The sequence below is a fragment of the Pseudomonas ovata genome, from assembly GCF_003131185.1.
Taxonomy (GTDB): Bacteria; Pseudomonadota; Gammaproteobacteria; order Pseudomonadales; family Pseudomonadaceae; genus Aquipseudomonas; species Aquipseudomonas ovata.
Genome location: NZ_QFFU01000005.1, coordinates 1 through 226,128, shown reverse-complemented (window position 1 = coordinate 226,128; position 226,128 = coordinate 1). Strand labels below are relative to the sequence as shown.

The following is a 226,128-nucleotide window of genomic DNA, read 5'->3' as shown; positions in this document are numbered from 1 at the left end:
TTCTGCAAGGCCGCGGATGTCCATTGCTCATCGGTCAGCACCTGACGCTCGACCAGCTCCAGGTTGAGCCCGCTGATCAGGTAGTTCAAGCGATCGGACAGGCTCACCACCGCCACGTTGTCGGCCTGGGCCAGGCGCTTTTCGCTGTCGGCACTGAGGGTGAGCAACTGCTGCTTGAAAACTGCCAGGTTGGTTTCGATGCGTGTCCTGGCCTCGGGTGCCAGGCGCACCAGGTCGGCGCTCAGCACATCGGCCATGCGCCCCAGGTTATGACTGGCCAGCCAGGGTTGGCTGTTCAGGCCGTCGCTGGCTGTTTCGGCCTGCAGGGCGACACCGGGCAAGGCGCCGTCTACAGGGCGCGCCGCGTCGATCTCGACAATGCGGATATTGCTGCGTCGCGCATTGGGGTACAGCGAGTCTTCGCCCCAGATCGAGCGCAGGCCGATTACCGCATCGGCATCCGTGGCCAGCCTGTGCAACGCCTCGGCGCCGCGTCCGGTGAAATAGGCGCTCTGCCGCGAGCCTGGCAGGTTGGCCGCAGCGGCGCGTTCCAGTACCACGCCGGTGTCCTTGAGCAGGATCTGCCCCAGGCCATAGGTGATTGGCAGGCTGGCCAGAATCCGTACCGGCTTGGTCGCTGCCGGGGTCGCCGAGGCCTGGGGGACAGCAGGTTGTGCCTGGGCGGCCAGCACGCTGTGGCTGAACAGGCCGCCCAGGGCCAGGGCAAGAACGAGGCGGTGCAGGTTTGAAGTGGGCATTTATCCGATATTTCCCTTGAGGCTGGGCAGGGTACCGCGGGCAATGGCGGCCAGGGCGAAGGCCGCGCCGCAGACCAGAATGATTGCTGCACCCGATGGCACCGGCAGGTCAAAGACGATGGGCATCAGGATGCCGCACAGGGTGCTGACCGTGGCGATCATCACCGAGGCCCAGAAAAAGCCCTTGAGCGACTGGCTGAGCAGGCGTGCGGCGGCAGCCGGGATGACCAGCAGGGCGCCGACCAGAATGGCGCCGATGACCTTGACCGCTGCTACGGTGATCAGGGTCACCAGAATCACGAACAGGTAGTCCAGCACCTTGACCGCCACACCGCGCACGGCCGCCAGTTGCGGATTGAAGCTGGCCAGCATGATGCGGTTGTACAGTGGCAGGCTCAGGCCCATGACCAGCGCGCCGACAATGGCCAGCACCAACAGGTCGTTGCTGTTGACCGTCAGCACCGAGCCGAACAGCACGTTTTCCAGGATGTGCACGTTGATCTTGCCGGCCAGCACCAGCAGCAGGCTGGCCCCCAGCGCCAGCGACACCGACAGGAACACGCCGATCAGGGTGTCCGGAGTCAGGCCGGTGCGATTGCGCAAGTAATTGAGCACGATGCCGAACAGCAGGCAATAGCCGAACAGGCTGCCATACGGACCCGTGTAGGGCTCGCCCAGCAGAATGCCGATGGCCACGCCGGTCAGGGCGGCATGGCCGACTGCCTCGGAGAAGAACGCAAAGCGCTTGACCACCACCAGCGTGCCCAGGCCGCCCAGCACAGGGCCGATCAGCATGCCGGCCAGCAGCGCGTTGAGCACGAACCCATAGGCCAGCGACTCGGGCAGGTAGCCTGAATTGGCCAGGTCCTGGATGAACAGCCGAAAGCTTTCGTAAGACATCACTGGGCACTCCCGGCACTGCGTGGATGGGCTGAAAACAGCGTCAACAGCCGTTCAGGCGTCAGGGCCGTCTGCGCCGGCTCATCGAACAGCACCCGGCGGTTCAGTCCGGTCACCCGGTCGGCCAGGCGCTTGACCGCTTCCAGGTCGTGCTCAATCCACAGCACGGTGATGCCGCTCTGGCGCCAGTCAACCAGCAGCCGCTCGAACACCTGGATGCCGGGTTCGTCGAGGGCCGACATCGGCTCATCAAGCACCAGCAGGTGCGGTGCCGGAATCAGGCCCTGCGCCAGCAGCACGCGCTGGCGCTCGCCGCCTGACAGCGCGCCCATGCGTCGTTTGCGCTTGTCCTGCATGCCGACCCGCTCCAGCGCCTCGCCAATGGGCCTGGCATAGTGCCGCGACAGCCCCAGGAACGCCGGGCGGCGCTGGCACATGGCAGCCATGAAGTCCTCGACGGTCATCGGCAGGCCGCGATCGAATTCCAGTGCCTGCGGCACGTAGCCGATCACGCCCTGGGCGCCCGGCCACAGCAGACTGAGCTGGCCCTGGTGCGGCATCTGGCCGAGCAGGGTCTTGATCAGCGAGCTCTTGCCGCCACCGTTGGGGCCGACCAGCGCATGCACGCTGCCGGCGTGAACATCGAAGCTGATGCGGTCCAGGATCGTGGTGCGGCCCAGCGTCAGACTGACTTCGGCAAATTCGATGCCCGGCCCCTGGCGAGTGACCTGGATGTGTTCGGCAGCGGTCATGCGCCGCTCTCCTGAATGGCACGGACCACGGTGTCGAGGTTGCCCTTCATGTCTTTTTCATACTTGTCGGCGGTGTATTCGCCGTAGGAAATGTGCGACAGCGGGTACAGCTTCACACCCGACTCGCGCTGGATGGTGTCGACATAGCTGGAGGGAAAGTCCATTTCCGAAAAGATCACTTTCACATCCAGTTCACGCAACTGGTCGATGGTCTTTTTCAACTGGCTCGGGCTGGGCTCGATGCCGTGGGCCGGCTCGACCACAGCGGTCACTTCCAGGCCGAATTCACGCAGCAGGTAATCGTAGGCCGCGTGCACGGTGGCGACCCGCAGCTCGGCATTAGGCGCCTGGGTCAGCCTGGCCAGGGCATCGGCACGCATCTGCCGCAAGCGCTTGCCATAGGCGCGGGCGTTGGCGGTGTAGGCCTTGGCGTTGTCCGGATCGAGCTTGCCCAACTCGCGGGCAATATTATTGACCTGGGCGATGGAGGCGCTGATCGACAGGAAGGTGTGCGGGTTGACCACCTTGCCGGCGCCGCGTGCGGCAATGCCGGTAGCGGCCAGCAATGGCACGTCGGCGTTGGCCTCGATCACCGGCACATCCGGTTTTTCGCTGGCCTGGATCATCCGGTCGGCAAAGTCGTCATGACCGACGCCGTTGAGCACGATCACGTCCAGCGAGCCGATGCGCTTGATGTCCTCGGCGCGTGGTTCGTAGGCGTGCGGGTTGAAGCCTGCCGGAATCAACGGCACCACCTCGGCCTTTTCGCCGACGATATTGCTCACGTAGCTGTAGTAAGGGTGCAGGGTAATGCCGATGCGCAGGCGCTTGGCCGCGTCGGCGCTGGCCACGGGGGTGAGCAGGGCGGCGAACAGACCGGCCAGCAGCACGCGCAGCATGGGGCGGCGTTTGAATGAAATGGGCATGGTCAGGCGATCTTCTGTGCGATGAATGCGTGGGTTCAGTGCTGATGCTGGCGGGTCACCCCGGCATCGAATTGGGCAACGACCTGTTTCCAGCCGGCCGCAATCAGGGCCTGGTCGCTCAGCTCGGCGGGTGCCGCAGCGGAGGCGGTGCGGTTGAGCCAGATGTCCGCCGGCTCATCATCATGCGGCTCGGCGCCGGAATGGCTGCGCAGCAGGAAAGAACCTGACACCTCGGGTGCCTGGCTCAGCCCCAGGTAGGACTGCCCTTGCAACCGCCAGGCGTGGGCGCCACGGGCGACGGAGCTGGCGTCCTGGGCGAATGGCGCAAAGCCGTCCTCGGCCAGTTGCTGCACGGTCACCGGCGAGGCCTGTTCCTGGGCCAGCAGGCGGATTTCATCCAGGGTCACGCGCAGGTCGGCATAGATGCCTTGCTCGGCGGCGGTCAGGTCGCGCCTGGCATCGAGTTGATGGCTGGCAATGGCCTCGGGTTCATGGCTTTCCCCACGCAGCCCGACCACGCCAGCGGCGACCACGAGGATCAGCAGGCACAGCAGCAGGACATAGAGGGTTTCATGCCCGGCCCCGGCCGGGCGTACGATCTGGCGGGTCGAGGTATTCATCGGGAGGCGATGTCCGCCTGGTCGATTTCCACGACGTGGCCGGGACCGGCATCGAACAGTACATAGAATTCGGCGGCCGGTTTCTTGAAGGTCAGGGTCGAATCGTCGCCCAGTTTGCCGGGCACCAGAATGGTTTCGTCATAGCCAATGACATCCAGGGTCACGCCGGCGGCCCCGCTGCCGTCGGAAAAGCCGCCGGTGCAGCGGATGGTTTCACTGTCGACCTGCTGACATTCGCAGATCGGGTTGTGCGCCAGGGCGGTGCCGCTCAGGCCCAGCAGGCACAGCGTGACAAATCGACGTAGGTAAGTGCTGGTCATTTCTTGACTCCTTGCTTCTTCAGCCAGGCGACGGTGGCAGGCGAGGCTTGCGACAGGGGGATTGCGGTCTGGTGGACGGTGCCATCCCAGCCTTCCATGGTGATCCACAGGTCGGCGTCGGGGGCGGTGTCCGGCGGGATTTGCATGAAAGCGCCCATGCGGTAGCCGGGGCCGAAGAAAATCACCCCGGCGGTGCGCAGGCTGCGCGGCTTGCCGATGCGCAGGTAGGTGGCCTTGATCCGGTCAATGCACTCGGTGCACAGCGAAGCATTGAAGACTTTCATGTAGCCGAGATTGCCATCCAGACGCGGCGCTTCTTCACGCAACTCGGCCAGGCGTATGTTCCACGGGCCGACTTGTATCGTGCCGACTTCACGCTGGCCCAGGCCGCTTTCGCCGCGAAACAGGGCCGCATCGGCAAAGTACCTGGGCATGAAGCCCAACGGAATCAACAGCAACAGCACGTTGATATGAAAGCGCCACTTATACCAGAGGCGGCTCAGGAGTGAGGACGGTTGGACAGTCAAAGCCTTGCTCACAGGGCATTCTCCGCGGTTTCGCTGGCCATGGCGGGGCGGTGGCCTGCTTGTGGTGCAGGGCTGGCCTTGGGCCGGGCGGCCTTGGCTTCGCGCTTGAGGGCGTTGAAGGTGGCCTGGGCGGTGCGTTTGGTCCAGATCAGCAGGCCACTGAGAACCATCATGCTCAGTACCAGGCCGAAAAAGGCCCAGATCAGCTTGATCCAGATGCCGCCGAAATCGCCAGTGTGCAGGGGGCGCATCGATTCGGTGACGAACTCGATCTTGTTGCGGTCCGACAGCAAGTGGGTCGAGGCGATTTCTCCGGTGTAGGGATTGATCTCAGCGGTCTGGAACATCAATGGATACCAGCTGCGGCCACCGATATTCATATTGCTGTAGGCATTGGACGGCGGGCTGATGAAGCTGGCTTCAAGGCCCGGAATGCGCTCCTGGGCAATCTGCACGGCCCGGTCCAGGCTGATGGTGGGGGCCGGGTTGCCATCGACTGTCAGCGGCACGGCGCTGTGCGGGAGAATCGAGGCGGCTGCCGCCCGGCTGGACAGGCTGATCTGGTTATCGCCGAGAATGGCCTGAATCAGAAACCAGGTGCCGGTAATCGAAATCACCAGGATGAACCAGATCGACCAGATACCACTCAAGCGGTGGAAGTCGCCCCAGAAAATGCGTGAGCCCTGATTAAAGCGCAGGGTGGGCTTGAAGAACCCTTTCCAGAACTTCTTGTAGACCACCAGTCCCGTGATCAGCGAAACCAGCATCGGGATGCCCAGGAACGACACCAGGTACCAGCCCCATGAATAGCCATTGGTAAAGGGCACCAGCCACCAGCCATGCAGGGCACGGGTGAAGAAGCGGAAATCGAACGAGGGCGTCGCGCCCTGGATCACGCCGCTGAAAGGATTCACGTACACGGCAACCGCCCGCCCGTCCGGATAGGTCACGCGGACATTGAGCGCGAAATACTCGCCATCGGGCTGGGAAATCGAGCCGACGTGCAGGTCCGGTTCATTCTGCCTGATAGTGTTGCGCACCTGCTCGAAGCTCAGGCGCGGCGCATCGTCCGAAGGCGGATTGGCACGCATCTCGGGGTTGGCCAGCCACATGATCTCCTTGCTGACCACCGCCAGGGTGCCGGTCACGCAGACGATCAGGACAAAGAACCAGATAGGCAAGGCCAGCCAGCTATGGACCAGGAACCAGAGTTTTGAGCGGGATTTCTTGGACATTGGAGTGAGGTCTCGATTCACGGAGTGGAGCGGCCCGAAGGCGCATTCCATGTATTTGCATACGGCGTGACTGCAGCAGACGTAGCCGTCGTATCTAGATAAAGACGAACGAGAATGAAATACCCGCAACCTTGGCTGCGATAAATATGTAAAAAAATATTTCAGAAGTGTCGGGGAGGGTGCTGCGGCGTGAGCGAAGTGTCTGGCCTGAGGAATGAAAGCCCGCCAACACGGCGCATGTTGGCGGGCGATTGCAGCTATTTGAGCGTTACAGCACCTGCATGATGGCCTGACACACTGGGTCGATGTTCTTCTGGTTCAGGGCTGCCACACAGATCCGACCGGTGTCCAGTGCATAGATACCGAACTCGTTGCGCAGGCGCTGGGCCTGGGCGGCGGTCAGGCCCGAGTACGAGAACATACCCTGCTGGCGGCTGACGAAGCTGAAGTCCTGGCCGGCCGGGTTGTTGGCCAGGCGCTCGACCATGGCCTTGCGCATGCCGTGGATGCGCACGCGCATCTCGCCCAGTTCCTCTTCCCACATCGCACGCAGCGCCGGGTCATTGAGCACGGCGGCGGAAATGATCGCGCCGTGGGTAGGCGGGTTGGAGTAGTTGGTGCGGATCACGCGCTTGACCTGCGACAGCACGCGACCGGTTTCTTCCTTGGACGCCGTGATGATCGACAGCGCGCCGACACGCTCGCCATACAGCGACAACGATTTGGAGAACGAACTGGAGGCAAAGAAGGTCAGGCCCGAATCGGCGAACAGGCGCACGGCGGCGGCGTCTTCGTCGATGCCCTTGCCGAAGCCCTGGTAGGCCATGTCCAGGAATGGCACGTGGCCCTTGGCAGTGACCACTTCCAGGACTTTTTCCCAGTCGTCCAGGCTCAGGTCGACGCCGGTCGGGTTATGGCAGCAGGCGTGCAGGACGATGATCGAGCCCTGGGGCAGGTTCTGCAGGTCTTCGAGCATGCCGGCGCGGTCTACGTCATGGCTGGCGGCATCGTAGTAGCGGTAGGTCTGGACCGGGAAGCCGGCGGTCTCGAACAGCGCACGGTGGTTTTCCCAGCTCGGATCGCTGATGGCCACGACAGCACCGGGCAGCAGCTGCTTGAGGAAGTCGGCCCCGATCTTCAGCGCGCCGGTGCCGCCCACTGCCTGGGTGGTCAGCACCCGGCCGGACGCGATCAGTGGCGAGTCGGCGCCCAACAGCAGTTTCTGCACGGCCAGGTCATAGGCGGCGATGCCATCGATCGGCAGGTAGCCGCGCGGGGCGTGCTGTGCGACACGAATCTTCTCGGCTTCGGCCACGGCGCGCAGCAGGGGAATGCGCCCGTCTTCGTCACAGTAGACGCCTACGCCCAGGTTGACCTTGTCGGTGCGGGTGTCGGCGTTGAAGGCTTCGTTGAGGCCCAGGATAGGATCGCGTGGGGCCATTTCGACAGCGGAGAACAGGCTCATTGTTTGCGGCAGCTCTGAGTAGGGGAGAGTGGGAAATGCACGCCCGGTCCGAATGCCCCAAAGCTGTGCATAAACGGGGAGTCAGTATAGTGAGGTGTGTGCGGCACGGCGACTGGGTGGTCAGGGTTTTTTCAGGATATTTCAAAATTCTTGCCGAACGATGCCGGGTGCCAGGCCTCAATGCTGTAATAGCGGGTCTTGGCGCTGTCTTGAAAAGCCACGCGCCCGTCTCCATTTGAATAGACCAGGCGTCTTGCGGGCGCTGCGCAGGGTCGCAGCGCCTGGCGCTTTTTACCTCAAGAGGCAGGCTATGTCCGAGTTTCAGCTCGTTACGCGTTTTCAACCCGCTGGCGACCAGCCTGAAGCCATCCGGCAGATGGTCGAAGGCATCGAGGCCGGGCTGGCCCACCAGACCCTGTTGGGCGTGACCGGCTCGGGCAAGACGTTCAGCATCGCCAACGTCATCGCCCAGGTGCAGCGCCCGACGCTGGTGCTGGCGCCGAACAAGACCCTGGCGGCGCAACTGTATGGGGAGTTCAAGGCGTTTTTCCCCAATAACGCCGTGGAATATTTCGTCTCTTACTACGACTACTACCAGCCTGAAGCCTACGTGCCGTCGTCGGACACCTTTATCGAAAAGGATGCCTCGATCAACGACCATATCGAGCAGATGCGCCTGTCGGCCACCAAGGCCCTGCTGGAACGCAAGGACGCCATCATCGTCACCACGGTGTCGTGCATCTACGGCCTGGGCAGCCCTGAAACCTATTTGCGCATGGTCCTGCACATCGACCGTGGCGACAAACTCGACCAGCGTGCCTTGCTGCGCCGTCTGGCAGACTTGCAATACACCCGCAACGACATGGATTTTGCCCGCGCCACCTTCCGGGTGCGTGGCGATGTGATCGACGTCTATCCGGCCGAGTCGGACCTTGAGGCGATCCGCATCGAGTTGTTCGATGACGAGGTCGAGAGCCTGTCGGCCTTCGACCCGCTGACCGGCGAGGTGATCAGCAAGCTGCCGCGCTTCACCTTCTACCCCAAGAGCCACTACGTCACCCCGCGTGAAACGCTGCTGGAGGCCATCGAGGGCATCAAGGTCGAGCTGCAGGAGCGGCTGGAATACTTGCGCGGTGCCAACAAGCTGCTTGAGGCCCAGCGCCTGGAACAGCGCACCCGCTTCGATCTGGAAATGATGCTGGAGCTGGGCTACTGCAACGGCATCGAGAACTACTCGCGCTACCTGTCCGGCCGGCCTAGCGGTGCGCCGCCGCCGACCCTGTTCGATTACCTGCCGGCCGACGCGTTGCTGGTGATCGACGAGTCCCACGTCAGCGTGTCCCAGGTCGGTGCCATGTACAAAGGCGACCGCTCGCGCAAGGAAACCCTGGTCGAATACGGCTTTCGCCTGCCCTCGGCGCTGGATAACCGGCCCATGCGCTTCGACGAGTGGGAGGCCATCAGCCCGCAGACCATCTTTGTTTCGGCCACCCCTGGCAACTACGAGGCCGAGCATGCCGGGCGGGTGATCGAGCAGGTGGTGCGGCCGACCGGGCTGGTCGACCCGCTGGTGGAGATCCGCCCGGCGCTGACTCAGGTCGACGACCTGCTCTCGGAAATCAAGAAGTGCGTGGCGGTCGACGAGCGGGTGCTGGTCACCACGCTGACCAAGCGCATGGCCGAAGACCTCACCGACTACCTGGGCGACCATGGCGCACGCGTGCGTTACCTGCACTCGGACATCGACACGGTGGAGCGGGTCGAGATCATCCGCGACCTGCGCCTGGGGGCATTCGATGTGCTGGTGGGCATCAACCTGCTGCGTGAGGGGCTGGACATGCCCGAAGTGGCCCTGGTGGCCATTCTGGACGCCGACAAGGAAGGCTTTCTGCGCTCCGAGCGCTCGCTGATCCAGACCATCGGCCGGGCGGCGCGCAACCTCAATGGCCGGGCCATCCTCTATGCCGATCAGATGACCGGTTCGATGGAGCGGGCCATTGGCGAGACCGAACGGCGCCGCGAGAAACAGATTGCCTTCAACCTGGCAAACGGCATTACGCCCAAGGGTGTATCGCGCGACGTGGCCGACATTCTTGAAGGGGCCACCGTGCCGGGAGCGCGCAGCAAGAAACGCAAGGGCGCGGCCAAGGCGGCCGAGGAGCTGGCCCGTGCCGAGAACGAACTGCGTTCGCCCAGCGAGATCACCAAGCGCATTCGTCAACTGGAAGAGAAAATGTACGAGCTGGCCCGCGACCTGGAGTTCGAAGCCGCGGCCCAGATGCGCGACGAGATCACCAAGCTGCGTGAGCGGTTGTTGAAGGTTTGAGGGTGGCTGGACGGCCCGGCGCCTGGGCTGCCAAGGGTGCGACACGGGACTGGCAGCGTCTGCTTCCCGGCTGAAGCCGGTCCTACGCAGCTGCCGTCTGGCCTGCTAAGATTCGTCGTTTGATCGACCTATCCGGGATTATCCATGACCACCGTTCGTACCCGCATCGCGCCTTCGCCCACTGGCGATCCTCATGTTGGCACCGCCTACATCGCCTTGTTCAACTACTGCTTTGCCAAACAGCACGGCGGCGAGTTCATCCTGCGGATCGAAGACACCGACCAGTTGCGCTCGACCCGCGAGTCCGAACAGCAGATCTTCGATGCGCTGCGCTGGCTGGGCATCGAGTGGAACGAAGGCCCGGATGTCGGCGGCCCGCACGGTCCGTACCGACAGAGCGAGCGGGGCGACATCTACCGTAAATACGCCGATCAGCTGGTGGAGATGGGCCATGCCTTCCCGTGCTTCTGCACTGCCGAAGAGCTGGACCAGATGCGTGCCGAACAGCAGGCGCGGGGTGAAACCCCGCGTTATGACGGCCGTGCGCTGTTACTGTCGCCCGATGAGGTGCAGCGTCGCCTGGCTGCGGGCGAACCGCATGTGATCCGCATGAAGGTTCCCAGCGAAGGCGTTTGCGTGGTGCCTGACCTGCTGCGTGGCGACGTGGAAATTCCATGGGACCGCATGGACATGCAGGTGCTGATGAAGGCCGATGGCCTGCCTACCTACTTCCTGGCCAACGTCGTCGATGACCACCTGATGGGCATCACCCACGTGCTGCGTGGCGAAGAGTGGCTGCCTTCGGCGCCCAAGCTGATCCTGCTTTACGAGTACTTCGGCTGGGACAAGCCGCAGCTGTGCTACATGCCACTGCTGCGTAACCCCGACAAGAGCAAGCTGTCCAAGCGCAAGAACCCGACCTCGGTGACCTTCTACGAGCGCATGGGCTTCATGCCCGAGGCCATGCTCAACTACCTGGGCCGCATGGGCTGGTCGATGCCTGACGAGCGTGAGAAGTTCACCTTGCAGGAAATGGTCGAGCACTTCGACTTGTCGCGCATTTCCCTGGGCGGACCGATCTTCGATGTCGAGAAGCTGTCCTGGCTCAATGGCCAGTGGTTGCGTGAGCTGCCGGTCGAGGAATTTGCCAGCCGCTTGCAGAAATGGGCGTTCAACCCGCAGTACCTGATGCAGATCGCCCCGCACGTACAGGGCCGGGTCGAGACGTTCAGCCAGGTCGCACCGCTGGCCGGTTTCTTCTTCGCCGGGGGCGTCAATCCTGATCCTGCCTTGTTCGAGCACAAGAAACTGTCGCCCGAGCAGGTGCGCCAATTGATGCAGTTGCTGTTGTGGAAGCTGGAGTCGCTGCGCCAGTGGCACAAGGAGGCCATCACCGCCACCATCCAGGCGGTGGTCGACCATCTGCAACTGAAGCTGCGTGATGCCATGCCCTTGATGTTTGCCGCGATCACCGGGCAGGCCAGTTCGGTGTCAGTGCTCGATGCGATGGAAATCCTCGGGCCGGACCTGACCCGTTTCCGCCTGCGCCAGGCGCTTGACCTGCTGGGCGGCGTGTCGAAGAAAGAAAATAAGGAATGGGAAAAGCTGTTGGGCACCATCGGTTGATGCGCCAGTAATGGCGGTCGGGCCCCGTAAAAACGGGGTTCCGGCGGTCATCAATCCAGTGTTTCTTCTGGGTGAGGGCGGTAAGTGGTTGTTATATGGGAAATTTTTTTTGATTTTGTTCAAAAATAAATTTGACAGAGTTCCGAAACACTCTTAACATGCGCCCCGTCCACTGATGTGGGGCTATAGCTCAGCTGGGAGAGCGCCTGCATGGCATGCAGGAGGTCAGCGGTTCGATCCCGCTTAGCTCCACCAATTTGAAGGTTCAGGGTCATCCAGCAATGACCGTGAGTCGACCGGGTAACCGGTCATCAAGAAGGTTTGTCCCCTTCGTCTAGTGGCCTAGGACACCGCCCTTTCACGGCGGTAACAGGGGTTCGAGTCCCCTAGGGGACGCCAGTTTCACCCAGTGATGCCGCAAGGCTGATCTGCGCCGCAGGGCGTTAAATTCGGGGCTATAGCTCAGCTGGGAGAGCGCCTGCATGGCATGCAGGAGGTCAGCGGTTCGATCCCGCTTAGCTCCACCAATTTGCCAGATTCGCCAACAGGCGAGTCCGACTGAAGGTTTTGCGTCCCCTTCGTCTAGTGGCCTAGGACACCGCCCTTTCACGGCGGTAACAGGGGTTCGAGTCCCCTAGGGGACGCCACAATTTTCCGCGTATGCGGGCCCAAGGGTCATTCGTTTATTGAATGGCCCTTTTGTTTTTTCAGGGTTTTGCTTTCCCGCCGCCCGCCCTCCATGGCTTGTGCTTGAGCTTGCTACACTGGCGCGTCTATCGAATCCGCCACCGCAGGAGCACCCATGGCCTGGGACCTCGCAACGCCGTTCATCATCGACCTGAATGTCACTGCCGACGATATCGACGGGCTGGGTCACGCCAACAACGCCGTCTACGTCGCGTGGCTGGAGCGCAGCGCCTGGCGCCATTCGCAGCAGTTGGGCCTGGACTTGAGCGAGTATCGGCGCCTGGATCGCGCCATGGCGGTGATCCGGCATGAAATCGATTACCTGGCCAGCGCCTACGAAAACGACGAACTGCAACTGGCGACCTGGATTGTCGACTGGGACTCGCGGCTGAAAATGACCCGCCGCTTCCAGCTGCGTCGTCCCGCCGATGGCCTGACCCTGCTGCGCGCGCAAACCACCTTTGTCTGTATCGAGCTGTCCAGTGGCCGCCCCAAACGCATGCCCGATGAGTTTATCGCCGGGTACGGTGCGGCGATCTGCCCGGCTGGCGTTCCCATTCCCGGCGGCGCGCCGTAAACTGCCGGACTTTTTTTCGAGTGTGACCCATGCAAATTGCCTTGGCGCCCATGGAGGGCCTGGTCGACGATATCCTGCGCGATGTCCTGACGCGTGTCGGGGGCATCGACTGGTGCGTGACCGAGTTTATCCGGGTGACCGACCGGCTGATGCCCGCCAGCTATTTCTACAAGCTGGCCTCCGAACTGCCCAACGGCGCCAGAACCGCCGCTGGCGTGCCGATGCATGTGCAATTGCTCGGGTCCGATCCAGGCTGCCTGGCGGAAAACGCCGCCTTTGCCTGCGAACTGGGTGCCCCGGTACTGGACCTCAACTTCGGTTGCCCGGCCAAGACCGTCAACCGCTCCCGGGGCGGTGCGATCCTGCTGCGCGAGCCTGAGTTGCTGCACACCATCGTCAACCAGGTGCGCCGTGCCGTGCCGGTCTCCATTCCAGTCACCGCCAAGATGCGCCTGGGGTATGAAAATACCGACCAGGCCCTCGATTGCGCCCGTGCGCTGGTCGATGGCGGTGCGGCGCGGATCGTGGTGCATGCGCGCACCAAACTTGATGGCTACAAGCCGCCCGCGCACTGGGAATGGATTGCGCGCATTCAGGAAGTGGTCAAGGTCCCGGTGGTCGCCAATGGCGAGATCTGGAGTGTCGAAGACTGGCAGCGCTGCAAAGCGGTGTGCGGTGCCAAGGACATCATGCTGGGCCGTGGCCTGGTGGCAAGGCCCGACCTTGCCCGGCAAATCGCCGCCGTGGCACGCGGTGAGGTCGTCGAGCCACTCACCTGGGCCGAGCTGCAGCCCATGCTGCGCCTGTTCTGGGCCGCCTGCCTGGTCAAGCTGACGCCTTTGCAGGCACCGGGCCGGCTCAAACAATGGCTGGCGCTGCTGACCAAAAGCTACCCCGAGGCCACCGTGATGTTCGACCTGTTGCGCCGTGAGACCGATTGCGCACGGGTCGGCAGGTTGCTCGGTTGCGAGCTGCAGTCAACGCCTTGAGACGTTCTCCTGCAAGTGCCCCTGCAAGCGCAGCAAGGCTTCGAAGGCCGGGTCTTCCAGTGGCTCGCTGAACAGATAGCCCTGATAGACATGGCAGCCCGACTGTTGCAGAAACGCCAGTTGCTCGGGGGTTTCGACACCTTCGGCGATGACATGCAGGTTCAGGCTCTGCGCCATGGCCGTGATGGCGCGGATGATCTCGGCATCGTTGGGGTCGGTGGTGGCATCACGTACGAACGACTGGTCGATTTTCAGGGTGTCGATCGGCAGGCGCTTGAGTGACGTCAGCGACGAATACCCGGTGCCGAAATCGTCCATGGCAAAGCTGATGCCCAGTTTTTTCAGGCGCAGCATCTTGGTGATGGTGTCGTCCATGCTCTGGATGACCATGCTTTCCGTGATTTCCAGCTTGAGCATGTTGCCGGGCAACTGGAAGGTTTGCAGGGTGTGCTCGATGCGCTCGACGAAGTCGTTCTGGTGAAACTGGCGCGGGCTGATATTGACGCCCATCCTGAAGTCGTTTCTTTCGATCAGCCCTTGACGCAGCAGCAGGCTGCAGGCCTGACAGGCCTGCTCCAGCACCCGGCTGCCCACCTCCAGGATCATGCCGCTTTCTTCGAGCACCGGCACAAATTGCGAGGGCGCCAGCAGGCCATGCTCGGGATGATGCCAGCGCAGCAGGGCTTCGGCCCCGATGATGCGTTGGTCGCGGGCATCCACCTGGGCCTGGTAGCACAAATAGAATTCATTGCGCACCAGCGCCATGCGCAGGTCGTTTTCCAGGCGCAGACGGTCGCTGGCCGCCTTTTGCATGCTGTGGTGGAACAGCTGTGAGGTGTTGCGCCCCGAATCCTTGGCCCGATACAGCGCGATGTCGGCGCGCTTGAGCAGGTCGGCGGTGTTGGTGCCGTGGTCGGGAATCAGGGCAATGCCGATGCTGGGGGTGACCTGCAGGCGGTGGCCATCAAGGAACATCGGCTCGGCCAGCAGTTCGCGCAGTGTATCGGCTTGCTGGCGGACCTGCTCGGTCACCTGTTTGCGCGTACCTTCCAGGCCGCTGATCAGCACCACGAACTCGTCGCCGCCCAGGCGTGCCACCGTGTCTTCCTGACGCACACTGGCCTCCAGGCGCGCGGTGACGATCTTCAGCACACTGTCGCCCACGGGATGGCCGAGCGAATCGTTGATGTGCTTGAAATGGTCCAGGTCGAGAAACATCAGCGCGCCACGCAGGTTGTGATGGCGGAGCAGGGCGATCTGCTGGTTGAGGCGATCGGTGAGCAGGGCGCGATTGGGCAGATTGGTCAATGAGTCGTGATAGGCCAGGTGCTGGATCTGGGCCTGGGCGCTCTTGAGTTGGGTGATATCCCGGGCGGTCATCAGCAGGCAGTCGACATCGTGCAGGACCAGCGGCTCGACGCAGACATCAAGCACCAGCGCATCCCCGAGCTTGTTGCACCCGAGCATTTCCCGATGGTGGATGCGGCCATGCTGTTGCAGGTACTCGACCATTTGCAGGCGCTGCTCGACGCTGCCCCAGATGTTGATGTCATGGGCGGTACGGCCCACCACCTCGTCCATGGCATAGCCGGTCAGGCGGCAGAAACCGTCGTTGACTTCCAGATAGCGCCCGCTGTGACGTTCGGTGATGGTGATCGAGTCGGGGCTTGAGTAGAACGCCTTGGTGAATTTCTCGCGGGTGGCGTCCAGGCTGGCCTGGGCCTGCTGGCTGGTGATGTCGAGCAGGGTGCCGAACAGGCGCAGCGGCGCGCCTTGTGCGTCGCGATACAGGTGCACACGGGTTTCCAGCAAGCGCGTGCTGCCATCGGGCAGGTCGAGGCAATAGGTGGCCTGTAGATGATCTTCCTGGCCGTCGAGCCAGGCGTTGTACAGGTCCAGCAGACGTTTGCGTTCTTCGGCGGACAAACGCTGGAAAAAAGCCGCGCTGGGCTGCTGCCAGGCCTGTGCCGGCAAGCCATGCAATTGCACGGCGCGGGGCGAAGCCTCCAGCATGTCGCTGGGCAGGTGCCAGTCCCAGGTGCCCATGCTGGCCGCCTCCAGGACCCATTGCAACTGCTCGCGGGTGTGCTGCAGCGCCTGTTCCAGTTGTTGCACGCCATCGGCCTCACGGCGTTGATCGGACAACTGCAGAGAATTACTGTCCACGGGGTTGGGCATGGGATCACGAGCCTGAATGAAAAAGCCGGTAAAACGATCGTTCTGCGTCCAGCAGCCCTCGGGTCGCGAGGGTCGTGTCTCTGCATCGAGCCGCGCCATGACAGCCTGTATGGCAGTCGAGAAGGTGCGCTCGGTGTGCAGGATGTAGCCTAGCTGGCGATCGGGCTGTATGCCTGTCAAGCGCCCGGATCCGGCTGACCGGCATCATATACCCGGTTATTGGCGCGGGTGTAAACGGGCGCTGGGCGCATCCGATGTGATCAAGCGGCTTGCGGTCAAGGCAGTGATGGCCAGCGGGCGACTGAATAATGCGCTTTTAAGGCAACTGCGCTCATCTTTGAGCCCCCCTGGGTCATTTTTCGAGTGCGCACCTGTCATCTATGCCAGTGCCTTTGATCAGGGACTGTTTGTCTTGCCTTGATGGACATGCTGTTCTTTTTTGGCTGCCCATGAATGGAATTCGACAGCAGCCTGTTTATCAGTCAACCCCAAAGGAATGGATCATGACAACTGAATACAAAGCGTCGGAGCAACTTATCGCCGACCCCTTGGTCGAGTTGATGGAATCGGTGGATATCAATAACGATGGGGTCGAAGAACCTGTCGTCAGCCTTGGCACGTTGGGGGATCGAGACCTGGTCCTGTTGGTCAGTGCCACGACGTTGTTCTACGGCACCGATGGCACGACGATTGAACATGCCAACTTTGCCGACGGTGATGAAATCGATATTTCGTGGCAGGGGCAAGGCCTCGATGGCGCGAATGTCAGTTGGTCGCAGGCGATCAAGGTACTTAACCAGGTCCCGGCCCAGGCATTTGAATTTCGCGTGCCCAGCGACAAGGTCAAGGCCCTTGCAGGCAGCACGGCCTCTGTCAGCTACCAGATTACACGGGGCGCAAACTCTGACGCGCCAGGCAAGATCCAGCATTCGGGTGTGGTGCAGCTCTATCTTGACGGGCTGGACTTGCATAAACCCGTCATTGCCGAGGCAGAGGGTGATTCGCTGGACACCGCCAGGTTGTCAGGAACTGACGGTCAGCGTTACGCCAGCGTGAAAATCGATTACCCGGACATGCAGTTGGGGGATTTCGTCGAGGTCTACCGCAATGGCCTTGCAGTGCAGGAAGTTGCGGTGAGCGCCAGCATGCTGGGGCATCCCCTCGAGATTCACTGGCCTGGGGGCGACCTGGCCAACCTGACTGGCGATGTCATCACCGTTCATTACATCGTCTATCGTGGTACGCCTGAAAGAAGCTATGTATCACCCTCGACCGCGTATCGAATCGGCCCCAGCCTGGCGGCCTTGCCACCTGTGATCAACGAGCTTGAAGCGGGGCGTCTGGAGCTGGAGGCACTGGCCTCGAAGTTATATGTGCATATTCCTTCGGGGGCGACCCTGGTTGGCGATATGGTCACGCTGTATTGGGTGGGGGCGGGCGAGCTGGGCAGTTTCAGGGATCGTTTTCCGGTCTCGGCGCGCAACGTCAATGCCGACCTGAAGTTTGAAATCAATAACAGTGTCCTGCAGGTCAATGCCCGGCGGCTGGTCAAGGTCTATTACACCCTGACCCGGTTGATCAATGGGCGCTCCGTGGTGCTGCGTTCCCCGGAGTTAATGTTTTTCATTGGCAATGCACAAGAACAGGACGCGTTTGCCGAGTCGGGTGGCATGGGTGTCATCCAGGTGTTACAGGCACAGAATGGCTGGCTGGACACCACCTCGACAGGCGATTCGGCAACGCTGGTAGTGCCTTTTGCCTCCACGCAGGTGGGCGATGAGGTGAGTGTCTACTGGAGCATCGAAGGGGCGTCGGAAAAGTACGTGGTGGGCGTCCAGACCGTGACGCAGGAGAACGTGGATGCCGACCTGAGTTTTACGGTCGACCCGATCCAGGTCCAGGCCGCCACGGGCAAGCGGGCATCACTCTTTTATGTGATCAAGCGCTGGGTCGGCGGTGAGGAAGAACACCTTGAGTCGCCCTTTACTGTGATCAGGGTCGGGCCTTTGACCGGCGATCAATTGCTGGCACCCAGCGTCCTGCAGGCCGACGAGGACGATGTCCTCGACCCTATGGATGCACTTCAGGGCGCAACGATTCATGTTCCGGTCTATCCGGACATGAAGGTCGGTGACCTGGTCAGGGTGTCCTGGAATGGCGGTCCCGGCCCTGGAACACCCGTGCTGGAGCCGGTCAGGGTCAGTGTTGTGGGTCCGCTGAAGGTGGCCGTACCGGCCAGTGCCGTTGCCTACTCGGTGAATTGGGAGGTATTGGTATCTTATGAAGTGACACGTACAGGGCAGGCCGCGGTCCTGTACTCGCCTGAAACGTTGATCCATGAGCTTGGTTTCTACAAATCGGAATTGCCCACCCCTCGGATCCTGCAGGCGCCTCAGGGCGTGCTGGATCTGGCCAGTGCAACGGATCCGGTGACGGTCATTGTCGAAAAATGGCCGCTGATCGCGCCCGGACAGCGGTACTGGCTGCGGCTGGAAGGTACGACCACGGCCAACCAGCCGTTTGTGCTGACGCCTCGCATTGCCGAGTTGATACCCGATGCTGCCGTGCAAGGCCGGTTGAGCGTTGCAATTGCCAAGAGCGAACTGGCCACGCTCAAAAGTGGCAGCCGGCTCAAGGTCATTTTCAAGGTGGCCTGGGATGCCGACATTGATGAAAGCGAAGCGGTGTCCTTTAGCCCCTGCGAAGTGGACGTCAGGCAGGCCGGCACTGCGCCCGGGGCGGCCCTGAGTATCGATGCCCGGGATCTCAACCTTGGCGGCTTCTTTGCCTTGGTTGACGACGCCTACCGGGCCAATCCGCCGGATAAAAGCTGGAAATACCGCACGGCGACAGGTGGCAAGCCGCCGTACCGCTACACCTCGAGCAATCCTGAGGTGGCGCAGGTCGATGCCAGCTCTGGCAAGGTGTCGGCCCGCGGTAATGGCGTGACGACCATCACTGTGACCGACATGGACGGCGCCACAGTGACCTACAGGGTTCTGGTTTCGGGTGTCTACGCCTTGAATATACTGTCTGGGGGCTTCAACACCTATGGTGTGCTGCATGATATGGCCGCCCGCTACCTTGGAGGCGCCCTGCGGATTCCGAGTGTGCAGGAATGGCAGACCATGGCCCGCATGAATGGCGGGGTCCTCAAGCTGAGTTTTCCGGATGACACCGATGGCGCCGTGCGCGAGCGCAGGGTGTGGGCCCGTGATGTCGAATTGCAGGTTAAATATGGATTACCACTGCTGCTGCGGATGGCGTATCTCCCTGACAGCGGCGAGACCACCGGATTGGTCGACACCAGTATTCTCCTGGAGGCCTCGACCCTGCCTATTCTCAATGCAGGAGAGACGGCCTGGGGCTTCTTTTTGAAGTAAGCCTGTCAAGTCGTTGCAGCGTCCGTGACAGCAGGAAGGGTCTCGGCATCCAGCAGGGCCATGAACGCCTTCGCTGCATTCGACAGCGTACGCTCGGTGTGCAGGATGTAGCCCAGTTGGCGATTGAGCTGGATACCCGGCAACGGGATGCGCGCCACCTGCTCGTCGAGCATGGTGCGCGGCAGCACGCTCCAGGCCAGGCCAATGGAGACCATCATCTTGATGGTCTCCATGTAGTTGGTGCTCATGGCGATATCCGGTTTCAGCCCGCGTGCCTCGCACAAACCACTGACAATATGATGAGTAAAGGTGTTGCCCCCTGGAAACACCGCCGGGTAACGCACGATGTCTTCAAGGCTCACCGACCCGCTATTGGCCAGCGGGTGCTCGGGAGCGGCGACAAAATCCAGCGGGTCATCCCAGACCGGCACGGCGCGCACCAGGGCGTGCGGGGCAGGGGCCAGGGTAATGACCGCCAGCTCGGCACGGCCGTGCAGGATCTCCTCGTAGGCAATCTCCGAATCCAGAAACTGAATGTCCAGCGCCACCTGTGGGTAGCGCCGGGTAAACGTGCGCAGCACCGGCGGCAAGCGGTGCAGGCCGATATGGTGACTGGTGGCCAGGGTCAGGCGGCCGCTGATCTCGCCGGTCAGGTTGGTCAGGGCGCGCCGGGTGTCATCAAGCACATTGAGGATCTGATAGGCGCGTGGCAACAGCGCCCGGCCGGCCTCGGTAAGGCTGACTTCGCGGCCCAGGCGATCGAACAGGCGCACGTTCAGTTGCTGTTCGAGCCCGGCAATGCGTTTACTGATCGCCGGCTGAGTCAGGTGCAGGCGTTCGCCGGCCCCGGAAAAACTGCCGATTTCAGCAATGGCGATAAAAGCGTTGAGATTGGCGAGGTCCATGGCAACGGATTCCAGTTGGTTATCCAAAGCATAAAAATTATGAATTTGAGTTATTTAAGCATATTCCATAGCATTGTCCGCACAAGCCAAGGGGTCATCGAGCATTCTTGATCACCCAAGGCATAGAAAGACGCTGATGAGGAAGATGGCTGATGGCTGGCAAAACGCTTTACGACAAGTTGTGGGATTCCCATGTGGTCAAGCAGCGCGACGATGGCTCGTCGCTGATCTACATCGACCGCCATATCATCCACGAAGTGACGTCGCCGCAAGCCTTCGAAGGCCTGCGCCTGGCAGGTCGCAAGCCATGGCGGGTCGACTCCATCGTCGCCACCCCCGACCACAACGTGCCGACCACGGCCGAGCGCAAGGGCGGTATCAATGCCATTGCCGATGAAGTCTCGCGCCTGCAGGTCCAGACCCTGGACGACAACTGCGACGAGTACGGCATCACCGAATTCAAGATGAACGACCCGCGCCAGGGCATCGTCCACGTCGTCGGCCCCGAGCAGGGCGCCACCTTGCCGGGCATGAGCGTGGTCTGCGGCGACTCGCACACTTCGACCCACGGCGCCTTTGGTGCACTGGCCCACGGCATCGGCACCTCCGAGGTCGAGCACGTACTGGCCACCCAGTGCCTGGTGGCCAAGAAAATGAAGAACATGCTGGTGCGCGTCGAGGGCACATTGCCGTTCGGCGTCACCGCCAAGGACATCGTGCTGGCCGTGATCGGCAAGATCGGTACTGCCGGCGGCAACGGTCATGCCATGGAATTTGCCGGCAGCGCGATTCGCGACCTGTCGGTCGAAGGCCGCATGACCATCTGCAACATGTCCATCGAGGCCGGTGCCCGTGTCGGCATGGTGGCCACTGATGAAAAGACCATCGCCTACGTCAAGGGCCGTCCGTTCGCGCCCAAGGGCGCCGACTGGGACAAGGCCGTCGACGCCTGGAAGGACCTGGTCTCGGACCCCGATGCCGTGTTCGACACCGTGGTTGAACTCGATGCCGCACAGATCAAACCACAGGTCAGTTGGGGCACCTCCCCGGAAATGGTCCTGGCCGTCGACCAGAACGTGCCGGACCCTGCCCAGGAGCAGGACCTGGTCAAGCGCGGCTCCATCGAGCGCGCCCTCAAATACATGGGCCTGCAGGCCAACCAGCCGATCACCGACATCAAGCTGGACCGGGTCTTCATCGGCTCGTGCACCAACTCGCGGATCGAAGACCTGCGCGCCGCCGCCGAGATTGCCAAGGGCCGCAAAGTGGCCTCGACCATCAAGCAGGCCATCGTGGTGCCGGGTTCCGGTCTGATCAAGGCACTGGCCGAGCAGGAAGGGCTGGACAAGGTATTCATCGAGGCCGGTTTCGAGTGGCGTGAGCCAGGCTGCTCGATGTGCCTGGCCATGAACCCTGATCGCCTGGGTGCCGGCGAGCATTGCGCTTCCACCTCCAACCGGAACTTCGAAGGCCGCCAAGGCGCCGGTGGCCGCACCCACCTGGTCAGCCCGGCGATGGCCGCCGCCGCTGCCGTGACCGGCCGTTTCATCGATGTTCGCGAACTGATTCAGCACTGAGGAGCCCAGCATGAAAGCCTTTACCCAGCTCAACGGCCTTGTGGCACCTCTGGATCGTGCCAACGTCGACACCGACCAGATCATTCCCAAGCAGTTTCTGAAATCGATCAAGCGCACCGGCTTCGGCCCGAACCTGTTCGACGAATGGCGCTACCTGGACGTGGGCCAGCCGTACCAGGACAACTCCAAGCGTCCGTTGAACCATGATTTTGTGCTCAACAATGCGCGCTACCAGGGTGCAAGCATCCTGATCGCCCGGGAAAACTTCGGTTGCGGCTCCAGCCGCGAGCACGCACCGTGGGCGCTGGAAGAGTACGGTTTCCGCGCCATCATCGCGCCCAGCTATGCCGACATCTTCTACAACAACAGCTTCAAGAACGGCATGCTGCCGATCATCCTGTCCGAAGACGAGGTCGATCAGTTGTTCAAGCAGGTCGAGGCCGAGCCTGGCTACCAGTTGAACATCGACCTGCAGGCCCAGACCGTGACCCGTCCTGACGGCAAGGTGCTGAGCTTCGAGGTGGACGAGTTCCGCAAGCATTGCCTGCTCAACGGCCTGGACGACATCGGCCTGACGCTGGTCGATGCCGACGCCATTGCGACCTTCGAAAGCAAGCATCGCGCAAGTCAGCCATGGCTGTTTCGCGACTGATGCGTGCCAGGCCCTGACAAGGCACAGGTGGATCGACGCCCGGCTGCTCCTGCGGATAACGCAGGCGCGGCCATGGCTGCGTAAACCCCCACACAAGGTATACCAACATGACCCAGGCCCCTCACACTGATGTCGTCCAGCGCCAGTTCGGCGAACAGGCCAGCGCCTACCTGAGCAGCGCCGTGCATGCGCAGGGCCGCGAATTCGCACTCCTGCAGGCCGAAGTCCAGGGCCAGCGCCAGGCGCGCGTGCTGGACCTGGGTTGCGGGGCCGGGCACGTCAGCTTTAATGTCGCCGCCGCTGTGGGCGAAGTGGTGGCCTATGACCTGTCGCAACAGATGCTTGATGTGGTCCAGGCCGCCGCCCGCGAACGCGGCCTGGACAATATTCGTACCGTCTGTGGCCCGGCCGAGCGCTTGCCGTTTGCCGAGGCCGAGTTCGATTTTGTCTTCAGCCGTTATTCGGCGCACCACTGGAGCGACCTGGGCCTGGCCCTGCGTGAAGTGCGGCGGGTGCTCAAGCCAGGCGGGGTGGCGGCGTTCATCGATGTGATGTCGCCGGGCAGCCCGCTGCTGGACACCTACCTGCAAACCGTGGAAGTGCTGCGCGACACCAGCCATGTACGCGACTATTCAGCCGCCGAATGGCTGCAACAGGTCAGCGAGGCCGGCCTGTTTACCCGCAGCCACACGCGCCAGCGGCTGCACCTGGAATTTGCCTCGTGGGTGACGCGCATGCGCACCCCCGAAGCGCTGCGCGTGGCGATCCGTGAGCTGCAACAGGCCATGGGGCGCGAAGTGCGCGATTATTTCGAGATTGAGCAGGACGGCTCGTTCAGTACCGATGTGCTGGTACTGTGGGCCGAGCGATAAGTTTTTGACCGTGGCCGGTGCCCCCTGAACGGGCACCGGCGCGGCGACCCTAACCCCGAGGATGTTATGAGCAAGCAGATTCTGATTCTTCCAGGCGACGGCATTGGTCCGGAAATCATGGCCGAAGCGGTCAAGGTGCTGGAGCTGGCCAACGACAAATACAGCCTGGGCTTCGAGCTCAGCCATGACGTGATCGGTGGCGCGGCCATCGACAAGCATGGCGTGCCGCTGGTCGATGAAACCCTGGAGCGCGCCCGCACGGCCGATGCCGTATTGCTGGGTGCGGTGGGCGGCCCGAAATGGGACACCATCGAGCGTGACATCCGCCCTGAGCGCGGCCTGCTGAAGATTCGTGCGCAACTGGGCCTGTTCGGCAACCTGCGTCCGGCGATCCTCTACCCGCAACTGGCCGAGGCTTCCAGCCTGAAGCCGGAAATCGTCGCCGGCCTGGACATCCTGATCGTGCGCGAGCTGACCGGTGGCATCTACTTCGGTGCGCCACGCGGCACCCGCGTGCTGGAAAACGGCGAGCGCCAGGCCTACGACACCCTGCCGTACAGCGAAAGCGAAATCCGCCGCATCGCCCGTGTCGGCTTCGACATGGCCCGCGTGCGTGGCAAGAAGCTGTGCTCGGTCGACAAGGCCAACGTCCTGGCCTCCAGCCAGCTGTGGCGTGAAGTGGTCGAACAGGTGGCCAAGGACTACCCGGACGTCGAGCTGAGCCACATGTACGTCGACAACGCGGCCATGCAACTGGTGCGTATGCCCAAGCAGTTCGACGTGATCGTCACCGACAACCTGTTTGGCGACATCCTGTCCGACCAGGCCTCGATGCTCACCGGCTCCATCGGCATGCTGCCGTCGGCGTCGCTGGACACCCACAACAAGGGCATGTACGAGCCTTGCCACGGTTCGGCGCCGGACATTGCCGGCCAGGGCATTGCCAACCCGCTGGCGACCATCCTGTCGGTGTCGATGATGCTGCGCTACACCTTCAACCAGGCCGCCGCCGCCGATGCCATCGAACAGGCCGTCAGCGTGGTCCTGGATCAGGGCCTGCGCACTGGCGATATCTGGTCGGATGGCAAGCAGAAGGTCGGCACCGTCGAAATGGGCGATGCGGTAGTCGCCGCGCTGCGAAATCTGTAATCTCTCTGGCCCGCCGCCATTCGCCAGAGGCGCGGCGGCGGTCCCACTTTTAGTTAAGGTGTTGCGATGAAACGTGTAGGTCTGATCGGTTGGCGTGGCATGGTCGGTTCCGTGCTCATGCAGCGGATGCGTGAAGAACAGGACTTCGACCTCATTGAGCCGGTGTTTTTCACCACCTCCAATGTCGGTGGCACCGCGCCATCGGTGGGCAAGGACGTGGCGCCTCTGAAAGATGCGTACAGCATCGAAGAGCTGAAAACCCTCGACGTGATTCTGACCTGCCAGGGCGGCGACTACACCAACGAGGTGTTCCCCAAGCTGCGTGAAGCCGGCTGGCAGGGTTACTGGATCGACGCCGCTTCCAGCCTGCGCATGCAGGACGATGCCGTGATCGTGCTGGACCCGGTCAACCGCAAGGTCATCGACCAGCAGCTGGACGCCGGCACCAAGAACTACATCGGTGGCAACTGCACCGTCAGCCTGATGCTGATGGGCCTGGGCGGGCTGTTCGAAGCCGGTCTGGTCGAGTGGATGACGGCCATGACCTACCAGGCGGCCTCGGGTGCCGGCGCGCAGAACATGCGCGAGCTGATCCGCCAGATGGGCGCGGTCAACGCCTCGGTGGCCGATGACCTGGCCAACCCGGCCAGCGCCATCCTCGACATCGACCGCAAGGTGGCCGACGCCATGCGGGGTGATGCGTTCCCGACCGAGAACTTCGGCGCGCCGCTGGCCGGCAGCCTGATTCCCTGGATCGACAAGGAGCTGCCGAACGGCCAGAGCCGCGAAGAGTGGAAGGCCCAGGCCGAGACCAACAAGATCCTGGGGCGCTTCAAGAGCCCGATCCCGGTCGATGGCATCTGCGTGCGCATCGGTGCCATGCGCTGCCACAGCCAGGCGCTGACCATCAAGTTGAACAAGGATGTGCCGATTGCGGACATCGAAGGCTTGATCAGCCAGCACAACCCTTGGGTCAAGCTGGTGCCGAACCACCGCGAAGCCAGCATCAAGGAACTGAGCCCGACGGCGGTGACCGGCACCATGAGCGTGCCGGTCGGCCGTCTGCGCAAGCTGAACATGGGCTCGCAATACCTGGGGGCCTTTACCGTAGGCGACCAGCTGCTGTGGGGCGCGGCCGAGCCGCTGCGCCGCATGTTGCGCATCCTGCTGGAGCGCTGAGTTTCGAGCGGCTGTATGCATCAACAAGGAAACCGCCTTCGCCGGCGGTTTTTTTGTACCCGGCGTTCAGGTGGCCGGCTTGCCACTGGCCGCCGCACGGGGCGCGTTCAAGCGCTTGCCCAGCGCAATGCCGGGTTGCTCGATGAAGCGCCAGGTCAGCATTGACACCCCCAGCACCAACGCCACCTGCAGCAACAGAAATGAGTTGTCGCCCATGGCGCTGCCCGAGCTGAAATAACGGTGCATGCCATCGCTGCCTTCGTGCTGCACGGTCAGTGCCCGGCCGGTGAACTTCTCTGCCAGGCTGGCGCTGATCGACAACAGCATGAGCACCAGCGCATGGGTCAGGTAGATCGAACAGGACAGCGTGCCCAGCCAGATAAACGGAGCTGCGCGCAAGGCTCTGGACACTAAGCCGGCCTCGAAGGCAAACAGGCCCACGACCAGGCAGAACGGCAGCGCCACGCCCCATTGCTGTTCGCTGCTGGCATAAGTGATCGCCAACCCTGTCGCGCCCAATGCACTTGATTCCAGAAGACTGGCCTGCCAGATGCCAAGGTACAGAGCCGGCCATTTCTGGTACAGCGTGTAGGTCAGGCAGCCGGCAAAAAAGCAGCCAATGCCCTGCATCAGCCTTTTGCTGGATAGCCCCAACTCAGGGTAAAGGCCAACAAGGATGCCCAGTGCCAGCAAACCAAAGGCGTACCTGGCCTTGCCCGGGAGCGCCAGGCGGATAAAGCCGAAGAGCATGTACAGATAGAACCCGACGCTGATGCTCCAGGCGGGGTAGTTGAACGACATGGCATCGAAGCCCGGCCACCACGACTGGATCAGCAGCAGATTGGGCAGGATCTGTTCCGGCGCCCGTGGACCACTGAAGCTGTCACTGCCGAACGGCACGCCCAGATGTTCAGCCAGCACCTTGGCGCATTCCAGGCCGATGGCGGCCAGCAGCATGGCCAGGTGCAGCGGGTAGATCCGCCAGGTTCGTGAGGTCACGAACCGTCCCAGTTGCTGGCGCGACTGGAGCCTGCCGGCATAGGCATGGCTGATCACAAAACCGCTGAGCACAAAGAGGAACGCCACCAGTACATGGGCGTTCCTGAAAAACAGCCACTCGCTGAAGCCTTGCAGGATGTGAGAGTGGTAAATCACCACGGCCAACGCACACAGCCCGCGAAAGCTGTCGAGCACCAGAAAACGTCTCATGGCACATGTCCTTGAACTTGAGGGAGATGAGCGGCCGAAAACGGAATGCCAGCCAGGAGGAAGCCGCATGCAGGTCAACGAAAGAGAGGGTGGAGCGAAGGGGGGGCGGCTTCAGGCACGTTACCACCCTCGGTTTGACCGACGGGCAGGCTGGGCTGGATGGGCAAGGAGTATGGCCGGGGCAGCGCTGGCTGGCAATTGCTCGGCATCTGGTATTCGGATGCTCTAATTAATATCCCTATATATGGGATTAATATTTATATATTGAGATTTTACCTGGGTCAGGTTTATAGTCCGCCTCGCAGTCACTTAGAAAAACAAAAGGTGAAGCAATGCAGGCGCAACTGATCGCACTCGACTGGGGAACCACCTCCCTCCGGGCTTATCGACTCGGTGAACAGGGCCGGGTCCTGGAACAACGCTCCCTGAGCGCGGGCATCATGCAATTACCGACCCTGCCAGCCCCTGTGGCCGGGCAGCTCTGCAGCGACGGCTTTGAGCTGGCGTTCGAGCAGGCATGTGGCGACTGGCTCGATGCTCAGCCGTACCTGCCCGTCATTGCCTGTGGCATGGTCGGCAGCGCTCAGGGCTGGCACGAAGCGCCGTATCAGGCCACGCCGGCCAGTGTCGATGGCCTCAGCGCCGCACTGGTGAAGGTGCGCAGCCTGCGCGGCATCGATGTCCATATCATTCCCGGCGTGATCCAGAATTCGGCCCTGCCCAACGTCATGCGTGGCGAAGAAACGCAGGTGCTCGGCGTGCTGGCCGGACAGGTTGAACGACCCCATGACACCCAGCCCCTGCTGATCGGCCTGCCTGGCAGTCACAGCAAGTGGGTGCAAATGGTCCAGGGGCGCATTGTTCACTTCGATACCTTCATGACCGGCGAGGTCTATGCGGCGCTGTGTGCGCACACCTTGCTGGGCCGCACCATGCAATCGGCCGGTTCGCTGGATGTCGAGGCTTTCGAGCGCGGCGTGGCCGTGGCCCGGTCCGGCGAAGGGGCTGCCGGTCCGCTGTCAACCATCTTCAGTTGCCGCACCTTGGGCCTGACCGGGCAATTGTCGGCCAGTGCCCAGCCTGACTACCTCTCCGGGTTGCTGATCGGCCATGAGCTGGCTGCCCTGAGCCACCTCTTGCAGCGCCAGGCCGCGGTCCTGCCCGCCGTCGTGCTGATCGGCAGCGATGCGTTATGCCAGCGCTACCAGTGTGCGCTGGCGCTGTGTGAATTCCCGACGGTAACACTGGCCGAGCAGGCCACCGAGCGCGGCCTCTGGCAGGTGGCGCAGCAGGCCGGCCTGTTGGCGGCCACTTCCGTATCCTTGATCCGTGAGGTCTGACATGTTTCAGCAAGCACTCAAAAGCAACGGCCTGATTGCCATCCTGCGCGGCCTGCGCCCCGAAGAAGCGCCAGCCATCGGTGATGTGCTGTACGAGGCCGGCCTGCGGGTCATCGAAGTGCCACTCAACTCGCCGTCACCTTACGACAGCATCGGTCTGCTGCGCCTGCACCTGCCGGCCGATTGCGTGGTCGGCGCCGGGACCGTGCTGCAGCCCGAACAGGTGCGCCGGGTCAAAGAGGCGGGCGGCCAATTGATCGTCATGCCGCACAGTGACCGTGAAGTGTTGCGCGCCGCCAAGGCCGAAGGGCTGTTCCTGTCGCCGGGAGTGGCCACCCCCACCGAGGCCTTTGCCGCACTGGGCGAGGGGGCTGACGTACTCAAGCTGTTTCCGGCCGAGCAGATGGCCCCGGCGGTGATCAAGGCCTGGCTGGCAGTCCTGCCTGCCGGCACCATATTGCTGCCGGTAGGCGGCATCTCACCCGACAACATGCAGCCTTGGCTTGATGCCGGCGCCCAGGGCTTCGGGCTGGGCTCCGGGCTGTTCAAGCCAGGCATGAGCGCTGCCGACGTGGCCGTCCGTGCCCAGGCCTATGTCACGGCCTGGCAGCACTGCACGGCCAACCGCAGCCACTGATCGGCGCCCCCTCCAACAAGAGAGACCCTGCTTATGAAAATCACCAAACTGACCACTTTCATCGTGCCGCCGCGCTGGTGCTTCCTCAAGGTCGAGACCGATCAGGGCGTGACCGGCTGGGGAGAGCCGGTAGTCGAAGGCCGTGCCCATACAGTGGCCGCTGCGGTCGATGAGCTGTCCGATTACCTGATCGGCAAGGACCCGCGCAATATCGAAGACATCTGGACTGTGCTGTACCGTGGTGGCTTCTACCGTGGTGGTTCGATCCACATGAGTGCGCTGGCCGGTATCGACCAGGCATTGTGGGACATCAAGGGCAAGGCGCTCGGCGTATCGGTCAGCGACCTGCTCGGTGGCCAGGTGCGTGACAAGATCCGCGTGTATTCATGGATCGGCGGCGACCGGCCGGCTGACACCGCGCGCGCCGCCAAAGAGGCGGTTGAGCGTGGTTTTACCGCCGTGAAGATGAACGGCACCGAGGAACTGCAGTTTCTCGACACCTTCGACAAGGTCGACCGCGCCTTGGCGAGCGTGGCAGCGGTGCGCGATGCAGTCGGACCGAACGTCGGTATCGGCGTGGACTTTCATGGCCGGGTGCACAAGCCCATGGCCAAGGTGCTGATGAAGGAACTCGACCCCTTCAAGCTGATGTTCATCGAAGAGCCGGTGCTCAGCGAGCACTACGAAGCGCTCAAGGAACTGGCGCCGTTGACCAGCACCCCGATTGCATTGGGCGAGCGGCTGTTCTCGCGCTGGGACTTCAAGCGGGTGCTCAGCGAAGGTTATGTCGACATCATCCAGCCGGATGCCTCGCATGCCGGTGGTATCACAGAGACGCGCAAGATCGCCAACATGGCCGAGGCCTACGACGTGGCGCTGGCGTTGCATTGCCCGCTGGGACCGATTGCCCTGGCCGCCTGCCTGCAACTGGACGCGGCCTGCTACAACGCGTTTATCCAGGAACAGAGCCTGGGCATTCACTACAACGAGAGCAACGACCTGCTCGACTACGTCAAGCACCCCGAAGTCTTCGACTACGACAACGGCATGGTGAAAATCCCCAACGGCCCGGGGCTGGGCATCGAGATCAACGAGGAATACGTGCGCGAGCGGGCCGCGATTGGCCATCGCTGGCGCAACCCTATCTGGCGCCACGCCGACGGCAGCTTTGCCGAATGGTGAGTCGCTGTCGTCTCCTCTAAGTGCGTCCTCATACAACTCCAATAAGAGGCAACCTCATGCAAACCCGGACCATCGGCGCGGCGGCGTCCCAGGCCGCGCCCACCCGCAAGCGCTTTTTCATCATGGTGCTGTTGTTCATTACCGTGGTCATCAACTACCTGGACCGCAGCAACCTGTCGATTGCCGCGCCGGCGCTGACCAGCGAGCTGGGCCTGACGCCGGTCGAGGTCGGGCTGATTTTCTCGGCCTTCGGCTGGACCTATGCGGCCATGCAGTTGCCTGGTGGCTGGCTGGTCGACCGGGTGCCGCCGCGGATTCTCTACACCGTGGCGCTCATCTCCTGGTCGTTGGCCACCGTGATGCTGGGCTTTGCAGCCAGTTTCATTGCCCTGTTCGTGCTGCGCATGGCAGTCGGCGCGCTGGAAGCACCCGCTTATCCGATCAACAGTCGGGTGGTGACCTCCTGGTTCCCCGAGCGTGAGCGGGCCACAGCCATCGGTTTCTATACCTCGGGACAGTTTGTCGGCCTGGCGTTCCTGACGCCGGTACTGGCCTGGTTGCAGGCCCATTACGGCTGGCACATGGTATTTGTCGCCACCGGTGCGGTCGGTATCCTGTGGGGCGTCATCTGGTACCTGGTGTACCGTGAGCCGCGAGACTTCAAAGGCGCCAACACCGCTGAAATCGAGCTGATCCGCGAAGGCGGCGGACTGGTGGATATCCAGGCCGATACCGCCAGACAGAAAGCCGGATTCAAGTGGGCCGATCTGGGGATCGTGCTCAGCCAGCGCAAGCTGTGGGGTATTTACCTGGGGCAGTTCTGCCTGAACTCGACCCTGTGGTTCTTCCTGACCTGGTTCCCGACCTATCTGGTCAAATACCGCGGCATGGACTTCATCAAGTCCGGGCTGTTGGCGTCCTTGCCATTCCTCGCCGCCTTCGTCGGTGTGCTGTGCTCGGGATTCTTCTCCGACTGGCTGATCCGTCGTGGCTATAGCGTGGGGCTGGCGCGCAAGCTGCCAATCATCACCGGGCTGTTGATTTCCACAGCCATCATCGGCGCCAACTTCGTCGACTCGACACCGCTGGTAATCGCCTGCATGGCCGTGGCGTTTTTCGGCAACGGCCTGGCATCGATCACCTGGTCGCTGGTTTCGACCATCGCTCCGGCGCGCCTGCTGGGCCTGACCGGCGGTACGTTCAATTTCATCGGCAACCTGGCGGCCATCGCCACGCCGATCGTGATCGGTTTCCTGGCCACCGGCGACTCGTTCGCGCCGGCCATTACTTACGTGGCCTGCCTGGCGCTGATCGGTGCACTGTCGTACATCCTGCTGGTGGGCAAGGTAGAGCGTATCGAGTTGTAAAGGCTGGCCGTGAGGCAGGCGCATGCCCATAATGCCGCCTGCTTTTCTCCAGACCGGACCCGACTCGCTATGCAAAAGGATATTCCCGTGGCCGACGCCGACAGCAAAGAGCCGGCGCTGGCCGGCACCCAGACCCTGATGCGTGGTCTGGCGGTCGTGCAGGCGGTGGCGGCCGGGGCACGGGACTTGAAAGAGATTGCCAGGGTCATCGGCACCACGCGCAGCACCACCCATCGGCTGGCCAGTTGCCTGGTGCAGGAGCGCTACCTGCGCGTGGTTCCGCAAGTCGGTTATCTGCTGGGGCCCAAGCTGATCGAGCTGGGCTTTCAGGCGCGTGAAGAAGTTCCTTTGGCGATTCTAGCCAGGCCCTATCTGGACCAGTTATCGACGTTGACCGGCGATACTGTGCACCTGGCGATTCGCGACGGTGACGAGGTGCTGTACCTGCACAAGAACCCAGGCCGCAATGGCCCGGAAATGCGCTCGCGGGTTGGTCATCGGATGCCGCTGGTGCGCACCGGCATCGGCAAGGCCTTGTTGCTCGACAGCGCAGAACACGAGTGGCAGCGCCTGTTCGAGATCAGCCAGCCGGTGGCGGGCCGACAACAGGCATTGCCGGCTCATGAGCCGCAAACCTGGGAGCAACTGCGCCAGCGCCGCGAAGAGTATGTGCAAGGCGGTTATGCCTTCGACCTTGAAGACAACGAACCGTCGATCCGCTGTGTGGCCGCGCCAGTGCGCGATGCCGGCAGACAGATCGTGGCTGGCATCAGTGTGGCCAGTACCGTGCCGTACATGCCACTGGAGAAGATGGCCGAACTGGTGCCGCTGATCAAGCAGATCGCCGCACAGCTGTCGGCCGAACTGGGGGCGGTCTGATCAGTCCTTGAGGGTGGCCATGTCGATGACGAAGCGGTATTTCACGTCACCGGCCAGCATGCGCTCGTAGGCCTGGTTGATGTTGCGGATGTCGAGCATCTCGATGTCGCAGCTGATGCCGTGTTCGGCGCAGAAATCCAGCACTTCCTGGGTCTCGGCGACGCCACCGATCAAGGAACCTGCCAGTACCCGGCGCTTGAGGACCAGATTGGCGGCGTGCACGGGCGGGTCGATCGGCTCGATCAGACCCACCAGGATGTGCACGCCGTCGAACGCCAGGGTTTCCAGGTAAGGGTTGAGGTCGTGCTGCACCGGAATGGTGTCGAGCAGGAAATCGAAGCGCCCGGCGGCGGCCTGCATCTGTTCGGCGTCGGTGGACACGATCACATGATCGGCACCCTGGCGACGTGCTTCGGCGGCCTTGGCGGCCGAGCGGGTAAACAGGGTCACTTCGGCGCCCATCGCCTTGGCCAGCTTGATGCCCATGTGGCCCAGGCCACCCATGCCCAGCACGCCCACCTTGTGGCCGGCCTTGACGCCATGGTGCTTGAGCGGCGAATAGGTGGTGATGCCCGCACACAGGATCGGCGCGGCCGCTGCCGGATCGAGGTTCTGCGGAATGCGCACGACAAAGTGCTCGCTGACCACGATGCTGCTGGAGTAGCCGCCCATGGTGTTGCTGCCGTCCACGCGGTCGGGCGTGGCGTAGGTCATGGTCGGGCCTTCCAGGCAATACTGCTCAAGGTCCGCCTGGCACGCCTTGCAGGTGCGGCACGAGTCGACCATGCAACCGACGCCCACCAGGTCGCCGACCTGGTAGCGGCTGGCGTGGGTGCCAGTGGCGGTGACTTTGCCGACGATCTCGTGGCCGGGCATCAGGGGATAGACGGCAATGCCCCATTCGTTGCGCGCCTGGTGAATATCCGAGTGGCACACGCCGCAATAGAGGATCTCGATGGCGACATCATCGGCGCGCAGGCTGCGGCGTTCGAAGGTCATGGGCGCCAGTGGGGCGGTAGGGGATTGAGCGGCATAACCGATGGCGGTGTACATGAAGGGCCTCGCAATGGATGACAACGTGTAGAGGCGATCCATTGTCACGATGAGCGGCTGTCACGGCCATGGCCATTTCTCCGTGATTCATGCCTGATCCTCCGGCGTATCATTGCTGGCGGCCTCTGGAGCGGCAGATCTGCGATGATAGGGCTGTCTGATTCTCTACCGGTCTGTCCCGATGCAATTGACCCGTTATCTTCAAGCCAATACCACGCTTGTTTCCTTGATCCAGTCACTGGCCGTACAGCCGGGCTGGGTCTCGACCCGCTTGCCAGAGGTGAAGCTGATCAGTGCCTTCAACCACCTTGGCAGCAGCCCGCAGATCTATGAGCCGAGCCTGATGATCGTCGCTCAGGGCAGCAAGGTGGCGTTCCTGGGAAGCCGAGCCTTCGAGTACGGTGCCGGGCATTACCTGATCCAGGCCTTGTCAGTGCCGTTCAAGTGCGAAACCTTTGCCACGCCCGACATGCCGTTGTACGGCGTATCGGTGGCCATGGATCGCACTGTACTGGCGGAGCTGGTGCAGGCCATGGGGCCGGTGGCCGGGCACGAAAGCCGGCAGCAGACGCCGGAATCCATGACCTCGGTGCAGTTCGATGTCGGCATGCGCGAAAGCGTCGAGCGGTTGCTGCGCTGCCTGCATGATCCGCTGGAGTGTCAGGTAATGGGCCAGGCGCGGGTGCGCGATGTGCTGTACAGCGCGCTGCGCGGGCCACAGGCCGGGGTGTTGCGGGCGCTGGTCGAGCAGCAAGGGCAATTTGCGCGGGTGGCGGTGGCGGTCAATTACCTGCATGAGCATTACGCCGAGCCGCTGAATGTCGAGACCCTGGCCCGCTGCGCGAACATGAGCGTGTCGACCTTTCATGAGCATTTCAAGCGCAGCACCTTGTTGTCGCCGGTGCAGTACCTCAAGCGCCTGCGCCTGCTCAAGGCTCAGCAGATGCTGGTCAGCGACGGCCTGGGGGTGGCCCAGGTCGCGCTGAAGGTCGGTTACCAGAGTGCCTCGCAGTTCGGTCGCGAGTACAAGCGCTATTTCGAGCGCAGCCCGGGGCAGGAGGGCGGCTGGCTGTCGCTGTCGGCATGAGAGGCTTTCGCGGCTCAAGCCATGCCTGCGAGCGGTGCGCAGGCGTGGCTTGAGCCGAGAAAAGGTTTTACATATTGGGGTAGTTCGGCCCGCCTGCGCCTTCCGGTGTCACCCAGACAATGTTCTGCGACGGGTCCTTGATGTCGCACGTCTTGCAGTGCACACAGTTCTGCGCGTTGATCTGGAAACGCTTCTCGCCGTCTTCCTGGGTCACCACTTCGTACACACCGGCCGGGCAATAGCGCTGGGCCGGCTCATCGTACATCGGCAGGTTTCTGGCGATCGGAATGCTCGGGTCGATCAGCTTCAGGTGGCAGGGTTGTTCCTCTTCGTGGTTGGTGCTGGAGAGGAAGACCGAGCTGAGTTTATCGAAGCTCAGCTTGCCGTCGGGCTTGGGGTAGTCGATTTTCTTCGACTCGCTGGCCAGCTTCAGGCAGGCGTAGTCAGGCTTGGTGTCGTGCAGGGTGAAGGGCAGCTTGTTCTTGAAGATATTCTGCTCGGCAAAGGCAAAGCCGGCTCCGAGAATGGCGCCGAACTTGTGCAGGGCCGGGCCGAAGTTGCGGGCCGCATACAGCTCTTCATACAGCCAGCTGGCCTTGAACGACTCGGTGTAGCGGGTCAATTCATCGCCGCCCTGGTTGCCGGCCAGCAGCGCCTCGGCCACGGCGTCAGCGGCGAGCATGCCGCACTTCATGGCGGTGTGACTGCCTTTGATCTTCGCCGCGTTCATGGTGCCCAGATCGCAGCCGATCAGGGCGCCACCGGCAAAGACCATCTTGGGTAGCGAGTTGTAGCCGCCCTTGGCCAGGGCGCGGGCGCCGTAGCTGATGCGCTTGCCGCCTTCGAGGTACTGCTTCGCCACCGGGTGATGCTTGTAGCGCTGGAATTCGTCGAAGGGCGACAGGTAAGGGTTGCTGTACGACAGGTCGACGATCAGGCCCACCACCACCTGGTTGTTTTCCAGGTGATAAAGGAACGAGCCGCCGGCATTGTCGTTATCCAGCGGCCAGCCGGCGGTATGCACCACCAGGCCTGGCTGATGCCTGGCCGGATCGATTTCCCACAGCTCCTTGAGGCCGATACCGTAGTGCTGAACATCGGCGTCCTTGTCCAGCGCAAAGCGCTTGATCAGTTGCTTGCCGATGTGACCACGGCAGCCTTCGGCGAACAGCGTGTACTTGCCGCGCAATTCCATGCCGGGGGTGTACAGGCCGTCCTTGGGGTTGCCTTCACGGTCCACGCCAAGATCGCCGGTGACAATGCCGCGCACCACGCCGCTTTCATCGATCAGTGCTTCCTGGGCGGCAAAGCCCGGATAGATCTCGACCCCGAGGTTTTCGGCCTGCTGGGCCAGCCAGCGACACAGGTTGCCCAGGGAGATGATGTAGTTGCCTTCATTGTGCATGGCCTTGGGCACAAAGAAGTCCGGGACCTTGATCGAGTTCTGCTCGCTGCGCAGCACGTAGATGTCGTCGCGGGTGACGGGGGTGTTCAGCGGCGCGCCCAGGGCTTTCCAGTCAGGGAACAGCTCATCCAGGGCGCGCGGCTCGAAGACCGCGCCGGACAGGATGTGTGCACCCACTTCGGAGCCCTTTTCCACAACGCAGACGCTGATTTCCTGACCGGCCTCGGCAGCCTTCTGCTTCAGGCGGCACGCGGCAGAAAGCCCGGACGGGCCGGCTCCGACGATCACGACGTCGAATTCCATGTATTCGCGTTCCACAGGCTATCTCCTACAAAGGCTCACGGTGTTTTTATAAACGCTGGCGATAAACAATGCGCCCGGCATTGAATTCACGGCTTCTTTTAAAGGAAGGCATTATATCTACACCACTGTGCAGGTCCAATACAAACGTTTGTTTGAAATGGCCGCAGGCCTTATAAATCCTAGTGGCGGGACCCGTGACTGGCGGATATGTCTTATTGACCGTCCGGAAGGTTGCGGTCAAGATACGGGCGGTTTCGTACTTGCCCAAGGCCCGACTGCGGTCCGGCCAGACCTGTAAAAGGCATGGGGCAAGTACGGTGCAGGCCATGAACAGATGCCTGTCGTGGCGCGCATTTTACACACCCCGAAGACCATTGGCCGGCTTTAATCGGCCTCAAATCGGGGGCTGGACGGCAGGCGCCGTGCCTGCGCTTCCCAGGATTGCTTGTTGAGGACGCATTTCAATCGCCTGGCCCTGTCCGGGCGACTTCTATTCACCGGAGAGTAACGAGGAATCCATGAAGGTTCTTGTAGCTGTCAAAAGAGTGGTCGACTACAACGTCAAGGTTCGCGTCAAGGCGGACAACTCCGGCGTCGACCTGGCCAACGTCAAGATGTCCATGAACCCTTTCTGCGAAATCGCCGTGGAAGAGGCCGTGCGTCTGAAAGAAAAAGGCGTGGCCAGCGAAATCGTCGTGGTCAGCGTGGGGCCTGCCACTGCTCAGGAGCAACTGCGCACGGCGCTGGCGCTGGGCGCCGACCGTGGCGTGCTGGTCGAGTCCGCCGAAGAACTCACCTCGCTGGCCATCGCCAAGCTGCTCAAGGCTGTGGTCGACAAGGAGCAGCCGCAACTGGTGATCCTTGGCAAGCAGGCCATCGACAGTGATAACAACCAGACCGGCCAGATGCTGGCGGCGCTGAGCGGCTACGCCCAAGGCACCTTCGCGTCCAAGGTCGAAATCGAGGGCGACAAGGTTGCCGTGACCCGCGAAATCGACGGCGGCCTGCAGACCGTTTCGCTGAGCCTGCCGGCGATCGTCACCACTGACCTGCGCCTGAACGAGCCACGCTACGCCTCCTTGCCCAACATCATGAAGGCCAAGAAGAAGCCGATCGAGACCCTGACCCCTGAAGCGCTGGGCGTTTCCACTGCCTCGACCAACAAGACGGTCAAGGTTGAAGCCCCGGCTGCACGCAGTGCAGGCATCAAGGTCAAATCGGTGGCCGAACTGGTCGAGAAACTGAAGAACGAAGCGAAGGTAATCTAATGACCCTCCTGATTATCGCTGAACACGACAAGGGCGCCCTGGCGCCTGCCACGCTCAACACGGTGGCGGCTGCCCGGAAAATCGGTGGCGACATCCATGTGCTGGTTGCAGGCGAGGGCGTTGCTGCCGTAGCCGAGGCCGCTGCAAAGATCGCAGGCGTCGCCAAGGTGCTGGTGGCCGACAATGCCGCCTACGCGCATCTGCTGCCGGAAAACGTCGCGCCGCTGGTGGTCGAACTGGCGGCCAACTACAGCCACGTCCTGGCGGCGGCCACCTCCAACGGCAAGAACATCCTGCCGCGTGTGGCGGCACACCTGGATGTCGACCAGATCTCCGAAATCGTCTCGGTCGAATCGCCCGACACCTTCCAGCGTCCGATCTACGCCGGTAATGCCATCGCTACCGTCCAGTCCACGGCGGCGGTCAAGGTCATCACCGTGCGCGCCACCGGTTTCGACCCGGTGGCCGCCGAAGGTGGCTCGGCTGTCGTCGAAGCCGTTGGCGCCGTACACGACGCCGGCAAGTCGAGCTTTGTCAGCGAAGCGTTGGCAACCTCGGACCGCCCTGAACTGACCGCTGCCAAGGTGGTGGTCTCCGGTGGTCGCGGCATGCAGAACGGCGAGAACTTCAAGCACCTGTACGCCCTGGCCGACAAGCTCGGTGCCGCCGTGGGCGCTTCGCGTGCCGCCGTCGACGCAGGCTTTGTGCCCAACGACATGCAGGTCGGCCAGACTGGCAAGATCGTCGCGCCGCAGCTGTACATCGCGGTGGGGATCTCCGGTGCCATTCAGCACCTGGCTGGCATGAAGGACTCCAAGGTGATCGTGGCGATCAACAAGGACGAAGAGGCACCGATCTTCCAGGTGGCCGACTACGGCCTGGTCGCGGACCTGTTCGAAGCCATCCCGGAGCTGGAAAAGCTGGTCTGACCCAGGTTTTCATGCGCTGAAAAAGCCCGCTGTGTCCGGTCCATGTGCAAGCATGGCCGGGCCCGGCGGGCTTTTGCGTTTCTGTTATCAAGGGGTGGTTGCATGCGAGTCTCACGATCATTGCGGGCCAAGGTGTTGCTGGGCGTCATGATGTTGCCTGCAGCGGGTTGGGCTGCGGGTAAGTGCGAGCGGCTGATTGTCACCGGCAGCCCGGATTCGCCGCCGTATATGTGGCGTGATCCGCAAGACCCCAGGCACCTGATGGGCGCCAATGCCGATCTGCTCGGTCAGGCACTGCGCGAATTGGGCATTGATGTGGAGTTTCTCTACGGTGGCAAGCGCGCCCAGGCCCAGGAAGAGGTGCGCAGCGGGCGTATGGATATGCTGGCCGATGCGTCATTGAATGCCGCCTGGCTTGAGCGTTTCGACTATATCCATCCTGCCGCGACCTACAACGAGATCGTGGTCTGGGTGCGCGCAGGCACGCAAGCGGATATACAGGCGATTGAAGACTTGCACAGTCTTGCCGGCGCCGTTTCCCAGCGCACCCGCCTGACCCCGGAATTCGAAAGCGTTGCGGCTGGTGAGTTGCAACTGCAGCACACGTCCGGGTTGACCGCGGCGCTGCAAAAACTGGTGTTGGGCGAAGTGGACTATGTACTGGCCGGGCGCTATGCCGCAATGGTGCTGGTGCAGACGCTGGGGTTGGCTGCCACGCTGCAGGCATTGCCTGTGGTGGTCGACAAGCCGGGTTTTCACCTGGCGCTGTCATTCAATTCGGCCTGCCTTGATCCGTGGTTGCACGGACAGTTGGTGAAAAAGATGACAGAATCGGCCGCTTCCGGCCTGGCCGATGAAGCGGTCAAGCGCAATCTGGATGTGTGGAAGAGCCAGTTGCTGGCACCTGTCTCAAAACAGTAGGAATGTTTTTGTGAAAATCCGTTTTCTGTGTGTCTGTATGGCAACGGTCGGTCTGGTCGGCTGTGCCAGTGATCCGGCGCCGTCCGAACAAATGAAACTGACCGAGCAGGCCTTGCACCAGGCCAGGGCCGTTGGGGCTGATGCCCAAGAGCAGCCCGCGATGGAGCAGGCGACCACCAAGTTCGCTCAGGCGCGTGCCGACATGCTGGCGCAGTCTTATAAGCAGGCGCGTATGCAGGCCGAGCAGGCCGAACTCGATGCCCGGCTGGCGGAGGCCCGCGTGCTGACCGTCAAGAGTGAAGAGCAGCGTGCGCAACTTGAAACCCGTCTCGAGCGTCTGCGCAAGCAATTGAAGGAGGCCCAATGAAGCGTTTTTCCCCTGTGCTGGGTGCCTGCTTGTTGTTGGGCCTGAGTGGTTGCGCCAGCCAGCCTGGCAGCGATCAGGCGCTGCAAGCGGCCAGCGCCGACTTCCAGAAGGTCAAGGAAGACACCGACGTGCTGCGCAGTGCGCCCAAGGATGTCATTCGTGCCGGTGAATCGCTGGCGCGCGCCGAGCGGCTGTCCAGCTATGTCGGCAGTGGCGAGGATGTAAGGCACTACGCTTACCTGAGCCGCCGCTACAGCGAAATCGCACGTGAGCACAGCAATCTGATGCTCTCGCAAGAGCGTCTGGCGAAAATGGATCTGGAGCGTCAGCGCCTGCAGTTGGCGTTGCGTGAGGTCAAGCTGGCCAGCGTGCAGCGCCAGGGCAAGTGGCTGGAAGACCAGATCTTCAGCCTGGCCACCACTCAAAGTGATCGCGGCCTGGTCATGACCCTGGGCGATATGCTGTTCGATGAAGGTGATACGGAACTCAAGACGTCGGCCAATCGCACCGTGCTCAAGGTCGTGCAGTTCTTGCAGCTCAATCCGCGGCGCGTGATCCGTATCGAAGGCTACACCGACAACACCGGCGACCGGCAGGGCAATCTGAAACTGTCCAGGGAGCGTGCCCAGTCGGTGGCCGATATGCTGATTGACCTGGGAGTCAACGAAAAGCGGGTTCAGGTCGAAGGTTATGGTGAGCAATTTCCTGTGGATGTGAACGCCAGCGAGCGTGGGCGAGCACAAAACCGACGAGTGGAGATCGTTTTTTCCGACGATAAAGGGGTGCTCAGCGAGCCTCGTTGAACCATTTGTTTAAAAAGCCCGCCATCCTGCAAAGGTGTCGGGCTTTTTTTGGCTTATAAGCTGGCTTTTTTGGCGGTTATGCCTGCCAATATTTTCTGTCAGCGTGCACAATGTTCGGCATCCGGAAGAACTGTCCCAGTACACTTTCAAACTGTTCTGGTTGTTTTTCCCCAACAATAAAAAATTATCGGTCGTTGTGAGGCTGCTTGATGACCAATTTGTTGCTTTACCAACGTATCGCCAAACAGCTGGCCGAAGATATTCGTCGTGGTGTCTATCAGCCTGGCGAGCGCGTCCCTTCGGTGCGCAAGATGAGCTCGCAGCTCAACGTCAGCCACGCCACGGTCCTGCAAGCCTATGCCAACCTCGAAGACCAGGGGTTGATTCGTGCGCGTCCACAATCAGGCTATTACGTGCACCAGACCCCGGCGCTGACGGCCTCCACGCCCGATATTGCGCGGGTTGAAAGGCCCAGCCTGGTCACTCGCAGCAGCATCATCCAGCAGGTGCTGGTCGAGTCGCGCCGTGAAGGGGTATTTGCCCTGGGTGCTGCCGTGCCGCATGTGGATTATTTGCCGGTGCGCGCCCTGCACCAGCAATTGGCCAAGGTCACACGGTTTCACAGCCCCCGGGCGTTCAGCTATATGTTCAGCCCGGGGTTCGAGCCGCTGCGTCGTCAGGTGGCCATTCGTATGCGTGATGCCGGCGTGGTGGTCGATCCGTCCGAAGTGATCATTACCCACGGCTGCGTCGATGCGCTGCAGATGGCTTTGCGCGTGGTGACCCGGCCTGGCGACCTGATTGCGGCCGAATCGCCAGCCTATTATGGCTTGCTGCAACTGGCTGACCTGCTGGGCCTGAAGGTCATCGAGATCCCCAGCGATCCGGTGACCGGCATCAGCCTGGAGGCGCTGCAACTGGCGGCCAATCAATGGTCGATCAAGGCGCTGGTGCTGACCGCGCGCACCAGCAATCCGCTGGGCGCCACCATGCCCGAAGAGCGGCAGAAGAACCTGCTGCGGCTGGTCGCGGACTTCGATATCCAGGTCATCGAAGACGATATCTATGGCGAGCTGATGTTTGAAATCGGCCGCACCAAGGCGCTCAAGGCCTATGACCGTCAGGATCGGGTCATCTACTGCTCCAGCTTCTCCAAGACGCTGTCGCCGGGCGTGCGCATCGGCTGGATGATTCCGGGCGGCAAGTTTCATGGCGAAATCCAGCGCTTGCAGACGTTCAGTACGCATTCGGCGTGCAGCGTGACGCAAATGGGGGTGGCGGCCTACCTGGAAAATGGCGGCTACGACCGCCACCTGCGTTATATCCGCGTGGAGTACCGCAAGAACCTCAGTGCCTATCAGTTGGCGGTGCAGCAGTACTTTCCCGAGGGCACGCAAATGAGTCGCCCCGTGGGGGGCTTTATCCTGTGGGTCAGCCTGCCGGGGCGGGTCAATACCCAGGAATTGCACGTCAGGGCACTTGAGCAGGGCATCAGCATCGCGCCGGGATTGATTTTCAGTAATACAGAACAGTTCAATCACTGCATTCGCATCAACTGTGGCATGCCCTGGAACCGCGAGGCAGAGCGGGCGCTGATGACACTGGGGATGCTGGCCCGACAATTGTGCCAGGAGACCGCAAACGGTTACTGAGCGAAACAGGTTTTTGCTCCGGTGATCGGGCCGATGCTTGTCATGTGCGCTGCAAAAGGACAGCATGTGGCTTTCTGCCTATCCAATTGTCTGCCTATGAATGCTTTTCGTTGCCTCGGATTGCTGGTTTTTGTGTTGTTGGGCGCCTGTGACAAGCCGCAAGAGCCTGTGGTGCCCAAGCCAAAGACCCAAGCCGCACAGAATGCTGCGCCGGCCTCTGCTCCCGCTGCCTCGGCCTCTGCTGCCTCGGCGCCTGTCGTCGAGCCGGCGCCCGCCATGCCCGCGGCGCCGGTAGTGTCATCGACGCTCGACAAACCGGTGGCTGAGGCAGTGACCGGCTCAGTGGTGGACGCGCCTGCAGCGCCCGTGCATCAGCTGACACCCAATATACCGGTGGTGCCTGTGGTGATCGGCAAGGGGGACTCCGGCGTGGCACCCAAGCCTGCCGAGATTCACTCGGACAAGGCCGTCAAGGTCGCCAAGGCCCCTGTGGCAGGCGAGCAAGCCAAACCTGCAGCGGCCAGGTCCGTGGCCAAGACCACCGCCAGGCGCGATGAGCAAGTGCAAAAGCGCCAGTCAGCCAAAAAGACTGCTGCCGTGGCCAAGGAGACCGGGTTGGGCAAGACCCGCCTGGACCTGAGCCTGCCGCCTGAGCTGGTGCAAGGGCTCGAACCGCCGCCCAAGGTCATCACTGCGCGGCGCAAGCCGCTGTTGCCGCCCATGTTTGGCGACAAGGCCGATACCCAGGATCCCAATGGCTTCGAACTCAATGGCCGCTTGCTGAGCAATGAAATGCAGTTGCAGATGCGCAACGAAAGCCGGCGTGACGTCGAAGGCGCGGCGCTGGACTTCAAGTTCAAGCAGTAACGCCCGGTTTGCCGCCTGCTATGGCATTTTCAAGTGCTTGTGGGTAAGGGTAATACCGTTATTCTCTCTTTCTGACTTTCAAGGTAAATCGCGTCATGGACTGCCGTTCCGGTTGTGGTGCCTGCTGCATTGCGCCCTCCATCACTTCTCCTATCCCTGGCATGCCCGAGGGCAAGCCGGCGGGCGTTCATTGCCTGCACCTGACGGTCGAGTTTTTCTGCGGCCTGTTCGGCAAGCCTGAGCGGCCTGAAGTGTGCGGTCAGTTCAAGGCGGCCGAGGATGTTTGTGGGGTTGATCGGGCCGATGCCATTCGCCTGATCGGCTGGTGGGAACAGGTCACGGCAGCGTGACGGTAGGTTCTATGATGAGGGATGACCCATGACGTTGCTGTATCGGCTGGCTGTTGCATGTGGTGTAACTGTACTGCTCGGAAGCGGCGCGCAGGCCGAGGACTGGCAATTGGCCAAGGATGAGGGAGGGGTCAAGGTCTGGCTCAGCGAGGTGCCCGGTTCCAAGTACAAGGCTTATCGTGGCGTGACCACGGTGGAGGCAGGTATCGATCGGGTGCGTGCGCTGCAGGAGGATGTGTCGGGTGCCTGTGCCTGGATCTACGAGTGCGAATCCCAGAAGCTGCTCAAGCACGAAGGTGACAAGGCCTGGACCTACAGTCGATTCAAGACGCCGTGGCCGGTCACGCCGCGCGATTCGGTGCTGCTGGTGACGACGCAACAGCAGGCTGATGGCTCGATCAAGCGAACCTTGCAGGGGCAACCTTCCTATCTGCCGGAAGAGAAGGGGTATCAGCGTGTGGCCAGGGTCGAAGGGTTCTGGCAGATGACGCCCAAGGGCACCGGGCGCACTGAAGTGACCTATCAGGTGCACACTGATCCGGGGGGCAGTGTTCCTTCATGGCTGTCCAACAAGTTTGTGGTCGATGCGCCGTTCAATACGCTCAAGGCATTGAAGGAGAGGGCGGCCAGGCCCTGATTTCTTTTTTCGACGCCAAAACAAAGGGCTGCCCATGGGCAGCCCTTTGTTGTATGCAGCGTCTGCAGCTTATTTGCGATCCTGCAGCGGCTTGAGGTCGCGCTGGGTTTCGCCGGTGTACAGCTGGCGTGGACGGCCAATCTTGTACGGGCTGGAGAGCATTTCTTTCCAGTGCGAGATCCAGCCGACGGTCCGCGCCAGGGCGAAGATCACGGTGAACATGCTGGTTGGAATGCCGATCGCCTTGAGGATGATCCCCGAGTAGAAGTCGACGTTCGGGTACAGCGAGCGCTCGATGAAGTAAGGATCGGTGAGGGCGATCTCTTCCAGGCGCATGGCCAGTTCGAGCTGAGGATCGTTGTGAATACCCAGTTCGGCCAGCACTTCGTCGCAGGTCTGCTTCATCACGGTGGCGCGCGGGTCGCGGTTCTTGTAGACGCGGTGACCGAAGCCCATGAGCTTGAACGGGTCGTTCTTGTCCTTGGCCTTGGCGATGTAGGTGTCGATGTTCGACACATCGCCAATTTCGTCGAGCATGGTCAGCACGGCTTCGTTGGCGCCGCCGTGAGCCGGGCCCCAGAGTGCCGCGATACCGGCTGCGATGCAGGCAAACGGGTTGGCGCCCGAAGAGCCGGCCATGCGCACGGTGGACGTCGAGGCGTTCTGCTCGTGGTCGGCATGAAGGATGAAGATCTTGTCCATGGCCTTGGCCAGTGTCGGACTGATCGGTTTGATCTCGCACGGGGTGTTGAACATCATGTGCAGGAAGTTTTCGGCGTAGCTCAGGTCGTTGCGCGGGTACATCATGGGCTGGCCCATGGAGTACTTGTAGACCATCGCGGCCAGGGTCGGCATCTTGGCGACCAGGCGGATCGCGGAAATCTCACGGTGCTGCGGATTGTTGATGTCCAGCGAGTCGTGGTAGAACGCCGACAGGGCGCCGACAACGCCGCACATGACGGCCATCGGGTGGGCGTCGCGACGGAAGCCGTTGAAGAAGGTCTTGAGCTGCTCGTGCACCATGGTGTGGTTCTTGACCACGGCAACGAACTGGGCTTTCTGCTCGGAGGTCGGCAATTCGCCGTTGAGCAGCAGGTAGCAGGTTTCCAGATAGTCCGACTGGCTGGCCAGTTGTTCGATCGGGTAGCCACGGTGCAGCAGAATACCCTGGTCACCGTCAATGTAGGTGATCTGCGACTCGCAAGAGGCGGTCGACATGAAGCCGGGGTCGAAGGTGAAGCGGCCGGTGGCAGTGAGTCCGCGCACATCGATCACATCGGGACCGACAGTGCCGGTCAGAATGGGCAGCTCGACGGGGGCGTTGCCCTCGATGATCAACTGCGCTTTTTTGTCAGCCATATGGCCTCCTATTTATGCTTCAAATCATCAGACAGGCCCCCCACGCAGGGCCCGCATCACTATAGTGAGATAAATCCTAAAGTCAATTTGCCTAAAGTCGTGTTCCAAAGCGCTTCGGGCCACCGGAATTTTCGTATTATTCCTACTCCTCTACGCCTTTTATGTCAGCCGCGCAATCCGCCGTTGGCGGGCCGTCTGCGCGTTGTCATTAATAGCCTAACTGTCTATACTCGGCGTCCGACTGCCATGGGCTTTAGAGCCCGCTCCAGGTGGTCGTCACTTCGTGGGTGGTGGGTACCTGACCAGTGCACTTCCCAACAACTTGCCCTTGCCTGTTAGGGGCTCTTCAGTGTGAAAAAAAGCCGTGAAAAGCCAACGACCTGTAAATCTAGACCTAAGGACAATCAAGCTCCCAGTCACTGCTTACACGTCCATTCTTCACCGTATTTCCGGTGTCATCCTGTTTGTCGGCATTGCCATCATGCTCTATGCATTGGACAAGTCGCTGGCATCCGAGGAAGGCTTCGGTGAAGTAAAAGCGTGTCTGACCAGCCCGCTGGCGAAGCTTGTTATCTGGGGCCTGCTGTCTGCCCTGCTGTATCACCTGGTGGCCGGCGTGCGCCACCTGATCATGGACGCGGGTGTCGGCGAGACGCTGGAAGGCGGCAAGCTGGGGTCCAAAATCGTAATCGTCGTTTCTGTGGTACTGATCGTGCTGGCGGGAGTCTGGATATGGTAACCAACGTCACTAACCTTTCCCGCTCGGGTCTGTACGACTGGATGGCGCAGCGGGTGTCTGCGGTCGTGCTCGCGGCTTACTTCATCTTCCTGATCGGCTACCTCGTCGCCCACCCAGGTCTCGGCTATGCCCAGTGGCACGAGCTGTTCTCGACCACCTGGATGCGTATCTTCAGTCTGCTGGCCCTCGTTGCCCTGGGCGCTCACGCCTGGGTCGGCATGTGGACCATCGCCACCGACTACCTGACGCCAATGGCGCTGGGAAAATCGGCAACTGCAGTACGTTTCCTCTTCCAGACCGTATGCGGCGTTGCGATGTTCGCCTACTTCGTCTGGGGCGTGCAGATTCTTTGGGGTATCTGATCAATGGCTAGCACTAACACACTTTCTTTCGACGCCATCATCGTCGGTGGCGGCGGCGCGGGTATGCGCGCTGCCTTGCAACTGGCCCAGGGCGGTCACAAGACCGCCGTGGTCACCAAGGTATTCCCGACCCGCTCGCACACCGTGTCGGCCCAGGGCGGCATCACCTGCGCCATCGCTTCGGCAGACCCGAACGACGACTGGCGCTGGCACATGTACGACACCGTAAAGGGGTCGGACTACATCGGTGACCAGGACGCGATCGAATACATGTGCCAGGAAGGTCCTGCCGCCGTATTCGAGCTCGACCACATGGGCCTGCCGTTCTCGCGCACCGAAACCGGCCGTATCTACCAGCGTCCGTTCGGTGGCCAGTCCAAGGACTTCGGCAAGGGTGGCCAGGCTGCCCGTACCTGCGCCGCTTCCGACCGTACCGGTCACGCGCTGCTGCACACCCTGTATCAGGGCAACCTGAAGGCCGGCACCGTATTCCTCAACGAATACTATGCCGTCGACCTGGTGAAAAACGCCAATGGTGACTTCGTCGGCATCATCGCCATCTGCATCGAAACCGGCGAGACCTCGTACATTCGCGCCAAGGCGACCGTACTGGCCACCGGTGGTGCAGGCCGTATCTACTCCTCCACCACCAACGCCCTGATCAACACCGGCGACGGCGTGGGCATGGCCCTGCGTGCCGGCGTGCCGGTGCAGGACATCGAGATGTGGCAGTTCCACCCGACCGGCATCGCCGGCGCCGGTGTACTGGTCACCGAAGGCTGCCGTGGTGAGGGTGGTTACCTCATCAACAAGCATGGCGAGCGCTTCATGGAGCGTTACGCGCCCAACGCCAAGGACCTGGCCGGTCGTGACGTCGTGGCCCGTTCCATGGTCAAGGAAATCATCGCCGGCAACGGCTGTGGCCCTGATGGCGACCACGTGATGCTCAAACTCGACCACCTGGGCGAGGAAGTGCTGCACAGCCGCCTGCCAGGCATCTGCGAGCTGTCCAAGACCTTCGCCCACGTCGACCCGGTCCTGGCACCTGTTCCTGTCGTCCCGACCTGCCACTACATGATGGGTGGCGTGGCCACCAACATTCATGGCCAGGCCATGACCCAGGACGCCGACGGCAAGGACGTGATCCTTCCAGGCCTGTTCGCGGTCGGTGAAGTGGCGTGCGTATCGGTTCACGGTGCCAACCGTCTGGGCGGCAACTCGCTGCTCGACCTGGTTGTGTTCGGTCGTGCCGCCGGCCTGCACCTCGAGAAGGCGCTGTCCGATGGCGTGCAGTACGACGAAGCCACCGAGGCCGACATCGAGCGTGCGCTGGGTCGCCTGAATGCGCTCAACTCGCGCACCGACGGTGAAGACGTGGCGACCCTGCGTCGCGAGCTGCAAAGCTGCATGCAGAACTACTTCGGTGTATTCCGTACCGGCGAATACATGCAGAAGGGTATCGAGCAACTGGCAGGCCTGCGTGCGCGCATCGCCAACGTCAAGATCAACGACAAGTCCCAGGCCTTCAACACCGCGCGCATCGAAGCGCTGGAGCTGCAGAACCTGCTGGAAGTCGCTGAAGCCACAGCCATCGCGGCCGAAGCCCGCAAAGAGTCCCGCGGCGCTCACGCCCGTGAAGACTACGAAGACCGCGACGACGAAAACTGGCTGTGCCACACCCTGTACTTCCCGGGTGACAAGCGGGTAACCAAGCGTTCAGTCAACTTCGCGCCGAAGACTGTACCGGCGTTCGAACCGAAAATCCGGACTTACTGAGGATGGCCGCTATGCTGAAAGTCGAAGTTTATCGCTATAACCCTGACACCGACTCGGCGCCCAAGACTCAGGTCTTCAACGTCGACACCGGTGGCAAGGACCTGATGGTTCTGGATGTGCTGGCCCTGATCAAGGAACAGGACGAAGGCTTTTCGTACCGTCGCTCGTGCCGCGAAGGCGTGTGCGGTTCCGATGGCATGAACATCAACGGCAAGAACGGCCTGGCCTGCATCACGCCGCTGTCGGCCGTGGTCAAGGGCAACAAGCTGGTCCTGCGTCCGTTGCCTGGTTTGCCGGTCATTCGTGACCTGGTCGTCGATATGAGCATCTTCTACAAGCAGTATGAGAAGGTGAAGCCATTCCTGCAGAACGACACGCCGGCTCCGGCCATCGAACGCCTGCAAAGCCCGGAAGAGCGCGAGAAGCTCGACGGTCTGTACGAGTGCATCCTGTGCGCTTGCTGCTCGACCTCGTGCCCGTCCTTCTGGTGGAACCCTGACAAGTTCCTGGGCCCTGCAGCCTTGCTGCAAGCCTATCGTTTCCTGGCTGACAGCCGCGACACGCACACCGCTCAACGTCTCGCTTCGCTGGACGATCCGTTCAGTGTGTTCCGCTGCCGCGGCATCATGAACTGCGTCAACGTCTGTCCGAAGGGCCTTAACCCTACCAAGGCAATCGGTCACGTACGCAACATGCTGCTCAGCAACGGTGTCTGATACATCGCTGTAACCGCTACACCGCTGTACCGCAAGCTGCCGTGGCGCGGGCAAACCCCGCGCCACGGTCTAACCAGAGTCGTGGCTCGCAAGGCTGCCGCTCTAACTTTGAAGAAATGAGACCAGCAGGGGCATCCGGGCTGGTACCCGGACTATCTGCGTGATCCTTGGTGACTTGTTTTGGTCGCTGCACACGACCGTCTCAGGCATGCTTTGGGTCTTCGCCGGTGGTGTCCCCTTACCGAGGGTGACCAAGCATGCAAGAAAGCGTGATGCAGCGCATGTGGAACAGTGCCCACCTTTCCGGTGGTAACGCTGCCTATGTGGAAGAGCTCTATGAGCTCTACCTGCACGACCCTAACGCTGTGCCAGATGAATGGCGCACCTACTTTCAGACGTTGCCGACTGCCGGCAGCGCTGCCACCGATGTATCGCACTCGACAATTCGCGATCATTTCGTGTTGCTGGCCAAAAACCAGCGCCGTGCTCAACCGGTATCCGCCGGCAGCGTGAGCAGCGAGCACGAGAAGAAGCAGGTTGAAGTGTTGCGGCTTATCCAGGCGTACCGCGTACGCGGCCATCAGGCGGCCCAGCTCGACCCGCTGGGGCTGTGGCAGCGTCCCGTACCGGCTGATCTGTCGATCAACCACTACGGCCTGACCAACGCAGACCTGGACACCGTCTTCCGTGCCGGCGACCTGTTCATCGGCAAGGAGGAAGCGAGCCTACGTGAAATCCACGAGACGTTGGAGCAGACATATTGTCGCACCATCGGCGCCGAATTCGCCCACATCGTGGATTCCGAACAGCGCAACTGGTTCATGCAGCGCCTCGAAAGCGTACGCGGCCGCCCGGCGTTTTCCGCCGAGAACAAGGCCCACCTGCTTGAGCGCGTCACCGCGGCCGAAGGCCTGGAAAAGTACCTGGGCACCAAGTACCCGGGCACCAAGCGTTTCGGCCTGGAAGGCGGCGAAAGCCTGATTCCGATGCTCGACGAGCTGATCCAGCGTTCCGGTTCCTATGGCGTCAAGGAAGTCGTGATCGGCATGGCCCACCGTGGCCGTCTGAACGTACTGGTCAACACCTTCGGCAAGAACCCGCGCGAGCTGTTCGACGAGTTCGAAGGCAAGAAAGTGGTCGAGCTGGGCTCCGGTGACGTCAAGTACCACCAGGGCTTCTCTTCCAACGTCATGACCGCAGGCGGCGAAGTCCACCTGGCCATGGCCTTCAACCCCTCGCACCTGGAGATCGTTTCTCCGGTGGTCGAAGGTTCCGTTCGTGCCCGCCAGGATCGCCGCAACGATTCGAGCGGCGAAAAGGTCCTGCCGATCTCCCTGCACGGCGATGCTGCCTTTGCCGGACAAGGCGTGGTCCTGGAAACCTTCCAGATGTCGCAGACCCGCGGTTTCAAGACCGGCGGCACCGTGCACATCGTGATCAACAACCAGGTCGGCTTCACCATCAGCAACCCGCTGGACGCACGCTCCACCGAGTACGCGACCGACGTGGCCAAGATGATCCAGGCGCCGATCCTGCACGTGAACGGCGACGATCCAGAAGCGGTGGTGTTCGTCACCCAGCTGGCGATCGACTACCGCATGCAGTTCAAGCGTGACATCGTCATCGACCTGGTCTGCTACCGTCGTCGCGGCCACAACGAGGCCGACGAGCCAAGCGGCACCCAGCCGCTGATGTATCAGCAGATCACCAAGCAGCGCACCACCCGTGAGCTGTATGCCGAGCAACTGATCAAGTCGGGTGTATTCGACGAAGCCGGTGTCCAGGCCAAGATCGACGACTACCGCAACGCGCTGGACAACGGTCAGCATGTGGTCAAGAGCCTGGTCAAGGAGCCGAACCGCGAGCTGTTCGTCGACTGGCGTCCTTACCTGGGCCATGCCTGGACCGCGCGTCACGACACCAGCTTCGACCTCAAGACCCTGCAGGAACTCTCCGCCAAATTGCTGGAGCTGCCTGAAGGCCTGGTGGTTCAGCGCCAGGTGCAGAAGATCTACGAAGATCGCCAGAAGATGCAGGCCGGTGGCTTGCCGATCAACTGGGGCTACGCCGAGACCATGGCCTACGCCACGTTGCTGTTCGAAGGCCATCCGATCCGTATCACCGGTCAGGATGTCGGTCGCGGCACGTTCTCGCACCGTCATGCCGTGCTGCACAACCAGAAAGACGCCAGCGCCTATGTGCCGCTGAAGAACCTGGTGCCGGGCCAGCCGAACTTCGACCTGTACGATTCCTTCCTGTCGGAAGAAGCCGTACTGGCGTTCGAATACGGCTACTCGACCACCCAGCCCAACGCGCTGGTCATCTGGGAAGCCCAGTTCGGCGACTTCGCCAACGGTGCCCAGGTGGTGATCGACCAGTTCATCACCAGCGGCGAGCACAAATGGGGTCGTCTGTGCGGCCTGACCATGCTGCTGCCTCATGGTTATGAAGGGCAGGGGCCGGAGCACTCTTCCGCGCGTCTGGAGCGTTACCTGCAATTGTGCGCCGAGCACAACATCCAGGTCTGCGTACCGACCACGCCGGCACAGATCTACCACCTGCTGCGTCGCCAGGTCATCCGCCCGCTGCGCAAGCCGCTGGTCGTCCTGTCGCCCAAGTCGCTGCTGCGTCACAAGCTGGCCATCTCGACCCTGGAAGATCTGGCCCATGGCTCGTTCCAGACCGTGATCCCGGAAATCGACACCCAGGATGCTGCCAAGGTCGAGCGTCTGGTCCTGTGCAGCGGCAAGGTCTATTACGACCTGCTCGAGAAGCGCCGTGCCGAAGGTCGTGAAGACATCGCCATCGTGCGTATCGAACAGTTGTATCCGTTCCCTGAGGACGACCTGATGGAGGCCATCGCGCCTTACACCAACCTCAAGCATGTGGTCTGGTGCCAGGAAGAACCCATGAACCAGGGCGCGTGGTACAGCAGCCAGCACCACCTGCGCCGCAGCATCGGCAACCACAACCGCAACCTCGTGCTCGAGTATGCCGGTCGTGATGCTTCTGCCGCACCGGCCTGTGGTTACGCTTCGATACACGCCGAGCAGCAGGAAAAACTGCTGCAGGATGCCTTCACTGTTTAACGCCTTCGTGCATTAGAAACCGAATTAAGGAATTACAGATAATGGCTATCGAGATCAAAGCCCCCTCTTTCCCGGAATCCGTTGCCGACGGCACCATTTCCAAGTGGCACAAGCAACCGGGCGAAGCGGTGAAGCGCGACGAACTGCTGGTCGACATCGAGACTGACAAGGTCGTTCTTGAAGTCCTGGCCGAAGCAGACGGCGTGCTGGCGTCGATCGTGAAAGGCGAGGGCGACATCGTCCTCTCCAACGAAGTGATTGCCACCCTGGACGCCGGCGCCACTGCTGCCGCTCCGGCTGCTGCTGCACCTGCACAAGCCGCAGCTCCAGCCGCTGCTGCGCCTGCTGCCGCTGACGAAGATGCGATCGCGGCTCCGGCTGCCCGCAAGCTGGCCGAAGAAAACGGCATCAACCTGGCCGCTGTGAAAGGCACTGGCAAGGATGGTCGCATTACCAAGGAAGACATCGTTGCTGCTGTCGAAGCGAAGAAATCCGCTCCGGCTGCTGCACCGGCTGCCAAGCCTGCTGCTGCCGCACCCGTCGTGGCTGCTGGCGACCGCACCGAGAAGCGCGTACCGATGACCCGTGTACGGGCCACCGTTGCCAAGCGTCTGGTCGAAGCCCAGTCGAACATGGCGATGCTGACCACGTTCAACGAAGTCGACATGACCGAAGTCATGGCGCTGCGCTCCAAGTACAAGGACCTGTTCGAGAAGTCGCACAACGGCGTGCGCCTGGGCTTCATGTCCTTCTTCGTCAAGGCAGCGACCGAAGCGCTCAAGCGTTTCCCGGCCGTCAACGCCTCGATCGACGGTAACGACATCGTCTACCACGGTTATGCGGACGTCGGCGTTGCCGTTTCCAGCGACCGCGGCCTGGTGGTACCGGTCCTGCGCAACGCCGAGCACATGAGCCTGGCTGAAATCGAAGGCGGCATCGCCACCTTCGGCAAGAAGGCCCGTGACGGCAAGCTGTCGATCGACGAAATGACCGGTGGCACCTTCACCATCACCAACGGCGGTACCTTCGGCTCGATGATGTCGACCCCGATCGTCAACCCGCCACAGGCCGCGATCCTGGGCATGCACAACATTCTGCAGCGCCCGATGGCCATCAATGGCCAGGTCGTGATTCGCCCGATGATGTACCTGGCCCTGTCCTACGATCACCGCCTGATCGACGGTAAAGAAGCCGTGACCTTCCTCGTTACCATCAAGAACCTGCTGGAAGATCCGGCTCGTCTGTTGCTGGATATCTGATGAAGCAGCCGCAGGTTGCACGCCGCAAGCTTCAAGTAAGAAGCGCAGCGGTGTGCAGCCTGCGGCTGATGGGTTGCATCTAATCAACAGCTTGCAGGCCGGTACTGCAGAACACCGCAGACCGGCTTGCAGCTTGCAGCTTGAAGCTCGCAGCTAAAAGAGGAACTCTTTGATATGTCTCAGAAATTCGACGTCGTAGTGATCGGCGCAGGCCCTGGCGGCTACGTAGCGGCCATCAAGGCTGCACAGCTCGGTCTCAAGACTGCCTGCATCGAGAAGTATCAGGACAAGGAAGGCAAGCTGGCGCTGGGCGGCACTTGCCTGAACGTAGGCTGCATTCCTTCCAAGGCGCTGCTGGACAGCTCCTGGAAATACTACGAAGCCAAGAAAAGCTTCAACGTCCACGGTATCAGCACCGGTGAAGTCGCCATCGACGTGCCGACCATGGTTGGCCGCAAGGCCACCATCGTCAAGGGCCTGACCGGCGGCGTTGCCAGCCTGTTCAAGGCCAACGGCGTGACCTCCCTGCAAGGCCACGGCAAACTGCTGGCCGGCAAGAAAGTCGAGCTGACCAAGGTCGACGGCACCGTTGAAATCATTGAAGCCGAACACGTGATCCTGGCTTCCGGTTCGCGTCCGATCGACATTCCGCCGGCTCCGGTCGACCAGAACGTCATCGTCGACTCCACCGGCGCCCTGGAATTCCAGCAAGTGCCAAAACGCCTGGGCGTGATCGGCGCCGGCGTCATCGGCCTGGAGCTGGGTTCGGTCTGGGCTCGCCTGGGCGCTCAGGTTACTGTCCTGGAAGCACTGGAGAAGTTCCTGCCAGCCGCTGACGAAGGCGTGGCCAAGGAAGCGCTGAAGACCTTCACCAATCAGGGTCTGGACGTCAAGCTCGGCGCCCGCGTGACCGGTTCCCAGGTCAACGGCGACGAAGTCGAAGTCACCTACACCGACGCCAACGGCGAGCAGAAGATCACCTTTGATCGCCTGATCGTGGCCGTGGGCCGTCGCCCGGTGACCACCGACCTGCTGGCCGCCGACAGCGGTGTGACCCTGGACGAGCGTGGCTACATCTACGTCGACGACTACTGCGCGACCAGCGTACCGGGCGTCTACGCCATCGGTGACGTGGTCCGTGGCCTGATGCTGGCGCACAAGGCTTCGGAAGAAGGCATCATGGTGGTCGAGCGCATCAAGGGCCACAAGGCCCAGATGAACTACAACCTGGTTCCGTCCGTGATCTACACCCACCCGGAAATCGCGTGGGTCGGCAAGACCGAGCAGACCCTGAAAGGCGAAGGCGTTGAAGTCAACGTCGGCACCTTCCCGTTTGCCGCCAGCGGCCGTGCCCTGGCAGCCAACGACACCGGCGGTTTCGTCAAGATCATCGCCGACGCCAAGACCGACCGTGTCCTGGGCGTCCACGTGATTGGCCCGAGCGCTGCCGAACTGGTTCAGCAGGGTGCGATCGCCATGGAATTCGGCAGCAGTGCCGAAGACCTGGGCATGATGGTCTTCTCTCACCCGACTCTGTCCGAAGCGCTGCACGAAGCGGCCCTGGCAGTGAATGGCGGCGCCATCCACATCCAGAACCGCAAGAAACGCTGAGACAACAAGAAACCACGGTGCCATGCCCGTCGCGAACCATGAGGTTCGCCGCGGAAGTGGCGCCGGACTCGACCTCTCAGGCGGCGGTGTGAAGGTTTTCGAACCTTCACACAGTCCACCCGGAGTAGCGGTCACAGGTGGTGCGGCACACGCCGTGTGCAGCACCGAATGCGCAATGCCCAACAAAGACGGTAATAAGCATGAATCTTCACGAGTATCAGGGTAAGCAGCTGTTCGCTGAATACGGCCTGCCAGTATCCAAAGGCTACGCAGTTGACACCCCGGAAGCAGCCGCAGAAGCTTGCGACAAGATTGGCGGCACCGAGTGGGTCGTCAAGGCTCAGGTTCACGCTGGTGGCCGCGGTAAAGCCGGCGGCGTCAAGCTGGTTCGCAGCAAGGAAGACGCAGCAGCGTTCGCCCAACAGTGGCTGGGCAAGCGTCTGGTGACCTACCAGACCGACGCCAACGGTCAGCCAGTGACCAAGATCCTGGTTGAATCGTGCACCGACATCGCCAAAGAGCTGTACCTGGGCGCTGTAGTCGATCGTTCCAGCCGTCGTATCGTGTTCATGGCTTCCACCGAAGGTGGCGTGGACATCGAGAAGATCGCTCACGACACTCCTGAGAAGATTCTCAAGGCCACCATCGATCCACTGGTTGGCGCACAGCCATTCCAGGGTCGCGATCTGGCTTTCCAGCTGGGTCTGGAAGGCAAGCAGGTAACTCAGTTCGCCAAGATCTTCACCGGTCTGGCCAAGCTGTTCCAGGACCACGACCTGGCCCTGCTGGAAGTCAACCCGCTGGTCATCAAGGCCGACGGCGACCTGCACTGCCTGGACGCCAAGATCAACATCGACGCCAACGCCATGTACCGTCAGCCAAAGCTGAAGGAATTCCACGATCCTTCGCAGGACGATCCTCGCGAAGCTCACGCTGCCAAGTTCGAACTGAACTATGTAGCGCTGGAAGGTAACATCGGCTGCATGGTCAACGGTGCCGGTCTGGCCATGGGTACCATGGACATCGTCAACCTGCATGGCGGCAAGCCAGCCAACTTCCTCGACGTAGGCGGTGGTGCAACCAAGGAACGCGTAACCGAAGCGTTCAAGATCATCCTGTCCGACACCAATGTCGCGGCCGTACTGGTCAACATCTTCGGCGGCATCGTTCGTTGCGACATGATTGCCGAAGGCATCATTGGCGCCGTGAAAGAAGTCGGCGTCAAAATCCCGGTTGTTGTTCGCCTTGAAGGCAACAACGCTGAGCTGGGCGCTAAAGTACTGGCAGAAAGCGGCTTGAACATCATCGCAGCTACCAGCCTCACCGATGCTGCTCAACAAGTTGTCAAAGCTGCGGAGGGCAAGTAATGAGCGTTCTGATCAATAAAGACACCAAGGTTATCTGCCAGGGCTTCACCGGCTCGCAAGGTACCTTCCACTCCGAACAAGCCATCGCCTACGGCACCAAGATGGTTGGCGGCGTGACCCCGGGCAAGGGCGGTACTACCCACCTGAACCTGCCCGTGTTCAACACGGTGAAAGAAGCCGTAGACACCACCGGCGCTGACGCCTCGGTTATCTACGTACCGGCTCCTTTCTGCAAGGACTCGATCCTGGAAGCCGCTTTCGCCGGCATCAAGCTGATCGTGTGCATCACCGAAGGCATTCCAACCATCGACATGCTGGAAGCCAAGGTCAAGTGCGACGAGCTGGGCGTGGTCCTGATCGGTCCTAACTGCCCAGGCGTCATCACCCCGGGCGAGTGCAAGATCGGCATCATGCCAGGTCACATCCACTTGCCAGGCAAGGTCGGTATCGTGTCGCGTTCCGGCACCCTGACCTACGAAGCTGTCAAGCAGACCACTGACGCCGGTTTCGGTCAGTCCACCTGTGTCGGCATCGGCGGTGACCCGATCCCGGGCTCGAACTTCATCGACATCCTGAAGCTGTTCCAGGAAGACCCGAAGACCGAAGCGATCGTCATGATCGGTGAGATCGGCGGTTCGGCCGAAGAAGAAGCCGCTGCCTACATCAAGGCCAATGTGACCAAGCCAGTGGTGTCCTACATCGCTGGTGTGACTGCCCCTCCGGGCAAGCGCATGGGCCACGCCGGTGCAATCATCTCCGGCGGCAAGGGCACTGCGGACGAGAAATTCGCCGCGCTGCAAGACGCTGGCGTGAAGACCGTTCGCTCTCTGGCGGACATCGGCAAGGCCCTGGCCGAGCTGACCGGTTGGGAAGTCAAGAAGTAAGCTTCGGCTGACCGATTGATGCTGCAACAAAGGCCACCTTCGGGTGGCCTTTGTGCTTTCAGGGTTTGACGTTTCTGCAAAAATATCCGTGCAGCAACCCACGCTCCTTCTCATCAAATACAAATAACGGGCTGATTCACTGAATATTGAATTCACCCTCGTAGGCGCGCGCTTGCCGGAATGCCGGACCACCGCGACCGAGTGCGCAGCGCTCGCAAAAATCTGCGAAACGCTGAAAATCTACGACTGCTAACGCAGCCGATCGCGGGCAAGCGCGCTCCTACACCGGGCATGAAATACGCATGCTTTGCGCATCACTTGCTCAAAACATGTAGAAATCGCGACAGGAAGGTGCATATCGTCGCATCAAGGCCCTGTGCTAGTGCGTTTTGTGCGCGATTTCGTTAGCCTTGCAGCCTTCTTGGTGCAGGCCGCTTCCCACAAGGAATCGCAGCCCTGCACGCCAGCCTTATCAAGGCTGCAACTCTTCCCAAACCCACGGGATCTACCTTCTCATTTCCTGATTCGGCAGTGTGGTTCCTCGATGAAAGTGTTGAAAGGCCAGGACATCCTGGCACTGGGCTTCATGACGTTTGCGTTGTTCGTTGGCGCCGGCAATATCATTTTTCCGCCCTTCGTGGGGCTGCAGGCGGGTCCTAATGTATGGATGGCAGCGCTGGGCTTTCTGGTCACGGCGGTAGGCTTGCCGGTGCTGACCGTCATCGCCCTGGCCAAGGTCGGTGGCGCAATGGACAGCCTGAGCAGTCCGATCGGCCGGGTCGCCGGCGTGCTGCTGGCCACTGTCTGCTACCTGGCCGTCGGCCCGTTCTTCGCCACGCCGCGTACCGCGACCGTGTCCTTCGAAGTCGGCCTGGCCCCCTTTACCGGTGACAGCCCGCTGGCCCTGTTTCTCTACAGCCTGGTGTATTTCCTGATCGTGCTGGTGGTGTCGCTGTACCCGGGCCGTTTGCTCGACACGGTGGGCCGGGTACTCGGTCCGCTGAAGATCATCGCTCTGGCCATGCTCGGCATTGCAGCTTTCATGCTGCCGGCCGGCGACATGGGCGTCGCCCAGCCCGCCTATGTGGCTGCGCCGTTTGCCAAGGGCTTTACCGAAGGCTACCTGACCATGGACACCCTGGGGGCACTGGTCTTCGGCATCGTGATTGTCAATGCCATCCGCTCGCGTGGCGTCGACTCGCCGCGACTGATCACCCGTTACGCGATCATCGCCGGACTGATCGCCGGCGTTGGCCTGGCGCTGGTGTACATCAGCCTGTTCCGCCTGGGCTCGGGCAGCCATGCCATCGCGGCCCAGGCCGCTAACGGTGCGGCGGTACTGCATGCCTACGTGCAACATACGTTCGGAACGCTGGGCAGTGGTTTCCTGGCCGTGTTGATTGCCCTGGCCTGCCTGGTGACGGCCGTGGGCCTGACCTGCGCCTGTGCCGAGTACTTCAGCCGCCTGTTGCCGCTGTCGTACCGCACGCTGGTGGTCGGTCTGTCGCTGTTCTCGCTGGTGGTCTCGAACCTGGGACTGACGCGTCTGATCGAGTTCTCGGTGCCGGTGCTGACCGGTATCTACCCGCCGTGCATCGTGCTGGTGGCGTTGAGTTTCAGCAGGAGCCTGTGGCTCAACCCGAGCCGTGTCGTGGCCCCGGTGATGATCGTGGCGCTGCTGGCCGGCATCATCGACGGCCTCAAGGCTGCAGGCCTGGAGCTGTACCTGCCTTCGCCATTGAGGGATCTGCCGTTCAGTGCGCAGGGCCTGGCGTGGCTGTTGCCTTCATTCATCGCGCTGGTCGCAGCGGCGGTGGTCGACCGCCTGTTGGGCAGGCGCCAGGAGGCCCTGGCGTGAAGCATGTTTCGTTAATGCAACGCTCGATAATGCTGACTGTTTCGTTGTGTTGACACTGCAGCAATAACTAATAAGGCCCGCTCAAAGCGGGCCTTATTAGTTTAAACAGGTTCACGCAAGCTTATTATTGCTTGGGTGCTGTTTCAGTCGTGGTGGCAGGCGCAGTCGCCGGCGTGCCTTCTTTAGCGCGCTGTTGTGCGGCTTCGGCGTTCTTCTGCGCAGCTTCCTGGCTTTCTTTGGCCGCGTCGTTCACTTTCTCTTGAGCTTTCTGCATCGACTCTTGAGATTGTTCGGCTTTTTTGTTGGCATCTTGCTGAATATTTTCAGATTTTTTGTCGCAGGCAGCGAGGCCCAGGCTGGCGGCCAACATCAAGGCAAGAGTAATGGATTTACGCATGAGGTGTTTCTCCTTATTGAATACCTAACGTGCCTAAGAGCCCGGGGTCATAACGTAAGTTCCAGCGGATTATCAGAATATTAAAATCGGCTCGCCGGGAACTTATGCAGTAAGTGCCATCTTCTGTGATGGCATCGTGGCGTCGAGTGGTTATACGACCTGTGAAGACACGCCCAGCACACAGCACTTGCAACGATGATTCTTGTTGCCCCTTGAAATCCTCCCCGCCGGCCCCACCTTCATGACAACCCGCTGCCACGCCTCGCTGAACGTGGCATCTCGTACCCCCTGAATTGGAGCTTGACGAACATGAGTGTGGAATCTCAAAAGCAAACCCTGGGCTTCCAGACCGAGGTAAAGCAACTGCTGCACCTCATGATCCATTCGCTGTATTCCAACAAGGAAATCTTCCTTCGCGAACTGATCTCCAACGCCTCCGACGCCGTTGACAAGCTGCGCTTCGAAGCCCTTGCCAACCCGCAACTGCTCGAAGGCGGTGCCGAGCTGAAAATCCGTGTGAGCTTCGATGCCGACGCCAGAACCGTCACCCTCGAAGACAACGGCATTGGCATGAACCGCGACGATGTGATCACCCACCTGGGTACCATCGCCAAATCCGGCACCGCCGACTTCATGAAAAACCTGACCGGCGACCAGAAGAAGGATTCGCACCTGATCGGTCAGTTCGGTGTGGGCTTCTACTCGGCCTTTATCGTGGCCGACCAGGTTGACGTGTACAGCCGTCGTGCCGGCACACCTGCCAGCGAGGGCGTGCATTGGTCCTCCAGGGGCGAGGGCGACTTTGAAGTCGCCAACATCGACAAGCCCGAGCGCGGCACCCGCATCGTCCTGCACCTCAAGGCCGATGAAAGCGAATTCGCCGACGGCTACCGTCTGCGCAACATCATCAAGAAATACTCCGACCACATCGCCCTGCCAATCGAGCTGCCCAAGCAGCAGCCGGCGGCCGCCGAGGGTGAAGAGGCGCCGGCCGAAGAATGGGAAACCGTCAACCGCGCCAGCGCCCTGTGGACCCGTCCGCGTACCGAGATCAAGGACGAGGAATACCAGGAGTTCTACAAGCACGTCGGCCACGATTTCGAGAACCCGCTGACCTGGAGTCACAACAAGGTCGAAGGCAAGCTGGAATACAACTCGCTGCTGTTCGTACCGGCCCGTGCCCCGTTCGACCTGTACCAGCGCGAAGCCCCGCGTGGCCTGAAGCTGTACGTGCAGCGTGTGTTCGTCATGGACCAGGCCGAGTCGTTCCTGCCGTTGTACCTGCGCTTCATCAAGGGCGTGGTCGACTCCAATGACCTGTCGTTGAACGTCTCGCGTGAAATCCTGCAGAAAGACCCGATCATCGATTCGATGAAATCGGCCCTGACCAAGCGCGTGCTCGACATGCTGGAGAAGCTGGCCAAGAACGAGCCTGAGCAATACAAGGGCTTCTGGAAGAACTTTGGCCAGGTGCTCAAAGAAGGCCCGGCCGAAGATTTCGCCAACAAGGAAAAAATCGCCGGCCTGCTGCGCTTCGCCTCCACCAGCGACGAAAGCGGCGAGCAAAGCGTAGCGCTGACCGACTACCTGGCCCGTGCCAAGGAAGGTCAGGACAAGATCTATTACCTGAGCGGCGAGTCGTATGCGCAGGTCAAGAACAGCCCGCACCTGGAAGTCTTCCGCAAGAAAGGCATCGAAGTGCTGCTGCTCACCGACCGCATCGATGAGTGGCTGATGAGCTACCTCAACGAATTCGACGGCAAGAGTTTTGTCGACGTGGCGCGTGGCGACCTGGACCTTGGCAACCTGGACTCCGAAGAAGACAAGAAAGCCCAGGAAGAAGTCGCCAAGGAAAAAGAAGGCCTGGTCGAGCGGATCAAGACTGTGCTGGGCGAATCGGTCAGCGAAGTGCGTGTTTCCCATCGCCTGACCGATTCTCCGGCTATTCTGGCCATAGGCGAGCAGGACCTGGGGCTGCAAATGCGCCAGATTCTCGAAGCCAGCGGGCAGAAGGTTCCGGACTCCAAGCCGATCTTCGAATTCAACCCGGCGCATCCTCTGATCGGCAAGCTTGATGCCGAGCAGAACGAAGAGCGCTTCGGTGAGCTGTCGCACATCCTGTTCGATCAGGCGGCGCTGGCTGCCGGTGACAGCCTGAAGGATCCGGCCGCCTATGTGCGCCGCCTGAACAAGCTGTTGGTTGAACTCTCGGTCTGACGAGTGGCCTCAAGAAAACCCGCCCCGGCGGGTTTTTTTGTTTTTCTGTGCCGGGTCATTTTCCAGCGTTCAAGGAGTCAATGATGAGCAATGACGTGACAGTTCGTTCCGTAGTCTATGAGATCAACGGCCAGGCGTTCGAAAGTCGCCTGGTGTACAGCGCCAGTGCCGGTCAGCCACGACCGGGCCTGGTGATGGCGCCGAACTGGATGGGCATCAGCCAGGGCGCCGAAGACATCGCCCGGCAGGTGGCCGCGCAGGGCTATGTGGTGCTGCTGGCCGACCTGTACGGCCAGGGCGTGCGGCCCGCCAATGCCGAGGAGGCCGGGCAGGCCATGACCCGGGTCAAGGACGATCGGGCGGTGCTGCGCAAGCGCATGCAGGCGGCCTTGAAGCAACTGCTGGCGCAAAAGGATGTATCGCTGGACGCCACCCGTATCGCCACGTTCGGTTTCTGCTTTGGCGGCTGTGCCGCGCTGGAGCTGGCGCGCAGCGGTGCCGATGTCGAAGCCACGATTACCTTCCACGGCACGCTGGACACCAATACCCCTCAGGATGCGCACAATATCCAGGGCGCGGTGCTGGTGCTGCACGGCGGTTCCGACCCGATGGTGCCGGCTGACCAGTTAAGGGACTTCAAGCGCGAAATGGACGAAGCCGGTGTCGACTGGCAACTGAACGTCTATGGCGAGGCGGTGCATTCGTTCACTGACCCCGAAGCTGACGTGCCAGGCCGGATGATGTACGACCCCAGGGTGTCGGAACGTGCCTTCAAGGCCATGTACAACCTGCTGGACGAAGTGTTCGTCGACGCGCCGACGGTGTAATTCCCTCCATGTGCCCGCAGCACCGCCTGCGGGCCTGCTCTGGCGGGCAGGAAGCCGCGCCTTGTGAGGGTAGGCCGTTGCTGGGGGGTGTGCTTCAATGCATTGACTTTAGCCACTGCCCCGACAGGATGCGCCCGATGCAACGACTCACCGCCAAAGACTTCGCGCCCGAACTGCTGGAACTCTACGATTTCTACGCCCATGGCCAGATCAACCGCCGCGAATTCATCGACCGGGCGGCAAAGTTCACCCTGGGCGGGCTGACCGCCACGGCGGTGCTGGCAGCCCTGAGTCCCGATTACGCGCTGGCCGAGCAGGTGGCGTTCACCGACCCTGATATCGTCGCCGAATACGTCACCTATCCCTCGCCCAATGGCCACGGTCAGGTACGCGCTTATCGGGTACGCCCGGCCAAGGCCAGCGGCAAGCTGCCGGGCGTGGTGGTGGTGCATGAAAACCGTGGCCTGAACCCGTACATCGAAGACGTCGCCCGGCGCGTGGCCAAGGCCGGCTTCATCGCCCTGGCGCCCGATGGCCTGAGTTCGGTGGGGGGCTATCCGGGCAACGACGACAAGGGGCGCGAGCTGCAGCAGCAGGTCAACCCGGAAAAACTGCTCAACGATTTCTTCGCCGGTCTCGAATGGCTGATGACGCATGACGCCAGCACCGGCAAGGTCGGCATCACCGGCTTCTGCTACGGCGGCGGGGTGGCCAATGCGGCCGCCGTGGCCTATCCGGAACTGGGGGCCGCCGTGTCGTTCTACGGCCGCCAGCCCAAGGCCGAGGACGTCCCGCGCATCAAGGCCCCGGTGCAGATTCACCTGGGCGAACTGGATACCCGCATCAACGAAGGCTGGCCGGCCTACGAGCAGGCCCTCAAGGCCGCCGGCACCCCGTATCAGGCGTATATCTACAAGGGCGCCAACCACGGCTTTCACAACGACTCCACCCCACGCTACGACGACGCTGCTGCCAACCTGGCCTGGAACCGCACGATCGAGTGGTTCAAACGTTATTTGTAGGAGCGCGCTCTGCCGGAATGCCGGACCACCGCAACCGAGTGCGTTAGCAGTCGTAAAACTTCAGCGTTTCACAAATTTTTCGGTCATTCGCTGCAGATTTTCAGTGTTTTGGAGATTTTGCGAGCGCTGCGCACTCGGTCGCGGGCAGAGCGCGCTCCTACAGCTGAGAGGGTGTCGTCGCGTTCTTGCATAGCCCGGTGCGGGCTAGCGGCCATGGCGCCGGCGGGCTTCTTCGCTGTCGGTCACGACCTGGCGCTCAATGGCGGTGGCGCGGATACCCGCCTCAAGCAGCGCCATGGCGGTGAATTCGACCATTCGCAGCTGTTGTCCTGCGGCCAGTGCCGCCAACCGGCTGGCCTCGTTGTCGAACACCCAGGTCACCCGCACGCTGGCGCCCGGGTTGGCATGATCGATCGTGTGGGTCAGCCACTCGAAGCCCGGGATTTCAGCCTTGGCGGTTTCACAGGCTTCGGTCAGGGTCTGAATCAGGCGGCGTTCAAGGTGCGCCTGTTCGCGTTTGGTCAGGGGCATGGCAGGGCGTCGAAAGCAGAGAGGGGCGGCCAGTGTGCCATGAATGCACCCTGGCCGCCGCCCGGCATTACTTGAAGTGCTGCTCGAAAGTGGCCACCTGCTCAGGCGTAATGAGCTGGTAGGGCACCCAGACATCGCTTTGCACCGCTTCACCCTTGATCATCTGCAGCGCCGCTTGCATGGCGCTGCTGGCCTGGGCCGCCGGGTCCTGGAACACCGAACCTGCCAGTTGCCCGCGCTTGATCGCGGCCAGGCCATCGGGCAACCCGTCGATGCCGATCACCGGCACGCTGCCCTTGGCCTTGCCCGACTGCTGCAGCGCCATGGCGGCGCCGATGGCCATCTCGTCATTGTTGGCGACGATGGCATCGATCTGCGAGCCGGCCAGGATCCAGTTGCTGGTCAGGTCCATGCTGCGGCTGCGCTGCCATTCGGCGCTTTGCTGCTCGACGATCCTGATGCCCGGATAATCCTTGAGCACCTGCTTGACGCCTTCGGTACGGCCTCGCGTCGCATTCTGCGCCAGGTCACCCATGATGATCGCCAGGTTGCCCTTGCCGCCCATCTTTTCGGCCAGGTAGCGCATCTGCAATTGCCCGGCTTCTTCATCGCGCGAAGCCACGGCCACCACGCCCTTGGGTAACACGGCCTGGTCCGGTCGACGGTTGACATACACCAGCGGTGTGCCGGCCTCGACGGCGGCCTGGGTGACCTTGGCAATGGCGGCGGTGTCGGCCGGCAACACGATGATGGCGTCGACCTTCTGGCTCAGGAAACCCTGGACCTGATTGAGCTGGCGCACCACATCGCCCTGGGCATCCTCGACCTGCAGGGTCACGCCGGCTTTTTTGGCCGCATCGTTGAGGCCATTGCGCACGTAGGTCATGAAGTTATCGTCGACCCGCGCAATGCTGACACCGATACGGTAGTCAGCCAGTGCCGTGGTGGCGAGGGTCAGGCAGCCGAGAAGCGTTGCACTGGTAAAGCCGAGCAGTCGGATAAGGCGCATGATGATTTCCTGTTGTTGTTATGGGCATCAAACGTACAGCCTGGGCAGCGAGTGCTGCGCAGGTCTTGCTCACTCAAGGGTAAAGGCGCGCCGGAAACGCTCGATCGCCTGCTGCGAGTCGCCCGAGGCCCAGCCTTCCAGCCCGACCACGCCGCGATAACCCTGGGCATGCAGCGCACGGGCAATGGCCGGGTAGTGAATCTCGCCGGTGCCGGGCTCCTTGCGGCCTGGAACATCGGCCACCTGAATCTCGCCGATGGCGCTGCCAGCGCGCTGGATCAGCTCGATCAGGTTACCTTCGCCGATCTGCGCGTGATACAGGTCCAGATTCAACAACAGGTGCGGGCTGCCGACCGCCTCGATCAGCGCCAGGGTGTCTTCGGCACGGGCGAACGGTGTGCCGGGGTGATCGACAGCGGTATTGAGGTTCTCCAGCAAGAACACCTTGCCGGCGCGCTCGCCCAGCCGGGCGATTTTTTCCAGCGTCTTGCAGGCGGTCAGCCACATGCGTCCGGTTATTTGCTCGACCGGCCTTACCGGCAACCCCTTGCCGTCAAGCCCGGTGCCATGCAGGTTCAGGCTCGGGCAGCCCAGTTGGTCGGCGACGTGCAGCGACTCCTGCGCGCTGTCGAGCAGGCTGGCAATGCCGTCCGGCTCGGTCAGGTTGCCGGTGATGTAGCCGGTCATGGACGTGAAGTCGGCACCGGTGGCGGCCAGGGCCGGAATGTCCTTGGTGGTCCAGTTCCAGATTTCCACGCTCAGCCCCAGCGCCTGGATGCGCTGCACGCGCTCCACGAACGGCAGGTCGAGAAACAGCATTTCGGCACTGGCCGCCAGTTTGAACGGGCAATGGCTCATGGCTGTTCTCCTTGCAGATGCACCGGCCGGCCTTGCTGGAACGAGTCGATACAGGCGCGGGCGATCACCAGGGCGGCGCGGGCGTCCTCGCCTGTGGCGTGCGGCGTGTGGCCGGTGCGCAGGCAGTCGGCAAAATGATTGAGTTCGGCGATGTAGGCGTCCTTGAGCAGCTCGGTGTCCAGGCGCAGCGTGTCGGCGCCGGTGCCCTCGGCGGTGTAGCGGCGCAGATCAGAGGTGTGGATATCGCCCATGGTCAGCATGCCGGCGCTGCCGAACACTTCGCCGCGCACATCGTAGCCGTACACGGCCTGGAAGCTGGCCTCGGCACTGGCCAGTGCACCGTTGTCATAGCGAATGCTCACCAGCGCGGTGTCCAGCAGCCCCTTGTCCTTGAACGCCGGGGCGATCAGTGCGTCAGCCATGACACTGACCTCGACAGCCCTGGCGCCGGGGTTGAGGTAATTGAGCGTGTCGAAGTCGTGGATGAGGGTTTCCAGGAAGATCACCCATTGCGGCGAGGCCGCCGGGTTGTTCAGCGCCGGGTCCCGGGTCAGCGAACGCAGCAGTTGCGGCGTGCCGATGCGTCCGGCCACAACGTCCTGATGCGCCTGGCGAAAGCTTGAGGCGAAACGGCGGTTGAAGCCGACCTGCAGCACCACGCCGGCCTGTTGTGCCGCCTCGATGGCCTGGTCGGCTTCCTCCAGGCTGATGGCCATGGGCTTCTCGCAAAAGATGCCCTTGCCGGCGCGGGCGGCGCTGATTACCAGCTCGGCATGGGTACGGGCCGGCGAGGCAATCAGCACGCCGTCGATATCCGGATCCAGCAGCAATTGCTGCGGGTCGGTGTAGACCTTGTCGACGCCCAGTTCTGCGGCCAGTCGGGCTGCCTGACCCGGGGTAGGGTCGGCAATGGCGGCCAGGATGGCGCCGGGAATATGCCGGGCGGCGGTCAGGGCATGAAAACTGCCCATGCGACCGGCGCCGATCAGGCCAAGGCGAAGGGTCTTTTGCGTGCTCATGGTGTAGCTCCTTTTTTATTGTGAGGGGCGGGGCCTTGAACGTCGGGCCGCCTGGAAGCAGGAGCAAACCCTGTGCCAGTTTTTAACCTATTGATATTTAACAAATTTTAAATATTTAAGCCGCGCATCTATGTCTATTTTTATGACATGTCTACACTGACATGTAATAAAAATAGACATTTATAAGCAGGCTGGCATGACCGCATTTCCGCTCAAGACACTCGATGTTCAGGACCTGGACTACATGACCTCACTGGGCGCCAGCGCCTTGAGCGACGGGCCCGTTCCCGGGCTCCAGCAGGCCTGGGAAGACTGCCAGGCCGGCCTGGATGAACGTCCGGCAGCGGTTCGCCCGATGATCTGGGCGTCCTGGCAACGCAGCCGTGCGGCCGGCATCGACCCGCAGGACAGCGATTATCGCTTTGTCAGTGCCGACCCTCTGGCCGCCACGCTGCACGCGCACCAGGAACTGATCGCCACGGCGGCGCAGGTCATGCAGGGCCTGCTGGCCTACAACCCGCGTGGGCACATCAACCTGACCGATGCCCAAGGCACAACCCTGCATTTTTGTGGCCTGGACATTACCCCGGTGGGCAGCCGCCTGCTGGAGTCAGTTCAAGGCACCAACTGTACCGGGCTGGCATTGGCCCAGGACCGCCTGGTCTATGTGCTGGCCGAGGAGAACTTTGCCACCGGCCTGCGCGAGCGCCGCATGCACTGCGCCGCCGCACCCATCCGGGACAGCCAGGGGCAGACCCGGGCGGTGCTGACCCTGACCGCCGAGCCCGGCTGGTTTCACTTTCACACCCTGGGCACGGTGCAGGCCGCCGCCGAAGCCGTGTCGCGCCAGCTGTCGCTGCAAGCGCTGCTCAGCGAACAGCGCGCGGTGCTTGAAGTGCTCAACGAAGGGCTGGTGGTGCTCGACGGCCAGGGACGGATCAAGGCGCTCAACCGTTATGCGCGGCACCTGTTCAAGGTTGAGGCGGCGCAGGTGGGCGCATCGTGGCGGCACCTGGGGCGCAGCGAACCGAGTGCCGAGCGCTTGCTGGGCGAGGCCGACGGGGTGCGCGACCTGGACTGCACCTTCCAGTTGGCCGATGGCAGCACGCTGGCCTGCCTGGTGTCGGTGTGCCCGCTGGCCGAAGGCGGGCAGATCGTGTCGCTGCGTGAGAACCGGCGCATCCGTGAAATCACCCAGCGCCTGATCGGCAGCCGTGCCCGCTACACCTTCGACAGCATCCAGGGTCGCTCGCAAGCCATGCAGGACGCCGTGCGCCTGGCGCGCATCGCCAGCCGCAGCGATTCGACCACCCTGATCCTGGGCGAAAGCGGCACTGGCAAAGAACTGTTCGCCCAGGCCATCCACAGCGCCAGCGCCCGCAGCCAGGGACCGTTCGTGGCGGTCAATTGCGGCGCCATTCCGCGCGAGCTGGTGCAGAGCGAACTGTTCGGTCATGTCGAGGGCGCGTTCACCGGTGCTGCCCGCGGCGGTTCGGCGGGCAAGTTCGAGCTGGCCGACGGCGGCACCATCTTTCTCGATGAAATCGGCGACATGGCCTTCGACGCCCAGGTCAGCCTGCTACGGGTGCTGCAAGAGGGGGAGGTGAACCGGGTCGGTGCCAAGAAATCCCGGCGCGTCGATGTGCGCATCATTGCCGCCACCCACCGCAACCTGAGCCAGGCGGTGGCCGAGGGCGCGTTTCGTGAAGATCTCTATTACCGCCTCAATGTGCTGAATGTCACCGTACCGCCGCTGCGCCTGCGCCGCGATGACATCGCGCTGCTGGCCCGGCATTTCCTGGCCCGGGTCACCCAGTCGCTGCGCAAGGACGTGCGTGACATCGCGCCGGCGGCGCTGGATCTGCTCCTGAGCCATGCCTGGCCTGGGAATGTGCGTGAGCTGGAGAACACGATCGAGCGGGCCACCAACCTGGCCACCCACGAGCAGATCCAGCCGGGCGACCTGCCGCTGGAATTGCTGCAGGGGCCCCGCCGGGCCATGACCGCCAGTGCAGCGTTACCCGGCGCAACGCAGGACCTGCAGGGCCAGCAGAGAAACACCATCATCCAGGCCTTGCGCGACACCGGCGGCAACATGCGCCTCAGTGCCCAGCGCCTGGGTGTGTCACGCGGCGGGCTGTACACCAAAATGAAGCGCCTGGGGATAGACCCGGATGGCTTTCGCCCCTGAGCCGCCACGCTTCAAGCCGAGGGTTTGCGCGGTGCCCGTCGTGCCTTGCCGGCGCCTGTCGATGCTGGCGCCGGTTTGCGCGTGGCCTTGCTGGCGGGCGCACTGCCATCGACTTTGGCGGTTCTTGATGAAGACGAAGCCGGCTTGCGCTTGCCGGTGCCCTTGCGCGACTTTTTCCACGGCGTGCCGCCGGCCGGCGCCGGCATGCCTTGCAGGTTCAGGCGCAGGCCCTGGCAGCGCTCGACCTGCTTGCTCATCCAGGCCGCCTGCTTGGCGACGAATTCTTCCAGGCTCATCTCGCCGCTCTGCACCATGTCCAGCGCCTGTTCCCAGATCGCCGTGGTGCCGGGATCGGCGATGGCCCGTGGCACCGCGTCGATCAGGCTGAAGGCCGCTGCGGTGGCCGCCAGCGCCTTGCCGTTCTTGGCCAGGTAGCCGCGATCAAGCAGGCCCTGGACGATGCCGGCTCGGGTGGCCTCGGTGCCGATACCGGTGGTGTCCTTGAGCTTCTGCTTGAGCAACGGGTCTTGCACCAGGCGGGCGACGTTTTTCATGGCCTTGATCAGGTCACCCTCGGTGTAGGGCTTGGGCGGCTGGGTCCACAGGTCCTTGAGCTGCACCCCGGTGACCGGGCAGACACAGCCCTTGTGCAACGCCGGCAGGTCCTGGGGCGGAGCGGCTTCCTTGCCCTTGGGCGGCGTCAGGGCCTCGGGCAGGGCGCGTTTCCAGCCCGGCTCGACGATGCGCTTGCCCACCGCGCGCAGGGCGTGGCCGGCGCAGTCGAAATCGGCCTGGGTCCGGTCGTATTCATGGTGGGGCAGGAACTGCGCCAGATAGCGGGCGCGAATCAGGGTGTACACCGCCCGGAGCTTGCCGCTCAGGCGCGCCAGGTTATGCGCGGCGGCGGTGGGAATGATGCCGTGGTGCGCGGTCACTTTAGCGTCGTTCCAGGCCCGCGAGCGACGTTGCGGGTCCAGATGCACCTGCAAGGCTTGCAGGCCCGGATCCGCCTGGATCAGCGCCTTGATGATGCCCTGAGCCTCGCCATGCTGGCTGTTGGGCAGGTAGCCGCAGTCGCTGCGCGGGTAGGTGATCAGCTTGTGGGTTTCGTACAGCGCCTGGGCAGTGTCGAGGGTTTCCTGCGCGCCCAGGCCGAGTTTTTTCGAGCAGATTTCCTGCAATGTGCCGAGATCGAAGGGCAGCGGCGCCGCTTCCTTGATCCGCTCGGTGCGCACCGCCGTGGCGGTGGCGCGACCGGCCTGCTGCATGGCCTGGGCAGCCTGCTGCGCCAGGGGCTGGTTCAGGCAGCGGTCCTGATCGTCGCAGGCATCGGCCGGCGCACGCCAGTGGGCGGTGAAGCTCTGACCGTCGTGGCGCAGGCCGACCTCGATGGCCCAGTACGGCACCGGCACGAAGTCAGCGATGCTGCGGTCGCGGTCCACTACCAGGCGCAGGGTCGGGGTCTGCACCCGACCCACAGGCAGTACGCCCTGATAACCGGACTGGCGGCCGAGCAGGGTAAACAGCCGGCTCATGTTCATGCCGATCAGCCAGTCGGCGCGCGAGCGACCCAGCGCCGAATGGTACAGGCTGAAAGTCTCGGCGCCGGGCTTGAGGGCCGCCAGGGCCTTGCGGATCGAGGCGTCGTCCAGCGCCGACAGCCACAGGCGCTGGATGGGCCCGCGATAACGGCAGTGCTCGACCAGCTCGCGGGCGATCATCTCGCCCTCGCGGTCGGCGTCGGTGGCAATCACCAGTTCGCCGGCTTCGCCCAGCAGGCGCTTGACGGCCTTGTACTGGCTGGCGGTCTTGGGTTTGACCTGCATCTTCCAGGTGCCCGGCACAATGGGCAGGTCTTGCAGCGCCCAGCGTTTGTAGCGCGCGTCGTAGGCGTCCGGGGGGGCAGTTTCGAGCAAGTGGCCGATACACCAGGTCACGGTGACGGCCGGCCCGACCCAGCAGCCATCGCCCCGGCGGCTGGCACCGAGCACGGCGGCGATGTCTTTGGCTTGAGAGGGTTTTTCACAGAGATACAGGCGCATGGCCGGGATCGATCTTCAAAGCGGTCGAGGCCGACAGGATGCGTCAGGGGCGAGGGCAGATCAAGTTTTATCTGTATGGGCATACAGTAAGGCCGCCCGCAGGTAATCCGCGCAGGAGATCACGTCTTTGCGCCGCCAGCACCCTGTCTGCAGGAGCCCACCGCAAATGCTTGACTGACCAGCATTACCTCGCAGGAGCGACCGTTGGTCGCTCCCACAGTATCTGGTGAGCGCGCCATGCGCGTCCTCAGAGCACGCTGATGGGGTAGTCGACGATCAGGCGGAACTCGGACAGGTCGCCTTCACCCTGGTCGGTGTTGGCGCGGTGGAAGGCCTGGCGGATGCGAAACGACAGGTCCTTGGCCGGCCCGGTCTGGACCACGTACTTGGCTTCGATATCGGTTTCGTTGTGCTTGCCATCGCTGCCGTACAGGCCCGCGTAGGCGCTGTCGGCCGAGACCTTGCTGCCATCGACGTCGTAGCCGCGCAGGTGACGGGCCATGAAACTCAGGCCCGGCACGCCATAGGTGGCCATGTCGAGGGTATAGCGCACGCCGAAGGACTTCTCGTTCGGGCCGTTGAAGTCCGACCATTGCACCGAGTTGGCCAGGAACACCGAGTCGCCGCCTTCGCCGTTGCCGTTGTTGCCCACGGCGAGGTAGTCGAACGGGGTGTCGCCGTCGACTTTCTGCAACGACAGGCTGATCGAGTGCGCGACCAGAAAGGCATAGGTGGCCGACAGCGAGTAGGTGGTGTTGTTGATCGAGCCGGCCTTGGCCTGGCCTTCGTCCAGGGTGCGGTACAGGTTGGCGTCGAACGTCAGCGACTGGTCGTCCGACAGCGCCATCACATAGTTGGTGTTGGCGTAGTACTGGTTCCAGACATCCTCGAACTGCGAGCCGTACAGGCTGGCGGTCCAGTTCGGGCTGATCTGGTAGACGCCGCCGGCGTAGGTGGCGCGCCGGGCGGTGACATTGGCATACAGCGCGTAGATCTCGTGATCCTGGTTGGTGGTCACGTTGCTGTTGGTGCTGGTGAAGCGCCCGGCTTCGAGGTCCAGGCCTTCGATTTCGCTGCTCTTGAGGTCGAAACCGGTGGCGGTCTGCGGCAACAGGCGGGTACCGCCCACGGCAAACACCGGCGCCAGTGGCTGCATATTGCCGTAGCGCAACTGCGTTTTGGAGGCACGCAGTTTTATGGCGGCACCGGCGCTGCCAAAGCTGTCCTGGGCATGGCCATCGCTGTCGCGCTGCAGGTTGCCTGTACCGCTGTCGCCTTCCTGGGCATCGAGCTTGAGGCCGAAGTGACCGAAGGCATCCACGCCGACGCCGACGGTGCCTTCGGTAAAGCCTGAACTGAACGTGCCGATGAAACCTTGGGTCCAGTCGCGGTTGTCTGTAGCGCCATCCTGGCGATCACGATTGAAGTACTGGTTGCGTGCCAGGATCGACAGGCTGCTGCCGTCGACAAAGCCCTTGGCCTGGGCCTGGTCTTCGATCGTCTCGGCCTGTGCCAGCGGGCTCAAGCCGGCCGAAACGGCCAGCGCCATGGCGCTCCATTGTGTTGCATTCATCAGTGATTCCCTTGTGTTCATTGTGCCCGCTGACCCATCGACAACCTTTGGCTGTCGATGGCAGGCGTGGCGTAAACAACCCTCCAGGTGCGTGAAGAACCGCGATCCAGAGCCGTGAGAGTTCTCGACCGCGAAAGCCTTGGCTGAGTTCCGCGTGGATGCATTTACCTTACACGATTGATCTGGCACGCCACCTTCATGCGCAAGCCTGGCGCTGCGCGTCCAGCAACTGACGCTGCAAGGCCTGCATGGGCGCGGCGGGCTGTTGCAGGCCAATGAAGCCCAGTAGCGGGTCCTGCACCTCGGTGCGCAGGCCGGACAGCGCCTCCAGCGTCGCCAGTCCGCAGAACGGCACGTAGGCTTCGGCATAGCCGCCTTCATGCACCAGCACCAGGCGGCCAGCGCACAACCGCTCGGCTGCCTCGCGCACTTTGGTGGTCATCGTGCGAAAGGCTTCGCTGTGCAGCAGCATGCGCGCCAGCGGGTCGACCGCGTTGGCGTCGTAGCCGCAGGCAACGATGATCAGCTCCGGCTCGAAGCTCTCCAGCGCCGGCAGCACCAGGGTATCCATGGCGTACTGGTAGGCGTCGTCACCGCCACCGGGCAGCAGCGGGATATTCAGGTTGGTGCCGACCGCCGGGCCCTCACCGCGATCCTCGCGGCCACTGTAGCCGGCCGGGTAGCAGCCTTCCTGGTGCAGGGAAATGGTCAGCACGTCGGCCCGCGTGGCGTAGATCGACTGGGTGCCGTTGCCGTGATGCACGTCCCAGTCGATCACTGCCACCTTGCCCAGGCCGTGACGGGCCTTGGCCGTTTCGATGGCCACGGCGATGTTATTGAAAAAGCAGAACCCCATCGCCTGGTCGGCCGAGCAATGGTGCCCCGGTGGCCGCGACAGCGAGTAGGCATTGCGCACCTCGCCCAGCAGCACCGCCTCCACGGCGTCGATGGCCAGGCCTGCTGACAGCCGGGCAATGTCATAGCTGCCCGGGCCGATGGGCGCATCCTCGCCCAGGCGACCGCCACCGGCGGCGCTCATCTCGGCAAAGCGTTGCAGGTAAGCGGCCGGGTGCACGCGCAACAGGTCCGTCTCGGTGGCCGGGCTGGCGCTGCGCACGTCGAGCTGGCGGGTCAGGCCGCTGACATCCATCAGGCTCTTGAGGCGGCGCTTGGTCTCGGGCGACTCGGCATGGCCGGCCGCCGCCGGCGGTTGCACCCAGCCGCCTACCGGCAGGATCAAGGCATGGGGGCCGGCGCTGTGCCAGAGGCTGAGCTCGTCGAAGAAAAAAGCAGTCTTGTTCATGGTCGTATCCTTTCAGGAAAGAGGGACAGTTCAGGCAATAGCGGCAGGCGTGCGCCGGCAAGCCAGGGCCAGCAGCAGCGAGAGCAGGGTCAGGGCGGCAGCGCTGAGCAGGGTGGTGCGGTAATCACCGCTGGCCTGGATCAACTGACCGGCCACGCCGGGACCAATGGCCAGGCCCGCGCCGATCACCAGGTTGCTGGCGTTCATCAGCCGCCCGCTGGGGTCCAGGTCGGCGATGCCGGCCAGAATCAACGGCAGCACCAGGGTCCAGGTGAACTTGAACAGCAGGGCGGCCACGGCAAAGCGCAGGGCCGTGGGCGTGTCCTGCAGCAACAGCACGGCGCCGATCATCAGCGCGTAGCCACCGATCAACAGCGGCGTGCGCGGCCAGCGATCACCGATCAGCGTGGTGCAGGCGGCGCCGACGATGCCCATTAGCGTTGCGATCGCCAGCACCTGGCCGCTGTCCTGGGCGGTGATCGATGCCTGGCTGGCGATGCCGCCGATAAAGGTCCAGACCCCGCTCAGGCTCAGGTAGAAACACAGGATGGCCAGCAGTCCCAGGGCGGCCCGCCCTGTTGGCAGGGTCGCGCTGACTGTTCCCTGCTTAGCGTTCAGGCGGGCCGGAAAGGCGCGCACCAGGGGCAACGCCAGCGCCATCAGCACGGCCAGGCTCAGGTAGCAGGCCATCAGGCCATAGCGGGCAAACAGCACCGGCAAGACCTGCAAGCCGACCGCACCCAGCGCCAGTTGCCCCAGCACCCACAGGCCATAGACCCGGCTGGCATTGCTCAACGAGGCGGCGCAGCTCATGCACAGAATCATCAGCGACCCCCCGCCCAGCCCGGCGACGATGCGCAGCAACATCAGGGCGTTGTAGTCACTCACGAACGCACTGAGCAGGTTGCCGGCCACGAACAACACGCCGGCCAGCACCCCGGCCTGGCGCAGGTCGACGCGCCTGAGCCACCAGAACGCCGGCAGCGTCGCCAGGCTCATGGCGCCCAGTTCGGCCATGAACAGGTTGCCGATCTGCGCCGGCGCAAGCGCCCATTGCGTGGCCAGTTGCGCCGCCACCGCCGGGGCGGTCATCAGCAGCGACGGGGCGATGGCGGCCAGCACGACCACCGCGATCATCAGTGCCCGCGCGTTGGCCAGGGCGGGGCTTGGATAACTGATTTCAGGTTGCGAAACAGGCATGACAGGCTCCTTGTGGGCGCTCAAAACACATGGACCAGGCGCAACAACGCCTGACTGCCGTGATAGCCGTTGTCGGTGTCGACGTTGCGCGTCAGGGCCAGCAGCCCCTGGTTGCGCTTGTCGAACCAGTGACCGACCTCGAACCCGACCTGGGTGTAGCGCTGGTGAGTGTCGTCCAGGCGCTGGTCGTCGAGTTTCAGCTCGCCACCGTCAGCGTGGATCAGCCGCAGCGCGCCGTAGGTCGCGGGGGTGAAGTCATAGGACGCAAAGGCCTGCAGACGATAGAGCGGCTCTTGCTTGAGGGTGGCGCCGTAGTAATCGTCGTTACTGCCGTAGAGCTGCGCCTCCAGGCTGGCCTCCAGCAGCCATTTTTCGCCGATGCCCTGGGTGAAGTTGTAAACAAAGGTCCCGGCCCAGCGGTTGGCGCCCGGCGACACATCCGGGTTCTGACTGTGGTATTCGCCGACCGGCAGGGTGAGCAGGCTCAGCAGCCCGCTGTAAGTACGGGTGTCCGGGTTGTTGATCAGGTACAGCGTGCCGCCCACCTGCGGATCGCCAAAGCCGGTTTCGCTGCGGTGTTGCGTGGTGCCGGGCAGGCGCGCATCGATGTTGGCAAACGGCACAATGAATTGCGGCGTGCACAGCGTGCCGCAGATATCGGTAAAGACCAACTGGCGCCAGGCGAAGGCATTGACGTTCAACTCGGCGTTGCCGGCGCGGTTGGCGGCGCCGTGATAGTCGTTGGCCCGGGTCATCGGCACATAGAACACGCCCAGCGTGGTGCCCACTGGCGCGCTGACAAAATCCCGGGCATTGAGGTCGGCCGCCTGGGCCGCCGCGGTACTGAGCAGGCCGCCGGCAAAGGCCAGGGCCTGGGTGCAACCAAGCAATCGTGTTGTGCTCATCGTGTGTGTTCACTTCTATCGAGGTGGGTGGGGGCAGATTTCGGGCGCAACAACGCCCTGGCCGCCAGTGCGGCTGTCAAGCAACGTCAGGAGAGGTCTGGCGGGGTGTGATCAGTCAGGGCCGGCGCGCAGCAACTGGGCGATGCGTGCCTTGTCCTTGATGCCGAGCTTGGCGTAGATCGAGCGGATATGGTGGCGCACCGTGTTGGGCGCCAGGCCCAGTTGCCGGGCCACTTCCTTGTAGGTCTTGCCTTCGCCGAAACCTTGCGCCACGTCATGCTCGCGCGGGCTCAGGCACTGCAACGGCGTGGGCAGCCGGGCGGCCAGCACGAACAGGTCGCCGGCGCGGGAAATGCTCAGGTGCACATGCTCGAGGGCCTGTTCACCTTCGGTGATCGCGATGTCCAGGTTCGGCCCGCTCCAGCCCGGAAAACAGGCCAGCCAGCGCTTGATGAAACCACGCTCGGCGCATTGCAGGGTGCCCTTGCGGTCGCACACGGCCAGCGCCAGGTTGGGCGAGGCGTCGAGGCTTTCGCGCCGGGCAATCAGGGTACGGATCTGGTTGGCCGAGATGGCCGCCGCCAGGTGCGGCATGCAGTGGTCCAGCAACAGGCAGTCGTGCTCATTGAAGCGTGGCTGGTCGTGGCGGCGGTACAGCGCCAGGTGTTCGGTCAGGCAGGTCAGCGGGTCGATGGCAATGACACACAGCAGTTCCCGGATGCCGTGGCGGTCGCCCAGCCAGCGCAGGCCTGCGGTGCTGTGCATGTCGATGATGACGGCGCGCCCCGGGTTCAGGAAGGCGCGGGTCACGGTGATGTCGTCCTCGCGCATCGACTTCCAGTCCTGCAGGTAATCGGCCGGCAGGTTGAACAGGTGATGACGGTGTTCTTCGGGCAGGCCGTCGATCAGCGCCGAGCGGCCCCACCAGGCTTTCTCGAAGCCGATCAGACCCTGCAGGCGGCCGAGCATGGCGTCATGGAAATGCTCGACGCTCTGGTCGTGGGCCAGGCGCTGGATATCCAGGAGGGTGCTGCTGAATGCGCTCAGCAGGTCGTTGCAGTCCGTCAGGCTCATGGGCGGTGCCTCAGGTGTGACCTGTTATTTTTATTGTCACGCAAGCGGTTGGACCGGACGCCGGAAGCGGCGGGGCAGGGCCAGTGAGTCGAGTATCGGCCGGCGCGTGGAGGATGGCTATCCTACAGATGCAGGAGGCGGCCCTCGGTTACCGAATCGCCTTTTCATACAGCCACTGTCGGACCGCTGCGGTTGCGCGTGGCCGGGATGCCCGGCATCGTTCGCGCCAATCCGTGATCAATCCCACAGTCGGGCGTAGGAACCCGTATTCAGGAAGGCGCATAGGCGTCTCCATAGCGATTGCAGGCGCTTTTTTCATGGCCGCACTCTTTATGGCGGCTGTGTGTGGGCAGGCTTCGGCCTGGCCGGTAGCCTTCTTGACCGGTTTCCTACCCTGCACACAGCTGCCATCCAATCCCGTGGGAAGGATCGTGGCAGCTTCGATATCAAGAAGGAGCCATCCCCATGCACGCTCGCAATCCGTCCAGCATTGCGTGCCTGTGTCACGCCTTTCAGGTCATCGGGTTGTCGCGGATACCGCTGGCGCCTAGCCTTGCCTGTGTCTTGGTAACCATCAGGGCAGCTTCCCGAAATGACAATGAGGTGAATGTGTGCAGGTAAGAATCATGGAGTATGTAACGGGCTGGTCGGATTCTGCGCTGGCCGACTGGCATGAGGCGTCACCCTGGTCGCTGATGACCCAGGCGGCGCAGATCGTGACGCAGTTGATCGCCGGTCTGCCGATGGACGAATACCGGATCAGCGATCAGGTGGCCGTGCATCGCTCGGCCACGGTCGAGCCCGGAGCGGTACTCAAGGGGCCCTTGATCGTCGGTCCCGACTGCTTTATTGCCTCCGGTGCCTACCTGCGTGGTGGTTGCTGGTTGCAGGGCCATTGCGTGATCGGGCCGGGGGCAGAGCTGAAGACCTCGTTCATGTTTGCCGGCAGCAAACTGGCGCATTTCAACTTTGTCGGCGATTCGATTCTGGGCTCTGGGGTCAATCTCGAAGCTGGCAGCATCGTGTGCAATTACCGCAACGAACGCGCCGACAAGCAGATCCGGGTGTACATCGAGGGCGCTTTGCACGGCATTGGCCATGACAAGTTCGGTGCGTTGATCGGTGATGGCGTGCGTCTTGGGGCCAATGCGGTGGTGGCACCCGGTGCCTTGCTGACGCCCGGGTTTATCGTGCCTCGCGGTCAGGTGTTCGATGCCGAGCAGTCACGATGAAGCCAGTTTCCGATTGCTGAACCGGATAACCTGGCGGGCCAGGAAGCTCCCGGTCAGGATCACGCCGAACAACCGCAACGTCTGCATGGCCAGCACAAAGCCGACGTCGGCGTGGGTGTCGATGGCAATGATCGCCATCGCATCCAGCCCGCCGGGGCTGGTGGCCAGGTACACCGACAAGTAGTCCTTGTCCATCAGCCAGGCGATCACCCAGGCCGACAGGGCACAGAGCACGATCAGCAGCAGCGAAGCGAAGATCATCATCGGCAGGCGCCGCCACACATAGGTGATGGTGGCGCGGTCGAAGCGCAGGCCGATGTAGCAGCCGATGGCGCCATAGCCAAGCATCATCACGCCGTCGGGCAGGCTGATGCTCATCAGCCCGCTCAATTGCAGGGCGGTGCCGGCCAGCAAAGGTACCAGCAGGGCACCGGCCGGCAGGCGCGAGCCAGGCCACAGGGCGGTCATGATCACTGCCAGGCTCAGCAGCAGGTCGGTCAGGTCCAGGCCGTGCGCGGCGGTCGAGGCGGGGCTGGCCAGGGCGGCGCTGTCGACCGGTGCGGCCAGCCAGTGGCTGACCAGCGCGCCGAGCATGACCACGCAGACCACCCGCACGTATTGCATGGTGGCCACCACCCGCGAGTCGGCGCCGTAGTCCTCGGACATGGCGACCATGGCCGAGGCCGCGCCGGGCGAGGTGCCCCAGGCGGCGGTATGGCTGGGAATGCCGGCGTAGCGCACCAGCACCAGGCTGACCACGGCGCTCAAGATCACGGTGAGGGCGGTGGCCATCAGCATGATGTGCCAGGACTGCAACGCCTGCATCAACACACTCAGGCTCATGGCGTGGGCGATCAGCACGCCCACGGCGCCCTGGCCCAGCTGGAACACCGGGCGGGGCATGCGAATGCTGGCACCCGACACGCCAAAGCCGATGGCCACCAGCATGGGGCCCAGGAACAGGGCGGCGGGGATGGCGAGCAGGACAAACAACTGGCCGACGAGGCCGGCGGTGATGATCAACGCCAGCCATTGGCTGGCCGGTGACAGGGAGGGCAGGGCAAAACGGGCGGTGCGTGGCAAGGAGAGGCTCCTCGAAAGGGATCAACAACCCGTGCAATTCGGGTGTGAGCAGTATCGGAGCTTGAACTTATCAAGTCTATTTTCTAATAATCATGAATCGATAACTTTGGTTGATGAATTCATGGACCTGCGCGACCTGATCTATTTCGAAACCATCGCCGAACTCGGTCATCTGGGCCGCGCCGCGCAAAAACTCAATCGCAGCCAGCCCGCACTGACCAAGAGCATTCAGCGGTTGGAGGAATCCTTCGGCACCCGCCTGTTCCAGCGTGACGGCCGGCGCATCAAGCTGACCCCGGTGGGCGAGCTGCTGCAGGTGCGCGGCAAGGAGTTGCAGCAGAGCATCGCCCAGACCCAGCGCGAGGTGCGTGACTTTGCCAGCGGACTGGTGGGCAATATCCGCGTGGGCTGTGCGGCGACCATGGCCGAGCACCTGTTGCCCAAGCTCACCTCGGCCTTGCTGCAACGGGCGCCGGACCTGACCTTCAAACTGGTCATCGGCCAGGACGACCTGCAGCGCGAGGCGCTCAATGCCGGTCAGCTCGACATGATCATCTGCACGCTGATTCCCGAGAACGAGCAACTGGAAACCTTTGCCATCTTCGACGACGAACTGGTGGTGATCGCCAGTCAGCAGCACCCGATTTTCAGTTCCAGCCTGCAAATGCGTGACCTGTGCGATTACCGCTGGGTGCTGCCGCCGATCGGTGTGTCATCGCGCCAATGGCTGGATACGACCTTTGCCGCGCATGACCTGCCGCTGCCGGTGGTGCAGATCGAGGCCAACTCCATTTCGCTGTTGCCGGGGCTGATCGCGCAGAGCAACCTGCTGAGCTACATTGCTCGCGAGAGCCTGGAGTTCGGCCGCAACATGCAGCACCTGCGCGAAGTGCCGGTGGCGGCCGCCACCATGAAGCGCACCATTGGCGTGACCGTGCGCAAGGGTGCCTACCAGTCGCCGGCGGCGCGGGAGATGCTCGGTTTGCTGCGTGACCATGGCGGTGATTTCTTCAGTTGGCCCGATACGGCACATCCTCTATACGCCAGCCCCTGATTTTCTTGATATAACAAGCGCTTGAAACCTTTCGCACAGGAGCATGACCCGATGGACCGTTTTTCATTCGCGCTGCCCGGCCTTGCCCTCAGGCCCTTTCCGAATACCGGCACGCTGCACCTGGGCGGCGACCAGTCGCCGCTCAACGATGCCGACGCCGATGAAGACAACGACGCCGAGGTCTACCTGGACCCGGACCTGCTGGGCCTGGACGACTTCGGCGATGCCGACAAGCTCGACCCGAGCTTCACCGGCGACATAGGTTCTTCCTCGATCAACTGACCGAGGCCCTGGCCAGATGACGCGCCAGGGCTTCGGCGCCCAGCTCCACGCTGGAGCTGACCCCGGCCCAGCTGCAAGCCAGCATGAGGTTGCGCGGCAGGCTGAAATCCTCCACCAGCAAGCCCAGCTCATCGAGCCCCAGTGCGTCGTGGGGCACCTGCTCGCGCAGGGTGCCGGCGCTCTTGAGGTAGGCCCATACCGGCTTGCCCAGCGCTACGGCCATGCCCATTTCAAAAGCCGTGCCCGAGTCGGGCTCCAGGCCGCGAAAGGCGTTGAGGTTGGCCAGCACGGCATCGCAGCGCTGGATCATCGCCACGTTGTGCCGGTAAATCTGCTGCGCCGTTTCCAGTGGCGACAGGCCCTCGGCGACTTCATTGTCGAATGGATACAGGCCCTGCATGCCGTGGGCGGCGCACAGGTCCTTGAGGTAATGGCCGTGGTCGATGGCATCGCGGCGGAACACATCGAAGCCGGCCAGGTAGATCAACGGTGTGTGCATGATGGGGTTCCTCCTGAGACTGGCACGATTCTAAAGGGTGAGCCTGATGTCTGCCTGCCGCTGATCGGGACAGAGGGTGCACATAGTGGCATCTGTACACATAGCCAGTATCCTTGAGCGGTCTTTTGCCTGCCCGAATCTGCCCGTGAACAGCTCCGCTCTTGATAATCCGCTTTATTACCTGGTCAACTTCCAGCAGGTGCTGGCCTGGATTGCCCAGCGCTACGATGACCTGCTCGATGAGCAGGAGCGGCACTTCATCAGCACCTTTGCCAGCCTGCCGACCAACGCCCAGGGCTTACTGGTGCGCATGGTCATGCGCAAAGGCACGCTGTTTCGGGTCAGCAAGCTCAGCTATGCGGAGCTGGGCGATCCCCGTCAGGCCGTGCAACCGTTGCTGGCGCTGGGATGGGTCGATGACCAGGCACCGCTGGACCTGGCGGCCTTGTTCAGCCTGCTGCGCAAGGACGAACTGGCCCAGTGCTTCAAGGCCCACGCCGGCAAGGGCAGCGAGCGCAAGGCGCAGTGGTTCGAGCGTCTGCTGGCGCTGTACCCGCAGGCGCAGCCGCTGGCGCACTGGCACCCGCAGTTGGACGATGCCGTGCTGAGCCTGAGCATCATGGACCTGTGCGACCGCTTGCGGTTGCTGTACTTCGGCAACCTGCACCAGGAGTGGTCGCAATTCGTGCTGGCCGACCTGGGCATCTACCGCTTCGAAACCGTCGGCTTTTCAGCCGATTCGCGCGGTATCACGGCGCGTGCCGACATCGAGGTCTGCCAGCAACTGCATGCCTGCCGCCAGGCGCTGGAGCTGCAGGCCGAACTGGCGCCGCTGGCCGATCAGGCACTGGCCATCGACACGGCCAACGAATGGCTGCGCATGCGCCGTGGCAAGGTGTTGTTTCTGATCGGCCAGCAGGCCGAACGCTTGCAGGACTGGCCGCTGGCGCTGCGGGTCTACAGCGACTGCGGTTATCCGGGTGCCCGCTCGCGGCGCATCCGGGTGCTGGAACGCAGCGCCGACTATGTCCAGGCCATGGCCCTGCTGGAGCAAGCGCGTGAAAATCCCGAAAGCGATGCCGAGGTCCAGCACCTGCAACGGGTGCTGCCCCGCCTGCAACGCAAACTGGGCCTGGCCGCCGAGCGGCGTGCCGCAGCGCGTGCGGTGAAGCGTATCGACCTGACCGTGCCACTGCAGGCCGGCCTGAGCGTTGAGCAGCGGGTGGGCCTGCACCTGGCCGAGGAGGGCGCCCAAGTGCATTACGTCGAAAACACGTTGATCAACTCGCTGTTCGGATTGCTGTGCTGGCCGGCGATCTTTGCACCCTTGCCGGGGGCGTTCTTCCATCCGTTTCACAGCGGTCCTGCCGACCTGCACAGCCCGGACTTCTACACGCGCCGTGCGGGCCTGTTCGATCAGTGCCTGGCCACTCTGGAGTCGGATGACTGGAAAGCCGTGATCCGTGAGCACTACCGCAGCAAGTACGGGCTGCAATCGCCGTTCGTGTTCTGGAATGTACTCAGCCCGACCTTACTGGACGTGGCGCTGCAATGCCTGCCGCCGACCCACCTGCGGCACTGGTTCGTGCGCTTGCTGCAGGACATCAAGGCCAATCGTACCGGCATGCCGGACCTGATCCAGTTCTACCCTGAGCAGGGGCGTTACCGGATGATCGAGGTCAAGGGGCCGGGGGATCGGTTGCAGGATAACCAGCTGCGCTGGCTGGACTTCTGCGCCCGGCACGAGATGCCGGTCGAGGTGTGTTATGTGCAGTGGGAGCAGTCGGAATCGCTTGATGAGCCGGTAGGGGTCATGCCGATCGGTTAGGCATTGGCACGCCGCCAGCCCCCGATCAGTAGGAGCGCGCTTGCCCGCGACCGAGTGCGAAGCGCTCGCAGAAATTGATGGGTCGCTGAAATTTTACGACTGCTACGCAGCCGGTCGCGGGCAAGCGCGCTCCTACTGGCGGTGAGTCTTATATCCAGTAAAATCATCAAGTTATTTTTTTGATGAGAGCGAAGCCAGCCTCTCCCACGGTCTGATGCCGTGCCCGAAACCGTGAGCGACATCAATCTGTGGGAAGGGGCTCGGCTCCAGGCGGCGATCCGACGATAAGGTCAGCAAAACACAATATAGCCACCACAGACGTGTGACAGTCGCCGCTGATGGTCGACCGGCACACCCTCCAGGCTTTAATGCTTGATCAGTTGGTGACCGGCTTGCCCGATGGCGTTGTTGTGGTGCTACCTGGCGTGGTGCCATGGCCATCGTGCGTCGTGGTGCCGTGATCCTTGTGCGTGGTGTCCGTGCCGCTTTCCTGCGGGCCGGTCTTGGTGCCCTTGGTGTTGGACGAGTTACGGTCGGTGGTATGGCCAGGCGTCTGGGTGCCGTCGGTGCCGGGCATCTTGGTGGCGTTGCTGTTGACCGGGTTGGTCGGACCGGTGGAGCCCGCCATGGCGGTGCCGGAGAGCGCCGTCAGCAAGCCGGTGAGCGCCAGAATGGTCAGTCGGTTGGTGCGCATAATTCAAACTCCATGACATGAGGGGGCCTACACGTATTGGTCTTTGACCTGCGTCCATAGGTGCCACGCAAGCCGACGAACGGTAGCAGACTGCCGTTGCCCCATCCAATACCACCCCATAAATGGCGGGTGATTCGATGATCCCGATGATCTTCCCGGTCATCAGCAAGACGGCTCAGTCATGCTGAAAACCCGGTTTTTGACAGTTTCACTACAGTGATGGCAATCCGTCATTGCTTGATATTGGCTGTTTGCCATTAAGTTCCGCCAAGGCTTCAGGACCCCCATAAACATTGGCTTTCACGGCTGAGGGAGAGCGCTTTCCTGTAAGTTTTTTCCTACAAAAGCTGCCTGAAAAGGGCGCGCACCGAACGTTTGTCATTAAACAGCAACATTTCAGGTTTTAAATTCGCCTCGGGCCTCCTTAGTGACCACCCACAATTTCTCCTGGATCGAGGTATTCCCGTGACACTGCTGACTAAAACACGCTTGTCTGTTCTGCTTGCTTCGCTGTGCCTCAGCGGCATGGCCCACGCAGTCGACGTAACGGGCGCCGGTTCAAGTTTCGTTTTTCCGGTAATTTCCAAGTGGTCGCAGGACTACACCAAGGCCAAGCCTGACAACCGCATCAACTACCAGTCGATCGGTTCGGGTGGCGGTATTGCCCAGATCAAGGCAGCCACCGTTGACTTCGGCGCCTCCGACGCCCCGATGAAAGAAGAAGACCTCAAGGCGGCCGGCCTGGGTCAGTTCCCAAGCGTGATCGGCGGTATCGTGCCGATTGTCAACATCGAAGGCATCGAAAGCGGCGAGCTGAAACTCGACGGCGAAACCCTGGCCAAGATCTTCATGGGTGAAATCAAGACCTGGAACGACCCTGCACTGGTCGCCCTGAACCCAGGCGTCACCCTGCCAGCCACCGCGATCACCGTGGTACGTCGTTCCGATGGCTCCGGCACCACCTACAACTTCAGCAACTACCTGAGCAAAGTCAGCCCCGAGTTCAAGGAAAAGCTGAATTTCGGTTCGACCGTTCAGTGGCCAGTGGGCGTGGGCGGCAAGGGTAACGAAGGTGTTTCGGCCTACGTCAAGCAGATCAAAGGCTCGATCGGCTACGTCGAACACTCCTACGCCACCAGCAACAAGCTGTCGTACACCCAGCTGAAAAACGCTGCCGGCAAGTTCATCAAGCCTGACGCCAAAGCCTTTGCCGCCGCCGCCGACACCGCCGACTGGGCCAGCGCCAAGGACTTCAACCTGCTGATGACCAACGCCCCGGGCGATGACGCATGGCCGATCACCGCCACCACCTGGATCATCATGTACAAGCAGGCCAAGAACGAAGAGAAGAGCAAGGCTGCCTTCGACTTCCTCAACTGGTCGCTGCAGAACGGCCAGACCCAGGCCGCTGCCCTGGACTACGTAGCGCTGCCTGAATCGCTGGTCAAGCGTGTGCAGGACTACTGGAAAGCTGAGTTCAAGTAATAACGATTCAAGCCTGAACCTCACCCCTGTCATCAGGCCTGCCAACGGTCGGGTGATGGGGGATTTTCCTTGCGAGTGGATTCAACATGACTGAAAACACCCAATACCTGTCCACTGAGCTCAACGCCGACATGTCCGAGAGCGAGAAGCGCGCCAAGCGGGATCATCGCCATGATGTGTGGTTCCGGCGCACGCTGCAAAGCTCGGCCATGCTCGTTCTGGTACTGCTGGGCTGTATTGCCCTGTCGACCCTGTGGGGCGGTGCCCTGGCTTTCCAGACCTTCGGGTTCGGGTTTCTGACCAGCACCGATTGGGACGTCAACGCCGGCAAGTTCGGCGCACTGGTGCCGATCTACGGCACGCTGGTGACCTCTTTCCTGGCCTTGCTGATCGCGGTCCCCGTGAGTTTCGGCATCGCCATCTTCCTGACCGAAGTCGCGCCGCCCTGGCTGCGCATGCCCATTGCCTCGGCCATCGAGCTGCTGGCCGGCATTCCTTCGATCATCTACGGCATGTGGGGCCTGTTCGTGTTCGGCCCGTTCATGGCCGCGCACATTTCGCCCTGGATCACCGAGAACCTGGGTGCCTTGCCGCTGATCGGTGGCCTGTTCCAGGGCCCGCCGCTGGGGATCGGCATGCTGACCGCCGGTATCGTGCTGGCGATCATGATCATTCCGTTCATCACCTCGGTAATGCAGGAAGTGTTTCGCACCGTACCCACCACCCTCAAGGAGTCGGCCTACGCACTGGGCAGCACCACCTGGGAAGTGGTCTGGGACATCGTGCTGCCCTACACCCGTTCGGCGGTGGTAGGCGGTGTGTTCCTCGGCCTGGGCCGTGCCCTGGGCGAGACCATGGCGGTGACCTTTGTACTGGGTAACGCGATCCAGTTCTCCGGCTCGCTGATGATGCCAAGCAGCTCCATCGCCTCGGTGATCGCCAACGAGTTCAACGAGTCGTACACCGACCTGCACCGCTCGGCCCTCATCGCACTGGGCTTCCTGTTGTTCGTGGTGACCTTCATCGTGCTGGCGCTCGCACGTCTGATGCTGTCGCGCCTGTCGCGCAAGGAGGGGTTATGAGTCAAGACATCGCCAAGGCCAAGTCCAACGAAAGCCTGTATCGCAAGCGCGATATCAAGAACAAGATCGCCATGGTCCTCAGTTGCAGTGCCACGGCGTTCGGCCTGCTGTGGCTGGTGTGGATCCTGATGACCACCATCATCGAGGGTCTCAGCGCGCTCAACCTGCAACTGTTCACCGGCATGACCCCGCCGCCGGGCACCGAAGGCGGCCTGGCCAACGCCTTCTACGGCAGCCTGCTGATGTCGACGATGGGCCTGTTGATCGGCACCCCGATCGGGCTGATGGCCGGTGTGTGGCTGGCCGAGTTCGCCCGCTACTCCAAGCTGGGCAACGCTGTACGCTTCATCAACGACATCCTGCTGTCGGCACCGTCGATTGTCCTGGGTCTGTTCGTGTACACCGTGGTCATCCTGCCGCTCAACTCGCTCAGCGGTCACCAGATCGGCTTCTCGGCCATTGCCGGTGCCATCGCCCTGGCGTTGCTGGTGATTCCGGTGGTCGTGCGCACCACCGATGAAATGATGCAGCTGCAACCGACCACCATGCGTGAAGCCGCGCTGGCCCTGGGCGTACCGCAGTGGAAACTGACCATGCAGATCGTGCTGCGCGCCGCCAAGGCGGGCGTGGTCACCGGTATCCTGCTGGCCCTGGCACGCATCACCGGTGAAACCGCGCCCTTGCTGTTCACCGCCTTCGGCAACCAGTTCTGGAGCAGCGACCTGCTCAAGCCGATCGCCAGCGTTCCGGTGGTGGTCTTCCAGTACGCCATGAGCCCGTTCGATGACTGGCACGCTCTGGCCTGGGCCGGCGCCCTGGTCATGACCCTGTTCGTACTGATCCTGAGCCTGCTGTCCCGCTTAATTCTTCTGCGCAATAAGGCGTCCTGATGAACACTCTTTCTCTTGCGAACGAAAAAACCAAGATTCAGGTACGTGGCCTGGAGTTCTTCTACAACAATCAGAAGTCGTTGAAATCCATCGACATGATGATTCCCGAAAAACGTATCACCTCGATCATCGGCCCGTCCGGCTGTGGCAAATCGACCCTGCTGCGTGTGTTCAACCGCATCTACTCGATGTACCCCAAGCAGGAAGCCAAGGGCGAAGTGCTGCTCAACGGCGAGAACATCCTCGACCCCGGCTATTCGATGAACCGCCTGCGCAGCCACGTGGGCATGGTGTTCCAGAAGCCGGTGCCGTTCCCGATGTCGATCTTCGACAACATCGCCTACGCCATCCGCCACCACGAGAAACTCTCGCGCCGCGAAATGGAAGAGCGCGTCGAGCAGGCCCTGCGCGGTGCGGCCCTGTGGGACGAGGTCAAGGACAAGCTCAAGCAGAGCGCCACCGGCCTGTCCGGCGGCCAGCAGCAGCGCCTGTGCATCGCCCGCACCATCGCCCTGCGTCCGCAAGTGCTGTTGCTCGACGAGCCGACCTCGGCCCTCGACCCGATCTCCACCGGTCGTATCGAGCAGCTGATCACCGAGCTCAAAGAGCAGTTCACCGTGATCATCGTGACCCACAACATGCAACAGGCCGCACGTTGCTCGGACTACACCGCGTTCATGTTCCTGGGTGAACTGATCGAACACGGCGACACCGACACCATCTTCACCAAGCCGTCCAAGACCCAGACCGAAGACTACATCACCGGTCGTTTCGGCTAAGGCCTCCCGGCGCCCGGCCTCTGCCGGGCGCCGGACCTATTGCCGCTCCCCCATGAACGCTTCGATCCGCTCGCGCAGCCAGCGCTCGGCCGGGTCGTTGTCCATCACGCTCAGCCAGGTCATCGACAGGTCCAGCCCGGGCGTCTCGAACGGCAGCGGTTCATCCCTCAACAATCCCAGGCGGCTCATGGCCGTGGCGGCGAAGTCCGACAGGTTGGCGATCAGGTCGGTGCCGGCCAGCAGGGCGGGCAGGGTGGTAAAGCGCGGCACCGAGATCACCACCTGGCGCTTGCGCCCGATCGCCTCCAGCCATTCATCGGCAAAGCTGCTGACGCTGGCGACATGCGACACCACCACGTGTGGGCGTGCGCAGTATTCATCCAGGCTCATCGGCGTGGTCGAGGCATCGGCGCGCACCACCCGCGGCTGGCAGGCACGCAGGCGCTTGCGCTTGGCGTTGGCCGGCAGGTCGCGGGTCAGGCACACCCCCACGGTGATCTCGCCGGACATCAACAGATCAGAGATATTCCAATAGTCGGCATGCTTGACCACCAGCACGATGCCGGGTGCCTCCTGGCGCAGCGCGTGCAGCAATGCCGGCAGCAGGCCGAACTCCACATCGTCCGACAGCCCGATGCGAAAGGTCAGGGTGCTGACCGCCGGGTCGAACTCACGGGTCAGGCTCAGGGCCATGGACATCGCATCCAGCGCCGGGGTCAGGTGCTTGAGGACTTCATGGGCGCGGGCGGTGGGCTCCATGCGGTGGCCGACGCGCACGAACAGCGGGTCGTTGAGCAGGTGGCGCAGGCGATTGAGCGCTGCGCTGATGGTCGGCTGGCCGAGAAACAGTTTTTCGGCGGCGCGGGTCACATTGCGCTCCTGCATCAGGGTCTCGAACACCACCATCAGGTTGATGTCCGCCTTGCGCAGCTCGTTACGATTCATAGGATTCCTTCACCCCGGACAGAACACCCGGTGCCGGGCCCGGTACTACCAGTCGGTGGGCAGTCTAAGAAGACCGCCAGCCTGACGTCCAGCACGACACACACTTGATGTGTCGGCCGTACGTTCATTTCTTGCAATGTATTTCCTGACGATACAGGGCATTTCATGTGGGCGCCGGGGTCTGTGTGCAGTACCTTTTCGGCTGCGAATCATTCTGCAACTGTCCCCTGCAAGTGTCTGGCACAAGGCTTTGCCGGCGCCCGGTACGCTTGCTCTCACTGACCCAAGGAGTTGTCCGATGCACGTTGCAAAGATGGCCGCCCTGGTCATGGCCATGGCCGTGCCCACGGTTGCGCTGGCTGAAACCCCCCGCTACGGCGAACGACTGGAAGGCTTTAGCTACCCTCATCCGCTCAAACAGTTCGGTTTCCAATCCCAGGGCCAGACGCTGGAGATGGGGTACATGGACGTCGCGCCAAGCGGCCAGGCCAACGGTCGCACGGCGGTGCTGATGCATGGCAAGAACTTCTGCGGTGCGACCTGGGAAGCCACCATCACCTCGCTGAGCCAGGCCGGTTACCGGGTGATCGCGCCGGATCAGATCGGCTTTTGCACCTCGACCAAGCCGGCGCGCTACCAGTACAGCTTCCAGCAACTGGCGCTCAACACCCGCGCCTTGCTCGATCAGTTGGGTGTCGACAAGGTCTCGCTGGTCGGCCACTCCACCGGCGGCATGCTCGCCACCCGCTTTGCCCTGATGTTCCCGCAGCAGACCGAGAAGCTGGTGATGGTCAACCCCATCGGCCTCGAAGACTGGAAAGCGCAGGGGGTGCCGTATCGCACGGTAGACCAGTGGTACGCACGCGAGCTCAAGACCAGCGCCGAGGGCATTCGTCAGTACGAGCAGAAAACCTATTACGACGGGCGCTGGAAGCCGGAGTACGACAAGTGGGTCGACATGCTCGCCGGCCTGTTCAAGGGGCCGGGTCGTGAAGCGGTGGCGTGGAACTCGGCGCTGATCTACGACATGATCTACACCCAGCCGGTGTACCACGAATTTCCCAACCTCAAGGTGCCGACCGTGCTGATGATCGGCGACCGCGACACCACCGCCATCGGCAGCGACATCGCCCCGCCCGAGGTCAAGGCCAGGATTGGTCAGTACCAGAACCTGGGCAAACAGGTTGCCAAACTGATTCCCGGTGCTGAGTTGGTGGAATTCAAGGGCCTGGGCCATGCCCCGCAAATGGAAGAGCCAGAGCGCTTTCATAAAGCGCTGTTGAGCGGTTTGCAAATCAGGTAATGGGCGGCGTGGGCCTGATCGCTATCGCTGGCAAGCCGCCTCCCACAGATTTTGGCCAGGCGCTCCCTCGGCGACCGGCCTCTATCCTGTGGGAGGCCGCTTGCGGGCGATGAGGCCCGTGGTTCTGGCGCCTCTGTCGGGTTCACATTTTGTATTGGAATTTCCCTTGCCGAAAAACCGCGTTACCATCGGTCGATAACCCTTGACCGCCACGTTCGATTGGCGGCTGTTTTTTCGACTTTGCAGACTGCCCGTTCCCATGCCTGATACCCCGTCACCCGCGCCCTCCTTGCGGGCCCGCCTGAGCGCCACTTTGCGTGCGTTCTGGCCCGCGCCCCATGCCATCGACAGCCTTGAACGCGTCCGTGCCAGCACCGGTGCGGCGCTGGGCATCTTGCTGGTCGCTTTTTGCGCCGCCCTGTGGCTCAACGGCCATGCCGCCCACGAACACGGCCTGTTGGCCCTGGCCCTGGTGGCACCGCTGGGCGCCAGTGCGGTGCTGGTGTTTGCCGTGCCATCCAGTCCGCTGGCCCAGCCGTGGTCGGTGGTGGGCGGCAATACCCTGTCGGCGCTGGTCGGCATCGCCTGTTGCAAGTGGGTGCCCGACGCCACCCTGGCGGCCGGCCTGGCGGTGGGGCTGTCGATTGCGTTGATGCTGGCCCTGCGTTGCCTGCACCCGCCGGGCGGGGCGTCGGCCTTGCTGATGGTGCTGGTCGGCTGCGACCGCTTTGACTTTGCCTTGAGCCCGGTGCTGATCGACTCATTGCTACTGGTCGGTGCCGGCCTGATCTACAACAACCTGACCGGCCGCCGCTGGCCGCATGTGCCAATGCCGGTCAAGGCCGAAACGCGCTTGCACCGCAGCGACCTGGACGCGGTGCTGACGCGCTACAACCAGATTCTGGATGTCAGTCGCGATGACCTGGAGTCCCTGCTTGAACAAGTCGAGGCCCTGAACTTCCAGCGCACCGTGGGCGAGTTGCGCTGCAGCGACGTAATGACCAAGGCACCGCTGACCGTGCGCCAGGAAACCTCATTGCGCGAGGCCTGGGCCTTGATGCGCGAGCGGCGCATCAAGGCGCTGCCGGTGACCGACCGCCAGCAGCACTTGCTCGGCATTCTCACCGTGGCCGATTTCATGGGCCAGATCGACCTGGACGTGCACGACGGCATCGCTTGGCGCCTGCGCTCGCTGGTGCGGCCGCGCAAGAGCGACGAGGTGCGCACTGTGGGCCAGATCATGACCCGTACCGTGCGCGTATCCAGCAGCGACCGCCTGCTGCTCGATCTGGTGCCGGTGTTCTCCGACAACGGCCACCGGCATATCCCGATCATCGACGACAAGCAGCAACTGGTGGGCATCATTACCCAGTCTGACCTGATTCGCGCGTTGTACCGGGCTGTGCGCAGTTAAGCGCATGCGCCCGGCCCAGCCGCAGGCCGGTTGCGGCCCAGATCAGCGCCAGCCCGGCGCCGATGAACATCGCCAGCGCCGGGTGATCACCCAGCAGGTCCAGGCCGCGCTTGAGCCAGCCGCTGAGGGCATCGCCGCCGCGATAGACCACCGTGTCGATAAAGTTCTTGGCCTTGTATTTTTCCTGCGCCGAAATGGCCGTGTACAGCATCTCCCGCCCCGGCCGCACCAGCGCATATTCCCCGGCGCGGCGCACCACCATGACCACGGCAAACACCGCAAACACCGGTGACAGGGCCAGGGCCACAAAGCCTGCCGCCACCACCAGCGGCACAGCCACCAGCAGCACCGTGACCCCCAGTTTCTGGGCAATGCGCCCGGTGAAGAACAGCTGGGTCAGAATGGCCAGCGTTTGCACCACGGTGTCGAGCAGGCCAAACACCTGGGTCTGGGTCGTGCGGTCGGGGAAGTGCTCGGCCACGATGCGCGCCTGCTCGAAATACAGAAAGGTGTTGGCACAGGCCAGCAGAATCACAAACAGCGCGATGCCCAGCAGAAAGGGCGAGTGCAGCACTGCGGTGGCGCCCGACCAGGGATTGCCGGCCAAAGGCTTGTGTCGCAGGCACTGATCGTCATCCGACAGCGGGTCAACCTCGCGCCAGCGCAGCAAGGCCAGTGCCGCCCACAGGCTGGCGCCGAGCAACAGCGCCGACAGCACCAGCAGCCCGGCATGGCCCAAGGGTGCCACCAGCAGGGTGCCCAGCAGCGGCCCGAGCAAGCCGCCCGCGCTGGCGCCGCCGGCCATCAGGGCAAAAACTCGCCGGGCCTGCTCGCTGGTGAAGACATCGGCCAGCACGCTCCAGGCCAGGGAAATGCTCATCAGGTTGAACACCGACAGCCAGACATAGAAAAGCCGCCCGACCCAGACATTCTCCGGGTTGAGCTGCAAGGCGCTTGCGAAGCCCAACAGGTTGAGCACAAAAAAGCCCAGCACCCCGCCCACCAAGGCCGGACGACTGAGCCTTGACGCCAGCCAGCCGAACACCGGCAAGGCCACCACCGTGGCGATAAAGGTCGCAGTGAACAGCCATTGCAGGTTGTCGATGCCGCCAGCCAGGCCCATCACTTCGCGCACCGGGCGCAGCATGAAATAGCCGGTGAACAGCAGCATGAACATCAACAGCCCCAAGCCGACGACCCGCGCTTCACCGGGCTGCACATTGAAGGTCCGGTGCAGGGCGAGGGCGTCAGGCATGCAGGGCGGCGTCAGCTGAGCAGTTGCGCAAACGCCTTGTCGGCTTCCAGGACCGGCGGCAACTGATTGAACAGCAGCGCCAGATCGATACCTTCAAACAACGGGCCATCAACGCTCTCCTGGGCCTGCGCCGTTGCTCCGCCGTGTTCTTCCAGGGCATCGGAAATGACGATCGCCTGGGCGACGATACGCGGCAGCGGCGCGTTTTGCGGGGCTTGCATGGGTTTGGCCTGGTAGGCGATGGCCTGCTGGATCACCTGCGGCAGGTGCCAGCGCCGGGCCAGTTCAGCGCCCACTTCCGGATAACCGAAGCCCAGGTGCAGGGTTTCGTTGGCCACCCGTCCCGAGCCGCTAGCGCGCTTGGCGTTGTTCAGGCGCTCGGCCTCGGCAGGGGCGCCGGTCTGGATCAGCAGTTCACCGATGTTGTGCATGACCCCGCAGGTAAAGGCGATCTCGGCATCCGCGCCGCTCTGTTTGGCCAGCAGCCGGGCAATGCCGGCCACCTGGAAACTCTTGAGCCAGAAGCCCTTGAGGTCGAAGTTGGGCACCGCCTTGAACGCGCCGGTCACGGCCGAGGCCATCACCAGCGTGCGCAGGGTATTGAAGCCCAGGCGCAGGGCGGCATCTTCAATACTCGAGGAATCCCGCGAGCCGCGAAAGCGCGCCGAGTTGGCCAGACGCAGGATCTTGGCGGCAATCACCGGGTCCTTCTCGATATTGCGCGCCACACTCTCCAGGTCCGAAGACGGGTTATCAAATTGCAGCATCAGGTCCTGGGCGACCTTGGGAATACTGGGCAGGCTCTGCAGGTCGGCAAACAGCTTTTCGATATCCATCGGGGCGCATCCTCATCACGTCGGGATAGAGCAACGATAGCCACTATTGGCGCGCCTGCACGTTTTGCCTGCCGGGTTGAGAAACATCGCGCATTCCCGGGTTAAAAATCACTCGGCTGTACGGTAAAACGCTGAACAATCGTCCGGCGCATCGATGATGTCGTTTTTACATGACCGTTGGCCGATTTGTCATGAAAAGCGGCCTGACGTGTGCTATCAAGGCGCCCTTACGGGTAGTGGCGATCAGCCAAACGGGTGCCGCGATGAGCAGTCTGGGCTTCAGCAAAAAAATTCTTCTGGCGGCCGCCTTGACGGTCGGCGTGGCCTTTACCGTCTTTATCGTCGTCAACGATTATCGACAACGCCAGACCTTGCAGGCCAATGTGCAGCAAGAGCTGGTGCAACTGGGCAGCCTGACCACACAGAACATCCAGACCTGGCTGGAAGGGCGCACCCGCCTGCTGCAATCTTTGGCGCAACAGATTGCCGTGGACGGCCCGGCGCCGGTGTCGTTGCAGCGGGCGATCAATCTGCCGGCCTATACCGACACCTTTGCCTTGAGCTATTTCGGTGGCAGCGACGGGCTGATGTTTTCCATCCCCACCGGCAACCGCCCGGCCGACTATGACCCGCGCCAGCGCGGCTGGTACAAGGCGGCACAAAGTGCCGGCAAGAGCGTGGTCACCGAACCCTATATCGCCAGCTCCACCGGCAAGCTGGTGGTGACCATCGCCACCCCGGTCAGCCAGCAGGGGCAACTGATCGGTGTGGCCGGGGCCGACATGTCCCTGGACAGCCTCAGCAAAACCCTCAACTCGCTGAATTTCGGTGGGCACGGCCATGCGTTCATCGTCAGCGCCGAGGGCAAGATCCTGATTCACCCGGATGCCAACCGGGTGCTCAAGCCGCTCAGCGAGGCTTATCCGGGCGATACGCCGCCGGTCAAGGCGGGCGTCAGTGAAATCGAATCGGCGGGCAAGGCCGAGATCATTTCCTTCACCCCGGTCGAGGGCCCCACCTCCAGCCGCTGGTACGTGGCGCTGGTACTGGAGCGCGACACGGCCTATGCGATGCTGGGTGAGTTCCGCCGTTCGGCCATCACCGCCACGCTGGTGGTGGTGCTGGCGGTGATCCTGATTCTGGGCCTGCTGATCCGCGCCCTGATGCAGCCTTTGCACCAGATGGGTCGGGCGATGCGTGACATTGCCCAAGGGGAAGGCGACCTGACCAAGCGCCTGGACGCTACTTCTGGCGATGAATTCGGCGAATTGGCCCGCTCGTTCAACCAGTTTGTCGAGCGTATCCACGCTTCGATCCGCGAAGTGGCTTCCACCGCCGGCCAATTGGGCCAGGTGGCCAGCCAGGTGGTGCAGGCCTCCAACGCGTCGATGAGCAACTCCGACCAGCAGGCGCACCGCACCGAAAGCGTCGCGGCAGCGATCAACGAGTTGGGTGCCGCCGCCCAGGAAATCGCCCGCAATGCCGCCCAGACTTCGCAAAAGTCCGGCGATGCCAGCCAGTTGGCCGGGGAGGGGCGTGATGTGGTGCAGCAGTCGATCACGGCGATGAACGAGCTGTCGGGCAAGATCAGCGGGGCCTGCGCGCATATCGAGGCGCTGAACGACAAGACTGTCAATATCGGCCAGATTCTGGAAGTGATCACCGGCATTTCACAGCAGACCAACCTGCTGGCGCTCAATGCCGCCATCGAGGCGGCGCGGGCCGGCGAGGCCGGGCGTGGCTTTGCGGTGGTGGCCGACGAGGTGCGCAACCTGGCGCACCGTACCCAGGAGTCGGCGCAGCAGGTGCAAGGCATGATCGAACAACTGCAAGGCGGTGCCCGCGAGGCGGTGACGACCATGACCCAGAGTCAGCGCCACAGCGAAACCAGCGTGGAGATTGCTAACCGTGCCGGCGAACGCCTGGGCAGCGTGACCCGGCGTATCGACGAGATCAACGACATGAACCAGTCGGTGGCCACCGCCACCGAAGAGCAGACGGCCGTGGTGGAGTCGATCAACATGGACATCAGCGAGATCAACCTGCTCAACCAGCACGGCGTCGACAACCTCAAGTTGACCTTGCAGGCCTGCCACTCGCTCGAGCAGCAGACACAACGCCTGCAACAACTGGTGGGCTCGTTCCGGATCTGACAGCGCGCCACTGCGCAGCCTCCCGCACGCCGATTGTTATCAATCTGCCATGCTCGGTACACTGCCTTGCAATCATCAGGCAGTACAGTGGGTGAGCCGTCTGTGCGCGGTCATCCACCCGGTCCGAATACCCCTGCGGGAGTGCCTTCATGTTTCACCGTATCGGACGCCACCTGGTGTCTGTCATCCTCCTGGCCGGCTGCCTGCTGAGCAATGCCCAGGCAGCGCAGTCGCTCCATTTCGGTATTATCTCTACCGAGTCGCGTGAAAACCTTGAAAGTATCTGGCAACCCTTTTTCGACGACATGACGCAGGCCACCGGTTTCGAGGTGCAGCCGGTGTACGTCAACGACTATGCCGAATTGATCGACGGCCTGCGCGGGCAGCGCGTCGATGTGGCCTGGCTGGGCAACATGGCGGCGGTGGAGGCGGTGGACCGCTCCGATGCCGAGGTCTTTGCCCAGACCACGCTCAATGGCTACCAGGGCCTGCTGATCACCCGCAAGGACAGCCCGATCAATACGGTCGACGACCTGTTGCGCCAGTCGCGCCAGCTGCGTTTCGGCAATGGCGATCCCAACTCTACCTCCGGCTATCTGGTGCCAGGCTATTACGTGTTTGCCCGCCAGCACATTGACCCGGCCACCGCGTTCAAGCGCACGATCAATCAGAACCACCAGGCCAATGCCCTCAGCGTCGCCAGTGGTGAACTGGATGCGGCCACGTTCAACTCCGATAACTGGGAGCGGCTGGCGCTGACCCATCCACAGCAACTGGCACAGTTGAAGATCATCTGGAAATCGCCACTGATTCCGTCCGACCCGATCGTGTGGCGCAAATCCCTGCTGCCCGACAGCAAGGCGAAAGTGCGGGCGTTCTTTCTGGGCTATGGCACGACCGAGCGACAGAAGGCTGTGCTCAAGGGCCTGCAGCAGACCCGCTTTACGGCGTCCAGCAACGATCAGTTGCTGCCGATCCGGCAGTTGCGCCTGTTCAAACAACGCACGGACGTGGCCGCCAGTGGATTGAGTGTCGATGAAAAGACGCTGCGCCTGCGTGAAATCGACGAGGCGCTGGCCCGTTTGCAGGACCGGATCAATGCGCTGGAAAAACGTACGCCGTAGTGTCTTTGTCCCTCGCCTGCTTCCAGGCTATGGAACCTGCGCCCGAGCGACTATCATTCGCCGCCTTGAACAGGCCGCGCCTTCGCGCCGGCCGTCCAGCGGTGAGCAGGCGAGAGGGCAGGTGCATGTCGGGCAGGTTGATTTATCTCATCGGGCCTTCCGGCTCCGGCAAGGACAGTTTGCTGGAGGCCTCGCGTGAGGCCCTGGCCGCTCGCGGCTGCCGCCAGGTGCGCCGGGTTATCACGCGCTCGGCGGAAGCGGTGGGCGAGGCGGCCGAAGCGGTCAGTGTCGAGCAGTTCCAGGTCTTGCAGGCGCAAGGCGCCTTTGCCTTGAGCTGGCAGGCCAACGGCTTGCACTATGGGATCCCGGTCGAGATCGACACCTGGCTGGCCGACGGACATGACGTGCTGGTCAATGGCTCGCGCGGGCATTTGCCGGCCGCCCGCCAGCGCTACCCCGACCTGCTGGCCATCCTGCTGACCGTCGAGCACAACGTGTTGCGCCAGCGCCTGCTGGCCCGTGGCCGCGAAAGCCTGCCCGACATCGAAGCGCGCCTGGCGCGCAATGCCCGCTTTACCAGCGACCTGTTGAGCGAATCGCCGTTTGTCAGGGTGCTGGACAACTCCGGCGACTTGCAGGGCAGCGTGCGGCAGTTGCTGGACTACCTGCACCCCACCGGCCAAACGTAGGAGCGGCTTCAGCCGCGAAGGGCACCTCGCCGCGCGCCTACACCCGCTGCGCCAGCCACATCCACATCGGCAGGGTGGCCGCCGACAGCAAGGTGCTCAGGGCAATCGCCGAGCTGGTCTTCTGGCTGTCCACCAGCGTAGTGGCAAACCCCAGCACGTTGACCCCGCTGGGGCCGGCCGCCATCAGCACCAGCACCGCGCGCGGCATGCCGACAATGCCCAGCGGCAGGCAGGCCAGCAGCACCAGCAGCGGCATCAGGATCAGTTTGGCCACAGTGATGCTCAACGCTTCGGCGCTGGGCGTCAGCCGGTAGCCGGACAGGTTGGCGCCCAGCACGATCAGCGCGCAGGGCAGGGCAGCCTGGGCCAGCCAGGTGCTGAGCTGCCCGGCCCATACCGGCAACGGCAGCCCCGACAGGTTGACCGCAACGCCCAGCAACAGGCCGATGATGATCGGGTTGGCCAGGCTGCCCACCAGCGTCCTGACCCGGAACGGCGCCTGGCCGGCCAGGCTTTCGTAAAGGCTCTGGAAGCTGAACAGCAGCAGGCTGTGCACCGCGATCACCGTGAACAACAGCACCAGCCCCGGTGGCCCGAACAGCTCGGCAACCATGGGCAGGCCGATCAGGACGTTATTGGAAAAGGCGGCGGTCAGGCCATAGGGCGTCGGGCGTCGGTTCCAGTGGTGGGTCAGCAAGTTGACCAGCACAAAGATCACCAGCGCCGGCACGAAGTAGGCCGCCAGCACGCGCAGGTCCAGCCCGTCATGCAGCGGTGCCTTGACCATGCCGGTGAACAGCACCATCGGCAAAAACAGCTTGAAGGCCAAAGTGCTCAGCGCCTTGGCGTTTTCGCCGGTGATGACCTTGCGCCGGCCCAGGCCGTACCCCAAGACGATCAACAGGAAGATGGGCAGGATGGCTTGGGTGACGGCCACGATGAGATCCTTTTCTGGGCTGAAATGACGAGTGAAGCCACGCAGTATGCGGGGCCTGCGCGTGCGTTGCATCTGCAGGAAACACGGTTGCGGTCAACGGGGCAGAAATCAGCGTGACCTGGGTGCGGTTCATGATGTTATAGTGTTGCAAATTTTAGGCGCCGCCTGCCGTCGCGTCTTCCCGCCTGACGCTGCTTCGACCGAGACTCACTCACCCATGAACAGCCCGCTTCCCGATGTTGCCCTTACGGAAACCTCTGCGGCCCTGATGCCCCTGGACTGGGTCGGCATGCAGGGCATTGAACTGCCCTTGCAGATTGATGAACCAGGCCAGACCCGTGGCGTCCATGCCCGTGCCGATGTGCAGGTCGACCTGGCCGACCCTGGCGTCAAGGGCATTCATATGTCGCGGCTGTACCGCTTGCTCGACGCCTTTGCCGCACAGCACGCCCTTACGCCCCAGACCCTGGCCACGTTGTTAGACGCCATGGTCGCCAGCCATGCCGATTGCCACTCGACCCAGGCTCGCCTGCAATTGGGTTTCAGCCTGTTGTGTCGCCGCCCGGCGTTGGTGACCGCCGGTCTGAGTGGCTGGAAGTCGTACCCGGTGACGGTCAAGGCGCTGTGGCAAGGCGCACGCCTGCAACTGGACGTGGCGGTCGAGGTCACTTATTCCTCGACCTGCCCGTGCTCGGCGGCGTTGTCACGGCAACTGATCGAAGAGGCGTTTCGTGCCCGCTTTGCCGGGCAAGGCACGGTGGACCCGGCGCAGGTTGCGGTCTGGCTGCGCGAGAACGCCTCGTTCGCCACACCGCACAGCCAGCGCAGCGTGGCCTGCGTGCAGGTGCGCATCCCGGAGCAAGCACGTCGCCTGGACCTGATGGCGTTGATCGACACCACCGAAGCGGCGCTGGGTACGCCGGTGCAGACCGCCGTCAAGCGCGCCGATGAACAGGCCTTTGCCCGCCTTAACGGGCAGCACCTCATGTACGTCGAAGATGCCGCGCGCAAGATCCAGCAGGCGCTCGAAGGGCGCTTTGCCGCCTCCAGCGTCAGCGTGCGCCACCTGGAAAGCCTGCACCCCCACGACGCCGTGGCGCAGACCTCCAATTACCTGACCTGAAGCCGATTTGAAGTTGACCTGAAAAAGGCCCGGCCACACCGGGCTCACTCTTAAAACCGCAACGGACGTTTCCACGCCATGACCACCGCTGTCACCCCCAAGCCTGCCTTGCGGCTGCGCTCGATCGATGCCCTGCGCGGGCTGATCATCCTTTTCATGCTGCTGGACCACGTGCGCGAAACCTTTTTGCTGCACCGGCAGGTCGGCGACCCGATGGATGTGGCCACTACCGCCCCGGAGCTGTTCTTCAGCCGTACCCTGGCACACCTGTGCGCACCGTTGTTCGTGTTCCTCACCGGGCTTTCGGCGTTTCTGTATGGCGAGAAGCACAGCGGCCGCCGCGATGTGTCGGCCTTTCTGTTCAAGCGCGGGCTGTTCCTGGTGTTCCTGGAGTTCACCCTGGTCAGCTTCGCCTGGACGTTCCAGTTCCCGCCGACGGTGATTTACCTGCAAGTGATCTGGGCCATCGGCCTGAGCATGATTGCCCTGTCGGTGCTGGTCTACCTGCCACGCCCGGTGCTGGCGGCCCTGGGGGTGTTGATCGTGGCCGGGCATAACCTGCTCGACGGCCTGCATTTCGGCGTCGAGTCGGCCCTGCACATCCCGTGGGCGGTGCTGCATGATCGCGGCTGGATCGAGGTGTCGGACTCCCTGCGCCTGCGCACCTCCTACCCGTTGCTGCCGTGGATCGGCGTCATTGCCCTGGGCTACGCCGCCGGTCCCTGGTTCGCCAGCACGGCCAGCGCCACGGCCCGGCGCAGCAAGCTGTGGCTCAGCGGCCTGGGCCTGCTCGGCGGGTTTGTGCTGCTGCGCCTGCTCAACGGCTATGGCGAAAAACCCTGGAGCGTCGGCGCCACCGACGTGCAGACCGTGATGAGCTTTTTCAACATCACCAAGTACCCGCCGTCGCTGCTGTTCATCAGCCTGACCCTGGGCCTGGGCCTGCTGTTGCTCATTGCCCTTGAACGCTGGCAGGAGCGCGCCTGGCTCAAGCCGCTGGTGATCTTCGGTGCCGCGCCGATGTTCTTCTACCTGCTGCACCTGTATGTGCTCAAGTTCCTGTACCTGATTGCCGTGGCGGTATGGGGCCTGAACCAGGGCAAGTACTTCGGTTTCGACAGTGTCGGCGCGGTCTGGTTGTGCTCGGCGGTGCTGGCGGTGGTGCTGTTTCCGGCGGTGCGCTGGTTTGCCGCGCTCAAGGGGCGGCGCCGGGATATTGCCTGGCTCAAGTACCTTTGAGCGGCACCGTCTGACGCCCGCAGCGGGCAGCGTTATTGTCGGTCCGGCATGACGTTGCCCGCACTTGAACATGACCGTCCATGCAATCGGGCGGAATCATTTGCGCAGGTCGTACCTCTGACAGGAATACAACAAAGTCAGTAGCCGATCATGACCGTATTCAATCGCTTCGCCACTCAACCTGCCGTCGAATCCGTTCGTTCATCCGGTCCTGCCAGCCTGTATCACAGGCTGTTGCAGGGCGGCGCCGACGCCGACCCGGACGAGCTGGCCACGTTCTTGAACACGCATTTGGCGTCTGCCGCCGACCTGCCGTGCGAACTGCCCGAGGACCCTGCGGACTTCGCCGCCTGGATGGACGCCAGGGCCAGCCAGGTAGGGGAGCAGTATGCGCAGTACCTGGCGGCGCGACATGCCGGTGAGCCGCGTCGCTTCTTCAGCAACAAGGCGCACGCCCTGTACTTTCTGCAATGCGTGGCACCGACCAAACTGGTCGATGGCGCCTGGTTGTACAGTGCGCTGCAACACGCCGATGACTGGCGTTACCAGGGCTTGATCCGCACTTATCTGGAAGAGCTGGGCGACGGCGATCCGGGCCTTAATCATGTGGTGTTGTATCGCAAGCTGCTGAACGAGCACGACTGCGCGCCCACCCACGAACTCGACCAGCAGCTGTATCTGCAAGGCGCCCTGCAACTGGCCCTGGGGCAGGCGGGCGATGCGTATCTGCCAGAGATGATCGGCTACAACTTCGGTTACGAGCAGTTGCCGCTGCATCTGCTGATCACCTCGTTCGAGCTGAACGAACTGGGCGTCGATCCTTACTATTTCACCTTGCACGTGACCATCGACAACGCCAGCACCGGCCATGCACAAAAGGCCGTCGAGGCGGTTCATGGCTTTCTCGCCAGCTGCCCGGACAAAGACGAATTCATGACACGGTTGCGCAACGGCTACCGCCTCAATGACCTGGGCGTCGGCACCCAGGCGGTGATTGCAGGCTTCGATATCGAGCGCGAAGTGATCGGCATGCTGGAGCGCAAGCGCAGCTTTGGCCAGAGCATGCATTCCGATTACTGCCGGCTCGATGGCAAGACCGTCAACGAGTGGCTGGCCACGCCCGGGCAGATTGCGCCGTTTCTGGCCACGCTGCAGAACAAGGGCTGGATACGTCGCCACGAAGACCCACAGTCCAGTCGCTTCTGGCAACTGATCGACGGCCCGGGGGCGGTGATGTTCGGTGTGTTCAGCGGCTACGAGATGCAGTTGCTGCACGACTGGATCGCCGGCGACTGGCTGCAGGCGCAGGACACGCGCCCGTTCCGTGCCCGTTTTCGCCAGCGCACCGTGCGCACGCCCGCTGAAACGGCGGCCCCTGAAAAGCGTCAGGCCCAGGTGCCGTTGGCCACCCTGCTGGAGCGTCTGTCGCCCAGCCACCATGCCACCCCCGAAGGCCTGCATGCCACGCGCATGTTCACGCACTTACTTGCCGCAGGAGGCGCCCGATGACCGATCACTCTGCAACCGCTGCACCGTATTTTTCGCCGGCCGACGATCTCGATGCCGGCAGTGACCTGGCCCTGTTGCAACTGGGCCGGCGCTTGCACGCCGATGGTTATCGCTTCATTACCATCACGCCGCTGAGCCATCAGCGTAATAACCTGCGGCCCGAAAACCGCGTGGCCAGAAGTGTGCGCGACATCTTTGGCTGGAGCCGTCCGTTCGATAACGAGTTGCTGACCCGTCCGGAACTCGAAGCCCTGGTGGCCAGCGGGGTGATACGCGCCCACGCCGGCCGGTGGATCAGTGATGTGCGCTGGTCGAGCCTGGGCGATCTGCTGCTGGTGCATTCGGCGTTTCCCACCGTAGGCCACGATGCGGTGTTCTTCGGCCCCGACACCTACCGGTTTACCCAGGCCATCGGCGAGCACCTGCGCACCTCCAGCGACCCGGTGCGCCGTGCGATCGATATCGGTTGCGGCACGGGTGCCGCCGCTATTCAGATCGCCCGGGCACGGCCGCATGCACAGGTGCTGGCCGTGGACATCAATCCCACGGCGCTGCGCTTTACCGCCGTGAACGCTGCCCTGGCCGAGGTCGAGAACGTCTCGGCCTGGCACAGCGACATTCTCGATGGCGTCGACGGTGAGTTTGACCTGATCGTGGCCAACCCACCGTACATGAAGGACACCCAGCGCCGGGCTTATCGCGATGGCGGTGAGCGCCTGGGCTCGGAGCTGTCGGTGCGCATCGTCGAGCAGGCGCTCAAGCGTTTGAGCGTGGGCGGCACATTGTTGCTGTACACCGGCGCCCCGAGCGTGGACGGCAAGGACCTGTTTCTGCAACACGCCATGCCGCTGATTGACCAGCCTGACCTGGCCTGGGTGTATCGCGAGATGGACCCTGATGTCTTCGGCGAAGAACTCGATGCGCCGGGCTACGGCCAGGCCGAACGAATTGCCGCCGTGGTGTTGACAGTCACGCGCTTGCGCTGACGTGCACCACTCGTCCAGACCCCGGCACTTACCCGGCCGGAGTCTTTCTTATGTTACGCGCGGATGTCCTGCGTCTGAGACTGGAGAATGCTCATGGAAATCAATGAAAACGCACCCGGCAATGTGTCCCAGAGCCCGGTAACGCGCACCACCGACAACGAAACCGGCTTCGACCCCAACTCGCGCAACGAGCCGGGTCCGACCCGCAACGGCGACACCGAGCCGCTGCCGCTGGCCAACGAGCCGCTGGTGACCACGGCGTCGGGCAACGGGCAGGACAGCACACTGATCGACGAGAAAGCTTTCGATAAGCTGCGCAATGATAAGGCCGAAGACCCGGACCTGCCGGTCAACCCGCCGCCGGTTGATGAAGACGAAGAACCCTCGCCAGGCAGTAGCCGCTGATCGCGTTTTGGTTTGTAGGAGCGCGCTTGCCGGGATGCCGGACCACCGCGACCGGCTGCGTTAGCAGTCGTAAATTTTCAGCGTTTCCGAGATCTTGCAGTCATTCGCTTTAAATTTTCAGCGTTTCCGAGATTTTGCGGTCATTCGCTGTAAATTTTCAGCGTTTCCGAGATTTTGCGGTCATTCGCTGTAAATTTTCAGCGTTTCCGAGATTTTGCGAGCGCTACGCACTCGGTCGCGGGCAGAGCGCGCTCCTACCTTGGGCCAGTCCCGAGGTGAGCGCTTTCGCATCCTGGAGGCGTTCACTGAACCAATGTTCATATCCGGTTACAAACTCCTCGCCACACCTTCTGCCAGCGCAAACGTCCCGCGTTCAGGCAGCCCTCATTACCGTTCTCCCGGTTTGTCGATAAGGAATCACGCTCATGCTGAAAAAACTGCTGCTGGCCGCCTTGCCTGTGTTGGCCACGGCCCAGTCCTTTGCCCTCGACGCGCAGCAATGGACCGCGCTGGAGCCGGCTGTAAAAGCCGCCGTGGAGTGTCGCAAGCCGCTGACCGCCGAGAGTCTCAAGGACGTGACGCCTGATTCGCCCGGCGCCTGGACCCTGACGCCCGCCATGGCGTTCAACGTGCTCGGCCTGCCCGTGACGCGGGTCGAGGTGTTTATCGACCCCAATGAGGAGCTGGGCGCCAGCTACACGGCGGTCATTGAAAAGCAGAGCCTGAAAAAAGTGCAGCAGCAGGTGAAGGCCGCGAGCAAGAAGGGGCTGATCGGTGACCTGGCCGCCGGCCAGGCGCATGGCCCGGAGCAGGTAGAAATCACCTGTGTGGTGGCCGAAGGCTGAAGCTTGCGAGGCAGCCGGGCAATCAGATCAGATTGATTGCCCGGCCTTGGTCAGGTGTGGCTTAACGATTACGCGTCACGCGCCACACGGTATTGGCCAGGTCGTCAGCGATGATCACCGCACCCCGCGGGTCGACAGTCACGCCCACCGGCCGGCCACGGGTCTTGCCATCGGTGCCGCGAAAGCCGGTAGCAAAGTCCAGCGGCTCGCCGGCCGGGCGACCGTTGTCGAACGGCACGAAGATCACCTTGTAGCCCACCGGGTTGTCGCGGTTCCAACTGCCGTGCTCGCCCACGAACACCCCGTTGGCAAACTGCTCGCCCATGGCCGGGATGGAAAAGGCCACGCCCAGCGCAGCTACGTGCGAGCCCAGGCTGTAGTCGGGCTTGATCGCCGCTGCCACTTTGTCAGGGTTTTGCGGTTGCGCGCGGCTGTCGACATTCTGGCCCCAGTAACTCCAGGGCCAGCCATAGAAACCGCCTTCGCGCACCGAGGTCAGGTAGTCGGGCACCAGGTCAGGGCCCAGCTCATCACGCTCGTTGACCACGGCCCACAGCTGTCCGGTGCCAGGCTGGATGGCCAGCGCCGTGGGGTTGCGCAAGCCGGTGGCATACGGCTTGTGCGCCCCGGTCTGGGCGTCGATCTGCCAGACCATGGCACGGTCGATTTCCACTTCCATGCCGCGTTCGGTGACGTTGCTGTTGGAGCCTATGCCTACATACAGATAACGGCCATCCGGGCTGACGGTCAGGGCCTTGGTCCAGTGGTGGTTGATCGCCGAAGGCAGGTCGACAACCTTGACCGGCGCGCCACTGGCCTGGGTCTGGCCGGTCTGGTAATCGAAGCTCACCAGCGCATCCTGGTTGGCCACGTACAGCTTGCCGTTGGCAAAGGCCAGGCCGTAAGGCGCGTTGAGGTTGTCGGCAAATACCTTTTTCAATTCATAGACGCCATCGCCGTCGGCATCACGCAACAGGACCAGACGGTTGCCGCCTTTGACCTGGGTATTGCCCTGCGCCTTTATGTAGCCGGCGATCACGTCCTTGGGCTTGAGCTTGGCCGCGTTGCCGCCACGGCCTTCGGCCACCAGGATGTCGCCGTTGGGCAGCACCAGGGTCTGGCGCGGGATTTTCAGGTCGGTGGCGATGGCGGTGACGCTGAAGCCTTCAGGCACCGTGGGTTTCTGGTCGCCCCAGGCGGTGGGTTCGGCGATCTTCATGCTCGGCAGCAGGCTGCGCTGCGGCTCGGGCAGTTTCGGGTCCGGACCGCGTGCTTGCGTGCTGTCTGCTTCACCGCCACAGGCACTCAACAGCAACGCCATGCTCAGGACCGACAGTGTGCTGGCGTGTTTCATCGTGCACCTCCGCTGCGCAGATTGGTAAAGCCGGTCCAGGCTGCGACCACGGTCAACAGCGTGACAATCACCGACAGGATCAGGCCCAGCGGCATGATTGCCCAGGCGTCCTTGGCGTGTTCGAACGCGTTGAGCAGCCCCAGCAGCCAGGCGGCCAGCAACACCAGCAGGTACGCCAGTGCCCGTCCGCCCTTGTGCTCGGCGCGCAGCAGGTTGGCAATCGCGAACAGCCCGGTCAGTCCGGCGAACAGCAGTCCGCCGGCGATCAGCCAGGAAGCGAAGTTGCTCCACTGGATCTGTTGGGTGTTGTAGTAGGCGATGTCATTGAGCAAGGCGCCCAGAAACAGCGCGACGGTGCCGCCCAGCAAGATGCCATGCAGGGGTCCGGGCACACTTCGGTAGGGGGGTTGATCGGTTACGGTCACGGCGGCGCTCCTTATCGTTGACGGTCCAGGGCAGAAGCTGCCCGCGCATGCAAATGGATCGTACGGTCGGCGCGTTAGTTCAGCGTTATGCAGGGCTCGACATATTTCGTAATATTGATTGGGGCAGGATTTTGGCGGACGTTCATGAACGGGTCGCCGCCTCGTGCAGGCGCGCAGGACAGAGGTGCGCGGGTCCCGCCACCCGTCGCGTCAGCCATCGTGAATGTTCAGTGTTTCACTCCGGTTGCGTTCGCCTGTACTGGCTAATGCAATGCTTCAGGGCTTGACGAACTTCAAGGTAAACCGGTCCGACTCACCAATGGCGGCATACCTGGCGCGGTCCTGGTCGCCCAGCTTGTAGGCGGGTGGCAAGGTCCAGACACCGGCCGGGTAATCCTTGGTGTCTTGCGGGTTGGCATTGACCTCGCTGCTGCCCTGCAACTTGAAGCCCGCCTCCAGCGCCAGCTTGATCACATAGTCGGTGGGCAAGTAGCCGGTCTTGTCGATGCTCTGCAGATCGGCGCCATCCCGGGCGCGGTGATCGACCACGCCCAGCACGCCGCCGGACTTGAGCACAGTGAAAAACCCCTTGAACGTGGCCGGTGCATCGCCGGCCACTACCCAGTTGTGCACATTGCGGAAGGTCAGCACCCGATCAGCCGAACCCGGCGCGCCGAACACCGGCGCCTTGGGGTCGAACTCGATGAATCCGGCCTTGCCGTACAGCGCTGGATTGGCGTCGAATTTGCTTTTGAGGCTGTCGGCGGCCTTGCGGTAATAATCGCCCGATGACGGCGCCTGCAAGGCGGCAATGTAATGCCCGTGATCCTTGAGCAACGGGGCAAGGATTTCGCTGTACCAACCGCCACCGGGGGTGATTTCGATCACCGTCTGGTCGGCCCGCAGGTCGAAGAACTGTAATGTCTCTTTGGGGTGGCGTGCCCCGTCGCGGGCACGGTTATCCACGGACCGCCACGCGCCGGCCAGTCCATCGGCATAGTGCGCATCGCTGATGCCGACCGAGTAAGAAGTCGCGTGCGAGGCCGTGGGGGCGAGCAGGGTGGCAAAGGTCAGGGCCAGCAGCGTGCGAGTCATGGTTCATCCTGAAAGGTGGGTATGAATCGAACCTACCATGCACCACCGTCAGGGCCATGAAACATTTTCCGTGGTCGACCGAACCGCAGGTTCTATGGCGCACGTTTTCAAGGCCATGATCGGCTGTGGGAGGGGCCGGTCGGCGCCCCGACCTGCCCGTGACAGGATCAATCGTCCAGATTGTGAAACACCGTTTCCAGCAGGCGGTTCAGGCGCTGGATCTGCGCCTCGGTCAGGCCGTTGAAGCTGCGCTTGAACAGGTCGCGGGTGGCGCCCTGCATGCGTTCCACCGCCTGCAGGCCGACATCGGTGATGCGCACTTGGGTGACGCGGCCGTCTTCCAGGCTGGTGGCAGTGTCGACCAGGCCGTCGTCCTTCATGCGATAGACAATCTTGGTGATGGTCGGCAGCTTGGCGATGGCGTGGGTGGAAATCTCGGAAATGCTCGACTCGCCATTTTCCTTGAGGATCCACAGCACCCGCCAGGTCGAGACATCCATGTCGATCTTCTTCAAAGCCTTTTCCATCACCTGGGTATAGCGCCCGTGCACGCGTGCCAGCCAGTAGAACGGAAACTCTTCCTTGCGAAACTCATCGCTGGAAGGGTCATAGCGGCTGCGATTTTTCTTCGGGATGATCATCGGATACTCAAGGGCGCTGGACACGAGGGGCGATGATAAACGTTTCCATCGGCTTCAATCATCCCTTGATGAAACGTTTCGACAGGCCCGACTGCGAATCGGCCAGTTGATGCAGCGCCTGGGCAATGTCGCGGCTCTGGGCGGCGCGTTCACGTTCAGCGTCGGTGCGTTGGGCGATGCGGTTGATCTGCTGGGTGATGTCGGCGGCGACCTGGCCTTGCTGCTCCAGCGCAGCGGCCATTTGCTGGCTGTTGGCGCTGATGTGCTGCACCTGGTCGCAGATGCCTTGCAGCGCCGTGCGCGCCTGCCGGGCGTCGTTGCGCGCCTGGTCGACAGCCTGTTCGCCGCTGGCGGCCATGGCCAGTCCGTGCTGGCTGCCCTGGCGCAAGCCCAGCAGGGTGGCCTGGATTTCTTCGGTGGAGGCGGCGGTGCGCGAAGCCAGCCCGCGCACTTCATCGGCGACCACCGCAAAGCCCCGGCCGGACTCACCGGCACGCGCCGCCTCAATGGCTGCGTTCAGCGCCAGCAGGTTGGTCTGCTGGGCGATGCTCTGGATCACGTCGGCGACGTTACCGATGGCCTCCACGGCATTGGCCAGTTCGCCCATCGCCGTACCCATATCCACCACCGAGGCACCGAGCTGATCCATCGAGGCCTGGCTGCGCTCGGACACCCGCTGCGCCCCGAGCGCCAGTTGCTCGGCATCACCGGCAGCGTTGGCGCTGGCCTGCAGGTTGCTGCACAGCTCGCCGATGGTGGCACTCATCTGCTCGATGGCGGTGGCGGCCTGGTCGGTGTGTTGCTGCTGGTCTTCAAGCGCTTCGCTGGCCGCCTGCACCACGCCGGCACTGACCTGTGCCTGGTTGCGCAACTGTTCGCTGCTGATATAAAGCCGTGTAATGACGGTGTTCAAGCGCCAGCGGTGGCTGGCCAGTGCCATGGCCAGCTCGCCCTGTACGCCCGGGTCGTGGGCATACAACGGCGCCAGTTGCGGGTCGCTGAAATGGTCACCGCCGGCGTCGAGCAGCCCTTGCTGTTGACGGCGACGATACGCCTGGGCGTAGACGACAGACACCAGCAGGCCGCCCGTTGCAACAGCGGCGAGCAGCGGGCTGATCATACCGGCACCCAGACCGGCCAATGTGGCGCCAATACCGGCCAGGGCCGGGGCCTGCTCGCGCATCAGTGCGCTCAGTCGCCGTGACCAGGGCCATGGTGCCAGGCCGGCGGCCAGGCGCTGGTATAGCTGCACGGCGCGCTGCTGCTCGACGGCGGTCAGCGGAAAATAGGCCGTGCCCACCGCACTCAGGCGGTTGTCGTCGAACAGCGGCACCAGGTACAGCTGTTTCCAGTATGGTCCGCCGTCGGCCTGGCGACCCACCACCGGCCCGGTCCAGGGTTTGCCCTGGCGCAAGGTGCGCCAGAGCGTGGCCAGCACCACAGGTGGCATGGCCAGCGCCAGGCCCGACTCGAAGAGAGAGCCTTGTAGCGCCGCAGGGTCTTGTCCGGTCATGTCGCAATACGCCTGGTTGCAGGTGAGCAAGCGGCCATCGGCATCCAGGCGTGAAATCGGGGGTTCGGTCAATCCGTGCATGACCCGCTCCTTACCAGTTCAGGCCACGTTCAATACTCATCTTGCGCACCATGGCGTCGAAGAATTTGCTGGCAAAGCCGCTTTCGCGGATCAGCATCGCCGTCAGGTCGGCGCAGCGCTCGGCGATGCCGGTCTCCAGCGGATGGTCTTCGCCGCCCAGCGCACCGGCCGCGCACTGGTTCTCGGCGGCGCGCTGTACGGTCCAGAGCAGAAACAGCGCCTTGTCGATGCTGCTTTCGCCCACGGCGATGCCGTGGTTGCGCAACACCAGAATGTGCTTGTCGCCCAGGCTCTGGATCATCCGCGTTTTCTCGTCATCGAACAGGGTGATGCCTTCGAAGGTGTGGTAGCCGACCCGGCCATACAGCTGTGCGCCGTAGAAGTCGTCGTGGGTAAAGCCGCGTTTTTTCTGCACCACGGCCGAAATCGGCGTGGTGTGGGTGTGGATCAGACACTGGATGTCATCGCGGGCACCGTGCACGGCGCTGTGCAAGGCAAAGCCGGCCGGGTTGCCGTCGTAGTCCGAAGGCTCCAGCTTGTGACCGTGCAGGTCGACCTTGAGCAGGTTCCAGGGCGTGATTTCGGTGTAGTTCAGGCCGAACGGATTGACCAGGTAGTGGTGCGCCGGGCCCGGCAGGCGCGCCGAGATATGGTTGAAGATGGCTTCGGTCCAGCCGAACCAGTCCACCAGGTGGTAGCACTGGGCGAGCTTGACGCGCAAAGCCCATTCGGCGTCGTCGATGTGGGCGGGCTGGATGAATTGATCGCGGTTCACGGTCATGACGGTTCCTGCTGGCAAAGGCTGTTCAAAGGGACGGCTGGCTGCGAAAGCGCGCCAGGTTGAGGATGTCGCGGGTCACCGGCATGTTCAGGCCCTGGCGCTCGGCCAGTTCGATCACCGCATCGCCGATTGCTTGCAGCTCCAGCGGGCGGCCGTGTTCGTAGTCCTGCAGCATCGAGGTGCGCACCTCACCCATGTCGGCGCCCATCTGCATGAAGGTCTGCGGATCGAAGCCGACCCGGGCACCGTAGGCGGCGGCCGTCAGCAGCGTTTCGTTGAGGATCTTGGCCACCACCGCGTTGAGTCCGGGCTGGCCGTACAACTGCGCCAGGGTCGCGCCGGTGAGCACCGACAACGGGTTGGAGGTCAGGTTGGCGATGATCTTGGTCCACAGCGAGTCGCGGATCCGCTCGCTGGCCCGGGCCTCGATGCCGGCGCCTTTGATCAGCGCACAGACCTGCGCCAGGCGCGGGCTCTGGCTGTTGTCCGGCTCGCCAAGGATCATCAGGTGCGGGTTGCTGGCGCGGACTACGCCTGGTGCCAGCACTTCGGCGGTGATGAACACCACGCAGCCCAGTACGTGCTTCACATCCAGCGCCTGGCTGATCACGCCGCCGGGGTCGACCGCTTCGATGTGCGAATTGGCAAAGCGGCCCGTGTCGCCGTGGAAATACCACCAGGGCACGCCGTTGACCACTGGCACCACCACCGTGTGCGGGCCGATCAGGGGTGCCAGGGTCGGCAACAGACTGGCCAGGCCCGGCGCCTTGATACAGATGAACACCAGGTCTTGCTCGCCCAGTTGCGCAGGGTCAGCCGCGACCTTGACGTGCGCATGGTGCTCGCCGTCCAGGTCCGTCAGGGTCACGCCGTGACTGGCAATGGCTGCCAGCGTGGCGCCGCGTGCCAGGACGCTGACCGGCTGGCCACTGTTGGCCAGGCGCGCGGCGAGGGTGCAGCCGATGGCGCCGGCGCCGACGATGCAGACCCGCCTGTTCGGCGGTGAAGGAAGATCGTCCATGAGTATGTCCTCAGCTGGCAAGCATGGTCTGGTGTTTGCTGGCGGCGCCCAGGTAGGCGTCGATCACCCGCGGGTCGTGGGCCAGCCGCGCCGCGGGGCCGTGCATGGCCACCTGGCCGGTTTCCAGCACGTAGGCGTAGTCGGCGACTTTCAGGGCGGCGCGGGCGTTCTGCTCGACCAGCAGGATCGATACGCCCTGGCCACGCAGTTGATCAATGATGCGAAAGATCTCGCGGGTGATCAGCGGCGCCAGGCCCAGGCTGGGTTCGTCGAGCATCAGCAGCTTGGGCTTGGCCATCAGTGCCCGGCCCACGGCGAGCATCTGCCGCTCGCCACCGGACAGCGTGGCGGCGGCCTGCTTGCGGCGTTCCTGCAGGCGCGGGAACAGGCTGTAGATGTCGTCCAGGCTGGCAGCGAACGAGCGGTCGCCCTGGCGGTAGCGCATGAAGCCGCCGAGCTTGAGGTTGTCCTCGACGCTCATGCTGGAAAACAGCTCGCGCTTTTCCGGCACCAGGCCAAGCCCGCGGCCCACCAGCACTTCCACTTCAGGCACCACTTCCAGGCGCCCGTCAAAATTGACCTGCCCACGCGAGCCCAGCAGGCCCATGATGGCCGAGAGCAAGGTGGTCTTGCCGGCGCCGTTGGGGCCGATCACGGTGACGATCTGGCCCTGGCCGACGGTCAGGCTGGCGTCGGTCAGCGCTTCGACCTTGCCGTAGGCCACGCACAGGTTGTTGATCTCGAGCAGGGGCTTGTTCACAAGGTTCATGCTTCACTCCACGCCCAGATAGGCTTGCAAGACGGCAGGGTCGGACTGGATGGTCTCGGGCAGGCCTTCGGCGATCTTCTGGCCGAATTCCATGACGGTGATGCGGTCGACCAGGCCCATGACAAAGTCCATGTCGTGCTCGACCAGTAAAATGGCCATGCCCTCGTCGCGCAGGCGGCCCAGCAGGGCGGCCAGTTCCTGTTTCTCTTTATGGCGCAGACCGGCCGCCGGCTCGTCGAGCAGCAACAGGCAAGGGTCGGCGCACAGGGCGCGGGCGATTTCCAGGATGCGTTGCTGGCCCAGCGCCAGGGCACCGGCTTCTTCGTACAGGTGCTCGCCCAGGCCGACGCGCTCCAGTTGCCGACGTGCTTCGGCCAGCAGGCGCGCCTCTTCGCTGCGCTCCAAGTGGGCAAAGCTCGACAGCACGCCGCCCTGGGCGCGCAGGTGGGCGCCGATGGCGACGTTTTCCAGCACGGTCATGCTCGGCAGCAGCTTGACGTGCTGGAAGGTGCGGCTCATGCCCAGCCGGGCGATGTGGCGCGAGGGGATGCCATTGATGCGCTGGCCCAGAAACAGCACGTCGCCCGAGGTCGGGATGTCGACGCCGGAGAGCTGGTTGAACAGGGTGCTCTTGCCGGCGCCGTTGGGGCCGATCAGGGCCAGGATCTCGCCGGCGTGCAGGCTCAGGTTCATGGCGTTGTTGGCCACCAGGCCGCCAAAGCAGCGGGTCACCTGGCGCGCTTCAAGAATCAGCTCGCCCTTGGCCGGTTGCGTGCGACGTGCCAGGGCCTCGGCCTCTGGCGGTGCCGGGCGCGGCGGGCGAGACTGGGCAAAGCGCTTGGCCAGCAGCGGCCACAAGCCGCCGGGCATGCGCTGCATCATCAAAATCACCAGCAGGCCGAAGACGATGGTCTCGTAGTTGCCCTGGCTGCCCATCACCAGTGGCAGCCAGTCCTGCAGCCACTGCTTGAGCAGGGTCAGCACGCCGGCACCGAGCAACGCGCCCCAGACACTGCCGACCCCGCCGATCAAGGCCATGAACAGGTAGTCGATGCCCATGTGCAGGCCGAACGGCGTCGGGTTGACGAAGCGCTGGGTGTGCGCATACAGCCAGCCGGACACCGCCGCGAACAACGCCGAGACCAGGAAAATCACCAGCTTGGCGCGAAAGGTATTGACGCCCATCGACTCGGCCATCACCTGGCCGCCCTTGAGCGCCCGGATCGCCCGGCCCTGGCGCGAGTCGAGCAGGTTCTGGGTGATCACGATCGCCACCAGCAGCACGGCCCAGATCAGGTAGAAAATCTTCTCGCCCTTGTCCAGCACCAGCCCGAACAGGCTGATGGCCGGCAGGTCGCTGATACCGGTCTGGCCGCCCAGGCCTTCAAGGTTGCCGAACAGGTAATACAGCGACAGGCCCCAGGCGATGGTGCCCAGCGGCAGGTAATGACCCGACAGCTTGAGGGTCATCGCGCCCAGCGCAATGGCCACCACCGCCGTGAGCACCAGCCCTACCAGCAGCGCCAGCCACGGCGAGCCGCCGGCCCAGGCCAGCCAGGCCGGCAATTGTTCGGTGGTGGTCAGGTAGGCACTGGTGTAGGCACCCAGACCCACAAAGGCGGCCTGGCCGAAGCTGGTCATGCCGCCGACGCCGGTCAGCAGCACCAGGCCCAGCACCACCAGTGCATACAGGCCGATGTAGTTGAGCAGGGTGACCTGGAAGGTCGGCAACAGCAGGGGGGCCAGGCCCATGACGGCGATAAAGGCCAGGGTCAGGTGACGGGGCTTCATGCCTCTTCCTCCACGTGATGGCTGAGCAGCGAGCGCCACAGCAGAAAGGGAATGATCAGGGTGAACACGATCACCTCCTTGTAGTTACTGGCCCAGAACATCGAGAACGCCTCGACCAGGCCGACCGCCACCGCGCCCACGGCCGCCAGCGGGTAACTGATCAGGCCGCCGATGATGGCGCCGACGAAGCCCTTGAGGCTGATGACAAAGCCGGAGTCGAAATACAGCGTGGTAATAGGCGCAATCAGAATCCCCGACAGGCAGCCGATGAAGGTCGCCATGCCGAAGGTCGCCTTGCCGGCCAGGTCCGGCGAAATGCCCATCAGGCGTGCGCCGGTGCGGTTCACCGCCGTGGCCTGCAGGGCCTTGCCATACAGGCTGCGGCCGAAGAACAGAAACAGGGTGGTGATCAGCACCAGCGACAGCGCCAGCACCCACAGGGTCTGGCTGTTGAGGGTGACCGGGCCCAGCGCCAGGCCGGCTTCGGAAAACGGTTTGGTGCGTGCGCCTTCCGGGCCGAACAGCAAAAGGCCCAGGCCGACCATGGCCACGTGCACGGCAATCGACACGATCAGCAGCACCAGCGGCGTGGCGCCGGCGATGGGCTGGAAGAACAGGCGGTACATCAACGGCCCCAACGGCACTACCAGGCACAGGGTCAGCACGGCCTGGGCGGCCATCGGCAGGCTGGCCAGCGGCAGCTGGTACACGGCCAGCACCAGCAGCGCGCAATAGCCGGCCTTGACCAGCATGCGCCGATCAATGCGCACCCCGCGCCCGGCACGGTAGCGCGCCACGACGTCGAGCACGGCCTCGATCAGGGTCAGGGCCAGCAGCAACCAGGCCAGTGGCGTCGGGTGACCGGCCTGGATAGCGGCCATGGTCAGGGCGCCGTAGGTGACGAATTCGCCCTGGGGAATCAGAAGCACGCGGGTGACGGTGAACACCAGCAATATCGACAGCGCGAGTAGGGCATAGATGGCACCGTTGGTGATGCCGTCCTGGCCCAGCAGCAGGGCTATCTGGACATTCATGGGAAGGTTCTCGCAAGGCTGAATACGGTTTTTATGGGCACAGGTCTGGAAACGTGGCGGTAGGTGCGCTCTGCCGGAATGCCGGACCACCGCGACCGAGTGCGTCAGCGCTCGCAAAATTTCTGAAACGCCACAAATTCATGACTGTGATGGCATTTAAAATCTGCGAAACGCTGAAGATTTACGACTGCTGACGCAGCCGGTCGCGGGCAAGCGCGCTCCTACAGCCGAAGCGCAACCGGGGTTGGCCCTTATTTGAGCAGCGTCCAGCGGCCGTCCTTGACGGTGATCAGTTCGCGGCCGCGGTCATCGAAGCCGCTGTGGTCCTCGGCGCTCATGCTGTACACGCCCTGGGTGCCGGGCAGCTCGCGGGTCTGCTCCAGCGCATCGCGCAGCGCGGCGCGAAACTCCGGCGTCCCCGGTGCGGCTTTCTGGCTGGCGATCGGGATGGCTTTTTCCAGCAGCAGGCCGGCGTCGTAGACGTTGGCGCCGAAGGTCGCCGGGGTCTGCCCGTAGGCGGTCTTGTAGGCGTCGATGTACTGGCGGGCGATGGCCTTGGACGGGTGGTCATCGGGCATTTCGTCCAGCACCAGCATCAGGCTGGCGGCCAGGATGGTGCCTTCGACCTTCTTGCCACCCAGTTGCAGGAACTGCTCCAGCGCCGCGCCATGGGTCTGGTACATCTGGCCCTTGTAGCCCTGGTCGAACAGCGTGGTCTGTGGCATCACCGCCGAACTGCCGGGGGCGGCGATCAGCACCGCGTCCGGGCGCGCCATCAGCACTTTCAGGCCCTGGCCGGTCACCGAGGTGTCCTGGCGCTGGAAGCGCTCACTGGCGACGATCTTGAGACCGTTCTTTTCGGCCAGCGCGCCCATGACCTTGGCCCAGTTCTCACCGTAGGGGTCGGCCGTACCAATGAAGCCCAGGGTCTTGATGCCGCGCTTGAGCATGTCTTGCATCAGCGCCTGGGCAATCAGGTCATCGTTCTGGGTGGTCTTGAACACCCATTTCTTCTGCTCGGTCATCGGCAGCACCACCGCTGCTGTACCGACCGGCGCCAGCATCGGCGTGCCGGAGGCGGCGGCAAACTGGATCACCCCCATCGCATTGGGCGAACCGCTCGGGCCGATGATGGCGTCGACCTTTTCTTCATCGACCAGCTTCTTGAAGGCCTTGACCGAGGCGGTCGGGTCGCTGCCGTCGTCCAGCGAGATGTAGCGCACGGTCTGTTCGCCCATTGTGGTCGGCATCAGCGCCACGCTGTTTTTCTGCGGGATCCCCACTTGGGCGATCGGCCCGCTGGAGGAAGTGATCACACCGATCTTCACCTCGGCCTGACTTGTGGGGGTCCAGCCCAGGGCCAGGCCGGCAGCGCCGGACAGCAAGGCGGCGGTCAGTAGTTTTTTCATCACAGTCTCCATTGAACGGAAGTCGGCCAGGGCGTCGAGGGCACCAGGAAGTCAGGGGATCGATAGCAGGTTGCGTGCCAGTGACTGGCGCGCACCGAGGCTGGGCGCGGTCTGGCAGGGCGTGGCGATGAGGGAAGTGAAGACGGCGAAACGGCGCGGCCAGACAGGGCGAAAAGCACTGAAATCAAGGCGTTGAGCAGGTTTTTTGAGCGGATTTTTTCAGGCATTTTTATGCTCTTTTTTGGCGGAAAATTTTTTATTTGGTGAATCTTTTTGTCTATTTCTGCACAGGGCTGAGCATAGTCGTCCGCTGCGACTATTTGAATCTATTTTTTGGTGGTTTCTTATATCTATATGTTTTTAAAGAAAAAATAGTTTTTTAATGGCCATTTTACGGTTTTAACGGACTGCGCCCTTTCGGTGCCAAAGCCAAAATCACGCACCAAAAAGGTTTTGAATATTCCATTGAAAATTCAGTTGACGATTCAAGTAAATTTGAGCGATGTTTGAAAAAAGCCGGACGCCAGCGGGCAATCGGTTCGAACGAGGTAGCGCAAATGACGATCGTCGTGGAACAACTCTCTATGGGTGGCAACGGCCCAAGGGTCATGGTCAAGGACACCCTTGACGTGAAGGGCGTGGCCACCCGTGCCTCCAGCCGCGCTCTGGACAGCGCCGTGCCCGCCACCGCCAATGCCGAGGTGGTCGATCATCTGCTGGCCGCCGGCTGCCGCCTGATCGGCAAGACCAGCCTGCATGAGCTGGCCTTCGGCACCACCGGCATCAATCGCCATACCGGCACCGCGCTCAACCCGCGTTTCCCCGAGCAAATTCCGGGCGGCTCATCGAGCGGTTCGGCGGCGGCGGTCGCGGCGGGCCTGGCCGATTTCAGCCTGGGCACCGACACCGGCGGTTCGGTCCGCATTCCGGCCTGCTGCTGCGGCGTGTTCGGCTTCAAGCCGACCTTTGGCCGCGTCAGCCGCCGTGGCGTGATGCCTGCACACACCAGCCTTGATTGCGTCGGTCCGTTCGCGGCCTCGTTGCCGATGCTTGAAACCGCCATGCAGGCCATCGACCCCGGCTACCGGCCGGTGACGCCGCCGGCGCAGGTGCGCCTCGGTGTGATCGACGTGCCGGCCAGCGAAGCGGTGCATCAGGTCATCGATGCCGCACTGGCCGCCAGTGGCCAACCGCTGAGCCGGGTCGAATTGCCTTCTTTCAAGGCGGCTTATGAGGCCGGAATGGTGGTGATCAACCGCGAAACCTTCGCCGCCTGCGGTCATCTGCTGGCAACCGGACAGGTCGGCGACGACATCGCCGGGCGCCTGGCCGCCGCCGGTGCCACCTCGGAGGCGGCGCTGGCCGAAGCCGAAGCGGTGCGCCGCCAATTCACCGCTGAAGTGGACGCCGCGCTGGCCGCGCATGACGTGCTGGTGCTGCCGACCATGCCGGACTTTCCACTGCGCCTCGATGAAGCCGCCGACACCCGTGCGGTGCTGGGCATGACCGCTCTGGTCAGGCCGTTCAACCTCTCCGGCCATCCGGCCCTGAGTATTCCGCTGGGCAGCCCGCACGGCTTGCCGGTCGGCCTGCAACTGGTCGGTGCCAAGGGCGCCGACGAAGCCTTGCTGGCCGCCGCAGGCTTGCTGCTGCAACGCCTTTATAGCAATCGGACCTGATCATGGAGCCTCTCATGAATTCCCTCACCGTGCCGGCTTTAGACCCCGCCGCTCACCTGGCCTCGGGCGCTGCGTTCGACGCCTTGCTCGAGACCATTCGCCACCGCGCCCGTGAGGGTGAGTTCGATCGCCAGCGGCATATTTCCACCGACATCATCGACGCCTTCAAGGCCCATGGCGTGTACCGCGCCCTGGTGCCCAAGCGCTTTGGCGGGTGCGAATGCTCGCCGGCACAGTTCTGCGAAATGATCGAGCGCATCGCCCACGCCGACGGTTCGGCCGGCTGGGTGGCCAGCTTCGGCATGAGCCCTGTGTACCTGGCCGCCTTGCCACTGGACACCCTGGCACAGGTGTACGCCAACGGTCCCGACACGGTGTTTGCCGGCGGCATCTTCCCGCCGCAGCCGGCCGAGGTCGTCAGCGGCGGCTTCAAGGTCAATGGCCGCTGGAAGTATTCGAGCGGCTCGATGGGCGCCGACCTGATCGGCGTCGGCATTGCCCCGAAAAACGGTGACAAGCTCGACCTGCCACGCCTGGCGGTGATGCCGCAAAGCCGTGCCCGCATCGAACAGACCTGGGACACCGTGGGCCTGCTGGGCACCGGCAGTCACGACCTGGTGGTCGAGGATGTGGTGGTGCCCGAGGAGTGGACCTTCGTGCGCGGCGGCGCGCCGAACCTGACCGAGCCGTTCTTCCGCTACCCGTCGCTGTCGTTCGCCACCCAGGTGCTGTCGGTGGTCGGCCTGGGCGTGGCCCGCGCCGCGCTGGACGAACTGGCGGGCATGGCCTCGGGACGGATCTCGGTCACCGGTGCCCCGGCACTGGCCGACCGCCCGCTGGCGCAGGTGGATGTGGCCAAGGCCGAGGCCGCCTTGCGCGCCGCCCGTTCGTTTTTCTACGAAGCCATCGATCAGGCCTGGGCCCATGTGCTGGCCGGCGACCCGGTGCCGGCCGAGGCCACCAACCTGCTGCGCCTGTCATCGACCCACGCCACCCGGGTGGCGGCCGAAGTGGCGCGCACCGCGCAAATGCTTTCGGGCATGAGCGGCGTGTACAACACCAGTCCCCTGGCACGCTGTGTCAACGACGCGCAAGTGGTCACCCAGCACGCCTTCATGGGCGACATCACCTACCAGAACGCCGGAGCGATGTTCTTCGGCAAACAGCCCATGCCGGGCTACCTGTAACTGTTCGAGGAACGAGTCATGAGCGAGAAAAAGAGCCTGCGTGTGCTGTTTTGCATGGGCATCAACCAGAACTTCTTCGACGCCGCGCGCGAAGAGCAATTGCAGGTGTGGGCGGCGTTCAGCGCCATGTGGAACGGCATCCATGACCTGCCCGGCGTGAGCGTGCTGGGCAACATGGACGACGACCAGGGCATGGTCGGGCCGTCCGATGGCTTTCCGTGGACCACGTACCTGCTGGCCGATGTCCCGGACATCGAGACTGTGCATGCCGCCTGCAACCTGTTTCGCAGCACCGCCGTGGGCGATGGCCCGTACAAATTGTGGCGCTACGCCAAGGTTGAGGCCCGCGTGGGCCGTGAACTGATCATCCAGCGCACCTGAGTACGCCGCCATGAGCCTGAGCCCGACCGATGAGCTACGCCTGCGCCGTTTCGAAAGCGAGCACGCCGTGCGCGCCTGCATGAACCGCTACATGGTGCTGTGCGACGCCCTGGACGAACACACTCCGCTGGATGAACTGGCCGCGCTGTTCACCACCGACGCGGTGTGGGAAGGCAAGGGCGCCCGCTACGCCAAGAGCTTCGGTGGTTATCGCGGCCGTACGGCCATCGCCGCAATGTTTGCCGGCTACATGCAGCCACCGGCGCACTTTGCGCTGAACGTGCACTTTCTGACCAGCGAACTGATCGAGGTGGACGGTGAGACGGCGACCGGCCGCTGGGTGATGTTGCAGACCAGCACCTTTGCCAGTGGTGCCTCACACCTCAATGCCGCGCGGCTGAACGTGCGCTTTGCGGTCGAGGACGGGCAGTGGCGCATGGCGCATTTCACTACCGAAAACCTGTTCGGCCGCCCCGTGAGCGGCTGGAACAGCGACGCGCCCTTGCCGGTCCCCGACCGCCAGGCGCAGTGAACCACACCGCATTCTTGAACGGTCGGCCAGCAGAGCCGACGAGGAGACACCGTGACTAACCTGATTCCCGCTGTGAACCTGGCGGTCGACCCCGCCGAGCTGGTCAAGGCCGACCGCGTCCACACCGCGCTGTACACCGACGCGGCGCTGTTCGATGCCGAGCTGCAGAAGATTTTCTACAGCACCTGGGTGTGGGTCGCCCACGAAAGCGAGATCCCCGACGCCGGCAGCTACAAGAGCACTTACATCGGCAAGCAGCCGGTGATCGCGGTGCGCGACCGCAAGAAGGCCGTGCATGTGCTGCTCAACCGTTGCCGCCACCGCGGTGCCACCGTGTGCGAACACAAGAAGGGCAAGGCCAACAGTTTTGTCTGCCCGTACCACGGCTGGAGCTACGGCCTGGACGGTTCGCTGCGTGCCATTCCGCACCCGGAAAGCTACGCCGACTGCATCGACAAGGCCGAGCTGCCGCTGGTCAGCCTGCGGGTTGAAAGCTACGCCGGCATGATCTTCGCCACCTTCAAGGACGACATCGAGCCGCTGGTGGACTTCCTGGGCCCGGCGAAAAAGTGGATGGACCTGTTCATGAAGCAGGGCGCCGGCTACGGCATCAAGGTGCCGGGCGAACACCGCTTCCGCTTCCCCGGTAACTGGAAGATCCAGCTCGAAAACACCACCGACGCCTACCACTTCCCGTTGGTACACAAGAGCTTTCTGTCGTCGGTCGACGAGCAGACCCTGGAGCTGTTCGACTTCGTCAAGGGCCCCGGCTACGTCGAGGACCTGGGCAACGGCCACAGCGTGATGGTGATGATTCCCGACCTGATCGACCTGGAAGCGGACCTGGACAAACCGATCCCCGAGCGTTTCGAGGCCCTGGCCGCCGAGCTGCGTGACGAAGGCCTGGAAGAGCAGCAGGTGCGCCGTATCGTACGCGCCGTGGGCGGCACCGGCTTCAACCTCAACCTGTTCCCCAACGTCGCCTGTTCGATGGCGTTCTTCCGGGTGCTGCAGCCGATCTCGGTGACCGAGACCGAGATCCATCACTCGGTGATCACCATGGACGGCGGCCCGGCAGCGGCCAACCGCTACCGCCTGCGCCTGCACGAGCACTTCCAGGGCCCGATGGGCTTTGGCACCCCGGACGACTCCGAGGCCTGGGAGCGCGTGCAGAAGGGCGCCAGTGCCGGTGAAGAGCTGTGGATCATGCTCAACCGTGGCCTGCCAGGCGAGCAGCCCAGCGAAGACGGCCGGGTGTCCGACGTCAGTGCCGAGACCGGCATGCGTGCGGCGTACCAGCAATGGAAAAAGATGATGTCGGCCTGAGCCCGGAGAACCCCATGAACATTCAACTGCTGCAAGAAGTCACCGCTTTCATCTGGGCCGAAGGCGACATGCTCGACCACGGCGAATTCGACACCTGGCTGAACCTGTGGAGCGACAAGGGCACCTACATCATCCCGATCGACCCGCGCGAAGAAGACTTTGAAAACACCCTCAACTACGCCTACGACGATCACCACATGCGCAAGCTGCGCGTGCAGCGCCTGACCGGGGGCGAGTCGATCTCGACCAGCCCGCAGCCACGCACGGTGCGCACGCTCTCGCGTTTCCGCGTGCTGGTCGATGATGGCCAGAACGTCACCGTGCGCTGCGCGCAGAACGTGCGCGAGTTCCGCAAGGACAGCCTCAAGCACTACAGCGCTGACCTGGTCTACGAACTGGTCCGCCATGAAGGCAGCTTCAAGATCCAGCGCAAGCTGGTCCGCCTGATCAACAGTGACGATACCCTCGCGGGCATCGGCTACATCCTTTAAGGAGCCCGACCATGAACCAGGTTGCATTGGTGACAGGGGCCGGGCAGGGCCTTGGCTTGAGTTTCTGTGCCCGCCTGCTTGAAGCCGGCTATCACGTCGTGGTCAGCGACCGCGACGAACAGGCCGCGATCAGCGCCGCCGCGCAGCTCGACAGCAGCGGCGAGCGGGTCCTGGCGGTGCGCCTGGACGTGTCGAGCAAAAATGATTTCGAGCAGGCCCTGGCCCAGGTGCTGGCGCGTTTCGGCGCCCTGCATGTGGTGGTCAACAACGCGGCGGTGACCAAGACCACGCCGCTGATGCAGATCAGCCCCGAGGAATTCGACGCGGTGGTCAGCGTCAACCTGCGCAGCGTGTTTCTCGGCTGCCAGGTGCTCGGCGCACACCTGGCCGAGACCGGCTACGGGCGGATCATCAACATGGCCTCGCTGGCCGGACAGAACGGCGGCACCGCCACCGGCGCGCACTATGCCGCCAGCAAGGGTGCCATCGTGACCCTGACCAAGATCTTCGCCAAGGAATTCGCCGCCCGCGGGGTCACGGTCAATGCCATCGCCCCAGGCCCGATCGAGTCACCGGCGGTGCATGCCGCGGTGCCGGCCGAGCGCCTGGCCGGCCTCATCGGCAATATCCCGGTGCAGCGCCTGGGCGATGCGGATTTTCTCGGCGACCTTATCGTGCAACTGGCAAGGCCTGAAGCCTGGTTCACCACCGGGGCGACCTGGGACGTGAACGGCGGCCTGTTCATGCGCTGATTGATCGGTGCCCAACCCAAGGAATTAGCCATGAATGAACAACTGTTGAATGTCGTCATCAGCAAGCGCCAGGTGCAGGGCGATGGCGTGGTGGTGCTGGACCTGACCCGCGCCGATGGCGCGCCCTTGCCGCTGTTCGAAGCCGGCGCGCATGTGGACATCCACATCGCCCCGGGCCTGGTGCGCCAGTATTCGCTGTGCAGCGACCCGGCCGATGTCAGCCTGTATCGCCTGGGCGTGCTGCGTGACCCGGCCTCGCGCGGCGGTTCGGTCGGCGTACACGACACACTGCTCGAAGGCCGGTCGGTGCAGATCAGCACCCCGCGCAACCTGTTTCCGCTGGTGGCCGGCGCGCGGCGCTCGATCCTGCTGGGCGGCGGCATCGGCATCACGCCGATGATCGCCATGGCCTACGCACTGCAACAGCGCGGCGAGGATTTCGAACTGCATTACTGCGGCCGCTCGCGCAGCCGCAGCGCTTTTCTGGAACAGCTGCAAGCGGCGCCGTTTGCCGACAAGGTCATCACCCATTTCGATGATGAAGGCGCCGGGCAGAACCTGGACCTGGTCAAGGTGCTGGGGCAGGGCGAACGCGGCGTGCACATGTACACCTGCGGGCCTTCGGGCTTCATGGAGTGGGTCATCAACGGCGCGCGCCAGCAAGGCTACGCCGAGGACCACATCCACAAGGAGTACTTCCAGGTCGAGGTCGACGCCAGTGGCGAAAGCTTCGAAGTGGTCGCGGCGCGCAGCGGCAAGACCGTGCAGGTCGCCGAGGGGCAAAGCATTCTCGACGCGCTGGCCGGGGTCGGCATCAAGATCGAGATTTCCTGCGAGCAGGGCGTATGCGGCACTTGCCTGTGCGATGTGCTCGAAGGCGAACCGGACCACCGCGATGTGTACCTGACCGACGAGGAGAAAGCCGGCAACGACCAGATCCTGGTGTGCTGTTCGCGGGCCAAAACAAAAAAACTCGTGCTGGATATCTGAGGAGAACGACCATGGTCGACGTAACCGATTTTCGCAATGCCATGGCCCTGCTGGGCGGTGCCGTCTCGGTGATCACCACTGACGGCCCTGCCGGGCGCTGCGGCTTTACCGCGTCTGCGGTGTGCAGTGTCACCGATTCGCCACCGACGTTGCTGGTGTGCATGAACCGCACCTCCAACTCCAATGCCCAGTTCAAGGCCAACGGCACCCTGTGCGTCAACGTGCTGACCGGTGCGCACCAGGAACTGTCCGGTGCGTTTGCCAACAAGGCGCTGAGCATGGAGCAACGCTTTGCCAGCACCGCCTGGACCACGCTGGAAAGCGGTGCGCCGGTGATGCTCGAAGCGCTGGTCAACTTCGATTGCCGCATCGCGCAGGTGCACGAAGTGGGCTCGCACAACATTTTCTATTGCGAGATCCAGAGCCTGCGCCAGGGCGGTGCCGAGGAAGGCCTGGTGTACTTCAACCGCGCCTACCACCGCCTGGGCAGCCTGTAGCGACCATCGGTCGCGAATGCTGCCTGTCGGGCGCTGGTGATATTGAGCGTGCCGGCCTGTTCGCGACTTCCCGGCTGAAGCCGGTCCTACAACACATCAATAAAACACCCCGGCATGTCGCCATGCCGGGCCGGGGCCTGACCCCGTCTTTCGCGAGCCTTTGCCATTAGAAGCATGCCGCGGATTCGCCTGCCGAGTTCCGCTTCGTTGATCTGCTCACAACACATAAAAAAACAGCCCACGGGCTGACAGGAGCCGTCACATGTTGTCCTCGTTCATTGCACGCAGCATTGGCATCACCAGTGCCTTGGGTCTCGGCATGGGCATGGCCCACGCCGATGTCTGGCAAGACAGTCATCTGAAAGTCGACATGAAAAACCTCTGGCTGGACCGCAACTTCACTGAGAGTGGCGCCGCCACCAGCAAGGTCGGCAACTGGTCGCAAGGTTTCGACCTGCAGTTCACCTCCGGCTACACCGAAACGCCGCTGGCCTTCGGCCTGGACCTGGATGCCCAGTACGCGTATGTGCTGGACTCCGAAGGCAACGACGGCACGTTGCCGTATGACCGCATCAACGGCATCCCGGACGACTACAGCCGTGCCGGTGCCACGCTGAAGATGAAGTACTCGCAGACCGAACTGAAAGTCGGTGACATGCGCCCGGAGCTGCCGATCGCCTGGCATGACCCCAGCCGCCAGCTCGACACGATCTACCAGGGCGCGGTGATCGAGAGCAAGGAGATCCCCAACCTGACCCTGACCGGCGGGCGCTTCTGGTCGGCAGTGACGCGCGAGTCGTCGGACCACGAGAAGTTCTACAAGTACGGTTCGACCGACAACCTCGACAGCAAGGGCCTGGATTTTGGTGGCGCCACTTACAACCTGTTGCCCAACCTGCAGGCCAGCTACTTCTATGGCGTGATGCATGACATCTACCAGCAGCACTACTACGGCTTGATGCACCAGGCCGACCTGGGCAATGGCTACAGGTTGCGCACCGATGTGCGCTGGTTCGACAACAACGAGGACGGCCAGGCGCTCAACGGCGAAATCGACAACCGTGCGCTGTCCACGGGCCTGGCCCTGACCAAGGGCGGCCACCGTTTCAGCGTGGCCTACCAGCGCATGTACGGCGACAGCATCTTCCCGACGCCCAATGGCTATATCCCGCAGTTCTACCTGCTCAACTGGGCCAACCAGCCGTTCATGCGCCCGCAGGAACGCTCGGTTGGCCTGGGCTACAGCTATGACTTCGCCGGCCTTGGCGTGCCGGGGCTGACCTTCAGTACCCGCTACATCAAGGGCAAGGACATCCAGCGCGCCGGCCTGTCCGACGGCCACGAGAACGAACGCGACCTGGCCCTGCGCTACGTGGTGCAAAACGGTCCGCTCAAGGGCCTGGGCGTGGAGTGGAAGAACTACCTGGTGCAGCAGAACTTCGGCGATGACTTCCAGGAGAACCGGCTCTACACCACCTACACCTGGAAGCTCTGGTAGATCCCCCACGGATGGCCTGTAGGAGCGCGCTTGCCCGCGACCGGCTGCGCAGCAGTCGTAAAATCTGCGAAACGCCTCAGATTTACAGCTGTGAACACGTCAAAAATCTGCGAAACGCCACAATTTTACGACTGCTAACGCAGCCGGTCGCGGGCAGAGCGCGCTCCTACACCCCCGCGCTTGAATGGAGCACTGTTGAATGACAACACACAGCACCCCGCCCATGCGGCGCATCGTGGTCGCTTCGGTGATCGGCAATGCGCTGGAATGGTACGACTTCTTTCTCTACGGCACCGCGGCCGCGCTGGTGTTCGGGCCGTTGTTCTTTCCGGCCGGCACGGACCCTGTGCTCGGCACGCTGGGGGCCTTTGCCGGCTTTGCCGTGGGCTTTGTCGCCCGCCCGGTCGGCGGCATCATCTTCGGCCATGTAGGCGACCGGCACGGGCGCAAGCTGGCGCTGGTCATCACCCTGGCGATGATGGGCCTGGCGACCTTCCTCATGGGGTTACTGCCCACCTATGAGCAGGCCGGTTACCTGGCGCCGCTGGCGCTGGTGCTGCTGCGCCTGGTGCAGGGCGTGGCTGCCGGCGGCGAGTGGGGCGGCGGGGTGCTGATGCTCAGCGAGAACGCCCCGCCGGGCAAGGCCGGCTTCTATGCCTCGTTCAGCCAGCTCGGGGTCAGCGGCGGTTTTGTGCTGTCGGCCGGGGCCTTTTACCTGGTGCAGCTGCTGCCCCAGGACAGCTTCATGAGCTGGGGCTGGCGTATCCCGTTCCTGGCCAGCGTGCTGATCTTCGGCGTCGGCCTGTACATTCGCCATCGGCTGCCGGAAAGCCGTGCCTTCAACGAACAAAAAACATCGGCCACGCAACACCTGCCCGTCATGCAGGTGTTGCGTGAGCACCCCAAGGCGGTGTTGCAAGCCATGGGCCTGCGCCTGGCGGAAAACGGCGGGGCTTACATCTTCCTGTCGTTTTCCATGGCCTATGCCAAGTTCAGCGGGCTGTCGACGCAGATCGTGCTGATGGGCGTGATGCTGGCCATGGTGCTGGAGGCGTTCAGCATCCTGTTCTGGGGCTGGCTGTCGGACATTGTCGGGCGCCGGGCGGTGTACGCCTTCGGCTCGCTGAGCCTGGTGGCGCTGGCCTTTCCGTTCTTCTGGCTGTTCGACACTCATGACCCGCTGCTGGTGTACCTGGCGCTGGTGCTCGGCCTGCCGGTCAGCCACGGGGCGATGATCGGCACCCAGCCGGCCTTGATGGCCGAATTGTTCCCGACCCATGTGCGCTACACCGGGTTGGCCCTGGGGCATGAAATCGCCTCGATCTTTGCCGGCGGCTTTGCCCCGCTGATCGCCACCGCGCTGTTTGCCACGGTGCATGCGGTGTGGCCGGTGTCGGTGATGCTGCTGCTGTTCGGCACCGTGACCAGCCTGACCCTGTTGACCATGTCGCGTCATGCCCACGCGTCCCCCTCGAAACCTGCCCCTGCGCTGGAGTGACCATGCACCTGTACGAACTGATCCGTTTCACCCTGCGCGTGCGCACCCCGGCCCAGGCCCTGCCGCGCCTGCAAGCGGCCCTGGCCGAAGCGGGCGAGGGCGTGAGCCTGGTCGGTTGCTGGCTCTCGGAAATCGGCCCGCAAAACACCGTCGCCGTGCTGCGCGGCTTTACCAGCAATGACGCCCGCCAGGCTGAGCGCGAGCGGGTGCTGCTGGCCCCCGATGCCTTCGGCATTGGCGAATTCGTGCTCGACCAGCAGATCGACGACTACCGGCTGTTTCCCTTTCTGGAGCCGCTGGCGCCGGGCAAGCACGGGCCGTTTTACGAGTTGCGCGAATACAACCTGGTGACCTCGGGCCTGGCGCCGACCCTGGAGGGCTGGCACAAAGCGGTCGGCCCGCGCACCGCTGATGGCTACTCGGCGGTGTATGCCGCGTTCTATGCCACCAGTGGCCGCGTGCCGCGCTACCTGCACATCTGGCCCTATGCAAGCCTGGAACAACGCCTGGATGTGCGCACCCGGGCGGTACAGGACGGCGTCTGGCCGCCGGAGAACTCCGGGCCGCAGCTCAAGGAGATGAACTCGGTGGTGTATCTGCCGGCGGGGTTTTCGCCGTTGGCATGACCGGCAGGCTCGCCTGCCCGTGTTCGCCTGTGTGGATCAACGGAACGAAGCCCTGCACCCGGCAGTCAACGTTTTATCTCCACTCATCAGGTACAGCTCATGGCACGCGATATCACTGACAAACTGGCCACCGACCTCAAGGTCAAGACCCGCTCGGAATTGAGCACCTTTCTGGACGAGGCCGATGCGCTGCTCAAGCGCGGCCGTTCGATCGGCGCCGATCGCGGACCGCAATCGCGTCACTTGCTGGGGCAATTGCTGGACCGTGCCGAAGGCCTGCTCAAGCCCAAAGCGCCATGCCCGCTGGCCGGCCCGTCGAAGGTCGAGCAGGTGACCGTTTATGTGAAGGCCAATCCGGTCAAGTCGGCGGCGATTGCCGTCGGTGTCGGCCTGATCATCAAGCGTCTGCTGTCGAACCGCTGAGTCGTTGATCTGTACGCCGGGCGCAAGGTCCGGCGTCAGTCAGGCATCGCGCAGCAGGTCGAAGGTGTTGAGCAGGTCCCAGGCAATGTGCGGACGCCTCTCAAGGCCACGGCGTATGGCCGCCGGGATCGCTGCGCGGGTCTTGCGGCACAGGCCCGGCACCGGGTCCATCTGAATGCTGATGCCGCGCATGGTCTTGACCTCGTTCGGGCCTGGCGCAATATGCACTCGTAGCCCCAACTGATCGAAAATGCGCTGTTGCAGATGCTGCAACTGCTCCAGGGTTTCGACGTTTTCCAGGCGCTCGAGCAGTTTGTGCTCCTGCTCGCGGGTCAGCAGCAGGATGCGTGGGTCGGTGCCGGCCGCCTGCAACTGCTCACGCCTGCAATCGCAGGCGCCAGGCGGGCAGGGCGGACGAATCGGGGGCTGGCTCATGCGCCCAGCATAGCCATTCGTATCCAAATGTGAATAGGGGTAAGCCGCTGTAGCGCTGTAAGGTGCTTGCCAGACACCTGCATGAGGATAGGCAGGCTAGCGCCGTCCGATTACCGCCCACATAGCGTGAGTGCTCGATTGACGGTGGTCGCCAGCCGACCGTACTCTGGCCATCATGCAGTAAGCCTGACCTACGCGAACTGCACGCAGCGGGCCGACAGAGCGCCGTGACCTGATGAGCCTGTGCCTTGCATGTTGCCCCGTGATGCCAGGCCCAGCCCGACAAGAATAATTAAAGAGTGCCTTGCCTTATGGATAGTCGCCTGCTCAGTGAGCGCAGTCGGGTGTTCGACCGTGCCGACCCCCACGCGGTGTCGAGTTACGTCAATCAGCACGTTGGCATGCACAACATCCGCATGCCGGCCGTTGGCCGTCCCGAAGCCAGCCTGAACCATCGCCAGTTCGCCAATCTGGACCTGTGCCGCATCAGCTATGGTGGCGGCGTGCGGGTGACCTCGCCGGCGCTGGAAACCATTTTTCACATGCAGATCCTGTTGCGCGGCCATTGCCTGTGGCGCGGGCATGGCCAGGAGCACTACTTTGCCCCGGGCGAGCTGCTGTTGATCAACCCCGATGATCCTGTGGACCTGACCTATTCGGACGACTGCGAAAAATTCATCCTGAAAATGCCTGTGAGCCTGATCGAGTCGGTGTGTGCCGAGCAGCGCTGGCAGCACCCGCGTGATGGCGTACGTTTCACTGAAAACCGCTATCAGCTGCCGTGCCTGGATGGCTTCGTCAATTTGCTGTCGATGGTGTGCCAGGAGGCCGAGGCCGAAGAGCAACTGCTGCGGGTGCAGGAGCATTACGCGCAGATTGTCGCCAGCAAGATGCTGACCCTGATGAAGACCAACGTCAGCCGCGAATGCCTGGTCGGCTCATCGGCCGTGTTCGAGCGCATCAGCGACTACATCGAACGCAACCTCAAGCAGGATATCGACATTGAGGCCCTGGCCGGCCAGGCCGGGGTCAGCCTGCGCAGCCTGTATGGCCTGTTCGAGCGCCATGCCGGGGTGACGCCGAAACTCTATGTGCGCCAGCGCAAGCTGCAGCGCATCCATGCCTGCCTCAAGGACCCGGACTGCCGGGTGCGCAACATTACCGAACTGGCCATGGACTATGGCTTTCTGCACCTGGGGCGCTTTTCCGAAAGCTACCGCAACAGTTTTGGCGAACTGCCTTCCGATACGCTGAAGCGGCGGTCTGCGTAGGCGTCGCTTCAGCGGGGATCGGCAGATGCTCGCCGCTGAAGCGGTTCCTGCGCAGCAAGGGCAGGTTACAGGATCGAGATCGGGTAGCTGACGATCACCCGGTTTTCGTCGAACTGGTTGGTGCTGTAGTCGCGGCGCATGGTCGAGTTGCGCCATTTCAGGCTCAGGCTCTTGAACGTGCCTTGCTGGAAGACATAGGCCAGCTCCGACTCGCGTGCCCATTCTTCGCCGTCGGTGATGGCGCCGGTGTGCACGTTGTCACCGCTGATGTAGCGGTTCATCAGGGTCAGGCCTGGCACGCCCAGGGCGCTGAAATCATAATCATGGCGCAACTGCCAGGAGCGCTCCTTGGCATTGTCGAAGCTGGAGTTATAGCTGTCGTTGGCCAGGGTGCCGCCACTGGTGCCGTTGACGCGCATCCACAGGTTGTCGCCGCTGACTTTCTGCAGGCCCACATAGAAGGTGCTGCCGCCATAACGGGCCGAGAGCATGGCTGACGCGGTTTTGTTGTCCAGGTTGCCGGCCAGTGACTGGCCGTCGTCCTTGCCGACGAAGTAGCCCAGGTTGGCGCCCAGCACCCAGTTGCCCACGGGCTGGCTGTGCTGCACGTTGTAGTACTGCTGGTGGTAGATGTCTTCGAGCTGCGCATACCAGACGCCGACCGAGGTGCGCTTTTCGTTAAAGCTGTATTCGCCGGCGGCGAAGTTGAAGCGGTCCGAGGTGATGCCGGCCCGGCCGTTCATGAACATGTCTTCCATGCTCGCGTCGTTGCGTGGGCTGTTGGCGCGGAACTGACCGCCATACAGGGTCACGCCGTCGATTTCCTTGGAGGTGATCTGTGCGCCCTGGAACGTCTGCGGCAGCGAACGACCGTCGTCGGAACGCAGGATCGGCAGCACCGGCATCCATTCACCGACTTTCAGCTCGGTTTTCGAAAAGCGTGCCTTGCCGGCCACCGCCAGGCGTCCGAAGTCATCGGCAGGGCGCCCGTCGCTGTGAATCGGCAACAGTTGCGTGCCGCCCGAACCCTTGCCACCGTCCAGCTTGAGCGAGTACATGCCCAGGACATCGGCGCCGAAACCGACCGTGCCTTGGGTAAAGCCGGAGCGGGCATCGAGGATGAAGTTCTGCGTCCATTCCTGTGCGCCGCTCTGGGCATTGGCCGGGTCGACGAAGTTGCGATTGATAAAGAAGTTGCGTAGGTTCAAGCCGACCTTGGCGTCTTCGACAAAGCCTGCGGCGTGGCCGAGGGTCGGGATCAAGGCGGTGGCGGTGAACAGAACGCAGAAGCTGCCCTTGGTCGTACGGAAAGGGGAAAAATGCATGGCGATGCCTTTTTTGTAGTTATAGGTCGAGTGAGACGGATGCCGTGTTGCTGGTTGAAATAGTGCTGCGCATGGACGCGGCCTGCAATTGACGGAAAACGGTAAGGTGCGATTATCGCACGTTAATTAACCGGTTAGAACATTTCAGCGCAGACGCGGGAACAACGGCCTGAGACGCTTGTAGAACAGGGCGGCAAACCGACTGTCAGCTATAACAGTCCTTGCCTGTCCAATGCCTTGCCTGCCGATTTATCCCTGCTGTTCATAAAGAGCCTAGGCTCTGTACGAAAAGTCGGTGAGCGAAGGTCAGGCAAGGCAAAAAGCGGCGAGCAAGCGCAGTTGACACGTGTCAATGAGCATTGCGAGTCGATTTTTAACGCAGCATGGCCGAGCGCAGCCACTTTACGTACAGAGCCTAAGGAAGACCCATGAGCACGACCAGTACGCCTGTGTCCGGCGTCAATCATCCCCTCAAGGGGATCAGTTTCATTCTGCTGGCTACCTTTCTGTTTGCCAGCCATGACACGTTGTCCAAGTACCTGTCAGGCTTCTATCCGGTCATCCTGGTGGTCTGGGCGCGCTATGTGGTGCATACGCTGCTGATGGCCTTCATCTTCATGCCTTCGTCGGGCCTGCGGGTGTTGCGCACCAAGCGCCCGCTGTTCCAGGTGCTGCGCGCGCTGGCCCTGCTGGGCACCAGCCTGTTGTTCACCAGCAGCCTGTTGTTCATTCCGCAGGCCGAGGCGACAGCGGTCAACTTCCTGGCGCCCTTGCTGGTGACGGCGTTGTCGGTGCCGCTGTTGCACGAGCACGTGACCCGTGGCCAGTGGTGTGCGGTGATCGTGGGGTTCATCGGGGTGATGGTGATCATTCACCCGGGTGGCCAGCTGTTCACGCCGGCGATTCTGCTGCCGTTGTCGTCAGCGCTGTGTTTTGCCCTGTATCAGTTGCTGACCCGGCTGGTGAGTCCGTATGACAGCCCGACCACCAGCAATTTCTTTGCCGGGTTGTTCAATACCCTGGTCATGAGTGCGATCGTGCCGTTCTTCTGGGAGACGCCGGAATTCAAGCACTGGCCGTTCCTGCTGGCCCTCGGTGCCTGCGGCATGGGCGCGCACTTGCTGCTGACCCAGGCGTTCCGCTACGCGGCACCGGCCATGCTGGCACCGTTCAGCTATTGCCAGATCGTGTTTGCCGGGCTGCTGGGCTGGCTGGTGTTCGATCACATGCCACCGCTGGATGCCCAGATCGGCATTGCGATCATCTGCCTGAGCGGCCTGGCTGCGGCCTGGCAGCAGCGGCGCAAGAAGTGATTCCGGGTTGTTGCCGGGATCGGTTGTGAGGGGGCGTTGCGGCGTCTGTTACATCGCTTTCGCCGGCAAGCCGCCTCTCACAGAAGCGGTTTGACGCGACAGTCACGAGCAGTCAGGCCGGCTTTCACGACACCGCCTCCAGTCCGTGGGAGGCGGCTTGCCGGCGATGAGGCCTTTAGAATCACGCGCCTGGAAAGCCCTCACACAGGGTTGGTGTAACGCAGAGACCATAAAAAAGGCCCGGTGATTCGCATCACCGGGCCTTGTTCATTTGCCATTTACAGGCTTATTTATTCATGTCCGGCACTTCGCGCGGGGCCATGAAGTACATCCAGGTCAGGGCAATGAAGTACATCGCCGGGATCATGGTGAACAGGATGCTGTAGTTGTTGTTGGTGGCGGTCAGTACGGCGCCGACGATCTGGGTCATGAACATCCCGCCGATCGCGGCGCACATGCCGCCAAAGCCGAACACGGTGCTCATCAGGTGCTTGGGCGTGTAGTCCATCACCAGGCTCCAGATGTTGGCCGTCCAGGCCTGGTGGGCGCCGACCGCCAGCGAGATGGCCAGTACCGCAACCCACAGGCCGCTGGCGTTGGCGGCGAACACCACGCTGCAGATGGTCAGGGCAAAGATCAGCATCGACACCAGGCGTGCCTTGGTCGCTTTCACGCCGCGGCCGATCAGCCATGACGACAGCACGCCGCCACCGATGCTGCCGAAGTCGGCGGTGAGCCAGATCAGGATCAGCGGAATCCCCATCTGCGTCACGCTGATGCCCAGGTTGTATTGCTGGTTCAGGAACGGTGGCAGCCAGTACAGGTAGAACCAGAACACCGGTGCGGTAATCGAGTAGGCCAGGGCGAAGGCCCAGGTGCCGCGCATCTTCAGGATGTGCGAGAACGGCACTTTGACCGGCTCCGGCTCCACATCCTTGTTGATGTAGTCCAGTTCGGCCTGGCTGACGGTCGGGTGCTCTTCAGGGTTGTAGTACTTCAGGCGCCAGGTGACGACCCAGAACAAGCCCAGGAAACCCATGGCCATAAAGGCGGCCTGCCAGCCCCAGACACTGAGGATGATCGGCAGCAGCGCAGGAGTGATCATGGCGCCGACGTTGGTGCCGGCGTTGAAGATGCCGGTGGCCACGGCGCGTTCGCCGGCCGGGAACCACAGGCGCGTGGTCTTCACGCAGGCCGGGTAGTTGGCCGCTTCGGTCAGGCCCAGGATGAACCGGCAGACCATGAAGCCGACCGCCGAAGTGGCCAGGCCGTGAGCGCCGGTCGCCAGGCTCCAGAGCAGCACCGCCAGGAAGAAGGCGCGCTTGACGCCGACCTTGTCGATGAAGCGGCCTTGCAGCAGAAAGCCGATGGCGTAGCCAACCTGGAACCAGAAGTTGATGTTGGCATAGTCCATCGTCGTCCAGCTCATTTCCTTGGCAAGGATGGGCTGCATGACGCCCAGGGCGGCGCGGTCGATGTAGTTCAGGGTGGTGGCGAAGAACACCAGGGCGAGCATGCCCCAGCGGGTCTTGCCGACGGCGAGGGCGCCGCGGACCTTTTCACCGATACCGGCACGCGCAGCGCTGGCCAGAGGATTGGATTGGGTGTTGAGCATGATGGTTCGATCATCCGTACCAGGACTGCGCCAGGGGCGTCAGCCGGACTGAGAAACTACCCGCAGTGGCCGGAAGCCGTCAGGGCGGTTCGTGGCATCGTGCCGGCCAGAACAAGTGGCAGGCAGGCGAGGCGCGAATTCTGACAGATCAGGCGCAGGCGAGCGCGCAAATTGCTATCAGGCGAACGTAGGTGCAGCCATTAAAATGGCCGAACGGGTTCGTCTACTCGAAGTCTCGGGAATGCCAAGCGGGTGTACGGAGAACTCGGGAAGGGCGCGCATGGGTAGTAATCCTGTTTTTGAAATTGTTATGGAGGTTCATCGGGTGCAGCGCAAAACTGGGCAGTGCGTGTCGAATAAAGGATAAAGATCGTTTTCGCACGGCGAAACAGATGGTGGGCGTTGGCGAATATATCGTCAATCGAGCAAAATCGGTTTTGTTCGATAACCGAACGAAAAACTAACCAGTTCGTACATATTGTGTTGCTCGTGTATTTTGACAGCGAAATACTCACACTGCATCCATAATCAAGGCCGTTGACCGCCTTGCATGCGGTGCAATCCAGTGGCGACCCTGCACGGTCGCGCTCGTCCAGGAGAACAACAACATGCAGCGTTCCATTGCCACCGTTTGCTTGAGCGGTACCTTGCCGGAAAAGCTCGAAGCCATCGCCGCCGCCGGCTTTGACGGCGTCGAGATTTTCGAGAATGACCTTCTGTACTACGACGGCAGCCCGCGCAACATCCGGCAGATGTGCGCCGACCTGGGCCTGGCCATCACCCTGTTCCAGCCGTTTCGCGATTTTGAAGGCTGCCGCCGCGACCGCCTGGCGCGCAATCTTGATCGCGCCGAGCGCAAGTTCGACCTGATGCAGGAGTTGGGCACCGACCTGGTGCTGGTGTGCAGCAACGCCGCCGCCGACTCGCTGGGTGACCACACCATCCTGCGCGATGACCTGAACCTGCTGGCCGAACGCGCCGGCGCCCGCAAGCTGCGCATCGGCTATGAAGCCCTGGCCTGGGGGCGTCACGTCAACACCTGGCAGCAGGTCTGGGCGCTGGTGCGCGAGGTCGACCATCCGGCGCTGGGCGTCTTGCTCGACAGCTTCCATACCCTGTCGCTCAAGGGTGACCCGAGTGCAATCGCGCAGATTCCCGGCGACAAGATCTTTTTCGTGCAGATGGCCGATGCGCCGATCCTGGCGATGGATGTGCTGGAGTGGAGTCGGCATTTCCGTTGCTTCCCCGGTCAGGGCGAGTTCGACCTGCCGGGTTTCCTGGCACCGATTCTGCGCAGTGGCTACACCGGTCCGCTGTCGCTGGAGGTTTTCAACGACGGTTTCCGCGCCGCGCCTACCCGCGCCAATGCCGCCGACGGCCTGCGCTCGCTGCTGTATCTGGAAGAAAAGACCCGCCAGTTGCTGGCCAGCGAACAGCTCCCCCAGCAACCGGCAGCACCGGTGTCCAATGAGCTGCTGTTCAACCCACCGCCGGCCAGCCAGCTCGATGGCGTGGAGTTTCTCGAATTTGCCGTGGACGAGACCCAGAGTGCCCGCCTGGAGGGCTGGCTGGAGCGCCTGGGCTTTGCCCGGTTGGGCGCGCATCGCTCCAAGGCGGTCAGGCTGCTGGGGCAGGGCGATATCCGTATCGTGCTCAATGCCGAGCCCTACTCGTTTGCCCACAGCTTTTTCGAGGTGCATGGCCCCTCGCTGTGCGCCACGGCCCTGCGGGTCGACAATGCCGCCCAGGCGCTGGAGCGTGCGCAGGCATTCAAGGGCCAGCCTTACCGTGGGCTGGTCGGGCCGAACGAGCGCGAGATCCCGGCCGTGCGCGCCCCCGATGGCAGCCTGATCTACCTGATCGAAGGCGCAGCTCCCGGGCAGTCGATCTACGACAGCGATTTTGTGGTCAATCCGCAGGCGCCGGTCACCGGCGGCCTGCAGCGCATCGACCATATGGCCATGGCGTTGCCGGCCGAGAGCCTCGACAGCTGGGTGTTGTTCTACAAGGGCCTGCTGGACTTCGAGGCCGATGACGAAGTGGTGTTGCCCGATCCCTACGGACTGGTCAAGAGCCGTGCCCTGCGCAGCCGTTGCAGCAGCGTACGCCTGCCGCTGAACATCTCCGAGAACCGCAATACGGCCATCTCTCATGCGGTATCGACCTATCGCGGTTCGGGTGTGCACCACATCGCCTTTGACTGCGAAGACATCTTTGCCGAGGTGCGTCGCGCCAAGGAGGCCGGAGTGCCACTGCTGGAAATTCCGCTGAACTACTACGATGACCTGGCTGCACGGCTGGACTTCGACGACGAGTTCCTCAGCGAGCTGGCCTATTACAACGTGCTTTACGACCGTGATAGCCAGGCTGGCGAGCTGTTTCATGTCTACACCGATGCCTTCGACGGGCGCTTCTTCTTCGAGATATTGCAGCGCAAGAATGGCTATGCCGGCTACGGTGCGGCCAACGTGCCGGTGCGTCTGGCGGCGATGGCCAAGGCCCGTACAGGGGCGGCGCCACGCGCGCGGCTCTGATCGCAGGCTGTCGAGGTCGGTGGCGGTGCTGTCGAGGCAGCATCGTCACGCTTTTTTACATTTGTCGGGAGGCCGTTGATGAGTCGGCGTGCTCTGCAGCTTCCATCCAGCAGGGGCGGGGGCTCATAATCGACCGTTCTACCGTGGTCGTGAGCCAATAATGAATACAATTACCGACTCCGCTGCGCCCGTGCCCCAGGAGGCTGTGCGCAAGAGCCGCAAGAACAACCCTGAAAAGACCCGTGAAGACATTCTTCAGGCAGCCGTTACCGAGTTTGTTGCCAGGGGCTTGTCAGGCGCACGGGTCGACGCCATTGCCGAGCGTACCCAGACATCCAAGCGCATGATCTATTACTACTTCGGCAGCAAGGAGCAGTTGTACGTCGACGTGCTGGAAAAACTCTACGGTGACATTCGCAACACCGAAAGCCTGATGAACCTCACCGACCTGGAGCCGCATGCGGCCATCCTGCGGCTGGTGGAGTTCACCTTCGATCACCATGATCGCAATGTCGATTTCGTGCGCATCGTGTGCAACGAGAACCTGCTCAACGGCGAGAACGTCAAGCAGTCCGAGACCATTCATGCCAAGAGCCAGAACACCATCAAGACACTGGATGACATTCTGCGCCGGGGTGAGGCCAGCGGAGTGTTTCGCCAGGGCGTGGACGCCGTGGACCTGCACATGCTGATGACCTCGTTCTGTTTCCACCGGGTGTCGAACCGGCACACGCTGGGGGCGATCTTCAAGATCGACCTGTCAGAGGAGCAGCGCAAGCAGCGCCACAAGACGATGATCTGCGATGCGGTGTTGCGGTATCTGCAGCGGTAGGGCGTTTTTCACGGCCGCTGCCGCTCTCATCAAGCATACTGATTCTACTGGCTATCAAATTCACCTCTGTAGGAGCGCGCTTGCCCGCGACCGAGTGCGTTAGCGCTCGCAAAAATTGTACAGACGCTGAAAATTTACGACTGCTAACGCAGCCGGTCGCGGTGGTCCGGCATTCCGGCAGAGCGCGCTCCTACAGTGCTGCACGACTGCGCGCCGCCTTGGCGCGCCGCCTTGGCAGCGAGGGATGAACGGTCAATCCGGCATGGCGTGAAAGTGCGCCATCATCCGCTCGGCATCGGCCGGCCGGCCACTGAACAGCTCGAAGGCCTTGACCGCCTGGAACACCGCCATGGTGGTGCCGTCCAGCGTGCGGCAGCCCAGGCTGCGCGCCTGGCGCAGCAGTTCGGTTTCCAGCGGGAAGTAAATGATATCGGCCACCCACAACCCGCTGTGCAGGTGTTCGGCCGGCAAGGGCATGCCCGGCAGCTTGGTCATGCCCACCGGCGTGGTGTTGACCAGCCCGTCGGCCTCGGCCACCGAGCCTGCCAGGTCGAGGCCGACCTGGGCACGGCCGGCGCCGAAGTGGGCGTTGAGGTTGTCCACCAGGCCTTGGGCGCGTTGCGGCTCGACCTCGAAAATCACCAGGTGCTCGACGCCAGCACTCAGTAAGGCATGGGCCACGGCCGCACCGGCACCGCCGGCGCCCATTTGCACCACATACCGGCGCGGAGCGTCTTGCAGGCCGCGCTTGAAGCCTTCGGCAAAGCCCAGGCAATCGGTGTTGTGCCCTATACGCTTGCCGCCCTTGAATACCACCGTGTTGACCGCGCCAATACCCCGGGCTTCGGGCGACAGCTCATCCAGCAACGGGATGACCGCCTGCTTGCAGGGAAAGGTAATGTTCAAGCCGGTAAAACCGCTGGTGCGCGCGCCTTCCAGCAAGGCGGGCAGGGCACTGCTGTCGAGCCCCAATGCATCGATGTCGATCAGGCGGTACAGGTAGCGCAGGCCTTGGGCGTCGCCTTCGTGCTCATGCAACGCCGGAGTGCGCGAGGCCTGGATGCCGGAGCCGATCAGGCCTGCAAGCACGGAAGGGGATTGAATCTGGGTCATGGGGGCAATCTCTTGTTGTTGTGGCGCAATCTATTGTGAATAAATGTACCAGATGGTTAATAAGGCTGTATGCAGCGTTGTAGAGCCGCTTTTTGATTGTGTTCGGTGATCGCCCGGCACATCGCGCTAGGCGCTGTCGTGGGGTTGGCGGATAATCGGCCTTTTGATTTCCTGAGCCTTTGCATGACCGATTCTTCCTTCAGCGCTGCCCAGCACCAGGCCAGTACCTTGTATCTGCCCCCGGGTCCCTGGAGCACGGTGCTTGATTGCCTGTGCGCCCGTTTCCCTGCCATCGACCGGCAACTGTGGCTGGAGCGCATTGCCCGTGGCCGCGTGCTGGATGGCGAGGGCCGGCCGATTGCCGTCGACCTGGCGTACCGCGAAGGGCTCAGGATTCATTACTTTCGCGAAGTGCCCAACGAAACGCCGATTCCGGTGCTTGAATCGGTCCTGCATGTCGATGAACACCTGGTGGTGGCCGATAAACCGCATTTCTTGCCGGTGACGCCCTCGGGCGAGTACGTCGAGCAAACCTTGCTGCGCCGTCTGATCCAGCGCCTGGGCAATCCTGACCTGGTGCCGCTGCACCGCATCGACCGGCACACCGCCGGCCTGTTGCTGTTCTCGGCCAATCCGGCCAGCCGCTCGGCCTACCAGTCGCTGTTTCGTACCCGTTCGATCGACAAGTACTACGAAGCCATTGCGCCGGCCCTGCCGCACCTGGAATTTCCGCGTGAGCACGCCAGCCGGCTAGTCGATGGCGAGCCGTTCTTTCGCATGCAGGAAGGTGAGGGGGCGGCCAACACGTTGACCCGTATCGAGGTGCTGGAGCGCCAGGCCTCGCTGTGGCGGTATGCGCTGTACCCGGTGACCGGCAAGAAGCACCAGTTGCGTGTGCACATGATGGCGCTGGGCGCGCCGATCTGTAACGACCCGTTCTACCCCGAGGTCCTCAAGGACGCTCAGGACGACTACCCGCGCCCATTGAAGCTGCTGGCGCGGGGCTTGCGTTTCACCGATCCGGTCAGTGGCCGGTTACGCGAGTTCGAAAGCCGCTTGCGCCTGGCGTTCTGAACGTCCCGTTGATCGTGTGCGCTCAGACACTGCGGGTAAGGCCGCCATCGACCCTGAGGTTTTGCCCGGTGATATAGCCTGCTCCCTCACTGGCCAGAAACGCGATGGTCGCAGCGATTTCCTCGCTTGTGCCATAGCGCTTGAGTGGCACGCTGTCGCGGCGCTGTTCGGTGCCCGGCAGGCTGTCGATCCAGCCCGGCAGCACGTTGTTGATGCGCACGTTATCGGCCGCAAAGGTGTCGGCAAAAATCTTGGTAAAGGCGGCAAGCCCGGCCCGGAACACCGCCGAGGTCGGAAACAGCTCGCTGGGTTCAAAGGCCCAGGCGCTCGAGATATTGATGATGACCCCGCCTTGCTGGCGCTGCATGATCGGCGCCACCAGGCGGGTGGGGCGAATGACGTTGAGCAGGTAGGTGTCCAGGCCTGTATGCCAGTCTTCATCGCTGATGTCCAGAATTGGCGCGCGCGGGCCGTGGCCTGCGCTGTTGACCAGCACATCGACACGCCCCCATTGTGCGATCACGGTGTCGACCAGCCGTTGCAGGTCTTCCACCGACTGGTTGCTGCCGGTCACGCCGATGCCGCCCAGCTCCTTGGCCAGGGCTTCACCCTTGCCCGACGAGGACAGAATGCCGACCTTGAAACCATCGGCCGCCAGCCGCCGCGCGGCGGCGGCACCCATGCCGCTGCCGCCGGCGGTGATGATGGCTACTTTTTCTACTGACATGGTGCCTCCCGGCTGAGAATCCTGCTGTGTGGAGGCTTTACAGTAGCAAGGGCGGGCGTAACGAGGGAGTCAGTCAGGTTTTGCCGAGGCAGTAGTTTAACTATCGGATGCCTGCTGCCTGAACCAGTCCTTGACCAGTAGCAGTACGGATGACTGCCGGGCACTGCGCGGCCACACCAGATAGAACGCCTTGTCGAGGCGCAGCTGTTGGGGGAACACCTGGACCAGTCGCCTGGCGGCGATGTCGTGCTGGACGAAAGCCTGGTTGGCCAGGGCGATGCCCTGGCCATTGATGGCGGCCTCGATGGCCAGCGAAGTCTGGTTGAAACGCAGGTTCCTGGCCGTGGGTTGCACCGGGTCGGGGAGCAGTGCTGCGGTGAACTCTGGCCAGAAATCATGAGCGTCGTGCAGCCTCTGCAAGCCCAGCAGGTGTTCGAAGCTGGCCGGCAGGTCTTTGCCTTCGAACAGCGCCGGGCTGGCCACGGCGATGAGGCGTTGTTCCATCAGCAATTGGGCATTCAGGCCTGCGCCGAACGGCGGCTGGCCGTAGCGAATGGCCAGGTCCACGGCATCGGTATGAAAATGCGACAACCTGTCTGTCGCCAGTACGCGCAAGTCGATGTCCGGGTGCTGCTCGGCAAAGGTGCCAAGCCTGGGAATCAGCCACTTCGACGCCAGGGTGGGGGTGACACTGACGGTCAGGTGAGTCGCTTGCGGGCGCAACAGGCGGGTGGCTTCGTCGATCATTCCCAGCGCCTTGCGAATGCTGCCATCATAGGCCAGGCCAGCATCCGTCAGCCTCAGGCCGCGCGCCAGGCGTTCGAACAAAGGGAGATCGAGGCTGGCCTCCAGCCCGCGGATCTGCTGGGCAACGGCGGCCTGGGTCACACCCAGTTCCTCAGCGGCGAGACGGAAATTCAAATGGCGGGCCACCACTTCGAACACGCGCAGCGCGTTGAGTGAAGGCAGTGAAGGGAAGCCTTCTGGCATGGCAGGGGACATTCTATCGGGTGATGCCGGCGTTGGCTGACCCGGACAATGACCTGCAGGAGCAGGCACTGTCCAGGGATGAACGACCGTCTGGTTCATTCACGGCATGCTGCAGGGTCTTACAGGTCCTTGACGGTGCGCACCTGATCCTTGTTGATGCGGGTTTTCTTGCCGTCCAGTTGCTCGAACTCGTAGAAACCGGCTTCGTCGTCGTAGCGCGGGGTGTCCACAGACTGGATTTCACGCCCGTCGTTCAGGGTGATCACGGTAGGCGAAGAGCAGCCGGCCAGGGTCGCAAGGCCCAGGGCAAGTACGAAAGCGGCGGGGATGGTCTTGTAGTTCATGGCTGTTTCTCCTGGTGATGCTGATTGAATGACGACTAAGACGTGCAGCTTAACCGCAAGTTCCCTGCGGGGCTAACGGCAATCGGCTAGGGCGCAGGTTCGTTCTGCGCCAGCAATTGCGGGGTATTGAGGTTGCTCAGCCGGGGATCGCCCGGCGCGCATTGCAGCGCCAGCGGGTGCAAAGGGGACAACGCCCGGCGCGGGCTGCGTTCACCGTCTTGCCAGGCCGCTTGCAATACCCGGGCATGGGCGAGGGCAATGATGCACAACAGGGGCTGCCAATGTTCGCCTTCGCGCACCATGACCGGTCGGCCCGGGTGCTGCGCCGCCAGGGTGCGTAACTGCATCAGCAAGGCGGCGTCGACCCTGGGAACATCGCACGGCAGCACCAGCAAATAGTCATGTCGCACCACGGTCAATGCCGCCAGGATACCGGTCAAGGGCCCCGGGAAACCGCGCTCGGCATCTTCGACCAGGCGGTCGGCGTAGGCGGCATAACGATCCTGGTTGCGGTTGCAGGAAATGATCAGGTCGTCGGTCAGCGGGCGCACGGTGTGGTGCAGGGTTTCGATCAGGGGGCGGCCCTGCCAGTCCAGCAGGCCCTTGTCGCGTCCGCCCATGCGTTGTCCCTGGCCACCGGCCAGCAGCAGGATCGAACAGGGCGGCAGGGCGTTCAGGGTCATGGCGGTTCCGGTGCGGGCAGTCAAAAGCAGGGCTGTGATATAACACCGGGCTGTTTTCACTACAACCGGATCCAGATCATGAGCTTCAAGCCCGACACCCCCTTTGTGCCCCTCAATATCGCCGTATTGACGGTCAGTGATACGCGTACCCTGGACACCGACACCTCCGGCCAGACGTTCGTGGATCGCCTGAGCGAAGCCGGCCATGGCCTGATCGACCGGGTGTTGCTCAAGGATGACCTGTACAGGATTCGCGCCCAAGTGGCGACCTGGATTGCCGACGACAACGTGCAAGTGGTGTTGATTACCGGCGGCACCGGTTTTACCGGCCGCGACAGCACCCCTGAGGCGGTGGCCTGCCTGCTCGACAAACAGGTCGATGGCTTTGGCGAGCTGTTCCGGCAGATCTCGGTGCCTGACATCGGCACCTCGACCATCCAGTCCCGTGCCTTGGCGGGCCTGGCCAACGGTACCCTGGTGTGCTGCCTGCCAGGTTCCACCAATGCCGTGCGCACCGGCTGGGATGGCATTCTTGCCCAGCAGCTCGATTCACGCTTTCGCCCCTGCAACTTTGTCGCTCACCTCAAGAAAGCCGAACCCTGCGGCACGCGGGGCTGATGCCGATGATGCCCGTCGAACATGCCCTGGCCCGGTTGCTGGAAAGCGCCGAGGCCTGCCCGATCACCGAGCGCGAAACGCTGTCTTTGGCCCAGGCCCAGGGCCGCGTGCTGGCGCAGGACATCGTCGCCACCTTGGACCTGCCGCCCTGGCCCAACAGCGCCATGGACGGCTATGCCTTGCGCCTGGCGGACTGGAGCGGTGAGCCGTTGCCGGTCAGCCAGCGCATTCTGGCCGGCCACGCCCCCGAGCCGCTGGCACCTGGCACCTGCGCCCGGATCTTTACCGGCGCCCCGGTGCCGGCCGGTGCCGACTGCGTCGAGATGCAGGAAAACGTCGAGGTCCTGGCCGACGGGCGCGTGCGTTTCACCCAGGCGCTGAGCCTTGAGCAGAATATCCGCCCCCAGGGTCAGGAAACCCGCTGCGGCGAGTGCGTGTTGAGCACTGGCACCCGGCTGGGCCCGGTGGAGCTGGGGCTGGCGGCCTCGCTGGGTGTTGCCCGGCTGGACGTGGTGCGCCGCCCGCGTGTGGCGGTGGTGTCCACCGGGGATGAACTGGTCGAGCCTGGCCAGCCGTTGGCGCCGGGGCAGATCTACAACAGCAACCGGGTGCTGCTGTGCAGTTGGTTGCAGCGCCTGGAGTGCGAAGTGATCGACGCCGGCATCCTGGCCGATGACCTGGAGCAGACCCGTGCAGCGCTGGCGGGGCTGGGGCATGTGGACCTGATCGTGTCCACCGGCGGCGTCTCGGTGGGCGAGGCGGATTTTCTCGGCCATGCCCTGCGCGAGGACGGCGAGCTGGACCTGTGGAAGCTGGCCATCAAGCCCGGCAAGCCGTTGACCTTCGGGCATTATCGCGGCGTACCGGTGCTGGGCCTGCCGGGCAATCCGGCCTCGACCCTGGTGACCTTTGCCTTGCTGGCCCGCCCGTATCTGCTGCGCCGCCAGGGCGTCCAGGCGGTCACACCGTTGCAGTTCCAGGTGCCGGCAGCGTTCGCCTGGACCCGTGCCGGCACGCGCCGCGAATACTTGCGCGCACGACTGGAGCAAGGCCGGGCATTGCCGTACCGCAACCAGAGTTCCGGGGTGTTGCGCAGCGCAGTCTGGGCCGACGGGCTGATCGAGGTGCGCGAAGGCACCACGCTGGCCGAGGGCGATGCGGTGACCTTTATCCCGCTGAGCGAGGTGCTCGGCTAAGCGCGCTGCTACACACTGAGCTAGCCTCAAGGACGCTGACAAATCGGGCCCTGTCGTTTGCCCTGGAGTATTGTTATGCCGTCTTTGAGCGTGGCGTGTGTGATCCCGACTTATAACGGGCGCAAGGACCTGGAGCGCTTGCTGGATTCGCTGGTGGGGCAGAGCGCTTCGTTCGATACCCTGATCGTCGATTCCAGCTCCAGCGATGGCACCCTGGCGCTGGCCCGGTCGCGTTGCGCAGACGTGACGGTGATCGACAGCAAGGACTTCAACCACGGTGGCACCCGGCAGATGATGGTCGAGCGCTATCCGGGCTATGACGTCTATGTCTACCTGACCCAGGACGCCTGCCTTGAGCAGGGCGATGCCATCGCCAATATCCTGCTGCCATTCGCCGACCCCAGGGTCGGTGCCGTGTGCGGCCGGCAACTGCCGCACCGTGACGCCAACCTGCTGGCCCAGCATGCACGGTTGTTCAACTACCCGCCGACCTCGCAGATCAAGACCCTGGCCGATGCCGATGCGTTGGGCATCAAGACACCGTTCATGTCCAATTCCTTCGCGGCCTACCGGCGTGAGGCGCTGCTGGCCGTGGGGGGATTTCCACGTCATGTGATCCTTTCCGAAGACATGTACGTGGCGGCGAAAATGCTGCTGGCAGGCTGGAAAATCGCCTATGAGGGTTCGGCCGTGTGCCGTCATTCGCACAATTACAGCCTGATTGAAGAGTTTCGTCGCTATTTCGATATCGGCGTGTTCCAGGCTCGCGAGCGCTGGATCCACGAAAGCTTTGGTGGCATTGCCGGCGAGGGCATGCGCTATGTCAAATCGGAACTGGCGTTTATCGGCCCACGGCGCGGGTGGTGGTGGCCGCTGTCGATCATTCGCAACGCGCTCAAGCTGATTGCCTACACGCTCAGTCGTCATGAGCAGCGCCTTTCCGTTGCGTGGAAAAAAAGACTGAGCATGCACAAGCGTTACTGGGACAGCCCTTGTGAGTGATAACGTTGAAAGCAATTAACAGTTATTGATTCGTGCGTTTTATGCACTCATAAGCTGCCTGAATGTAAATTTTCGTACTGACAGACTCTTTTTAAACTGCCGGGGTTTTCAATGCTCCGGACCGTCTGTTCATGACCACTCTCGCCACGCCAGTGCCTGTGCTCTTACCCTCGGCTTCCGTCGCGCCCTTCGGTCTGGAGCGGGTGCTCGGGCTGCTCGGCGTGCTGCTGGCGGTGTTGGTCGCCGGCATCAACGAAGGCGTGACCCGCACCGCGATGGCGGATATTCGTGGGGCAATGTTCATCGGTGCCGATGAGGCCAGCTGGCTGATCGCCTGTTATTCGGCCAGTTCGGTCGCGGCGATGGCCTTTGCGCCCTGGTTTGCCGTCACCTTGTCGCTGCGGCGCTTCACGCTGGGGGCGATCGCGGCGTTCGTGGTGCTGGCCTTGCTGTGCCCACTGGCGCCTGACTACCCCAGCCTGTTGGTATTGCGCCTCCTGCAAGGCCTGGCCGCCGGCTGCCTGCCGCCGATGCTGATGACCGTAGCGCTGCGCTTTTTGCCGCCCTCGATCAAGCTGTATGGCCTGGCCGGCTATGCGTTGACCGCCACCTTCGGCCCTGGCCTGGGCACACCGTTGGCCGCGTTGTGGACCGAGTATTTCACCTGGCAATGGACGTTCTGGCAGGTCATCCCGCCGTGCCTGGTGGCGATGATCGCCGTGTCTCATGGCATCGTGCAGGACACGCCGCGTCTGGAGCGCTTCAAGTCGTTCAATTGGCGTGGCCTGTTGCTGGGGCTGCCCGCCATCGTGATGCTGGTCATCGGCGTGCTCGAAGGCAATCGGCTGGACGGGTTCGAGTCGTCGTTGATTGTCTTTCTGCTGAGCGCAGGCTTGCTGTTGCTGGTGGCGTTTCTGTGCAGTGAGTGGTTTGCCCCTGTGCCGTTTTTCAAGCTGCAACTGCTGGCCGACCTTAACCTGTCGCATGCCTTGCTGACCCTGGGCGGGGTGCTGGTGGTGCTGACCGCCGTGGCATCGATTCCGTCGGCCTACCTGGCCCAGGTGCACGGTTACCGGCCCTTGCAGACCGCGCCACTGATGCTGATGGTGGCCTTGCCGCAATTGCTGGTGCTGCCATTGCTGGCGGCGCTGTGCAACCTGCGCCGGGTCGACTGCCGCTGGGTACTGGCGCTGGGGTTGTTGATGCTGGGGCTGCATTGCGCGCTGGCCACACAGATGACCTCCGAGTGGATTCGCGACAACTTCTACGCTTTGCAACTGTTGCAGGTCGTCGGCCAGCCCATGGCCGTGCTGCCGCTGCTGATCCAGGCCACCGGCGGCATCGCCCCGCAGGACGGACCCTTTGCGTCCGCCTGGTTCAATACCGTGCGTGGCCTGGCCAGTGTGATGGCCACCGGGCTGCTCGAAGCCTTGACCACGGCCCGCCAGCACTTTCATTCCAACACCCTGGTTGACCGCCTGGGCAATGCGCCGTGGGTAAGCGTCGGTGCCGACCCGCTGGCGCTCAGTCATCGCCTGCATGAGCAGGCCGTGGTGCTCACCAGCGCCGATCTCTACTACTGCATGGGCTGGCTGGCGGTCGCCCTGATGCTGCTGATTCCTGTGATGCCGACGCGGGTGTATCCACCGCGGGCATTGAACTGAGCCTTTTGGAGAGCCAGTCATGAAAATGACGTCGAAACAGACCCTGGCGCTGTGTGGCATCGCGCTTGTCCTGACGGGTGTGGGGCTGTATGCCCTGGCCGGGCAGGGCGAGCACCAGCGCACCAACGATGCTTTCATTGCCGCCGACTATTCGGTGGTCGCGCCCAAGGTTTCCGGTTTTATCAGCCAGGTGCTGGTGGAGGATAACCAGCAGGTCAAGGCCGGTGAGTTGCTCGCCCGCATCGATGACAAAGACCTGCAGGCTGCCCTGGCTGCCAGCCAGGCCGAGGTGCAGGCGGCGGCCGCCCGGCGCGATGAGGCCGATGCGCTGCTGCAGCGCCAGGCCTCGGTGATTGCCCAGGCCATGGCCGCCCTGCAGGCCAGCCAGGCGGCGGTGACGTTCGCCGAGCAAGAGCGCACCCGCTATGAGCACCTGGCCGGCGCCGGTGCCGGTACGGTGCAGAACGCCCAGCAGGCGCGCACCCGCATCGACACCGCCAATGCCCAGCACACCAGTGCCGGCGCGACCCTGGCTGCCGAGCGCAAGCAGGTCGATATTCTCAAGGCCCGACAACACAGTGCCCAGGCGGCCTTGCAGCGTGCCGAAGCGGCGCTTGAGCAGGCGCGACTGCAACTGTCGTACACCCGCATCGTGGCGCCCATCGACGGCACGGTCGGCGAACGCGCAGTGCGGGTCGGCAATTATGTGGTGCCCGGCAGCAAGCTGCTGTCACTGGTGCCGCTGCAGCAGGCCTATGTCCTGGGTAACTTCCAGGAAACCCAACTGACCCACGTCCGTGTCGGGCAACCCGTACAGGTGCGCGTCGACACCTATCCCGACCAGGTGCTCAGGGCGCATGTGGACAGCATCGCACCGGCCACCGGCGTAACCTTCGCCGCCGTGCGACCCGATAACGCCACGGGTAACTTCACCAAGGTGGTGCAGCGGATTCCGGTGAAGATCGTGCTTGAGCCGGACCAGCCCTTGGCCGGGCGGCTGCGGGTCGGCATGTCGGTGCAAGCCAGTATCGACACCACCTCGTTGCCGGACACCGCTGCGGTGACGGCCCGATGAGCCGCCTGTTCACAACTTGTGCCCTGGGGCTGGCCATCGCTGCGGTGCTCGGCGGCTGCCAGGTGGGCAAGGACTTTCAGCGTCCGGCCAGTGACGCACGTATTCAGTGGCTGCCGGTGGCGGGTGAGCAGGCGCCCAGCCAGCCGGTCATGGCGCCTATCGAGGCGCGGTGGTGGAGGGTGTTTCAGGACCCGTTGCTGGACGCTTTGATTGAGCGGGCCAGCACGGCCAACCTGGATCTGCGCATGGCTGCCGCGCGCCTGGCGCAGAGCCGGGCGATGTACCGGATCAGCAGCGGCGAGCAGTTGCCCGAGGTCAACGCCAACCTGGGGTATCAGCGCAAGCGTAACAGTGGCAAGGGGCTCAACGATCCGTCGGGCAATCAGGGCCGGGCGCCGTTCGAGCAGTGGGACAGTGGCTTGGGGGCCAGTTGGGAACTGGACCTGTGGGGGCGGGTGCGCCGTGAGGTCGAAGCCGCCGGCGCGCAAGTGGATGTGGCTGAAAACGATCAGCGCGCCGCTTTATTGGCCATGCAGGCCGAGGTTGCACGCCAGTACCTGGCCTTGCGTGGCGTGCAGGGCACCTTGAAGGTGACCCGACAGAGTCTGGACCTGGCGCGCAACAGCCTTGAGCTGTCGCAGGTGCGCCTGCAAAACGGCGTGGCCACCGACCTTGATGTCGCGGAAGCGGCCGCCGAGGTGTCGGCAGTGGCGTCGCGCCTGCCAGTGCTTGAACAGCACCAGGCGCAGTTGATCAACGCGCTGGGCCTGTTACTGGCCCAAACGCCACGGGCCCTGCAGGTTGAGCTGGAAAAAACCGTGCAGATGGCCGCCGTGCCAACACAGATTCCAGTCGGGCTGCCTTCACAACTGGCCGAGCGACGTCCGGACATTCGTCGCGCCGAGGCGCGCCTGCATGTGGCCACCGCCAGCACGGGGGTGGCCGAAGGCGATTTCTACCCGCGCATCACCTTGTCGGGCAATGTCGGTTTGCAGGCGCTGCAACTGTCGGATCTTGGCAGTTGGGGGGCGCGGGAGTTTGCCTTCGGACCGCAGATCAGCCTGCCGATCTTTTCCGGCGGCCGCTTGCGTGGCCAGTTGCAACTGCGCGAGGCGCAGGAGCAGGAAGCCGCGCTGGCCTACCAGCAGACGGTCTTGCGGGCCTGGCAGGAAATCGACGACAGCATGAGTCTGTATAACGCCAGCCAGTTGCAGCAACGCATGTTGCAGGAGGCCGTGCAACACAATCAGGTGGCGCTGGACACGGCCAGGCGCCAGTACGTCGAAGGCGCGGCAGACTTTCTCAATGTCCTCTCGGTGCAGCGCGCCTTGCTCAGCACCCAGGAACAATGGGTGCAAAGCGCCACGACCCAGGCCCAGGCGCTGGTGGGGCTGTATGCGTCGCTGGGCGGCGGGTTCTGAGAACGCTATATCGCCGGCAAGCTGCTTCCTGCAGGTCCGATGATTTATACCTGCCGCCAGACCCTGGCAGCGATCATGAACTCACGGCTTGAGCGCCTGTTCTTCATCCAGCTGGTCGGATTCGAACAGTTGCTCAAGCTCCTTGCGTGCCTCGCGGGCGGTCTGCAGAACCTTGGCTTCGTCGTCATAGACCAGGTGCTGATCGGCCAGCACTTGTTCGTCATGGCACTTGAACCGCTCGATGCGCGCATCGGCCTGGGCCTGGCTCAGGCCCAGGCCTAGCAAGGTCTGGCGGCTCATTTCCAGGCTTGAGTAGAAGGTCTCGCGCACGGCGTGGGCGCCCACGTCGATCAGGCGATGCACATGCTGGCGGTTGCGCGCCCGGGCGATGATCTTCATGTCCGGGTAAAGCTTGCGCACCAGTTCGGCGGTCTTGATGTTGGTTTCCGGGTCGTCGGTGGCAATCACGAAGTACTCGGCCTCGTGCACCTTGGCTGCGCGCAGGATTTCAGGACGCAGCGGGTCGCCATAGAACACCGGCACATTGCCGAAACTGCGGGTGAACTCGATGGTTTCCACGGCCGTGTCCAGGGCGATGAAGGGAATATTCTGGGCGCGCAGGATCCGCGCGACGATCTGGCCCATGCGGCCCATGCCGGCAATCACCACGCGCGGGCGGTCACTGTGGATGTCACGGTACTCGTCGGGCACCGGGGTGGCTTTCGGGCGTGGCTTGAGCCAGCGAGCGGTGGCCATGAACAGCAACGGCGTAAGGGCCATCGACAGGGTGATGGTCAGCACCAGAATGTCGTAGACCCGGGCGGCGAACAGGCCTTCGGCATTGCCAAGCTTGAACACCACAAAGGCAAATTCGCCCCCCGCAGCCAGCACCAGGCCGAGCTGCACGGCGTTCTGCCGTTCCAGGCCTGCCGCCATGCGCCCGATCACGAACAGGATCGGCAGTTTGAGGCCGATCAGCAGCAAGGTCAGGCCCAGCACCACGATCGGGTCGGTCAGCAGCAGGCTGAGGTTGGCGCCCATGCCGACACTGATGAAAAACAGCCCCAGCAACAAACCCTTGAAGGGCTCGATCTGCGCTTCCAGCTCGTGGCGGTATTCCGAGTCGGCCAACAGCAGGCCGGCCAGGAACGCGCCCAGTGCCATCGACACACCCACCAGTTCCATCAGCCAGGCGGTGCCGATCACCACCAGCAGCGCCGTGGCCGTGGACACTTCCTGGATGCCGGTACGCGCGACGATCCGGAACACGGGGCGCAACAGGTAGCGACCGCCGATCACCACGATGGCGATGCTGCCAAAGATTTCCAGCGCATGGGTCAGGCTTTCACTGGTGCTGAGGTTATGGTTGGCGCCGGCCAGCATCGGCACCAGGGCGATCAGCGGAATGGCCGCAATGTCCTGGAACAACAGGATGGCAAAAGCGGTGCGGCCATGCGGGCTGCCAAGCTCCTTGCGCTCGGCCAGGCTCTGCAGGCCGAACGCCGTGGACGACAAGGCCAGGCCCAGGCCCAACACAATGGCCGTATTCATGGGTTGGTCAAAGGCCATCAGGGCAATGCCGCCGATCACCAGGCCACAGAGCAGCACTTGCAGCAGGCCGACGCCGAAAACCGCCTTGCGCATCACCCAAAGGCGCTTGGGCGACAGTTCCAGGCCGATGATAAACAACAGCAATACCACCCCAAGTTCTGAGATGTGGCTGACACTTTCCGGATTGGCGATAAGCCCCAGCACCGAGGGGCCGATGATGACGCCGGCGAACAGGTAGCCCAGGACCGAACCCAGTTGCAGGCGCTTGGCCAGGGGCACGGTGAGGACGGCGGCGAGCAGGAACACGACAGCGGCCTGCAGCAGGCTGCCTTCATGGGGCATGGGACAACTCCTTGATAAACGTGAATCTCAGGCAATCCGCCTGGATGAGGGGCGCATTAAACACAGCTGTTGCAGACAGGGCAATGCTGCCGCCGTTACAGGCGCAGGCAGGCGCCGCGAAGAAGGGGCCGGGCTTTGGGCGATGCCATCAAGGGCAGATCGGCGTAACATGGTCGCGCTTTCGCGCAGCCAGAGGCTGATCATGTTGAATTCAGGAAAATGTCATGAGCAATAAACAACGCTTGATCTATTCGGTTCTGATTGCCTTGTCGGTACTGGCAATCATGCTGGGCCTTACCCATTTGCAGAAAGCCGGCACCATCACCGAGCAGACCTTCCAGTACATCGCGATCGGCGTAGCGGTGCTGGTGGTCATCCTCAACGGCGTGATGCGTCGCAAGGTCAAGCGCTGATCATTGAACGCAATGCAGGCCCGCTCATTGAGCGGGCTGGTTGTCATTGTTGTCGAGCCACTGCAAGGCCTGGGGGTGCAGGGTGTAGGCCTTGTCGGCCCCCAGGATGATGACCCCTTCATCGCACAGGCGCTTGAGCACTTCGCGCACGCTCAAAAACGACAGCGGTACATCCACGCGCAGCAGATGACTATGAATGCCACGCACACCCAGTGGCTGGCCTTCCTGGCTGGCGATCAGCAGAGTGTCGAGGACCTTGAGGCGGACCAGGCTGGTGCGCAGCCCGAAGTTCTTCAGCAGGGCGCGGATGTGCTCGTTACCGGCACGGTCGTGTTCGGCGGCGGGCTCTGGTAGCTGGGCCTGGGCGGCGATAGCGTTCTGTCGCAGCAAGGTGCGGGTGGTGATTCCTTGACGATTGAGCATGCACAAACTCCTTTTCGGGCCTGGTTTATTGCGGTTCACATCTAATAAGACGAGCGAGCGCAAAAAAACCTCATCCTCCACGGCAAAAAAGTTAGGCCGCAGGCCGTCAAAATGCCTGTCAACACCTTCGGAAGCCCTCAAGCACAGGGCTTTCAGGCAATCATGAAGAAAAGTTAAGGTTGTTTCAGGGTATGAGCAAATCAGCGCTTCTGGGTCGCTCTTGACTGTTTGTGCAGCACCGGCTGGCCCTGCTCGTTGAGCGTGACGCGCACGGGCAGCACCTGGGGCAGCGAAGTCAGAAGGCGAGGCATCTCGCTGATGTTGTAGCTCAGGCCCAGGCGCAGGTCGCCCGTGGCATTGTCGCCCAGCATGACCGGGGCGGGCAGGTAGCGGTTGATCAACGGCAAGGCCTGGCGCAAGGGCAGGTCGTTGAATACCAGCTTGCCGTAGCGCCAGGCCAGGCTGGCATCGCCGGCCTTGATCTGGCTGGCTTGCGGCTGAGCCTCGTTGCCACGGTAATACGCCTGCATGCCGGGCATCAGGTTCAGGCTGCGACCCGGTTGGGTCCGGTCACCCAGCACCAGCACGGAACCCTCGACGAGAATCACATTGACCTGATCTTCGTACATCCAGACATTGAAACGTGTGCCGGTGGCCTGGATGCTGCCTTTGCCGGCCTGTACCACGAAAGGCTTGAGCGCATCGTGCGCCACCTCGAAGAAGGCCTCGCCCTTGCCGAAGTTGACGATGCGCCGGTCCTTGTAGCGCAAGTAACTTATCTGCGTGCGGGTGTTCAGCTCTACCCGGCTGCCATCGGGCAGGGTAACCAGCCGGCTCGCGCTGTCCGCTTCATAGGTGGTGTACTCCGAAGGCACCCAGCCCATGTTCCAGCCGATGCCCAGTGCCAGTGTCAGCGCACCTGCAAATGCGGCCAGGCCGAAGGCACGTCTGTACCCACGCGATCCTGATGGCCGTGCGGTCGCGGGTATGGCCGAAGGACCGAGTGCGGGTGTCAGACCATCGCAGGCCTGCCAGGTGGCGCGCATGGCTTCGTATTCGCGGGCATGGCGCGGGTCGGCGGTCAGCCATTGCGCAAAGGTGCTGCGCTCGGTGTCCGTGCAGTCCTCATCCTGCAAGCGCATGAACCACTGCGCGGCGGTCTCGGTAATCGTGTCGTCGTTGACTGGACTGGACGTGGTCGGGCTCATGGGGTCTCCGCTGGTGCCGTGAAGGATTCTACCTCTGGCTATTGACGAGTGAGAACAATGGATAACCAATAGCGATCACATCAGGTTGCATTTTTGTGTAAATGCCAGACGCTCTCATCCAATACCCGGAAAATGCAGGTTTTCTGGCGTCAAGAACTGTCTGTTTCCGACCTTTTCCCGCAGTGGAGCCCCGCATGTCCGTATCGACCCCGACCCTGAGAGTGCCCTTTGCAGACCTTGTCGAGCGCCTGCGCCAGATTTTTCTGGCCTATGGCACCGCCCCCGAGGTCGCCCGGGTGTTGGCGCACAACTGTGCCAGTGCCCAGCGCGACGGTGCCCATAGCCATGGCACCTTTCGGATTCCAGGCTATCTCTCGACCCTGGCCAGTGGCTGGGTCGATGGCCAGGCGCTGCCGGTGGTCGAAGATGTGGGAGCCGCGTTCGTGCGTGTCGATGCCGCCAATGGCTTTGCCCAGCCAGCCCTTGAAGCGGCCAGCCCCTTGCTGATCGAAAAGGTCCGCGAGGCGGGCATCGCGATCCTGGCCATCCGCAACTCGCATCACTTCGCCGCGCTGTGGCTGGATGTCGAGCCGTTTGCCGAGCAGGGGCTGGTGGCGCTGAGCCTGGTCAACAGCATGACGTGCGTCGTGCCGCACGGTGCGCACAAGCCGTTGTTTGGCACCAATCCGATTGCCTTTGCCGCGCCGCGTGCCGGCGGTGAACCCTTGGTGTTCGACATGGCCACCAGCGCGATTGCTCATGGCGATGTGCAGATTGCAGCCCGCGAAGGGCATTGTCTGCCGGACGGTATGGGGGTGGATGCCGCCGGCCTGCCGACGACCGACCCCCAGGCCATCCTTGATGGCGGCGCCTTGCTGCCATTTGGCGGTCACAAGGGATCGGCATTGTCGATGATGGTCGAGCTGCTGGCAGCGGGCATCACCGGAGGGAATTTTTCCTTCGAATTCGACTGGTCGCAGCATCCGGGGGCGAAAACGCCCTGGACCGGGCAATTGCTGATTGTGATCGATCCTGACCGCGGCAGCGGCCAGGCATTTGCCGAGCGCAGCGAAACTCTGGTGCGGCAACTGCACGGCGTGGGGCAGGCGCGCATGCCGGGTGATCGGCGCTATGTGGAGCGCGCCCGCTCATTGCGTGAAGGTGTCGAGATGGCAGACGCCGAGTGGGCGCAACTGGGTGAGCTGACCCGTCCTGGCTGACAGATGTCCGGGCCGTTCGTCGCATGCAGGCTTGCGCAGGCGTCACGATCCTAATACTGTATGTGCATACAGTGTTTAAAGGAGTTGTGACCATGTCTCTTGATTCTGTGCAAAAAAATACACCGATTGCCCAGCGGCGGGCAGCTAATTTCGAAGAAATGCAGCGCGAGGATTTCCTGGCGCTCGCAGCTGCCCTGCGTCGTTTCAGTGCCTGCGAGGCTGCTGCTTCAGTCCCGGATCGTACCCGCCGTATCGTCAATGAGCCACGCCTGATGCTGGCCATGGAGTAAGCCCGAGAGGGCTGTTTCAGAGCCTTTCAAACCCGCGCGGGTGCAGGCTATGGTGTAAGTATTGCTCGGTTCGAGGGACACTTGCATGAACTCTTTTGCCACGCGCTTGAGGCAGGAACGCCGGGCGCTGGGGCTTACTCAACAGAAATTCGCGGCATTGGGTGGCGTTGAAGCCAATGCCCAGGCGATGTACGAAAGCGGTGTTCGTATTCCACGTTCTGCTTATCTGGTTGCGCTTTCGCAACACGGGGTGGATGTGCTTTACCTGATCTCAGGCAGGCGCACGCCTCTGGAACTGGACATGCTGTCGGGGGCCGAGCGCGAGGTGATTACCCGTTTTCGTTCGTTGGCGCCGACGCAGAAGCACGCTATCAGTGTGCTGGCCTCGGCATTGTCCGAGGGTGTACTTGAGCAATAAGACATTCCATGCTTGTTCGTGAATATACGAAACGTATATGCTTTGTATATTCAGCGAGAGGTCAAACATGGGTCTGGTTAAAATTTCCGAACATATGCATGCCAATGTGCGCACGGCCAGTGCCGCCTTGAGTCGATCAATTAACGCTCAGGCCGAGCACTGGATGCGGGTCGGCATGCTGGCCGAGCTCAATCCGACACTGGCCTACAGCGACATCTGTCAATTGCTGCTCAAGGCCGAAAACAGCCAGGGCGTGGTCCTGGGTGTCCAGTTGCTGGATATGGCGGCAGCCGAGCGGGTGGCATCATGAGCCGCGGTGTACCCCTCAAGAGCGAGCAGGACCTGGTGGCGCTGCGCATCGCCGGTCGGCTTGCAGCCGAGGTGCTGGCCATGATCAAGCCCCACGTCAAGGCTGGGGTCAGCACCGAGGCGCTGGACGATATCTGCAATCGCTATATCGTCGAAGAGCTGAAAGTGATTCCGGCCAACGTCGGCTATCACGGCTTTACCAAGACCACCTGCATCTCGCCCAATGCCGTGGTGTGCCATGGCATTCCTTCGGCCACCGATGTGCTCAAGGACGGCGATATCGTCAACATCGACGTGGCGATCATCAAGGATGGCTGGTACGGCGACACCAGTCGCATGTACCTGGTGGGGGAGGTCAGTCCGCTGGCCAGGCGACTGGTCGATACCACTTATGAGGCGACCCGTGCCGGCATCCATGCCGTGCGCCCCGGTGCAACGCTGGGCGATATTGGTCATGCCATCCAGACCGTGGCGCACCGTGAAGGCTTCAGTGTGGTGCGCGAGTATTGCGGGCATGGCATTGGCCAGGTTTATCACGATGAGCCCCAGGTATTGCACTACGGCACACCGGGCAAGGGACTCAAGCTCAAGCCGGGCATGGTGTTCACAATTGAACCGATGATCAATGCCGGCAAGCCTGGCACCCGTACGCTGGATGATGGCTGGACGGTGTTGACCCGCGACTTGTCGCTGTCGGCACAGTGGGAGCACATGGTCGCGGTGACCGAGACCGGCTTTGAGTTGCTGACACCCTGGCCTGAGGGTACGGGGGACTACCCGGCCATCTGAGCAGGTCGCCCGGCCTCTGGCCGGGCGGTCGCGTTCAACGGCAGGCGTTCAGGTTGACCGGTCCGACAAACTCGTTGCCACGTCCCATCACACACGCCACACGCTGGTTGCGCTGGCGCTCCCAGGCTTGTGGCGGGTAGGTCTTGTTCCAGGCCTGATAGAGCTGCTGGTCCTGCCGTGACAGGCGCAGGTTGTAGTGCTTGCTCATGTAGAAGTGGGTGCGTGCAACCATGCCGCGAATCGAGGCCCGGGGCATGACTTTGCGGGTCTTGAAATCCACGTACGTCTGACAAGTGCCGTACTGGTTTTTCTGCTCGGCCACCCAGCCAAAGCTGAAATTGCTGCGATCGGCATTCACTTCGCCAATGCTGGGCACCAGGTTATGCAAGTCGGCCTCGGCGAGCTGGAAAGGCTTGTCGTGACGTGAGCAGTTCTTGCGCCCGCCGTTCTGCCAGCACTGGCGTTGATGGCCGATCTGCCAGGCCGAAACGATGTGCTCCCACTCGATGCGCTGCGCCCGCTTTGGGTTTTTGCGCGGTACATAACCACAGCTGGCCAGGTCGATGCGGTTGCCGGTGTACTTGCAGCCGCAATAAAACTCGGTGGACTGTGGTGCGTAGAGTTTCCAGGCGATGGTCTTGGCTTCACTGAACGTGCGCGGCGCCTGGGCGTGCGCATTCAGCGCAAGGCCCCCCAAGGGCACGCCGATAAGCAGGGTGGCACGCAGCAGGGTGCCCAATCCGACGGTCATTGCCTCAGTCTTCCTTGGGCACGGTCCAGAAAATCTGTACGCCTCCGTCGTCGCGCCAGGCGAGGGTGACGTTATCGTTTTCGGCGATTTCTTCGAGCAATTGTGCCCAGTCGTCTTCCAGTTCGTCGGGGTGCCGGGTGATCAGAGCGGACCTGGCCTTTTGCGCGGCAGGCGCGTTGATGATCTTCTGGATGCGAAGACCCAGGCGCTCGTAGGAGCTGGGTGGAGAGGGGGGCGCTGCGCTTTTTTTGGCCACGGTGTAGCCTCCTGGTTATCTGTATGGGCGTACAGTATTTCAGCTTTGCAAGTTTCGCAACCCTGTCGTGAATCAATGACTTGGCCAGCGATTGCGCCCAGCGGTGGGCGCTCTCGCCGGCAGGTCGGCAAATGGCCCGGCACAGGTTAATCTGTGTGCTATCCCGGCGTGGTGCCGGAGCTTGGGGTGAATGCTCATGAATACATCGATACGGATTCTGGCCGTGCTGGCTCTGGTGGGCGCAAGCCTGACAGGTTGTTCTTCGCCTACGGTGGTGACCTTGCAGAACGGCACGCAATACGTCACCGAAGATGCCCCGCGCACTCGCACGGCAGACGGGTTTTACGAGTTCACCGATATAGCCGGCAAGCGTATCCGGGTGCGTGCCGACGAGGTCGCGACGGTCAAGCCCGAGGATTGAGGCCGCAGGCTGGCGCTCAACGGTCGTGAAGAAATGACGCTGGCGGCCGATGCCCTGACAGGACTGGAATTCATCAGAGGAATGATCATGTCGCTGTCCGTTGGACTGCCAGCAGCTTTTGTAACCCTTGCCCACCCGAGCGGGGCGGTCGGCCAGACGCCGCAGGTCGATGACGAGCACGCAAGCGCGCGCACGCCGTTGACGCTGGAGGGCGTGTCGAGCAAACCTGCAAAACAGAACGGCTCCGGCATGGGGCCGGTGGTCGACACACTGGTCGATCGTCTGGCCGAGCTGCATGAGCACTTGCGCAAGTTGCGTCAGGAACTGCGTGAGGCGCTCAAGTCGGTGCAGCCCGATGTGGTGCGTCTGCCGCGCATTCTCAGCCTGCAACGCCAGGTGATGTTGGCCAACAGTGATATCCAGTTGGTCTCCGGCCTGCTGATCACGGCCCTGAACAAACCTGCGGCCGTGCTCAGCGCGCACGTCTGAAAAGTTGACAAAACCGGGATTCGCTTCGATAGTGAGGGTCTCGCAAACGTTTGCGTGTCGATTTTAGTCACCGACCCAGCGCGCGACCCAACAATAATCACAAGAATCGGAGACACCCATGAAGCTGCCCTTCGCTGGACGCTTGCTCGCTGTTGCCTTGTTCGCCACGGCCACCACACTGACCCCGCTGCTATCCTTCCAGGCCCAGGCCGCTGACAAGCCCAAGGTCGCACTGGTCATGAAATCCCTGGCCAACGAATTTTTCCTGACCATGGAAGACGGCGCCAAGGCCTACCAGAAAGAACACGCCGATCAGTTCGACCTGATTTCCAACGGCATCAAGGATGAGTCCGACACCGCCAGCCAGATCCGTATCGTCGAGCAGATGATCGTCTCTAAGGTCGATGCCCTGGTCATTGCGCCGGCCGACTCCAAAGCCCTGGTGCCGGTGCTCAAGAAAGCCATGGACGCCGGGATCAAGGTAATCAATATCGACAACCAGCTCGATGCCGGTGTGCTCAAGAGCAAGAACATCGAGGTGGCTTTCGTCGGTCCGGACAACCGCAAGGGTGCGCAACTGGTCGGCGAATACCTGGCCAGGAAGCTGGCAGCCGGTGACCAGGTCGGCATCATCGAAGGCGTGCCGACCACCACCAATGCCCAGCAGCGTACCGCAGGTTTCCAGGATGCCATGCAGGCGGCGCAGATCAAGGTCGTCTCCGTGCAGTCGGGCAACTGGGAAATCGACAAGGGCAACGCCGTCGCCTCGGCCATGCTCAATGAATACCCCGACCTCAAGGCGCTGCTGGCCGGTAACGACAGCATGGCCCTGGGCGCCGTCTCGGCCGTACGCGCCGCTGGCAAGACCGGCAAGGTCATGATCGTCGGTTACGACAATATCAATGCCATCAAGCCGATGCTCAAGGACGGTCGCATCCTGGCCACCGCCGATCAGTTTGCTGCCCGTCAGGCTGTGTTCGGCATTGAGGCAGCACTCAAGTCAATCAAGGGTGAGGCACTGGGCAGCGTCGAGGGCGTGATCCAGACGCCTGTCGAACTGGTTACCCAGCCACAGTAAAGGCGAGACTCCTTCATGACGACGCCCCCAGAGGTTGTGCTGTCGGTGCACGGCATTGGCAAGACATACGCCCAGCCGGTGATTGCCGATATCGACCTGACCCTGCTGCGTGGCGAGGTGCTGGCCCTGACCGGTGAAAACGGCGCGGGCAAGAGCACCTTGTCGAAGATTATTGGCGGACTGGTGACGCCCAGCACCGGGCAGATGCAGTTCATGGGCCAGCCCTGGCAGCCCGCCAGTCGTACCGCAGCGGAAAAGCTCGGGGTGCGCATGGTCATGCAGGAACTCAACCTGCTGCCGACCCTGAGTGTGGCCGAGAACCTGTTTCTCGACCAGTTGCCGGGGCGGCTGGGCTGGATCGACCGCAAGCGCCTGCGCCAGCAGGCGGTCCAGGCCATGGCCCGGGTCGGCCTTGAGGCCATCGACCCGGATACACCGGTCGGGGAGCTGGGGATCGGTCACCAGCAAATGGTGGAAATTGCCCGCAACCTGATTGGCGATTGCCGTGTATTGATCCTGGACGAGCCGACGGCAATGCTTACCGCGCGCGAGGTCGAGAGGCTGTTCGAGCAGATCGCCCGGCTGCAGGCCGATGGCGTCTCGATCATCTATATCTCTCATCGGCTTGAAGAGCTGGCCCGCATTGCCCAGCGCATTGCCGTGCTGCGTGATGGCCGGCTGGTGTGTATCGAGCCCATGAGCCGCTATGACAGCCAGCAACTGGTCACCTTGATGGTCGGCCGTGAGATGGGTGAGCACCTGGACCTGGGGCCCCGGAAAATGGGGCCTGTGGCCATGTCGGTCAAGGGACTGAGTCGCAGGGGCAAGGTCGACAGCGTCTCGTTCGAGGTCCGCCAGGGTGAAATTCTGGGCATTTCCGGCCTGGTCGGTTCGGGACGCACCGAGTTGTTGCGCCTGATCTACGGCGCTGATCGCGCCGACAGCGGTCATGTCGAGCTCGGCCAGCCGCTGCGCCCGGTGACGCTGGGTTCGCCCAGTGATGCGGTGCGCCACGGCATTGCGCTGATCAGCGAGGACCGCAAGGGCGAAGGGTTGCTGCTGTCGCAGTCGATTGCGGCCAACGTCGCGCTGGGCAACATGCACAGCATTGCCCGTGGCGGGGTGGTGAGTGCGCAGCGTGAGCAGGCATTGGCACAGCGTCAGGTCGAGGCCATGCGCATTCGCTGTGCCGGTCCCGGGCAGCTTGTCTCGCAATTGTCGGGCGGCAACCAGCAAAAGGTGGTGATCGGGCGCTGGCTGGAGCGCGATTGCCCGGTGATGCTGTTCGACGAGCCGACCCGCGGCATTGATGTGGGGGCCAAATTCGATATTTATGCGCTGCTTGGCGAACTGACCCGCCAGGGGCGGGCGCTGGTGGTGGTGTCCAGCGACCTGCGCGAACTGATGCTGATCTGCGACCGCATCGCGGTGCTATCAGCCGGCAAACTGATCGACACCTTCGAGCGTGAGCACTGGACGCAGGACCAACTGCTGGCAGCGGCTTTTGCCGGTTATCAACAACAAGCGGTGCCAAATGGCCAGGCCGCAAGCGGACATGTGCAATGACTCCTTCCAAAGACTCCGTGGCACCGTCGCTGCCCATTCGGCGCGGCGGCCAGTATTTTGGCCTGGGCACCTACCTGGGCCTGGCGGGTGCGTTGCTGGCGATGATCGTGCTGTTTTCATCGCTCAGCGATCACTTTCTGTCTTATCAGACCTTCAGCACCCTGGCCAACCAGATTCCCGACCTGATGGTGCTGGCCGTGGGCATGACGCTGGTGCTGATCATCGGCGGCATCGACCTGTCGGTGGGCTCGGTGCTGGCGCTGGCGGCGTCGGCGGTCAGCGTCGCGATCCTGGGTTGGGGCTGGAGCGTATTTCCAGCCGCCTTGCTGGGCATCGCCTGTGCCACTCTGGCCGGTGCCGTGACAGGCTCGATCACCGTGGCCTGGCGCATCCCGTCGTTCATCGTCTCGCTGGGCGTGCTGGAAATGGCGCGCGGGCTGGCTTACCAGATGACCGGCTCGCGCACCGCCTACATTGGTGATGCCTTCGCCTGGCTGTCGGAGCCCATCGCCTTTGGTATCGCACCGTCCTTTCTGATCGCCTTGCTGGTCATTTTCGTTGCTCAGGCGGTGCTGACCCGTACAGTGTTTGGTCGCTACCTGATCGGTATCGGCACCAACGAAGAGGCCGTGCGCCTGGCCGGTATCAACCCCAAGCCCTACAAGATCATGGTGTTCGCCCTGATGGGCTTGCTGGCCGGGGTTGCTGCGCTGTTCCAGATTTCCCGCCTGGAAGCGGCTGATCCGAACGCCGGTGCCGGCCTCGAGCTGCAAGTGATCGCTGCCGTGGTGATCGGCGGGACCAGCCTGATGGGTGGACGGGGCTCGATCATCAGCACGTTTTTCGGCGTGCTGATCATTTCGGTGCTGGCGGCCGGTCTGGCGCAGATCGGCGCCACGGAGCCGACCAAGCGCATCATCACTGGCGCGGTCATCGTGATTGCCGTGGTGCTCGACACCTACCGCAGTCATCGCGCACAACGGCAGGGCTGACATGGCGACGATCAAGGACGTTGCGGCGCTGGCCGGTATTTCCTATACCACCGTGTCCCATGTGCTGAACAAGACGCGCCCGGTCAGCGATGCGGTACGGCTCAAGGTCGAGGCGGCCATCGTGCAGCTCGATTACGTGCCCAGTGCCGTGGCCCGCTCGCTGAAAGCCCAGGCGACCGCGACCATCGGCCTGTTGATCCCCAACGGCATCAACCCGTACTTCGCCGAGCTGGCGCGTGGCATCGAGGACCACTGCGAGCGCAACGGTTTCTGCGTGATTCTGTGCAATTCCGATGACAACCCGGAAAAACAGCGCAGCTACCTGCGTGTGCTGCTGGAGAAGCGTGTCGATGGCTTGATCGTGTCTTCGGTCGACGGTGATGCGGGCATGGCAGGCGGATTGTCGGCGGTGCGTACGCCGCTGGTGATCGTCGACCGCGAGCTGGAGGGCGTGGAGGCGGATCTGGTGCAGATCGACCACGAGCAGGGCGCCTGGCTGGCCACCCGCCATCTGATTGATCTGGGCCATCGACACATTGCCTGCATTGCCGGTCCCCGGCATACCGTGGTGACCGAGTTGCGCCTGCAAGGCTATCGACGTGCGCTGCATCAGGCCGGCCTGCCGGCCCGTGACGACTGGGCGCTACACAGCGACTTCACCAGCCCTGCCGGCTACGAGGCCGCTGCACGCCTGTTGCAGGGCGAACGGCCGACGGCGATTTTTGCCGGCAACGACATGATCGGCATTGGGGTATTACGCGCCGCAGCCGAGCAGGGCGTTCGCGTGCCGCAGGCGCTGTCGGTCATTGGTTTCGACGATATCCAGCTCAGCCGCTACGTGTACCCGGCACTGACCACGGTGGGCCAGTCCATCACGCAACTGGGCGAAACGGCAGCGGCCATGCTGCTGCGGCGCATCGCCAATCCGGCCTTGCCAGTGGAAAAGCGCAGGGTCGAGCCCCGTGTAGTCGTGCGCGAGTCGACCTCGAAGGTATCAGGTGATGCCTGATCGTTATGACAACCTATTTGAAACTCCATTATCGACAGGACCCTGGCCACGATCATGCAAGCACAAGTAGTGGTAATAGGCAGTCTGAACATGGACCTGGTGGTGCGCGTGCCGCGGCTGCCACGTCCGGGAGAAACCCTGGTCGGTGAGTCGTTTGCCACCGTGCCGGGTGGCAAGGGCGCCAATCAGGCGGTGGCGGTCGCACGCCTTGGGGCCACGGTGGCCATGCTCGGCTGTGTCGGTGACGATGCCTATGGCCAGCAACTGCGCGAGGCGCTGCTGGTCGAGGGCGTCGACTGTCAGGGCGTGACCCAGGTGCCGGGAGTCAGTACCGGCATTGCCTCGATTCTGGTCGACCAGCACAGCCAGAACGCAATCGTCATTGTCGAAGGCGGCAATGGGCAATTGCTGCCTGCCTCGGTGGAGCGCTTCGATGCGCTTCTGGCCGGCGCCAAGGTGGTGGTCTGCCAGCTTGAAGTGCCTGCACCGACCGTGCTGCACAGCCTGCGCCGGGCACGCGAGCTGGGTTGTACGGTGATTCTCAATCCGGCACCGGCCAGCCAGCCATTGCCGGATGACTGGTACCCGCTGATCGACTACCTGATCCCCAACGAGAGTGAAGCCCAGGTACTGACCGGGCTGAACGTGGACTCGCCGGCCTCGGCCGCCACTGCCGCCCAGGTTCTGCTCGCAGCCGGGGCCCGCAATGTGATCGTGACGCTGGGCGGGCAGGGCGTGCTGCTGGCCGGTGTCCAGGCCTGTGAGCATCTGCCGGCGCATCCTGTGCAGGCGGTCGACACCACCGCTGCAGGCGATACCTTCATTGGCGCACTGGCGGCGGCACTGGCGCAGGGCCAGACGCAGGCGCAAGCCGTGCGTTTCGCTCAGGCCGCCGCCGCAGTGTCGGTGACGCGTGCCGGTGCGCAGCCTTCCATTCCCTCGCTGGACGACGTGCACAGGCTGCTGGCGCCATGAAGAAAACACCGTTGCTCAATATCGCCTTGTCCCGGGTCATCGCCTCTCTGGGGCATGGCGACATTCTGATGATCGTCGACGCCGGCATGCCGGTGCCGCCGGGTGTCGAGTTGATCGACCTGGCGCTGACCCGTGGCGTGCCGGATTTCGTCGGGGTGCTGGATGTGGTGCTCAGTGAAATGGAGGTCGAAAGCCATGTGCTGGCCCGCGAAATGATCGAGGCCAGGCCGCCGGCGTTGCTGATGATCGAGACTTTGCAGCTCGACGGTCAGTTGGGTCAGCCGGACTGGATCAGCCATGAAGCGTTGAAAGCCTTGAGCCGCCGTGCCAAGGCCATTGTAAGAACCGGCGAGTGCCAGCCCTACAGTAACGTGGCGCTGGTGGCCGGAGTGGTGTTCTAGTAAGGAAAAGGAGTGTGGGATGAAAGGGATATCGCTGTTAAATAGGTTGTTAAGAGGAGTCGTGCTGATGTCTGTGCTGGGAGCTGCAGCGGTCCAGGGGGCTGAAAGGCGCGATCTGATCATCGACACCGATCCGGGCGCCGATGATGTGGTTGCATTGTTATTGGCACTGGCCTCGCCTGAAGAGCTCAATGTGCTGGCCATCACGACCGTGGCGGGCAATGTGCGCCTGGACAAGACCTCGCGCAATGCGCGGCTGGCGCGTGAGTGGGCAGGGCGCGAAGAGGTGCCGGTGTACGCCGGCGCACCGCGGCCCCTGGTGCGCACGCCGATCTATGCCGACAACGTGCATGGCCAGGAAGGCTTGCCGGGCGTGACGGTGTATGAGCCTGCCAGGGGCCTGGCCCAGGGCAATGCGGTCGATTACTTGATCCGCACCTTGAGCCAGGCCCCGGCGCACAGCATTACCATCGCCATGCTCGGGCCGCAGACCAACCTGGCCCTGGCGCTGACCCAGGCACCGGAAATCACCCGTGGCATCAAGGAGGTGGTGGTGATGGGCGGTGCGCATTTCAACGGCGGCAATATTACCCCGGCGGCCGAATTCAACCTGTTTGCCGACCCGCATGCTGCCCAGGTGGTGCTCGATAGCGGCGTCAGGCTGACTTATGTGCCTCTGGATGTCACCCACAAGATCCTGACCAGCGAGGCGCGCCTGGCGCAGATTGCAGCGCTGGATAATCAGGCGGGCAAGCGGGTGGGGGATATTCTCAATGAATACGTCAAGCTCGACATGGCGCACTACGGACTGCCCGGCGGGCCGGTACACGATGCCAGCGTGATCGCCTGGCTGCTGCAGCCTGAACTGTTTACCGGGCGGCGCATTCATATGGCCATCGATAGCCGCGAAGGCATTGGCTTCGGTCAGACCGTCGCCGACTGGTACGGCACCCTCAAGCAGCCCGAAAACGTGCTGTGGATCGAAAACGGTGATGCCCAGGGGTTCTTCGATCTTTTGACCCGCCGCCTGGCTCGCTTGAAGTAAGAGTCAGGCCGTTGTGCCTGAGGCCGTATGACGGCTCAGCACCTGGTTGATAAAGGCATGGGCACTTTCGGTGCCCAGTTCCTTGATCAGCAGGTCGATGGCGATGATGGTGAGTTCTTCTGCCGAGCCCGGGCTGTGTGCGCATTGTCCCTGCGGCCAACGGGCCTTGATATCCGCTTCTATGGATACGGTTGCCATGTGTCTAAAGATCCTGTGTGAAAAACGACCCGCTGCGCGACGCTCGTCGAGCGCGTGCAGTAAACCATTGCTGGAGCACTTTGGCACTTCGACTTACGCCGCGGGTATGTGGTCACAGGTTAATATTTTGTGACGATTTGTCTGGCCCCTGGACGGATAGGCTAAGGCAGACTCGCGCTCCCTGTACTGCAACGTGCAACCATTGTGTGCTGGCGTGGTCGCAAAGGGTCTGATCTGTTTATCGGTAAAGGAGGCTGTAATGCCCTGGAAATTCGCAACACTAGGTTTTGTCGCCGTGACATCGTTACTGGCAGGCTGCAGCAGTACGTCTGCTCCGACACCTGCCGCCGAGGCGCCACGTACTGCCGAGGCTGCAGCCCCGGCGGCGTCAGGCTCGATCGGGGATGGTCGTTGCGATGCCAGTGGCGCGCAGTCTGCGGTCGGCAAGCAAGCCACGCTCGAGCTTCTTAATCAGGTCCGTACCCAGTCGGGCGCCATGGATGCCCGTATCCTCAGCCCCAACGACATGGTGACTCTTGAATACCGTTCCGAGCGGGTCAACGTCAACACCGATACCACAGGCAAGGTCATCCGCGTCAACTGTGGCTGATGGATGCCCAGGCATAAAAAAACCCCGTCACGAATGACGGGGTTTTTTTATGCCAGCAGGGTCGGTGAATCAGACCACTGTGACTTCTTCTGCCTGCATGCCTTTCTGGCCTTTCGCAGCGATGAAGGTCACTGTCTGACCTTCCTTCAGGCTCTTGAAGCCGTCGGATTTGATCGCCTTGAAGTGTACGAACAGATCGTCGCCGCCACCTTGAGGTGTGATAAAGCCGAAGCCTTTTTCATCGTTGAACCATTTAACGGTGCCGGTTTGGCGATTGGACATGGTGAATCTCCGGAAACATGAATTTCAATAACGTGCTGCTCAGGCCAACTGGGCACACGCCGCTATCATAGTCCAAATGCACGGAAGACGCGCCATTTAGGTAGAAACTTTATCGGGGATGGGCGCTGCGGTGCGATATCGCTTGCGCCACAAGCAGGTGGCGGGGCACGCGCAGGGGTGTCCGAGAGGGCTGTCGCAGGAGCCCAAGGCCCCGTAATCAAAGGGCCTTGAAGGTGTCGGTCAAATATTGCTCAGGATGTTTGCCGGATTTTTATTTCACGCAATGCTGCGCTACCAGCTTCTGCAGTTTGCTGGCCAGCGCAGGGTCCGGGGCGGCAGAAGCGTTGTTCATGGCCGCAATTTCCTTGTCGCTGAAGTTGGCATCGATCTGTTTGGCGCCACACTCGCAGTGGGCCTTGGCACTTTTATCGTCCAGTTTCTGCTGTTTGGCCGCGCTGACGCATTGCTCGGTGAAATCGCTGCGGGTGGTGGAGTCCATGGCCGCCTGGGCGCCCAGCGGGGCGGCCAGGATCAGGCAGGAGAGAAGTGCAGAACGGCTTGGAAGCTTCATGGTGTTCTCCTTTACTGGAACGTATGTAGAAAATCGGGACACCTGTTCTGACGATCTTCAGGCTCGACGGTTCAGCCCGATAGACGAATTTGATCTATTTTCAGGCTGATACGTGTCTATTCGGGGAGCTGTGCTAGGATGCGCGTCCTGTTGCGTATTGTGTGTCTGCCCATTGCAGGGCGACCTTGCACGCCGGCGGGCTTGTTACAACCGGTTTCGTACAATCCAGTCATCCGGTTCGGTTCAAGGTTGGCCTTCAAGGCTCCTGCCACTGTGAGGCAGGCATACCACCGGATCGCGTACTGGCTCATCCCAACCCACGTGACCTTTGGTAGGGGTCACCACTAGGAGAGGAGGCGCCATGCCCACCATTACTCTTCCCGACGGCAGCCAACGTTCTTTCGATCACCCCGTGTCGGTCGCCGATGTCGCGCTGTCCATTGGCGCAGGCCTGGCCAAGGCCACCGTCGCCGGCAAGGTCGACGGCAAGCTGGTCGACGCCAGCGACCTGATCAGCACCGATGCCAGCCTGCAGATCATCACCCCCAAGGATCAGGAAGGCCTGGAAATCATCCGCCACTCCTGCGCCCACCTGGTCGGTCATGCCGTCAAGCAGTTGTACCCGACCGCCAAAATGGTGATCGGGCCGGTGATCGACGAAGGCTTTTATTACGACATCGCCTACGAGCGCCCTTTCACGCCGGATGACCTGGCGGCGATCGAGCAGCGCATGCAGCAGTTGATCGAAAAGGACTACGACGTCATCAAGAAAGTGACGCCGCGTGCCGAAGTGATCGAGGTGTTTGCCGCGCGCCAGGAAGACTACAAGCTGCGCCTGGTCGAAGACATGCCGGACGAGCAGGCCATGGGGCTGTATTACCACGAAGAATACGTCGACATGTGCCGCGGTCCGCATGTGCCGAATACCCGCTTCCTCAAGGCCTTCAAGCTGACCAAGCTGTCCGGCGCCTACTGGCGTGGAGATGCCAAGAACGAGCAGTTGCAGCGCGTTTATGGCACGGCCTGGGCCGACAAGAAGCAACTGGCAGCCTATGTCCAGCGCATCGAAGAAGCCGAAAAGCGCGATCACCGCAAGATCGGCAAGCGCCTGGGCCTGTTCCACACCCAGGAAGAAGCGCCGGGCATGGTGTTCTGGCACCCGCAGGGCTGGACCCTGTACCAGGTGCTTGAGCAGTACATGCGCAAGATCCAGCGCGAGAATGGTTACCTGGAGATCAAGACCCCGCAAGTGGTCGATCGCAGCCTGTGGGAGAAATCCGGGCACTGGGCCAACTACGCCGACAACATGTTCACCACCGAATCCGAAAGCCGCGACTACGCCATCAAGCCGATGAACTGCCCTTGCCACGTGCAGGTGTTCAACCAGGGCCTGAAGAGCTACCGCGAGCTGCCGATGCGCCTGGCCGAATTCGGTGCCTGCCACCGTAACGAGCCCTCGGGCGCGCTGCACGGCATCATGCGTGTACGCGGCTTTACCCAGGACGACGCACACATCTTCTGCACCGAAGAGCAGATGCAGACCGAGTCGGCCGCTTTCATCAAGCTGACCCTGGATGTGTACGCCGACTTCGGCTTCAAGGACATCGAGCTCAAGCTGTCGACCCGCCCTGAAAAGCGTGTTGGTTCCGACGAGCTGTGGGATCGCGCCGAAAGTGCACTGGCTGCCGCACTGGACAGTGCCGGCCTGCCGTACCAGTTGCAGCCGGGCGAGGGGGCTTTCTATGGCCCGAAAATCGAATTTTCTCTGAAGGATTGTCTGGGCCGCGTCTGGCAGTGTGGTACCCTGCAGCTCGATTTCAACCTGCCGATCCGCTTGAGCGCCGAATATGTCTCCGAAGACAACGGCCGCAAGCACCCGGTCATGCTACACCGTGCGATCCTCGGATCGTTCGAACGCTTCATCGGCATCCTGATCGAGCACTACGAGGGCGCGTTCCCTGCGTGGCTGGCTCCGACCCAGGCGGTGATCATGAATATCACCGATAAACAGGCCGATTTTGCCCAGCAGGTCGAAAAAACTCTGCTCGAAAGCGGGTTTCGTGCCAAGTCCGACTTGAGAAATGAGAAAATCGGCTTTAAAATCCGCGAGCATACTTTGCTCAAGGTTCCTTACCTCCTTGTGATAGGGGATCGGGAAGTAGAGACGCAAACCGTCGCTGTGCGTACCCGCGAAGGTGCCGACCTTGGTTCGATGCCGGTCGCCCAATTCGCTGAATTCCTTACGCAAGCGGTTTCCCGGCGTGGTCGCCAAGATTCGGAGTAATTACTATTAAGCGTGATATGAGACAAGATAAACGAACTGCACCAAAAGCCCCGATCAATGAGAATATCTCGGCGCGCGAGGTTCGGTTAATTGGCGCTGATGGCGAGCAGATTGGCATCGTCTCTATTGATGAAGCGCTTCGTATCGCCGATGAGGCGAAACTGGACCTGGTAGAGATTTCTGCCGACGCAGTACCGCCGGTTTGCCGAGTCATGGACTACGGCAAATCGCTCTTCGAAAAGAAGAAGCAGGTGGCTGCGGCGAAGAAAAACCAGAAGCAGATCCAGGTTAAAGAAATCAAGTTTCGTCCAGGGACGGAGGAAGGGGATTACCAGGTAAAACTGCGCAACCTGGTACGTTTCCTGAGTGACGGGGACAGGGCCAAGGTATCCTTGCGATTCCGCGGCCGTGAGATGGCCCACCAGGAGCTGGGTATGGAGCTGTTGAAGCGGGTCGAAGCCGACCTCGTGGAGTACGGCGCCGTCGAACAGCATCCTAAGATGGAAGGACGCCAGCTGATCATGGTCATCGCCCCGAAAAAGAAGAAGTAACCACCAGGGCACGGCAGGCCTTGCGGTTATGTTTATCAACTGAATGCGGAGTATCCGAACATGCCAAAGATGAAGACGAAAAGTGGTGCAGCTAAGCGGTTTCTGAAAACCGCCAACGGCATCAAGCACAAGCACGCTTTCAAGAGCCACATTCTGACCAAGATGTCGACCAAGCGTAAGCGTCAACTGCGCGGAAGCAGCCAGCTGCACGCGTCTGACGTGGCAAAAGTCGAGCGCATGCTCCGCCTGCGCTAATTTTGATCAAGAATTAAGAGGAAGTAACTCATGGCTCGTGTTAAGCGTGGCGTCATGGCCCGTAAGCGTCACAAAAAGATTCTGAAACTTGCAAAAGGCTACTACGGTGCACGTTCGCGTGTGTTCCGTGTTGCCAAGCAAGCGGTTATCAAGGCAGGCCAATACGCCTACCGTGACCGTCGTCAGAAAAAACGTCAGTTCCGCGCTCTGTGGATCGCTCGTATCAACGCTGGTGCGCGTATCAACGGTCTGTCCTACAGCCGTTTCATCGCTGGCCTGAAAAAAGCGTCGATCGAGATCGACCGCAAGGTTCTGGCTGATCTGGCTGTGAACGAAAAAGCGGCGTTTGCTGCGATTGTCGAGAAAGCTAAAGCCACTTTGGCCTAAGTCCCCGACAGTCACCGGTCCTGGTTTCCAGGGTCGGTATTGAACGTCATAAATAGGGGAAGAGCCTGCGCTCTTCCCCTATTTCGTATCTGGAGTCTGTACATGGAAAACCTGGACGCGCTGGTCTCCCAAGCTCTTGAGGCTGTGCAAAGCGCCGAAGATATCAATGCCCTGGAGCAAATCCGGGTTCACTACCTCGGCAAGAAAGGCGAACTGACCCAGGTGATGAAGACCCTGGGCAACCTGCCTGCAGAAGAGCGCCCGAAAGTCGGCGCCCTGATCAACGTTGCCAAGGAGCGTGTCACAGAGGTTCTCAATGCACGCAAGGCGTCGTTCGAGGAGGCAGAGCTGTCTGCCCGGCTCGCGGCCGAGTGCATCGATGTGACCCTGCCGGGCCGCGGCCAGACCACCGGTGGTCTGCACCCGATCACCCGCACTCTGGAACGGATCGAGCAGTTCTTTACGCACATCGGCTACGGCATTGCCGAAGGCCCGGAAGTCGAAGACGACTACCACAATTTCGAGGCGCTCAACATCCCAGGCCATCACCCGGCCCGGTCGATGCATGACACCTTCTATTTCAATGCGAACATGCTGCTGCGCACCCACACCTCGCCGGTCCAGGTCCGCACCATGGAATTGCAGCAGCCGCCGATCCGCATCGTCTGCCCGGGCCGTGTGTATCGCAGCGACTCCGATATCACCCACTCGCCGATGTTCCACCAGATCGAAGGTCTGCTGGTCGACCGCGACATCAATTTTGCCGACCTGAAAGGCACCATCGAAGAATTCCTGCGCGTGTTCTTCGAAAAAGAGCTGGCCGTGCGTTTCCGTCCTTCGTACTTCCCGTTCACCGAGCCGTCGGCCGAGGTGGATATGGAATGCGTGATGTGCAGCGGCAAGGGCTGCCGGGTCTGCAAGCAGACCGGCTGGCTCGAGGTCATGGGCTGCGGCATGGTGCACCCGAACGTGCTGCGCATGTCCGGCATTGATCCTGAGCAATTCCAGGGCTTCGCCTTTGGCATGGGCGTCGAGCGCTTGGCCATGCTGCGTTACGGCGTCAACGATTTGCGCCTGTTCTTCGACAACGACTTGCGGTTTCTTGCGCAATTTCGCTAGTCGGGCCCGTAACGAATCTTTCAGGAGAGCAGGATGAAATTCAGTGAACAATGGCTGCGTGGCTGGGTAAGCCCGCAGGTATCCCGTGACGAGTTGGTCGCTCGTCTGTCGATGGCCGGTCTTGAGGTTGACAGCGTGACGCTGGCCGCCGGCGTTTTCTCCGGTGTCGTGGTGGGTGAGGTCCTGAGTACCGAGCAGCACCCTGACGCCGACAAGCTGCGCGTCTGCCAGGTCAGCAATGGCGGCGAGACTTTCCAGGTGGTGTGTGGCGCGCCGAATGTGCGCCCCGGCCTGAAGATTCCATTTGCCATGATCGGCGCGCAACTGCCGGGCGACTTCAAGATCAAGAAGGCCAAGCTGCGCGGCGTCGAGTCCAACGGCATGCTGTGCTCGGCCGCCGAGCTGGAACTGGGCGAGGGCAATGACGGCCTGCTGGAACTGGCGGCCGATGCGCCTGTGGGCGAGGACATCCGCGTCTACCTGCAGCTGGACGATGCCAGCATTGAAGTCGATCTGACCCCGAACCGTGGCGACTGCCTGTCGGTGGCTGGCCTGGCCCGTGAAGTCGGTGCGCTGTATGACGCTCCGGTCACCCGTGTACAGGTGCCGGCAGTGCCCGTGGCCCATGACGAAGTGCGCCCGGTCGAAGTGCTGGCGCCCAACGCGTGCCCGCGTTATCTGGGGCGCGTCATCCGCAACGTCGACCTGTCGCGGCCGACGCCGCTGTGGATGGTCGAGCGCCTGCGTCGCTCGGATGTGCGCAGCATCGATGCCGCGGTCGATGTCACCAACTACGTGATGCTGGAGCTGGGTCAGCCCTTGCATGCGTTCGACCTGGCCGAAATCAACGGCGGGATCCGCGTGCGCATGGCCGAGGAGGGCGAGAAGCTGGTCCTGCTCGACGGCCAGGAAGTCACTCTGCGTGCCGATACCCTGGTGATTGCCGACCATCAGCGCGCACTGGCCATCGCCGGCGTGATGGGCGGCGAGCACAGTGGTGTGACCGCCAAGACCCAGGACATCTTCCTGGAAAGTGCTTTCTTCGACACCATTTCCGTCGCTGGCAAGGCCCGTTCCTACGGCCTGCACACCGATGCTTCGCACCGTTACGAGCGCGGCGTCGACTCGCAACTGGCCCGCGAAGCCATGGAGCGGGCCACCGGCCTGTTGCTGGACATCACCGGCGGCGAAGCCGGTCCGGTCGTCGAGGTCGCCAGCGAGCAGCACCTGCCGTCGATCGCGCCAATCACCTTGCGTGCCAACCGCATCGAGCAGATGCTGGGCCTGGCCATCGAGGCGAGCGAAGTCGAGCGTCTGCTGGCCGCCCTTGACCTGACGCCGACTCGTCAGGCCGAAGGCGAGTGGCTCGTCAACGTGCCAAGTCATCGTTTCGATATCAGCCTGGAAATCGACCTGATCGAAGAGCTGGCACGCCTGTACGGTTACAACCGCCTGCCGGTTCGCTACCCGCAGGCGCGCCTGGCACCGCAGGCCAGGGCCGAAGCCCGTAGCGAGCTGCCGGAGCTGCGTCGCCTGCTGGTTGCGCGTGGCTATCAGGAAGCGATCACCTACAGCTTCATCGATCCCAAGTGGTTCGAACTGTTTAACCCGGGCGTCCAGCCGCTGCTGCTGGCCAATCCGATCTCCAACGACATGGCCGCCATGCGCTCCTCGTTGTGGCCGGGCCTGGTCAAGGCGTTGCAACACAACCTCAATCGCCAGCAGGATCGTGTCCGCCTGTTCGAAAGCGGCCTGCGTTTCGTCGGCCAGCTCGATGGCTTGAAGCAAGAGCCGATGCTGGCAGGTGTGGTGTGTGGCAGCCGTCTGCCGGAAGGCTGGGCGCAGGGCCGCGATGTCGTGGACTTCTTTGACGTCAAGGCCGATGTCGAAGCGGTGCTGGGTTTTGCCGGTGCGCTGAATGTCTTCACTTTCAAGCCAGGCCAGCATCCGGCACTGCATCCGGGCCAGACGGCCTTGATCGAGCGCGACGGGCGCGAAGTCGGCTACCTGGGTGCCATTCATCCGGAACTGGCAAAGAACCTGGGCCTGGATCGACCGGTCTTTGTCTTCGAGCTGGTGCTGGCTGAAGTGGCTGAAGGCCGCCTGCCGAAATTCCACGAGCTGTCACGTTTCCCTGAAGTGCGCCGCGACCTGGCACTGCTGGCCGACCGCGACGTGGCCGCCAGCGCCGTGCTGGAGGTGATCCGGGAAAATGCCGGCGAGTGGCTCACTGATCTCAGGCTGTTCGATGTGTACCAGGGTAAAGGCATTGATCCGCATAGAAAAAGCCTCGCTGTCGGCTTGACCTGGCAGCATCCATCGCGCACTCTTAACGACGATGAGGTCAATGCAACGACGCTTGCAATCCTCACCTCACTTGAGGAAAGGTTAAACACCACGTTAAGGAAATAACGTATGGGGGCTCTGACGAAAGCTGAGATGGCCGAACGTCTGTACGATGAGCTAGGCCTGAACAAACGAGAAGCCAAGGAACTGGTTGAGCTGTTCTTTGAGGAAATCCGACACGCGCTGGAAGACAACGAGCAGGTGAAATTGTCCGGTTTCGGCAATTTCGACCTGCGCGACAAGCGTCAGCGACCGGGTCGTAATCCCAAGACAGGGGAGGAAATCCCCATTACAGCTCGCCGTGTCGTAACCTTTCGTCCAGGGCAGAAACTCAAAGCCCGAGTTGAAGCTTATGCTGGAACCAAGCCATAACGACGAGTTGCCGCCCATACCGGGCAAACGCTACTTCACCATTGGTGAGGTCAGCGAGCTCTGCGCGGTAAAACCGCACGTTTTGCGTTATTGGGAACAGGAGTTTCCCCAGCTCAACCCCGTCAAGCGCCGCGGGAATCGTCGTTATTATCAGCACCAGGATGTGCTGATGATCCGTCAGATCCGCGGCCTGCTGTACGACCAGGGGTTTACCATAGGCGGGGCGCGCCTGCGCCTCACCACTGGCGAGCCCAAGGACGATACCCAGCAGTACAAGCAGATGATTCGGCAGATGATCAACGAGCTGGAAGATGTGCTGGATCTACTCAAGGCATAAAATCAGTTCGGCGAAATGCTTCCATAATTCAAACGCTTAGGGTATATTCCTCACCACTTCCGCAACATGGGAAGTACTGTAAGACCGGAGTCGGGGCGTAGCGCAGCCCGGTAGCGCACTTGCATGGGGTGCAAGGGGTCGAGTGTTCGAATCACTCCGTCCCGACCAATATTCCTGAGTAAAATCAGACAGTTAAGCCGATCAGCTAGATCGGCTTTTTTGTGCGTGTACAAAAAGCGCGAAAAGTGACTGTGAAATCTTTCTGATACTTCGATCTGCCCCCACACCTTGATCAGCCCCCTCAACACACATCCGCTACTTTCCTGCACGAAAATGGGAAGCCGCTGCGCCATTTGGTAGCACATAACCTTGCCCGACTCCCGCGTCCTCCCTGCAATCAGCCTAAAGATCCAAATTAAATCAACTGGTTAACACACGACCAGACTCCTTGGCACACATCCTGCTTTTGTATCTGTGGATAATTGGATACAAAAATACAAAGGTGCCATGCCATGCAATTTGCCCCTGCCTACATCGACCGTCAGCCCCTCACGGCCGAGGAGGAAGCCTATAACTTTCTCCTTGATGCAATCTGCTGCGGTCGCTACCGCAAGGGTGACCGCCTGATCGCCGAAGACATTGCCAGCGAGATCGGCATGAGCCGTATGCCGGTACGCGAAGCCTTTCGCCGCCTCGACGCCCAGGGGCTGGTAACCCTGCGACCCAACCGCGGCGCCATTGTCAGCGGCCTCGATATCGACGAGCTGCATGAAGTGTTCGAAATGCGCAGCGCGCTGGAGGGCCTGGCGGTGCGTGTCGCGGTCAGTCGCATTGACGAGCGCCAGCTCGCAGCGCTTGAGCGCCTGCTGGACGAGATGGATGACTATCGCGACGAGAGTGCCGCCTGGGTCCGCCGTCATCGCGCCTTTCATGAATACCTGTGCAGCCTCAGCGGTCGCCCGCGCCTGATGAAGCAGATTTCGGCCCTGTACTCGTTGGTGGAAGCGCCCATGCGCTTGTGGTTACAGCACAGCGAAAAGCCCTTGAGCGCGCGGCAGGAACACGCCGTGATCCTCGACGCGATTCGCACCGGTGACGCCGCCCGCGCCGAAGCCGTGGTGCGCGAGCACATCGAAGGCACCGTGCCGGCGCTGAGTCAATTTCTGCAATCGAAACAATAGGAGAGGCGGGTCCGAACCCGCTCGTGTTTAGACGTCGATTCCTGCCCCGTTATTCAACGAAGTGGAGTGTCTGGTCATGCATAAACCTAGCGTCTTGCTGGTCGCTGTCTCTCTTGGTCTTTGCGCACAATGGGCCATCGCTGCGCCCCAGGTGCCAGAGCGTCTGCAGAAAGTCGACAAGCTCGTCTACTGCTCGGGGATGGATTCACCGCCCCTGGTTTCGTTCGACGAAGCCCAGAAACCCCGGGGACTCACCGTCGACCTGGGGCTTGAAATTGCCAGGCAACTGGACAACAAACAGGTGCAATGGCGGGTGATTCCGTTCTCGGGTCTGGTGCCTGCCTTGCTTGCCGGGCAGTGCGACATGATCGTTGATCAACTGTTCGACAAGCCCGAGCGGCGCGAAGTGATCGATATCGTCAACTACATGTATTCCAGCCAGTCGGTGGTCGTGCCCAAGGGCAATCCAAAGGGCATCAAGACGCTGGGTGATCTCTCCGGGCATAAGGTCGCCGTGCTCAACGGCTCCACCGTCAAGACCCTGCTGGATACCCAGAATGAAAGCCTCGCCAAGGCGGGCAAGCCACCGATGAAGCTGGTGGTCTACAACACCGACACCGATGCCTTCCAGGCGCTGCGCATCAGCCAGGTCGACGCCTACGGCACCACGGTGGAAACGGCAGGCTATTACGCCACGATGGCTCCGGACCTATTCCAGGAGGGTGTGCCGGCCTTCAGTCGCATCCTCACCGGCCTGGGTATGCGCAAGGATGATCCGCAATTGACTACTGCCGTGCAGCAGGTCATCAGCGACATGCGCAGCGACGGGCGCTACGTGCAGTTGTTGAATAAATGGCATGTCAGCAGCGACACACTCGACTGAGGCAAACCGGCGATGAATTTCAATTGGGATGTGTTCTGGCAGTACCTGTTGCAGCCCAGCGGGGTGTACCTCACCGGGCTGTGGCTGACGTGCCTGATCAGCGTGCTGGCGATGCTGTTGGGCTGCGGTCTGGGGCTGGCGGCGGCGCTGCTGCGCTTGTCGAGCAATCCACTGTTGCACCTGCCGGTACGCTTTTATGTATGGCTGATGCGCGGCACACCGTTGCTGGTGCAGATCGTGTTTCTGTACACGGCGCTGGCGGCGGGCGGGATTTTTCGCTTTGAGGATATCGAGCTGTTCGGCCTGATCATCCCCGGCAACATCCAGGCGGCGATCATTGCGCTGGGCCTCAATGAAGGCGCGTATATGGCCGAGATTATCCGTGCCGGTATCGGCGCGGTGGACAAGGGCCAGTACGAAGCCGGACGTTCCCTGGGCATGGGCTTTGCCAAGTTGATGCGGCGCATTGTCCTGCCCCAGGCGTTCCGGGTGATCGTGCCGCCGCTGGGCAACGAGTTCAACGTGATGCTCAAGAACACCACGCTGGTCAGCGTGATCGGTGTGCAGGAGCTGCTGCTCAGTACGCAAATGATCACGTCGGCGACGTTCCGCGTGTTCGAGTTGTACCTGGTGGTCGCGCTGTACTTCCTGACGCTGACCACCCTGTGGGGATTTTTTCAGCGCTGGCTGGAAAGCCGCGTTGGCCGGTCCGACAGACCTTGCGCAACGCCACCTGCGGCCAGCCGTATGTTCGGTCGCAGCACCCTGAAACTGCTGAGGGGACGTTAGCCATGGCGCACCAAAGTGACGAGTTGATCATCGAGGCACTGGACATCCACAAGTCGTTTGGCACGTTGCAGATCCTCAAGGGTATTTCCCTGCAAGTACGCCGCGGCGAGGTGGTGGTACTGATCGGCGCATCGGGCTCTGGCAAGACCACCTTTATCCGTTGCATTAACCTGCTTGAAGACATCCAGGGCGGGCGTATCCGTGTCAACGGCCGCGCCATGGGCTATCGCGAGCGCAGCGATGGCAGCCTTGTGCGCGATTCTGAGCGCAACATCGCCCGCCAGCGCCGCGACATCGGCATGGTGTTCCAGCGCTTCAACCTGTTCACCCACATGACCGCGCTGGAAAACATCATCGAAGCACCGATCCAGGTGCTCGGCGTGCCGCGTGCCCAGGCACTGGAGCAGGCTCACGGTCTGTTGGCGCGGGTCGGCCTGGCGGACAAGGCCGGCCATTACCCGTCGATGCTCTCTGGCGGCCAGCAGCAACGGGTGGCGATCGCCCGTGCGCTGGCAATGAAACCTCAGGCCATGCTGTTCGACGAACCCACCAGCGCCCTTGACCCGGAAACTGTCGGTGAGGTCTTGCAGGTGATGAAGGAACTGGCAGAGGAGGGCATGACCATGGTCGTGGTCACGCATGAAATGGGATTTGCCCGTGAAGTGGCCGACCGGGTGGTGGTCCTCGATCAAGGTGAACTGATTGAACAGGGGCCGCCGGAGCAGATTTTCAGCTGCCCCAGCCATCCGCGTACCCGGGCCTTTCTCAGCCGCGTGTTATGACTTTTCTTGAAGGGCCTTTGCCATGTTGAAATTCTCTGCTCACGAATACCCCTATGCGTCGCAACGCCAAAGTGTGTTCGCGCGTCGCGGCATGGTCGCTGCATCCCAGCCGCTGGCCGCACAGGCGGGCATCGAAATCATGCAAAAGGGCGGCAACGCCATCGACGCGGCCATCGCCACGGCCGCCGCCCTGACAGTGGTGGAACCGACGGGCTGTGGCCTGGGTGGCGATGCCTTCGCCCTGGTCTGGTGCAAGGGGCAGTTACATGGCCTGAACGGTAACGGCCATGCCCCGGCGGCCTTGAGTATCGAAAAGGTCAAGGCGGCCGGGCATGAGCAGATGCCGCTGTATGGCTGGACACCGGTGACCGTACCTGGCTGCCCATCGGCCTGGGCGGAGCTGTCGCAACGTTTTGGCAAATTACCCTTTGCCCAATTGCTGCAACCCGCCATCAGCCTGGCACGCGACGGTTTCCCGCTGTCGCCGGTGGTTGCCCATCAATGGCAGATCGCCTTGAACGAGTTCAGCCCGCACCGCGACGACGTGCTGCAGGCCTGGTTCGACACCTTTCTGATCGATGGCCGTGCGCCACGCGCCGGGGAAATCTTCCGCAACCCGGCCCAGGCCCGCACCCTAGAAGAGCTGGCTGCCACTCGCTGCGAAAGCCTGTACCGAGGCTCCCTGGCCGAGCGCCTGGAGGCTCATTCCCGCGCCAGCGGCGGCTACCTGCGTGCCTGCGACCTCAAGGATTACCGCGCGCAATGGGTCGAGCCCATCCACATCAACTACCGTGGCGTCGACGTCTGGGAAATCCCGCCCAGTGGCCAGGGCCTGGTCGCCCTGATGGCGCTGAAGATCCTCGAAGGCTTCAGCTTCGATCACCGCGACAGCCAGCAGACCTGGCATCGCCAGCTGGAAGCCATGAAGCTGGCCTACAGCGACGGCCTGCACTACATCACCGACCCTGCGCACATGCGCATGGCCGTGGCCGACCTGCTCAGCGACGCTTACAGCACCCGCCGCCGTGGCCAGATTGGCGAGCAGGCCCAGCCGCCCAGGCCTGGCGATCCCCATGCCAGCGGCACGGTGTACCTGGCCACGGCGGATGCCGAAGGCAATATGGTTTCGTTCATCCAGAGCAACTACCACGGCTTCGGTTCTGGCGTGGTGCTGCCCGACAGCGGCATCGCCCTGCAAAATCGCGGGCAGGAATTCAGCCTCGACGCGACGCACGCCAACTGCCTGGCCCCGGGCAAGAAAACTTTCCACACCATCATCCCCGGCTTTCTCAGCAAGGATGGCCAGGCCCTGGGTCCGTTCGGCGTGATGGGCGGCTACATGCAGCCCCAGGGCCATGTGCAGATGGTGATGAACCTGGTGGACTTCGGCCTTAACCCCCAGGCAGCACTGGACGCGCCGCGCTGGCAATGGCTGGGCGAGATGAAGGTCGGCATCGAACACGGCGCCTCGCGCGACCTGGTCAATGCGCTGGCACGGCGCGGTCACAAGGTGCAGACCGACAGCGACCTGACCGACTACGGGCGCGGGCAGATCATCTTGCGCGACCCGGTCACCGGGGTGTTGTGCGGGGGCACCGAACCACGGGCGGATTCGCATATCGCGGTCTGGTGAGCGGCTACACAAGCGCTGAGCCAGACGGATAGTAACGAAGGGGTTGATGAGTTGTTCGATCTTCACTGCGGCGGGTTGGTGCTCGTTGGAGTAAGGATTGAACCTCACAACTCAGGCCTCTGTTCCATCTGCTATCTGATTCTGGACACCCTTACTCGTGCAACCCGTCCTAAAGAGCCAGCGTCCATGACCGAGAGAAGGACCTTTATTACCTCGCTGGTAAATACCATGGCATTGTCAATTTCTCTGATATTAATCGTCTTTTTTCAATCAGATAAAAGCGCCTAAATTCCACCTCCACAACGTCAGCATCCATGCAAGGGAGCCCGGAGTGCGGGAATTGCTGGGTCGAGAACAAGGCTCTTTGAGTCTGGATGCACCCTAGATGTTCTTAAACTCTTTCTTGGCAGGAGATTCCATGGTCCCTCGAACTGTACTTGTCACTGGCGCAGCAGGTGGTGTTGGTCGCGCGCTGGTTGAGCGTTTTTCAAATGAAGACTTCAAGGTTTTCGCGACAGATCTGGACGCGGGAAAGCTCGCGGACCTACAGGTTGAATATCAGGTGTCAGGTATTTTTTGCGGTGATATCCGCCAACCCGCTGTGTGTGATGCAGCCGTTAATGCAGCCGTTATGGCGATGGGCCGGCTTGATGTATTGATCAACGCTGCGGGAGTGTGGCGCGAAGGTCCGGTTGAAGCTTTTACCGAAGAGGATTTTGACCTCGTTCTAGACGTGAACCTAAAGGCTACGTTCTTCATGTGCTCAGCCGCTATTCCCCATCTGAAACTATCAGAGGGTTCGATTCTGAATATTTCAAGCGATGCTGGCCGGCAAGGCAATCGAAACGCCGCAGCTTATTGCGCAAGCAAGGGCGGCGTGACCCTGCTGACAAAAACCCTGGCATTGGACCTGGCACCCTTTGGCGTGCGCTGCAACGCTATTTCCCCAGGTGATATCGAAACCCCAATGCTCAAATTTCAAGCCACTCAATATGGGCAGGGAGACCCTCAGGCCTACTATCAGGATCTGTTGGACAAGTACCCCCAAGGTGCCCGAGCCCGATTTATCCAGCCGGAAGAAGTTGCCGAGCTGGCGTTTTTCCTGTCCCAACCCGGTGCGCGATCCATCACTGGCGCGGACATGGCGATTGATTGCGGCGTCTCCGCTGGAAACTAACAGTGGCCCATTGATGCCGATGGGAGCGATACCCAAGGGGGCGCTATGACAGTTGCCGAGAACCGTCGTCTCCAGACTGCGCTTTGATGGGCGGGGAAGCACAGGCATCTAGAAGGCATTAGTGAGGAGGCCATCGCACTTGGCGATGGCTGCGTGATGGATGACGAAAGTCGCTCTTGTGAGCCAACCGTCGGGCCGCATCTGGACCCCGCCGCCAGCCTCAATGTGCACTTTTACTCATCAAATACGACGAGGCTCTCCCTCCGCAATTTCGCGTATCAGGCTCAGATAACGAAGCGCGCCCAGTCCCAGGGGCCGGTTTTTTACCCAGATGATATCGACCCATAGCCGCATCTGACTCGGCATGTAGTCAAACACCACCTCCGTCAAGGCGCCTGACATGATGAGAGGGTGTACCAGCGATTTTGGAAGATAAGCCCAACCCAATCCTTGCTGCACCAGGTCCAGCGTGGCCAGATAATTGTCGCTGTGCCAAATCCGCCGCGACAGCACAACACGTGGGTCAGAGTCTGCAGGTCCTCCGGTAGCGACGATGATCTGCCGAACGTTGACCAGTTGCTCCTCACTCAAAGGGCTTTCTTTACCGGCGGCCGCGGGGTGATCTGGAGCAGCAACCGCGATTAACAATTGGCTCCCCGCCTCAAGAAATGTCTCGCGCTCGTCAAGCCCTGGTCGTTCGAACCCAAGCGCCAATTGCACACGCCCTTCATGGAGCATGCGCATTGCCTCCGGATGGGACGCGGAGCGAATTTCGATTTCAAGCGTGGGAAATTCCCTGGCGATAACGGACAGCGGACGATTCCAGATGCCTGTTTGCAACTCCGGCGCCATCGCAAGGACCAAGCGCTCTTCCAACCCCTGATGAAGCTGCAGCGCATGGGCGTCCAGCAGGTTCAGTTGGCTGGCGACCTGTCGTGCCTGGGGCTCGAGTGCCTTGGCGGCAGGCGTAGGAATAGCTTTGCGGGTTGATCGGTCAAACAGCAACAAATCCAGCTCGGCTTCAAGCTGCGACACCGCCATGTTGATGGCCGAGGGGACCCGGCCTAATTTTCGCGCCGCCGCCGAAAAGGATCCGCTGTCGATGACCGAGAGGAAAATTTTAAGTGACTCACTGGTAAACGCCATAGGTGTTGTCAAATTTTCTGATGATGATCGTCTTTATGTATCAGGTTTATTCGCCTAGTTTCTACTCTCTTTCAAATTAAATACGTGGGCACACCATGTTGGATACGCAATTTAGAGGGCATGTTGCACTCGTCAGCGGTGCCGGAAGTGAAGCCGGGATCGGAATGGCCATCGCTCGCAGGCTAGGTGCATCCGGAGTGAAGTTGATCATCACTGCGAGCAGCGCTCGTATTCTGGATCGGGTGAAAGCGCTGCGCGCTGAAGGGTTCGACGTTGAAGGCCGACCCGCTGACCTCACTGATGAAAGTCAGGTGCGTGAATTCGGCCTATGGGCAGAGTCAGTCTGGGGGCGGGTCGATATTCTGGTAAATAACGCCGGTATGGCCATGCAAGGAAGCCCTGAGGTTTTCTCGGAATTGGCAACGATGGAACTGCATGAGTGGAATCTTTCACTGGCCAGAAATTTGACCACGGCGTTTCTTCTGACCCGCGCTGTTTTGCCTGGTATGAAGGCGAGAAGTTACGGGCGCATTGTCAATATCAGTTCCACCACGGGCACCCGGTGCAGCAATCCTGGTGAAGCCGCTTATAGCGCCGCCAAGGCCGCGATGGTGGGTATGAACATGGGGCTTGCACTTGAAGTCGCCAGGCAGGGAATTACCGTAAACAGCGTGGCTCCGGGATGGATCACCACCGGCTCCACCACGCCGGCTGAAACAGAGGCGGGGCGTTTTACCCCGATTGGACGCGCGGGCAACCCCCGCGAAGTGGCGGCGGCGGTTGCATTTCTGGCGTCGCCTGACGCCAGTTACATCACCGGTGAAGTCCTGGTGGTGGATGGCGGGAATTGTCTGGTCGAGAACAAATCCCCTCACGCCTGACGTCAAGAATGGGCCTGTCACTGCGCGCTATAAAAGCGCGATGTTTCGAAGAATGGGTAAGTTCGCCGTACCGTATCAATGCATCCGTCAGGCGCCGACAAGCATCAATGCGGTGTTGGATAGTTTCTCTCTGAGCGGCACGGATTTTAACTGATTTTTGTAATTTACATAGGGTGTTGATCATGTCGAAAAGTGGAATTAGTGAATCAGCGATTGCTGCTTTTACCGCCGCCGAGCGTGCTCGTTTTATAGAAAACAACCCAACGTCAATAGGGCTTGCCAAACGCGCCAGGGCGAATCTGTTCAACGGTGTGCCCATGCACTGGATGAGCGATTGGTCCATGCCTTCGCCACTCTTCGTCCAGCGTGCCAAAGGGGCGCGCTTCACCGATGTTGACGGTCATGAGTACATAGATTTTTGCCTGGGCGACACCGGCACGATGTTTGGTCATTCACCTGATCCTGTTGCTCGCGCAATAGCCGAGCAGGCGAATATTGGCTTGACCACGATGCTGCCCGGCGAAGACGCGGTGGTCTGCGGCGAGTTGCTGGCTGAGCGATTCGGGCTGCCTTACTGGCAGGTGACCGCCACTGCGACGGACGCCAACCGTTATGTGTTGCGCTGGGCGCGCGCGATTACCAAACGCAACGTCTTGCTGGTGTTCGACGGCTGCTATCACGGTACTGTGGATGACGTCATGGTGCGCTACCGCGACGGCAAAACAGTGCCCCGTGCAGGTCTTGTGGGCCAGGCCTACGACTTGACTCAATACAGTCGATCGATCCCGTTCAACGATGTGGACGCACTGGAGACTGCTTTAGCCCAGGGCGATGTGTGCGCGCTGATGTGCGAGCCGGCGATGACGAACATCGGCATGGTGCTGCCCGATCCGGGGTTCATGCAGAAGTGCCGAGAGTTGACCCTCAAATACGGCAGCCTGCTGGTCATTGATGAGACCCATACCATTTCCACTGGCCTGGGTGGATGCACCCGCCAATGGGATTTGAAACCCGACTTTTTCGTGGTGGGTAAACCCATCGCGGGAGGCATACCTTGCGCGGTGTTTGGTGTGACCGAGCAGGTTGCCCTGGCCATGCGCGACGTGCAGAAAACCATCAGCGAAGCGGGGGGCGGGCATGGGCACAGCGGCATGGGAACGACGCTGTCCGCCAATGCGCTGGCGATGCGTTGCATGCGCGTCAGCCTCGAAGAGGTCATGACCGAATCGGCCTACCAGCACATGCTGCCCCTGGCCTCAAGACTGGCGCACGGATTTCGAGCCTTGTTCAAACGCCACCAACTGGGTTGGTCTGTCACCGAGTTGGGGGCTCGCTGTGAGTTTCAATTCTGTGCCACCTCGCCCAGAACCGGCGCCCAGGCCGAGGCGGCCTTTCATGACAGCCTGCAAATGGCCCTGCACCTGTACCTGATCAATCGCGGCATCCTGATCACGCCTTTTCACAACATGACCCTGTGCTGCCCACAGACAAGTGAGGCCGATATCGACAGGCTGATCGCTGAGCTGGATAACGCGCTCACCACGTTGCTTGCCATTCCCGGGGCGCGGGTCATGCCTTCATGAACGCCACGATTCTCGAATGCCAATCCGTTTGAATGAGCGCCAAGAGGTGTGACATGCAATATGCTGATAAAAAAGAGGCCCAGGATTTTCTGGCCGCTCACCCTGAAGTTCTGAGCATCGAGTTATTCCTGATCGATGCCAATGGTGTTCCACGAGGCAAGCTGTTGCATCGTGACGAGCTACTGGCGATCTATGAGCATGGTCGGCCCCTGCCAAGCTCCATCCTTGCCCTGACCGTGCAGGGCGAGGACGTAGACGACACCGGCCTGGTCTGGGATGTCGCTGACGCGGATTGCTGGACGTACCCCTTGCCGGGCAGCCTGACCCTGCAACCCTGGCGCAGCAGCCCCACCGGTCAAGTGCAGGTCAGCATGCATCCGACCCAAGGGATGCCCGCTGCGCCGGCCGACCCGCGCCATGTACTGGTGCAGGCCATCGAGCGGCTCAAAGCCGATGGTTTCCATCCGGTGATGGCGGTTGAGTTGGAGTTCTACTTGCTGGACCGGCAGCGCGACGCCAACGGTCGGCCGCAGCCGGCGTTGCAAGCCAATGGCGTACGCCCTGTTGCCCCGCAGGTGTATGGCGTGTACGAACTGGAGCAGTACCAACCGTTTCTTGATGACCTCTACGCGGCCTGCGCCGTCCAGGGGTTACCCGTGCGTACGGCAATCTCCGAGTATGCGCCAGGCCAGTTCGAGCTGACGCTGGAGCATCGTTTCGACGCACTCCAGGCCATTGATGAAGGCGTACGTTACAAGCGCCTGGTCAAAGGAGTGGCCAACAGACACGGGCTGCAAGCATGTTTCATGGCCAAGCCATTCGGCGATCAGGCCGGTAGCGGCCTGCATTTGCATGTGAGTCTGGCCGACGCGCAGGGTAACAACCTGTATGCGAGCGATGACCCCCAGGGTACGCCGCTGTTGCGTCACTCCATTGGCGGGATGATGGCCACCTTGTTGGACTCGCTGGCGATATTCTGCCCCCATGCCAATTCATACCGCAGGTTCCAGGCCGGCAGTTACGCGCCCCTGGCCAAAAGCTGGGGCGTCAACAATCGTACGGTGTCGTTGCGTGTGCCCGGCGGCCCCGCGATAAGCCGGCACATCGAGCACCGCATTTGCGGTGCCGATGCCAACCCCTATCTCGCCGCTGCCGCCGTACTGGCAGGCATTCACCACGGCATCACTCATCAAAGCGATCCGGGCGCGGCAACTGAAGGCAATGGCTATGAGCAAGCGACCGACTTTCTACCCACCGACTGGCTTACCGCATTACAGGCGCTGCAACGTTCGACGTGGGCACGCGAGGCGCTGGGCGCTGAATTCCTGAAGGTGTTCCTGGCGATCAAGTGGCGCGAGTTGCGTACATTCAATGCTGAAGTCACAGAGCAGGACTGGCGCTGGTACCTTGCTCACGCCTGAATGCTGGTCTGTCAGCATGACGTGGGATGGACTGCTGACGTCAGCGGCTTCTGAACCATAAAAAAACTCGCTGAATCAGCGAGTTTTTTATGCATCATGCGTAAGCGTTTCTACAGGTCCCGAATCTTCATGCCTCAGGTCCGCAGTATCTCGTCGATCGCACTCTTTTTCGGGCGCATGGCGCTGTACACCTGCCAGACGATAAACGCCAACGCCAGGCCGAGGAACGAGGCTGCGATAGGGTTCGACAGGAAAGCCATGAAGTTGCCGTCCGACAGCATCAGGCCGCGGCGCAGGTTGGTTTCAGCCATCGGCCCGAGAATAAAGCCGATGATGAACGGCGCCGCCGGCATGCCGGCCTTGACGAAACCATACCCCAGCACACCAAACAGCAAGATCGACCAGACATCGAACAGGCGGCTGGACAAGCCAAAGGCCCCCACGACACACAGCACCAGGATGATCGGCAGCAGAATGTGCTTGGGCACATCCAGCAGCTTGATGAACAGGCGCAGGCCGTAGAACTCCATGAACAGCATCATGAACGTGGCGACGATCAGTGCCGCGAAGATGGTGTAGACCAGCGGACCCTGGCTGATGAACAGCAAGGGGCCTGGCTGGATGCCATGAATCAGGAAACCGCCCAGCATGATCGCGGTGACGGTGTCACCTGGAATGCCCAGCGTCATCAACGGCATCATCGCACCGCCGATACCGGCGTTGTTGGCGGTCTCACTGGCGACAACCCCACCAATGTTGCCCTTGCCATACGATTCCGGGTCCTTGGCGCGTTTCTTGGCGATGATGTAGGCCACCAGGTTCGAGGTGCCCGCACCAATGCCCGGCAGGATACCGATCCCCAGGCCGATCAGGCCCGAGCGAAACGCGTTGGGCAGTTGTTCGCGAAACTCCTTGATCGAAAAACCGAAGCCCTTGATGTTCTTCATGCTGACCGATTGCGCCTTGCCTTGTTTGGCAAAGCGGCCGTTCTCGGCCAGCTTGATGATTTCAGCCACGGCAAACATGCCGATCATCACCGTCAGCATCGAAAAACCGCCGTTCAGTTCGGGCAGGCCGAACGTAAAGCGGCGAATCGCTTCCACCGGCGCGATCCCTACGGTGGACACCGCAAAGCCCAGAGCACCGGCGAACAGCCCCTTGGCCATGGAGCCGGCCGACAGCGTGGCAATCAGGGTCAGGGAAAACACGGCAATGGCAAAGTATTCATGCGGGCCGAAGCGCAGGGCGACCTTGGCCAGTTGCGGGGCGATGGACATCAGGGCGGCAATGCTGAACAGGGTGCCCAGGAACGAGAACACAATGCCAACGCCGAGCGCCTTGACGCCGTGCCCCTGTTCCATCAGTGGCCCGCCGTCGAACACCGTGGCAATCGAGGAGGGCGTGCCGGGTATCTTCAGCAAGATCGCCGAAATCAGGCCGCCCGAGGTGGCGCCGATAAACAGTGCGACCAGCAGTGAGAGCCCCGCCTGAGGACCCATGGTGAAGGTCAGCGGCAGGCACAGCGCGACAGCCATGGTCGCCGACAGGCCGGGCACGGCGCCAAAGACGATGCCTACGGCCACGCCGATGGCCATCAGCAGCAGGATATTGATCGAGAAGACGGCACCGAAGCCTTGCTGCAACAAATCGAGCATGCTTGATACTCCTAAAAGTTGGTCAGGCCGGCGGGCAGCATCAAATCGAAGGCCTCGCGGAATAACAGGTAAATGACAGCCGAGGTGATCACGGCAATGACGACATAAGTGAGGTGCGGCACCTTCTGGTCGGCCGGGGTCAGGACCATGAACTGCAGGTACAGATAGACGGCGGTCATGATCGGAAAGCCGACCGGGTTCATCAGGGCGATGTAGCCCACGATCAAGGCCAGGGTCTTGACCACGGTCTTCACATCAATCGCGCTGCCCGTGTCCTCGGTGTCGACATGCGGGACATCATCGGCTGGCGCTTGCGGGGTCGCGAAGGCACCGAACAGCTGAATCACAGCCAGCAGGCAGAGCATGCCTGCCAACAGGCCTGGAACGAAGGCCGCATCAATGCCGGAGTGCCCCGGTAGTTTGAGTGTCATCAGCAGATAACCGAGTGCGGTGCCGAGCATGACACCGCCGATAATCAGCTCTTTTTTCTTGCAGGTAGCCATCGGGAAACCTCGGGATATAAGCCAGGCAAAGCGGGCTGGCGCTCGGGCCAGCCCGCTTCAGGTGTTACTTCTTGCGCAAAACGTCCTTGAATTGCATGAAGTCCTCGCGGGTCTTGGCCAGGATCTGTTTGGAGTCCTCGGTGCCGTAGTAAGCGACTGGCTGCTTGAATTTCTTCAGCTCCTCGGCGTACTCGGGCATTTCGGTGATCTGCTTCATGATGTCGGCCATCTTGCCGACGATCGCCGCGTCAGTGCCTTTCGGAAAGGCCACGACATAAGGCTTGTCGATGGTGAAGTCGACACCTTGTTCCTTGAAGGTCGGGATATCGCCGAGCATGGCGTTACGCTCGTTGTTGGGCTGGCCCAATGCGACCATCTGCTTGCCGTTGACATAGTCCTGCACAGAACCGTAGCTGATGGCACCCAGGTCAATGCGTGCGCCCAGCAAGGCCACGACTTTTTCCGACACCGTGCCGGCATCGACCATCTTCAGTTTGACGCCGGTGATTTTTTCGAACATCAAGCCCTGGATATGGGAGAAGTTACCCATCTCGGTGCCATAGGTAATGCTTTCCGGCTTGGCCTTGGCCTTGGCGATCAGGTCCTTGACGTCCTTGATCCCCGACTGGGTAGAGGCCACGAAGACGGCGCCCTTGTCGACGCCGGCAATGCAGGCCACGTCGAAGGCTTCATAGCTGTCTTCGGACAAGCCTGCGACTTCGTTGACGATCAACTGCCCCGGGTGGGTAAAGAGAATGGTGTTGCCGTCGGCAGCTGCGCTTTTGACCTGCTCGGCGGCCAGGGTGCCACCGCCGCCAGCGACGTTGGTGACCACCATGTTCTTGCCGGTGATCTTGTTGAAATACTTGGCCATCATGCGGGCGTTGAAGTCAGTGTCACCGCCCGGGTTGGCGATCACCACCACCTGCACGGGGCGGGTTGGCCATTTGACGTCTGCTGCAAGGGCGACATTGTGTGAGGTGACAGCCCCCATGCCGACCAGGGCCGAGAGGAGAGAGGCGCGAATTGTTTTTATCATTGGGATACTCCGGGGGTATGAAAACTGATCGAGCTAACGGGGTTGTTAAAGTTGTAACCGTCTATGTCGAAATGCTGATCTGCTGGCAGATCACCGCTATTCCTGAAGGGCACATGCGAGCGGCCCAAAGGCTTGAGGGCCATGAGGTTGAAGTGGGAAATGTCAAAGAACAGGGTCTGGCAGTCGATCAATGAACCGGCGTTGGCCATTGCACTGTCGCTAAGCCCGGCGTTGCGAGAAAAAGGCAAAACGCCGAACATCCTGTTCTGTAAGGGGTAGCAGGCCGATCGGGCTGCAATGGCGCGTGGCGGTCGGGCAGGGGAAAGCGGGTGCGCACGGAGGGTCGTCATCATCTGAGCCTCAATTATTATTATAATCTGTCATATGTTGTCGTATGACTTGGGCATTTTTTACCAAGCAGACTCATTGCTGTCAATCTGTAATCGGTAGAGAAAAGCCCTTGGTTTTGTATGGCCAGAGCCTTGTGAGTCCAGCCTGTACTGGTCTGGCTCAGGTGAAAGGGAATTGCCCGACAGCAGGACAACCCGGCAAATTAAATTATGCTTTTCTTTGGTTGTACGATAACTTGCCCGAACAAGGCGACTGAAGCCGTCTGCACCCAAGGCAGACCACACGGGCTTTCGGTCAGCAAAATAAAAAACAGGGCAATGTCATGCACGCAGCGCTCGCGCCTCGGGAGTCATGGGTACGCCTGACGCTCCGCTATGGCGGCCAAATCGCGTCAGGCTTGTTCGATCATTGGAAGATCAACTCAGATGCCTGCACTTAAACCAGGGCGAGTGCGTTACTCGATCCTGCTGATGCTGTTTCTCGTCACCTCGGTCACCTTCGCTGATCGTTCCAGCCTGTCGATTGCCGGTTCCGCCTTGCAGGCGGACCTGGGGATCGATGCACTGACCCTGGGTTATATTTTCTCGGCATTCGGCTGGGCCTATGTGATCGGCCAGATTCCCGGCGGCTGGTTGTGCGACCGCTTCGGGGCCCGCCGGGTGTATGGCATTGCCTTGTTCAGCTGGTCGCTGTTCACCTTGCTGCAAGGCGTCGTCGGGGTCTTGCCCCTGACCTGGACGATCGTCAGCCTGTTTCTGTTGCGCATGGCCGTCGGTTTTGCCGGTGCGCCTTGCTTTCCGGGCAATGCCCGGATCATCGCGGCCTGGTTCCCCAGCGCCGAGCGCGCCACGGCCACGGCGATTTCCAGCTCGGCGCAATATTGCGCGACGGCCATTTTCGCCCCCCTGATGGGCTGGGTCGTCCAGGCGCTGGGTTGGCAATACGTGTTCATCGTACTGGGCGGTTTCGGCCTGCTGCTCAGCGTCCTGTGGTTCAGGACGATTCTGGGACCGCGTGAGCACCCGGCCCTTGGTGAGGCCGAGTTCAATTACATTGAGTCGGGCGGGGCGCTGATTGAAATGGAACCGCGCGCCGGCGCAACAGGCGGTATGCCGTGGCGCCACTTCAAGCTGCTGCTCAGCCATCGCACCCTGATCGGCCTGTACCTGGGCCAGTACTGCAACAACGCCATCACCTATTTTTTCCTGATGTGGTTTCCGGTCTACCTGGTCCAGGCCCGCGGCATGACCATCCTGACCGCAGGCCTGTACACCGCGTTGCCGGCGATCAGCGGTTTTGTGGGGGGCGTGCTGGGTGGCCTGGTCTCGGATGGCCTGCTGCGTCGCGGCTATTCACTGACCCTGGCGCGCAAGCTGCCCATCGTCTGCGGACTGTTGCTGTCGAGCAGCATGGTGCTGTGCATCTATGCCCAGAGCAATGCCACCGTGATCGGCCTGATGGTCCTGGCCTTTTTCGGCAAGGGCTTCGGCTCCAATGGCTGGACCCTGGTGGCCGACACCTCGCCACGCCAGATCATTGGCCTCTCGGGCGGCCTGTTCAATACCTTCGGCAATGTGGCGGCCATTACCACGCCCATTGTCGTCGGCTATCTGGTCAGCAGCACCGGCTCGTTCGACGCAGCCCTGGTCTACGTCGCGGCCAATGCCTTGCTGGCCATATTTTTCTACCTGGTTGTCGTAGGCCGTATTGATCGGATCGATCTTGATGAGCCAGTACGGGTGCCTGCTACCGGCTGATCGCGCCGGTCTGGTCTGCCCTGCCAACCCCAAGAAGGAGCATGTCATGAGTCAATTGAGTGAAACCCTGCTGCAGGCGCTGGAGCAGGTGGTCGGACCGGCCGGCCTGATCAGCGATGCCGAGCGCATGCAGAGCTACCTGAGTGACTGGCGCAATGCCTATCGTGGCAAGGCCGCCCTGGTCGTGCGGCCAGCCAGCACCGCCGAGGTGGCCGACGTGGTGCGCCTGTGCCGCGAGGCCGGGGTGGCGCTGGTGCCGCAGGGCGGCAATACCGGATTGTGTGGCGGCTCGATCCCGGACGATTCCGGCACCCAGGTGGTGCTGTCACTGACACGGATGACTGCAATCCGGGAAATCGATCAGGCCAATGAAACCATCACCGTCGAGGCCGGGGTGATCCTGCAGCGTCTGCAGGAAGCGGCGGCCGAGGTCGGGCGGCTGTTTCCGTTGTCCCTGGGCGCAGAGGGCAGTTGCACGGTGGGCGGCAACCTGGCGACCAATGCCGGCGGTACAGCGGTGCTGCGCTACGGCAACATGCGCGACCTGACCCTGGGGCTGGAAGTGGTGCTGGCCGACGGGCGGGTATGGGAAGGCTTGCGCGGCTTGCGCAAGGACAACACCGGCTATGACCTCAAGCACCTGTTCATCGGCTCCGAAGGCACCTTGGGCATCATCACCGCAGCGGTGCTCAAGCTGTATCCCGCCGTACGCAGCCTGACCACCGCCTGGGTGGCGTTGCCCAGCCCACAGGCGGCGGTCGACCTGATCGGGCGCATGCGCACCCAGTGTGGTGACCGCCTCACCGGGTTTGAACTGATGTCACGCCAGAGCGTGGAGTTCGTCCTGCAACATGTGCACGGTTGCAGCGACCCGTTCAAGGAACAGCATCCCTGGTATGCGTTGATCGAGCTGAGCGACACCCTGGTGGAGGCGGCGCTGGCAGACATGCTGGAGAGCAGTCTGGGCGAAGCGTTCGAACACGGCGAGGTGCTTGACGCGGTGGTGGCCAGCAACGAGACGCAAGTGGCGGCTTTGTGGGCGCTGCGCGAAGGCATCTCGGAGGCCCAGAACCATGAAGGCCCAAGTCTCAAGCACGACATCAGCATCCCGGTCAGTTGCATCCCGGCGTTTATCGAGGCCACCGACCTCAAGCTGCAGCAGGCTTTTCCGGGCGTGCGGATTGTCGCCTATGGCCATGTGGGCGATGGCAACCTGCATTACAACATCAGCAAGCCGGTCGGCAGCGAGGACGCCGCTTTCAAGGCACAGGCCGAGGCGATCATGCACGTCATCTACCAGGCCACGGTGGCCTTTGCCGGCAGCATCAGCGCCGAGCATGGCCTGGGCCAGGCCAAGCGTGAGGCCGCACTGCGCTACAAGTCGCCTCTGGAACTGGAGCTGATGCGAACCCTCAAGCAGGCGCTGGACCCGAGCGGGTTGATGAACCCCGGCAAGGTGCTTTAGAGGTGCCCTTTAGCCACGCCGCTGCAGGGGGACCGTGACCTTCAGGTCTTTTTGCCAAAGGTCACTTTGCCCCAGGCCAGCCCGATCACGGCGGCAATGGACGAGGCCGCCAGCACGCTGAGCTTGGCGGCCGCCAGCAAGGCCGGATCGGAAAATGCCAGCGAGGCGATGAAAATCGACATGGTGAAGCCGATACCGGCCAGCAGCCCCACCAGGCCGACGCCACGCCAGGTCACGCCATCGGGCAGGGTGCAGATATTCAGCTTTACCAGCGCCAGGCTGGCCAGCATCACACCCAGCGGTTTGCCCAGCACCAGGGCCAGGACCACGCCCATGAACACGCTCTGGGACAAGGCCTGGTCGAGGCTGGCGCCCGAGAAACTGACCCCGGCATTGGCCAGTGCAAACAGCGGCATGACCCCGAACGCCACCCAGCGGTGCAGGCCGATCTGCACGCGCTGTACCGGTGGCAGCACTTCTCGCTGGGCGTGGCGCAACTGATTGAGGGGCTCCACGACCGCCTGCGGGTTGTCCCTGGCTTGGGAAAAGCGCTCCAACAGTTCGTTGAAAGTGCGGCCGATGGTGTCCAGCGGACGTTCGGTTGCCGGTCGTGAATAGACCGGCGTCATCAGGCCGAGAATCACCCCGGCCAGGGTCGGGTGAACACCGGTTTTCAGCAGGCCGAACCAGACGATGGCGCCTGGCACCACATAGGCGTACGCCTTGCCTATGCCCATGCGTTGCAGGATCAGCACCAGCGCCAGGCCACCCAGGGCCACGACCAGCCCCAGGTAATCGAGGCTGGCGGTGTAGAAAATCGCGATGATCAGGATGGCGACAATGTCATCGATGATTGCCAGGGCCAGTAACAGGATGCGCACGCCACTGGGGATCGATTTGCCCAGCAAAGCCAGCACCCCCACGGCAAAGGCGATGTCGGTTGCGGTCGGAACCGCCCAGCCGGCACGGGCCTCGGTGGCGTGGTTGAGCAGTGTGTAAAGGATGGCCGGCATCATCACTCCGCCCAGTGCCGCCCCCAGCGGCAGGGTCGCCAGCTTCATGTTGGCCAGGGCACCGTCCTTGATCTCCTGACGGATCTCGGCACCGACCACCAGAAAGAAAATCGTCATCAAGCCATCGTTGACCAGAAAGTGCAGCGAGCGCGAGACACTGAAGTCGCCCAGTCCGAGGGTCACCTGGGTGTTCCAGAAATGCTCGTACGAGTCGGCGACCGGGCTGTTGGCCCAGATCAGGGCGACCAGGGCGGCAAGCAGCAGCGCAATGCCGCTGACTGCTTCAATGTGCGAGAACCGGTCCAGTGCAGACAGCGCACGTTCGGTCAGAACCTGTGGACGGGGAATGGAAGGCGAAGCAGGATTTTTTTCAGTCACGGTGACTCTCCGTTGGCGGCCCGACCAACGCTTGAGCGTTAACCTGCGCCGTGCCTCATGCACGGCGCGCCCGGGGGGATGATAAGAATCTGACGAGTCAGATGCAAATGGCCAGCCTGGGTCTGCGCCCTGTGCCTGACGACCCGAAAGTACCCGGTTGGCGTGCGACAGCGTGTGCCCGCACACAGATTGCCTGTAAGCAGATGCACCTGATGGCCATCATCAGCTACAGTGCAATGACTCTGCTAAAGCCATAACAAGACGGAGAGTCTCCCATGCAGGTTACAAAGCGCTTTGCCCTTCTGGCTGCGGCCGCCACCCTGGCCGTCAGTAGCGCCGCCCAGGCGGCACCGGTGTTCATCAATGTGCTGACCGGGGGCACCAGCGGGGTTTATTACCCGATCGGGGTCGGCCTGTCGCAACTCTACAGCGAGGCCATTCCTGGCGCGAAGGTCTCGGTCCAGGCCACCAAGGCCTCGGTGGAAAACCTCAACCTGTTGCAGGCCGGGCGGGGCGAGCTGGCCTTTGCCTTGGGCGACTCGGTCGCCGATGCCAAGAACGGCGTCGAAGACGCAGGCTTCAAGGTACCACTGACCAAGTTGCGCGCCATTGCCGGTGCCTACCCCAACTACATCCAGATCGTGGCCAGCAAGGAGTCGGGCATCAAGACGCTGGCGGACCTCAAGGGCAAGACCATTTCGGTCGGTGCGCCCAAGTCCGGCACCGAGCTCAATGCCCGGGCGATCTTCAAGGCCGCCGGGCTGACCTATGCCGACATGGGCAAGGTGCAATACCTGCCGTTCGCCGAGTCGGTCGAGCTGATCAAGAATCGCCAGCTCGACGCGACTTTGCAGTCCTCGGGCCTGGGCATGGCGGCGATTCGTGACCTGGCTTCGGTCATGGCGCTCAACTACGTGTCCATCCCCGCCGACACCGTGACCAAAATCGGCAACCCCGCCTACCAGAGCGCCATGATTCCGGCCGGCACCTACGACGGCCAACCGGAAGCGGTGCCGACGGTGGCGATCACCAACATCCTGGTCACCCGCGAAGATGTATCGGATGAAGTGGCCTACGAGATGACCCGCTCGATGTTTGAAAACCTGACCCGCCTGGGTAATTCGCATTCGGCGGCCAAGGACATCAAGCTTGAGAACGCCGCTAAAAACCTGCCCATCGCCCTGCATCCAGGGGCTGAACGCTACTACCAGGAAAAGGGCGCGCTGTAATCCGCCAGGCGCAGTGGCAAAAAGGCTGCTGCGCCGGTGTACCGCCGTTTCTTCCATGAGGTCATGAGGCAGGCAGCGAATGAGCGACGATCATCACGGCATTCCCGCGAACCCGCGGGACTGGCCGAAAACCCTGTTTTACGTAGCCTTGGCGTTTTCGATCTTTCAGATCGTGACCGCCGCGTTTTCTCCGATTTCAAGCCAGGTCCTGCGCGCCGTCCATATCGGCTTTTTGCTGTGGGTCGTGTTCCTGAGCTACCCGGCCGCTGGCAGCGGGCGTCCCTGGCAGCCGCTGGCCTGGCTGCTGAGCCTGGCGGGGATTGCCACGGCGCTCTACCAATGGGTCTTCGAAGCCGACCTGATCCAGCGCTCCGGCGACCTGACCACCAGTGACATGCTGATCGGGCTGATCCTGATCGTGCTGGTGTTCGAGGCCGCCAGAAGGGTCATGGGCATTGCGCTGCCGATCATCTGCGGCCTGTTCCTGGCCTATGGCCTGCTGGGCGAATACCTGCCCGGCGACCTGGCCCACCGGGGCTACGGGGTCGACCAGATCATCAACCAATTGGCGTTCGGCACCGAGGGCCTGTACGGCACACCGACCTACGTCTCGGCCACCTACATCTTCCTGTTCATCCTGTTTGGCTCGTTTCTCGAACAGGCCGGCATGATCAAGCTGTTCACCGACTTCGCCATGGGCCTGTTCGGCCACAAGCTGGGAGGGCCGGCCAAGGTGGCGGTCGCCTCATCGGCGCTGATGGGCACCATCACCGGCTCCGGCATCGCCAACGTGGTCACCACCGGGCAATTCACCATCCCGCTGATGAAACGCTTCGGCTACCGGGCCGCCTTTGCCGGCGGGGTCGAGGCCACGGCCAGCATGGGCAGCCAGTTGATGCCACCGGTCATGGGCGCCGTGGCGTTCATCATGGCCGAGACCATCAACGTGCCCTTTGTGGAGATTGCCAAGGCAGCCCTGATTCCGGCCATTCTCTACTTTGGCTCGGTGTTCTGGATGGTTCACCTGGAGGCCAAGCGCTCCAATCTCAAAGGGTTGCCCAAGGACCAGTGCCCCAGCGCGCTGGGGGCGGTAAAGGAAAGCTGGTACTTGCTGATTCCGCTGCTGGTGCTGGTCTACCTGCTGTTTTCCGGGCGTACGCCGCTGTTCTCCGGCATGGTCGGGCTGGCCCTGACCGCCATCGTGATCCTGGGGTCGGCCATCATCCTGCGGGTCTCCAGCTTCGCCTTGCGCTGCGCCTTCTGGATTTCGCTGGGCATTCTGTGCGTGGGCTTCTTCCAGTTGGGTATCGGCGTGATCTTTGCCGTCATCGCCGTGCTGGTGGCTGTCTGCTGGGTCATCAAGGGCGGTCGGGAAACCCTGGTGGTCTGCCTGCACGCGCTGGTCGACGGCGCGCGCCATGCGGTGCCGGTGGGCATCGCCTGTGCCCTGGTGGGCGTCATCATCGGCGTGGTGTCGCTGACCGGGGTCGCCTCGACCTTTGCCGGCTACATCCTGGCGATCGGACGCGACAACCTGCTGCTGTCGCTGATCCTGACGATGGTCACCTGCCTGGTACTGGGGATGGGCATTCCGACCATTCCCAACTACATCATCACCAGCTCGATTGCTGCGCCCGCGCTCCTGGAACTGGGGGTGCCGCTGATCGTCTCGCACATGTTCGTGTTCTATTTCGGCATTCTCGCGGACCTGACCCCGCCGGTCGCCCTGGCCTGTTTTGCCGCCGCCCCGATTGCCAAGGAGACCGGCTTCAGGATCAGCCTGTGGGCGGTGCGCATCGCCCTGGCCGGCTTCGTGATCCCGTTCATGGCGGTCTACAACCCGGCGCTGATGCTGCAGGGCGACAGCCTGTGGATGACCGCCTACATGCTGATCAAGACCGTGCTGGCGGTGGGCTTGTGGGGCATGGCCTCCACCGGCTACCTGCAACAGAAGATGCCGGCATGGGAACGCCTGCTGAGCTTTGCGGCCGGGGCCTTGCTGGTGGTGGCATTGCCGCTGACCGATGAAATCGGTTTTGCACTGGGCATCGTCGTCATCCTGCAGCACGTCTGGCGCGCGCGTCAGAGGGGGCTGGCCAGGGCATGATCGGTCTGTGCCTGGGCCTGGCCGGCGCAGTCTGGGCCCAGCTTCCCGTTTCCGGCTTCACATTGGCCTGGCATCACACCATCGAGAAAATCCGCTGGGAGGAAGACTACCGTGTCACCGAGACCGGCCTGCTGTTGCAGGAGGCCCGGATTCGGGGCAGCGGGGCCGGGATGGAAATCCCGCCCGACGCCCGGCTGCAAGACGGCAGCTGGCATTACCGGCCCAGGCTGGCGCCCCTGCAACCGCTGAGCCTTGGTCGGACGCCTGAGGCGGGCGATTATTTCCTGTGCTTGACTGAGGGGTGTCAGGCATTGAGCGAATGGATCGGCGCCCCGGACGCCCGCCAGCCGTTCATACAGCTATGGGCGTGCACGGTTGATGCGCCGCTTGCCAACTGACCTGTCCAGGTCGATCCGGGATTCATGAACAACGAGTATTGAGCGTGTCGAACAGCTTTCCAGAATTTGTGCTTGAAAGACTCAGGCTGCGAAAAATCCGGCCGCAGGAGGTGAGCACCGTGTATGCGGGCTTATCCAATCCCGTGGTCACGGTCCACTACGGTGTCTCTTATTCCAGCCTGGAAGCAACGGATGAGCAGATGCGCTGGTTCGAGCGCATCCTGACCGAAAAGACCGGCATCTGGTGGGCCATCGCGGACCTTGAAAGCGATGCCATGCTCGGTGCCTGTGGCCTGAACGACAAGTGCCATGAACACCGCCGTATCAAGCTCGGCTATTGGCTGCTGCCCGAGTACTGGCGCCAGGGTTATCTGTCGGAGGCACTGCCGGTTATCCTGCGCCATGCGTTCAAACACATGGGCGTGCATCGCATCCACGCTGATGTCGAGCCTGAGAACGTGGCCAGTTGGGCGTTGCTTGAAAAAGTGGGGTTCCAGCGCGAAGGCACGCTTCGTGACATCGAATTCAAGGGCGGACATTACCTGAGCCTGCATCAGTACAGCCTGCTGGCTGACGATGCGGCGGCGTTGGCGCTTTGCAGGTGACGTTTGTTGCCTTTGCATGATGTGTTTCAATACCGGCTCGACAAGGAGGATTTACATGAGCAAGACAGCGACCAGCCCATTCATTGCCGCCGGCGGCCCCCTGACTGCCATGGGCGCCGGTTTCGTTGCCGTGGGCTTGTCCGGACAACCGGCCTTTGCCTACACAGGCGTGGGCCTGCTCATTCCGGGACTGGTCATGGTCGCCAGTGCACTGTGGGCCAGGCGCCGGCGCGGCAACCCTTGAGTGGCGGTTGACCTTGGATAACCTGCGCCTTATATAGAACGCCTTGACCCGACTGGACTGGCAGGTAACCCCATGAGCACCGACAACGACGCTTTCGAACCCGAACACGAACACTTGCTCGACCACGAGTTTGCCGTCGACGAGGCTGACGAAGACGAAGAATATGAACAGGCGGATTCGTTCTTTGACGATGAGTTCGACGACTGACGGTTGTTACCCAAGCGTCAACTCAAGCATCCGTTACACCGGCATCAAGCTGTCAGATAGCTTTCCACCAACTTCACCCAGCACGCCGCGCCCAGGGCAATCACCTCGTCATTGAAGTCGTAGTGATCGTTGTGCACCGAGCAACCGGTGAACTCGCCCTGGCCGTTGCCCAGCACGAAGTAGCAGCCCGGTCGGGCCTGCAGCATCCAGGCGAAATCCTCGCTGCCCATCAGTCGCACCGGCATGCGCTCCAGCACATTGGCTGCGCCCAGCACCTGGCGCGCCACCTCGGCCATGCGCAGGCTTTGTTCCTCGCTGTTGACCAGCACCGGAGCCAGTAACCGATAGTCGACCTGCGCGCTGACGCCAAACGCTGCGCATTGGCCGTCGACGATTTCACCAATGCGCCGCTCGATCCGCTCGCGTACCTCGGGGGCGGTGGTGCGCACGCTCAACGTCAGTTGCGCGGTTTCCGGAATGATGTTGTAGGCCGTGCCGGCCTGGATCGTACCGACACTGACCACCGCCGCTTCATCAGCGGCCAGGTTGCGCGAGACCACCGTTTGCAGGGCCATGACCAGCGAGGCCAGGGCCGGGGTGGGGTCAATGGCCCGTTCCGGCATGGCGCCATGGCCGCCGCGCCCGGTCAAGGTAATGGTGACCCGTTCGGACGACGCCATGAAACCGCCGGCCTGCACCACTGCCTGCCCGACCGGCAGCCCCGGCATGTTATGAAAGGCATACACCGCATCGCACGGAAAACGACTGAACAGACCGTCATCGAGCATCTGCCGGGCGCCGGCCAGGCCTTCTTCGTCCGGCTGGAAAATCAGGTTCAACGTGCCATTGAACGTCGAGCGTGCCAGTTGCTCGGCCGCTGCCAGCAGGGTCGCGGTGTGCCCGTCATGGCCGCAGGCGTGCATCGTGCCGGTGTGACGGCTGGCCCAGGGCAGGCCGTTCTTTTCGAGGATGGGCAGCGCGTCCATGTCGGCGCGGATGCCCAGGGTGCGTGTGCCTTCGCCACGCTTGAGCACGCCGACCACGCCTTGGCCACCGACCCCGGTGTGCACCTGATAGCCCCATCCGGCCAACAGTTCGGCGACCAGCGCGGCCGTGCGTGGGGTGTCGCCGCCCAGTTCGGGATGCGCATGGATGTCACGGCGAATCCGGATGAACTGTTCAGTCGCCGCTAGCGAAGATTTCAAGCTCAGGTCTGTCATGAGAGGCTCCTTGTTTCAGGGGGATCAGGTGCGGCCGGGGTGTTCGGGGTACAGACGCAAGGCAATCAGGCTCAGCACCACGGTGGCGCTCAGGTACAGCGCCGGCGTCTGCGGGTTGCCGGTCACGCCGATCAGCCAGGTGACCAGCAACGGTGAAAAACCACCAAAGATCGTGACCCCGAAGCTGTAGATGATCGACATGCCGGTGGCCCGCTCCGATTGCGCAAAGGCTTCCATCAACAGCGCCATGAACGCGCCCACCCCGACCGCCATCGGCAGGATCAGCAGGGTGATGGCCAGCATGAACAGCACGGTGTTGTCGCCGCCCAGCAACATGAACGAGGGGTAGACCAGCACCAGCGGCAAGCCCAGGGTCCAGTAGAGCAGGGGCTTGCGGCGTGTCAGCCGGTCGGCAAAGCGTGCGGCAATCGGCGGGATGATCGCCAGGATGGCACTGGCCAGACCGACCAGGGCAAAGGCGGTCTGGCTCGGGTAATGCAAGGTCTTGACCAGGTAGGTCGGCATGTAGAACACCACCATGTACATACATACGGTGGTGCTGGCCATCAGCAGGATGCCCAGCAGCAAGGTGCGTCCCTGATCACGCAGCAAGGCCCTGAAGGGCGTGACGGCCTCGGTGTCCTGATGGGTTTCATCCAGGTTGCGGCGGATATACAGCCCCACCGGGCCGATCAGCAGGCCGATCATGAACGGGATGCGCCAGCCCCACGACTCCAGCGCCTCGACACTCAGGCTGCTGCTCAGCGCCAGCCCGGTCAATGCACCGACCAAGGCTGCCGCGCCCTGGCTGGCGCCTTGCCAACTGACCATGAAGCAGCGGTTGTCACGCCGGCCCGATTCCATGAGAAAGGCCGAGGCCGTGCCCACTTCACCGCCGGCCGACAAGCCTTGCAACAACCGCCCGAACACCAGCAGCACCGACGCACTGATGCCGATACTGGCAAAGGTCGGGGTAAAGGCAATGATTGCAGTGCCCAGGGTCATCAGGCCGATGGTCAGCGACAGGGCCGCCTTGCGCCCACGGCGGTCGGCCACACGGCCAATCACCACGGCCCCCAGCGGGCGCATCAGAAAGCCGACGGCAAAGGTCGCCAGCGACATCAGCAGCGAGGCCAGTTCCGAATCGGCCGGGAAGAAAAGCTTGCCGATGATCACGGCAAAAAAGCTGTAGACGGTAAAGTCGTACATTTCCAGGCCATTGCCCAGAGACGACGCGATAACCACCTTGCGCGTTTTACTGCGGGCAGCGTCGTCAAGGGCAAGCGGCTGCAAACGGTCGGCTGGGGTTGTCTTCATCGGGTTGTTTCCTGAACCGGTGAGCGGGTGTGCCGGCAGTGTTGGCGATGCGCCGGCAATCTGCACTTGGCTTTTCTGCAAGCCCCTGAGCATTGGTGCTGGCCGTGGCGGGCCGGTGTGATACGCCTGGCCGGTCACTGGGCATTTACGACCCGACGTGCACAACCCCGGTGCTGCACCGGTGAGTGGATCGGTAACTTTTTTGCGCACCTGGCGAGCCCTCGTGGCCATCCGCAAACGACGGTCACCCCCTTGGGCTTGGTTATGGCGCGTCCCAGAGCGATATCTGTCATTTCACTCAAGGCCTTGAGCAAAGGTGAATGGGGGCGCGCCGTGGATGTGGCGGATGCTCCGGCCACCTTCACTCAGCACAAGGTGGTTGCTCATGGCTTTGCACGTTTTACCGTTCTGGCGCCCGCTGTCGGGCAGTGTGGTGCTCGGCGTTTACCTGTGTCATGCGCAGGTCACCCAGGCCGCCGGTTTTCCTGGCCTGCAAGCGCTGGCGCCGGGGCTGGGCCCGTACGTCAATGACGCCGGCTACGGCGATGCCTTCAAGGTCTATGGCTCGCTGGACGGCTACGTCGACACCTATGATTCCGGTGGCCGCTCCGGCACCCGGGTCGGCGGTGGCGGGGCGTGGACCAACAAGGTCGGCGTGTTTGCGCGCCAATCCCTGGGCGATGACCTGGCGGTGCAGGCGGTGGTGGAGCAGGGCTTCAATTTCGACGACGACGCCCTGTCAGAGGACGGCCACTGGAAACGTGACGTCAGCCGCCTGCGCCTGGCCGCCGTGGCCGTGCGCTCCCGGCGCTGGGGCAAGCTGGAGCTGGGCAAGACCTTCGCCATGAATGCGCCGTCCTTTGTCGACCCGTTCCTGGCCGTGGCCAAGCTGTCGCCCTACAGCTCATTGAGCCGGCCGGTCAATGCGCCCGGTGCCTATGCACTGGACCTGCGCCCCAAGCACTCGTTGGCCTACACCACGCCCAAGTGGCACGGCTTCAGCCTGGGCAGCATGCTCACTTTCGGCCTGGACGATGCCGCCGCCGATGGCAAGACGCTGCGCGGCGGCGGTGTCCGGCTCGATTACTGGAGCCCGACTCTGGCGGTGCTGGCCGGTTATAACCGCTACCTCAGCAATCCCTACGACACCGTGACCCAGACCGACCGGCAGACCCGCAACGACTATTACAGCCTGCTGGGCCTGTACGACTTCGGTTCGTTCAGTGTCAGCCTGGCATGGCAGCGTCAGGCGGTCGACGCGGCTGCCGTACCTGACCTGAATGTGGTCACCGGCGGCCTGATGGTGCCGGTCGGCAAACACCTGGCTCGCGCCGTGGTGGTCAAGCGCCAGGTGCCGGGGCGCGACAACGATGCCTGGGGTGTGATGGTAGGCTACGATCACTTCCTGAATCCGCAGGCCGCTGTGTATGTCCGTGCGGGGATGGTCGTCAACCAGGGCGATGCAGGCCAGACCTATGCCGCCATCCCCCTGGCCGCCCGTGACGACACCCCGCAAGACCTGGCCGTCGGGGTGTATTACAACTTCTGAAGTCAGAGCAGCCGTGCCTGGAGCATGCTGAACAACTGCCCGGCGGTCTTGGTCAGGAAGCTGCGGTTGACGCAGACCAGATTGACGAAGTAGTCGGGCACCGGTTCCTGGATCTCGACCTTGTGCAGGTATTTGGACATGTCGCTCAGGCCCACCAGGTCATGCCCCAGCGCCGCCTCGCTCATGGTCATGACTACGTCGCTGTCGATCAGCAGCTTGATGGCCAGGTTCATCGCCGTGCACTCGAACACCTTGCGCGGCCGGGCCAGGGCGCTGCCTTCGAACAGCTGGTTGAACTGCGACTGGCTGTCGGTCAGTGGATCGACACTGATCCACTGCGCCTGCTGCAACAAACGCAGCGACTTGACGTGACGCAACGGATGGTCCTTGCGCACCACCACGGCACCCTTGACCCGGCACAACGGCTGCCAGTCCAGCCCCACGGTGCTGGCCGGTAACTGCGAGGTCAGGGCGAAATCCAGCAGGCCGTCACGCAGGTGCTGCAACAGTTGGGTCGGGCGCATTTCCAGCACCCTCAGCGTGGCTTGCGGGTACAGCTGCTGAAACTCGACCAGCGCTTGCTTGAGCGGGTGCAGCAGGGCGGTCACCGGTGTGACGCCAATGGTGATTTCACTCACCACCAGCCCCTTCATGTCTTCGATTTCCTGGCGTGCACGGCGCACGCTTTCCAGGGCCTGGCGCGCATGGCCCAGCATGCGCTGGCCATATTCGGTCAGCTTCATGCCCTTGTTCGAGCGCACCAGCAAGGTAATGCCCAGCTCGCTTTCCAGCTCCTTGATCGCCCGGCTCAAGGCCGATTGCGTCAGGTGCAACACGGCCGAGGCGTCCTGCAGGCTGCCGGTTTCATGGATGCAGACCAGCGCGCGGAGTTGATGCAGTTTCATTGTTATTCCTGGGGCCGATCGTTCAATGCCCAGCCTTTTAGCAGGTGTCGGGCAATGGCGTCTATCCACCGGGCTCGTGGCGGGCCGTCCACCGAGTGGGCGCTTGAATGGCCGCTGTCATGCCGTGCAGGTAGATCGCCGCCGCCCGGAAGCACAAGACGTGAGCCGGTAAAACCGGGATAATGCGCGCCAATTTGTGTTACGCGACGATGGTAATTCCCGCATGGAAATCAAGGTCAACTTTCTCGACAACCTTCGACTGGAAGCGAAGTTCGATGACTTCACGGTCATCGCCGATCAGCCGATCCGCTACAAAGGCGACGGCTCGGCGCCCGGACCCTTCGATTATTTCCTGGCTTCCTCGGCCCTCTGTGCGGCTTACTTCGTCAAGTTGTACTGCGCCACACGCGACATTCCGACCGAGAATATTCGCCTGTCGCAAAACAACATTGTCGACCCGGAAAATCGCTACAACCAGATCTTCAAGATCCAGGTCGAGTTGCCGGCCGACATCAGCGACAAGGACCGCCAGGGCATCCTGCGCTCCATCGACCGCTGCACGGTCAAGAAGGTGGTGCAGGCCGGTCCGCAATTTGTGATCGAAGAAGTCGACAACCTGGACGCCAATGCCGACGCCCTGTTGCTGCTCGACCCGGCCTGCGATGCCAGCACCTACATTGCCGGCAAGGACCTGCCGCTGGAGCAGACCATTGCCAACATGTCGGCCATCCTGGCCGGCCTGGGCATGAAGATCGAAGTCGCCTCGTGGCGCAATATCGTGCCCAATGTCTGGTCGCTGCACATCCGCGATGCCCATTCGCCCATGTGCTTCACCAACGGCAAGGGTGCCACCAAGGAAGGTGCGCTGGCCTCGGCGCTGGGCGAGTTCATCGAGCGGCTCAACTGCAACTTCTTCTATAACGACCAGTTCTGGGGTGAGGACATCGCCAATGCCGCGTTCGTGCACTACCCGGACGAGCGCTGGTTCCAGCCCGGCCCCAAGGGTGCGCTGCCGGCCGAAATTCTCGATGAATATTGCCTGGCGATCTACAACCCCGACGGCGAACTGCGCGGCACGCACCTGTACGACACCAACTCCGGCAATACCAAGCGCGGTATCTGCTCGCTGCCGTTCGTGCGCCAGTCCGATGGCGAAGTGGTGTACTTCCCGTCCAACCTGATCGAAAACCTGTACCTGAGCAACGGCATGAGCGCCGGCAACACGCTGGCCGAAGCGCAGGTGCAGTGCCTGTCGGAAATCTTCGAGCGTGCGGTCAAGCGTGAAATCCTCGAGAGCGAAATGGCCCTGCCGGATGTGCCGCAGGAAGTGCTGGCCAAATACCCGGGCATCCTGGCCGGTATCCAGGGGCTTGAAGAGCAGGGCTTCCCGGTGCTGGTCAAGGATGCCTCGCTGGGTGGTCAGTTTCCGGTGATGTGCGTGACCCTGATGAACCCGCGCACCGGCGGCGTGTTTGCCTCGTTCGGCGCGCACCCAAGCCTGGAAGTGGCGCTGGAGCGCAGCCTGACCGAACTGCTGCAAGGCCGCAGCTTCGAAGGCTTGAACGACCTGCCGGCGCCGACCTTCGAAAGTCATGCGGTGACCGAGCCGAACAACTTCGTCGAGCACTTCATCGACTCCAGCGGTGTGGTGTCGTGGCGCTTTTTCAGTGCCAGGGCTGATGTCGAATTTGTCGAATGGGATTTTTCGGCCGAGGGTGAGAACGCCAACGCCGAGGAAGCCGCCACCCTGTTCGGCATTCTCGAAGACATGGGCAAGGAAGTGTACATGGCGGTCTATGAGCACATCGGTGCCAAGGCCTGCCGCATCCTGGTGCCGGGCTATTCGGAAATCTACCCGGTCGAAGACCTGGTGTGGGACAACACCAACAAGGCGCTGCTGTACCGCGCCGACATTCTCAACCTGCACAGCCTGAGCGTTGTCGGCCTCAGATCCTTGGTCAAGCGCCTGGAACAAAGCGACCAGGACGACTACACCACCATCACCACCTTGATCGGCATCGAGTTCGACGACAACACAGTCTGGGGCCAGTTGACGATCCTGGAACTGAAACTGCTGATCTACCTGGCGCTGAAGAAATTTGAAGAGGCCAAGGAACTGGTCGAGGCCTTCTTGCAGTACAACGACAACACGGTCGAGCGCGGCTTGTTCTACCAGGCCTTGAATGCGGCGCTGGAAGTTACGCTGGACGAGGATATGAACATTGACGATTACCTCGTCAACTTCCGGCGCATGTTCGGCAATCCGCGCATGGACGCGGTCATGGGCTCGATCGACGGCAGCGTACGCTTTTATGGCCTGACCCCGACAAGCCTGAAACTCGAAGGCCTGGACCGGCATTTGCGACTGGTCGACAGTTATAAAAAACTGCATGCGGCGCGCGCCAATACTGTGGCTTGAGTGCATAAGCGCCCTGCATCAAGCATGAAAGCACCCTCGGGTGCTTTTTTGTTTCTGGCTGACAGGCGTGTCTGTAAACGTCATTACGTCAGCGCGCCTTAATATTTTGAAACATCTGGCGAAGCGGGCAGGTCGAAAGCAGTGATGGACCACATCATTAACTGCAAAAGGCCTGCAATCATGATCACACCTGTGCAATACCCCAATTACTCACCTGAAAGGGCCAGCCAGTCGGGGGTCTCCTGGGCGGCGATCTTCGCCGGTGCCGCGGCGGCGGCGGCCCTGTCGATGATCCTGCTGGTGCTCGGCGCCGGACTGGGTTTCGCGGCGTCATCGCCATGGGCCAATGAAGGCCTGAGTGCCAAGGCGCTGGGCGTTTCGACCATTGTCTGGCTGCTGGTCACGCAGATCCTGGCCTCTGGCCTGGGGGGTTATCTGGCCGGACGCCTGCGTGTGAAGTGGGCCAACCTGCATGGCGACGAAGTGTATTTTCGCGACACCAGCCATGGTTTCCTGGCCTGGGCGGTCGCGTCGCTGGTGACCGCCGTGCTGCTGGCCAGTACTGTCGGCGCCACTGCCAGCAGCGTGGCCCAGGCCGGCGGCCAGGCGGCTGGTGCGGTGATCAGTGCCGGTGGCGCAGCCGCTGCCGGCGCAGCTGCCAATGCCCAGGACGAAGGCGGTTATTTCGTCGACAAGCTGCTGCGCAGCACTGACCCGTCCCAGGCCAGCCAGACCGATGCACAGGGCGTGACCCGCCGCATCTTCAACAAGGCCCTGGCCGGCGATGCGGCTTTGAACGCCGATGACCGGACCTACCTGGCACAGTTCGTGGCCCAACGCACCGGCCTGGGCCAGCAGCAAGCCGAGCAGCGTGTCGATCAGGTCTATGCCGAAGCCCTTAAAGCCGCGCAAGACGCCAAGGTCGCGGCCCAAAAGGCCGCCGACGCGGCCGCCAGCGTTGCCGCCCACACGGCCCTCTGGACCTTCGTGGCGCTGTTGTGCGGGGCGTTCTTCGCCAGCGTTGCCGCGTTGTTCGGCGGCCGTCAGCGCGACCGTGCGCAATGGATCGAAGACCCGTACGACCCCGTTGTGCGTGACCGTACTACCCTCGGCTAAGCCTCGATTGCAATCATTGCCCGGCACTGTCCGGGCCAGGAGACAGACATGCGTTCCTTACTCTTGTGGTTTCTCGGCGTTCCCATCCCGATCATTATCCTGATCGCCCTGTTCATGCATTGATCCGAGCGGCGGGCCTTGCGAGGCCCGCCTTTTTGCGTCTGGCAGAGCCGTCATGTTCAGTCCGTGTCTGACGCACCCCCCTCAATGTCCTGCTCAGTGAACATTTCGCATTAGAATGGTTACAGATTCTGACGCAAGGACTGCTTCGCAATGTCGTTTGTCACCCCGCCCAACGGCCTGATCTTTGACCTTGAGTGCGTACCGCCCAGTGAGGGAAAACCGGCGCGTATCACATCGATCGGTGCGCTGCGCCCTGATCTTGGTACTGAACTGGAGCTGCCTGTAGCGGCCGACCCTTTGCCTGCATTGCAACGTCTGGACTCACTGAGTAGCGGCGCCAGCTTTGTGCTCGGTCACAATGTCATCAAGCATGACCTGCCACTGTTGAGCGAACAGGCGCCGCACCTGGCCCTGCATGCACTGGCCGTCATCGACACGCTGCGCCTTTCGCCCCTGGCTTTCCCTCAGAATCCTTATCACCGGCTGATCAAGGACTACAAACTCATCCGCGACAGTCTCAACTCACCGTTGTCCGATTGCCGCTCGACCCTGGTGCTGTTCAATGATCAGCGTGCAGCGCTTGCGCAGTTGAACGAGGCCAGTCGCCACGAACTGCTGTGTTATCAGGCGCTGCTGGCACCTGATTCGCAGAGCGATTTGAGCGCGCTGTTCATGGCCATCACTGGCCAGCCAGCCATCCCCTTGGCCGAACTTGGCCCGCTGATCGTGCATGTGCTGCAGGAAACCGATCCTTCGTGGCAACGCGATCTGAAAGTCTGCCGCACACGCCTTGCGCAACTGCTTGATGAAGACCTGCGCAACCGGGATATGCACTGGCCGCTGGCCTATGCACTGGCCTGGTTGCGGGTGTCGGGGGGCAATTCGGTACTGGCACCCTGGGTGCGTCATCAGTTTCCAGCGGTGGGGCGGCTGATTGCACAGTTGCGTGATCAGCCCTGCGGGCAGCGCGATTGTCAGTATTGCCAGACCACCCACAACCCGCGCCATCAATTGCAGTGTTATTTCGGCTTCGCAGACTTTCGTTACGAGACGCCGGGCAAGAGCCTGCAGCACGACATCGTCCTGGCCGGCATGCGCGGGCAGCATGTACTGGCCATCCTGGCGACCGGGGGCGGCAAGTCGCTGTGCTATCAGTTGCCGGCGCTCAATCGCTTTCATCGCAATGGCAGCCTTACGGTGATCGTTTCACCGCTGCAATCGTTGATGAAGGATCAGGTCGACGGTCTGCTGGCGCGCAACGTCCAATGCGCGGCGACCCTCAATGGCCTGCTGAGCATGCCCGAGCGTGCAGACGTCCTGGAGAAGATCCAGATGGGTGATGTCGGCATTGTGCTGGTTTCGCCCGAGCAGTTTCGCAACAAGGCCTTTCGGCGGGCCATTCGCCAGCGCCAGGTCGGTGCCTGGGTGTTCGATGAGGCGCATTGCCTGTCCAAATGGGGCAGCGACTTTCGCCCCGACTACCTCTATGTCTCGCGCTTTATCCGCGAATACACCGGTGATCAGCCACTGGCGCCGATTGGCTGTTTTACGGCCACGGCCAAACCGGATGTGATGGCCGACATTCGCAGTCACTTCAAGGAACAACTGGGCATCGAGTTCGAGCTGTTTGCCGGCAGCCATGAGCGGCGCAACCTGCATTTCGATGTCTTGCCCTGCGTCCGGGCAGAAAAGTGGCCCTACACAGATCGCCTGTTGCATGAGCACCTTGACGCCCAGGCGGGTGGGGCGGTGGTCTTCGTGTCCAGCCGTAAAAGCGCTGAGGAGCTTTCCGGGTTCCTGATCGACCAGGGCTGGTCGTGCCGGCACTTCCACGCCGGCCTTGAGCCCAATACCAAAACCGATATTCAGGACGACTTCAAGGCTGGTCGGCTGCAGATCATTGTCGCCACCAACGCCTTCGGCATGGGAGTGGACAAGGCCGACATCCGGCTGGTCGTGCACGCCGACATCCCCGGCTCGCTGGAAAACTATTTGCAGGAAGCAGGCCGGGCCGGACGTGATCAGGATCAGGCGCGCTGCGTCTTGCTGTATGACGCCCAGGACATCGAGACCCAGTTCGGCCTGAGCGAACGCTCGCGGCTTACCATGCGCGACATCCAACAGATCCTTCGCAAGTTGCGCAGCGAAAGTCACCGGCGCAAAGGCGGCAAGCTGGTGCTGACCGCAGGCGAGATACTCATGGACGAGGCCGTGGAAACCAGCTTTGCAGCCGATGACCGCGACGCCGAAACCAAGGTCGTTACCGCGGTCGCCTGGCTGGAGCGTGGCGATTACCTCAAGCGCGAAGAAAACCACACGCAGATCTTTCCGGCGCGCCTGGAAGTCAGCGCCGAAGAGGCCGACAAGCGTTTGCTGCAGGCCCGGCTGCCGGCCCGGCGGCTTGAGGCGTTTCGTGCCATCCTGCGCTTTCTCTACAGCGCCGGTGCTGACGAGCGGGTCAACACCGACCAGTTGATGGCCCTGACCGGGCTGACCTCGGACGAGGTGGCCTGCGTGCTCAAGCAACTCGAAGAGATGGGCCTGCTGGTCAATGACTCGCAGATCACACTGTATTTGCGTCATGGCATTGCCGGTGCGAGCAGCCAGCGCCTGCACACAACGTTGCAACTGGAAAACGCGCTGTTGCACTGCCTGAGCGAGCAGGCACCGGATGCCGGGCATGGTGATTGGCAGGATCTCAACTTGCTGCCTTTGACCGCCGAACTCAAGGCCGTTACTGACCAGCAGGCGTTGTTGCCGCTGCATGTGCTGCGGCTGTTGCGCAGCCTGGCCCAGGATCATGACAGCGACGGTCAGCAACGTAGTAGTTTCGAGCTGCGTCAGCTCAACCGTGATTACCTCAAGCTGCGGGTCAAGGGCGGTCATACCTGGGCAAAGATCGTGCGTTTTGGCGAAGTGCGCCGCGTCCTGGCCAGTCAGTTTGTCGCATTTCTGGTGGGCAAGCTGCCGCCAGGCTTGCGCGGCGCCGACCTGCTGGTCGAGACCAGTTTCGGCGAACTGGTCAAGGTCATCGAGGCCGATCTGGAGTTGCCGCACCTGATCGCCCCCCACAAGCGGCGCAAAGTGGTCGAGCATGTATTGCTCTACCTGCACCGCCAGGAAGTCCTGACGCTAAACCACGGCATGACGGTCATGCGTCGCGCCATGACCCTGCACATACACAAGGAAGACAAACGCAAGACCTTTCTCAAGGAGGATTACCTGCGTCTTGACGAGCACTACCGTGAAAAGCGCGTCCAGGTGCATGTGATGCGCGAATACGCCGAAGTGGCGCTCAAGGAAATGACGCAGGCATTGCAGCTGGTGCTCCATTACTTCACAGACCCCAGGCAAGCCTTTATCAGGCGCTATTTCCCCGGGCGTGAAGAGGTGCTCAAGCTGGCCACCAGCGAGGGCTCCTGGAAAGCGATTATCGACAGCCTGAGCACCACCCAGAAACTGATCGTTGCCGACGATGACGACCTCAACCGGCTGGTGCTCGCCGGCCCGGGTTCGGGCAAGACGCGGGTCATCGTGCACCGTATCGCCTACCTGCTGCGCGTGCGGCGTGTGCCGCCGACCAGCATCGTGGCGCTGACCTTCAATCGTCATGCCGCCAACGAGATTCGCAAGCGCCTGACCGCCCTGGTCGGCAGCGATGCCTACGGTGTCAGCGTACTGACCTACCACAGTCTGGCCATGCGCCTGACCGGTAGCCGCTTCGAGCGCGGCGACAGTGTCGATGAACCTGCGCTCAGGAAAGTGCTCGACGATGCGGTCCAGTTGCTCGAAGGCAAGCGCAGCATCGAAGGCGAAGACGACCTGCGTGAACAACTGCTGCGTGGCTATCGCTACATTCTGGTCGATGAATACCAGGACATCGACGACTTGCAATACCGCCTGGTCAGTGCGCTGGCCGGACGGCATACCCAGGAGGATGGCCGGCTGTGCATCATGGCCGTGGGCGATGATGACCAGAACATCTATGGCTGGCGCGAAACCAACAACCGTTATATCGAACGGTTTCGCGAAGAGTACGATGCCTCGATCAGCTTTCTGGTCGATAACTATCGCTCCTCGAACGCCATCATCCAGGCCGCCAACGACACCATCGGGCAGAACCCGGCACGGCTGAAAAAGGCTCACCCTATCCGCATCGATCTGGCACGCCAGGCGCATGCCGACGGTGGCGAATGGGCGCATCGCGATACCCAGCGGCACGGCCGGATCCTGCGCCTGTTGCTTGACCGCCATGATTGCGAGCATGGCAATCTGCAGGCACAAGCGGCTCTGCAAGAACTGCAACGCCTGCTGACGCTGGAGCAGGGCACTTGGGATGGCTGCGCCATCCTGGCCCGTACACATCGCTACCTGTGGCCGATCCAGGCCTGGTGCGAGCAGCACGACGTCCCGTTTTTTCTGGCGGCCAACAAGGATACGGTTTTGCCGACCACCCGACAGCGCGGCTTCGTGGCGGTCATCGATTACCTGCGCGGTCTGGATGAGTCGCTTTGCGCCGACGATGCCTGGCAGCACCTGTCGGCCAGGGCCTCGCTGATCGAGGGCGTATGGGCGGGATTTTTCCAGACCGCCTGTGAGCAACTGCAAGGAGAGTTGGGCAGTTGCCAGATCAGCCCCCAGGCTTTGGTCGACTGGCTGTATGACTATGCCCGTCAATTGCGCCAACAGCCGGCCAAAGGCCTGTACCTGGGGACAATTCATTCGGCCAAGGGCCTGGAATTTCGCCATGTGACGGTACTCGACGGTGGCTGGAGCCGGCAGGCCGACACGCTATGCGATGAACGCCGTCTGTACTACGTCGGCATGACCCGTGCCGAACAGACCCTGACCCTGTGCGAGTTCGCCGACGGCAATCCGTTCAGCCCGGCGTTGACTCACGAGGTGCAATTGCGTCGCGTGCAAGCTGTTTATTGCCCGGCCCTCGAAAAGCGCTTCGAGCCCATGGCGCTGGGCGATATCGACATAGGTTTTGCCGGGCGCCAGTGCGCCGAAGCGCCGATACACCAGGCCCTGGGCCGGCTTGGCGAGGGCGATCCGCTGACCTTCAGGCGTGAGGCCGAACGGTTTGTGTTTGTCGATCGTCATGGCAATGTCGTAGGCAGGACTGCCAGGTCATTTCAGCCACACGCAGGCTTTGACGAGTGCGAGGTGGCGGCCGTGCTGGTGCGCTTTGCGCAGGACAGCGAAGCGCAGTACCGGGATTTCAGCCGGTGCGAGCGGTGGGAAGTGGTCGTCCCCAGGAGGAGGGTGGGGGGGCACAAATCCTGAGTAGCCAGACTCGGCCGATTGCAGCAAAAAGGCCAGCTCATGGGCTGGCCTGGCGGCCTTGAACGACAAGCGACGTACCTGCCGTTCAAGCGCAGTACCGGCGTGGGCGTTTATTCCATCGCCTCGGCCACGCCCTGATCCTCTCCCAGAAACCCGCCACTCTGGTGCTGCCACAGCCGTGCATAGATACCGTTCTTCGCCAGCAGCTCGGCGTGGGTGCCTTGTTCGATGATGCGCCCGTCATCCATGACAATAAGCCGGTCCATGGCGGCAATGGTCGACAAGCGGTGAGCGATGGCAATGACCGTCTTGCCTTCCATCATGCCGTTGAGGCTTTCCTGGATGGCCACCTCGACTTCCGAGTCCAGCGCACTGGTGGCCTCGTCCAGCAGCAGGATCGGCGCGTTCTTGAGCATGACCCGGGCAATGGCGATACGCTGGCGCTGGCCACCGGACAGCTTGATCCCGCGTTCGCCCACCAGCGTGTCGTAGCCGGAGTGGCCCTGCTTGTCGCTCAACTGGCTGATGAAACCATCGGCCTGGGCACTGGCGGCAGCGCTGCGGATCTGCTCGTCGGTCGCCTCGGGACGGCCGTAGGCGATGTTGTCGCGGATGGAGCGGTGCAGCAGGGAGGTGTCCTGGGTCACCATGCCGATGGCGCTGCGCAGGCTGTCTTGCGTGACCTGCGCGATGTTCTGCCCGTCGATGCGAATTGCGCCGCTGTCGACGTCGTAAAAGCGCAGCAACAGGTTGATCAGCGTCGACTTGCCGGCACCGGAGCGGCCTACCAGGCCGATTTTCTCGCCGGCGCGAATATCCAGGTTCAGGCCTGAGAGCACCTGGCGCTCGCCGTTGTAGTTGAAGCTCACATTGTCGAACGTCACCGCACCGCCGGAAGTGACCAGCGCGCTCGCGTCCGGTGCATCCTGCACCTTGGGGCCGCGGGTCAGGGTTTCCATGCCGTCCTGCACTGTGCCGATGTTCTCGAACAGCGACGTCATCTGCCACATGATCCAGTGCGACATGCCATTGATGCGCAGCGCCATGGCGGTGATGGCCGCCACCGCCCCGGTGCCGACTTCGCCCTGGTGCCACAGCCACAAGGCATAGCCGCCGGCGCCCATGATCAGCGCGACCACCAGCGCCTGGTTGACGATCTCGAACTGGCTGACCAGGCGCATCTGGCGAAAGCCGGTCTGCTTGAAATCCTCCATCGCGGCACGGGCAAAATGCGCCTCGCGCTTGGAGTGCGAGAACAGTTTTACCGTGGTGATGTTGGTATAAGCGTCCGAAATACGCCCGGTCATTGAGGAGCGCGCGTTGGCCTGTTCCTGCCCGACCTTGCCCAGGCGCGGGACGAAATAGCGCATGGCCAGCCCGAACAGCACGACCCAGGCCAGGAAAGGCAGCATCAGCTTCAGGTCGAAGCCGCCGGCCAGGGCAATGATCGCAATGAAGTACACGCCGATCCCGAGCACAATCTCGATCAGGGTGAACAGCACCTCGCGCACCGACAGCGCCGTCTGCATGACCTTGGTCGTGACCCGGCCGGAGAACTCGTCGGAAAAGAACGAAAGGCTCTGGCGCAGCATCAGGCGATGGAAATCCCAGCGCAGCCGCAACGGCAGGTTGATCGCCAGGATCTGGTGCTGGACCATGGTGCGCAGCGCCACCAGCACAATGCTGACCACCAGGACGATGCCGATGCCCCAGAGTACGCGGCTTTCCTGTCCGGCCGTATCACCACCGGCTTGCCAGGTCGACAACAGGTCCACGACCTGGCCGAGGAAGGAAAACAGCCAGGCTTCGTAAATCGACACGCCGGCACTGAGCAGGGCAAACGCCAGAATGTAGCCACGCGCACCGCGCGTGCACGCCCACAAAAAGCGCGCCATGCCTTCGGGCGGCGGCGGCGCCTCGTCGGGCGGAAAAGGGTCAAGCTTGCGTTCAAATGCTCCCAGCATGAGGGTCTCCAGAATGATCAGGTCAAGGCAATTGTGCCATCGAACGGGGAAGGGCAGAGCCAGGGGCCGGTGGATCTGACTGTCTTCGGCAGGCGTTCAGCCTGGAAGATCAACGCACCGGCCTCGGGTCAGTGCTTGAAACGTCAGCCCGGCAGGGCGCGCGTTCCAGAGGTCGGCAATCTTGACAGCTTGGGGCGCGTTATTGCTGCAAGGGTGCCCAGGATTTGGTTGCACGGTGTTTTCAAGTGGGCCTGATGGTCTGCAGTACCCTGCGCTGTACAGTTTGCCCGCCATATCGCTGTCGACACCTTGTGGGAGGCGGCTTGCCGGCGAAGAGGTCAGTCAGTCCGACCTATCCATTGCGCCTGGACCGCCGTCTTCGCGGGCAGATTGGGGCGCCGAGCGGCCTCTCCCATAGCTGATTGCGGCGCGCCTGACGGGTGGCATGAACCCTTGAGGTCCTGTTATTCAGGCCATGCCTTCAAATACTGGCCAGTCATCACTCCCCCCGCCTGATCGCCCCCATCCGGCGATTGATCGCCGTATCGAACACATCTTCCAGCCTCTGCAGATCCTCTGGCGTAATCGCCAGCCCGCAGGCCAGTCCTCGGGTAAAGCCCTCGGCGACGCCAGCCAGTTGGGACATTTCCAGCAGGCCTTCGGCCTGTTCGATCTCGGCCAGTATTTTGAGTGCTTCATTCCTCGCGGTGTCGGTCATCACGACGTCAGCCATCGACATGGGATTCACCTTGTGTTCGGGTTCAACAAGAGCCTAACAGCAATTGCCCGGTCCAGCGCCGACAGCGCCTTGCTCAAGCCGTGTGGACACTGCAAAAGCCTGTATTCCTGACCCGGTCGTCAATTTATTTCGAACTTTTTACACACCCTGCGCCTCATAGTGGTGCGTTTATCCAACCCCTCAGTCATGGAGACTTTTCAGACATGTCCACGCGCAAACTGCTACGTCACACCTGCATCCTGGCCCTGCTGGGTGCACCTCTGGCTGCCGTAGCTGCGCCCAGCACCGATCCGCTGTTTACCTTTGGCCTGCTGGGCAGCTACGACAAATTCAAGTTCGAAGGTGGCGATGAGTCCGACACCGACCACCTGGGTCAGGGCGGCGTGTTTGCCAACTTCGGTAACAAGATGACCGCCGAGTCGGGCTTCGTGTACCAGATTGGCGGCCAGGCCAAGTACGGCGAGAAAAACGACAACAAGCTCAAGGAAGCCCAGGCCGACCTGGACCTGGGCTGGCGTGCAGCGCTGGACGCTCGCAACTTCGTCGATGTGATCGTGGGCGGTGGCTACAGCTGGTCGCGCTTTGAGCCGGCGATCAATGGCGTCGATGTCGAGCTGACCAACAAGTCGCCGTTCGCCAAGGCCGCGCTGGGCTACAACCACCAGTTCGACACCTCGACCCTGCGTGTCGAGCTGGGCGCCCGTCGCACCCTCGATGGCCGTGCCAAGCTGGATGTCGAAGATTTCGGCAACGACAGCGTCGACCTCAAGGACCGTACCAACCCATACGCCGAAGTCAGCCTGTTGATGAACCAGAAAGGCGACCTGCCGATCCAGGCCGGCGTGTACTACACCCGTACCGAATACAAGCTGGACGGCGATTCGGAGGTGGCTGACAACACCAAGCTCAAGCGCGATGAGTTTGGCGTCAAGGTCGGCATGGCATTCTGATTGCCCTGACCTGACCGGTAACAGCAAAAAGCGGATCGTGTTGAACACGGTCCGCTTTTTTCGTTTATCCCCTCAGCCTGCTCAACTGCCCTTGAGCGGGTTGAAGGCGTCCTGGAAGAAATAATCCTGCCACGAAGCCGGTTTGTGCTTGATCGCGCCGACACGGTGCAGGAACTCGGCCAGCGGATAGGTGTTCCTGGGTGTAATGGTGAACTGGAACTCAGGTTTGTCGATGATCTGCAGCAGCTCGGCGCGGTCGATTTTTGACTGGGTCACACGGATGTAGGTGTCGGCAGCTGCACCAATGTCGTTCTTGATAAACGTCTCGGCTTCGCTCAACGCCTCGATGAACGCCTTATAGGTCTTGGGGTTCTCGGCGCGGAATTTCTCGGTGGCAAACAAGACGGTCGGCGAGTTCGGGCCAAGCAGCTTGTAGGTGTCGAGCACCACGTGCACGTTCGGGTTTTTCAGGGCCTGGTCCTGGAAGGGCGGGTTGGAGAAATGGCCGGTCAGCTCGGTGCCGCCGGCGACCAGGCTGGCCGTGGCGTCCGGGTGCGGCAGGCTGACGGTGTACTTGTCCAGGCGATTGAATTCCTTGTCGCCCCACAGCTGGGCGGCGGCGTATTGCAGGTAGCGCGACTGCACCGACACACCCACGGCCGGCACGGCGATACGGTCCTTTTCGGTGAAATCGGCGATGGTCTTGACGTTCGGGTTATTGCTCACCAGGTAGTACGGAAAATTGCCCAGCGACGCGACCGCCTTGACGTTCTGCCGGTCCTTGGTGCGGTCCCAGATGGTCAGCAACGGGCCGACGCCGGCACCGGCGATGTCGATCGAGCCGGACAGCAGCGCATCGTTGACCGCAGAACCCCCTGACAACTGTGTCCAGTCGACCTTGATGTCCAGGCCGTCGGCCTTGCCGTGTTTCTCGATCAGGTGCTGGTCGCGCACCACATTGAGCAGCAGGTAGACAATGCCGAACTGTTCGGCAATGCGAATCTCACCCTCGGCCTGAGCGGTCGCCGGGGCCATGAGCGCGCCGGCCAGCAGGCTGGTGCACAGGCCCAGGGCAGTGGCCAGGCGGCTGAGACGCGGGAAAAAACGAGTAGGTTGAGTCATGCAGGCTCCAAGGTCTGTCGAGGATGGCATTTATGGTATGGATCATATGGGAATTAAAAAATAAATTTAAATACCTTAAATGAATATGCATAAACCAGATGCCACGTCGCCTTTTTATGCCTTTAACTAATTAATAAGTTGTTCATTAATTACCATTATTAATATTAGGTTATGCCAATAAAGAATTTCACAGCGACCTGACCTGCGCTTATGTTCTAGCCACGGCCGCCGGGCAGCGTCTTTTTCGTTGCGTACGGGCCGGCAGGGATAGCGCAATTGCCTGGCAGGACGCCAGGCCTCTTTTTCGATGCGCAGGCCTTGCGCCTGCGCACGCTCAACCCGACCCCTCGCACGGTGGAGGAGAGCTGTCAGCACCATCATGCGAGGGTTCCCAGCGATGAATACCTGATTCCATCCCCCACGCGTCGGTCTTGCACCGCGCCCCCGGTTTGCACCGTGAATCCGACCTGAGCCCTGCACGACGCCCAGCGCCCGCGTTCGCCCTGACTATCGCTCGCCAAGACGAGCATCAGCCCGAGTATCCGGCATGAGCCACACCCCCGCGTATTCCAACAGCCTGCTGAAACTGCCCCACGCCAACAACCGTTTGCAGCTCGAAGCGGTGCCTCGTCACCAGGACCCGCTGCAAGAACGCCTGCACCGCAAACAGCGCCTGGCCGCGTCCTATCGCCTGTTTGCCCGCTACGGTTTCGAAGTCGGCCTGGCCGGGCATTTCACCGCCCGTGACCCTCTTGAACCCGAGCATTACTGGATCAACCCGCTGGGCGTGCCGTTTTCGCAGATCACGGTTTCCCACCTGTTGCGCGTCAATCGCCAAGGGCAGGTGGTAGAGGGCGAGGGCTTGCTCAACACCAGCGCGCTGGAACTGCACGACGGCATTCAGCAGGCGCGCCCCGAAGTGGTCGGCATCGCCCACCTGCATGGCTTTCATGGCCGCACCTGGTCGGCACTGGGCCAACTGTTCGACCCCATCACAGCCGAGTCCGGGGCCTTTATCGAGGATCAGGCGATCTTTCCTCGGCATGACCTGCGCACCCCCGAGGGCCGGCTGGACAACGACCGCGACCGCGTCACAGCCGCGTTCGTCGACAGCTTTGCTGGCAACAACCTGCTGTTCTGGCAGAACCACGGGGTCTGGACTACTGGCGAGAGTGTCGAAAGTGCCGCCTGGCGTTTCATCCTGGCCGAAGACGTGGCGCGCTCGCACCTGCTGGCCCGTGCCGCTGGGGTGCCGGTGGTGCCGCCGGTCGACCCGCTCACCGCCCAGGGCCGGGCGCGTGGCGAACTGTTCGCCTGGCTCAATTTCCAGCCGTTGTGGGACGAGATCATTGCCCTGCAACCTGACCTGCTGGCGTGAGGCGATGACTGTCCTGACACGACGCCGCCTGCTTGGTGCCAGCGCCACCCTGGCCGCTGGCGGCCTGCTTGCACCGGTGCTGACGCAGGCCGCCGAGCCGCTGCGCGTCTGGCGCTACAAGGGCTCGGCCGCTTCGTACATGAGCCTGGCCGGCCAGGCCGACACACCTTACCCGGTGCAATGGGTCGACATCGCCGGCGGCACCCTCGTCCTTGAAGCCCTGCGCAGCGGCAGCCTGGATTACACGCAGATGAGCGAAGTGCCGCCGGTTTTTGCGGCCATCGCCCAGGTGCCGTTGGCGGTGGTCGCCGTGCTGCCCGGTGCGCGCCAGGACATTGGCCTGATCGTGTCACGCACGGCCGGCATCGAGCGAGTCAGCGATCTCAAGGGCCGCAGCGTCAGCTACGTGCGCGGCACCAACAACCAGTATTACCTGATCGACCTGCTCAACCGTGCGGGTCTGAGCCTGAGCGACATCCAGCCGGTGCCCATGCCCATGCAGGAAGCGCTGATCGCCTTTCGCAGCGGTCATGTCGACGCCTTGGTGGCCGGCGGCATCAGCGCCTTGCAGGCCACCGCCGAGCAAGGCGTGCGCCTGGAAAACGCCAGCCTGTTTCTGGGCAACACCCTGATCGCGGCGCGCCACGGGGCGCTGGAGGATACAGTCAAGCGCGCGCAGATCGGTGATTTTCTGCGCCGCGAGCGGGCCACCTGGACCTGGGTGGCGACCCATCCGCAGGTCTGGGCCGAGCACAGCGCCAGCCTGACCGGCATCGCCGCCGATCTCTACCTGCGCCAGTTCCGCGAGCGCGACCGGCCCGTGAGCCTGGAAGCGATCAGCGAACCGGCTATCCGTTCGGCACAGCACGTTGCCGACACCTTTTTCGAAAACCGTCTGGTCCGTCAGCGCGTCGATGTACGCCCGTTGTGGCAAGACGACTTCAAACCCTTTCTGGAAGCCTGACCTGCCATGAAATACCTTTCCCTCAATACGCCTCTGGCGCTGACGCCTTTGCTGCTGGCCGGCTTCGCCTTGCAGCCGTTGTACGCCGCACCCGAGGCCCCCGAAAGCCTGGAAACCGTGGTCGTCACCGGTTCGCGTGGCAGCGAAGCACGCACCGTCACCAGCAGCCCGGCACCGATCGACGTGGTCAGTGGTGCGCAACTGGAAAAGACCGGCTCCGCCAGCCTGCGCGGCGCCCTGGAAAAAGCCCTGCCGTCCTTCAGCCAGCGGCCTTCGGGCAGCTCCAACGACAGCATTGCCAGGCCCTACAGCCTGCGCGGCCTGAACGGTTCCAACGTGCTGGTGCTGGTCAATGGCAAGCGCCGCCATAACAGCTCGGTGATCAACCTCGACTCGTCCTCGGCCTACGGCACCAACCCGGTGGACTTGGACCTGATTCCGGTCAGCGCCATCGACCATGTCGAAGTGCTGCGCGACGGTGCCTCGGCGCAGTACGGCTCGGACGCCATTGCCGGGGTGATCAATATCATTCTCAAGCAGACCGACCACGGCGGCTCGGCCAGCACCCAGTACGGCGAATACTACGAAGGCGGCGACGGCGGCACGATCCGCTCGGCGGTCAATTCGGGTTTTGCGCTGCCCAATGACGGCTTCCTGAACATTTCGGTCGACGCCAAGTCGCAGCAGACTGCCGTGCGCTCGCGCGATGCCACCGGCAACCTGTATTTCCCTGGCGATGCCCGCGAGGCCGGTGCCGACCGCCAGGTGCAGCGCAACGGCCTGCCCAAGATCAAGGGCTACAACCTGGCGTACAACGCCGAGCTGCCGATCAACGACGATCTGGCCCTGTACTCGTTCAGCACCTACAGCCAGCGCCAGGCCCGGGGCGGGCAGAACTATCGCCGGCCGAACTCGACCAACATCATTCCCGAGATCTACCCGGACGGCACCGCGCCGTTCTATACCCTCGACGAAACCGACTTTCAGGCCGCCGCCGGTGCCAAGGGCCTGGTCGCCGGCTGGGACTGGGACCTGAGTTCGACCTTTGGCCGGGCCCGATCCCTGGCCGGCTCCGACGAAAGCCTCAATGCCTCGCTGGGTCCGGCCAGCCCGACCCGTTTCGACAGCTACACCAACACCTTCGACCAGTGGACCAACAACCTGGACCTGACCCGCGCCTTCGATGTCGGCCTGGCCAAGCCGCTGCAAGTGTCCTGGGGCGCCGAGCATCGCCACGAGCGCTACAAGACCGAGTCAGAGGACGTCGAAGCCTGGATCAACGGCGGCTACATCTACCCCAGCGGCCCGCTGGCCGGTCAGCCGGCGGCGGTGGGCGCCCAGGGCGCAATCACCCTGACCCCGGAAGACGCGGCCCAGGCCAGCCGCAACAGCTACGCCACCTACCTGGACCTGGGCGTCAACCCGACCGAGAAGTTGTATCTGGGCCTGGCCGGGCGCTTCGAGAAATACGATGACAGCGCCGGCAACACGGCCAGCGGCAAGGTCTCGGCGCGCTATGACTTCACCCCCGAGTTCGCCCTGCGCGGCACCCTGAGCAACGGCTTTCGTGCGCCTTCGCTGTCACAGTCGGCCTATGCCCAGACCTCCAACCAGTACACCACGGTCAATGGCGTCTCGCAGTTCGTCGAGGCCAAGACCGCCCGGGTCGACTCGCCGCTGGCCCGCGCCCTGGGCGCTGAAGACCTGGAACCGGAAAAGTCGCGCAATATCAGCCTGGGCCTGACCTGGAAGCCCTTGCCCCAGGCCAACGTGACGCTGGATGCCTACCAGATCGAGATCAAGGACCGCATCGCCCTGACCGGCTTCCTGTTCGGCAGCGGCGTCAACCAGATTCTGCAGCAGCAGGGCTACACGCCCGGCTACCGGGTCAAGTACTTCACCAATGCCGCCGACACCACCACCCGTGGCCTCGACCTGGTGACCGATTACCGGGTCGACTACGGCCGCTTCGGCTCGGTGAAGTACGGCGTGGCGTTCAACTACAACAAGACCGAGCTGGACAGCATCAAGTCCACCCCCGGTGCCCTGGCCGGCAGCGGCCTTGAGTTGTTCGACCGCGTGGCCCAGAGCTACCTGACCGTGGCCAACCCCAAGACCAAGCTGATCCTCAGCGGCCAGTGGAAGATCGACCGCTTCGACATCAACCTGGGCGTAACCCGCTACGACAAAGTCATTGCCCGCGATGCGAACCCCAACTACGACGCCACCTTCGGCGCCAAGTGGATCACCGACCTGGAAGTGGCCTACGCGGTCACCGACCAGCTCGGCCTGGCGGTGGGGGCCAACAACCTGTTCGACGTGCGCGCCGACAACAACGGCTACCCGGCCGGTGACGTCAATGGCTTTCCAAAATTCGGCAGCATCTCGCCGTTCAATCCCTATGGCGGCTTCTGGTACACCCGCCTGAGTTATGACTTCTGATCTTTAACCGCTGCGTCTGGCCGCAGGCGCTGCTTCCCGGCTGAAGCCGGTCCTGCGGCCTGGGGTCAATATCAATAATTGGGTGAGCATGTTCATGAGCACGACAGACAATAAAATCCCGGAGCGGCAACTGCTGCTCGGCGCCTTCATTCCCAGCGCCGGAATCATGGGTGCCAGTTGGCGGCATGCCAGTGCAGCGCCTGATTCGTTCAGCGACTTCGGGCATTTCCAGTGGATTGCCCAGACGCTGGAGGCGGCGCGCTTTCACGCGGTGTTCTTCAACGACACGGTCAATGTCGACGCCGACCTGGAGGTGCTCGAACGCGGCCCCAACAGCGTGCGCTGGGACCCGCTGGTGCTGCTGCCGGCGCTGGCGGTGGTCACTCGCCATATCGGCCTGATCGGCACCGCCAGCACCACGTATAACGACCCGTACAACATTGCCCGCAAGCTGGCCAATATCGATCATTTGAGCGGCGGTCGGGTCGGCTGGAACCTGGTGACTTCATTGGGCGGCGGCGAGAACTTCAACCTTGATGCGCATGTGCTGCATGCCGACCGCTACGAGCGCGCCGAAGAGTTCTACGACGTGGTCACCGGGCTCTGGGACAGCTACGAACACGGCGCCTTCGTTCAGGACAAGGCCAGCGGGCGTTTTCTCGACACCGCCAAGCTGCATGTGCTCAACCACCACGGCAAGCACTTCCAGGTGCGCGGCCCGCTCAATGCGCCGCGCCCGCTGCAGGGCTACCCGGTGATTGCCCAGGCAGGTTCCTCGGACTCCGGCCGGGCGCTGGCGGCCCGGGCCGGCGAGCTGATCTTTACCGCCCAGCACACGATCGAACAGGGCCAGGCGTTCTACCGGCAGACCAAGGAGCAGGCGGCAAAATTTGGTCGCCACCCCGAGCACTTGAAAATCCTGCCCGGTGTCTCGCCGGTGGTCGGCAAAACCCAGGCCGAGGCCCAGGCACGCTATGACCAGTTGCAGCAATTGCTGGAGCCCAAGACCTTCCTGCGCAGCATTTCGCGCTTCGCCAGCCTGGGCTTCGATCTGTCTGAGCTGCCGTTCGACGAGGTGGTGCCGCTGCCGCCCGAGCAGTTCGACACCAACACCCACAAGAGCCGCCAGAAACTGGTGTTCGACCTGATCCGCCGAGAGCGGCCTACGGTGCGCGAGCTGTTCAACAAGCTGACGGCCGGCGGGCACCGGATCCTGATCGGCACCCCGCAAAGCATCGCCGATGACCTGCAAGGCTGGTTCGAGGCAGGCGCCGCCGATGGCTTCAACGTGATGTTCTCCGGCCTGCACGAAGGCGTTGCCGCCTTCGCCAGCGGCGTGGTGCCGGAGCTGCAACGGCGTGGGTTGTTCCGCCGCGAGTACCAGGGCGCGACCCTGCGTGAAAACCTCGGCCTGCCGTACATCGCCAACCGCAAAGCCACCGGAAGTGCCGCATGAGCCGGCCTTTGAACCGCGGTTTCAAGCCCGCGGCCCTGGGCCTGGCGCTGCTGGTGCTGGCCGGGTGTGGCGAGTCGTCGGCGCCCGTCGTCCAGGCCGCTGCCGGCACGCCGGTGGCGGGAGGCGTGCTCAAGGTTGCACTCGATGGCGACCCCAACTGCGTCGACCCGCACCAGGCTGGCAACAACACGGCGCTCAATGTCGGCCGGCAACTGGTTGACTCGCTGACCGACCAGGATCCCGACAGCGGTGAGATCGTGCCGTGGCTGGCCACGCGCTGGGAAGTGGATGCCGAGTCGCGCCGCTTTACCTTTCATCTGCGCGAAGGCGTCACCTTCAGCGATGGCACAGCGGTCGATGCGCAGGCGGTGAAAGCCAACTTCGAGCAGATCCTGGCCCTGGGCGCCCGTTCGATCCTGGGCGCGACCTACCTGGCCGGGCTCAAGGGCATCGAGACTCCCGATCCGCTGACCGTGGTGGTCGCCTTCGACCAACCCAACGCGCAGTTCCTGCAAGCCACCTCGACCATGAGCCTGGGCCTGCTGGCCAACGCGACCCTGGCCAGCAGCCCGGCCGACCGTTGCCAAGGCCGGTTGATCGGCAGCGGGCCGTTCAAGCTTGAGCGCTTCGTGCACAACCAGACCCTCAGCCTGTCGCGCCGTGATGACTACCACTGGGCCTCGTCACTGGCCACCCACAGTGGCAAGGCCTGGCTGGCCGGCATCGAATTTCTGATCGTGCCCGAATCCGGCGTGCGCCTGGGCAGCCTGGTGTCCGGGCAGATCGACGTCGACACCGCGGTGGTGGCGCAGAACGAGAAAACCCTTGAGTCTCAAGGCCTGCCGCTGTTGGCCCGCGCCAATCCCGGTGTGGTCTTCAACCTGACCCCGGACCTGAGCCGCGCACCCTATACCGACGTGCGTGTGCGCCAGGCGCTGGTCAAGGCCATCGACCGTGAGCAACTGCGCAGCATCATTTCCCGTTATCAACGGCCCGCCACGGCATTACTGGCCAGCAGCACGCCGCACTACAAGGACCTCTCGGCCTTGCTGGCCTTTGACCCGGAAGGTGCCAGGGCGCTGCTCGACGCGGCCGGCTGGCAGCCGGGTGCCGACGGTGTCCGGGTCAAGGATGGCCAGCGCCTGAGCCTGCGGGTGGACTACTGGCAGAACACGCCCATCCTGGAACTGGTCCAGCAGCAACTCAAAGGCGTGGGCGTCGAGCTGCACCTGAACCGCACCACCATCAGCCAGGTCGCGGCCTTGCAGGCCAGTGGCGACATCAGCCTGTACTTCTACAACCTGACCCGGGCCGACCCGGACGTACTGCGCACGCTGTTCCATGTCAGCGGCCGCAACTACGGCAAGCGTCAGCGTGATGCCCTGGATGACAGGCTCGAAGCCAGCGCCGCGACCCTGGACCCGGTGGTACGCCAGCAACGTGTCGATGCAATCAGCCGCGAGCTGATCGAGCAGGGCCATGCCATTGCGCTGGTCGAGCTGGCCACGGTAATTGCCCACGGCAAGCGCGTTAATGGCCTGCATTTCGAGGCCTCGTCGCGTTTGCAGTTTTTCGATACGTGGCTGGAAAAACAATAACGTTTCAGACAATGCCTCTGGCCCGTAGGAGCGCGCTTGCCCGCGACCGGCTGCGCAGCAGTCGTAAATTTTCAGCGTTTCGCAGATTTTGGATGTGTTCACAGCCATAAATCTGTGGCGTTTCGCAGATTTTACGACTGCTGCGCAG

205 protein-coding genes, 5 tRNA genes and 1 pseudogene (1 of these 211 only partly in view) are annotated in these 226,128 nt (G+C 62.4%); 139 read left to right on the top strand and 72 right to left on the bottom strand.

The features are described 5' to 3' along the window. From DGA31_RS09650 to DGA31_RS09610, 9 genes are all read right to left on the bottom strand, one after another. Window positions 1-758, bottom strand: the 5' portion of a protein-coding gene (locus tag DGA31_RS09650) for a metal ABC transporter solute-binding protein, Zn/Mn family (RefSeq protein WP_109512374.1). The gene continues 190 nt to the left of window position 1, outside the view; only the first 758 of its 948 coding nucleotides appear in the window; it begins with the start codon at window positions 756-758; its stop codon lies beyond the left edge, outside the window. Further along, the gene (locus DGA31_RS09645) at window positions 759-1,658 is read right to left on the bottom strand and encodes a metal ABC transporter permease (RefSeq protein WP_109512373.1); all 900 of its coding nucleotides are present in this window, start codon (window positions 1,656-1,658) and stop codon (window positions 759-761) included. It abuts the gene before it with no gap. Continuing rightward, window positions 1,658-2,410 (bottom strand): metal ABC transporter ATP-binding protein, encoded by a 753-nt coding sequence (locus tag DGA31_RS09640; protein ID WP_056840078.1) that lies wholly within the window; start codon window positions 2,408-2,410, stop codon window positions 1,658-1,660. Before DGA31_RS09640 ends, DGA31_RS09645 begins: the two co-directional genes overlap by 1 nt. Further along, the gene (locus tag DGA31_RS09635) at window positions 2,407-3,336 is read right to left on the bottom strand and encodes a metal ABC transporter substrate-binding protein (protein WP_109512372.1); all 930 of its coding nucleotides are present in this window, start codon (window positions 3,334-3,336) and stop codon (window positions 2,407-2,409) included. The genes DGA31_RS09640 and DGA31_RS09635 overlap by 4 nt, the downstream gene beginning before the upstream one ends. Window positions 3,337-3,371: 35 nt before the next feature. After that, window positions 3,372-3,956, bottom strand: coding sequence for a DUF6162 family protein (locus DGA31_RS09630; protein WP_109512371.1), 585 nt, complete (start codon window positions 3,954-3,956; stop codon window positions 3,372-3,374). Further along, complete coding sequence (locus tag DGA31_RS09625) at window positions 3,953-4,276, bottom strand: hypothetical protein (protein ID WP_109512370.1); 324 nt, start codon at window positions 4,274-4,276, stop codon at window positions 3,953-3,955. Before DGA31_RS09625 ends, DGA31_RS09630 begins: the two co-directional genes overlap by 4 nt. Beyond that, on the bottom strand, window positions 4,273-4,815 hold the full coding sequence (locus DGA31_RS09620; RefSeq protein WP_109512369.1) for a thiamine pyrophosphate-binding protein: 543 nt from the start codon (window positions 4,813-4,815) through the stop codon (window positions 4,273-4,275). The genes DGA31_RS09625 and DGA31_RS09620 overlap by 4 nt, the downstream gene beginning before the upstream one ends. Continuing rightward, on the bottom strand, window positions 4,812-6,038 hold the full coding sequence (locus tag DGA31_RS09615; RefSeq protein WP_109512368.1) for a PepSY-associated TM helix domain-containing protein: 1,227 nt from the start codon (window positions 6,036-6,038) through the stop codon (window positions 4,812-4,814). Before DGA31_RS09615 ends, DGA31_RS09620 begins: the two co-directional genes overlap by 4 nt. Before the next feature lie 268 nt (window positions 6,039-6,306). Beyond that, window positions 6,307-7,503 (bottom strand): amino acid aminotransferase, encoded by a 1,197-nt coding sequence (locus DGA31_RS09610; RefSeq protein WP_109512367.1) that lies wholly within the window; start codon window positions 7,501-7,503, stop codon window positions 6,307-6,309. 310 nt (window positions 7,504-7,813) lie between these two features. Here DGA31_RS09610 and uvrB point away from each other — a divergent pair, with 310 nt between their 5' ends. The 8 genes from uvrB (at window position 7,814) to DGA31_RS09570 (ending at window position 13,708) form a co-directional block, all read left to right on the top strand. Beyond that, window positions 7,814-9,829, top strand: coding sequence for an excinuclease ABC subunit UvrB (uvrB, locus tag DGA31_RS09605; RefSeq protein ID WP_056840071.1), 2,016 nt, complete (start codon window positions 7,814-7,816; stop codon window positions 9,827-9,829). A gap of 144 nt (window positions 9,830-9,973) precedes the next feature. Next, window positions 9,974-11,455, top strand: a complete 1,482-nt coding sequence (gltX, locus tag DGA31_RS09600) for a glutamate--tRNA ligase (RefSeq protein ID WP_109512366.1) — start codon at window positions 9,974-9,976, stop codon at window positions 11,453-11,455. Between the two features lie 179 nt (window positions 11,456-11,634). After that, a tRNA-Ala gene (locus tag DGA31_RS09595) sits at window positions 11,635-11,710 on the top strand. Between the two features lie 68 nt (window positions 11,711-11,778). Then, a tRNA-Glu gene (locus DGA31_RS09590) sits at window positions 11,779-11,854 on the top strand. A 52-nt stretch (window positions 11,855-11,906) separates the two neighbouring features. After that, window positions 11,907-11,982: transfer RNA gene (locus tag DGA31_RS09585), tRNA-Ala, on the top strand. Between the two features lie 44 nt (window positions 11,983-12,026). Beyond that, a tRNA-Glu gene (locus tag DGA31_RS09580) sits at window positions 12,027-12,102 on the top strand. Window positions 12,103-12,257: 155 nt separating this feature from the next. Continuing rightward, the gene (locus tag DGA31_RS09575; protein ID WP_109512365.1) at window positions 12,258-12,719 is read left to right on the top strand and encodes an acyl-CoA thioesterase; all 462 of its coding nucleotides are present in this window, start codon (window positions 12,258-12,260) and stop codon (window positions 12,717-12,719) included. Between the two features lie 29 nt (window positions 12,720-12,748). After that, window positions 12,749-13,708, top strand: a complete 960-nt coding sequence (locus tag DGA31_RS09570) for a tRNA dihydrouridine synthase (protein WP_109512364.1) — start codon at window positions 12,749-12,751, stop codon at window positions 13,706-13,708. Here DGA31_RS09570 and DGA31_RS09565 read toward each other — a convergent pair. Beyond that, window positions 13,697-15,886: a putative bifunctional diguanylate cyclase/phosphodiesterase gene (locus DGA31_RS09565; RefSeq protein WP_109512363.1), complete on the bottom strand. Its 2,190-nt coding sequence runs from the start codon at window positions 15,884-15,886 to the stop codon at window positions 13,697-13,699. The genes DGA31_RS09570 and DGA31_RS09565 overlap by 12 nt on opposite strands. 407 nt (window positions 15,887-16,293) lie before the next feature. Here DGA31_RS09565 and DGA31_RS09560 point away from each other — a divergent pair, with 407 nt between their 5' ends. After that, window positions 16,294-19,269 (top strand): Ig-like domain-containing protein, encoded by a 2,976-nt coding sequence (locus DGA31_RS09560; RefSeq protein WP_161959171.1) that lies wholly within the window; start codon window positions 16,294-16,296, stop codon window positions 19,267-19,269. Between the two features lie 5 nt (window positions 19,270-19,274). Here DGA31_RS09560 and DGA31_RS09555 read toward each other — a convergent pair whose 3' ends face one another. Continuing rightward, a complete protein-coding gene (locus DGA31_RS09555) occupies window positions 19,275-20,174 on the bottom strand; it encodes a LysR family transcriptional regulator (RefSeq protein ID WP_109512361.1) in 900 nt (299 codons plus the stop codon). 152 nt (window positions 20,175-20,326) lie between these two features. Here DGA31_RS09555 and leuC point away from each other — a divergent pair, with 152 nt between their 5' ends. The 5 genes from leuC (at window position 20,327) to asd (ending at window position 25,603) form a co-directional block, all read left to right on the top strand. Next, entirely contained in the window at window positions 20,327-21,751 is a 1,425-nt protein-coding gene (leuC, locus tag DGA31_RS09550) for a 3-isopropylmalate dehydratase large subunit (RefSeq protein ID WP_109512360.1), read from the top strand. Window positions 21,752-21,761: 10 nt separating this feature from the next. After that, window positions 21,762-22,403: a 3-isopropylmalate dehydratase small subunit gene (gene leuD / locus DGA31_RS09545; protein ID WP_056840061.1), complete on the top strand. Its 642-nt coding sequence runs from the start codon at window positions 21,762-21,764 to the stop codon at window positions 22,401-22,403. 107 nt (window positions 22,404-22,510) lie between these two features. Beyond that, window positions 22,511-23,275: a class I SAM-dependent methyltransferase gene (locus tag DGA31_RS09540; RefSeq protein ID WP_109512359.1), complete on the top strand. Its 765-nt coding sequence runs from the start codon at window positions 22,511-22,513 to the stop codon at window positions 23,273-23,275. A gap of 66 nt (window positions 23,276-23,341) precedes the next feature. Then, on the top strand, window positions 23,342-24,424 hold the full coding sequence (gene leuB, locus DGA31_RS09535) for a 3-isopropylmalate dehydrogenase (RefSeq protein ID WP_109512358.1): 1,083 nt from the start codon (window positions 23,342-23,344) through the stop codon (window positions 24,422-24,424). Between the two features lie 66 nt (window positions 24,425-24,490). Continuing rightward, entirely contained in the window at window positions 24,491-25,603 is a 1,113-nt protein-coding gene (gene asd / locus DGA31_RS09530; RefSeq protein WP_056840058.1) for an aspartate-semialdehyde dehydrogenase, read from the top strand. A 66-nt stretch (window positions 25,604-25,669) separates the two neighbouring features. On the opposite strand, the gene DGA31_RS09525 is transcribed toward asd, so the two are convergent. Continuing rightward, on the bottom strand, window positions 25,670-26,812 hold the full coding sequence (locus DGA31_RS09525) for an acyltransferase family protein (RefSeq protein WP_161959170.1): 1,143 nt from the start codon (window positions 26,810-26,812) through the stop codon (window positions 25,670-25,672). Between the two features lie 332 nt (window positions 26,813-27,144). Here DGA31_RS09525 and DGA31_RS09520 point away from each other — a divergent pair, with 332 nt between their 5' ends. The 5 genes from DGA31_RS09520 (at window position 27,145) to DGA31_RS09500 (ending at window position 32,217) form a co-directional block, all read left to right on the top strand. Continuing rightward, window positions 27,145-28,152, top strand: coding sequence for a 2-dehydro-3-deoxygalactonokinase (locus tag DGA31_RS09520; RefSeq protein ID WP_109512356.1), 1,008 nt, complete (start codon window positions 27,145-27,147; stop codon window positions 28,150-28,152). Between the two features lies 1 nt (window position 28,153). Next, window positions 28,154-28,789 carry a 2-dehydro-3-deoxy-6-phosphogalactonate aldolase gene (locus DGA31_RS09515; RefSeq protein WP_109512355.1) on the top strand — a complete coding sequence of 212 codons (636 nt, stop codon included), beginning with the start codon at window positions 28,154-28,156 and terminating at the stop codon, window positions 28,787-28,789. Window positions 28,790-28,822: 33 nt separating this feature from the next. Then, window positions 28,823-29,971, top strand: coding sequence for a galactonate dehydratase (gene dgoD, locus DGA31_RS09510; protein WP_056840054.1), 1,149 nt, complete (start codon window positions 28,823-28,825; stop codon window positions 29,969-29,971). Between the two features lie 56 nt (window positions 29,972-30,027). Further along, complete coding sequence (locus DGA31_RS09505; protein ID WP_109512354.1) at window positions 30,028-31,338, top strand: MFS transporter; 1,311 nt, start codon at window positions 30,028-30,030, stop codon at window positions 31,336-31,338. 69 nt (window positions 31,339-31,407) lie between these two features. Continuing rightward, a complete protein-coding gene (locus DGA31_RS09500; RefSeq protein WP_056840052.1) occupies window positions 31,408-32,217 on the top strand; it encodes an IclR family transcriptional regulator in 810 nt (269 codons plus the stop codon). Here the strand turns inward: DGA31_RS09500 and DGA31_RS09495 are convergent, their stop codons facing one another. Next, window positions 32,218-33,270: an NAD(P)-dependent alcohol dehydrogenase gene (locus tag DGA31_RS09495; protein ID WP_109512353.1), complete on the bottom strand. Its 1,053-nt coding sequence runs from the start codon at window positions 33,268-33,270 to the stop codon at window positions 32,218-32,220. It abuts the gene before it with no gap. Between the two features lie 181 nt (window positions 33,271-33,451). On the opposite strand from DGA31_RS09495, the gene DGA31_RS09490 reads away from it, so the two are divergent. Beyond that, entirely contained in the window at window positions 33,452-34,357 is a 906-nt protein-coding gene (locus DGA31_RS09490) for an AraC family transcriptional regulator (RefSeq protein ID WP_109512352.1), read from the top strand. A gap of 67 nt (window positions 34,358-34,424) precedes the next feature. Here the strand turns inward: DGA31_RS09490 and DGA31_RS09485 are convergent, their stop codons facing one another. Then, the gene (locus tag DGA31_RS09485) at window positions 34,425-36,080 is read right to left on the bottom strand and encodes an electron transfer flavoprotein-ubiquinone oxidoreductase (protein WP_056840049.1); all 1,656 of its coding nucleotides are present in this window, start codon (window positions 36,078-36,080) and stop codon (window positions 34,425-34,427) included. A gap of 503 nt (window positions 36,081-36,583) precedes the next feature. Here DGA31_RS09485 and DGA31_RS09480 point away from each other — a divergent pair. From DGA31_RS09480 to DGA31_RS09440, 9 genes are all read left to right on the top strand, one after another. Then, window positions 36,584-37,333 carry an electron transfer flavoprotein subunit beta/FixA family protein gene (locus tag DGA31_RS09480; RefSeq protein ID WP_056840048.1) on the top strand — a complete coding sequence of 250 codons (750 nt, stop codon included), beginning with the start codon at window positions 36,584-36,586 and terminating at the stop codon, window positions 37,331-37,333. Beyond that, window positions 37,333-38,262: an electron transfer flavoprotein subunit alpha/FixB family protein gene (locus tag DGA31_RS09475; protein ID WP_056840047.1), complete on the top strand. Its 930-nt coding sequence runs from the start codon at window positions 37,333-37,335 to the stop codon at window positions 38,260-38,262. The genes DGA31_RS09480 and DGA31_RS09475 overlap by 1 nt, the downstream gene beginning before the upstream one ends. Window positions 38,263-38,364: 102 nt before the next feature. Next, window positions 38,365-39,183: a glycine betaine ABC transporter substrate-binding protein gene (locus tag DGA31_RS09470; protein WP_109512351.1), complete on the top strand. Its 819-nt coding sequence runs from the start codon at window positions 38,365-38,367 to the stop codon at window positions 39,181-39,183. Window positions 39,184-39,193: 10 nt separating this feature from the next. Beyond that, on the top strand, window positions 39,194-39,550 hold the full coding sequence (locus DGA31_RS09465; RefSeq protein ID WP_421957957.1) for a DUF4398 domain-containing protein: 357 nt from the start codon (window positions 39,194-39,196) through the stop codon (window positions 39,548-39,550). Further along, window positions 39,547-40,353, top strand: coding sequence for an OmpA family protein (locus DGA31_RS09460; RefSeq protein WP_109512349.1), 807 nt, complete (start codon window positions 39,547-39,549; stop codon window positions 40,351-40,353). The genes DGA31_RS09465 and DGA31_RS09460 overlap by 4 nt, the downstream gene beginning before the upstream one ends. Window positions 40,354-40,562: 209 nt before the next feature. Further along, the gene (locus tag DGA31_RS09455) at window positions 40,563-42,005 is read left to right on the top strand and encodes an aminotransferase-like domain-containing protein (protein ID WP_056840043.1); all 1,443 of its coding nucleotides are present in this window, start codon (window positions 40,563-40,565) and stop codon (window positions 42,003-42,005) included. Window positions 42,006-42,101: 96 nt separating this feature from the next. Further along, entirely contained in the window at window positions 42,102-42,872 is a 771-nt protein-coding gene (locus tag DGA31_RS09450; protein WP_109512348.1) for a translation initiation factor 2, read from the top strand. 95 nt (window positions 42,873-42,967) lie between these two features. Further along, window positions 42,968-43,222, top strand: coding sequence for a YkgJ family cysteine cluster protein (locus DGA31_RS09445; protein ID WP_056840041.1), 255 nt, complete (start codon window positions 42,968-42,970; stop codon window positions 43,220-43,222). 28 nt (window positions 43,223-43,250) lie between these two features. After that, window positions 43,251-43,859, top strand: coding sequence for an START domain-containing protein (locus tag DGA31_RS09440; protein WP_109512347.1), 609 nt, complete (start codon window positions 43,251-43,253; stop codon window positions 43,857-43,859). 69 nt (window positions 43,860-43,928) lie between these two features. Here the strand turns inward: DGA31_RS09440 and gltA are convergent, their stop codons facing one another. Further along, window positions 43,929-45,218, bottom strand: coding sequence for a citrate synthase (gltA, locus tag DGA31_RS09435; RefSeq protein WP_056840039.1), 1,290 nt, complete (start codon window positions 45,216-45,218; stop codon window positions 43,929-43,931). 364 nt (window positions 45,219-45,582) lie between these two features. Between gltA and sdhC the strand changes: the two genes are divergently transcribed. The 10 genes from sdhC (at window position 45,583) to brnQ (ending at window position 58,879) form a co-directional block, all read left to right on the top strand. Further along, window positions 45,583-45,957: a succinate dehydrogenase, cytochrome b556 subunit gene (gene sdhC, locus DGA31_RS09430; protein ID WP_056840038.1), complete on the top strand. Its 375-nt coding sequence runs from the start codon at window positions 45,583-45,585 to the stop codon at window positions 45,955-45,957. Then, window positions 45,951-46,319 (top strand): succinate dehydrogenase, hydrophobic membrane anchor protein, encoded by a 369-nt coding sequence (gene sdhD / locus DGA31_RS09425; protein WP_056840037.1) that lies wholly within the window; start codon window positions 45,951-45,953, stop codon window positions 46,317-46,319. Before sdhC ends, sdhD begins: the two co-directional genes overlap by 7 nt. 3 nt (window positions 46,320-46,322) lie before the next feature. Next, the gene (sdhA, locus tag DGA31_RS09420; RefSeq protein WP_056840036.1) at window positions 46,323-48,095 is read left to right on the top strand and encodes a succinate dehydrogenase flavoprotein subunit; all 1,773 of its coding nucleotides are present in this window, start codon (window positions 46,323-46,325) and stop codon (window positions 48,093-48,095) included. Between the two features lie 11 nt (window positions 48,096-48,106). After that, window positions 48,107-48,811: a succinate dehydrogenase iron-sulfur subunit gene (locus DGA31_RS09415; RefSeq protein WP_056840035.1), complete on the top strand. Its 705-nt coding sequence runs from the start codon at window positions 48,107-48,109 to the stop codon at window positions 48,809-48,811. A 257-nt stretch (window positions 48,812-49,068) separates the two neighbouring features. Then, window positions 49,069-51,900 (top strand): 2-oxoglutarate dehydrogenase E1 component, encoded by a 2,832-nt coding sequence (locus DGA31_RS09410; RefSeq protein ID WP_056840034.1) that lies wholly within the window; start codon window positions 49,069-49,071, stop codon window positions 51,898-51,900. Window positions 51,901-51,941: 41 nt separating this feature from the next. Beyond that, window positions 51,942-53,159, top strand: coding sequence for a 2-oxoglutarate dehydrogenase complex dihydrolipoyllysine-residue succinyltransferase (gene odhB, locus DGA31_RS09405; RefSeq protein WP_109512346.1), 1,218 nt, complete (start codon window positions 51,942-51,944; stop codon window positions 53,157-53,159). Window positions 53,160-53,333: 174 nt separating this feature from the next. After that, on the top strand, window positions 53,334-54,770 hold the full coding sequence (gene lpdA / locus DGA31_RS09400) for a dihydrolipoyl dehydrogenase (protein ID WP_109512345.1): 1,437 nt from the start codon (window positions 53,334-53,336) through the stop codon (window positions 54,768-54,770). A 200-nt stretch (window positions 54,771-54,970) separates the two neighbouring features. Next, window positions 54,971-56,137: an ADP-forming succinate--CoA ligase subunit beta gene (gene sucC / locus DGA31_RS09395; protein ID WP_056840031.1), complete on the top strand. Its 1,167-nt coding sequence runs from the start codon at window positions 54,971-54,973 to the stop codon at window positions 56,135-56,137. Continuing rightward, window positions 56,137-57,021, top strand: a complete 885-nt coding sequence (gene sucD, locus DGA31_RS09390; RefSeq protein ID WP_056840030.1) for a succinate--CoA ligase subunit alpha — start codon at window positions 56,137-56,139, stop codon at window positions 57,019-57,021. The genes sucC and sucD overlap by 1 nt, the downstream gene beginning before the upstream one ends. 544 nt (window positions 57,022-57,565) lie before the next feature. Then, window positions 57,566-58,879 carry a branched-chain amino acid transport system II carrier protein gene (brnQ, locus tag DGA31_RS09385; protein ID WP_109512344.1) on the top strand — a complete coding sequence of 438 codons (1,314 nt, stop codon included), beginning with the start codon at window positions 57,566-57,568 and terminating at the stop codon, window positions 58,877-58,879. 124 nt (window positions 58,880-59,003) lie between these two features. Here brnQ and DGA31_RS09380 read toward each other — a convergent pair whose 3' ends face one another. Then, on the bottom strand, window positions 59,004-59,276 hold the full coding sequence (locus DGA31_RS09380) for a hypothetical protein (RefSeq protein WP_056840028.1): 273 nt from the start codon (window positions 59,274-59,276) through the stop codon (window positions 59,004-59,006). A gap of 309 nt (window positions 59,277-59,585) precedes the next feature. On the opposite strand from DGA31_RS09380, the gene htpG reads away from it, so the two are divergent. The 3 genes from htpG to yghX all read left to right on the top strand — a co-directional run bounded on the left by htpG (window position 59,586) and on the right by yghX (window position 63,342). Next, window positions 59,586-61,493 carry a molecular chaperone HtpG gene (gene htpG / locus DGA31_RS09375; protein WP_056840027.1) on the top strand — a complete coding sequence of 636 codons (1,908 nt, stop codon included), beginning with the start codon at window positions 59,586-59,588 and terminating at the stop codon, window positions 61,491-61,493. A gap of 83 nt (window positions 61,494-61,576) precedes the next feature. Then, window positions 61,577-62,320 carry a dienelactone hydrolase family protein gene (locus tag DGA31_RS09370; RefSeq protein WP_109512343.1) on the top strand — a complete coding sequence of 248 codons (744 nt, stop codon included), beginning with the start codon at window positions 61,577-61,579 and terminating at the stop codon, window positions 62,318-62,320. Window positions 62,321-62,457: 137 nt separating this feature from the next. Then, window positions 62,458-63,342, top strand: coding sequence for a YghX family hydrolase (yghX, locus tag DGA31_RS09365; RefSeq protein ID WP_109512342.1), 885 nt, complete (start codon window positions 62,458-62,460; stop codon window positions 63,340-63,342). A gap of 204 nt (window positions 63,343-63,546) precedes the next feature. Here the strand turns inward: yghX and DGA31_RS09360 are convergent, their stop codons facing one another. The 4 genes from DGA31_RS09360 to DGA31_RS09345 form a co-directional block, all read right to left on the bottom strand. After that, complete coding sequence (locus DGA31_RS09360) at window positions 63,547-63,873, bottom strand: hypothetical protein (RefSeq protein WP_109512341.1); 327 nt, start codon at window positions 63,871-63,873, stop codon at window positions 63,547-63,549. A 67-nt stretch (window positions 63,874-63,940) separates the two neighbouring features. Further along, window positions 63,941-64,882 carry a sugar ABC transporter substrate-binding protein gene (locus DGA31_RS09355; RefSeq protein WP_056840023.1) on the bottom strand — a complete coding sequence of 314 codons (942 nt, stop codon included), beginning with the start codon at window positions 64,880-64,882 and terminating at the stop codon, window positions 63,941-63,943. A 69-nt stretch (window positions 64,883-64,951) separates the two neighbouring features. Beyond that, complete coding sequence (locus tag DGA31_RS09350) at window positions 64,952-65,740, bottom strand: TIM barrel protein (protein WP_056840022.1); 789 nt, start codon at window positions 65,738-65,740, stop codon at window positions 64,952-64,954. Beyond that, window positions 65,737-66,759: a Gfo/Idh/MocA family oxidoreductase gene (locus DGA31_RS09345; protein WP_056840021.1), complete on the bottom strand. Its 1,023-nt coding sequence runs from the start codon at window positions 66,757-66,759 to the stop codon at window positions 65,737-65,739. The genes DGA31_RS09350 and DGA31_RS09345 overlap by 4 nt, the downstream gene beginning before the upstream one ends. 196 nt (window positions 66,760-66,955) lie before the next feature. Between DGA31_RS09345 and DGA31_RS09340 the strand changes: the two genes are divergently transcribed. Further along, window positions 66,956-68,950: a sigma-54 interaction domain-containing protein gene (locus DGA31_RS09340; RefSeq protein WP_109512340.1), complete on the top strand. Its 1,995-nt coding sequence runs from the start codon at window positions 66,956-66,958 to the stop codon at window positions 68,948-68,950. 11 nt (window positions 68,951-68,961) lie between these two features. On the opposite strand, the gene DGA31_RS09335 is transcribed toward DGA31_RS09340, so the two are convergent. From DGA31_RS09335 to DGA31_RS09310, 6 genes are all read right to left on the bottom strand, one after another. Then, window positions 68,962-70,992, bottom strand: coding sequence for a DNA topoisomerase III (locus DGA31_RS09335; protein WP_109512339.1), 2,031 nt, complete (start codon window positions 70,990-70,992; stop codon window positions 68,962-68,964). Between the two features lie 247 nt (window positions 70,993-71,239). Continuing rightward, window positions 71,240-72,565: an OprD family porin gene (locus DGA31_RS09330; RefSeq protein ID WP_109512338.1), complete on the bottom strand. Its 1,326-nt coding sequence runs from the start codon at window positions 72,563-72,565 to the stop codon at window positions 71,240-71,242. A 196-nt stretch (window positions 72,566-72,761) separates the two neighbouring features. Then, window positions 72,762-73,868, bottom strand: a complete 1,107-nt coding sequence (locus tag DGA31_RS09325) for a class II histone deacetylase (RefSeq protein ID WP_056840018.1) — start codon at window positions 73,866-73,868, stop codon at window positions 72,762-72,764. A gap of 30 nt (window positions 73,869-73,898) precedes the next feature. Further along, window positions 73,899-75,068 (bottom strand): MFS transporter, encoded by a 1,170-nt coding sequence (locus DGA31_RS09320; RefSeq protein WP_109512337.1) that lies wholly within the window; start codon window positions 75,066-75,068, stop codon window positions 73,899-73,901. A 20-nt stretch (window positions 75,069-75,088) separates the two neighbouring features. Continuing rightward, complete coding sequence (locus tag DGA31_RS09315) at window positions 75,089-75,973, bottom strand: transporter (RefSeq protein WP_056840016.1); 885 nt, start codon at window positions 75,971-75,973, stop codon at window positions 75,089-75,091. A gap of 111 nt (window positions 75,974-76,084) precedes the next feature. After that, on the bottom strand, window positions 76,085-77,047 hold the full coding sequence (locus DGA31_RS09310; RefSeq protein WP_056840015.1) for a helix-turn-helix transcriptional regulator: 963 nt from the start codon (window positions 77,045-77,047) through the stop codon (window positions 76,085-76,087). A gap of 626 nt (window positions 77,048-77,673) precedes the next feature. Here DGA31_RS09310 and DGA31_RS09305 point away from each other — a divergent pair. Beyond that, entirely contained in the window at window positions 77,674-78,279 is a 606-nt protein-coding gene (locus tag DGA31_RS09305; protein ID WP_056840014.1) for an LbetaH domain-containing protein, read from the top strand. On the opposite strand, the gene DGA31_RS09300 is transcribed toward DGA31_RS09305, so the two are convergent. Beyond that, on the bottom strand, window positions 78,271-79,362 hold the full coding sequence (locus DGA31_RS09300) for an AbrB family transcriptional regulator (protein ID WP_109512336.1): 1,092 nt from the start codon (window positions 79,360-79,362) through the stop codon (window positions 78,271-78,273). The two genes, DGA31_RS09305 and DGA31_RS09300, sit on opposite strands and share 9 nt — an antisense overlap. A gap of 121 nt (window positions 79,363-79,483) precedes the next feature. Between DGA31_RS09300 and DGA31_RS09295 the strand changes: the two genes are divergently transcribed. Further along, window positions 79,484-80,416, top strand: a complete 933-nt coding sequence (locus DGA31_RS09295; RefSeq protein WP_056840191.1) for a LysR family transcriptional regulator — start codon at window positions 79,484-79,486, stop codon at window positions 80,414-80,416. Window positions 80,417-80,467: 51 nt separating this feature from the next. Beyond that, a complete protein-coding gene (locus DGA31_RS09290) occupies window positions 80,468-80,698 on the top strand; it encodes a hypothetical protein (RefSeq protein WP_109512335.1) in 231 nt (76 codons plus the stop codon). Here DGA31_RS09290 and DGA31_RS09285 read toward each other — a convergent pair. Next, window positions 80,691-81,197: a nucleoside 2-deoxyribosyltransferase gene (locus DGA31_RS09285; protein WP_109512334.1), complete on the bottom strand. Its 507-nt coding sequence runs from the start codon at window positions 81,195-81,197 to the stop codon at window positions 80,691-80,693. The genes DGA31_RS09290 and DGA31_RS09285 overlap by 8 nt on opposite strands. Window positions 81,198-81,342: 145 nt before the next feature. Between DGA31_RS09285 and DGA31_RS09280 the strand changes: the two genes are divergently transcribed. Further along, entirely contained in the window at window positions 81,343-83,025 is a 1,683-nt protein-coding gene (locus DGA31_RS09280; protein ID WP_109512333.1) for a VRR-NUC domain-containing protein, read from the top strand. Window positions 83,026-83,401: 376 nt separating this feature from the next. Here DGA31_RS09280 and DGA31_RS09275 read toward each other — a convergent pair whose 3' ends face one another. Then, window positions 83,402-83,719 (bottom strand): hypothetical protein, encoded by a 318-nt coding sequence (locus DGA31_RS09275; RefSeq protein ID WP_056840009.1) that lies wholly within the window; start codon window positions 83,717-83,719, stop codon window positions 83,402-83,404. A gap of 465 nt (window positions 83,720-84,184) precedes the next feature. On the opposite strand from DGA31_RS09275, the gene pstS reads away from it, so the two are divergent. From pstS to pstB, 4 genes are all read left to right on the top strand, one after another. Then, on the top strand, window positions 84,185-85,204 hold the full coding sequence (gene pstS, locus DGA31_RS09270) for a phosphate ABC transporter substrate-binding protein PstS (protein ID WP_056840008.1): 1,020 nt from the start codon (window positions 84,185-84,187) through the stop codon (window positions 85,202-85,204). An 86-nt stretch (window positions 85,205-85,290) separates the two neighbouring features. After that, window positions 85,291-86,286 carry a phosphate ABC transporter permease subunit PstC gene (gene pstC, locus DGA31_RS09265; protein ID WP_056840007.1) on the top strand — a complete coding sequence of 332 codons (996 nt, stop codon included), beginning with the start codon at window positions 85,291-85,293 and terminating at the stop codon, window positions 86,284-86,286. After that, entirely contained in the window at window positions 86,283-87,176 is an 894-nt protein-coding gene (pstA, locus tag DGA31_RS09260) for a phosphate ABC transporter permease PstA (RefSeq protein WP_109512332.1), read from the top strand. The genes pstC and pstA overlap by 4 nt, the downstream gene beginning before the upstream one ends. Further along, window positions 87,176-87,955: a phosphate ABC transporter ATP-binding protein PstB gene (gene pstB / locus DGA31_RS09255; RefSeq protein WP_056840005.1), complete on the top strand. Its 780-nt coding sequence runs from the start codon at window positions 87,176-87,178 to the stop codon at window positions 87,953-87,955. Before pstA ends, pstB begins: the two co-directional genes overlap by 1 nt. Before the next feature lie 36 nt (window positions 87,956-87,991). On the opposite strand, the gene DGA31_RS09250 is transcribed toward pstB, so the two are convergent. Next, a complete protein-coding gene (locus DGA31_RS09250; RefSeq protein ID WP_109512331.1) occupies window positions 87,992-88,900 on the bottom strand; it encodes a LysR substrate-binding domain-containing protein in 909 nt (302 codons plus the stop codon). 298 nt (window positions 88,901-89,198) lie between these two features. Here DGA31_RS09250 and DGA31_RS09245 point away from each other — a divergent pair, with 298 nt between their 5' ends. Beyond that, on the top strand, window positions 89,199-90,203 hold the full coding sequence (locus DGA31_RS09245) for an alpha/beta hydrolase (protein ID WP_109512330.1): 1,005 nt from the start codon (window positions 89,199-89,201) through the stop codon (window positions 90,201-90,203). Between the two features lie 259 nt (window positions 90,204-90,462). After that, on the top strand, window positions 90,463-91,617 hold the full coding sequence (locus tag DGA31_RS09240; protein WP_056840002.1) for an HPP family protein: 1,155 nt from the start codon (window positions 90,463-90,465) through the stop codon (window positions 91,615-91,617). Here DGA31_RS09240 and DGA31_RS09235 read toward each other — a convergent pair. Both DGA31_RS09235 and DGA31_RS09230 read right to left on the bottom strand, forming a co-directional pair. Further along, window positions 91,568-92,872, bottom strand: a complete 1,305-nt coding sequence (locus tag DGA31_RS09235) for an NTP/NDP exchange transporter (RefSeq protein ID WP_109512329.1) — start codon at window positions 92,870-92,872, stop codon at window positions 91,568-91,570. The genes DGA31_RS09240 and DGA31_RS09235 overlap by 50 nt on opposite strands. An 11-nt stretch (window positions 92,873-92,883) precedes the next feature. Further along, a complete protein-coding gene (locus DGA31_RS09230; RefSeq protein WP_109512328.1) occupies window positions 92,884-93,708 on the bottom strand; it encodes an HDOD domain-containing protein in 825 nt (274 codons plus the stop codon). Between the two features lie 170 nt (window positions 93,709-93,878). Between DGA31_RS09230 and DGA31_RS30675 the strand changes: the two are divergent. From DGA31_RS30675 to phnN, 4 genes and pseudogenes are all read left to right on the top strand, one after another. Continuing rightward, a pseudogene (locus DGA31_RS30675) lies at window positions 93,879-95,006 on the top strand (HAMP domain-containing protein); the annotation flags it as partial. A gap of 90 nt (window positions 95,007-95,096) precedes the next feature. Further along, window positions 95,097-95,861 (top strand): methyl-accepting chemotaxis protein, encoded by a 765-nt coding sequence (locus DGA31_RS30670; protein ID WP_421957958.1) that lies wholly within the window; start codon window positions 95,097-95,099, stop codon window positions 95,859-95,861. 149 nt (window positions 95,862-96,010) lie between these two features. Beyond that, entirely contained in the window at window positions 96,011-96,985 is a 975-nt protein-coding gene (phnD, locus tag DGA31_RS09220; protein WP_109512327.1) for a phosphonate ABC transporter substrate-binding protein, read from the top strand. A 125-nt stretch (window positions 96,986-97,110) separates the two neighbouring features. After that, window positions 97,111-97,674 (top strand): phosphonate metabolism protein/1,5-bisphosphokinase (PRPP-forming) PhnN, encoded by a 564-nt coding sequence (phnN, locus tag DGA31_RS09215; protein ID WP_109512326.1) that lies wholly within the window; start codon window positions 97,111-97,113, stop codon window positions 97,672-97,674. A 37-nt stretch (window positions 97,675-97,711) separates the two neighbouring features. On the opposite strand, the gene DGA31_RS09210 is transcribed toward phnN, so the two are convergent. Further along, entirely contained in the window at window positions 97,712-98,611 is a 900-nt protein-coding gene (locus DGA31_RS09210; protein ID WP_109512325.1) for an AEC family transporter, read from the bottom strand. A gap of 217 nt (window positions 98,612-98,828) precedes the next feature. On the opposite strand from DGA31_RS09210, the gene folE2 reads away from it, so the two are divergent. The 6 genes from folE2 to DGA31_RS09180 all read left to right on the top strand — a co-directional run bounded on the left by folE2 (window position 98,829) and on the right by DGA31_RS09180 (window position 104,718). Beyond that, window positions 98,829-99,734, top strand: a complete 906-nt coding sequence (folE2, locus tag DGA31_RS09205; RefSeq protein ID WP_109512324.1) for a GTP cyclohydrolase FolE2 — start codon at window positions 98,829-98,831, stop codon at window positions 99,732-99,734. A gap of 78 nt (window positions 99,735-99,812) precedes the next feature. Continuing rightward, the gene (locus DGA31_RS09200) at window positions 99,813-100,973 is read left to right on the top strand and encodes an acetyltransferase domain-containing protein (protein WP_109512323.1); all 1,161 of its coding nucleotides are present in this window, start codon (window positions 99,813-99,815) and stop codon (window positions 100,971-100,973) included. Between the two features lie 150 nt (window positions 100,974-101,123). Beyond that, window positions 101,124-102,482 carry an iron-containing redox enzyme family protein gene (locus tag DGA31_RS09195; RefSeq protein WP_109512322.1) on the top strand — a complete coding sequence of 453 codons (1,359 nt, stop codon included), beginning with the start codon at window positions 101,124-101,126 and terminating at the stop codon, window positions 102,480-102,482. Next, a complete protein-coding gene (locus tag DGA31_RS09190; RefSeq protein WP_056839993.1) occupies window positions 102,479-103,468 on the top strand; it encodes a methyltransferase in 990 nt (329 codons plus the stop codon). The genes DGA31_RS09195 and DGA31_RS09190 overlap by 4 nt, the downstream gene beginning before the upstream one ends. A 93-nt stretch (window positions 103,469-103,561) precedes the next feature. Continuing rightward, window positions 103,562-103,873 (top strand): hypothetical protein, encoded by a 312-nt coding sequence (locus tag DGA31_RS29965; RefSeq protein ID WP_109512321.1) that lies wholly within the window; start codon window positions 103,562-103,564, stop codon window positions 103,871-103,873. A 425-nt stretch (window positions 103,874-104,298) separates the two neighbouring features. Continuing rightward, complete coding sequence (locus tag DGA31_RS09180; protein ID WP_241509554.1) at window positions 104,299-104,718, top strand: hypothetical protein; 420 nt, start codon at window positions 104,299-104,301, stop codon at window positions 104,716-104,718. 61 nt (window positions 104,719-104,779) lie between these two features. Here the strand turns inward: DGA31_RS09180 and DGA31_RS09175 are convergent, their stop codons facing one another. From DGA31_RS09175 to DGA31_RS09125, 11 genes are all read right to left on the bottom strand, one after another. After that, a complete protein-coding gene (locus DGA31_RS09175; protein WP_109512320.1) occupies window positions 104,780-106,072 on the bottom strand; it encodes a PQQ-dependent sugar dehydrogenase in 1,293 nt (430 codons plus the stop codon). After that, window positions 106,069-106,497, bottom strand: a complete 429-nt coding sequence (locus DGA31_RS09170; RefSeq protein WP_109512319.1) for a DUF2231 domain-containing protein — start codon at window positions 106,495-106,497, stop codon at window positions 106,069-106,071. The genes DGA31_RS09175 and DGA31_RS09170 overlap by 4 nt, the downstream gene beginning before the upstream one ends. A 276-nt stretch (window positions 106,498-106,773) precedes the next feature. Then, on the bottom strand, window positions 106,774-107,592 hold the full coding sequence (locus DGA31_RS09165) for a class I SAM-dependent methyltransferase (RefSeq protein ID WP_109512318.1): 819 nt from the start codon (window positions 107,590-107,592) through the stop codon (window positions 106,774-106,776). Window positions 107,593-107,759: 167 nt separating this feature from the next. Continuing rightward, on the bottom strand, window positions 107,760-108,233 hold the full coding sequence (locus DGA31_RS09160) for a MarR family winged helix-turn-helix transcriptional regulator (protein ID WP_056839988.1): 474 nt from the start codon (window positions 108,231-108,233) through the stop codon (window positions 107,760-107,762). 58 nt (window positions 108,234-108,291) lie between these two features. Continuing rightward, window positions 108,292-109,827, bottom strand: a complete 1,536-nt coding sequence (locus DGA31_RS09155) for a methyl-accepting chemotaxis protein (RefSeq protein WP_109512317.1) — start codon at window positions 109,825-109,827, stop codon at window positions 108,292-108,294. Window positions 109,828-109,837: 10 nt separating this feature from the next. Continuing rightward, a complete protein-coding gene (locus tag DGA31_RS09150; protein WP_056839986.1) occupies window positions 109,838-110,608 on the bottom strand; it encodes a class II aldolase/adducin family protein in 771 nt (256 codons plus the stop codon). Window positions 110,609-110,633: 25 nt separating this feature from the next. Further along, window positions 110,634-111,629 carry a ketopantoate reductase family protein gene (locus DGA31_RS09145; RefSeq protein ID WP_109512316.1) on the bottom strand — a complete coding sequence of 332 codons (996 nt, stop codon included), beginning with the start codon at window positions 111,627-111,629 and terminating at the stop codon, window positions 110,634-110,636. Window positions 111,630-111,639: 10 nt separating this feature from the next. Continuing rightward, complete coding sequence (locus DGA31_RS09140) at window positions 111,640-112,398, bottom strand: ABC transporter ATP-binding protein (protein ID WP_056839984.1); 759 nt, start codon at window positions 112,396-112,398, stop codon at window positions 111,640-111,642. A 3-nt stretch (window positions 112,399-112,401) separates the two neighbouring features. After that, entirely contained in the window at window positions 112,402-114,189 is a 1,788-nt protein-coding gene (locus DGA31_RS09135; protein WP_109512315.1) for a branched-chain amino acid ABC transporter ATP-binding protein/permease, read from the bottom strand. Further along, window positions 114,186-115,223, bottom strand: coding sequence for a branched-chain amino acid ABC transporter permease (locus DGA31_RS09130; protein ID WP_056839982.1), 1,038 nt, complete (start codon window positions 115,221-115,223; stop codon window positions 114,186-114,188). The genes DGA31_RS09135 and DGA31_RS09130 overlap by 4 nt, the downstream gene beginning before the upstream one ends. A gap of 251 nt (window positions 115,224-115,474) precedes the next feature. Beyond that, a complete protein-coding gene (locus DGA31_RS09125) occupies window positions 115,475-116,632 on the bottom strand; it encodes an ABC transporter substrate-binding protein (RefSeq protein WP_197977070.1) in 1,158 nt (385 codons plus the stop codon). Window positions 116,633-117,189: 557 nt separating this feature from the next. Here DGA31_RS09125 and DGA31_RS09120 point away from each other — a divergent pair. The 13 genes from DGA31_RS09120 (at window position 117,190) to DGA31_RS09060 (ending at window position 128,512) form a co-directional block, all read left to right on the top strand. Beyond that, window positions 117,190-118,311: an amidase gene (locus tag DGA31_RS09120; RefSeq protein WP_109512314.1), complete on the top strand. Its 1,122-nt coding sequence runs from the start codon at window positions 117,190-117,192 to the stop codon at window positions 118,309-118,311. Window positions 118,312-118,325: 14 nt separating this feature from the next. After that, complete coding sequence (iacA, locus tag DGA31_RS09115) at window positions 118,326-119,498, top strand: indole-3-acetate monooxygenase (RefSeq protein WP_109512313.1); 1,173 nt, start codon at window positions 118,326-118,328, stop codon at window positions 119,496-119,498. A gap of 18 nt (window positions 119,499-119,516) precedes the next feature. Then, window positions 119,517-119,879 carry a hypothetical protein gene (locus DGA31_RS09110; protein ID WP_056839979.1) on the top strand — a complete coding sequence of 121 codons (363 nt, stop codon included), beginning with the start codon at window positions 119,517-119,519 and terminating at the stop codon, window positions 119,877-119,879. 10 nt (window positions 119,880-119,889) lie between these two features. Next, entirely contained in the window at window positions 119,890-120,411 is a 522-nt protein-coding gene (locus DGA31_RS09105; protein WP_109512312.1) for a nuclear transport factor 2 family protein, read from the top strand. A 51-nt stretch (window positions 120,412-120,462) separates the two neighbouring features. After that, window positions 120,463-121,737 (top strand): aromatic ring-hydroxylating oxygenase subunit alpha, encoded by a 1,275-nt coding sequence (locus DGA31_RS09100; protein WP_056839977.1) that lies wholly within the window; start codon window positions 120,463-120,465, stop codon window positions 121,735-121,737. 14 nt (window positions 121,738-121,751) lie between these two features. Next, window positions 121,752-122,228 (top strand): aromatic-ring-hydroxylating dioxygenase subunit beta, encoded by a 477-nt coding sequence (locus tag DGA31_RS09095; protein ID WP_056839976.1) that lies wholly within the window; start codon window positions 121,752-121,754, stop codon window positions 122,226-122,228. A gap of 11 nt (window positions 122,229-122,239) precedes the next feature. Then, entirely contained in the window at window positions 122,240-122,980 is a 741-nt protein-coding gene (locus DGA31_RS09090; protein ID WP_109512311.1) for an SDR family NAD(P)-dependent oxidoreductase, read from the top strand. A 30-nt stretch (window positions 122,981-123,010) separates the two neighbouring features. After that, complete coding sequence (locus tag DGA31_RS09085; RefSeq protein ID WP_109512310.1) at window positions 123,011-123,970, top strand: PDR/VanB family oxidoreductase; 960 nt, start codon at window positions 123,011-123,013, stop codon at window positions 123,968-123,970. Window positions 123,971-123,981: 11 nt separating this feature from the next. Beyond that, window positions 123,982-124,467 (top strand): flavin reductase, encoded by a 486-nt coding sequence (locus DGA31_RS09080; protein ID WP_056839973.1) that lies wholly within the window; start codon window positions 123,982-123,984, stop codon window positions 124,465-124,467. Window positions 124,468-124,729: 262 nt separating this feature from the next. Further along, complete coding sequence (locus DGA31_RS09075; RefSeq protein ID WP_109512309.1) at window positions 124,730-125,965, top strand: OprD family outer membrane porin; 1,236 nt, start codon at window positions 124,730-124,732, stop codon at window positions 125,963-125,965. Window positions 125,966-126,164: 199 nt separating this feature from the next. Further along, complete coding sequence (locus tag DGA31_RS09070; RefSeq protein ID WP_056839971.1) at window positions 126,165-127,463, top strand: MFS transporter; 1,299 nt, start codon at window positions 126,165-126,167, stop codon at window positions 127,461-127,463. A 2-nt stretch (window positions 127,464-127,465) separates the two neighbouring features. Continuing rightward, the gene (locus DGA31_RS09065; protein WP_109512307.1) at window positions 127,466-128,089 is read left to right on the top strand and encodes an NIPSNAP family protein; all 624 of its coding nucleotides are present in this window, start codon (window positions 127,466-127,468) and stop codon (window positions 128,087-128,089) included. 99 nt (window positions 128,090-128,188) lie between these two features. Beyond that, the gene (locus tag DGA31_RS09060; RefSeq protein ID WP_056839969.1) at window positions 128,189-128,512 is read left to right on the top strand and encodes a hypothetical protein; all 324 of its coding nucleotides are present in this window, start codon (window positions 128,189-128,191) and stop codon (window positions 128,510-128,512) included. 39 nt (window positions 128,513-128,551) lie between these two features. Here DGA31_RS09060 and DGA31_RS09055 read toward each other — a convergent pair whose 3' ends face one another. Beyond that, window positions 128,552-128,947 (bottom strand): hypothetical protein, encoded by a 396-nt coding sequence (locus DGA31_RS09055; RefSeq protein ID WP_109512306.1) that lies wholly within the window; start codon window positions 128,945-128,947, stop codon window positions 128,552-128,554. Window positions 128,948-129,258: 311 nt separating this feature from the next. Here DGA31_RS09055 and DGA31_RS09050 point away from each other — a divergent pair, with 311 nt between their 5' ends. Continuing rightward, the gene (locus DGA31_RS09050) at window positions 129,259-130,218 is read left to right on the top strand and encodes an AraC family transcriptional regulator (RefSeq protein ID WP_056839967.1); all 960 of its coding nucleotides are present in this window, start codon (window positions 129,259-129,261) and stop codon (window positions 130,216-130,218) included. 65 nt (window positions 130,219-130,283) lie between these two features. Here DGA31_RS09050 and DGA31_RS09045 read toward each other — a convergent pair whose 3' ends face one another. Beyond that, the gene (locus DGA31_RS09045) at window positions 130,284-131,543 is read right to left on the bottom strand and encodes an OprD family porin (protein ID WP_109512305.1); all 1,260 of its coding nucleotides are present in this window, start codon (window positions 131,541-131,543) and stop codon (window positions 130,284-130,286) included. Window positions 131,544-131,971: 428 nt separating this feature from the next. Between DGA31_RS09045 and DGA31_RS09035 the strand changes: the two genes are divergently transcribed. Next, window positions 131,972-132,856 carry a DMT family transporter gene (locus tag DGA31_RS09035; RefSeq protein ID WP_109512303.1) on the top strand — a complete coding sequence of 295 codons (885 nt, stop codon included), beginning with the start codon at window positions 131,972-131,974 and terminating at the stop codon, window positions 132,854-132,856. Between the two features lie 286 nt (window positions 132,857-133,142). On the opposite strand, the gene DGA31_RS09030 is transcribed toward DGA31_RS09035, so the two are convergent. Further along, entirely contained in the window at window positions 133,143-134,471 is a 1,329-nt protein-coding gene (locus DGA31_RS09030; protein ID WP_056839964.1) for an MFS transporter, read from the bottom strand. Between the two features lie 608 nt (window positions 134,472-135,079). Between DGA31_RS09030 and quiC the strand changes: the two genes are divergently transcribed. Together quiC and DGA31_RS09020 are read left to right on the top strand one after the other, a co-directional pair. Continuing rightward, on the top strand, window positions 135,080-137,005 hold the full coding sequence (gene quiC, locus DGA31_RS09025) for a 3-dehydroshikimate dehydratase QuiC (RefSeq protein ID WP_109512302.1): 1,926 nt from the start codon (window positions 135,080-135,082) through the stop codon (window positions 137,003-137,005). Window positions 137,006-137,165: 160 nt separating this feature from the next. Beyond that, a complete protein-coding gene (locus DGA31_RS09020) occupies window positions 137,166-137,837 on the top strand; it encodes a TetR/AcrR family transcriptional regulator (protein ID WP_056839962.1) in 672 nt (223 codons plus the stop codon). Between the two features lie 252 nt (window positions 137,838-138,089). On the opposite strand, the gene DGA31_RS09015 is transcribed toward DGA31_RS09020, so the two are convergent. Next, complete coding sequence (locus DGA31_RS09015) at window positions 138,090-138,941, bottom strand: shikimate dehydrogenase (RefSeq protein WP_161959175.1); 852 nt, start codon at window positions 138,939-138,941, stop codon at window positions 138,090-138,092. Between the two features lie 192 nt (window positions 138,942-139,133). Between DGA31_RS09015 and DGA31_RS09010 the strand changes: the two genes are divergently transcribed. Next, window positions 139,134-140,024 (top strand): pseudouridine synthase, encoded by an 891-nt coding sequence (locus tag DGA31_RS09010; protein ID WP_109512300.1) that lies wholly within the window; start codon window positions 139,134-139,136, stop codon window positions 140,022-140,024. Between the two features lie 22 nt (window positions 140,025-140,046). Here DGA31_RS09010 and DGA31_RS09005 read toward each other — a convergent pair whose 3' ends face one another. The 4 genes from DGA31_RS09005 to mobA all read right to left on the bottom strand — a co-directional run bounded on the left by DGA31_RS09005 (window position 140,047) and on the right by mobA (window position 142,768). Next, window positions 140,047-140,751, bottom strand: a complete 705-nt coding sequence (locus DGA31_RS09005; protein ID WP_109512299.1) for an SDR family oxidoreductase — start codon at window positions 140,749-140,751, stop codon at window positions 140,047-140,049. Window positions 140,752-140,847: 96 nt separating this feature from the next. After that, the gene (locus DGA31_RS09000) at window positions 140,848-141,741 is read right to left on the bottom strand and encodes a LysR substrate-binding domain-containing protein (protein ID WP_109512298.1); all 894 of its coding nucleotides are present in this window, start codon (window positions 141,739-141,741) and stop codon (window positions 140,848-140,850) included. A gap of 119 nt (window positions 141,742-141,860) precedes the next feature. Next, entirely contained in the window at window positions 141,861-142,085 is a 225-nt protein-coding gene (locus tag DGA31_RS08995) for a YgdI/YgdR family lipoprotein (protein WP_056839957.1), read from the bottom strand. Window positions 142,086-142,171: 86 nt separating this feature from the next. Then, on the bottom strand, window positions 142,172-142,768 hold the full coding sequence (gene mobA / locus DGA31_RS08990; RefSeq protein ID WP_109512297.1) for a molybdenum cofactor guanylyltransferase MobA: 597 nt from the start codon (window positions 142,766-142,768) through the stop codon (window positions 142,172-142,174). Window positions 142,769-142,846: 78 nt separating this feature from the next. On the opposite strand from mobA, the gene moaB reads away from it, so the two are divergent. The 6 genes from moaB to DGA31_RS08960 all read left to right on the top strand — a co-directional run bounded on the left by moaB (window position 142,847) and on the right by DGA31_RS08960 (window position 149,744). After that, window positions 142,847-143,386 (top strand): molybdenum cofactor biosynthesis protein B, encoded by a 540-nt coding sequence (moaB, locus tag DGA31_RS08985; protein ID WP_056839955.1) that lies wholly within the window; start codon window positions 142,847-142,849, stop codon window positions 143,384-143,386. Then, the gene (locus tag DGA31_RS08980) at window positions 143,386-144,582 is read left to right on the top strand and encodes a molybdopterin molybdotransferase MoeA (RefSeq protein ID WP_109512296.1); all 1,197 of its coding nucleotides are present in this window, start codon (window positions 143,386-143,388) and stop codon (window positions 144,580-144,582) included. Before moaB ends, DGA31_RS08980 begins: the two co-directional genes overlap by 1 nt. A gap of 75 nt (window positions 144,583-144,657) precedes the next feature. Further along, a complete protein-coding gene (locus tag DGA31_RS08975; protein WP_056839953.1) occupies window positions 144,658-145,584 on the top strand; it encodes a glycosyltransferase family 2 protein in 927 nt (308 codons plus the stop codon). A gap of 131 nt (window positions 145,585-145,715) precedes the next feature. After that, on the top strand, window positions 145,716-147,248 hold the full coding sequence (locus DGA31_RS08970) for an MFS transporter (protein ID WP_109512295.1): 1,533 nt from the start codon (window positions 145,716-145,718) through the stop codon (window positions 147,246-147,248). 19 nt (window positions 147,249-147,267) lie between these two features. Further along, complete coding sequence (locus DGA31_RS08965) at window positions 147,268-148,323, top strand: HlyD family secretion protein (protein WP_109512294.1); 1,056 nt, start codon at window positions 147,268-147,270, stop codon at window positions 148,321-148,323. Further along, entirely contained in the window at window positions 148,320-149,744 is a 1,425-nt protein-coding gene (locus DGA31_RS08960; protein WP_109512293.1) for an efflux transporter outer membrane subunit, read from the top strand. The genes DGA31_RS08965 and DGA31_RS08960 overlap by 4 nt, the downstream gene beginning before the upstream one ends. An 81-nt stretch (window positions 149,745-149,825) precedes the next feature. Here the strand turns inward: DGA31_RS08960 and DGA31_RS08955 are convergent, their stop codons facing one another. Continuing rightward, the gene (locus tag DGA31_RS08955) at window positions 149,826-151,637 is read right to left on the bottom strand and encodes a monovalent cation:proton antiporter-2 (CPA2) family protein (RefSeq protein ID WP_056839949.1); all 1,812 of its coding nucleotides are present in this window, start codon (window positions 151,635-151,637) and stop codon (window positions 149,826-149,828) included. Between the two features lie 224 nt (window positions 151,638-151,861). On the opposite strand from DGA31_RS08955, the gene DGA31_RS08950 reads away from it, so the two are divergent. Then, window positions 151,862-152,050, top strand: coding sequence for a hypothetical protein (locus DGA31_RS08950; RefSeq protein ID WP_056839948.1), 189 nt, complete (start codon window positions 151,862-151,864; stop codon window positions 152,048-152,050). Between the two features lie 24 nt (window positions 152,051-152,074). On the opposite strand, the gene DGA31_RS08945 is transcribed toward DGA31_RS08950, so the two are convergent. Both DGA31_RS08945 and DGA31_RS08940 read right to left on the bottom strand, forming a co-directional pair. Then, window positions 152,075-152,473, bottom strand: a complete 399-nt coding sequence (locus DGA31_RS08945) for a Fe2+/Zn2+ uptake regulation protein (protein WP_109512292.1) — start codon at window positions 152,471-152,473, stop codon at window positions 152,075-152,077. Window positions 152,474-152,673: 200 nt separating this feature from the next. Next, window positions 152,674-153,681: a FecR family protein gene (locus DGA31_RS08940; protein WP_109512291.1), complete on the bottom strand. Its 1,008-nt coding sequence runs from the start codon at window positions 153,679-153,681 to the stop codon at window positions 152,674-152,676. Window positions 153,682-153,875: 194 nt separating this feature from the next. Between DGA31_RS08940 and DGA31_RS08935 the strand changes: the two genes are divergently transcribed. The 5 genes from DGA31_RS08935 to map all read left to right on the top strand — a co-directional run bounded on the left by DGA31_RS08935 (window position 153,876) and on the right by map (window position 156,707). After that, on the top strand, window positions 153,876-154,901 hold the full coding sequence (locus tag DGA31_RS08935) for an Ldh family oxidoreductase (protein WP_109512290.1): 1,026 nt from the start codon (window positions 153,876-153,878) through the stop codon (window positions 154,899-154,901). Window positions 154,902-154,993: 92 nt separating this feature from the next. Continuing rightward, window positions 154,994-155,191 carry a hypothetical protein gene (locus tag DGA31_RS08930; RefSeq protein WP_109512289.1) on the top strand — a complete coding sequence of 66 codons (198 nt, stop codon included), beginning with the start codon at window positions 154,994-154,996 and terminating at the stop codon, window positions 155,189-155,191. 85 nt (window positions 155,192-155,276) lie between these two features. Further along, window positions 155,277-155,609, top strand: coding sequence for a helix-turn-helix domain-containing protein (locus tag DGA31_RS08925; RefSeq protein ID WP_109512288.1), 333 nt, complete (start codon window positions 155,277-155,279; stop codon window positions 155,607-155,609). Between the two features lie 67 nt (window positions 155,610-155,676). After that, complete coding sequence (locus tag DGA31_RS08920) at window positions 155,677-155,919, top strand: ParD-like family protein (RefSeq protein WP_056839942.1); 243 nt, start codon at window positions 155,677-155,679, stop codon at window positions 155,917-155,919. Beyond that, a complete protein-coding gene (gene map, locus DGA31_RS08915; protein ID WP_109512287.1) occupies window positions 155,916-156,707 on the top strand; it encodes a type I methionyl aminopeptidase in 792 nt (263 codons plus the stop codon). Before DGA31_RS08920 ends, map begins: the two co-directional genes overlap by 4 nt. 34 nt (window positions 156,708-156,741) lie before the next feature. Here map and DGA31_RS08910 read toward each other — a convergent pair whose 3' ends face one another. Both DGA31_RS08910 and DGA31_RS08905 read right to left on the bottom strand, forming a co-directional pair. Next, the gene (locus DGA31_RS08910) at window positions 156,742-157,458 is read right to left on the bottom strand and encodes an endonuclease (RefSeq protein WP_109512286.1); all 717 of its coding nucleotides are present in this window, start codon (window positions 157,456-157,458) and stop codon (window positions 156,742-156,744) included. A 4-nt stretch (window positions 157,459-157,462) separates the two neighbouring features. Further along, entirely contained in the window at window positions 157,463-157,714 is a 252-nt protein-coding gene (locus tag DGA31_RS08905) for a DUF1654 domain-containing protein (protein ID WP_056839939.1), read from the bottom strand. Between the two features lie 196 nt (window positions 157,715-157,910). Here DGA31_RS08905 and DGA31_RS08900 point away from each other — a divergent pair, with 196 nt between their 5' ends. From DGA31_RS08900 to DGA31_RS08860, 9 genes are all read left to right on the top strand, one after another. After that, entirely contained in the window at window positions 157,911-158,135 is a 225-nt protein-coding gene (locus tag DGA31_RS08900; RefSeq protein WP_056840184.1) for a YgdI/YgdR family lipoprotein, read from the top strand. A gap of 87 nt (window positions 158,136-158,222) precedes the next feature. Then, window positions 158,223-158,624 carry a magnesium transporter CorA family protein gene (locus tag DGA31_RS08895; protein WP_152035005.1) on the top strand — a complete coding sequence of 134 codons (402 nt, stop codon included), beginning with the start codon at window positions 158,223-158,225 and terminating at the stop codon, window positions 158,622-158,624. 118 nt (window positions 158,625-158,742) lie between these two features. Continuing rightward, window positions 158,743-159,702 (top strand): sugar ABC transporter substrate-binding protein, encoded by a 960-nt coding sequence (locus DGA31_RS08890; protein ID WP_109512284.1) that lies wholly within the window; start codon window positions 158,743-158,745, stop codon window positions 159,700-159,702. A 15-nt stretch (window positions 159,703-159,717) separates the two neighbouring features. Next, entirely contained in the window at window positions 159,718-161,268 is a 1,551-nt protein-coding gene (locus tag DGA31_RS08885; RefSeq protein WP_109512283.1) for a sugar ABC transporter ATP-binding protein, read from the top strand. After that, entirely contained in the window at window positions 161,265-162,260 is a 996-nt protein-coding gene (locus DGA31_RS08880) for an ABC transporter permease (RefSeq protein WP_056839935.1), read from the top strand. Before DGA31_RS08885 ends, DGA31_RS08880 begins: the two co-directional genes overlap by 4 nt. Window position 162,261: 1 nt before the next feature. Continuing rightward, the gene (locus DGA31_RS08875; RefSeq protein WP_056839934.1) at window positions 162,262-163,269 is read left to right on the top strand and encodes a LacI family DNA-binding transcriptional regulator; all 1,008 of its coding nucleotides are present in this window, start codon (window positions 162,262-162,264) and stop codon (window positions 163,267-163,269) included. A gap of 54 nt (window positions 163,270-163,323) precedes the next feature. Beyond that, complete coding sequence (gene rbsK / locus DGA31_RS08870; protein ID WP_056839933.1) at window positions 163,324-164,244, top strand: ribokinase; 921 nt, start codon at window positions 163,324-163,326, stop codon at window positions 164,242-164,244. Next, the gene (gene rbsD, locus DGA31_RS08865; protein WP_109512282.1) at window positions 164,241-164,645 is read left to right on the top strand and encodes a D-ribose pyranase; all 405 of its coding nucleotides are present in this window, start codon (window positions 164,241-164,243) and stop codon (window positions 164,643-164,645) included. The genes rbsK and rbsD overlap by 4 nt, the downstream gene beginning before the upstream one ends. 19 nt (window positions 164,646-164,664) lie before the next feature. Beyond that, complete coding sequence (locus DGA31_RS08860; RefSeq protein WP_109512281.1) at window positions 164,665-165,690, top strand: nucleoside hydrolase; 1,026 nt, start codon at window positions 164,665-164,667, stop codon at window positions 165,688-165,690. Window positions 165,691-165,693: 3 nt separating this feature from the next. On the opposite strand, the gene DGA31_RS08855 is transcribed toward DGA31_RS08860, so the two are convergent. Beyond that, the gene (locus tag DGA31_RS08855) at window positions 165,694-165,888 is read right to left on the bottom strand and encodes a hypothetical protein (RefSeq protein WP_109512280.1); all 195 of its coding nucleotides are present in this window, start codon (window positions 165,886-165,888) and stop codon (window positions 165,694-165,696) included. A 259-nt stretch (window positions 165,889-166,147) separates the two neighbouring features. Between DGA31_RS08855 and DGA31_RS08850 the strand changes: the two genes are divergently transcribed. After that, window positions 166,148-166,498, top strand: coding sequence for an I78 family peptidase inhibitor (locus tag DGA31_RS08850; RefSeq protein WP_056839929.1), 351 nt, complete (start codon window positions 166,148-166,150; stop codon window positions 166,496-166,498). Between the two features lie 69 nt (window positions 166,499-166,567). Here DGA31_RS08850 and DGA31_RS08845 read toward each other — a convergent pair whose 3' ends face one another. Beyond that, window positions 166,568-166,780, bottom strand: coding sequence for a cold-shock protein (locus DGA31_RS08845; protein ID WP_056839928.1), 213 nt, complete (start codon window positions 166,778-166,780; stop codon window positions 166,568-166,570). Window positions 166,781-167,051: 271 nt separating this feature from the next. Continuing rightward, window positions 167,052-167,351: a hypothetical protein gene (locus tag DGA31_RS08840; RefSeq protein ID WP_109512279.1), complete on the bottom strand. Its 300-nt coding sequence runs from the start codon at window positions 167,349-167,351 to the stop codon at window positions 167,052-167,054. A gap of 361 nt (window positions 167,352-167,712) precedes the next feature. On the opposite strand from DGA31_RS08840, the gene thrS reads away from it, so the two are divergent. The 15 genes from thrS (at window position 167,713) to DGA31_RS08765 (ending at window position 181,447) form a co-directional block, all read left to right on the top strand. Further along, window positions 167,713-169,635 carry a threonine--tRNA ligase gene (gene thrS, locus DGA31_RS08835; protein WP_109512278.1) on the top strand — a complete coding sequence of 641 codons (1,923 nt, stop codon included), beginning with the start codon at window positions 167,713-167,715 and terminating at the stop codon, window positions 169,633-169,635. Continuing rightward, window positions 169,635-170,186 (top strand): translation initiation factor IF-3, encoded by a 552-nt coding sequence (gene infC, locus DGA31_RS08830; RefSeq protein ID WP_177339474.1) that lies wholly within the window; start codon window positions 169,635-169,637, stop codon window positions 170,184-170,186. Before thrS ends, infC begins: the two co-directional genes overlap by 1 nt. 60 nt (window positions 170,187-170,246) lie before the next feature. Continuing rightward, entirely contained in the window at window positions 170,247-170,441 is a 195-nt protein-coding gene (rpmI, locus tag DGA31_RS08825; protein ID WP_056839924.1) for a 50S ribosomal protein L35, read from the top strand. Window positions 170,442-170,471: 30 nt separating this feature from the next. Then, complete coding sequence (rplT, locus tag DGA31_RS08820) at window positions 170,472-170,828, top strand: 50S ribosomal protein L20 (RefSeq protein WP_056839923.1); 357 nt, start codon at window positions 170,472-170,474, stop codon at window positions 170,826-170,828. Window positions 170,829-170,930: 102 nt separating this feature from the next. Beyond that, window positions 170,931-171,947, top strand: a complete 1,017-nt coding sequence (pheS, locus tag DGA31_RS08815; RefSeq protein WP_109512277.1) for a phenylalanine--tRNA ligase subunit alpha — start codon at window positions 170,931-170,933, stop codon at window positions 171,945-171,947. Between the two features lie 33 nt (window positions 171,948-171,980). Next, window positions 171,981-174,359, top strand: coding sequence for a phenylalanine--tRNA ligase subunit beta (gene pheT, locus DGA31_RS08810; RefSeq protein WP_109512276.1), 2,379 nt, complete (start codon window positions 171,981-171,983; stop codon window positions 174,357-174,359). A 3-nt stretch (window positions 174,360-174,362) separates the two neighbouring features. Next, complete coding sequence (ihfA, locus tag DGA31_RS08805) at window positions 174,363-174,665, top strand: integration host factor subunit alpha (protein ID WP_045490388.1); 303 nt, start codon at window positions 174,363-174,365, stop codon at window positions 174,663-174,665. Beyond that, the gene (locus DGA31_RS08800; protein ID WP_056839920.1) at window positions 174,646-175,002 is read left to right on the top strand and encodes a MerR family transcriptional regulator; all 357 of its coding nucleotides are present in this window, start codon (window positions 174,646-174,648) and stop codon (window positions 175,000-175,002) included. Before ihfA ends, DGA31_RS08800 begins: the two co-directional genes overlap by 20 nt. A 91-nt stretch (window positions 175,003-175,093) precedes the next feature. Then, window positions 175,094-175,170: transfer RNA gene (locus tag DGA31_RS08795), tRNA-Pro, on the top strand. A 344-nt stretch (window positions 175,171-175,514) separates the two neighbouring features. Beyond that, window positions 175,515-176,183 carry a GntR family transcriptional regulator gene (locus DGA31_RS08790; protein WP_109512275.1) on the top strand — a complete coding sequence of 223 codons (669 nt, stop codon included), beginning with the start codon at window positions 175,515-175,517 and terminating at the stop codon, window positions 176,181-176,183. Window positions 176,184-176,259: 76 nt separating this feature from the next. Continuing rightward, window positions 176,260-177,066, top strand: coding sequence for an ABC transporter substrate-binding protein (locus DGA31_RS08785; RefSeq protein WP_109512274.1), 807 nt, complete (start codon window positions 176,260-176,262; stop codon window positions 177,064-177,066). A gap of 12 nt (window positions 177,067-177,078) precedes the next feature. Further along, window positions 177,079-177,855: an amino acid ABC transporter permease gene (locus tag DGA31_RS08780; protein ID WP_109512273.1), complete on the top strand. Its 777-nt coding sequence runs from the start codon at window positions 177,079-177,081 to the stop codon at window positions 177,853-177,855. Between the two features lie 2 nt (window positions 177,856-177,857). Then, the gene (locus tag DGA31_RS08775) at window positions 177,858-178,637 is read left to right on the top strand and encodes an amino acid ABC transporter ATP-binding protein (protein ID WP_109512272.1); all 780 of its coding nucleotides are present in this window, start codon (window positions 177,858-177,860) and stop codon (window positions 178,635-178,637) included. Window positions 178,638-178,659: 22 nt separating this feature from the next. Next, window positions 178,660-180,270, top strand: a complete 1,611-nt coding sequence (locus tag DGA31_RS08770; RefSeq protein ID WP_109512271.1) for a gamma-glutamyltransferase family protein — start codon at window positions 178,660-178,662, stop codon at window positions 180,268-180,270. Window positions 180,271-180,688: 418 nt separating this feature from the next. Further along, entirely contained in the window at window positions 180,689-181,447 is a 759-nt protein-coding gene (locus tag DGA31_RS08765) for an SDR family NAD(P)-dependent oxidoreductase (protein WP_109512270.1), read from the top strand. A 240-nt stretch (window positions 181,448-181,687) separates the two neighbouring features. Here the strand turns inward: DGA31_RS08765 and DGA31_RS08760 are convergent, their stop codons facing one another. Then, entirely contained in the window at window positions 181,688-182,593 is a 906-nt protein-coding gene (locus DGA31_RS08760; protein WP_109512269.1) for a LysR family transcriptional regulator, read from the bottom strand. A 95-nt stretch (window positions 182,594-182,688) separates the two neighbouring features. Between DGA31_RS08760 and DGA31_RS08755 the strand changes: the two genes are divergently transcribed. From DGA31_RS08755 to DGA31_RS08745, 3 genes are all read left to right on the top strand, one after another. After that, complete coding sequence (locus DGA31_RS08755) at window positions 182,689-183,474, top strand: SDR family NAD(P)-dependent oxidoreductase (RefSeq protein WP_109512268.1); 786 nt, start codon at window positions 182,689-182,691, stop codon at window positions 183,472-183,474. A gap of 182 nt (window positions 183,475-183,656) precedes the next feature. Further along, the gene (locus DGA31_RS08750) at window positions 183,657-185,057 is read left to right on the top strand and encodes an aspartate aminotransferase family protein (protein WP_109512432.1); all 1,401 of its coding nucleotides are present in this window, start codon (window positions 183,657-183,659) and stop codon (window positions 185,055-185,057) included. 53 nt (window positions 185,058-185,110) lie between these two features. Beyond that, a complete protein-coding gene (locus DGA31_RS08745) occupies window positions 185,111-186,478 on the top strand; it encodes a glutamine synthetase family protein (RefSeq protein ID WP_109512267.1) in 1,368 nt (455 codons plus the stop codon). 134 nt (window positions 186,479-186,612) lie between these two features. On the opposite strand, the gene DGA31_RS08740 is transcribed toward DGA31_RS08745, so the two are convergent. The 4 genes from DGA31_RS08740 to DGA31_RS08725 all read right to left on the bottom strand — a co-directional run bounded on the left by DGA31_RS08740 (window position 186,613) and on the right by DGA31_RS08725 (window position 190,028). Next, the gene (locus DGA31_RS08740; protein ID WP_109512266.1) at window positions 186,613-188,133 is read right to left on the bottom strand and encodes a tripartite tricarboxylate transporter permease; all 1,521 of its coding nucleotides are present in this window, start codon (window positions 188,131-188,133) and stop codon (window positions 186,613-186,615) included. Between the two features lie 11 nt (window positions 188,134-188,144). Then, entirely contained in the window at window positions 188,145-188,636 is a 492-nt protein-coding gene (locus DGA31_RS08735) for a tripartite tricarboxylate transporter TctB family protein (protein WP_109512265.1), read from the bottom strand. 64 nt (window positions 188,637-188,700) lie between these two features. After that, the gene (locus DGA31_RS08730; RefSeq protein ID WP_109512264.1) at window positions 188,701-189,675 is read right to left on the bottom strand and encodes a tripartite tricarboxylate transporter substrate binding protein; all 975 of its coding nucleotides are present in this window, start codon (window positions 189,673-189,675) and stop codon (window positions 188,701-188,703) included. Next, the gene (locus tag DGA31_RS08725; RefSeq protein WP_109512263.1) at window positions 189,672-190,028 is read right to left on the bottom strand and encodes a hypothetical protein; all 357 of its coding nucleotides are present in this window, start codon (window positions 190,026-190,028) and stop codon (window positions 189,672-189,674) included. Before DGA31_RS08725 ends, DGA31_RS08730 begins: the two co-directional genes overlap by 4 nt. A gap of 423 nt (window positions 190,029-190,451) precedes the next feature. On the opposite strand from DGA31_RS08725, the gene DGA31_RS08720 reads away from it, so the two are divergent. After that, window positions 190,452-191,783 carry an MFS transporter gene (locus tag DGA31_RS08720; RefSeq protein ID WP_109512262.1) on the top strand — a complete coding sequence of 444 codons (1,332 nt, stop codon included), beginning with the start codon at window positions 190,452-190,454 and terminating at the stop codon, window positions 191,781-191,783. 46 nt (window positions 191,784-191,829) lie between these two features. After that, the gene (locus DGA31_RS08715; RefSeq protein WP_109512261.1) at window positions 191,830-193,248 is read left to right on the top strand and encodes an FAD-binding oxidoreductase; all 1,419 of its coding nucleotides are present in this window, start codon (window positions 191,830-191,832) and stop codon (window positions 193,246-193,248) included. Between the two features lie 41 nt (window positions 193,249-193,289). Here DGA31_RS08715 and nhaA read toward each other — a convergent pair whose 3' ends face one another. Continuing rightward, window positions 193,290-194,639: a Na+/H+ antiporter NhaA gene (nhaA, locus tag DGA31_RS08710; protein ID WP_109512260.1), complete on the bottom strand. Its 1,350-nt coding sequence runs from the start codon at window positions 194,637-194,639 to the stop codon at window positions 193,290-193,292. A gap of 275 nt (window positions 194,640-194,914) precedes the next feature. On the opposite strand from nhaA, the gene DGA31_RS08705 reads away from it, so the two are divergent. The 6 genes from DGA31_RS08705 to DGA31_RS30470 all read left to right on the top strand — a co-directional run bounded on the left by DGA31_RS08705 (window position 194,915) and on the right by DGA31_RS30470 (window position 199,429). Then, on the top strand, window positions 194,915-195,868 hold the full coding sequence (locus DGA31_RS08705; RefSeq protein ID WP_109512259.1) for a TAXI family TRAP transporter solute-binding subunit: 954 nt from the start codon (window positions 194,915-194,917) through the stop codon (window positions 195,866-195,868). A gap of 79 nt (window positions 195,869-195,947) precedes the next feature. Continuing rightward, window positions 195,948-197,975, top strand: coding sequence for a TRAP transporter permease (locus tag DGA31_RS08700; RefSeq protein WP_109512258.1), 2,028 nt, complete (start codon window positions 195,948-195,950; stop codon window positions 197,973-197,975). Then, window positions 197,972-198,373 (top strand): DUF1850 domain-containing protein, encoded by a 402-nt coding sequence (locus DGA31_RS08695; RefSeq protein ID WP_109512257.1) that lies wholly within the window; start codon window positions 197,972-197,974, stop codon window positions 198,371-198,373. The genes DGA31_RS08700 and DGA31_RS08695 overlap by 4 nt, the downstream gene beginning before the upstream one ends. A 44-nt stretch (window positions 198,374-198,417) precedes the next feature. Further along, on the top strand, window positions 198,418-198,978 hold the full coding sequence (locus DGA31_RS08690; RefSeq protein ID WP_109512431.1) for a GNAT family N-acetyltransferase: 561 nt from the start codon (window positions 198,418-198,420) through the stop codon (window positions 198,976-198,978). A gap of 55 nt (window positions 198,979-199,033) precedes the next feature. Further along, complete coding sequence (locus DGA31_RS08685; RefSeq protein ID WP_109512256.1) at window positions 199,034-199,222, top strand: hypothetical protein; 189 nt, start codon at window positions 199,034-199,036, stop codon at window positions 199,220-199,222. Between the two features lie 72 nt (window positions 199,223-199,294). Further along, window positions 199,295-199,429: a hypothetical protein gene (locus DGA31_RS30470; protein ID WP_277749394.1), complete on the top strand. Its 135-nt coding sequence runs from the start codon at window positions 199,295-199,297 to the stop codon at window positions 199,427-199,429. 44 nt (window positions 199,430-199,473) lie between these two features. Here DGA31_RS30470 and DGA31_RS08680 read toward each other — a convergent pair whose 3' ends face one another. Together DGA31_RS08680 and DGA31_RS08675 are read right to left on the bottom strand one after the other, a co-directional pair. Continuing rightward, window positions 199,474-200,649, bottom strand: a complete 1,176-nt coding sequence (locus tag DGA31_RS08680) for a M20 aminoacylase family protein (protein ID WP_109512255.1) — start codon at window positions 200,647-200,649, stop codon at window positions 199,474-199,476. Between the two features lie 24 nt (window positions 200,650-200,673). Continuing rightward, window positions 200,674-201,966, bottom strand: a complete 1,293-nt coding sequence (locus tag DGA31_RS08675) for an MFS transporter (protein ID WP_109512254.1) — start codon at window positions 201,964-201,966, stop codon at window positions 200,674-200,676. Window positions 201,967-202,351: 385 nt separating this feature from the next. Here DGA31_RS08675 and DGA31_RS08670 point away from each other — a divergent pair, with 385 nt between their 5' ends. Then, complete coding sequence (locus tag DGA31_RS08670; protein WP_109512253.1) at window positions 202,352-203,515, top strand: porin; 1,164 nt, start codon at window positions 202,352-202,354, stop codon at window positions 203,513-203,515. A 2-nt stretch (window positions 203,516-203,517) separates the two neighbouring features. Here DGA31_RS08670 and DGA31_RS08665 read toward each other — a convergent pair whose 3' ends face one another. Next, window positions 203,518-204,420 (bottom strand): LysR family transcriptional regulator, encoded by a 903-nt coding sequence (locus tag DGA31_RS08665; RefSeq protein WP_109512252.1) that lies wholly within the window; start codon window positions 204,418-204,420, stop codon window positions 203,518-203,520. Between the two features lie 223 nt (window positions 204,421-204,643). Between DGA31_RS08665 and DGA31_RS08660 the strand changes: the two genes are divergently transcribed. The 3 genes from DGA31_RS08660 (at window position 204,644) to DGA31_RS08650 (ending at window position 213,367) form a co-directional block, all read left to right on the top strand. Beyond that, window positions 204,644-206,839, top strand: coding sequence for an OsmC domain/YcaO domain-containing protein (locus DGA31_RS08660; RefSeq protein WP_109512251.1), 2,196 nt, complete (start codon window positions 204,644-204,646; stop codon window positions 206,837-206,839). 180 nt (window positions 206,840-207,019) lie between these two features. Continuing rightward, entirely contained in the window at window positions 207,020-207,955 is a 936-nt protein-coding gene (locus tag DGA31_RS08655; protein WP_109512250.1) for a hypothetical protein, read from the top strand. 273 nt (window positions 207,956-208,228) lie between these two features. Continuing rightward, a complete protein-coding gene (locus DGA31_RS08650) occupies window positions 208,229-213,367 on the top strand; it encodes a RecQ family ATP-dependent DNA helicase (RefSeq protein ID WP_109512249.1) in 5,139 nt (1,712 codons plus the stop codon). Between the two features lie 110 nt (window positions 213,368-213,477). Here the strand turns inward: DGA31_RS08650 and DGA31_RS08645 are convergent, their stop codons facing one another. Both DGA31_RS08645 and DGA31_RS08640 read right to left on the bottom strand, forming a co-directional pair. Continuing rightward, a complete protein-coding gene (locus tag DGA31_RS08645; RefSeq protein WP_056839900.1) occupies window positions 213,478-215,331 on the bottom strand; it encodes an ABC transporter ATP-binding protein in 1,854 nt (617 codons plus the stop codon). 499 nt (window positions 215,332-215,830) lie between these two features. Continuing rightward, a complete protein-coding gene (locus DGA31_RS08640) occupies window positions 215,831-216,070 on the bottom strand; it encodes a hypothetical protein (RefSeq protein WP_056839899.1) in 240 nt (79 codons plus the stop codon). A 203-nt stretch (window positions 216,071-216,273) separates the two neighbouring features. Here DGA31_RS08640 and DGA31_RS08635 point away from each other — a divergent pair, with 203 nt between their 5' ends. After that, entirely contained in the window at window positions 216,274-217,020 is a 747-nt protein-coding gene (locus tag DGA31_RS08635) for an outer membrane beta-barrel protein (protein ID WP_109512248.1), read from the top strand. A gap of 81 nt (window positions 217,021-217,101) precedes the next feature. On the opposite strand, the gene DGA31_RS08630 is transcribed toward DGA31_RS08635, so the two are convergent. Beyond that, entirely contained in the window at window positions 217,102-218,142 is a 1,041-nt protein-coding gene (locus tag DGA31_RS08630; protein WP_109512247.1) for an ABC transporter substrate-binding protein, read from the bottom strand. A gap of 547 nt (window positions 218,143-218,689) precedes the next feature. Between DGA31_RS08630 and DGA31_RS08625 the strand changes: the two genes are divergently transcribed. The 5 genes from DGA31_RS08625 to DGA31_RS08605 all read left to right on the top strand — a co-directional run bounded on the left by DGA31_RS08625 (window position 218,690) and on the right by DGA31_RS08605 (window position 225,980). Further along, a complete protein-coding gene (locus DGA31_RS08625) occupies window positions 218,690-219,520 on the top strand; it encodes a class II aldolase/adducin family protein (RefSeq protein ID WP_109512246.1) in 831 nt (276 codons plus the stop codon). Window positions 219,521-219,524: 4 nt separating this feature from the next. Beyond that, entirely contained in the window at window positions 219,525-220,484 is a 960-nt protein-coding gene (locus DGA31_RS08620) for an ABC transporter substrate-binding protein (protein WP_109512245.1), read from the top strand. 6 nt (window positions 220,485-220,490) lie between these two features. Further along, window positions 220,491-222,926, top strand: a complete 2,436-nt coding sequence (locus DGA31_RS08615) for a TonB-dependent receptor plug domain-containing protein (protein ID WP_109512244.1) — start codon at window positions 220,491-220,493, stop codon at window positions 222,924-222,926. A gap of 94 nt (window positions 222,927-223,020) precedes the next feature. Next, on the top strand, window positions 223,021-224,382 hold the full coding sequence (locus tag DGA31_RS08610; protein ID WP_109512430.1) for an LLM class flavin-dependent oxidoreductase: 1,362 nt from the start codon (window positions 223,021-223,023) through the stop codon (window positions 224,380-224,382). Next, entirely contained in the window at window positions 224,379-225,980 is a 1,602-nt protein-coding gene (locus DGA31_RS08605; RefSeq protein ID WP_109512243.1) for an ABC transporter substrate-binding protein, read from the top strand. Before DGA31_RS08610 ends, DGA31_RS08605 begins: the two co-directional genes overlap by 4 nt. Window positions 225,981-226,128: the final 148 nt, after the last annotated feature.

Excerpts from the sequence above, each read along its gene's own strand:
- pheT (WP_109512276.1), top strand. The coding sequence starts at position 171,981 with ATGAAATTCAGTGAACAATGGCTGCGTGGCTGGGTAAGCCCGCAGGTA.
- DGA31_RS09155 (WP_109512317.1), bottom strand. The coding sequence starts at position 109,827 with ATGCACGGATTGACCGAACCCCCGATTTCACGCCTGGATGCCGATGGC.
- DGA31_RS09145 (WP_109512316.1), bottom strand. The coding sequence starts at position 111,629 with ATGGACGATCTTCCTTCACCGCCGAACAGGCGGGTCTGCATCGTCGGC.
- DGA31_RS08695 (WP_109512257.1), top strand. The coding sequence starts at position 197,972 with ATGATCGGTCTGTGCCTGGGCCTGGCCGGCGCAGTCTGGGCCCAGCTT.
- DGA31_RS09200 (WP_109512323.1), top strand. The coding sequence starts at position 99,813 with ATGACCACCGCTGTCACCCCCAAGCCTGCCTTGCGGCTGCGCTCGATC.
- DGA31_RS08930 (WP_109512289.1), top strand. The coding sequence starts at position 154,994 with ATGTCTCTTGATTCTGTGCAAAAAAATACACCGATTGCCCAGCGGCGG.
- DGA31_RS09090 (WP_109512311.1), top strand. The coding sequence starts at position 122,240 with ATGAACCAGGTTGCATTGGTGACAGGGGCCGGGCAGGGCCTTGGCTTG.
- DGA31_RS09130 (WP_056839982.1), bottom strand. The coding sequence starts at position 115,223 with ATGAATGTCCAGATAGCCCTGCTGCTGGGCCAGGACGGCATCACCAAC.
- DGA31_RS08850 (WP_056839929.1), top strand. The coding sequence starts at position 166,148 with ATGCCCTGGAAATTCGCAACACTAGGTTTTGTCGCCGTGACATCGTTA.
- DGA31_RS09450 (WP_109512348.1), top strand. The coding sequence starts at position 42,102 with ATGAATGCTTTTCGTTGCCTCGGATTGCTGGTTTTTGTGTTGTTGGGC.
- DGA31_RS09445 (WP_056840041.1), top strand. The coding sequence starts at position 42,968 with ATGGACTGCCGTTCCGGTTGTGGTGCCTGCTGCATTGCGCCCTCCATC.
- DGA31_RS08680 (WP_109512255.1), bottom strand. The coding sequence starts at position 200,649 with ATGACAGACCTGAGCTTGAAATCTTCGCTAGCGGCGACTGAACAGTTC.
- DGA31_RS08920 (WP_056839942.1), top strand. The coding sequence starts at position 155,677 with ATGGGTCTGGTTAAAATTTCCGAACATATGCATGCCAATGTGCGCACG.
- DGA31_RS09075 (WP_109512309.1), top strand. The coding sequence starts at position 124,730 with ATGTTGTCCTCGTTCATTGCACGCAGCATTGGCATCACCAGTGCCTTG.
- leuD (WP_056840061.1), top strand. The coding sequence starts at position 21,762 with ATGAAAGCCTTTACCCAGCTCAACGGCCTTGTGGCACCTCTGGATCGT.
- DGA31_RS08785 (WP_109512274.1), top strand. The coding sequence starts at position 176,260 with ATGCATAAACCTAGCGTCTTGCTGGTCGCTGTCTCTCTTGGTCTTTGC.
- DGA31_RS09010 (WP_109512300.1), top strand. The coding sequence starts at position 139,134 with ATGACCGATTCTTCCTTCAGCGCTGCCCAGCACCAGGCCAGTACCTTG.
- DGA31_RS09330 (WP_109512338.1), bottom strand. The coding sequence starts at position 72,565 with ATGAATGCAACACAATGGAGCGCCATGGCGCTGGCCGTTTCGGCCGGC.
- DGA31_RS09475 (WP_056840047.1), top strand. The coding sequence starts at position 37,333 with ATGACCCTCCTGATTATCGCTGAACACGACAAGGGCGCCCTGGCGCCT.
- DGA31_RS09150 (WP_056839986.1), bottom strand. The coding sequence starts at position 110,608 with ATGACCGTGAACCGCGATCAATTCATCCAGCCCGCCCACATCGACGAC.
- DGA31_RS09045 (WP_109512305.1), bottom strand. The coding sequence starts at position 131,543 with ATGCATTTTTCCCCTTTCCGTACGACCAAGGGCAGCTTCTGCGTTCTG.
- DGA31_RS08995 (WP_056839957.1), bottom strand. The coding sequence starts at position 142,085 with ATGAACTACAAGACCATCCCCGCCGCTTTCGTACTTGCCCTGGGCCTT.
- iacA (WP_109512313.1), top strand. The coding sequence starts at position 118,326 with ATGAATTCCCTCACCGTGCCGGCTTTAGACCCCGCCGCTCACCTGGCC.
- DGA31_RS08670 (WP_109512253.1), top strand. The coding sequence starts at position 202,352 with ATGGCTTTGCACGTTTTACCGTTCTGGCGCCCGCTGTCGGGCAGTGTG.
- DGA31_RS09460 (WP_109512349.1), top strand. The coding sequence starts at position 39,547 with ATGAAGCGTTTTTCCCCTGTGCTGGGTGCCTGCTTGTTGTTGGGCCTG.
- DGA31_RS08800 (WP_056839920.1), top strand. The coding sequence starts at position 174,646 with ATGCTGGAACCAAGCCATAACGACGAGTTGCCGCCCATACCGGGCAAA.
- htpG (WP_056840027.1), top strand. The coding sequence starts at position 59,586 with ATGAGTGTGGAATCTCAAAAGCAAACCCTGGGCTTCCAGACCGAGGTA.
- lpdA (WP_109512345.1), top strand. The coding sequence starts at position 53,334 with ATGTCTCAGAAATTCGACGTCGTAGTGATCGGCGCAGGCCCTGGCGGC.
- DGA31_RS08780 (WP_109512273.1), top strand. The coding sequence starts at position 177,079 with ATGAATTTCAATTGGGATGTGTTCTGGCAGTACCTGTTGCAGCCCAGC.
- DGA31_RS09320 (WP_109512337.1), bottom strand. The coding sequence starts at position 75,068 with ATGCCTGTTTCGCAACCTGAAATCAGTTATCCAAGCCCCGCCCTGGCC.
- DGA31_RS08650 (WP_109512249.1), top strand. The coding sequence starts at position 208,229 with ATGTCGTTTGTCACCCCGCCCAACGGCCTGATCTTTGACCTTGAGTGC.
- DGA31_RS09240 (WP_056840002.1), top strand. The coding sequence starts at position 90,463 with ATGCCTGATACCCCGTCACCCGCGCCCTCCTTGCGGGCCCGCCTGAGC.
- DGA31_RS09030 (WP_056839964.1), bottom strand. The coding sequence starts at position 134,471 with ATGCTCAACACCCAATCCAATCCTCTGGCCAGCGCTGCGCGTGCCGGT.
- rbsD (WP_109512282.1), top strand. The coding sequence starts at position 164,241 with ATGAAGAAAACACCGTTGCTCAATATCGCCTTGTCCCGGGTCATCGCC.
- DGA31_RS09005 (WP_109512299.1), bottom strand. The coding sequence starts at position 140,751 with ATGTCAGTAGAAAAAGTAGCCATCATCACCGCCGGCGGCAGCGGCATG.
- gltX (WP_109512366.1), top strand. The coding sequence starts at position 9,974 with ATGACCACCGTTCGTACCCGCATCGCGCCTTCGCCCACTGGCGATCCT.
- mobA (WP_109512297.1), bottom strand. The coding sequence starts at position 142,768 with ATGACCCTGAACGCCCTGCCGCCCTGTTCGATCCTGCTGCTGGCCGGT.
- DGA31_RS09340 (WP_109512340.1), top strand. The coding sequence starts at position 66,956 with ATGACCGCATTTCCGCTCAAGACACTCGATGTTCAGGACCTGGACTAC.
- DGA31_RS08975 (WP_056839953.1), top strand. The coding sequence starts at position 144,658 with ATGCCGTCTTTGAGCGTGGCGTGTGTGATCCCGACTTATAACGGGCGC.
- DGA31_RS08855 (WP_109512280.1), bottom strand. The coding sequence starts at position 165,888 with ATGGCAACCGTATCCATAGAAGCGGATATCAAGGCCCGTTGGCCGCAG.
- DGA31_RS09540 (WP_109512359.1), top strand. The coding sequence starts at position 22,511 with ATGACCCAGGCCCCTCACACTGATGTCGTCCAGCGCCAGTTCGGCGAA.
- pstC (WP_056840007.1), top strand. The coding sequence starts at position 85,291 with ATGACTGAAAACACCCAATACCTGTCCACTGAGCTCAACGCCGACATG.
- thrS (WP_109512278.1), top strand. The coding sequence starts at position 167,713 with ATGCCCACCATTACTCTTCCCGACGGCAGCCAACGTTCTTTCGATCAC.
- rpmI (WP_056839924.1), top strand. The coding sequence starts at position 170,247 with ATGCCAAAGATGAAGACGAAAAGTGGTGCAGCTAAGCGGTTTCTGAAA.
- DGA31_RS08605 (WP_109512243.1), top strand. The coding sequence starts at position 224,379 with ATGAGCCGGCCTTTGAACCGCGGTTTCAAGCCCGCGGCCCTGGGCCTG.
- DGA31_RS09325 (WP_056840018.1), bottom strand. The coding sequence starts at position 73,868 with ATGAACAAGACTGCTTTTTTCTTCGACGAGCTCAGCCTCTGGCACAGC.
- DGA31_RS09290 (WP_109512335.1), top strand. The coding sequence starts at position 80,468 with ATGGACCGTTTTTCATTCGCGCTGCCCGGCCTTGCCCTCAGGCCCTTT.
- asd (WP_056840058.1), top strand. The coding sequence starts at position 24,491 with ATGAAACGTGTAGGTCTGATCGGTTGGCGTGGCATGGTCGGTTCCGTG.
- DGA31_RS09315 (WP_056840016.1), bottom strand. The coding sequence starts at position 75,973 with ATGAGCACAACACGATTGCTTGGTTGCACCCAGGCCCTGGCCTTTGCC.
- pstB (WP_056840005.1), top strand. The coding sequence starts at position 87,176 with ATGAACACTCTTTCTCTTGCGAACGAAAAAACCAAGATTCAGGTACGT.
- DGA31_RS09610 (WP_109512367.1), bottom strand. The coding sequence starts at position 7,503 with ATGAGCCTGTTCTCCGCTGTCGAAATGGCCCCACGCGATCCTATCCTG.
- DGA31_RS08755 (WP_109512268.1), top strand. The coding sequence starts at position 182,689 with ATGTTGGATACGCAATTTAGAGGGCATGTTGCACTCGTCAGCGGTGCC.
- DGA31_RS08935 (WP_109512290.1), top strand. The coding sequence starts at position 153,876 with ATGTCCGTATCGACCCCGACCCTGAGAGTGCCCTTTGCAGACCTTGTC.
- rplT (WP_056839923.1), top strand. The coding sequence starts at position 170,472 with ATGGCTCGTGTTAAGCGTGGCGTCATGGCCCGTAAGCGTCACAAAAAG.
- DGA31_RS09350 (WP_056840022.1), bottom strand. The coding sequence starts at position 65,740 with ATGAGCCATTGCCCGTTCAAACTGGCGGCCAGTGCCGAAATGCTGTTT.
- DGA31_RS09035 (WP_109512303.1), top strand. The coding sequence starts at position 131,972 with ATGAGCACGACCAGTACGCCTGTGTCCGGCGTCAATCATCCCCTCAAG.
- map (WP_109512287.1), top strand. The coding sequence starts at position 155,916 with ATGAGCCGCGGTGTACCCCTCAAGAGCGAGCAGGACCTGGTGGCGCTG.
- DGA31_RS08735 (WP_109512265.1), bottom strand. The coding sequence starts at position 188,636 with ATGGCTACCTGCAAGAAAAAAGAGCTGATTATCGGCGGTGTCATGCTC.
- DGA31_RS09110 (WP_056839979.1), top strand. The coding sequence starts at position 119,517 with ATGAGCGAGAAAAAGAGCCTGCGTGTGCTGTTTTGCATGGGCATCAAC.
- DGA31_RS08665 (WP_109512252.1), bottom strand. The coding sequence starts at position 204,420 with ATGAAACTGCATCAACTCCGCGCGCTGGTCTGCATCCATGAAACCGGC.
- DGA31_RS08790 (WP_109512275.1), top strand. The coding sequence starts at position 175,515 with ATGCAATTTGCCCCTGCCTACATCGACCGTCAGCCCCTCACGGCCGAG.
- DGA31_RS09645 (WP_109512373.1), bottom strand. The coding sequence starts at position 1,658 with ATGTCTTACGAAAGCTTTCGGCTGTTCATCCAGGACCTGGCCAATTCA.
- DGA31_RS09630 (WP_109512371.1), bottom strand. The coding sequence starts at position 3,956 with ATGAATACCTCGACCCGCCAGATCGTACGCCCGGCCGGGGCCGGGCAT.
- sdhD (WP_056840037.1), top strand. The coding sequence starts at position 45,951 with ATGGTAACCAACGTCACTAACCTTTCCCGCTCGGGTCTGTACGACTGG.
- DGA31_RS08750 (WP_109512432.1), top strand. The coding sequence starts at position 183,657 with ATGTCGAAAAGTGGAATTAGTGAATCAGCGATTGCTGCTTTTACCGCC.
- DGA31_RS08970 (WP_109512295.1), top strand. The coding sequence starts at position 145,716 with ATGACCACTCTCGCCACGCCAGTGCCTGTGCTCTTACCCTCGGCTTCC.
- DGA31_RS09055 (WP_109512306.1), bottom strand. The coding sequence starts at position 128,947 with ATGAGCCAGCCCCCGATTCGTCCGCCCTGCCCGCCTGGCGCCTGCGAT.
- sucC (WP_056840031.1), top strand. The coding sequence starts at position 54,971 with ATGAATCTTCACGAGTATCAGGGTAAGCAGCTGTTCGCTGAATACGGC.
- DGA31_RS29965 (WP_109512321.1), top strand. The coding sequence starts at position 103,562 with ATGGAAATCAATGAAAACGCACCCGGCAATGTGTCCCAGAGCCCGGTA.
- pstA (WP_109512332.1), top strand. The coding sequence starts at position 86,283 with ATGAGTCAAGACATCGCCAAGGCCAAGTCCAACGAAAGCCTGTATCGC.
- phnN (WP_109512326.1), top strand. The coding sequence starts at position 97,111 with ATGTCGGGCAGGTTGATTTATCTCATCGGGCCTTCCGGCTCCGGCAAG.
- ihfA (WP_045490388.1), top strand. The coding sequence starts at position 174,363 with ATGGGGGCTCTGACGAAAGCTGAGATGGCCGAACGTCTGTACGATGAG.
- DGA31_RS08880 (WP_056839935.1), top strand. The coding sequence starts at position 161,265 with ATGACTCCTTCCAAAGACTCCGTGGCACCGTCGCTGCCCATTCGGCGC.
- DGA31_RS08940 (WP_109512291.1), bottom strand. The coding sequence starts at position 153,681 with ATGAGCCCGACCACGTCCAGTCCAGTCAACGACGACACGATTACCGAG.
- yghX (WP_109512342.1), top strand. The coding sequence starts at position 62,458 with ATGCAACGACTCACCGCCAAAGACTTCGCGCCCGAACTGCTGGAACTC.
- DGA31_RS09565 (WP_109512363.1), bottom strand. The coding sequence starts at position 15,886 with ATGCCCAACCCCGTGGACAGTAATTCTCTGCAGTTGTCCGATCAACGC.
- DGA31_RS09250 (WP_109512331.1), bottom strand. The coding sequence starts at position 88,900 with ATGAATCGTAACGAGCTGCGCAAGGCGGACATCAACCTGATGGTGGTG.
- rbsK (WP_056839933.1), top strand. The coding sequence starts at position 163,324 with ATGCAAGCACAAGTAGTGGTAATAGGCAGTCTGAACATGGACCTGGTG.
- DGA31_RS09515 (WP_109512355.1), top strand. The coding sequence starts at position 28,154 with ATGTTTCAGCAAGCACTCAAAAGCAACGGCCTGATTGCCATCCTGCGC.
- DGA31_RS09455 (WP_056840043.1), top strand. The coding sequence starts at position 40,563 with ATGACCAATTTGTTGCTTTACCAACGTATCGCCAAACAGCTGGCCGAA.
- DGA31_RS09640 (WP_056840078.1), bottom strand. The coding sequence starts at position 2,410 with ATGACCGCTGCCGAACACATCCAGGTCACTCGCCAGGGGCCGGGCATC.
- DGA31_RS09410 (WP_056840034.1), top strand. The coding sequence starts at position 49,069 with ATGCAAGAAAGCGTGATGCAGCGCATGTGGAACAGTGCCCACCTTTCC.
- phnD (WP_109512327.1), top strand. The coding sequence starts at position 96,011 with ATGTTTCACCGTATCGGACGCCACCTGGTGTCTGTCATCCTCCTGGCC.
- DGA31_RS08675 (WP_109512254.1), bottom strand. The coding sequence starts at position 201,966 with ATGAAGACAACCCCAGCCGACCGTTTGCAGCCGCTTGCCCTTGACGAC.
- DGA31_RS09065 (WP_109512307.1), top strand. The coding sequence starts at position 127,466 with ATGCACCTGTACGAACTGATCCGTTTCACCCTGCGCGTGCGCACCCCG.
- DGA31_RS09305 (WP_056840014.1), top strand. The coding sequence starts at position 77,674 with ATGGAGTATGTAACGGGCTGGTCGGATTCTGCGCTGGCCGACTGGCAT.
- DGA31_RS08705 (WP_109512259.1), top strand. The coding sequence starts at position 194,915 with ATGCAGGTTACAAAGCGCTTTGCCCTTCTGGCTGCGGCCGCCACCCTG.
- DGA31_RS09020 (WP_056839962.1), top strand. The coding sequence starts at position 137,166 with ATGAATACAATTACCGACTCCGCTGCGCCCGTGCCCCAGGAGGCTGTG.
- DGA31_RS09570 (WP_109512364.1), top strand. The coding sequence starts at position 12,749 with ATGCAAATTGCCTTGGCGCCCATGGAGGGCCTGGTCGACGATATCCTG.
- DGA31_RS08910 (WP_109512286.1), bottom strand. The coding sequence starts at position 157,458 with ATGACCGTCGGATTGGGCACCCTGCTGCGTGCCACCCTGCTTATCGGC.
- DGA31_RS09050 (WP_056839967.1), top strand. The coding sequence starts at position 129,259 with ATGGATAGTCGCCTGCTCAGTGAGCGCAGTCGGGTGTTCGACCGTGCC.
- DGA31_RS09360 (WP_109512341.1), bottom strand. The coding sequence starts at position 63,873 with ATGCCCCTGACCAAACGCGAACAGGCGCACCTTGAACGCCGCCTGATT.
- DGA31_RS08900 (WP_056840184.1), top strand. The coding sequence starts at position 157,911 with ATGAATACATCGATACGGATTCTGGCCGTGCTGGCTCTGGTGGGCGCA.
- DGA31_RS09135 (WP_109512315.1), bottom strand. The coding sequence starts at position 114,189 with ATGAAGCCCCGTCACCTGACCCTGGCCTTTATCGCCGTCATGGGCCTG.
- DGA31_RS09095 (WP_056839976.1), top strand. The coding sequence starts at position 121,752 with ATGAACATTCAACTGCTGCAAGAAGTCACCGCTTTCATCTGGGCCGAA.
- DGA31_RS09440 (WP_109512347.1), top strand. The coding sequence starts at position 43,251 with ATGACGTTGCTGTATCGGCTGGCTGTTGCATGTGGTGTAACTGTACTG.
- DGA31_RS08625 (WP_109512246.1), top strand. The coding sequence starts at position 218,690 with ATGAGCCACACCCCCGCGTATTCCAACAGCCTGCTGAAACTGCCCCAC.
- DGA31_RS09105 (WP_109512312.1), top strand. The coding sequence starts at position 119,890 with ATGAGCCTGAGCCCGACCGATGAGCTACGCCTGCGCCGTTTCGAAAGC.
- DGA31_RS08840 (WP_109512279.1), bottom strand. The coding sequence starts at position 167,351 with ATGAAGCTTCCAAGCCGTTCTGCACTTCTCTCCTGCCTGATCCTGGCC.
- DGA31_RS09180 (WP_241509554.1), top strand. The coding sequence starts at position 104,299 with ATGCTGAAAAAACTGCTGCTGGCCGCCTTGCCTGTGTTGGCCACGGCC.
- quiC (WP_109512302.1), top strand. The coding sequence starts at position 135,080 with ATGCAGCGTTCCATTGCCACCGTTTGCTTGAGCGGTACCTTGCCGGAA.
- DGA31_RS09165 (WP_109512318.1), bottom strand. The coding sequence starts at position 107,592 with ATGACTCGCACGCTGCTGGCCCTGACCTTTGCCACCCTGCTCGCCCCC.
- DGA31_RS08645 (WP_056839900.1), bottom strand. The coding sequence starts at position 215,331 with ATGCTGGGAGCATTTGAACGCAAGCTTGACCCTTTTCCGCCCGACGAG.
- brnQ (WP_109512344.1), top strand. The coding sequence starts at position 57,566 with ATGAAAGTGTTGAAAGGCCAGGACATCCTGGCACTGGGCTTCATGACG.
- DGA31_RS09245 (WP_109512330.1), top strand. The coding sequence starts at position 89,199 with ATGCACGTTGCAAAGATGGCCGCCCTGGTCATGGCCATGGCCGTGCCC.
- uvrB (WP_056840071.1), top strand. The coding sequence starts at position 7,814 with ATGTCCGAGTTTCAGCTCGTTACGCGTTTTCAACCCGCTGGCGACCAG.
- DGA31_RS08745 (WP_109512267.1), top strand. The coding sequence starts at position 185,111 with ATGCAATATGCTGATAAAAAAGAGGCCCAGGATTTTCTGGCCGCTCAC.
- DGA31_RS09520 (WP_109512356.1), top strand. The coding sequence starts at position 27,145 with ATGCAGGCGCAACTGATCGCACTCGACTGGGGAACCACCTCCCTCCGG.
- DGA31_RS09140 (WP_056839984.1), bottom strand. The coding sequence starts at position 112,398 with ATGAACCTTGTGAACAAGCCCCTGCTCGAGATCAACAACCTGTGCGTG.
- DGA31_RS09470 (WP_109512351.1), top strand. The coding sequence starts at position 38,365 with ATGCGAGTCTCACGATCATTGCGGGCCAAGGTGTTGCTGGGCGTCATG.
- DGA31_RS08725 (WP_109512263.1), bottom strand. The coding sequence starts at position 190,028 with ATGATGACGACCCTCCGTGCGCACCCGCTTTCCCCTGCCCGACCGCCA.
- DGA31_RS09190 (WP_056839993.1), top strand. The coding sequence starts at position 102,479 with ATGACCGATCACTCTGCAACCGCTGCACCGTATTTTTCGCCGGCCGAC.
- DGA31_RS09160 (WP_056839988.1), bottom strand. The coding sequence starts at position 108,233 with ATGATCATCCCGAAGAAAAATCGCAGCCGCTATGACCCTTCCAGCGAT.
- sucD (WP_056840030.1), top strand. The coding sequence starts at position 56,137 with ATGAGCGTTCTGATCAATAAAGACACCAAGGTTATCTGCCAGGGCTTC.
- DGA31_RS09525 (WP_161959170.1), bottom strand. The coding sequence starts at position 26,812 with ATGAGACGTTTTCTGGTGCTCGACAGCTTTCGCGGGCTGTGTGCGTTG.
- DGA31_RS08700 (WP_109512258.1), top strand. The coding sequence starts at position 195,948 with ATGAGCGACGATCATCACGGCATTCCCGCGAACCCGCGGGACTGGCCG.
- DGA31_RS09120 (WP_109512314.1), top strand. The coding sequence starts at position 117,190 with ATGACGATCGTCGTGGAACAACTCTCTATGGGTGGCAACGGCCCAAGG.
- DGA31_RS09490 (WP_109512352.1), top strand. The coding sequence starts at position 33,452 with ATGCAATTGACCCGTTATCTTCAAGCCAATACCACGCTTGTTTCCTTG.
- DGA31_RS09380 (WP_056840028.1), bottom strand. The coding sequence starts at position 59,276 with ATGCGTAAATCCATTACTCTTGCCTTGATGTTGGCCGCCAGCCTGGGC.
- folE2 (WP_109512324.1), top strand. The coding sequence starts at position 98,829 with ATGAACAGCCCGCTTCCCGATGTTGCCCTTACGGAAACCTCTGCGGCC.
- gltA (WP_056840039.1), bottom strand. The coding sequence starts at position 45,218 with ATGGCTGACAAAAAAGCGCAGTTGATCATCGAGGGCAACGCCCCCGTC.
- DGA31_RS09500 (WP_056840052.1), top strand. The coding sequence starts at position 31,408 with ATGCAAAAGGATATTCCCGTGGCCGACGCCGACAGCAAAGAGCCGGCG.
- leuB (WP_109512358.1), top strand. The coding sequence starts at position 23,342 with ATGAGCAAGCAGATTCTGATTCTTCCAGGCGACGGCATTGGTCCGGAA.
- DGA31_RS09195 (WP_109512322.1), top strand. The coding sequence starts at position 101,124 with ATGACCGTATTCAATCGCTTCGCCACTCAACCTGCCGTCGAATCCGTT.
- DGA31_RS09335 (WP_109512339.1), bottom strand. The coding sequence starts at position 70,992 with ATGCGCCTGTATCTCTGTGAAAAACCCTCTCAAGCCAAAGACATCGCC.
- DGA31_RS08730 (WP_109512264.1), bottom strand. The coding sequence starts at position 189,675 with ATGATAAAAACAATTCGCGCCTCTCTCCTCTCGGCCCTGGTCGGCATG.
- DGA31_RS08980 (WP_109512296.1), top strand. The coding sequence starts at position 143,386 with ATGCCGATGATGCCCGTCGAACATGCCCTGGCCCGGTTGCTGGAAAGC.
- DGA31_RS09575 (WP_109512365.1), top strand. The coding sequence starts at position 12,258 with ATGGCCTGGGACCTCGCAACGCCGTTCATCATCGACCTGAATGTCACT.
- DGA31_RS08770 (WP_109512271.1), top strand. The coding sequence starts at position 178,660 with ATGTTGAAATTCTCTGCTCACGAATACCCCTATGCGTCGCAACGCCAA.
- DGA31_RS08925 (WP_109512288.1), top strand. The coding sequence starts at position 155,277 with ATGAACTCTTTTGCCACGCGCTTGAGGCAGGAACGCCGGGCGCTGGGG.
- DGA31_RS09310 (WP_056840015.1), bottom strand. The coding sequence starts at position 77,047 with ATGAGCCTGACGGACTGCAACGACCTGCTGAGCGCATTCAGCAGCACC.
- DGA31_RS08960 (WP_109512293.1), top strand. The coding sequence starts at position 148,320 with ATGAGCCGCCTGTTCACAACTTGTGCCCTGGGGCTGGCCATCGCTGCG.
- DGA31_RS08945 (WP_109512292.1), bottom strand. The coding sequence starts at position 152,473 with ATGCTCAATCGTCAAGGAATCACCACCCGCACCTTGCTGCGACAGAAC.
- DGA31_RS09275 (WP_056840009.1), bottom strand. The coding sequence starts at position 83,719 with ATGCGCACCAACCGACTGACCATTCTGGCGCTCACCGGCTTGCTGACG.
- DGA31_RS09370 (WP_109512343.1), top strand. The coding sequence starts at position 61,577 with ATGAGCAATGACGTGACAGTTCGTTCCGTAGTCTATGAGATCAACGGC.
- DGA31_RS08760 (WP_109512269.1), bottom strand. The coding sequence starts at position 182,593 with ATGGCGTTTACCAGTGAGTCACTTAAAATTTTCCTCTCGGTCATCGAC.
- DGA31_RS08765 (WP_109512270.1), top strand. The coding sequence starts at position 180,689 with ATGGTCCCTCGAACTGTACTTGTCACTGGCGCAGCAGGTGGTGTTGGT.
- leuC (WP_109512360.1), top strand. The coding sequence starts at position 20,327 with ATGGCTGGCAAAACGCTTTACGACAAGTTGTGGGATTCCCATGTGGTC.
- DGA31_RS08630 (WP_109512247.1), bottom strand. The coding sequence starts at position 218,142 with ATGACTCAACCTACTCGTTTTTTCCCGCGTCTCAGCCGCCTGGCCACT.
- DGA31_RS09635 (WP_109512372.1), bottom strand. The coding sequence starts at position 3,336 with ATGCCCATTTCATTCAAACGCCGCCCCATGCTGCGCGTGCTGCTGGCC.
- DGA31_RS08740 (WP_109512266.1), bottom strand. The coding sequence starts at position 188,133 with ATGCTCGATTTGTTGCAGCAAGGCTTCGGTGCCGTCTTCTCGATCAAT.
- DGA31_RS08885 (WP_109512283.1), top strand. The coding sequence starts at position 159,718 with ATGACGACGCCCCCAGAGGTTGTGCTGTCGGTGCACGGCATTGGCAAG.
- DGA31_RS09000 (WP_109512298.1), bottom strand. The coding sequence starts at position 141,741 with ATGCCAGAAGGCTTCCCTTCACTGCCTTCACTCAACGCGCTGCGCGTG.
- DGA31_RS08610 (WP_109512430.1), top strand. The coding sequence starts at position 223,021 with ATGAGCACGACAGACAATAAAATCCCGGAGCGGCAACTGCTGCTCGGC.
- DGA31_RS09505 (WP_109512354.1), top strand. The coding sequence starts at position 30,028 with ATGCAAACCCGGACCATCGGCGCGGCGGCGTCCCAGGCCGCGCCCACC.
- DGA31_RS08775 (WP_109512272.1), top strand. The coding sequence starts at position 177,858 with ATGGCGCACCAAAGTGACGAGTTGATCATCGAGGCACTGGACATCCAC.
- DGA31_RS08655 (WP_109512250.1), top strand. The coding sequence starts at position 207,020 with ATGATCACACCTGTGCAATACCCCAATTACTCACCTGAAAGGGCCAGC.
- DGA31_RS08620 (WP_109512245.1), top strand. The coding sequence starts at position 219,525 with ATGACTGTCCTGACACGACGCCGCCTGCTTGGTGCCAGCGCCACCCTG.
- DGA31_RS09285 (WP_109512334.1), bottom strand. The coding sequence starts at position 81,197 with ATGCACACACCGTTGATCTACCTGGCCGGCTTCGATGTGTTCCGCCGC.
- DGA31_RS09080 (WP_056839973.1), top strand. The coding sequence starts at position 123,982 with ATGGTCGACGTAACCGATTTTCGCAATGCCATGGCCCTGCTGGGCGGT.
- DGA31_RS08895 (WP_152035005.1), top strand. The coding sequence starts at position 158,223 with ATGTCGCTGTCCGTTGGACTGCCAGCAGCTTTTGTAACCCTTGCCCAC.
- odhB (WP_109512346.1), top strand. The coding sequence starts at position 51,942 with ATGGCTATCGAGATCAAAGCCCCCTCTTTCCCGGAATCCGTTGCCGAC.
- DGA31_RS09295 (WP_056840191.1), top strand. The coding sequence starts at position 79,484 with ATGGACCTGCGCGACCTGATCTATTTCGAAACCATCGCCGAACTCGGT.
- DGA31_RS09125 (WP_197977070.1), bottom strand. The coding sequence starts at position 116,632 with ATGAAAAAACTACTGACCGCCGCCTTGCTGTCCGGCGCTGCCGGCCTG.
- DGA31_RS09060 (WP_056839969.1), top strand. The coding sequence starts at position 128,189 with ATGGCACGCGATATCACTGACAAACTGGCCACCGACCTCAAGGTCAAG.
- DGA31_RS08845 (WP_056839928.1), bottom strand. The coding sequence starts at position 166,780 with ATGTCCAATCGCCAAACCGGCACCGTTAAATGGTTCAACGATGAAAAA.
- DGA31_RS09495 (WP_109512353.1), bottom strand. The coding sequence starts at position 33,270 with ATGTACACCGCCATCGGTTATGCCGCTCAATCCCCTACCGCCCCACTG.
- DGA31_RS09345 (WP_056840021.1), bottom strand. The coding sequence starts at position 66,759 with ATGAGCACGCAAAAGACCCTTCGCCTTGGCCTGATCGGCGCCGGTCGC.
- DGA31_RS08720 (WP_109512262.1), top strand. The coding sequence starts at position 190,452 with ATGCCTGCACTTAAACCAGGGCGAGTGCGTTACTCGATCCTGCTGATG.
- DGA31_RS08640 (WP_056839899.1), bottom strand. The coding sequence starts at position 216,070 with ATGTCGATGGCTGACGTCGTGATGACCGACACCGCGAGGAATGAAGCA.
- DGA31_RS08950 (WP_056839948.1), top strand. The coding sequence starts at position 151,862 with ATGAGCAATAAACAACGCTTGATCTATTCGGTTCTGATTGCCTTGTCG.
- DGA31_RS09070 (WP_056839971.1), top strand. The coding sequence starts at position 126,165 with ATGACAACACACAGCACCCCGCCCATGCGGCGCATCGTGGTCGCTTCG.
- DGA31_RS08715 (WP_109512261.1), top strand. The coding sequence starts at position 191,830 with ATGAGTCAATTGAGTGAAACCCTGCTGCAGGCGCTGGAGCAGGTGGTC.
- DGA31_RS08860 (WP_109512281.1), top strand. The coding sequence starts at position 164,665 with ATGAAAGGGATATCGCTGTTAAATAGGTTGTTAAGAGGAGTCGTGCTG.
- DGA31_RS09355 (WP_056840023.1), bottom strand. The coding sequence starts at position 64,882 with ATGCGCCTTATCCGACTGCTCGGCTTTACCAGTGCAACGCTTCTCGGC.
- pheS (WP_109512277.1), top strand. The coding sequence starts at position 170,931 with ATGGAAAACCTGGACGCGCTGGTCTCCCAAGCTCTTGAGGCTGTGCAA.
- DGA31_RS08660 (WP_109512251.1), top strand. The coding sequence starts at position 204,644 with ATGGAAATCAAGGTCAACTTTCTCGACAACCTTCGACTGGAAGCGAAG.
- DGA31_RS09625 (WP_109512370.1), bottom strand. The coding sequence starts at position 4,276 with ATGACCAGCACTTACCTACGTCGATTTGTCACGCTGTGCCTGCTGGGC.
- DGA31_RS09555 (WP_109512361.1), bottom strand. The coding sequence starts at position 20,174 with ATGGACCTCGCCAATCTCAACGCTTTTATCGCCATTGCTGAAATCGGC.
- DGA31_RS30470 (WP_277749394.1), top strand. The coding sequence starts at position 199,295 with ATGAGCACCGACAACGACGCTTTCGAACCCGAACACGAACACTTGCTC.
- sdhA (WP_056840036.1), top strand. The coding sequence starts at position 46,323 with ATGGCTAGCACTAACACACTTTCTTTCGACGCCATCATCGTCGGTGGC.
- DGA31_RS09085 (WP_109512310.1), top strand. The coding sequence starts at position 123,011 with ATGAATGAACAACTGTTGAATGTCGTCATCAGCAAGCGCCAGGTGCAG.
- DGA31_RS09480 (WP_056840048.1), top strand. The coding sequence starts at position 36,584 with ATGAAGGTTCTTGTAGCTGTCAAAAGAGTGGTCGACTACAACGTCAAG.
- DGA31_RS08875 (WP_056839934.1), top strand. The coding sequence starts at position 162,262 with ATGGCGACGATCAAGGACGTTGCGGCGCTGGCCGGTATTTCCTATACC.
- DGA31_RS08635 (WP_109512248.1), top strand. The coding sequence starts at position 216,274 with ATGTCCACGCGCAAACTGCTACGTCACACCTGCATCCTGGCCCTGCTG.
- DGA31_RS08685 (WP_109512256.1), top strand. The coding sequence starts at position 199,034 with ATGAGCAAGACAGCGACCAGCCCATTCATTGCCGCCGGCGGCCCCCTG.
- DGA31_RS09230 (WP_109512328.1), bottom strand. The coding sequence starts at position 93,708 with ATGGATATCGAAAAGCTGTTTGCCGACCTGCAGAGCCTGCCCAGTATT.
- DGA31_RS08615 (WP_109512244.1), top strand. The coding sequence starts at position 220,491 with ATGAAATACCTTTCCCTCAATACGCCTCTGGCGCTGACGCCTTTGCTG.
- DGA31_RS30670 (WP_421957958.1), top strand. The coding sequence starts at position 95,097 with ATGAGCAACTCCGACCAGCAGGCGCACCGCACCGAAAGCGTCGCGGCA.
- dgoD (WP_056840054.1), top strand. The coding sequence starts at position 28,823 with ATGAAAATCACCAAACTGACCACTTTCATCGTGCCGCCGCGCTGGTGC.
- DGA31_RS08890 (WP_109512284.1), top strand. The coding sequence starts at position 158,743 with ATGAAGCTGCCCTTCGCTGGACGCTTGCTCGCTGTTGCCTTGTTCGCC.
- DGA31_RS08955 (WP_056839949.1), bottom strand. The coding sequence starts at position 151,637 with ATGCCCCATGAAGGCAGCCTGCTGCAGGCCGCTGTCGTGTTCCTGCTC.
- DGA31_RS09415 (WP_056840035.1), top strand. The coding sequence starts at position 48,107 with ATGCTGAAAGTCGAAGTTTATCGCTATAACCCTGACACCGACTCGGCG.
- DGA31_RS09615 (WP_109512368.1), bottom strand. The coding sequence starts at position 6,038 with ATGTCCAAGAAATCCCGCTCAAAACTCTGGTTCCTGGTCCATAGCTGG.
- DGA31_RS08965 (WP_109512294.1), top strand. The coding sequence starts at position 147,268 with ATGAAAATGACGTCGAAACAGACCCTGGCGCTGTGTGGCATCGCGCTT.
- DGA31_RS09175 (WP_109512320.1), bottom strand. The coding sequence starts at position 106,072 with ATGAAACACGCCAGCACACTGTCGGTCCTGAGCATGGCGTTGCTGTTG.
- moaB (WP_056839955.1), top strand. The coding sequence starts at position 142,847 with ATGAGCTTCAAGCCCGACACCCCCTTTGTGCCCCTCAATATCGCCGTA.
- DGA31_RS09235 (WP_109512329.1), bottom strand. The coding sequence starts at position 92,872 with ATGCCTGACGCCCTCGCCCTGCACCGGACCTTCAATGTGCAGCCCGGT.